Source organism: Pseudomonas xanthosomatis, from assembly GCF_019139835.1.
GTDB classification, from domain to species: domain Bacteria; phylum Pseudomonadota; class Gammaproteobacteria; order Pseudomonadales; family Pseudomonadaceae; genus Aquipseudomonas; species Aquipseudomonas fakonensis.
Map to the genome: position 1 here is coordinate 3696912 of NZ_CP077075.1, position 230686 is coordinate 3927597.

A 230686-nucleotide genomic window follows, 5' to 3' on the forward strand; every position below is an offset into this window, starting at 1 on the left:
CCGCAGTGACTCAGGGTAACGGCCGCTTGCTGGCCATGGCTCTTGACTTGCTGGTGCCGCCGCTGGCGTTGCTTAGCTTGCTGTCGGTGGCCACTTTCCTGCTGTGTTGGCTGGCCTTCGTGGCCTTCGGCGTGCTGGCCCCGGCACTGCTGGCCACGCTCGCGCTGGTGCTGCTGGGCTCATCGGTAGTGCTGGCCTGGGCGCGCTTTGCCCGGGAGCAGATCGCCTTCTCGGTGCTGCTTTACGCGCCGCTGTACGCGATGAAGAAGATCCCCCTGTACCTGGGCTTTCTGATTCGCCGCCAGGTCGAGTGGGTGCGGTCGAAACGGGATGACGACCAATGAGCCGAGGTGACTGGCAAGGCCGCTGGGCGGTGATTCTGGACAAGCTGCTCTTGGTAGGTGATGGCGCGCAAGAGCAGGGCGTGCTCGATGCACTGAGCCACCCCGCAGCGCCGACGGTGCTGGGGTTCGTCAATGCCCATGCACTCAACCTGGTCGCAAGCGACAGCCGCTATGCCGCCTCGCTGTCGGCCGCCGACTTGTTGCTGCGCGACGGTGGCGGCATGGCGATCCTGTTGCGCCGGCTGGGCCGTGAGCCTGGGCTGAACATGAACGGCACCGACCTGATCCCGCGCCTGTTGCTGGCCTACCAGGGCCGGCGAGTGGCGTTCTGGGGCACCCGCGAGCCCTACCTGAGCCAGGCGGCAGCCCATTGCCAGGCGCGTTACGGGGTGGACATCGTCTCGCAACACGAAGGTTTTGCCGACACCGATACCTACCTGGCGCTGGCCCGGCGTTTGCAGCCGGAGCTGATCGTGCTGGGCATGGGCATGCCCAGGCAGGAAGCCGTGGCCGCAAGCCTTGCCGCCCTGGGCCAGCCGTGCCTGATCGTGTGCGGCGGGGCGATTCTGGACTTTCTTGGCGGCAAGGTCAGCCGCGCGCCGCGCTGGCTGCGCCGGCTGGGCGGTGAGTGGCTGTACCGCCTGGCCAGGGAGCCGCGGCGCCTGTTCATGCGCTATGTGGTGGGCAACCCGCTGTTTTTGCTGCGTACGGTGTTTTACCTGCGTTACAGACCGCGATGAACGCGGGGTACTGCTACAGTGATATCAACCGCCCCGGCACTCCGTGCACCAGCCTCGCAAGCGTTGAATGAAGCGCCAGCAGCCTGGTCCGGCAAGGCTTTGCCCTGGGGCCAGAATGCTGGCGACGCTCATTTCGACGAGGCCTGACAATGGTGTTCGAACCCCGCAGCAGCCGTGCATTGCTCCAGCGCAGAAGCAGCGTCAGCAACGCCATCCAGGCGGGCCTGGACGGCATCGCCGTCACCGGTGTCGCCTGGTACCTGATTTACCAGGAGATCGGCTACCTCACCTCCGACTACGTCATCATGCTGTTGCTGTTAATCGGTGCACTGGCGGTGATCTACGACCACTACGCCATCTACCGCACCAACGTCGGCCTGACGGTCAAGGCGTTTCGGCTGTTCAAGGCCTGGTCGGCGACCTTCTGCTTCCTGGTGGTCATGGCCTTTCTCACCAAGCAGAGCGAAACCTATTCACGCTTGCTGGTGGCGAAGCTGTTCGTCATCGGCTATTTCGCGCAGTTGTTTTTGCACATTGCAGTGCGTGAGGTGCAGAAGCGCTTCATGGCCCATGCCTACCGTATGGAGAACGCGCTGATCATCGGCGCGGGTGACCTGGCGAATTTTTTGTACCAGAAAATCAGCAACAACCCCTGGCTGGGGGAGCGGGTAGTTGGCTGCGTGCTGCTTGACCAGGACGGCGAGCAGGCGAGCATCACCACCGGGGAGGGCAAGGAGCCGTTGCCGGTACTGGGCAAGATCGAGGACCTCGATGCCATTGTCACCCAGCATGCCATCCGCACGGTGTACCTGGTGACGCCACTGGCGGGCTCCGAGGTGATCAACGACGTGTACCTGAAACTTTTGGAAAAGTGCATTGCGGTGAACTGGGTGCCAGACATTTTCTCCCTGCGCCTGATCAACCACAGCGTGCGCGAGATTGCCGGCATTCCGGTGCTGACACTTTCGGAAACGCCGCTGACCGGCATGAGCCTGTTCCTCAAGAACATCGAGGACCGGGTGCTGGCGGCGCTGATTCTGCTGGGCATCTCGCCGATCCTGCTGGTGCTGGCGGTGGTGATCAAGCTCGATAGCCCGGGGCCGGTGTTTTTCCGTCAGGAGCGTATGGGTTGGACAGGTGAGTCGTTCCGTATCTGGAAATTTCGCAGCATGAAGGTGCATCAGCCTGAGGCCGGGGTGCTCCAGCAGGCGCAGAAGAACGACCCGCGGCTGACGCGCATCGGGGCGTTCATTCGCCGAACCAGCCTTGACGAGTTGCCGCAGCTGTTCAACGTGCTGACCGGCGAGATGTCGCTGGTGGGGCCGCGGCCCCATGCGCTGCAGCATGACACGCAGTATTCGCAGGATATCGTCGACTACTTTGCCCGGCACAATATCAAGCCGGGGATGACCGGGTTGGCGCAGGTACGGGGGTTTCGGGGGGAGACCAAGGATATTGCGCAGATGATCCAGCGGGTTAATTCGGATATCGAGTACATCAACAATTGGTCGTTGTGGTTGGACTTTGTGATTTTGGTAAGGACGTTGAATGCTTTTACTGGGAAGCAGGCTTATTGAGTTGGGTTTTCTGGTTTTGTACGTTGTTGGCTTGTTGGCTTGTTGGCTTGTTGGTTTTGAAAGTTTTATGCGCATTCATTATTTGTAGTGACGCTTATTCACCTTTCCGCCCTTACGGCGGGTAACTTTTTGAAGGATCAAAAAGTCACCAAAAAATCCTCGCTCCATTCATACGGCCCCTGCGCTTCGCTCCGGGGTTCCCTCACTCCGGGCTTGCTCCGGGGGTACGCGCCGACGGGCCGTCCCTGGCCCGATCGGCGCTCGACCGGCATCCATGCCGGTCGCCCCCCTACGCAATCCCTGCGTTCGGCCTCCTGAAGTCGCGAAGTTAGGGGCGGCGCCTGGGCTGGCGCAGCTAACCGCTAGTTACCACCGTGGGAACTCAGGCTCGCCCCGCGATTGCGTCAGAATAAACAACACATCAATAACAATTAAACCAATATCCCAGCTCTTGATCTGGCTCTTGATCTGGCTCTTGATCTTGCTTCTAAGCGCGCGGTAGTTCAGGCAACACAAATCGCGACTTCAGGAGGCCGAGTGTAGGGCTTGCGTAGGAGGGCGACCGGCATGGATGCCGGTCGAGCGCCGATCGGGCCAGGGACGGCCCGTCGGCGCGTCCCTCCGGAGCAAGCCCGGAGCGAGGGAACCCCCGAAGCGCAGCGTAGGGGGCCGGATGATGGGAGCAGGCGGTTTTGCTTACTTTTGCCAAGACAAAAGTAAGCCGCCGTAAGGGCGGAAAGGTGACGAAAAGCGCTCATCGTCAATGAATGCGCATACATCTCCCAAAGCAATCACCATAAAGCCCCAAACCCAAACCCCAAAAACCTACCCCATCGGATGCAAAACCCTGAACCCCTGCGCCTCCTCAACCAACCAGTCATGCACCGCCCGAGCCCCCGGCTGGGTAAGCCCCCCCGGCGGATACAGCAACACATAGCGCTTGTGGTTGGCGATCGGCACCCCAAACGGCACGATCAACGCCCCACGCTCCAGCTCGTCATTGAGCAAAGTCCGCCGGGCAATGGCCACGCCAATCCCGGCGATCGCCGCCTCGATGGTCAAATGGTTGCGATTGAACGTATGCCCGCGCCGCACATCCAGCCCACCCGCGCCAATACCCGCCAGGTAGAACTCCCACTCCGCATACTCCGAACTGCCGCGCCAGGCGGTGATGTCATGCAGCAGCGGATAGTGCACCAGGTCCGCCGGCCCGTGCAGCGGCGGCCGCCCGCGCAACAGGGCAGGCGAGCAGACCGGGAAAATCTGCTCGTCCAGCAGCGGGGTCGACAGCATGCCCGGGTAGCTGCCGTCGTTGAGGTCGATGGCCAGGTCGAAGTCCTGCGGGTGCAGCGCCTGGTTGCTGTCCTCCGCGACCAGGCGCAGCTCGATGTCCGGGTAGCGCTGCTGGAACCGCGGCAACCGCGGGGTCAGCCATTTGGCCAGAAACGACGGGATCGAACGCAGGCGCAAAGTGCCGCGGATCTCGCCGGCATCCAGGCGCAGCAGCTCGGCCTCGATGCTGCCGTAAGCCTCGGCCACGGTCTGCGCCAACCGCTGACCCTCCGCAGTCAACTCCACCCCCCGGGCCTTGCGCAGGAACAGCCGAAAGCCCAGGCGCTCCTCCAGCTGGCGCATCTGTTGGCTGACCGCACCGGGGGTAATGTGCAGCTCCTCGGCGCAGCGGGTGAACGACAGGTGTCGGGCCGCGCACGCGAATACATGCAACCACACGTACACCTGGCCGTTGAGTTGGCCCTTCATGGTTTAGTCCTGCTAAAGGCTTGTGTAGGAACTTTCGTTGGTCATCGACCCAGGAGCGCGTCAGTATCGCCCAAGTTGGCAATACCGCTCAAATTTCTCAAAGCGCCGTGGACCAGCGGTTTTTACCATCCCGGCAAGGCATTAGCATGGCTATCAGTGTTTTCGACCTTTTCAAGATTGGCATCGGCCCGTCCAGCTCCCATACCGTCGGCCCCATGCGCGCTGCGGCGACCTTCGCCCAGGCACTGCGCGAGCGTGGCCTGCTGGCACAGGTGGCCCGTGTAGAGGTGCGCCTGTACGGCTCGTTGTCGGCCACCGGGGTTGGCCACGCCACCGACCGCGCCTGCCTGCTGGGCCTGATGGGGCAATGGCCGGATCGCATCGACCCGCACAGCATCGAGCCACGCATCGACCAGTTGATGCAGGAGCAGTGCCTGATGCTCGATGGCCGCCAGCCGGTCGAATTCCAGTACAGCCGCGACATGCGCCTGCTGGACGAAAACCTGCCGTACCACCCCAACGCCATGACCCTGGAAAGCTTCGACGGGCAGGGCAGCCAGTTCAGCCAGACCTACTACTCCATCGGCGGCGGCTTCATCATCGAAGCTGCCGAGATCGATGCGCCTGCCGATGGCGCCAGCCAGGTCGAACTGCCCTACGAATTCAACAGCGGCGCCGAGCTGCTGGCCCTGTGCAAACAGCACAACTTGAGCGTCAGCCAGCTGATGATGGCCAACGAACGCGCCTGGCGCAGCGAAGCCGAGGTGCGTGAAGGCTTGCTGAAGATCTGGGCGGCCATGGGCGAGTGCGTGGCCAACGGCCTGCGCAACGAGGGCATTCTGCCGGGCGGGCTCAGGGTCAAGCGCCGCGCCGCCAAGCTGCACCGCAGCCTGCAGGAACTGGGCAAACCCAACGTGATCGGCTCGACCCTGAACGCGATGGAGTGGGTGAACCTGTTCGCCCTGGCGGTCAACGAAGAAAACGCCGCCGGCGGGCGCATGGTCACCGCGCCCACCAATGGCGCGGCGGGCATCATCCCGGCAGTGCTGCATTACTACATGAAGTTCAACCCCGAAGCCTGCGATGACGACGTGGTGGCGTTTCTGCTCGCCGCTGCTGCCGTGGGCATTTTGTGCAAGAAAAACGCTTCGATTTCCGGTGCCGAAGTGGGCTGCCAGGGCGAGGTGGGCTCGGCCTGTTCCATGGCCGCTGCGGGCCTGGCCGAAGTGCTGGGTGCCACACCGGCGCAGCTGGAAAATGCCGCCGAAATTGCCCTCGAGCACAACCTTGGCCTGACCTGCGACCCGGTCGGTGGCCTGGTGCAGGTGCCGTGCATCGAGCGCAACGCCATTGCCGCAGTCAAGGCCATCAACGCCGTGCAGATGGCGCTGCGCGGTGACGGCGAGCACTTCATTTCCCTCGACCGGGTGATCCGCACCATGCGCGACACCGGCGCCGACATGCACGCCAATTACAAGGAAACCTCCCGCGGCGGCCTGGCCGTGGCCTTCGTCGAATGCTGAAACCCCTATCGCGGGGCAAGCGCGCTCCCACGAGCCATGAGTTCCGTGGGAGCGGGCTTGCCCCGCGATAGGGCCCTCGCAACACCCGCAACAAAAACAACTACAAGGCGATATCAATGACTGATGCACACAGCACCACGACCGTTCGTGCGGATTCGGCTGCCCAGGCTGCGGCCCAAGGCTCGACCACCTGGAACCGCCACGACACCACCTGGGCCCTTGGCCTGTACGGCACAGCCATCGGTGCCGGCACCCTGTTCCTGCCGATCAACGCCGGGGTAGGCGGCTTCTGGCCGCTGCTGATTCTCGCGCTGCTGGCCTTCCCCATGACCTTCTTCGCCCACAGGGCGCTGACCCGCTTCGTGCTGTCCGGGCGCAAGGGTGGCAGCGAAGACATCACCGAAGTAGTGGAAGAGCACTTCGGCGTGGGCGCCGGCAAGCTCATCACCTTGCTGTACTTCTTCGCCATCTTTCCCATCCTGCTGGTGTACAGCGTGGCGCTGACCAACACCCTGACCAGCTTCCTCGAACACCAGTTGCACCTGAACGCGCCGCCCCGCGCCTTGCTGGCACTGCTGCTGATCTGCGGGCTGATGATCATCGTGCGCTGCGGCCAGCAACTGATCGTCAAGGCCATGAGCCTGTTGGTGTACCCCTTCGTCGCCTCGTTGCTGCTGCTGGCGGTGAGCCTGGTGCCGAACTGGAACGGCGCCTTCTTCGCCCAGGCCAGCGAAGGCTTGAGCGTCTCGAAGCTGCTTTTGACCCTTTGGCTGGCCATTCCGGTGATGGTGTTCTCGTTCAACCACTCACCGATCATCTCGGCGTTTGCCGTTGACCAGAAGCACCGCTATGGCGCCGACGCCGACCGCAAGAGCGGCCGCACCCTGGCCACCGCCCACGTGATGATGGTGCTGACGGTGATGTTCTTCTGCTTCAGTTGCGTACTCGCCCTGAGCCCGGCCGACCTGAGCGCGGCCAAGGCGCAGAACATCTCGATCCTGTCGTACCTGGCCAACCACTTCCAGACCCCGGTAATCGCCTTCGTCGCGCCACTGATCGCGCTGGTGGCCATCACCAAGTCGTTCCTCGGCCACTACATCGGTGCCAGCGAGGGCTTTCAGGGCATGATCGTCAAAAGCCTGCGCGGGCGCGGCAAAAGCTGGCCGGCCAAGCGCCTGGAGCGCGCCACGGCATTGTTCATGGTGCTGACCTGCTGGGCGGTGGCGACCCTCAACCCAAGTATTCTCGGGCTGATCGAGAGCCTCGGCGGGCCGGTGATTGCCTGTTTGCTGTTCCTCATGCCGATGTACGCGGTGCACAAGGTGCCGGCGCTGCGCCAGTATTCGGGCCGGCTGTCGAATGTGTTCGTGGTACTGGTCGGGTTGATCACGCTGTCGGCGATCGCCTACAGCCTGGTTGTTTGAGCCAAAAATGAATCGCGGGGCAAGCCCGCTCCCACGCCTAAATTGCAGCGTGGGAGCGGGCTTGCCCCGCGATCGTTTTTCAGATCAGGCGCTTTCCAGGTGCTTGATCGCCGCCTTCAGGCGTTCGCCAGGCTGGCGCTGATGGACGATGTCCGGTGCCTTGCGCACCACGCCGTGCTGGTCGACCCAGTGGCCCTGGATGAAATACCGGTAAGTGGCAGTGCCCTTGTTCCAGCCATTATCCAGCAGCCCCTGCAGGTGGAAGGTCTGGGCGATCTGGCTGAGCGGGCCGCTGGGGCTGCCGTCCAGGTGCAGCACGATCGACGGCGCGCCTGTAGGGGCGAACGGCAGCTCGCTGTAGCTGCCCCACACATCGGCATGGAAGTTCACCACCGGGTAGGTGGCCTGGGAAGTGCGGGCAGTACCGGTGACTTTCTTCTGCACCACGTTCACCAGCAGGTCGAGGGTAAGTACCGGGGCGCCGAGCTGCCCGGTGCTGACGTTCAGGCGGGTATGGAAAAGACCGATGGCCATGCTGATTCTCCTTGCCTGTTCAGGCTTTTTTGGCGGCCTTGGCGGCCGGGCTCTTGGTCGATGCGATGGCTTGGTCCAGGGCCTTGCCCACGGCGCCGCTGGCCAGTTGCTTGAGCTGGGCGACATCACCGGTGGCGATGGCCGCTTCCAGGGTGGCGCTGTGCAGCTCGTGCTGCTGGTCGACACCGGCCAGTTGCTGGATGCGCTGGCCTTCCAGCACCGCCGGCACCTTCTCCAGCACCACCCAACGCTGGCTGTTGTAATAGCGGTAGTTGGTTACGCCGCGCTGCCAGTCCAGGTCCAGCAGCAGGTGCAGGTCGAACTGTTGCGCCGAGTTGGCATGTGGCCCGCCCTGGTTGCCACGGGCGGTCAGCAGGATGCGGCCTTCGCCTGGTGGCTGCACGGTGAGGTAGGTGTAGGTGCCCCACACGTCCAGGTGCAGATCCAGCGGCGGGTTGGTGGCCTGGGTGATCACCGCGGTGCCACGCACGCTGCGGTCGGGGGTGTAGACCAGCAGGTCCAGTTGCAAGCGTTGCGCGCCCGCCTGGCCGGTGGTGATCAGGTAGGACACCGGGAACAGGCCGGCAGGTGGTGGGATAAGCGCTTCAGACATGATTGCCTCCAATGCATTCGATGGATGAACGACAAATCGATACCGATGCATGCACAGGCGGGCGAAAAAGGCGGGGGAGCGGGGGAGACCGGGCGTGGATGAGGCTTGCCCGGTGCGAGCGGCTGTTGGCAGCCGGCTTGTGCAGCCATCCCTGGTACGCAGTGCCGCCTGCCTGGCAGCCCGCTTGAGTAAAGCAGGGCGGCCAGGCAGTGATGGCATTTTTACAGCATGTCCGACGAGCGGTCAGAAGCGGACTGCGTGGTCACTTTTTCGCTTTCTGTTGCAGGCTGACGAAACTGCGGCGCATGTCGCTGGCCCAGCCGTCCAGCACCGGTTTTACGTCGTTCAGGGTCAGCTTCTGGGTGTCGTTCTCCAGCTCCTTGCCGCTGCCCTTGCGCACCACCTGGGCCAGGACCTTCTGGTTGCTGCCATCGAGGAATGCCGCTTCGACGGCGATATCCACGTCCTGATCGCGCCCGCCGGCGGCGGTGTTCACCGCGGCAGCCACCAGGGCGATAGGGATCACCTCGTAGGGTTTTAGCCCTTGGGTACTGGTGGACACTGCAGTGATGGCCGGGCGTACCACGATGGTGTCCGGGCCGGGCGCCTTGACCAGCGTCAGCACGCTACCCAGCTCGCGGCGCATGGCTTCGTTGAAGTAGCGGGTGATGTCCTGCAGGGTTTGCGCCGAGATCACCTCGGTAGGTTGCGGCTTGGGGTAGAACTGGCTCGGCTCGATGAATACCTTGGTGTACTGGCTGGCCTTGATGTCCGGGTCGATCCAGCGCATTACCGGCGCACCAGAGACGCTTTCGGCCGGCTTCAGGCGGCTGTAGTCCTTGAGAAAGCCTGAGTAGTCCTTGGGGTCGACGCGGTTGCTGGAACAGGCAACCAGGGCCAGCAGGGCAGCGCACAGCAGGGTGGCGCGAGGCAGTTGCTTCATGATGGGAGGCTTCCATGAGGGGAGAGGCCAGAACAACGCTAGCAGGTGCTTGGCGGTTGGCCAGTAGTGGCTTTGGCGGGGAGTGAATTCCTACAGCAGTGGGAGAACCGGCTGGCTATTCAACTTGTCCTGACCTTGAAAAAATATGCCCTTTACGGGTATGTTTTGAGGGCTAGACAATGGATGTCTACAAGCGAAAGGATTTTGCCCGTTGGCAGATGAGCGAAAATCTACCGGATTGCATGCTTTGCCAGGCAGTAGAAGAAATGAACAGTGGCCTGGTGGATGCCAGCCTGGGCGGGCTTCTGTTCAAGAAGCGGGTTTCAACCGAGCATGGCGGCAAGCGTGGTGGGTATCGCACGCTGCTCTCGGCCAGGGTTGGTAACCGCTACGTGTTTCTGCATGGCTTCAGAAAAAGCGACAAGGCTGACATTACGCCAAGCGAGCAAAAGGCTTTGCAATTTGCAGGCAAGGTCTTTCTTGAACTGTCACCGCAGGCCTTGGCCAAGGCTCTGGGCTGCGGTGTTCTGATGGAGGTCCATTGTGACCAGCAAACTGATTGAATCCTTACGCGATGATTTGGCTGCACTCGAACAGGCAGGCGCCGTGGGCAAGATCACCCTGCGCCAGTTTGACGCGATATGCCCGGCCCCCGTGCGCCCTTTCAGCCCCGCAGACATCAAAGGCCTGCGTGAGGCCTTGAACTTCAGCCAGCCGGTTTTCGCCCTGCACCTGCATACCAGCGCGTCAACGGTGCGCAAATGGGAGCAGGGTGAAACGCAACCGGCAGGCCCTGCCTTGAAATTGCTCAACATCATTGCGGCCAAGGGCCTGCAAGCCATCCTTTGAGACGTCGCTGCGATCGTTCGATATCCGCAGCAGCAACTTTCTTGCGCTGGCTGCACCGGCCCTATTGCCGACAAGCCGGCTTCTCATAGAACAACAGATTACTCATTGATTTAGCAGGGTCCTGTGGGAGCGGGTTTACCCGCGAACACCGGCGAAGCCGGTGCCATGTAACGCGGCGCCTGCTTCGCGGCTAAAGCCCACACAGGGGCATGGCGCGTCTGCGAGACCAGTTCTCTGCGCTACAGCGCAACCCAAAGGGCTGAGTGATCTCCTGCAGTGTCTCTCGCAGGAGCAGGTTCAGCCCAACGCCTCACGCAACCGGTACCACAACATCCCCAGCGCCAGCAGCGGCGAGCGCAATGCCTTGCCGCCGGGGAAGGTCAGGTGCGGCACTGCGCCGAACACATCCAGCCCCCGGCTGTGGCCGGTGGCAATGGCCTCGGCCAGCAGCTTGGCGGTCCAGTGCGTCACGTTCAGGCCATGCCCGGAATACCCCTGGGCGTAGAACACGTTGGGGTGCTGGCTTAGCCGGCCGACCTGCGGGAAGCGGTTGGCCGTGATGCCGATCATGCCGCCCCACTGGTAGTCCAGGCGCACGCCGGCCAGTTGCGGGAACACCTTGAGCACCTTGGGCAGCATGTAGGCGCCGATGTCCTTCGGGTCGCGCCCGGAATAGTGGCAGGCGCCGCCGAACAGCAGGCGGCGGTCGGCGGTCAGGCGGTAGTAGTCCAGCCCTACCTTCTGGTCGCACAGCGCCATGTTCTGCGGGATCAAGCTGCTTGCCACGTGCTCGGGCAACGGCTCGGTGGCCACCACATAGCTGCCGGCGGGCAGCACCTTGCCGCTCAGGCGCGGCTCCAGTTCGTCGAGGTGGGCGTTGCAGCCCAGCACCAGGCTCTGCGCGCGCACCTTGCCGCGGGCGGTGTGCAGGGTCACGGTGCTGCCGTGCTCGATGCGCAGCACCGGGCTTTGCTCGAAAATGCGCACGCCCAGGCCATGGGCGGCGCGGGCTTCGCCCTGTACCAGATCGAGCGGGTGCAGGTGGCCTGAGCCCATGTCCACCAGGCCGCCGGCATATTGGTCACTGGCGACGATCTCGCGCATGCGTTCAGGGCCGACCAGGCGGGTTTCATGGCGGTAGCCCAACTCGCTGAGCTCGCGCAGCTCTTCGCTGAACGCCGCGTACTGCGCCGGGGTATTGGCCAGTTCGCAGAAGCCCCAGCGCAGGTCGCACTGAATGGCGTACTGCTCGATGCGCCGGGCCACCAGCGCTACCGAATCGATGCCGGCCTGCTTGAGGTAGCGCACCCCGTCCTGGCCAACGTGGCGGGCAAAACCCGACACGTCATGGCCAATGCCGCGGATCAGTTGGCCGCCGTTGCGCCCGCTGGCGCCCCAGCCGATGCGCCGGGCCTCCAGCAGCACCACCGACAACCCGCGCTCGGCCAGCTCCAGGGCAGCGTTGACCCCGGTCAGGCCGCCGCCGACCACGCACACATCGGCCTGCAGGTCCTGGTCGAGCGCAGGGTAGGGGGCTGCCTGGCGCGCAGACGCTGCGTAGTAGGAAGCGGTATGTTCATTCATCTGTGGCATAGCTGTGCTCGGCTCAGCGGTTGGACTTGATCTTGCTCCAGGAGCGGGTCATCACCCGCATGATCTGCGGGCTTGGGGTGCTCGAGACATACAGCTTGTCGAGCACCTCCTGGGGCGGGTAGATCTCGGGGTTGTCGACCAGCGATGCATCCATGTGCTGCTTGGCCTCAAGGTTGGCGTTGGCGTAGCCCACAGTGGCACTGACCTTGGCGATCACCTGCGGGTCGAGCAGGTAGTTGATGAAGGCCAGCGCCTGTTCGGGGTTGGCCGAGTCCTTGGGGATGGCCAGCAGGTCGAACCACAGGTTGCTGCCTTCCTTGGGGATGCTGTAGGCGATTTTCACGCCGTTGTTGGCCTCAACCGCGCGGTTGGCGGCCTGGAATACGTCGCCCGAGTAGCCAAAGGCCACGCAGATGTCGCCGTTGGCAAGGTCGGACACGTACTTGGAGGAGTGGAAGTAAGTGATATAGGGGCGCAGTTCCAGCAGGCGGGCTTCGGCCTTGGCGTAGTCGCCGGGCTTTTCGCTGCGCGGGTCCATGCCCATGTAGTTGAGTACCGCCGGGAACAGCTCGTCGGGCGAGTCCATGAACGCCACGCCGCACTGCTTGAGCTTTTTCAGGTTCTCGGGCTCGAACAGCACCGCCCAGGAGTCGACCTTGTCGATACCCAGCGCCGCCTTGACCTTCTCGACGTTGTAGCCGATGCCGTTGGTGCCCCACAGGTAGGGCGCCGCGTACTGGTTGCCCGGGTCGTTCTGCTCAAGCTGCTTGAGCAGTTTCGGGTCCAGGTGCTTCCAGTTCGGCAGCTTGCTGCGGTCCAGTGGCAAGAACGCACCGGCCTTGGCCTGGCGCGCCAGGAAGTGGTTGGAAGGTACCACTACGTCGTAGCCGGTGCGCCCGGCCAGCAGCTTGCCCTCGAGGGTTTCGTTGGAGTCGAACACGTCGTACACCACCTTGATCCCGCTGCTGGCCTGGAAGTCTGCCAGGGTGGTGTCACCGATGTAGTCGGTCCAGTTGTACACGCTCACCGTCGGCTGGGCCTGGGCGGCGGCGCCGAACAGCAGGGCCAGGGTTGCGGGGATCAGGGTTTGCTTGTGACGCATGTCGACTCCTCGTTGGAATTGTTCTTGGGCGTGGTATTAACGATGGATCGGTGAAGGGGGCGTGGGAGCGGGCTTGCCGCGCGACGGATTCTGGCCCCAATCGCGGGGCAAGCCCGCTCCCACGTTGGTACTCAGACGCTCAGCAGCAGGAACTCACGCTCCCACGAACTGATCACCCGCTTGAAGTTCTCGTGCTCGGCGCGCTTGACCGCCACATAGCCCTGCACGAACTGCTGGCCCAGGTACTGCTGCACCACCTCGCAGTCCTCCATGTGCTGCAGCGCGTCCTCGATGGTGATCGGCAGGCGCAGGTTGCGCCGCTCGTAGGCGCGGCCCTGCACCGGGGCGCTGGGCTCGATACGCTCGACCATGCCGATGTAGCCGCACAGCAGGCTGGCGGCGATGGCCAGGTAGGGGTTGGCGTCAGCGCCCGGCAGGCGGTTTTCCACGCGCATGGCCTCGGGGCTGGAGGTCGGTACGCGCAGGCCGGCAGTGCGGTTTTCTTCACCCCATTCGACGTTCACCGGCGCCGAGGTATCGGGCAGGAAGCGGCGGAACGAATTGACGTTGGGCGCGAACATCGGCAGCAGCTTGGGGATGTATTTTTGCAGGCCGCCGATGTGGTGCAGGAACAGCTCGCTCATCTGGCCGTCTTCGTTGGCGAAGATCGGCTTGCCGGTGGCGATGTCGACCACGCTCTGGTGCAGGTGCATGGCACTGCCCGGCTCGTCGGTGATCGGTTTGGCCATGAAGGTGGCGGTGACGTTGTGCTTGAGCGCCGCCTCGCGCATGGTGCGCTTGAACACGGTGATCTGGTCGGCCAGGTCCAGGGCGTCGCCGTGGCGGAAGTTGATCTCCATCTGCGCCGGGCCGTCTTCGTGGATCAGCGTGTCCAGGTCCAGGCCCTGCAGTTCGCACCAGTCGTAGACGTCTTCGAACAGCGGGTCGAATTCGTTGGCCGCATCGATGGAGAACGACTGGCGGCCACTTTCGGCACGGCCCGAGCGGCCCAGCGGCACTTGCAGCGGCAGGTCCGGGTCTTCGCAGCGCTGGGTGAGGTAAAACTCCATTTCGGGTGCGACGATCGGCTGCCAGCCCTTGTCGGCATACAGCTTGAGCACTTTCTTCAGCACGTTGCGCGGCGACAGCTCGATAGGGTTGCCGTGCTTGTCGAAGGTGTCGTGGATGACGATGGCGGTCGGTTCGATGGCCCAGGGGATCTGGTACACCGCGGTGGGGTCGGGGCGGCAGACCATGTCGATGTCGGCGGCGTCGAGCAGGCTGTAGTAGATGTCATCGTCGACGTAATCGCCGGTGACGGTCTGCAGCAGCACGCTTTCTGGCAGGCGCATGCCGCGCTCATGGAGAAATTTGGCGGTCGGGGCGATCTTGCCGCGGGCGATGCCGGTCAGGTCGCTGATCACGCATTCGACTTCGGTGATCCGGTGTTCTTTCAGCCAGGTGGACAGCTGATCGAAGGGGGCGTTCATACAGACCTCTTGGTTGGGTTGTTGTGGTGGGCGGGCACGCGGCACATTGCACGGGAGCACTTCCCACGGGTGACGCTGAGGACTATCTTGGGCGCAGCCCTGCGGGGCGATCTATCCACTTTCTTCGCAGACCAATGCACCAAAAGAGTGCAATAGGACAGCGTGTGACAACGCCCATCGCCTTGCAGGTTCAGGACTTTCGCACCACCGATGTGACCGAGCAGACCCGCGCCACCCCAGGCTGGCAGCAGCAGTACCGGCAGATGTCCCCCGGGCATTTCAACGGCCAGTTGCGTTGGTTGGAGCTGGAGGGTGTGGAGGTGTACGAAGAGCGCCTGAACACCCGGGTAGAGCAATTCTTCCGCGCGCCCAGCGGGGCCTTGGCGTTTTGCTTCGACCGCAGCGAGAACAGCCTGTACCTGCTTAACGAAGACAGCCGCAACATCTGGATCACCCCGGAGAACTACCAGGAGGTGGCGGTGGTGTTCGAGCAGCCGTTCCTTGCCAGCCACGGGCTGGATGTCGAGCGTTTGCGCGGCTTGTTCATGGTGCCTTTGACCTGCCAGCAGAACGCGCTGTTCGGCAACTGGCTGAGCGCCACCCTGACCCGCCTTGGGCAGGCCGATTGCCCTCTGGAGGGCAGGGCGCTGGCCGAGCAGTTGCTGGAGGATTGCCTGTACATACTGGACAACGCCGGCCAGCGCTTGCAGGGGGAGGCGCGGGAGCGGCGTGACGAGGAGCGGGCGATCATGCGCCGGGTCAGCGAGTGGGCCGCCGATTGCCCGGATGAAACCTTGAACCTGGTGGAGCTGGCCCGGGTGGCGGGGGTTTCGGTGCGGCAACTGCAGCAGGCGTTCAAGGGGTTCACCAACCTGCCGCCGGCGCATTGGCTGCGGTTGCGCAGGTTGAACGGGGCGCGGCGGGATTTATTGCGTGGGGCCGGGGAGGTTACCGTGGCTGAAGTGGCGATGCGGTGGTCGTTCTGGCATTTGGGGCGGTTTTCTGAAAGTTATCGGCAGTTGTTTCGGGAGTTGCCTAGTGAGACGTTGAGGCGTGGGCGTTAATTTTTTGGCCTGTTGGTTTGAATTGCCTTTAGTTGGTTTTAGTTGGTTTTGAAAGTTATATGCGCATTCATTATTTGCAGTGACGCTTATTCACCTTTCCGCCCTTACGGCGGCTTACTTTTGTCTTGTCAAAAGTAAGCAAAACCGCTCGCTCCCATCATCCGGCCCCTGCGCTGCGCTCCGGGGTACCCTCACTCCGGGCTTGCTCCGGGGGTACGCGCCGACGGGCCGTCCCTGGCCCGATCGGCGCTCGACCGGCATCCATGCCGGTCGCCCCCCTACGCAATCCCTGCGTTCGGCCTCCTGAAGTCGCGAAGTTAGTGGCGGCGCCTATGAGTACGCAGCTCGGTCGCTAGTTGCCACCGTGGGAACTCAGGATTTAATCGCGGGGCAAGCCCGCTCCCACGCCAGAAGTTGGTGCGCACAACTAGCGTGGGAGCGGGCTTGCCCGCGATTGCATCAGAACAAACAACATATCAATAACAATTAAACCAACATCCCAGCTCTTGATCTGGCTCTTGATCTTGCTTCTAAGCGCGCGATACCCCAGGCAACACAAATCGCGACTTCAGGAGGCCGAGCGTAGGGATTGCGTAGGAGGGCGACCGGCATGGATGCCGGTCGAGCGCCGATCGGGCCAGGGACGGCCCGTCGGCGCGTCCCTCCGGAGCAAGCCCGGAGCGAGGGAACCCCCGAAGCGCAGCGTAGGGGGCCGGATGATGGGAGCAGGGATTTTTTGGTGACTTTTTGATCCCTCAAAAAGTTACCCGCCGTAAGGGCGGAAAGGTGACGAAAAGCGCGCATTGTCAACGAATGCGCATACATCTCCCAAAGCAATCACCCTAAAACACCAAGCCAAACCCCAAACCCCAAACCCGAACCAAAACCCTTAGCCCCCAAATACCCCCCACTCCCCACCTTTAGCGCCACCGGTCCGCCAACCCCACAAAAAACCGAATCCCCCCAGCCCCCCGCACTCCCAACCATGTACGGACCTAAACCGTACATTCCCAAAGCCAATCGAGGTTTGAAGACCATGGCCAACAAAGAGAACAGCAATATGGGCAACCAGGGCAGTTCGAAAAATCCTGGTAACTTCGCCAACGACCGCGAAAAAGCCTCCGAGGCCGGCCGCAAAGGTGGCCAGCAAAGCCCCGGCAGCAGCCAGCGCCCCTCCACCGAGTCCGGCCGTAAAGGCGGTCGCTCGTAAGTGAGCCCATGCGGTGCCGGGCTTGCTTGCCCGGCACCGCGCAGGAGGCAAACCATGCGTATCACCCCATTGCTGTGCCTGCTGGGCAGCCTGAGCCTGCTCAGCGGGTGCTTCGACCGCGACAACGACCACCCAGCCAAAGACGCCGACCCCAGCAAACCCTCGCTGCAAATGCAGCAACCCGACACACCCACCACCGAGCCAGCGCCACAAACCAAGCCGCAAAACCCATAAAGAGCGAGGGGCCCGGCATGACCGTTATCAGCCGCGACGACGTCGCCGAGAAAACGCTGCAAGCGCGCTACCAGGCATTGCTCGACGGCCGCCCGGGCGATACCCAGGCCTGGCTGGGCGAGCAGTTGCACCAAGCCGCGCAGTTGAACGACGACCTGCCCGACGACCCCGTCCAGTTACCCGCCTGGGCCGCTGCAAATGCCGCCCAGGTCGCCCAGGCCCACAAGCACTACCTCGAACAACGCCGCCTGGGCGCGCCCCGGCGCTATTTCGCCAACCGCGCCCAGGCGCTTTGGTTTCTGCAGCAGGTAGCCCCCACCAAGGCCGTTGACGGCGCCTGGCTACATGGCACCTTGCGCCACTGGCGCGACCCGCGTTATCACGGCCTGATCCGCACCTACCTCGAAGAGCTCGGCGACGGCGACCCGCGCAGCAACCACGTGCTGATCTACCAGCGCCTGCTCAGCCGCCTGGGCTGCCTGCAAGGCCTGCCGCTGGCAGATGCCAGTTACCTGCAAGGCACCGTGCAACTGGCCCTGGGCCAGGCCGGTGACGCGTTGCTGCCTGAGGTCATCGGCTACAACCTGGGCTACGAGCAACCGCCGCTGCACCTGCTGATCACCACCCACGAACTGGCCGAACTGGGCATCGATGCCCATTACTTCCAGCTTCACGTCACCATCGACAACGCCGCCAGCGGCCACGCCCGGCGCTCGCTGGAGGCCTTCGCGCAACTGCAGGGCAGTGCTGCGTTCTACCGCCGGGTACGCAACGGCTACCGCCTGAACGACCTGGGCGTGGATACACCAACGCTGATCGCCAGCTTCGACCTCGAAGGCGAACTGCTGGCGGCCTTGGAGCGCAAGCGCGTCTTCGGCCAGTTCATGCACGCCGACCGCTGCCGCCTGCAAGGCCGCACCGTCAACCAGTGGCTGGCCGCGCCCGGAGGCATGCCCGCGTTCCTCAAGGCGCTGCAGGGCAACGGCTGGATCGTGCGCAACCAGGCCCCGAGCCTGAGCCGCTTCTGGGGCCTGATCGAAGGCCCGACGGCGGCGATGTTCGGCGTGTTCAGCGCCTACGAAAAACAGCTCTGGCACGACTGGATCGCCGGCGACTGGCAAGGCGACCCGGTGCGCCGGGTGTTGCCTGGGCAATGGGAGAACGAGCTGGCGTTCGCCGCCGAGGCCGAACCTGCGCTGCCCGAAACCGATATCACCGGCCTGATTGGCGCCATGGCCGGCAACCACCATGCCGAACCGCAAGGCCTGCGTGCCACCCGCGCCTACGCGCGGGCCACCGGCCTTGCCCAGGGAGGGCCCTGCTGATGCTGCTCGACCACAACCAGGCCGAGGCCGATGCGGCCCTGTTGCAACTGGGCCGGCGCCTGCGCGATGACGGCTACCGCTTCACCTGCGTGACCCCGGCCACTCACGCCAGGGTCAATGCCAGGCATGAGGCCCGGCGCGCCGGCAACCTGCGCGATGTGTTCGGCTGGAGCCGGCCGTTCGCGCCCGAGCTGATCAGTGCCGACGAGTTGCAGCAACTGCATACCGCTGGCGTGTTGCAAGCCGACGGCCAGCTGCTGCGCAGTACGGTGCGCTGGTCGAGCCTGGACGACCTGTTGCTGGTGCACTCTGCCTGGCCCACCGACAGCCAGGACGCGGTGTTCTTCGGCCCCGACAGCTACCGCTTCGCCCAGGTGATCCACGACCATCTGCAACGCAGCCCCAAGCGCGTGCAGCACGCAGTCGACATTGGCTGCGGCAGCGGCGTCGGTGCCTTGCTGATTGCCCGCGCCGCCCGGCACGCGCAGGTCAGCGCGGTGGACATCAACCCGCAGGCCTTACGCTTTACCGCCATCAATGCCGCCCTGGCCGGGGTGGCCAACCTGTCGGTGGAGCCCAGCGACCTGCTCGACGGCCTCAGCGGAACCTTCGATTTGATCGTCGCCAACCCGCCGTACATGCTCGATGCCGGCCGGCGCGCCTACCGTCACGGCGGCGGCAGCCTGGGCGCCGAGCTTTCACTGCGCATCGTCGAGCAGGCCCGTGAGCGCCTGGCCCCCGGCGGTACCTTGTTGCTGTACACCGGAGTGGCCATGCTCGAGGGCCGTGACGCATTGCTCGAAGCCATCCGCCTGCGCCTGGCCGGGCCGGCGTTCAGCTGGAGCTACAAGGAGGTGGACCCGGACGTGTTCGGCGAGCAACTGCTCGAACCCGGCTACGAACAGGTGGAGCGCATCGCCGCCGTCGCCCTGACCGTTACCCGCAATGGCTGACGCCTGCACCTTCGGCATCGAGGAGGAGTACCTGCTGGTCGACCTGGCCAGCGGCCGGGTGCTGGCCACGCCCTCGGCGGCGATCGACCGGCGTTGCCGCGAAGTGCTGGGTAACTGCCTGGCCGAAGAAATGTTCCGCAGCCAGATCGAAATCGCCTCGCCAGTGTTCGATAACCTGCACCAGGCCCGAGGTTTTTTCCGCGCAAGCCGCCAGCGCCTGAACCAGGCACTGGCCGAGGAGGGCGCCGGGCTTTACTGCGCCGCCAGCCACCCCAGTGCGCAGTGGCTGCGCCAGCATGCCCGACAAACCGCGCATTACCGCCAGGTGTTCGACGATTACCAGCTTGTGGCGCGGCGCAGCCTGCTCAATGGCCTGCATGTGCATGTGGGCGTACCTCCCGGCTGCGACCGCATGCAACTGATCAACCGCCTGTTGTACTGGCTGCCGCTGCTACTGGTGCTCAGCACCTCCTCACCCCTGTGGGGCGGCGAGGCCACCGGCTATATGAGTTACCGCAGGGTGGTGTGTGGCGAGTGGCCGCACATGGGCCTGCCCGAGCCGCTGGCTGACTGGGGCGCCTACCAGCGCTACCGGGCGTTGCTGCAACGCACCGGCGCCCTGGCCGAAGACGGTGCGTTCTGGTGGGCGATCCGCCCGTCGATGCGCTTGCCCACCGTGGAGCTGCGCATCTGCGATGGCTGCCCGCGGCTGGAGGACGGCCTGGCGATTGCCGGGTTGTTTCGCCATCTCGTTGAGCAGCTGATTCAACGCCGGCATGGCGGCATGCCGGTCAGCCGCGAACTGCGCTGGCTCACCCAGGAGAACTACTGGCGTGCTTGCCGCCATGGGCGCCACGGCACCTACATCGGCATGCACGACCAGCAACCGGTCAGTGCCGCAGGCTGGCTGGCCCAGTTGCAGGCGCAACTGCCCCCCGACACCGTCGATGCCGAGTGCGCCTTCAACCATGCCGCGCAGGTACTGCATGAAGGCACCAGTGCCGATCGGCAAATGGCTGCATTGGCGCTGGCCCGCGACCAGGGCCAGGACGCACGCCAAGCCATGAGCGAGGTCACTGCCAAGGTCATGGCCGAAACCTGACGCCGTGGGAGCGGGCTTGCCCCGCGATAGCGGCGCACCGCCGCGCCCACAGAGTTCCGCAACCTGAACAGGAGCATTCCCAATGCCCGCTAAACCACAGGACCAGTTCACTCTACAGAACCCGCTCACCCAGTACCCGCACCCGCCGTTCCCCGCGCAGGGCCAGGCCGCCCCGGGCCTGGATGCCGAAATGCGGCCCAAGCCCGACCATGGCGAGCACACCTACAAGGGCTTCGGCCGCCTGGCAGGCCGCCGCGCACTCATTACCGGCGCCGACTCCGGCATTGGCCGGGCCACGGCCATCGCCTTCGCCCGCGAGGGCGCCGATATCGCGCTCAACTACCTGCCCACCGAAGAAGCCGACGCCCGCGAAGTGGTGGCGCTGATCACGGCCGAAGGGCGCAAGGCGGTGGCCATCCCCGGCGACCTCAAGGACCCGCGCTTTTGCAGCGAGCTGGTCGACCAGGCCTACGAACAGCTGGGCGGCCTGGACATTCTGGTCAACGTCGCCGGCAAGCAGGAGGCGCGCAAGGACATCGGCCAGATCACCCACGCGCAGTTCGACCACACCCTGAAGACCAACGTCTACGCATTGTTCTGGCTGTGCCAGGCCGCAGTGCCGCTGATGCCGGCCGGGGCGAGCATCATCAACACTGCCTCGATCCAGTCGTACCAGCCCTCGGCCACCTTGCTCGACTACGCCACCACCAAGGCCGCCATCGTCGCCTTCACCAAAGCGCTGGCCAAGCAGGTGATCGAGCGCGGCATCCGGGTCAATGCGGTGGCCCCCGGGCCGATCTGGACCGTGCTGCAGCCCAGCGGCGGCCAGCCGCCGGAGAAGATCCCCGAGTTCGGTGCGCAAACGCCGATGAAACGCCCCGGCCAGCCGGCCGAATGCGCGCCGCTGTACGTGCTGCTGGCCAGCCAGGAATCGAGCTACATCACCGGTGAAGTGTTCGGCGTGACCGGCGGCAACCCGTTGCCGTAGGCGCAAGCCGATCAAACCTTCGTGGTGCTGCGCAGTCACTCAGAGTAAGTGCCCCGTTTTCGCGGGGCCAAGGAGGTGGCTGATGAAACTTGTCTGCCTGCTGCGTGGTTGCCAGTGGCGCGCCATGCCTGTCGGTGAAATTGCCGGGTTGCAATGCCAGTGCTGCGAACGTTGCGGCACCTGGCGCTACAGCGAGCCCGGCCAGCCGTTCGATGAATAGGAGGTACCAGGCATGGCCCGGGCCATCTGGAAGGGCGCGATCAGCTTCGGCCTCGTGCATATCCCCGTGTCGCTCAATACCGCGGTGCGCAGCGAGCGTATAGATTTTGACTGGCTCGACAAGCGCAGCATGGAGCCGGTGGGCTACAAGCGGGTGAACAAGGTCACCGGCAAGGACATCGACAAGGACAACATCGTCAAGGGCGTGGCGCTGGAGAAGGGCCGCTACGTGGTGATCAGCGAGGAGGAGATCCGCAAGGCCCGCCCGGAAGCGACCCAGACCATCGATATTTTCTCCTTCGTCGAGGCCGGGGAGATTCCGCTGCAGCAATTCGACACCCCGTACTACTTAACACCCGACAAACGTGGCGGCAAGGTGTACGCCTTGCTGCGCGAAACCCTGGAGAAGACCGGCAAGGTAGCCTTGGCCACCGTGGTGCTGCATACCCGCCAGCACCTAGCGCTGCTGCGCCCGCTGGAAGATGCGCTGGTATTGATTACCTTGCGTTGGCCAGATGAAGTGCGCGGCATCGACAGCCTGGAGCTGGACAACAGCGTCACCGCTGCCAAGGTCGATAAACGCGAGCTGGACATGGCCAAGCGCCTGGTGGAGGACATGAGCGGGCCGTGGGCGCCGGATGAGTACCACGACGCGTTTCGCCAGACCATCATGGATCTGGTGCAAGAGAAGGCGAGCAAGGGCAAGGTCGCCGCGGTGGCCAAAGCCGAGGGCGCCGAAGCAGGCAAGGGCGCGGATATTCTCGACCTTACCGAGCTGCTCAAGCGCAGCCTTGGCGGCAAGAAGCCAGCCAAGAAGCCGCGCAAGGCTTCATGACCTTCAGGCCTGAGCTGAACCTGCAGGAGCCGGCAAGCCGGCTCTCATAGAACAAACTACAACTCATTGATTTAACACGGTCTCTGTGGGAAGCGGCCTTGCCGGGGCGCCGTCCGGTCGAGATGGGGCGCGAAGCGGCCCCAAGGCCTCAGCCTCATGCAAAATTGCAGGGGCTGCTGCGCAGCCCATCGCGACACAAGGCCGCTTCCCACAAGGGCCGCAGTACATCTGTGAGACTAGTTCTCTGCGCGACCGCGCAGCCCCGAGGGCTGGGTGATCTCCTACAGGGGTTAGTTACCGGGGTTATTGGCTGGTCAGCAAACCGCGCAGGTAATCGCCGAATCCCTCTGGTGCCCGGCTGTCGGCTCGGCTGCTGGTGGCCACACTGTGCCGGGCGGTCCACACGATCTGCGCACCGATGGCCTCCAGGGCCAGCACCAATTGCACATCTTCATGGGCCGGCAGCGGCTGAAACCCGCCCACCTTGGCGTAGGCCTGGGCACACACGCCCAGATTGGCGCCGTGGATATGCCGGTGGCCCTCATCGGCGTGGTAGCGGCTGCGGTAAAGCTTGCGCAGCGCCGCGTTTTGCCAGGGCTGCCAACGCTCGATATGTACCGTGCCGCACACCGCATCGGCCTGCCATTGCAGCTGCGACACCAACCAGTGCGCCGGCACCTGGCTGTCGGCATCGGTGAACGCCAGCCAGCAGGCGCCGCGCTCGAGCATCCAGGCCGCGCCCGCCCGGCGGGCGATGCCGACGTTGCCGGCGTCAAGTTCCAGGGTATGCACGCCGTGGCGGCGGGCAATGGCGGCACTGGCGTCGTGGCAACGGTCGAGCACCACCACGACCTCGACCGCAAGGCCTGCAGCCTGCGCCACCTGGGCCGCCGCCTTGACCGCCTTGAGGCAATACCCAAGGCGCCGGGCTTCGTTATGCGCAGGGATCACCACGGCGATCATAGGCAGGTCTCGTCCAGGTCGACCACGCTGGGCTGGCATGACCAATATTCCAGTACGAAGTCGGCCTCCTCATGGCGCAACTGCGGGTATAGCGCCAGCCGATCAGCCAGCAGCGCGTGCACCTCGCGACCGTCCTGCGGGCAGCCGGCAATCGGATGGCGCCAGTGGCAAGCCAGCAGGCCGCCGTCGTAGCTGAGGCTGTGCACCGCTTGCTCGATCACCTGCAGCCAGTCGGTCGGGGCCAGGTAGTAGCCGATTTCACTGAGCACGATCAGGTCGAACTGGCCGCCCGGCCAGTCACCGGGCAGGTGTGCCTGCTCGACGCTGGCGTGGGGGATGCCGGCCAGCCGTTGACGGGCCAGGGCCACGGCGGTGGCGTCGATGTCCTGGCACAGCAGGTTGGCGCACCGCTCGGCCAGCAGCGCGCTGAGCTCGCCGTTGCCACAGGCCGGCTCGAACACCCGGGCGTAGCACTGGCGCGGCAGGGCGGCCATCACCAGCTCGCGCTTGCGCCGTTCGTACCAGCGGGTACGGAAGGCCCAGGGGTCGTCACTGCCCGCGTACAAGTCGGCGAAGTAGCGTGCATCGAGGCTCATGGGCGGCTCCATTTACAAAAACAACAGTTCGAAGGGCTGCAGCAGGCATTCCTGCAGGCGGGCCGGCAGCACCGGCGGACGTTCGCCGTCGGCTTGCAGCTGGCTGGTGTACGCGGCCAGCGCCGCACGCTTGCGCGCCAGGCGCGTTTCGTCCAGTTGCACGCGGTGGGCGCGGGGCCAGGGCAGGCGCGGGTCGTCGGGCTCGGCCCAGTGCCAGGCCCATACCGGCGCTTCGGCCAGTTGCGCCTTGCGCGCCAAAGCCGCTTGGGCGCAGGCGCGGCCAACCGCCTCGTGGTCGCAATGGCCATCGTCGCGCCAGGTGCACAGCAGCAGGTCGTCGGGCTGCAACAGCTGGTTGAGGTGGTTGAGCAAAAAGGCCTCGTCCCGGGGCAGGCCGCCGTCCTTGAGGTTGAGCCGGCGCCAGTCCAGGCGGGTCAGGTCCAGGTCGAGCTGCTGCAGCGCGTGGCGGCTCTCCAGCGGGCGCTGGCGGCGCAGGCGGTGCTCGCTCCAGCTGGCCGAGCCCGGGTGGCTGCCTTCGCCGTCGGTGGCGCTGATCAGCACCAGGTCCTGCTCGCGGCCGTGAAAACCGGCCAGCAGGCCGCCAGCCATCAGCACCTCGTCGTCCGGGTGCGGGGCCACCAGCACCAGGCGCCGGCCCGGCGGGCACAGCTGTTCAGGGTTCAGCCAGGTGGCGCGAGCCAGGTGCGCCGAGTGTTGCCAGGCGCTCCATGGCGTGCCCTGGCTGGCGTTGATCAGGTTGTCGCTCATAGTTGCCAGCCCCCCGCAGGCAAGGTGGATGATTGCCGGCCAAGTTCGGCCAGGTCGCGCTCGGCGTGGCTCTGGCGCAGGTACACCGGCAGGTCGGCGGCCAGCCGGGCAAAATGGCTGCTGCGACAATACGGCGTGGCGCCCAGGGCATGGCCGACGTGCTGGATGGTCTGCTCGACGGCATGCTCCACCTGGGCCCGGGTGCGGCGTACCTCGAAGCTGGCATCGGCGCCAGGGTTGCGGTCAATCCACCCGGCACATTCGCGCAGCGCCGCCCGGGCGCCGTAAAGCGCAGCGTCCACCGCGCCCAGGTGGGCGTCGGCGTGCGGGTCGGGCCGGGGCTTGCGGCAGTGTTCGCGCAGGTAGTCGGCCAGCGCCTCGGCGGCGCCGTACCAGCAGGCGGCAATGCCCGCGCCGCCGTGCCAGAAGCCCGGGCGCGCCAGGTATTGGCCGGGGCTGCCGATGGCCAGGCCCTCGCTGTTGTCGAATTCGATCTCGACGCTGCAGGTGGTAGCCATGCCCACCGCCTGCCAATGGTCAGCCTGGATGCGCTGGCTGGGGTGCGACAGCTCGATGGCCACCAGTTGTTGCTGGTCGCCGTCCCAGGCGGTAACCAGCGCGCGGTCGATTTGCAGCGCGCCGGAACACCAGCCTTTGCGGCCTTGCAGGCGTACCCGCTCGCCTTCACGCGCCACTACTTGCACCCGTGCATCGGGGGGCTCGGCCGCCCACACGCCCCACAGGCCGTCGCCGGCGTGGTGGGCGGCGCCGCACTCGGCGAGTATCGCCAAGGCGTCGGTGTGGCCTTCGTACAGCTTGGCCAGTGCCAGGTCGCAGCCGGCTACCCGGGCCAGGGTCTGCCAGCGTTGCAGGGTATGGCCTTGGCCGGGCAGCGGCAGCAGGTCGAGGTGGTCGGCCTGCATTGCCTGTAACAGCTCCGGCAAGCGGGTATCCAGATTAAGCGCCTGCGGCCGGCTGCCGAAGCGCCGCAGCAGGCGGTCGAGGTGTGACAGGTCGAAGTCCTGGATAATGCTCATTGGCCCAGCCCCAGTTGCTTGCGCATGCGCGCGGTGATCGACTGGCGCACCTTGCCCATCGCCGCCCAGGGGTCATCCACCTCGCTCAGGCGCTCGTGCAGGTTGCCGATATGCCATTGGTTGGCGCCCTTGAGCTGGCCCAGCTCCTCGCGCCAGATAGGCACCGACACCGGCAGGCCGTCGCGGGCGCGCAGCGAATAGGCCGCCACGGTGGTGGCGCCCTTGCCGTTGCGCAAGTAGTCGATGAAGATCCGCCCGACCCGGTTCTTCGGCCCCGATACCGCGCTCAGGCGATCGGGGAACAGCCCGGCCAGGTGCTGCACGATGGCGTGGCTGAAGTCTTTCACCTCGTCCCAGCTGGCACGCCGGGTCAGCGGCACCACCAGGTGCATGCCCTTGCCGCCGCTGGTCTTGAGGAACACCTGCAGGCCCAGTTCGTCGAGCAGGGTGAGGGTCAATTGCGTTGCTTCGAGCATGGCCTTCCAGGGCAGTGCCGGGTCCGGGTCAAGGTCGAGGATTAAACGGTCCGGGCGCTCGAAGTCTTTGTCGGTGGCGTTCCAGGTGTGCAGCTCAAGCATGTTCATCTGCACCGCACCCAGCAGGCTTTGCGGCTTGTTCAACACCATCGCCGCTTGGCCGGCCTGGGCCTTGGTGTAGGTGATCACGCCTGGGATATGCAACTGCCCGGCGTTTTTCTGGAAAAACAGCTCGCCAGCCAGGCCGTCCGGGGCGCGTACCAGAGCAACGGGGCGGTTTTTAAGCTGCGGTAGCAGGTGTTGCGTTATCTGGGCGTAGTACTCGGCCACCTGGCGTTTGGTGGTACCACTGGTGGCGTCGATCACCCGGTCCGGGTGCGTCAGGTGCAGGTCGCCCAGGGGCTTGTCGGCTTGCCTGGCGGGCATGGCACGCTCCAAATCGATGGCGGTGGCGGGTTTGTCGTCGCGCAGGCCATGAAATACCGAATGGCGCACCACACCTTCACGGGTCATTTGCGCATAGGCCACTTCGGCCAGCAGCTGCGGCTTGAGCCAATGCACGCCACGGGCTTCGCTGCCGGTGGGCGGGTTGGCCAGTTGCGGCTTGCTGCAGTGCAGAGGCTTGAGCCGGGCGTGAATGCTGGCCAGGGTGGTGGCGCTGAAACCCGTGCCGACCTTGCCGGCATAACGCAACTGGCCGGTGTCGGGGTCATGCAGGGCCAGCAGCAGGGCGCCGAAGGCGTTGCGGCTGCCCTTGGGCTCGGTGTAGCCGACGATCACGAATTCCTGGCGCTGCTTGCACTTGAGTTTGACCCAGTCAGCGCTGCGTCGGCCGCTGTAGGTGCTGCCAAGGCGCTTGCCGATCAGCCCTTCGAGCCCCAGCCGGCAGGCGCTGGCAAGCAGGGCGTCCACAGGTTGGTCGAAGGCTTCGGAAAACCGCAAGACCTCGCCGTCGTGGTGTGCAAGCAGTTGCTCCAGGGCCTGGCGGCGGTCTTCCAGGGGCAGGGCGCGCAGGTCTTTGCCGCCGAGGCAGGGCAGGTCGAACAGGTAGTAGACGATGCGTTCGTCCTGCTCGCTATCGAAGGCGTTTTGCAGGGCCTGGAAGTCGGCCACGCCATTATCGCCGAGCACTACCATTTCGCCGTCCAGCCATGCCGAGCCCAAGCCCAGGGCCTTGAGCGCAGCCACCTGGCGCGGCATTTTTGCGCTCCAGTCGTGGCCGTTGCGGGTGAACAGGCGCACATCGGCACCGTCGATGCGGGCCAGGATGCGGTAACCGTCGAACTTGACCTCGTAGCGCCACTCGCCGTCGGGGGCCGAGTCCACCAGGGTGGCCAGTTGCGGTTCGAGCCGCGCGGGCAGGGCGGCCTTGCCGGCGCTGCGCTGGGGTGTGGCGGGCTTGGCGGTTTTGCGTGGCACCAGGGTGCGCTCGCTGAGCACGCTTTCCGGGCGCGCCTCGAGGATGCTGTAGTCGGCCTCGCTGCGTGCTTCGCCATCGTTGGACTTGACCAGCATCCACTGCTCCTTCTTGCCGGCCAGGTGGGTGCGGAACAGGTTCCAGATACCACTGAGCTTTTCACCCTGCAGGCGAAAGCGCAGCTTGCCCTTCAGGTAGGCGGCGTGCGGGTCGCCTTCGGGCTCCCAGATGCCACGGTCCCACACGATTACATCGCCGGCGCCGTAATGGCCCTCGGGGATATGGCCCTCGAAGTTTGCATAGTCCAGCGGGTGGTCCTCCACGTGCACCGCCAGGCGGCGCACCTTGGGGTCCAGCGACGGGCCCTTGGGGATGGCCCAGCTTTTCAGGGTACCGTCCAGCTCGAGGCGAAAGTCGTAGTGCAGGTGGCTGGCGTCGTGCTTCTGAATGCAGAACTGCAAAGCATGCGCAGCACCCGCCCGGCTGCGCTTGCCGGCAGGTTCGGGGGTGGCGTTGAAGTCGCGTTTGCGCAGGTATTCCTCAAGCGGCTTGGCCATGACCGGCTCCCTTGTGTGCCTTGAATTGGGAGGCGGCGGGGGCGGGCAGAGTTCAAAAAAGCTGGGCGGCAAAAAACTCTGAATCATTGCCCTGCGCCGGCAGTCGACCGTATGAACCCCCTTGATGGAGAACCGCCATGGCGCAGCCAGACGAGCCAAGAACCCCGACCGAGATCGATGACACCGAGGACCGCATGGGCAGCGTGCACGAACTGGATTTCAGCGAACGCCGCGACGAGCGTCAGGGGCGCATCGGTGACGAGCGCCCGGCCCGCGAAGTGGCCGAGGAGTACCCCGCCCGGCGCGTGGCCGAAAGCGGCATGACCGGCGGCGAAGCCTTGAGCGACAGCCTGCACGAGGACAACGTCACCCTGGATGACCTGAGCCCCGACACGCTGTTCGACGAAACCGGCGCCCGCGACCCGGACGAGCCGGGCGACGGTGGGGGGCCGGCGGACAAAAGCCTGCGCCATGTGGATGCCGACGAGATTGGCGGCGGCATTGGCCTGGACGAGGCGGAGCTGGCCCGTTCGGCGCCGCTGGACGGTGAACCGTGGACCGACCAGGTGGTTGATGAGGATGGGCAAAAGCCCTGATCTGTAGGAGATCACCCAGCCCTTCGGGCTGCACTGTCGCGCAGAGAACTCGCGGCCCCTGTGGGAGCGGGCTTGCCCGCGAAGCAGGCGACTCGGTGTCTGGCACCGGCTTCGCCGGTGTTCGCGGGCAAGCCCGCTCCCACAGGATTGTGGAAAGCCTAAATTTGACGCTGTATTTGGGTGGCCCCTATCGCCGGCAAGCTCGTAGGGCTGGGTAATCTCCTACAGGTAATGCACAAGCCTTATGGTGGTGTGATCCCTGTGGGAGCGGCTTCAGCCGCGAACACTTGCGCAGCAGGTGCCAGCTACCGCAACACCTGCGTGTTGGCTTTCAGCGCAGCGCCTCGATCAACGCCTGCTTGCGCATGCTCGAACGCCCGGCAATCTCGCGCTTGCGCGCCAGGCCCATCAGCTCGGCCTTGGTCATGTCCTCCAACCGCTGCTCTGGGCGCAACTCGCCATGCTTGCTCGCAACCGCTTGCCTTGCCGACGACGACCTCGACCTGGCCTTGGCCGCCGGGCTTTTCTGCTGCCCTGAGCCACCACTGCGCTCACCGCCGCCGGATTGCTTGTTAACCGTGGCCCAAGCCCGCGCTTCGGCTTCGTCCTTGGGCACGCCCTTGGCCTCGTAGCTTTGCTCGATATGCTCGGCCTTGCGCTTTTGCTTGTCGGTGTATTTGCCTTTATCGCCACGGGGCATGGTCAACCTCCTTGCCGTTGCGGTTTGCGCAGGTGCCGGGCGCGTTGCTCGAGCACCAGGTAAGTGATCACCGCCAGTACCAGCGGGATCAGGTAGTACAGCGTGCGGTAGCCCAACAGTGCCGCCACCAGGGTGCCCTGGCCGAGCTGGCCGTGCAGCAGGGCAAGGAATACCGTTTCCAGCACGCCAAGCCCGGCAGGGATGTGCGCCACCACACCAGCCACGCAACTGATCAGCAGCACGCCCAGGGTTTGCGGGTAGGCCAGATCGCCCGGCAGCAACCAGTGGATCAATGCCGCCATCAGCGCCCAGTTGCTGGCGCCCAACGCCACCTGGCACAGCGCCAGTCGCAGCGTGGGCAGGGTGAGCTCATGACCGCGTAGCTGCCAGGTGCGTTTCTTGGCGAAGGCACAGGCCAGCAGGTAACCCAAGGCCACCGCCACCATCAGCACGCCGACCAGGCGTAACCCGCTGGCGCCCAGGGTCCAGCTGTCAGGCAGCTTGACGTAGCCCAGGGCGAACACGCTGCCGGCCAGCAACAAGTAGCCCATCCAGTTGGTCAACAGGCCCAGGGTGAGAATGCGGGTGATGGTGGCGGTGTCCAGCCCCAGGCGGCTGTACAGCCGGTAGCGCAGGGCCACGCCGCCCACCCAGGTGGTAAAGTTGAGGTTGAAGGCGTAGCAGACGAACGCCACCGGCAGCACCTGGCGCGCCGGCAGGTGGTGGCCGGTGTAGGCCCGGGCCAGCAGGTCGTAGCTGGCGAACACCAGATAGCTGGCCAGGGCCAACAGCAGGCCGATCATCAGCGTGGATGGCTTGTAGGCCAGCAGCGACTGGCGCACCTCGTTCCAGTCAAGGTTGCGCGCCAGCATGAACAACAGCGCCGGCACCAGCACAATGAACAGCAGCGTCAGCAGGCGCTTGCCCCAGGTTTGCCAGCGTGGTTTGGCCATCAGTTGTTGCCCCCGTGGCAGTCGGCCTGGGCCTGGACTTGCGGTTGCACTGAGGTAAGGCGCTGGCGGTGGGCCGGGAACCAGCCGGCGATGCGTGGAAAGTACCGAGTGATGTGGAAGCCCATGAAGATCAGCGGCGCCCGCCACCAGTAACCACGAATCATCCGCTCCAGGGTGACGGCCTTGCAGTGCTGTGCGGCCAGTTCGCTCAAGTGCTCGTGCAGCAGCTGGTTGAACGCGCGGTCGCGGATCAGCAGGTTGGCTTCCAGGTTGAACGACAGGCTCAGCGGGTCGAGGTTGCTCGAGCCCACCGTCGACCAGCTGTCATCCACCAGCGCCACCTTACCGTGCAGCGGGCGCTGGCAGTATTCGTAGATGCGCACCTGGTCGCGCAGCAGGTAGTTGTAGAGCAGCCGCGACAGCGCGCGGACCCAGCGCATGTCCGGCTGGCCCTGCAGAATCAGCGTCACCTGCACGCCGCGCCGGGCGGCATTGCGCAACTCGCGTAGCAGGCGGTAGCCGGGGAAGAAGTAGGCATTGGCCACCACGATGCGCTGGCGCGCCTGGCGGAACGCTTGCAGGTACTGCACTTCGATGTCGGTGCGGTGCCGGCGGTTGTCGCGCTCCACCAGCGCGGCTTCGACACTGCCGACGCGGGCGTCGGGCGCCTGCACCTGGCTGGGGCCGTCCAGCACCTGCGCCATCAAGCGCCGGCTTGAGGCATGCACCTGCGCCACCACCGGCCCGCGCACCTCCACGGCATAGTCCTGTTTGGCCTGGGGGCCGAAGTCGCCCAGGTGGTCGGCGCTGTAGTTGATGCCGCCAATGAATGCACATTCTGCGTCGATCACCACAACCTTGCGGTGCAGGCGGTGGAACAGGTTGGTGCGCATGCCGGCCACCAAGGGTTGCGGGTCGAAGGCATGAAAGCGCACGCCGGCCTCGGTGAGCGAGGCGATGTAAGCCTGCGGCAGTGCGGCGGTGCCGTAACCGTCCACCGCCACTTCCACCCGCACGCCGCGGCGGGCGGCGTCCACCAGCACCTGGCGCAGGCGTTCACCGACCTTGTCGTCGTAGATGATGAAGGTTTCCAGCAGGATCTCTTCGCGGGCCTGCGCCATGGCCTCGAATACCCGCGGGTAGTACTGCTCGCCGTTGATCAGCAACTGCACCTGGTTGCCGCCTTGCCAGTCGGGTTTCACAGGGACACCTCCGCCACCAGGGGGACATGGTCGGACAAGTGCGACCAGGGGTAATTGGACAGTACCTGGGCACTGCTGGCCTGGGCGTTGTGCAGGTAGATGCGGTCCAGGCGCAACAGCGGCAGGCGTGCCGGGAAGCTGCGTGCGGGGCTGCCGAAAGCCTCCACCAGGCGCTCACCGAGCACGGCATCGGCCTTAAGGCGCCAGTCGTTGAAGTCGCCGGCGACGATCACCGGGGCCTGCGGCGGCAGGCTGTCGAGCAGCTCCAGCAGCAGGCGCACCTGGCGTTGCCGGTGGGCCTCGCGCAGGCCCAGGTGCACGCACACCGCATGCACCTGCGCGTGGCCTGGCACCTCCAGGCGGCAGTGCAGCAGGCCGCGTTGTTCGTTGCCGTGGATCGACACATCGCGGTTGTCGTAGGCGGCGATGGGGAATTTGGACAACAACGCGTTACCGTGGTCGCCGTGCGGGTACACGGCGTTGCGGCCATAGGCGAACTGCGGCCACATGCTGTCGGCAAGAAATTCGTACTGCGGCGCCTCGGGCCAGCCGGGGTGACGCCGGGCGTGCTGCTGGTGGCTACCGTGTACCTCCTGCAGGAACACCAGGTCGGCGCCGGTGGCGCGCACCGCTTCGCGCAGCTCGGGCAGGATAAAGCGCCGGTTGAACAGGGTGAAACCCTTGTGCACGTTGAGGGTGAGCACGGTCAAGCGGTGCACGGCGGTGACCTTGTCGATGATGCAGCGCGGGCTTGCCAGGGGGTTGTCGGGCCAACCAGAAATACCTTTGCGGATCTCGCTCACGCTGACTCCTGATGCTTGTGGGTACCTTCTGTAGCGACATGAGCGCGGGCCTTAGGGTTCACCATGATTGATCAGTGGAGCGCATTAACATGCGAAATTGCCGGGGCTGCTGCGCAGCCCATCGCGACACGAGGCCGCTTCCCACAGGGCCGCGGTGCATCAGGAGAATGCGCCACTTGAGCGGAACTTTGCCGGCAAACAGCGCCTCCACCGCAAGCAGGCCATCGCACAGGAGCCGCGTCATGAAGTTCGACCGTTTTGCCCAAGGGTTGGCCAACATCACCGGCCGCCCGCTGACCTTCGGCCTGGCGTTGCTGTTGATCCTGATCTGGGGCATCAGCGGGCCACTGTTTCACTTCGACGATACCTGGCAACTGGTGATCAACACCTCGACCACCATCATCACCTTCCTCATGGTGTTTCTCATCCAGAACACCCAGAACCGCGACAACGACGAGCTGCACATCAAGATCGACGAGCTGCTGCGCACCACCAAACGCGCGCACAAGGCGTTGCTGGACCTGGAGGACCTGGACCCGGCCGCCCTGCATGCGCTGCGCAAGCAGTACCAGCAGATGGGCGAGCGGGATGGGCGGCACGAAGGCATAGACTGACCGGGAGGACCCCATGGCCAGACACATCATCCACTACACCGGGCCGATCAACTCGGCCACCTGCGGCAACCTCATCAACACCTGCTCCAAGGCCCTGCAGCAGGGCGCCGAGGTGCTGCAACTGAACATCGCCACCATGGGCGGTGAATGCAGCTACGGCTTTACCTTGTACAACTTTCTGCGCGCGTTGCCGGTGCCGGTACACACCCACAACCTGGGCACGGTGGAGTCGATGGGCAACATCCTGTTCCTGGCCGGCAGCCACCGTACGGCCTGCGCCTTGAGCAAGTTCTTGTTCCACCCGTTCCACTGGACCTTGCACGGTTCGGTGGACCATGCGCGCATGGCCGAGTACGCCATGAGCTTGGACTACGACCTGCGCCTGTATGCGCAGATCGTCGCCGAACGCACCCAAGGGGCCAGCGAGGTGCTGGACGTGCCGCGCTACCTGATGGCCTACCCGCGTATTCTCGGGCCGCAGGAGGCGCTGGCGTGCGGCATGATCCATGCCATTGACGAGCTGCCGATCGAGATGGATGCATGCCAGTGGAGCGTGCATGCCTGACTGGCCTGCGCCCTGCAGGAGCCGGCTTGCCGGCAAGGCCCTGTCGCTGGCAGGCCAGCTCCTGCAGAGATCGCAGTTTCCGGTAGAGGGGATCAGCGCAGCGAGGCGGCCATGCCACGATCGCAATGCAGCAGCGAGTCGATCAGTGCCTTGATCTCGCCATTGAGCGACTCCACACGGTCCAGCCGGGCGAAGCGGCAGTCGGCGATTTCGTGGCTGGCGGCGGGCCTGGGGACATCGGCAAACGCTGCTTCGAACACGTAGTGGGTGCGCTGCGCCGACTCGTGGCGCATCAGAAAGGTCAGCTCCTGGGCGAGCAGCCCGGTTTCTTCCAGCAATTCCCGCGCAGCGGCCTGCAGGGGCGTTTCGCCGGGCTCTATCTTGCCGCCTGGCAAGGTCCAGGCAGCGCGGGGCTTGCGTACCCACAGCCATTTACGCTGGTCGCTGCCGTGGCGACAGATCACGGTGGCGCGGGGCTTGGGTGTCTTCATGCAGGCTCCTTGGGGCAAATGCGCAGTGTCCTGCACTTTCGGGCCCGAAAAAGCCGGAATAATTGCAGCAGATAACGCCCTGGCGCGACGAACGGTCAGTAAGGTACCGACCCGCTCAGGGCTTCGATGGCTTCGATCAGATCGTCGTAGCTCACCGGTTTGTTCAGGTGGCGGTCGAAGCCTGACTGACGCGACTTGTGCTGATCGGCGCTGGCGCCATAGCCGGTGAGGGCGATGGCCGGGGTGTAGCGCAGGTGCTCCAGCCCGCGCAGTGCCTTGATCAGCGCGTGGCCGTCCATGCCGGGCATGCCGATGTCTGAAAGGATGATGTCGTAACGCCCGTGGCCGGCGGCCTCCAGCGCAGCCTGCGGGTCGCTGTGGGCCTCGACCTCGGCGCTTTCCATCTCCAGTAGCTCCTGCATCACCTCCAGGATTTGCAGCGAGTCGTCCACCAGCAGCACCCGGATGCCGGCCAAGCGGCCTTCGCTGGCTTGTACGCAGGCTTGGGCCTGGGCCTGCTGGCCCGGGTCGCACAGCGGCAGGCGCACGCTGAAGGTGGCGCCGCAGCCGAGGCCTTCGGAGCGGGCCTGCACCGTGCCGCCGTGGGCTTCTACCAGCTGGCGCACCAGCGACAGGCCAATGCCCAGGCCCTCACGGCTGTGGTTGGCCAGCTGTGGCGCGGCCTGGCTGAACAGGTCGAAAACCTGCTCGAGGCTGTCCTGGGTCAGGCCCACGCCTTGGTCGATGACCTCGAGCTGCGCCTGATCACCTTGGCAGGTCAGTACCAGGTGGATCTCGCTACCTGCGGGGCTGAACTTCAAGGCATTGCTCAACAGGTTCCAGATGATCTGCTCCAGCCGTGTGCCGTCGGCCTCGATGAACACGGCGTTGTCACCTGGCGGCAAGTGCAGGTGCACCTGTGCACCGTGCTGCTCGCCCGTTACCACGGCGTGGATGCCGCGCAGCACCGCGCACATATCGACCGGCTGGGTCTTGAGCTTGAGCTTGCCGGTGCGGATGCGCGCCACATCCAGCAGGTCGTCGATGATGCGCGCCTGGCTGGCCACCGCATCGCAGATGGCGGCCACCGACTTGCTGGCGATACTGGTGCTGTTTACCGCGCCCTGGCGGCGCAGGATCTCGGCGTTGAGCTGGATCAGGTTGAGCGGGTGCTTGAGCTCGTGGGACATGACGGCGAAGAACTCGTCTTTCATGTGGCTGGAGCTTTGCGACTCGGCCAGGCGCCGGCTTTGTTCGTCGTGCAGGCGCTGGTGGCCGGTAAGGTCGCGGGCGATCTTGACGTAGCCACGCAGGCTGCTGCCCTTGAGCCGCGACACCTCGCCGCTGCAGTAGAAGCGGCTGCCGTCCTTGCGCACGTGCCAGCGCTCGTCCTGGCCGCGGCCGTTCAGACGTGCGGCGCGCAGCTCGCGCTCAGGTACCCCGCTGGTGCGGTCCTGCTCGGTGAAGATCAGTTGGTAGTGCTGGCCCAGCACCTCGTCCTTGCCATAGCCGAAAATCAGCGCGGCGCCGGTGTTCCAGTCGGTGATCAGGCCCTTTTCGTCGAGCAGGATGATGGCGAAGTCATGGGTGCTCTCGGCCACCAGGCGCATGCGCTCCTCGCCCTGGCGCACCTGTTCTTCGGCGGCGCGGCTCTTGCTGATGTCGATGAAGGTCAGCACCGTGCCGTCGACGTTGCGCTCGCTGGCGCGGTACGGCAGCAGGCGCGCCAGGTACCAGTGCTGGTTGTGCCCCAGCACCTCGCGCTCGAAGGTGGTTTCGCGCTCGATCACCGCCCGGGCGTCGTCGGCCAGGCCCGGGTATTCCAGGCGATGGGTGATGTCGAGCAGCGAACGGCCGGTGTCTACCGGCAGCATGTTGAAAATCTCGGTGGCGCGCGGGGTGAACCAGCGGATGTGCAGGTTGCGGTCGACGAACACCGTGGCGATGTCGGTGGAGGCGATCAGGTTGCTCAGGTAATCGTTGACCTTGTCGGTTTCCTCGACCTTGGTCTTGAGCTCGTAGTTGACCGTCAGCAGCTCCTCGTTGATTGACTGCAGCTCCTCCTTGCTGGTTTCCAGCTCTTCGCTGGCCGAGCGCAATTCGGCGTTGACCGCCTGCATTTCTTCGTTGGAGGCGGTCAACTCCTGGCTGGAGATTTCCGACTGCTCGATGGTGTCCTGCAATTGCAGGCGTATGCGCTGCAGTTCGCGCTCCAGGCTGCCGAGGGCCATGTCATCGGTTTGCTGCACGGCGGCAGCGGCCAGCGAGCTGGGCTCGCGCACCTCGAACACCACCAGCAGGCAGTCGCTGGCGCTGGGCTCGTCCTGGTGCGGCTGTACCTGCAGGGTCACCTCGCAGGGCTGCTCGTCGAGCTTGAGGGTAACTGCCGAAGCGGTCACCGCCTGGCCGCTGGCCTGGGCCTGCAGCAGGCTGCTGCGCAGGGCCGGGCGCAACGGGGCCATTACCAGGCTGAGCAGGTTGTGGCTGAGTTCGCCGCCGGCATGGCGCAGGAAGCGCCCGACCCCTTCGCTCATGTGCAGAATGTTGCCGTCGGCGTCGACGATCAGGCTGGGCGGCGTGCGCCGGGCCAGGGCGCGATGGTGCACCTCGGCGTAGGACGGCTTGCGGGGGCTGCGAAGGCGGGCCTTGGCAGGCTCTGCCTGGGGCGTTTGCAGGCGCGCCGGGCCGCGACTGCTTTCGACTTCGCGGGCGCGGAAGATGCGGTTGCGCTTGTCGACGGCAACGAACAGCTCGCCTGCCAGGTCGGCCGACTCGGAGCTGCCAAGGAACAGGTAGCCGCCGGGGCGCAGGGCGAAGTGGAACAGCCGCAGGATGTCGCGTTGCACGTCGCGGTCGAGGTAGATCAGCAGGTTGCGGCACACCACCAGGTCAAGCTGGGAGAACGGCGGGTCGGACAAGAGGTTATGGCGGGCGAACAGCACCTTTTCGCGGATGTCCTTGCGCACCCGGTAGTGCTGGTCCTGCTTGACGAAGAACTCGCGCAGGCGGGCCGGGGTGACGTCGGCGGCGATCGCCTCGGGGTATTGGCCGCTGCGGCCCAGGGCGATGGCGCGCTCGTCCAGGTCGGTGGCAAACACTTGCACCTTGGCGCTGCGCTGCTCCACCGCCAGTTGCTCGGTAAGCAGCATGGCCAGGCTGTAGGCCTCCTCGCCGGTGGAGCAGCCGGCCGACCAGATGCGCACCTCGGGCTCTGCCTGGGCCTGGCCCTCGTCGCTGAGCAGTGCCGGCAGCACGTGGCGTTGCAAGGCCTCGAAGGCCTCGCGGTCGCGGAAGAAGTTGGTCACGCCGATCAGCATGTCGGCCAGCAGCGCGTGGGATTCTTCGGGGTTGCGCTGCAGGTAGTCGCGGTAGCCGGCAAGGTCGGTCTGGGCGGTGACGTGCAGGCGCCGCTCGAGGCGGCGCAGCACGGTGGCACGCTTGTAGTGCATGAAGTCGTGGCCAGTGTTGGCATGCAACTGCTGCAGGATGTCGTCGAGCAGCGGGTCGCTGGCGGCGGGGTCGCCTTCACGCTGGCCCAGCGGCGGCGGCAGGCTGTCATCCTGGATGTGCGGCAGCTTCACCTTGCGCGCGCTCTGCCACAGGGCTACCAGCCGGGCGGGTATCTGCGCCACCGGCAGTTGCAGGTCGACCATGCCGGTGGCCAGCGCGGCGCGGGGCATGTCGGGGTACTGGGCATCGTCCGGGCACTGCACCAGGGTCACGCCGCCTTGCTCCTTGATGCGCGACAGGCCCACCGCACCGTCGCTGCCGCTGCCTGACAGCACCACGCAGAAGGCGTGGTCCTTGTGCACGTCGGCCAGGTCGCGGAAGAACAGGTCGATGGCCACGTGGTCGCCGCGGCGGCGGTTGGCCGGGCTGACCCGCAGGTAGCCGTCGTTGGTGGACAACCGGTTGGCCGGGGAAATCACGTAGACGTGGTTACGCTCGATCGGCACCGGGTCGGTGACCTGGCGCACCGGCATGGCGGTGACGCCCTGGATGATGCGGTCGGCCTGGCTTTGGTGGTCGGGCGACAGGTGCAGCACCACCACGAAGGCCATGCCGCTGTTGGCCGGGGTGTGCTGGAAGAACGTGCGCACTGCCTCCAGCCCGCCCGCCGAGGCGCCGATGCCGACCACCGGGAAGTCCAGGTGGCTGGGGCTGAGCGCCGGGTTGTGGGGCGAGGCGAGGGTGGGCTTGGTCGACTTCATGGGCACGAGCCTTGTGCAGAACAGAGGTGGGCCCAATCACGCGGAGTTTTGAGCACTGGGCAGGGATTATAGGCAGCGATTGCCGTCGGCGACGAGCATGCAGGTAGGACAACAGGCCAGGCGAGAAGGTGCGATCTTGCGGTAGTGCTGGGCTGCTTTATTAACGCACCAATGTTTGGCACCGCCGGTCCGAAGCTTGGGAGGTGGATTGAATACACCGTGAACCTGCGGCTCGGAACTACTGCACGGTGTTTTTCCGTGACGCCAAACCAATGCGTAAAGGAGAACCAACATGGCACGTGACCAGGAACAGCCCAGCCGCCGCGGTGGCACCAAGGAAACCAACCCGGGCAACTTTGCCAACGACCGCGAAAAGGCCTCGCGCGCCGGCCACAAGGGCGGGCAGAACTCCGGGGGCAACTTTGCCAATGACCGCGCACGGGCCTCCGAGGCCGGGCGCAAGGGCGGGCAGAACAGCCACGGCGGTGGCCGCAGCGCTTGAGCGCCCGGCATGGAATCGGGGCCGGCGTGCCCCGGTTCGTCCAATCCCACGGCCAAGGAGGCGCTAGCCATGCGCGCACTGACCTATCACGGCTCTGGTGACGTTCGGGTCGACAATGTGCCCGAACCGCAACTGCAAGAGCGCGACGACATTCTGCTGCGGGTGACCGCTACCGCGATTTGCGGCTCGGACCTGCACCTGTATCGCGGCAAGATCCCCATGGTCGAGGCGGGCGACATTCTTGGCCATGAATTCATGGGTATCGTTGAAGAAGTCGGGCCCGAGGTCACGGCGGTGCGCCCGGGTGACCGGGTGGTGATCCCGTTCGTGATTGCCTGCGGCAACTGCTTCTTCTGCCAGCACGAGCTGTTTGCCGCCTGCGAGACTACCAATACCGGGCGCGGCGCCATTCTCAACAAGAAGAGCATCCCGCCGGGGGCGGCGCTGTTCGGCTACAGCCACTTGTATGGCGGAGTGCCGGGCGGGCAGGCCGATTACGTGCGGGTGCCCAAGGGCAATACCGGGCCGTTCAAGGTGCCGGGGCAGTTGCCCGACGACAAGCTGCTGTTTCTGTCCGACATATTGCCCACGGCCTGGCAGGCGGTGCGCAACGCCGAAATCGGCCCAGGTTCGTCGCTGGCGATTTTCGGGGCCGGCCCGGTGGGGCTGCTGAGTGCGGCGTGCGCGCGGATGCTGGGTGCCGAGCAGATTTTCATGGTCGATGAGTGCAGTTATCGGCTGGACTACGCCCATGGCGCCTATGGCGTGATTCCGATCGACTTCAGCCATGACGATGACCCGGCCGACAGCATCATCCGCCAGACCGCCCGCATGCGCGGGGTGGATGCCGCCATCGATGCAGTGGGTTTCGAGGCCAAGGGCAGCGCCACCGAAATGGTGCTGACTGCGCTCAAGCTCGAAGGCAGCAGCGGCAAGGCGCTGCGCCAGTGCATGGCGGCCGTGCGCCGCGGCGGGGTGGTCAGTGTGCCGGGGGTGTATGCCGGGTTCATCCACGGCTTCTTGTTTGGTGACGCCTTCGACAAGGGGCTGACCTTCCGCATGGGGCAGACCCACGTACACCGCTACCTGCCGGAGCTGCTGGAGCATATAGAGGCCGGGCGGCTGAACCCGGAGGCCATCGTCACCCACCGCATGGCGCTGGACGATGCAGTGCGCGGTTATGAAATGTTCGATGAAATGCAGGAGCGCTGCCGCAAGGTGATCCTGGTGCCGGGCGCCGCTGCCCAATACTGAGGCCCATGGCCATCAGCGGTTTCTTTCACGTTGTAGGCCAATGCCCTGAATTGTCACCAAGAACCATGGAGAACGGATGCCAAGCCCACAGTTGTACATCATCGACTACCAGCTGCACGGCCAGCCGCGCAGCTTCATCATTCGCCTGGAACAGCTGGACAGCGCCGAGGCCTGGCACTGGGCCAGTTGCGATGCGGGGGTTGGCATCATCCCGAAGTTCGGGCGCGAAAAGATCCGCAAGGTCAGCCGGCCGATGGCCGAGCGCTATGGCATAACCGAGGTGCGCTGGCGCGCGTCAGGGGCCAGGGCGGCAGGCTGAACAACGCCCCCTGTAGGAGCTGGCTTGCCAGCGATAAGGCCTGGCCTGAAATTGCTTTTAGCCTGCTCGGGCCCCATCGCCGGCAAGCCGGCTCCTGCAGGTACAGCGCAGGCCTGAAGAAGCTATGCACCGCTCAATGCCCCGAATACTTCACCGCCGCCGCGGTGCGGGTGGGGACGTTGAGGGTCTTGAGCAGCGACGACACATGAATGCGCACGGTGAACGGCGAAATATCCAGCGCCCGGGCGATTTCCTTGTTGGTCTTGCCCTGAGCGATCAGGCGCAGCACGTCCTGCTGGCGCAGGGTGAGCTGGCCCACCTCGCTGCCCTCGTCAGCCTGCGGCAGCAAACCTGACGGCGCATACCTGACCACCACTTCACCTTCGCGAATAGCCAGAATGGCCGCGCCCAGCTCTTCGGGGCAGATGCTCTTGCCGATAAAACCGTCGGCGCCGGCAGCCATGACCGCGTCGATAACGGCCGGGTCGTCGACCATCGACACCACGATCAGCGTGGTGCGGCGCAACTGGCGGCGCAGCTCGGCCAGGCGTTCGATACTGGTGAGGCCGGGGAAGCGCAGGTCGAGGATCAGCGTGTCAGGCGTGGCGCCCTCGACAGCCAGGCGCAGCACCTGGGCCAGGTCGCCGGCCTGCAACAGTTCGGCGCCCGGCAACAACCTGCGCACGGTGCTGACCATGGCTTCGCGAAACAGCGGATGATCGTCCGCCACGATGATGCGGCATGTCACGGTGTGACCTCCTTGTCGTACAGGCCATGCTAACTTAGCAGTCAACATTCGACTTTTCCTCGGCCAATTGCCGAAGATGCCGACTGACGCACAAGGAATGTGGCACATGAAGTTCGAGAAGAACAACGAGCTGGACCAGGCCAACCTGCGCATCATCGTCGCCTCGTGCGCCATCCTGTATGTGGCGGTGCTGGGCTTTCTGCCGGGGCGCTCGCCCATGACCTACCTGCCGGTGCTGCTCTATTACGCGGCCTTTGTGGTGATAGCCATCGGCATGCGCCAGGCTATTTCGCGCTGGCCGGGGCATTACCCGTGGCGCCGGGTGCTGGGTATGGTGCATGACTACACTGGCACCAGTTTCGGCCTGGTGGTAGGGGGTGAGGCGGCGTTGCCGCTGTATGCGGTGATCGTGTGGATCAACCTGGGCAACGGCATGCGCTTTGGCTCGCGCTACCTGGCAGTGGCAACGGCCCTGGCGCTGGTAGCGCTGCTGGTGGTGTGGCGGTTGACGCCTTATTGGCAGGAGCAGCCGTTTTTGCTGTTAATGCTGCTGACCACCAGTACGCTGATCCCGTTCTACGCCCACTTGCTGTTGCGCCGCACGCGCAAGGCCACCGAGCAGGCCGAGGCGGCCACCCGCGAAAAATCACGCTTTCTGGCCCAGGCCAGCCATGACCTGCGCCAACCCATCCACTCCATCGGCCTGTTCACCGCCTGCCTGCGCGAGGCGCGGCTGGGGGATGAGGAGCGGCGCCTGGTGGACAGCATCGACCGCTCGCTGCTGAATGTGTCGCAGCTGTTTCGCTCGATCCTCGACCTGTACACCCTGGACAACGGCCGGGTGCAGCCGTCGTTCGAAACCTTTGCGCTGGAAGGTTTTTTGCGTGAGCTGCTGCGCCAGAACGGCGAGGCTGCGCGCTGGGCCGGGGTGGAGATGCGCCTGGTGCCCAGCCGCCACTGGACCCGCGCCGACCCCGGCATGCTGACGACCATGGTGCAGAACGTGCTGTCCAACAGCTTCAAGTACGCAGCCGGCAGCCCGCTGCTGATTGGTGTGCGCCGGCGTGGCGAGGGGCTGGCCATCGTGGTCAGCGACCAGGGCCGCGGCATTGCCCCGGAGCATCAGGACAAGGTGTTCGAAGAGTTCTACCGGGTGCGCCAGATGCGCGACAAGGATGTGGAGGGGGTGGGCTTGGGGCTGGCCATCGTCAAGCGCCTGGGCGGCTTGATGGGTTTGGATGTGGGGCTGCGCTCACAGACCGGCCACGGTACCAGCGTCAGCATCGAGGGCCTGCCCAGGGTGGCGGCCCAAATCGCGCCGCAAAGGCAGGAGGCGGTACAGCAGGCCGGCTTGCTCAGCGGCTTGCGAGTGTGCCTGGTGGAGGATGACCAGAACGTGCTGCAGGCTACCAGCGCGCTGCTACGCCGGTGGGGCTGCGAGGTGCAGGCCGAGAGCTCGGCCCAGGGGCTGGCCAGTGACTGCGAGGTGATCGTTGCCGACTACGACTTGGGCCCGCAGGCCACCGGCATCGATTGCATCGACCAGCTGCGCGCCCAGCGCGGGCAGGCGGTGCCGGCGCTGATCATGACCGGCCATGATATCGACCGGTTGCAGGCGGCATTGCACGAGCGGGGCATTGCCGTGCTGGCCAAGCCGGTGCGCCCGGCCGAGCTGCGTGCGGCGCTGCGCGAGTTGCGTGAGCAGGTGGCAGAGATGGCGGTGTAGCAGAGCACAGCTGACGCAATCGCTGTAGGAGCGGCCTTGTGCCGCGATGGGGCGCGAAGCGGCCCCGGCAATTTTGCATGATGCCGAAATCCTGGGGCTGCTACGCAGCCCATCGCGACACAAGGCCGCTCCTACAGGGGGCGGCGTTAACTCACTGCAGAATCAACGGGCTTGGACAGGGAGGTGAAGGGTTTCAGCGCAGAGCTTCCTTGGCGTTGTGCTGGGTGCGCCGCCGAAGCCGTGCGGCGAACCCAGACCAGGAAACGCCGCCGGCCGTGAGAGGGGCAGGCCGACTATAGCGCCGGGGGTGGGCAAGGGGAGTAGGTCAGGTGTGCAAGATGGCCTATTGCCTTTACTGCAAGCCAGTATTCGCGCGGCTTGCGCTCAGGTAACATCGCGCCTCGCCACGGCGCCAGGGGGCGCCCGACAAAGGACTGTATGCCCGCCTCATCGATACTTCGCCGCCTTGCTCGCGCCACTGCGCTGGTGCTGCTGGCCGGCTGCCAACCGCAACCTGCGACGCCCCTCGACCAGCAGCTTTACGTGTGGCAGCGGCAGTGGCGCCCGGCCCACGAACAGGCCCTGGCGGACAGCCGGGCAGGCTTCTCGACCCTGCGCGTGCTGGCGCTGCAAGCCCAGCCCAAAGCCGGGTGGAGCATGGCGCTGGTGGACCTTGCGCAGCTCAAGGCCGATGGCCGCCCGGTGATCGCAGTAGTGCGCCTGGATGGCCAGCTGCCCGCGCTGGACTTGCAGCTGGCGCAGCAACAGATCAGCGCAATGCTGGCGCATTGGCAGGCCGCCGGGGTGAACCCGGCCGGGCTTGAAATCGACCATGACAGCGCCACTGCCCGCCTGCCGGGCTATACCGATTTCCTTGTGCAATTGCGCAAGCAGTTGCCGCCCGGGCTGAAGCTCAGCATCACGGCCTTGCCTGCCTGGCTCGACAGCCCGCAACTGCCGGCGCTGTTGCAGGCGGTGGACAGCAGCGTGTTGCAGGTACACGCAGTGAGCGACCCGCGCCAGGGGCTGTTCGACCCGGACAAGGCCAGGCAGTGGGCCCAAAGCTGGGGCCGTATCAGTGCAAAACCCTTCTACCTTGCACTGCCGGCCTATGGCGTTGCGCTGCTGCCGGATACCGGCGGCGCACCGGTCGTGGAGAGCGAAACCCCGTTGAACCTGCCCGGCGAGCGTCGCGAACTGCTGGCCGACCCGCAGCAACTGGCCAAGCTGGGCCGCCAACTGCGCGATGAGCCACCGGCGCACCTGGCCGGGCTTGTCTGGTTCCGCCTGCCATTGCCGGGCGATCGACGCGCCTGGAGCCTGACCACCCTGGGCGCGGTGGCGCGGGGCGATACGCTTGCCGGGCAGTGGCAGGTGCACTACACGCAACAGGGCGGTTTGTACGACATCAGCCTGGTCAACGTCGGCAACCTCGACCAGCCGCTGCCAGCGCGGGTGACCCTGAACAACGCTACCTGCGAAGCCGCCGACGGGGTCAATGGCTACCGGCTGCAACAAACACCGAATCAACTCGTCTTCAACCGCCAGGCCAGCGCGCGTGTTGCCGCTGGTGGCCAGCGCACCCTGGGTTGGGCGCGCTGCATGGAAATCACTCAAGGAGCATGGAATGTCTACCCGTAACTGGCCCCGCCAGCTGTTGTGCCTGTCCCTCGGCATGCCGTTCGGCACTGCGCTGGCCTGCGGCCCGGACTTCCCGATGCAGTTGCTGGATAACCGTGCGCAGAGCCTGGCCGAGTTGCCGGAAGGCAACTTCGCCTTCGAGGTGAACCGCCTTGGCCAGCAGATCGCCGGCCTTAAGCCGACCACCGAGATCACTCTGACGCCGTACTGGGACGGCGACGACAATGCCCGGCCTTACCGCCGGCAGCGCGCCGAGGCCGAGGCCAGCGAGCTGCCGGAAGGCCTGCGCGCGAAAGTCGCCGAGCTGCGCGCCCTGCATGACCCGCGGCAGGTCGAGCTGCAAGGCGCCGAGCTGCCGGCCGAGCTGCGCCTGTACCTGGCGGGTGCCGTGGCCTTTGATGCCGGCGACAACGCCCAGGCGGCGGACTACTTCAGGCAGGTGCTGGCCTTGCCGGCCGAGCAACGCAAGTTGCGCAGCACCTGGGCTGCGTATTCGTTGGGCCGCGCGCTGGCTGCGCAAAGCACCGAGGCCAGTGATGACCCGCAACAATCCCCCGAAGCCTTGCAAACCCAGGCACGCCAAGCGTTCGAGCAGGCCCAGCAACTGAGTGCCGAAGGCTTCAGCGACCCGCTGGAGCTTGGCGTCGCCAGCCTGGGCGAGCAGGCGCGCCTGGCCAAGCTGGCTGGCGATTGGGATGCAGCGGTACAGCTGTACGCCAACCAAAGCCGCCTGGGGTCGGGCAGTGGCTACAGCTCGCTGCGCCAACTGGCCGGTGAACTGACGGCGATGCCGAACGAGCAGTTGCAGGCGCAACTGCGTCAACCGCTCACGCAGAAACTGCTGATTGCCTACCTGCTCAGCGGTATCGAAGGCTTTGGCAGCAAGCAGCTCAACCGCCTGCTGCAGGCCAGTGCCGGCCAGCACCTGGAAAACGCCGACCGCTTGGCCGCCCTGGCGTACCAGCAAGGCGACTACGACAGTGCCAAGGGCTACCTGCAACAGGCCGGCGACACCGGCCTTGCCTGGTGGCTGCGGGCCAAGCTGGCGGTGCGCGACGGCGACAAGGCCCAGGCTGCCGAGCCCTATGCCAAGGCGGCCAAGGGGTTCCCCAAGGATGAACAATGGGGCGCGCGGGAAACCCCTGACTGGGCTTACGAAACCGTACGCCCCGGCTGCCGGGTGAACGGCGAGAGCGCCATCCTGGCATTGGATCGCGGCGACTATGTGCAGGCGCTCGACCTGTTGTACCGCAGCGAGGACATCTACTGGCCCGACGCTGCAACCGTGGCCGAGCGGGTGCTGAGCCTTGACGAACTCAAGGGCTATGTCGATGCCAACGTGCCGCAGCCTGTGGCGGTAAAGGCAGAGGAGGGCGGCTACACCCCGCGCCCGGTAGCGACCAAGCTGCGCGAGCTGCTCGGCCGGCGCCTGCTGCGTGAAGGGCGTTACGACCAGGCCGCGGCGTACTTCGATACGCCGCAGCTCAAGGCCGACGCCCAGGCCTACGGCGAGCAGCGCAAGCAGGCCACTTCGCGTTGGACCGCCACCGGCCGCGCCGAGGCGCTGTATAGCGCGGCAACTTTGGCTCGCCACTCGGGCATGGAAATTCTTGGCTACGAGATGGCGCCGGACTATGCTTGGCTGGGGGGTAGCTTCAGCCTCGGCAATGAGGCCGTGCAGGCCAAGCCGTTCCTGGAGGCCGGCGAGCTGCAGCGTCAACAGGGCAGTGAAGCCGTGCCCAATGAGCGTTACCACTACCGCTATGTGGCCGCCGACCTCGCGAATCAGGCCGCCGACCAATTACCCCACAGCAGCCAGGCCTTTGCCGCCGTGCTGTGCCAAGGGGCAGGTTGGGTAGCAGGGACCGATCAGGAGTCGGCGCTGTACCGGCGGTATGTTGAACAGGGGCCGTTTGTGCAGTGGGCCGAGGATTTTGGCCGGCAGTGCGAGGAGCCTGCGTTTGACCAGGCCAACAAGCGTTACCTGACCGAGCCGCTGGATGCAGTGCGCACCGCGTTGCGCCCGCACAAGGCGCAGGTGCTGCCGGGGGCTGCGTTGGTGTTGGCTGCGATCGGTTGGTTGTTGTGGGTGCGCCGGCGCAGTAACAAGGCCTGAGGGGAGGGTGCTACAGTGCTGATTTTAGGCGCCTGATTATTCATATAAATTATAACTCAACTAAATGATTATTTAGTTGAGTTATAATTATTGCGCCCTCTGTAAGAGCCGGCTGGCCGGCGATAGGGCCCTCTGGGTAGCTGCTGCGCAGCTGGCCTGAAAGCCAGTCCATGAACCACTGCGCATCGGCCGACGGCGGCTGCGCCGGGGTAAGCAGCTGGTAGCTCTCCAGCGGCACCGCCTCGGGCACGCAGCGCACCAGGCTGCCGTCCTGCAGCTCACGGCCCACCAGCACCTCGGTGGCCAGCGCGATACCCTGGCCGCGCTGGGCCAGGGTCAGCACCACGTCGTTGCTGATGTGCGAGGTGTCGGCGCGCACCCGTACGCGCAGGCCGTTGGCGGCAAACCAGCTGTTCCACCAGGTGCCGTCATCGACGTGGATCAGCTTGCAGGCCGGCAAGCCTGCGGCGTTGAGGTTGGTGGGCAAGCGGGCCAGCAATGCCGGGGCACATACCGGAAACACTTGAGGGCGGATCAACACTTCGCGCACGCCACTGAGCTCGCCCGGCAAGCCGTAGGCGATGGCTAGGTCGGCCTGGCGGGCGTCCACGGCGGTGAAGCTGGCGTTAGGCTCGATGGCGATCTTGAGGCCTGGCCGCAGGCTGCGCAGCTCGTCGATCCGCGGCGTGAGCCAGCGCGAAGCAAAGGCTGGTACGCACAAGATACGCAGCCAGCGCTCGTCATCGCGGCGGGCCAGGCGGGCGCCGGCATCGGACAGTATCTGCAACGCTTCGGCGGCGGCCTGGTAATAGTGGGCGCCCTGCAATGTCAGGCTGACGCCCCGGGGTGAGCGTTCCAGCAACCGTACGCCCAGCCATTCCTCGAGGTTTTTCACATGGCGCCCGATCGCAGGCTGGGTCACGTGCAGCGCTTGCGAGGCCGCCACATAGCTACCCAGCCGCGCCGCAGCCTCAAAGGCCCGTACCGCATTGAGCGGGGGAAGACGTTCCAACGGCATAGCACCCCCCTGTAGGAGCCGGCTTGCCGGCGATGAGGCCAAACCTGCTCACCGAAACGGCCTGGCTGTTACTTTTTCTAATAGTGAAGCCAAATTTATTGTGCTTTTCAGCCCACCTCAAGCTCCCGACACTCGAAACCGCGTACTACCGCGCATTTCAAGGAGCCTTCGATGCGGCCAACAACAATAAAACAGTCATTCACCAGCCTGTCCGTACTGGCCCTGGCATTACTCACCGGTGCCGCCCAGGCCGCCGACAGCAAGGGACCATGCGGCGTGCCCGGGCTTGAGCGCTGCCCACAGCCGTTCGACAAGGTACTGCCAGCGCCCAAGGACATGCTGACCTGGGACCAGGCAACGAGGGTAGTGGGTTTTCGTAATACATATCGTATGTACCACGGCGATGTATTCAGCAATCACGGCGCCAAGCCGTATCCATTGACCGAGGCCAGCAAGAAGCTCAACGACGTTTCGTACAGGATTGATGGAAAATCGTACAAACTGGCCGATTACTTGAAAAACCAGAGCGTAACCGGCCTGTTGGTACTCAAGGACGGCAAGATTGCCTACGAATACTACGGCCAGGGCAACACCCAGCAGACCCTGTGGACATCGCGATCGGTGGCCAAGTCAGTGGTCAGCGTGCTGGTGGGCGTGGCCGTGAAGGAAGGCAAGATCAAGTCCCTGGACGACAAGATCAGCGCGTACGTACCGGAACTCAAGGGCACCGAGTGGCAGGACGTGACCCTGCAGCAGCTGATGCAGCACACATCCGGCGTGCAGTGGGATGAAAACTACGCCGCAAAAGACTCTGATTTTTCGCACATGACCCAATGCGAAGCCAGGCCGAACCCGTACGACTGCGTGCTGCAGCTGGTGCGCTCGGTCAAGCGCAAGCCTGGCGTCAAGCCCGGGGAAGTCTGGTCATACAACACCGGCGGCGCCTGGCTGGTCGGCCGGGTGCTCGAAAACGCCACCGGCATGACCATCGCCAAGTACCTGGAGAGCCGTATCTGGAGCCGTTACCCCATGCAGCAAGATGGCGTATGGCATGCGCTGGTGCCCGGCAAGGTCGATATGGGCGGCCACGGCTTCAACGCCACGCTGCGTGACTGGGGCCGCTTTGGCCAGTTCGTGCTGAGCGGCGGCCAGTTGCCCGGCGGTGAAAAGCTGCTGCCGGACGACTGGATTTCGCGCTCGACGCACTGGACCACGGCCAAGGGCTCGGTCACTGCAGCGGCGCCCAATGGGCAGTACGGTTACCAATGGTGGTACAACGCGCCGGCGCCAGATGCTGACAGCGAACCGAAGCAGACGGCGAACAGCGACAAGACGTTCTGGGCGTTGGGGATCTTTGGGCAGACCATTGCGATCAACCAGGCCGAAGGTTTGGTCGTGGTGCAGTGGTCGACGTGGAAGCATGCAGAGACGCCGAGTTCGCTTTATGACGAACAGGCGGTGTTTGTGAATGCGGTCAGTCAGGCGCTGGAGCGGTAAAAAGGCTTGGGGCGTGGCTTCGGTTCTGAGGGGAACCGGGGCCATGGCGCAATGTGGATCTGCGCATAATGCATATTATGTTAAACCACAGATCAGGTTCAGTCATGCAACATCCTCAACGGTGGTTTCTTCACCAAACTGGGTGCGTGGATGATGGTGGCGTCGACAATGGTGCCCTGGCGCAACGACATGCCCTTGTCTCGCAGGTAATGGTTGATGGTTTCCAGAATGCTCGCCGCCAACTGATGCTTCTCCAGAAGGTGCCGGAAATTCATGATCGTCGTGGCTTCGGGGATCGGAGCGCTGAGCGTCAGACGAGCAAACTGGCGCATCGAAGTGATCTCGTACAGCGCCTCTTCCATGGCTGGATCGCTCAACGAGAACCAGTTCTGCAGCAGGTGAATACACAGCATGGTGTCCAGTGGGTACGGCTTGCGACCACCGCCGGCCTTTGGGTAATGCGGCTCGATCAATGCCACCAAACCGCTCCTCGGCGCCACCTGTTCCATCTCGGCCAGTGTCTTCCTGGGAGCCACTTGTCCTTGGAGTGGTTAGATGAACACCGGCCTAACGACTTAGGGTCAGGCTGCATAGCGCCTCACGAAACTCTTTGAGGTTCGTATGTAGCTAACCGTCGCAAAACCCTCCAGTTGCCCCTGATGCCCAACTCAACGACGGAATAACCAAGGCAAGAGGTCAGGATACAGTCCTGATGCCTCCTCTGAGCCAAAACGTTTCACCAGAATTTTTGAAACGTTAATTCTCGCTACCTATGCTGAAAATAATGATGGCTCCATGATATCGTTCCGGCACCCCAGTGCAGCATGACCGTGTGGTGAAAGGAGTCAACGTGAGCAACGAGGAAGCAAGCAAGTACCCGCATAGCGCCATTTCTACTTGGAGCGGGTTTGTCTACCAAGGCAAAGTGGCGCTCTATCACTGCCTCAAACTAATTCATGAAGGCGATAGCGGGTTCGAACTACAGTTGGATAGTACAGACGATTTCGCAATATACAAAGATGACAAGCTTGTTAGCGCTCATCAGGTTAAAGCAAAAATCGGCGATTACCGTAGCAACTATAGAGACGCACTAAAAAAATCTGCAAGCTTAGAGCTAGACAGGGTCGCAGGGATCAAAAGATACTTTCATATATCCCAACCTATCAATGACCATAGCGATCATGTGGATGACAATGGCGAGCGTGTTGTTTTCTACCCCTACGGTGCAGTACAACACTGCGAGCTTGATAAGATAGAAGGCCTCACCAAGGAAATCATCAAGAAAATCTATACGGGCCAGGGTGTCGTTTTTGATGATGATTTAGTAGATGCCAACTACTGCTTAATATCCGATAAAATCAGCTCTCAAGCTCTAGTTATTCACGCAAAGATACAAAGCGAAGGCGACAAGCAACGTCGAGCGGCTTACGAACACCGAGTCAGTGCGGCAAGCATTCTTTCGGATGTGATAGACACAAATCCGTATGAAAGAAAGGACTATTACGCCATCGAATTGAAGGTGCGCCTTCATTCTCACTTAGAGGAGAGGCTTGCTGAATTCCTGCCAGAAATGTCTGACGCTGCCTACGAGAGAGCAAGGCGAATTTATGAGCTAATCCGATCATCAGAGGGCGGTGATTTTAAGATCCTCTGTCAACTAATGAAACCATCGGAAAAATTTTCACGCATTCAAGATTCTGACATACGAAACTACTCAGACTTGGTGCACACCATTGATGCAGAACCCATACTTAAACGCCTGCCACACTATCTAGATCGAGAGAATAAATTTTACGCACCAACAGCGCTTTATCTGCTCGATCCAAAGGATAAGAGATATTGCACATCAGACATTATCTCCCAGATCAAAGGCAACGATGATTTGGGACGGTTGCTATTTGAGTTTAACAACCTGATTGCCGCCAAGGCCGTCGAAAGCTTCACGGTCGACACCAAGTACACTAATTGCTTTGATGAAAGCTCTCCTGACGATCAAGCACGAATCGATAGCCATATTACAAAAAGTTTGTGCATCAGCATCTTAACTAAGGACGACGCAGAGGCTCGGCTTAAATGATTATTGAACTCATCCACCAGGCTCTAGTCGCACACGGATTTTCCAAGGTGCAGGATAATGATACAACAGGCTTCTACATAAGAGAGCAAGGCACCGCAATTCGATTCGCAGTCTTACACCGACTGGACGAACTGATTAAGCCTAGCGATCTTAATGCCGCGATAAACCAGTCAGCGCCGGATACATTCATAAAGGATCCAGCTTTTAGAAAAAACTGCGATTTGATTTGTATTCACCACCTCGACAAGCTAGCCGAATTCAAAAATCACGAAGAGCAAATTTTTGAAATTGAAGAGGATCCGCACTTCTACAAAAAATACGTGCTTTACTACAGCGACACAGAGCTTGAGGCCATCAAGGGACTTGACTTCAAAAAGCTTAACAAGCTTGTGTCAGATAAATCCCAATTCAATATTTATAAAAATGATCCAACCGCCCCCACCAAGTACAGTGCAGCTGCAAAAATCTTTATCAAACTTCCTTTTTTGGGACTTCAACTCAACAAAGTTGAATTAATTCCCCTCCGCCGGCAAATTGAAGAAGCAGTTGCCGAAAAAGATCTGGCCAGAACTCACGAAACCGTACAAAAACTTGGCAAAACTGACCTCGAAGAATTGATCAAGGAACTGATTGACGATGAACTGGCAAATCTCCCAAATTGAAATTTCAAGCTTTAAGGCTTTCAAACAGATCCACCTAAATTTCAGCGACTCGTCACTCCTGACATTAGATGGCCCCAATGGTTTTGGAAAAACCAGCATTTTTGACGCTATCGAGTTGCTTTTGACCGGCAGCATAAAGCGAGTCCGCCAGTTATTCTCTACGGTGATGATGGGCAATAGAACCAACTATGAGGACAATTTGCTCTGGAACAGAGCAGGAAAGAAAGATTTAGCAATTAAAATCGAATTCACCAACGGTGAGCGCAAGCTTGTTCTTGCAAGACATACTCCCGCAGTGAAATTTGAAGAAAAATCGAACAACAGGGCCGACCAGTTCACCCACTTAATGCTTTATGAGCTACCTGAGTTCTCTTCTAACGTATTCACGCAAGAGTGTGTCCGTGAAGAGAGCTTTATTGAGGAGCTTTTCGGGAAGAACTTTAAAGAAAACTTCTCGCACTTGAATTACTTGGAGCAAGGGCAAAATCAGCTCCTGCACTCGAGAGTGGACAAGCGCAAAGAGGCGCTAAACAATTTATTCAACATCAGCGACATAAAGGCAGAAACTGATAGCTGCAAGAGTATTGCCGCGCGACTGACAAAATTCATTAATGACCAAAAACGCGCCGGTGAATTATCAAAACTAAAAGCCGAGTCAGATTCCCTCAAAGGTATGATTCAAGCAGACCTAGGGGAAATTGAATTTAAAAAAATCTCTACTTCAGAGCTGCAGCCGGGCTGGGACAAAGAGGCGCCCTTCCCTACCTATTCTGCTGACATTCATGCTAGATACATTGAAAACATCCACCGACTTCAGAGTTTGACCCCGCTGAAGAGCACGATACAGACCAGAGATAAAAATGAAGCCATTGAAAATTATATTCAGGTTAACAAGGATTCAGTCAGAAGCGTGGCACGCTTCGGCAGTGATTTAGACAAGCTAGATGGCCTCGACCAAATAAAAAAAGAATTAAATCAATTGATTAAATTCGGAGGGATCATCAAGCTTGGCTCTACAGTCATCAAAGCGAATGAGGCCACGAGCCTGCCTGGATGGGGTCAAGGACGGTTAGAATGGTTCCTAGAGCAAATAGTTGCCCGTGATGTGCTTCAGCAAAAGACCAATTCCAATGCTACCGCTGCTACCGAACTGAGTCGCTTAAAAGCAGAGTTGATGGCTGAGCACACGAAGTTCAATGCCGATGACCAATATTGCCCACTGTGTGGTGCCGACTGGCAAGCGCATGACATTATGCTTCAAAAAATTGAGCTCAGGTCTCAGCAGATCAACGCCACGCTGGGGGCAGACGGTCAAAGTCTGATAAAACTTACTGGGCAGATGACTGCAGAGTTAGCCAGTATTGATGCTCAGATCCAGGCTAAACAAGCGCAGCTATCAGTCGGGTACAACAGCACTCTACATAATGCCCTGCTCCGTGATAAGGCTCGTTTGCCATCCATAACTCAACTCGCTGCCCGGCTTCAAGCTTTGGGTGTACAACTCAACTATTCATTCTCCGAAAATGAGGAGGTGGTGGATTCTCGAGCGGAGGAGTTGACGGCTTCCATAAGACGACAGAAAGCACCTGAAACGGAGGCTCTTCCGGAAGATTGGAGGAATGTCATCACCGCTGCTTTTAAGGAGCTACAGGACTTCTATATAGTCGAACCACAAGCACTGAAGGAAAAGGAGCTTTACATTGCAGCTAAAGCTAACGAGGCACAGAACAGCAGGCTGAAGCAATGCATTGATGAATTACAGCGAATGTTGCGTGAGAACGAGGCAGCCAAGATAGCCAAAGACAAGGTTAATGACTTAAAGATGACCTTGGAAAAAACGGAACGCAGCTACTCAGAGCAGACTATCGCTGAAATTGAGCTGATTTTCCACATCTACAGCGGGCGACTCATCCAAAACTATCAGCGTGGTCTGGGCCTGTTCATTGAGAGCAAAGATGGTAAAGAACTCAGATTCCTGACAGCCGAAAAATCTGAGCATGATGCAATTATGTCGATGAGTTCTGGGCAAGTGTCAGCACTCAGCCTAGGCTTCTTCCTTTCGCTGAACAAAGTCTACTCAAGCGTACCACTGATCCTAATTGATGATCCATCTCAGTCACTAGACGAGGTGAATATAGCGTCTCTAACCGACCTGCTACGATGCGAGTTCGACAATCGCCAGCTGATCGTTTCCTCGCACGAGGATGACATCTCTGCGTACATGCGTTATCGATTTAACAAGGCTGGGCTGAGCACCAGGTCTCTTAACATGCAGCGGTTAGCCAAGGAAGCTTTGGTAGCGACTGATTAAATAATCATCTCCGGGGGATTGGGGGTAAAGTTACACCCCTTCCCTCTTGTATTTGTCGAGACAACACCTAAGTCGCAAACATATATGTGCCAATCAAATGACACGAGTTCTGCCACTTTTTAATTTGACACCAATGCACGACCCCGTAGAGGCGCAACCACTGCCCGGCGAATCCTATATAGGCCTGAGCAATAGATTCAGAATTAAACAACCAATCAGAAAAGCCTTTACATCACATGAGTTAGTTGTCGACTCCATTTATGAAAAAGACTTCGAATGGAATATTCGCAAGAAAGCCAAAGCATTTAGGAAGGCAGCCATCAAATCTGGTCTAGCTCCTACCTATACCGAGATACCCCACCATTACACATATCAGAGAAAATCCAAAATACATATAGGGATGAAGGCAGAACTTGATAAGTACGGGATAGGCCTGACTGCTGGTCAAATCCTATTTCACGGCGGCGATACAAATACTCCGCTAGAAACAATCATTACAAACAGGCCGATGTCTCTCACGCTAATCCCCCAAATCGCTGTATGGCATGCAAACTACGACGCAATTGGCAAATGGAATTACAAAACTTCATCTGCTCCGGCTGAGGCTGAAAATCCAACAGTCTGGATTATCCGGGTCTCGTCACGCTTTAAAGGCAAAGTCATTCTTTATCGCAAAGGTGGGGCGAATATGGAGGACGAAATGGAATGCGTCTTGGGTGAAGGGAACATGATCCAGCCATGGCATGCGACGGTGATCAAGAACATCACGGTCGTGCATGCCTATTTACATTAGCTCGTCAGCTACCTGGTATTGGCCCTCCCGAACAGGTGTGAGACTCAAGCGAGACGCTGAGAAGGATCGTGTACTATCCAAAGATCGCCGCGGCGAAGGATTGCTGTGGAGATGTCGAGACTACGATGGCGCTCATCAGCGACTGCCATGTCGAGGTGCTGACTGGCGAGGATGTCCAGATCTTCAAAAAACTTGCCGTTGGGGGGGCGGTGCGATCGCTGCGTCGGAGTACATCCGCCCAAATCTCTAAGTCCGGATTATGCAGCAGATGGAGAGAGGTGATGTCATCTCTACTTACGCGACGCTCTATTAACTGCTGCTCTGGATCCAAGCGGCGTTCAGCGAATCCAACCCAGCGGTGATCCAAGCGGCTCTCAGTACGTGGGGTTTGATCAAGAACGAGCTACCAACCTTTGCTCAGTTGCACATCAACTTCAATTGCGCAGCTCGAATGTCTGCTTGCTGGCTTAACGGGCTCACTGACCCTGCTAGCCACATGATCTGACGAGGTGCTTAGGTTTTGTACGAAAACCTTTGAAACTCCGTGAAAACCGCTGGAGCCCTGATTTTCCGTAGAGTTCTCGCCTTTTAGGCGAAGGACTCTGCTATGCCCAAGCGATACGAACTTTCTGACGAACACTGGGACATAGTCGCTGACCTCTTTGCTACAAGTCAGCGTACCGGACGTCCAAGAGTTGATGACCGCTTGATGCTCAACGGCGTGTTGTGGGTGCTGTGCTCCGGCGCAGCCTGGCGGGATATGCCTGAGCGATTCGGCCCTTGGTCGGCGGTTTATCAGCGATTTCGAGACTGGCGAAATCAGGGCACCTTCGGTCAAATGCTCAAACGCCTACATGTCAAACTCAACGCTGAAGGCCTGATTGATCTAGACACGTGGTGTATTGACTCAACGGCAGTGAAAGCAACCCGGGCCTCATCTGGAGCAGGCAAAAAAGGGGGGCAGAAGAACCAGCGGACCACGCACTCGGTAGAAGTCGGGGCGGACTAACTACGAAAATTCATATGGTTTGTGATGCCCGAGGTGTGCCATTGCACTTCACCCTTTCTGGCGGGCAAGCCAGTGACATTTCCCATGCCCAGCCTTTGCTCGATGGCGTTTACCTCCCAACCAAAGGAGGCCGGCCGCGCAAGCGATGTCGCAAATTGCTGGCCGACAAAGGCTACGACTCAGATGCTTTGCGCCGGTACTGCGACCGCTATCACATGCAGCCAGTGATTCCTTTCCGAGCCATGAAACGCAAGCCGAAGCCAGGTTTGCCGCGCCTGCTCGACAGACCAAAGTACAAAGAGCGAAACGTTATCGAGCGGCTGTTTGGGTGGCTGAAGGAACACCGCCGCTTGGGAACCCGATACTGCAAGCTCGCCCAAAGCTACTCCGCAATGGTCACGCTGGCTTGCTGGCGGCGGTGTCTGCGACATTATTTTTCGTACAAAGCCTAGGGAGGGTTGAGGACTGGCAGCAAAAAATCAGACTTAACACCTTCCTTGTAGTCCATTTCCCAAACATACTCCCCCAGCCATTTTTCCATTGCGGCCGCGCTGGCACCGCTCTAGTCTCGCCGAGTCGTTGCAAACCAACGACGCGGCTTTGACAGGCCGTAAGGAACTCTCACCGCAGCTTCACCTTTATGGCGGCTGTGCGTGGGGCACGCTTGCGTGCGCCGGTTTTCCTGAGTTCCGCCGGTCTGTCAACCCATGCACAGCTGCCACCCACCTGTTTGACAGCAGGCGGGTGACGGTCCTCATAAGAACTCAGGAGTTTTTTATGCTAAAGATCGTCCCCGACCCACCCCACCTCTACTCCCCTACCCTCGAAGACACCCTCATCCAGGCCTCCGAGTACGCGCGCTGCGCCCTGGCCGTTTCGCACCAGGCGATCCAGCTACAGCCCAGATCGCCCGCCTCGACCTTGATGCTGGCGTCCACCCACGAGCTCGAGTCACTGCGCGTGCTGCTGGAATCAGCCTTGATCCAGGTGCAGGTGCCGGCTGAGCCGGGTGCGTGGCATTAACCCGTAGGCTTTTTGTGTTGCCTGGGCTGGCGTCATTGCCGGTAAGCCGTCGCCTGCATGGGCGCTGGCAGCGGCACAGGGGATTGTGTGAGACCAGTCCTTTCTAGGCGCCAGCCTGGGCCCTTGATGTTCAGGGAGTAGAACCATGAGTCACGAGCAAACGACTGAAAACACCACCGTTGGCAAGACGCGGTTCTTCCAGGGTGAAGGCCATACAGCTGCGCTGTTTCGCATCGAGCCGGGCATACCGTGCCGGCATGCGCGGGAGCAGGCTTCGGAGTTGATGGGCTATGTGCGGGAAATGACCATCAGCGGGTTGATGGATGAAAAGCCTGAGTTGATTTGGGCTTCGCATTACCTGAGCGCGCTGGCCAAGGCGCTGATGGATGATGCGGAGCTGGGGATGCGGGGTTGAGTTGTCGACCGGTTGTGCTGTTCACTTAAGAGCGGCGTTGTCTGGATTGGGGCTGCTTTGCAGCCCATCGCGACACAAGGCCGCTTCCCACAAAGACCGTGGCGTATCTGCGAGACCAGTTTTCTGCGCGACAGCGCAGCCCGAAAGGGTTGGGTGATCTCCTACAGGTGATCGGTCAATTTCTTCGGCACCCGATACTGGTTTGCGCCATACGCGAAGTTGAACACTTCCCTTTGACGCTTCTCGGTGTCGTCACAGGTTTCCTCACCCTTGGCGACGCTAACCGTTACCCTCGACACCTCGGTCACCCGCAAGTCGGCAAACCCTTCCTTGCCAGGCTTGCCAACAGCCACTGTGCGTAGCGTCTCGCTGTGCTTGCCGGCGCAGTAATCTTGCCACTCGGCATAGCTTTCGCTAACCACCAGATGCCCCAGCAGCCGCCGCAACTGCGCGCCGTCTTGCAGGTATAGGCTCAGCGTCTCGTCACTGCCGGGATTGGCCCGTGACATCACTGTACGCTGGACGCGCACACCAAATGCCCTGCGCCCGGGCGCAAGCTGATAAGGCGCGGTGTCCAGTTTCAGGTCGTTGAAGGCCATTGCGTCGGAAACGATAGCTGCAGGCTCGTAGTCGTACGCAAGGATCTTGCCACTGGCGGCATCGGCCAGCACAACAGCCAGCCCATAGTCACCCTGCCCGTATTCATCGACCCTTTCCTTTATAGGTAACGCTGCCAGCACCTGGCTTGCATCTGCCGGGTTGGCCTTGCACACCGCATGTTCATGATCGAGCTCCAGCGTTGGGTGCAAGGTTTGCGCCCAGCTTTGCAGGTGCTGCGTGCAGTCGCCCCAGGCAACCGCGGGCAGCGATAACAGCATCAGTACGGTGATGCCACGCATGTTGATGCCTCAATCCTTTGAAAGCTGGCCATGGTATTACAAGCCCAGTTGAAACGGCCGGGGGTCAGCGCCGCCCTGCCCGCACGCCGAGCACCAGCAGCACGACGCCCGGCAACAACAGGCCAGCAGCGGTGTAACCGAACGCGGCCTGGCCTGACGCCCCGACGGCTGCGAACGCGGCGCCCACGGCGATCAGCGCGGTGCCGACGATAGTGAAGGGTTGAGTTGCGATTTTACGCATGCTGATTGTCCTTTCCATCCATTGAGAATTCACCCACGCAACGCCCGGGCCGCCCAGAAGCATAACCAAGACATGAACAGCAAAAAACCCACGAACAGCAACGAGCAGGCCATGGATATCCAGTATTCAGCAATAACGCGGGGGATGGCACCGGCGTTGCCGGTGATCGCGGGCAAGCCCGCTCCTACAGGGTACGTGGCGCCCTTACGAATTCTGCTCTACGCGACAGCGCAGCCCGCAGGGCTGGGTGATCTCCTACAGTGCATCGGATACCGCCCCCGTTTCTACCCGCCGCGCATCCCGGCGCACGGCCTGGGGCGGTACGCCGAAGCCGCGCATGAACACCTCGCGCAGGTGCCGACGGTCCCTGAAACCGGTCTCCCGGGCCACCACGTCCAGGCTGTGCCGGGTCTGCTCGATCATCAAGCGCGCGGCCTCCAGGCGCAGGCTTTCCACGGCCTTGGCCGGTGATTGCCCGGTCTCGGCGGTGAACACCCGGGTGAACTGGCGCGGGCTCAGGTGCACCACGTCGGCCAACTCCTCCACACTCAGCGGCCGGCTGAGGTGTTTGCGGGCGTAATCCAGCGCGGTCTGCATGCGGTCGGACTTGGGCGACAACGCCAACAGCTCGGAATGCTGCGATTGCCCGCCGGAGCGGCGCTGGTGCATCACCAGCTTGTGCGCCACCGACCTGGCCACTTCAGTGCCCAGGTCCTTCTCCACCATGCCCAGCGCCATGTCCAGGGCGGCGGTCATGCCGGCGGAGGTCCAGATGGAGCCATCGACGATGAAAATCCGGTCTTCCTCCACCTGGATGCGCGGGTGCAGCTCACGCAGCTTGGGCGCATAAGCCCAATGCGTGGTGGCGCGGCGGCCGTCCAGCACGCCGGCCTGCGCCAGCACAAAACAGCCGGTGCACAGGCCGGCGGTACGCCGTGCGCCGTCGACGAAGCCGCGCACGCTGGCCAGCACGGCGTCGCCGGGCGGCGTCAGCGGGGTCAGGGTGCCGGTGACCATCCAGGTGTCGGCCAGGCCCGGGGCGCCCAGGGGCAGGGTGTCGATGTGCATGCCCAGCGACGAGCGCACGGTGCCGCCGTCGATGGAGAAGTTCTGAATGCAATAGACCGTGTCGCACGCCACCAGGTTGGCGAACTCGAACACGGTCTGGGTGGCCAGGGACATGACCTGGAAGCCTTCGGTAATCAGGTAGCCGACCCGGTGCATGGGGCGTTCCTCTGTGCTATGTCCTGAAAAGCTACCATATACGTCATTCAAGACACAAAGCGCATTGTGCATGATGGCTCCACACCCAACGCAACGGAGCATCACCATGACCCAGCCATTCAAAGGCACCGCGCTGATCACCGGCGCTTCTACCGGTATCGGTTCGATCTACGCAGAACGCCTGGCCCGCCGCGGCTACGACCTGGTGCTGGTGGCCCGCAACCGCGAGCGGCTCAACGCCCTGGCCGCCCGGCTTACCAGCGAAACCCGGCAGAACGTCGAGGTGCTGCCGGCAGACCTGGCCAATGCTGGCGACCTGGCCCAGGTCGAGCGCAAGTTGCGCGAAGACGCCAGCATCAGCCTGCTGGTGAACAACGCCGGCATTGGCACCCATACCGGGCTGCTGGACAGCGACGTGGATCGCATGGCCGAGATGATCAGCCTCAACGTCACCGCCCTCACCCGCCTCACCTACGCCGCCGTGCCAGGGTTCGTCGCCCGCCACAACGGCGCGGTGATCAACCTGTCGTCCATCGTCAGCCTGGCGCCAGAGCTGCTCAACGGCGTGTACGGCGGCAGCAAGGCGTATGTCACGGCGTTTACCCAGGCGCTGAACAAGGAGCTGGCGGGCAAGGGCGTGCAGGTGCAGGCAGTATTGCCAGGGGCTACGGCCACCGACTTCTGGCAAATCGGCGGCCTGCCGGTGGAGAACCTTGACCCCGGCATCGTGATGTCGGCCGAACACTTGGTGGACGGTGCGTTGCAGGACTTCGACAACGGCGTGCTGATTTCCCTGCCGTCGGTGCAAGACCTGCAAGCCTACGAGCACTACGAAACCAGCCGCCAGGCCCTGTTCGGCCAGCTGTCCAGCAACCGTCTTGCGCCGCGCTACAGCGCCTGAACGCCTGCACAGACCTCATCGCCGGCAAGCCGGCTCCTGCAGGTACAGCGCGGTCCTGAAGCTCATGCGGCCCCTGTAGGAGCGGGCTTGCCCGCGATCACCGGCAAAGCCGGTCTCATCCACCACTGCACTGCGCTCAACTACCCACGCGAAGCCCTGAGGCTCAACCCGGCCGCCACCAACAGCATCACCCCACTGGCAATGAAGGTCGCCTGGTACCCGACGTTGTCATACAGCACCCCACCCACCGTAGCCCCGGCGGTAATCGCCAACTGAATCACCGCCACCATCAGCCCGCCCCCGGCCTCGGCATCTTCGGGCAACACCCTGGCCAGCCAGGTGAACCACCCCACCGGCGCGCAGGTGGCAACCAGCCCCCAGGCCCCCAGCAACACCGCAGTCGGTGCCACCCAGCTGCCGGCCCACAGCACGGCAAAGGCAATACCGGCCATCAACAACGGAATCCCCAGCAGCACCCTGAACAGCTGCCGGCTTACCAGCCCGCCCACCAGCAAGGTGCCGAGCAACCCGGCAACGCCGATGATCAGCAGCAGCACCGACAGCGTCGGCACATCCACATGGGTCACGCTCTCCAAAAACGGCCGCAGGTAGGTGAACAGGGTGAACTGCCCCATGAACAGGCAGGCCACCGCCGCCATGCCCAATGCGACCTTGCCATCCTTCAACAGCCGCAGCGCCCCGGCAGAAGCCCCCGGGGTGCGCTCGCTCGGCATCGACGGCAGGGTGAGCGCCTGCCACAGCAGCGCCAGCACGGCCAGCGGCACCACGCAGAAGAACGCCCCGCGCCAACCGATCATGCCGCCCAGGTAGCTACCCAGCGGCGCGGCGATGGCGGTGGCCAGGGCGGTGCCACCCTGCATCACTGCAATGGCCCTGGGCACCATCGCTTCCGGGGCGATGCGCATCATCACCGCCGTGGACATCGACCAGTAGCCACCAATCGCCACGCCGAGTATCGCCCGGCCCACCATCAGCAACGGGTAGTTGGGCGCAAACGCCACCAACGCCCCCGACACCAGCATCAATGCGGTGGTGGCCAGCAGTACCGGCTTGCGGTCTATGCCCTGGGTCAGCGAGCCCACCAGCAGGCTGGTGATCACGGCAAAAAAGCCTGAAACCGAAATCGCCTGGCCCGCCTGCCCTTCGCTGAGCGAAAGGTCGGTGGCAATCGGTGTCAGCAGGCTGACCGGCAAAAATTCGGACGCCACCAGCGCAAAGGCGCAAAGCGACATCGCCAGCACGGCGCCCCAAAAAGGGCGGCTGCTGGCGTGGGCGTTTACAAGGGTGCTACTCATGAAGGTACTCGGCGGGCAAACACAAGGGATTGCCATCTTCCCAGCCAGGCCCGGCCGATCAGTAGAGCGATCACCCGGCTTTCTTGCCTATTCGTCCAACTGCCTGGGCAGCGCGCTGGACAGCCAAAAACGCCAGGGCATAGAGTGCCAGCAGCCCCCTCCGGACATTACCGCCATGAATGCACCTGCCGCCGCCCCTTCTGCTGCTGCCTCCCTGCAGTCGCTGGTCGAAGTCATCGCCTCCCAAACCCCGGGCCCCGGTGACTACCGCACGCCCATCGCCGACCTGGTGCTCTACCGGCGCGATGTACCCTGCCCGCCCGCCACCTGCATGGTGGAGCCCAGCGTGGTGCTGGTGGTGCAAGGGGCCAAGCAGATGGTCATCGGCGGCGACGCCTACCCCTACGACCCCCAGCGTTTTCTGGTGACCTCCCTGAGCCTGCCCGCACACTCCTCGGTAACCGCCGCAAGCACCGGCGCGCCCTGCCTGGGGCTGGTATTCAAGCTCGACCTGCGCACCTTGGCCGAGCTGATCGCCCAGGATGTGCGGCTACCGTCCACCGGCCAGCCCGTCGAGGGTAGCGCCGGCATCGGCACGGCAAGCCCCCGGCTGCTGGCCAGCTTCGCCCGGCTGGGCGAGTTGCTGCATGAGCCCGAGGCGATTCCCGTGCTCTGGCCCATGCTGCAACGGGAAATCCACTACCGCCTGCTGATGAGCGACCAGGCGCCGCTGTTGCGCCACATCGCCTCGGTGGGCAGCAAGGGCCACCGCATCGCCAAGGCCATCGACTGGATCAAGCTCAACTACGCCTCGCCGCTGCGGGTAGAGGACCTGGCGTCCCAGGTGCAGATGGGTATTTCGACCTTTCACCAGCACTTTCGCCAACTGACCGCCATGAGCCCGCTGCAGTACCAGAAGTGGATCAGGCTGAACGAAGCCAAGCGCATGATGCTCAACGACAACCTCGACGCAGCTACTGCCGGCTTCAAGGTGGGTTACGAAAGCCCTTCGCAGTTCAGCCGCGAGTACGGCCGGCAGTTTGGCCGGCCGCCCAAACGCGACATCGCCGACCTGCGCCGGGCCGTTAGCGACACAAGGCCCGCATGATTTTCACGCACACGCGGCCCGTTTAGGAGCCGGCTTGCCGGCGATGAGGCCGGCACAGCCAACCCAAGGCCGCAAAACCGTCACCCAGGCTGCAAGGTTTTGCCATGCACCTTGAAACGCACGCCCCTTACCGTGTATTCAAGCGCCTTGCCTGCGAACCGAATCAGGCACCCGGGCAACACACCAGCAGGAGTAACGGATGGACACCACCAACCCTGAGGCAACCGAGCACGCCAAGCCTGCGCAGCCCTTTGCGGCAGATGCCGCCGAGCGCCTGCAACTGGCCCTGGACGCCGGGGCCATCGTCGGAACCTGGGTCTGGGACATCCCCAACAACAGCGTCACCGCCGACGAGCGTTTCGCCCGCTCCTTCGGCTTGCCGCCGGCAAGGTGCCTCAGTGGCATCCCGATCGAGGAAGCCTTCACCTCCATTCACCCCGACGACCACGCCCGCCTGAACCAGCACATCGCCGATGCCATGGCCTGCGGGGGCAAGTTCCGCTGTGAATACCGGGTGCGCCAGCCCGACGGTTGCTTTCGCTGGATCGAAGCCAACGGCCGCGCCGAGCTGGATGCCAGCGGCGTGGCGGTGCGCTTCCCGGGCGTGCTGATGGACATCGAGTCGCGCAAGGTGGCTGAGGCCGAACGCGACCAGGTATCCGCTTTGCTGCGCTCGTTCACCGCCGCAGTGCCAGGCGTGGTCTACGCCAAGGACCGCGACGGCAGGTTGCTGATGGCCAACGACGGCGCCACCCGGTTGATCGGCAAGCCGCCTGAGTTCTACCTGGGCAAGACCGACCTGGAAATCCTCGAGGACAAGGCCCAGGCCCGCCAGGTAATGGCCACCGACCAGCGCATCATGCACGGCGGCAAGGCCGTACAGGTGGAGGAACAGGTGGACATGCCCGACGGCTCTGAAACCTACTGGCTGTCGGTCAAGGCGCCGATGTTCAGCGCAAGCGGCGAAGTCATCGGGCTGATCGGCTCGTCCATCGACGTCACCGCGCGCAAGACTGCAGAAGCTGCGCTGCTGCAACTCAACCAGCAACTGGAGGCCAGGGTCGCTGCAGCCATAGCCGAGAACGAAGCCGCGCAAGCTGCGCTGCGCCAGTCGCAGAAAATGGAAGCCGTCGGGCAACTGACCGGGGGCATCGCCCACGACTTCAACAATCTGCTGGCGGGGATCGTCGGCAGCCTCGACCTGATCAAGCTGCAGTTGAGCAAAGGCCGCACGGCGGACCTTGAGCGTTACCTGTCGGTGGCCTACGGCGCGGCGCAACGCGCGGCTGCCCTGACCCATCGGCTGCTGGCGTTTTCGCGCCGGCAAACCCTGGTGCCGGTGCTCACCAACGTCAACCAGCTGATCGGCGGCATGGAAGACCTGATCCGCCGTACCGTAGGGCCGTCGGTACAGCTGGGGGTGCGGTTGTCCGCAGCCCAGGCCACCTGCCTGGTCGACCCGGCCCAGGTCGAGAACGCGCTGCTCAACCTGTGCATCAACGCTCGCGATGCGCTGCCGGCGGGCGGCTCGATCACCGTCGAAACCTTCAACCAGGCGCTGCAGGCTGGCGAGCCGCAGGATGCGCAGCTCAAGCCCGGCGACTACCTGACCATTCGCGTGACCGACAACGGTATCGGCATGGATGAACCCACCCTGGCCAAAGCCTGCGAGCCGTTTTTCACCACCAAACCGGTCGGTGCCGGCAGCGGCCTGGGCCTGTCGATGGTGTATGGCTTTACCCGCCAGTCACAGGGGCAGCTCAAACTTCAGTCGCAACCGGGCGCAGGCACACAGGTGTGCCTGCAGTTGCCTTGTCATGCCGGCCAGGCCCTGGCGCCAGCGGCAGTGGCAACCACCAGCCAGGCGCCCACCGCCAAACCGGGCGCGACCGTGCTGGTGGTCGATGACGAACCTTCGGTGCGCATGTTCGTCAGCGAAGTGCTCGGCGGCCTCGGTTACGTCGTGGTCGAGGCTGCCGACTCCCAGGCCGGGCTGCAGCTGCTGGCCTCCGACACCCGTATCGACCTGCTGGTAACCGACATCGGCCTGCCCGGCGGCACCGACGGGCGACGCATGGCTGAGGCGGCACGCAGCCGCAGGCCCGGGTTGCCAGTGTTGTTGATGACCGGCTACGTGGAGCCCAAGGCGCTGGAGGATTACCCACTGGAGCCAGGCATGGCGCTTGTCACCAAGCCGTTCAGCCTTGAAACCCTCAGCCTGCAACTGAGCATGCTGGCGCGTGAGGCGCCGCAAAGCGCTAGCCAATAGTTGCTGCCATCGCGTTGTCAGCGGGTGATTGTGCGTTGCCTGTCAGGGCCTCATCGCCGGCAAGCCGTGTGAAGCTTACGTAGCCCCTGTAGGAGCGGGCTTGCCCGCGATACCGGCGCAGCCGGTGCCATCCACGGCGGTGGCACGTTACTCAGAACCGGTACTCGACCCCCGCCCCGGCGTACCACGACCGCCCAGGCGCCGCTTCGTAATACCGGCCATTGCTATCCCCCACAATCACCGACCCCACGTACTGCTTATCCAGCAGGTTGTCCACCCGCACCATCTCATAAAGCGTGAAGCGCTCAAGCTTCTGCTCCATCCGCGCCCGCCAGTTGAACACCGTGTACGCCGGCGCAGCCTTCTGGTCGTTGCTGTCCTCCACATACACCTGGCTGCGGTACTGCCCCTCCAGCGCGGTGCTAAGCCCGGCCACCGGCCGCCACACCAGCTCGCCGAACAGGCTGTCGCGGGGCACGCCTGGCAGGCGGTTGCCCTTCTCGATCGTGGCATTCACATCATCCTGGTACGTCGCATCCAGGTGGGTGTAGGCCAGGTTCAACTGCCACTGCTCGGCCAACGGCGCCTGCAACCCGACCTCCAGGCCTCGGCGCAGCGTCTTGCCGCCGTTGTCGTAGCTGGTACGGCCCGCGTTGGACCCAGCCACCACAATCTCGTCCTCGGTGTGGATCTCGAACAGCGCCACGTTCAAGCGGGCCTGCTCGGCCAGGCGCATTTTCAAACCCACTTCGTACTGCGTGCTGGTGGCAGGCTTGAGGCCGAAGTTGAAGGCCTCGCTGGCCCCCGGGGCGTAGGCCATTTCGGCCTGGGTCGGGGTTTCGAAGGCCTTGCCGACGCTGACGTAGCCATTCAGGTCGGGCGTAAAGGCATACATGACCGACGCCGTCGGCGTGGTGCGCTGGTAGGTTTTCGAGCCGCTGGAATCGCCATTGGACAGGTAGTGGTCATCCACCTCCATTTCCATGCTGCTGTGCCGTACCCCGGCCTCGAAGGTCCAGCGCTCCAGCTCCCAATGGGCTTGCACGTAAGGGTCCAGGCTGGTGGCGGTGTCGACTTCGTCGCGGCGCAGTTCGCCTTTCACGCCCAGCACGTTGCCGCTGTAGTTCTGGTAGCCGCGGCGGTCGTCACGGCTCTGGTCGTAATCGACGCCGTAGGTCAGCGTCAGCAAGCCCGGCGCTGCGGTGATGGGCTGCACCCAACGCACAGTGCCACCGTGGAACTGGCGGTCGAAGTCGACCACGCCGCCACCGCGGTTGTTGGCCGGCGTGCCCTTGGGGATGGACAGGTACTGAATAACACTGCGCTGCCCGGCATACAGGTTGAACTGCAGCGTGGCCTCGCCGAAGTTGCGCTCGTAGTTCATGCCGACCTGCTGGTGGTGGATGCTCTTGCGCGTGTTGTACTCCTCGGCGCGGCTGCTCACCGAGCGCGGGTCGGCCCTGTAGGCGCTCCAGGTCTGGCCCAGCGGGTCCTGGGTGCCGTTCTGCTCCAGGGTGCTGAAGGTCAGCGCCAGCCGGCTGTCGTCGTCGGGGCGTACATGCACCTTGGCGAAGGTCTGGTCACGGCGCGCGGCGCTGTGGTCGCGGTAGCCGTCGGTGTCCATGCGCGAGGCGTCCAGCACAAAGCCTGCCTGGTCGTTACCGCCCTGGCCGTAAAGGTGGTTTTTGACGAAGCCGTCGCTGCCGAGCAAAGCGCCGGCGCCCACGGTGGCGGGCCCGCTGCCGTCCTTGGTGAACATCTGGACCACGCCGCCGGCATTGCTGCCGTAAATGGCCGAGGCCGGGCCGCGCAGCACTTCGATGCGCTCGGCCACATCCAGGTTAAGCGAGGCGGCCTGGCCCTGGCCGTCCGGGGTGCTGGCCGGAATGCCGTCGCTGAGCAGCTTGATGCCACGGATACCGAACGCCGAGCGGGCGCCGTAACCACGGGTGGATACCTGCAGGTCCTGGGCGTAGTTCTGGCGGTTTTGCACCACCACTCCGGGCACCCGCGCCAGCGCTTCAGACAGGTTGACCCCAGCCTGGCCGTCGGTGATCTGCTCGTGGCTCACCACATCCAGCGAGGCCGGGGTGTCGAAGGTCGAGGTGGGCACGTAGGTGCCGGTGACGGCCACCGGGTCAAGGGTGTAGCTCTGCTGCTCGGCGAAGGCCGGCGCGCTGGTGGCAAGGCAAACAAAATAAAAAGACACGCGGGTACCGCAAGTGAGGTAGCGGTAACGGGTCCTGGGTTGAATCGGCATTGAAAAAATCTGCATTTACACGGTTGAAAGGCCCGTACAACACGACGGGCCGTGCAGTTTACTGCGCAGCGCCCGGGAGTGCGCGGGCAATTATGGCACCGGCTGCGCCGGTGTTCGCGGCTACAGCCGCTGCCGCACGCCGTTATTGCGAAATAAATTTGTACAACCTCGTTGACTTGTACAGATTCGCACATAGGCTTCAAGGTATACCTGTACAACAAGCCAAGTTTGTACAAGATGACCTGGAGCCGCCCATGTCTGTCTACCTGCAGCAATTCGCCGAGCGTTTCGCCCAGCTGAACGCGGGCAACCTCGACACGCTGGCCAGCCTGTACAGCGAAGACATCGACTTTCGCGATCCGCTGCACCACATCCACGGCCTTGCCGCCCTGCAGGCCTACTTCGCCCAGCTGTACGCCAACGCGCACAACATCCGCTACAGCTTCAGCGGCGCCGATGAAGTGGCCCCAGGCCAAGGCTACCTGCGCTGGACCTTGCACTTTTGTCACCCGCGCCTGGCCGGCGGCCAGCCGATCGAGGTGCAGGGTTGCAGCCACCTGCAATGGCGCCAGCGGGTGTACGCCCACCGTGACTATTTCGACGCCGGCGCCCTGCTGTACGAGCATATCCCGCTGATGGGCAGCGCCATCCGCTGGCTCAAGGGCCGGCTGGCATGAGCCGCTGCTGGCTGACCGGCGCCAGCAGCGGCATTGGCGCGGCGCTGGCGCACTGCCTGCTGGAACAGGGCCACCAGGTGGCCGTGGGCGGGCGCCACGCCGAGCGGCTGACGCCTCTGGCCGAGCGCTACCCCGGGCAGGTGCTGCTGGCGGTCGGCGACCTCGACCAGCCGCAGCAGGTTGCCGACATCGTCGGCCACATCAAGCAGGCTTGGGGTGCGCTGGACTACGTGATCCTCAATGCCGGCACCTGCGAGTACCTGGAGCCCGGGCATTTCGACCCGGCGCTAATCGAGCGGGTGCTGCGCACCAACGTGATTGCCCTGAGCCATTGCCTGGCAGCCGCCCTGCCCTTGCTGCGCGCCGGTCGCCAGCCGCACCTGGTGGTGATGGGCAGCTCGGTGAGCTGGCTGGCCCTGCCCCGGGCCGGCGCCTATGGCGCATCCAAGGCGGCGGTGCGCTACCTGGTGGAGTCGCTGCGCATCGACCTGGCCCACGAAGGCATCGATGTCACCCTGGTCAGCCCGGGCTTTGTCGACACACCGCTCACCCGGCGCAACGACTTCCCCATGCCGCAACTGTGGTCGGCGCAGCGCGCCGCTGAACATATCGCCCGGCGCCTGCCCCGCCGCCCGCTGGAAATCACCTTCCCCGGCCTCTTCACCTTTGTGCTGCGCCTGCTCGGGGCCATGCCTGCGCGTCTACGCTTGGCATTGGGCAAACGGATGGCACGCCAGAACAAGGACGGGTAAGCCAATGCATATCGCCATCATCGGCAGCGGCATCGCCGGCCTGACCTGCGCCTACCTGCTGTCACGCCAGCACCTGGTGACGCTGTTCGAAGCCGAACCGTGGATTGGCGGGCACACCCATACCGTAGATGTCGAGTGGCACGGCGAGCGCTATGCCATCGACACCGGGTTCATCGTGTTCAACGACTGGACCTACCCCAACTTCATCCGCCTGCTCGAGCTGCTGGGGGTGGCCACCCAGCCAACCGAGATGAGTTTTTCCGTGCATGCCCCGGCCTGCGGCCTGGAATACAACGGCCATGACCTGAACACACTCTTTGCCCAGCGCCGCAACCTGCTATCGCCAGGGTTCTGGGGGATGTTGCGCGATATCCTGCGGTTCAACCGCCAGGCGGTGGCCGACCTGGACGCCGGGCGCATCGGCGCCAGTACCAGCCTGGGTAGCTACCTGACCGACAACGGCTACGGCCAGCGCTGCATCGAGCACTACATCGTGCCGATGGGGGCGGCAATCTGGTCGATGTCCCGCGCCGACATGCTGGCGTTCCCGCTGCACTTTTTCGTCACGTTCTGCCGCAACCACGGGCTGTTTTCGGTAAACCAGCGCCCGCAATGGCGGGTGATCCAGGGCGGTTCGCGCAGCTATGTGGCGCCGCTGTGCCGGCCATTCGAAGCTGGCATCCGCCTTGGTTGCAAGGTGCAGCGAGTCAGCCGCGACGAGGCCGGCGTCACCCTGCTCAGCAGCGCCGGCAGCGAGCGCTTCGACAAGGTGGTGCTGGCCTGCCACAGCGACCAGGCCCTGGCCCTGCTGGAGGCCCCCAGCCCCATGGAATACGCGGTACTGGGGGCGATTCACTACGCAGCCAACGACGTGGTACTGCACACCGACACCCGCCTGCTGCCACGCACAAGGCGTGCCTGGGCCAGCTGGAACTACCGCCTGGGTGACGCCGAGCAAGCCCCCGCCGCAGTGACCTACAACATGAACCTCCTCCAAGGCCTGCAAGCGCCAGCCACCTTCTGCGTCAGCCTGAACCAGACCGCGCAGGTAGACCCGGCGCAGATCCTCGCCCGCTACAGCTACGCCCACCCGCAGTACAGCCAGGGCGCGCTTGCCGCACAGGCCCGGCAAGAGCAATTGCAAGGTCAGCGGCACAGCTACTTCTGCGGCGCCTACTGGGGCAACGGCTTCCACGAAGACGGGGTGAACAGCGCCCTGGCCGTGGCCCGGCATTTTGGCGAGCAACTGTGAACAGCGCCCTGTGCCTGGGCTGGGTCAGCCACCGGCGCCAAGTGCCGCGGGCCCATGCCTTCCGTTACCGGGTCGGCATGTTCTACCTGGACCTCGACGAACAGGCCGCCTGGCTGGGGCTGTCGCGCTGGCTCGGGCGTTGGCGCATGGCGCCGCTGTGCTGGCGTGAAACCGACTACCTGCCGGCCCTGACCGGCCAAGGCATGCCGCTGGCTGAAGCCGCACGTACCCTGGTAGGCCAGGCCTGCGGCCACACGCCCACCGGCCCCGTGCACCTGCTGACGCAACTGCGCTGCTGGGGCCTGTCGTTCAACCCGGTGAGTTTCTACTTTTGCCATGACGCAGGCGGGCAACTGGCGGCGATTCTGCTGGAGGTGCGCAACACGCCGTGGCGCGAGCGCTTTCACTACGTGCTGCCGGTGCAGCAAAACCAGGCGGCGGCCTTCACGGTGGCCAAGGCATTTCACGTATCACCGTTCATGCCGCTGAACATGCACTACCACCTGCGCTTGAAGCTCGATGCCGCGCGGCTGCGCATCCACATGCACAACTGGCAAGGCGCCGAGCAGGTGTTTGCCGCTGCCCTTGCCCTGCAGCGCCAGCCATTGGACCGCAAGGCGCTGCACCGCTACATCCTGGCTTTCCCGTGGATGAGCCTGCGCACCGTTACGGCCATCTACTGGCAGGCCTTGCGCCTGCTGCTCAAACGTACCCCCGTCCATGACCATGCCAAGGCCCGGGGCAACCTGGCGCTCGGCCAACCCAGCGAGGACTCCGACCATGCCCAACAGCACCCTGAGCGTTAGCAAGCCCGCGGGCCTGACGCTTTGGCTAGGCAATCTGGCCCGCAATGCCGTGCTCGCCCAGTTGGGCAAGCTGCGCCATGGCCACCTGCGCCTGCTCAGCCACGGCCGGCAGTGGAGCTTCGGCGATGCAAACAGCCCGTTGCAGGCGGAGGTGGAGGTGCTCGACGACGCGGCCTGGGGCCTGCTGGCCGGCAATGGCTCGATCGGTGCCGGCGAGGGGTATATCCATGGTTACTGGCGCAGCCCGGACCTGGCCCGGGTAACCCGCCTGTTCGTCGCCAACCTTACGGTGCTCGACGCCCTCGAAGGCGGCCTGGCACGCCTGGGGCGCCCGGCCCTGCGCCTGCTGCACCGGCTCAACCGCAACAGCCGGCGCGGCGCCCGGCGCAACATTCTGGCCCACTACGACCTGGGCAATGCGCTGTTCGAGCAGTTGCTCGACCCAAGCATGATGTACTCTGCGGCGCGCTTCGAGTACCCGGGCCAACCGTTGGAGCAGGCGCAGTTGCACAAGCTCGAATGCATCTGCCAAAAGCTTGAGCTAAGCCCAGCCGACCACCTGCTGGAAATCGGCAGCGGCTGGGGCAGCCTGGCCATCCATGCTGCCACCCGTTACGGCTGCAAGGTCACCACCACCACGCTTTCGCAGGCGCAATACACCTACACCTTGCAGCGCGTGCAGGCCCTGGGTCTGGAGCAGCAGGTGACCGTGCGCTGCGATGACTACCGCGACCTCACCGGCCGCTACGACAAGCTGGTGTCCATCGAAATGATCGAGGCCGTGGGCCACCGCTACCTGCCGGCCTACTTTCGCCAGTGCGCAGCATTGCTCAAACCCGACGGGCTGATGCTGCTGCAGGCGATCACCATCCGCGACCAGCGCTACCAGCAGGCGCGCCGCTCGGTGGACTTCATTCAGCGCTATATCTTCCCCGGCGGCGCGCTGCCGTCGCTGAGCGTGATGCTGCACACCGCCAGCCGCCAATCGGCGCTCAACCTGGTGCACCTGGAAGACTTCGGCGCCGACTACGCGCGCACCCTGCAGCACTGGTGCGACAACCTGCGCCAGGCGCGGGGCACGCTGACCGGCATGGGCTACGACGAGACCTTCCAGCGCTTGTGGGAGTTTTACCTGTGCTATTGCCAAGGCGGTTTCGAGGAGCGCGCCATCGGCGTGGCCCAATTGCTGTGGGCGGGGCCCGCTGCACGGCGCGCGCCGTTGCCGTGACCGGCCAGGCTCGCTGGCGCCTGGCCAATGCCCTGTGGCTGCAGGCCGGCTGGTGGTTGTGCGTGCTGGGAGCGCAACGGCCCTGGTTGTTGCTACCGGTTTTGTTGGGGCTGGCATTGCACCTGCGCCTGAGCCCCGCCGGTGAAGCCAAGGCGTTGTGCCGGGTGGCGCTGTTTGGCTGGCTGCTGGACAGCCTGCTGGGGGCGCTGGGGGTGTTCGCTTTTGACGCCTGGCCATTGCCGCTTTGGCTGGCATTGTTATGGCTGGTGCTGGCCAGCGGCATGCGCCACTGCCTGGCCTGGGCCGGGCGGCCGTTGTGGCTTGGGGCGCTGGCCGGCGCCGTGGGCGGGCCGCCGGCGTACCTGGGGGGTGCGAGGCTGGCCGATGTTGCGTTGCCCCTGGGGGCGCTGGCGACTGCACTGCTGTTGGCTGGTTTGTGGGCGTTGGTATTGCCCCTGCTGGTGCGCATTGCTGCCGGGCGCTGAGGGGTTGTGCCACCTGTGCCGGCCCTTACAGATACCGCACAAGCCTGGAGATCATGCGATCCCTGTGGGAGCGGGCTTGCCCGCGATCACCGGCATGGCCGGTGCCATGCACCGCGTCGTATGCATCGGGGGCAAGCCTGCTCCCACGTTCTACAACAGCTTCAAAATCTCCCCCACCACCTGCTGCGTCGCCGCTTCGACCGTGCCTTCATTGCGGCACAACAGCCAGCCTTGCTCCAGCGCCGCCCGCTCGAACGCCTCGCTACTCGCCACCTGCTCCTGCAGCGTGAACATTACCGTACTGCCCAACCCACGGGTGCGGGCCGCAGCCCTGGCCCAGGAGGTTTGCGGTGCGGTGACCACACCCACCATCAGGTCCGGCACCTGTACCTTGCGTTCGAGGTTCAGTTGCAGGATGTCGGCAAAGGGTACAAGGCGGCGGAACGCGGCGTCGGAGGGGTACCAGCGGTCGATCAGGACAAGGCTGCCGGCAGGCTGGTTGGGCAGCACGTGCTGCGAAATCCAGGCACGGCTGTCGGCCAGGCGCTCGCACACCTGCAGCTCCAACTGCGCACAGGGGTTACGCGCCAGCTGGTTGACCAGGGCCATGGTTTCGGCGCGGTACGGGTCGTTGTTGCGCTCACTCAGGCGGATGACCTTGTGGCCTTTTGCGCGCAGGGCCTGGGTGACGGTTTCGAGCAAAGTGGTCTTGCCGGTGCCCTTGGGGCCGTCGAGGGAGATGAACAGCGGGCGGGACATGGTTCAGGGCTGCCGGGGGGTAGTGCACGAGGAGGCTCATGATGCCCTGAAAGGGCCTTGGCGTGTTGTTTTTGCCTGCGGAGTACACTTGTACTCTTCAGGCGATTGGCAGACCGGCGAGCAACTGCCTTGTGCTGCCTGAACCGGCCCCATCGCCGGCGAGCCGGCTTCTAACACGTACAGCGCATGATTCTGGCCTCGCGCAATCTTGTGGGAAGCGGCCTTGTGTCGCGACTGGGCTGCAGAGCAGCCCCGGCATTTTTGAAAGGAAGAGATCCCGGGGCCGCTACGCGACCCAGTCGCGACACAAGGCCGCCTCCTACAGGGAACGAAGATGCCTCGCACAAATCTGGCCCGCACATTCCCACGTTTGCCCAACCAATGCTGTACTGTACCTGAGCCATCACCACGCCCCCTCCAGCAGGCCCCCATGACCCACACCCCCCAAGTCAACCTGACCAACTGCGACCGCGAAGCGATCCAGATTCCGGGCAGTATCCAACCCCATGGCTGCCTGTTGGCCTGCGATGCGTCGGCCGTCACGGTGTTGCGCCATTCGGCGAACCTGGCCGAGATGCTCGGGGTGCAGGGCGAGATCAACGGCCAGAAGCTGCACGCCCTGCTCGGCGCCGAGGTGGCCCATACCCTGCGCAATGCCCTGGCGCGTACCCGCGAAGCGGCGCGGCCGGCCCTGACCTATGGCGTGCACTTGCCCAGCGGCCGCGCCTTCGACATCAGCGCCCATCTGTTCAAGGGCACTGCCATCCTGGAGTTCGAACCGGCCGGCGCCAGCATCGCCGAGCCCATCGAGCTGGCCCGCACGCTGATCGCCCAACTGCGCGAAGTCGACCAGACCACCAGGCTGTTTCGCGATGCCGCACGTTTTGTGCGGGCGGTGCTGGGCTACGACCGGGTGATGATCTACCAGCTGGGTGCGGACGGCGCCGGCAAGGTGGTGGCCGAGGCCAAGCGCGGCGACCTGGAAAGCTTCCTAGGCCAGTACTTCCCGGCCTCGGACATCCCCCAGCAGGCCCGCGCCCTTTACCTGCGCAACCCGATCCGGGTGATCTGCGACGCGAAGTTCAAGAGCGTGCCGATCGAGCCTGTGCGCGACCCCTCCGGTGAACCGCTGGACCTCTCCTACGCCCACCTGCGCAGCGTCTCGCCGATTCACTGCGAATACCTCACCAACATGGGCGTGGGCGCCTCGATGTCGATTTCGGTAATCGTCAACGGCGAGCTGTGGGGGCTGATTGCCTGCCACCATTACGCGCCGCGCACCCTGGCCATGGGCCAACGGGTGGCGGCAGAAATGTTCGGCGAGTTCTTCTCGCTGCATATCCAGACCCTGCGCACCCGGCAAAGCCTCGAAGCCGCAGTGAAGGTGCACAAGGCTCTGGACACCCTGCTGCGCGACGCCAACCACGCACAGGATATCGAGGCATTCTTCCATTCGCGCCTGGCGCAGTTCCAGTCGCTGATCCCCTGCGACGGCATCGGCATGTCGCTGCAGGGGCGCTGGTCGTCGGCCGGGCTCACCCCGCCCAAGGCGGCCATGCCCGACCTGCTGGGCTTGGCTGAAAGGGTCTGCGAAGGCCGCACTTGGGCCTCCAACCGGCTGTCAATGGCCCACCCGGCAGCCCAGGAGTATTTCGCCGAGGTGTCCGGGGTGCTGGTCATCCCCATGTCGCAGCAGCCCCGCGACTACCTGATGCTGTTTCGCAAGGAGGTGGTCGAAACCTTGGACTGGGCCGGCGACCCGAACAAGACCTACGGCAGCGGCGCGCTGGGCGACCGCCTGACGCCGCGCAAGAGCTTCGCCATCTGGAAGGAAACCGTGCACCAGCAGTCGCTGCCCTGGTGCGAGCAGGACCGCCAGTTCGGCGAGGCCATCCGCAGCGCCATCGTCGAGGTGGCGCTGCACAACAGCGAGCTGCTGGCCAACGAGCGTTCCAAGGCCGAGGTGCGCCAGCGCATCCTCAACGAAGAGCTCAACCACCGGGTAAAGAACATCCTGTCGCTGATCGGCGCCCTGGTGGCCCACCCCACCACGGAAAACCAGACCCTCAAGGGCTACGTGGCCACGCTCAAGGGCCGCATCCACGCACTGTCCCTGGCCCACGACCAAGTGGTGCGCGGCGACGGCGGCGGGCGCCTGGCCGTGTTGCTGGAGGCCGAACTTTCGCCCTACCGTACCTCGGCCGAGGCCATCGAGCTGTGCGGGCCCAACGTGATCCTCGACGCCCGTGCGTTTTCGGTGATGGCCCTGGTACTGCATGAGCTTGCGACCAACGCGGCCAAGTACGGCGCACTGTCCCAGGCCGGCGGCAAGTTGAGCGTGAGCTGGGCGCTGGATGCCGGCAATGCCTGCGACATCACCTGGCGCGAGAGCGGCGGCCCGACGGTGCGCGCGCCGCGTCGCAGCGGCTTTGGCACCGTGCTGATCGACCGCAGCATCCCGTTCGATCTGGGTGGCACCAGCAGCGTGCAGTATTTGCCCGAAGGGCTGCAGGGTTTCTTCAGGATCCCGGCGCGGCACCTGACGGTGATCGAGGCCACCGAAGCCGCCCGCCCGGCCGCAGCGCTGGTGCCTGCCGCCAATGCCTTCGCCGCGCACAGCGACACCTGCGTGCTGATTCTCGAAGACCAGCTGGTGATCGCCGTGGGCCTGGAGCAGATTCTCAACGATGCGCAAATCAAGGACGTGATCACCGCCAGTTCCGAGGACGAGGCGCTACGCCTGCTGGGCAGCCGCACGCCGCATGCCGCAATCCTGGACATCAACCTGGGCACCGGCACCTCGATCTGCGTGGCCGATGAACTGGTGCGCCGGGGCATCCCGTTCGTGTTCGCCACCGGGTATGGCGACAGCCTGAGCATTCCAGGGCATTTGCAGCAGGTGCCGGTGATTCGCAAGCCGTACGATGCCGGCGCCATTCTGCAGAGTTTGCAGGGGGTACTGTAAACAGCCTGTACCGGCCCTATCGCCCGCCCTTGATATTACCGGCCAACTGGGCTATCAACCCCGGCTTTGCCACCCTCTATCAAGGACGACCGCCCCATGCCCTGCCTGCTAACCCGCGAGCAATTCCTGCGTGCCAGCGAATGCGCCGAACTCAACGGCATCGCCGACCGCGCCACCCTGCTGGGCATGCTCGAAGACGCCGACATGCGCGACACCCTCACCTACTGGAGCGAGCAGTTCTACAAGGCGCCGCAAGACCTGGTATGTGTGGCCGACCTGCAAAGCAAGCAGGAGCTCCATTACCTGGCCGCCCACCTGAACTGGGACGACGGCCTGCTGGCGCCCCGGGCCATCCTCGCCCACCCGCTGTGTGACGCCGGTACCGCGCTGCTGCTGTACTGGTACGGCCAGGGCTGGTGGCAAGCCGGCGCCGAGTCCGAGGCAAACGCCTTCTACACAGGCCTTGTACAGCGCTTCGCCGAGGGCGGTTTCAGCAGCTACAGCATCGCCTTCGACCCGTTCGCCGATAACTTCGTCCCGGACCTGGCCACCCTACGCGAGCGCGGCCTGCAACTGCCGGGCGTGCTGTTTGCCACCTACGCAGGCCAAACAGTCGAAACCGAAGAGCATGCCTACCAGGCCTACATCGATGAATGGAAGGCCGCCCATGGCGAGCAATGAGGCGGGCATGCTGCGTGTCGCCCTTGCCGGGCTGGCTCTAAGCGTTACGGCGGGCCCTGCCGGCGCCTCCACCGAGCTTGCCGGCGTCTGGCACGGTACCTTGGGCAAGAGCGCGATCACGGCCTGCTTCAACACCGATACCGAGAGCGGCAGCTACTACTACCAGCGTTTTCTGGCCCCGATTCGCCTGGCCCCGAAGGCCGCAGGCGAGCCCTGGGCCGAAGAAGGCGATACCGGGTTGTGGCAATTGAACGCCCCGCAAGGTGACAGCCTGACGGGGACCTGGAGCAAGGCCAAGGGCGGTAAGGCGCTGCCCGTGGCCCTGACGCGCTCAAGCGCCGAAAACTGCGGTGGCGATGACTACAACGCGCCGATGGAGGCCGCACCGCTGCCGGTGAAGGTGCAGAAGACCACCTTCGAAGGGCATGTCTACCAGACCAAGACCCAAGGCAGCGAGGTCACGCTCACACTGGTGGGTGATGGCCCTGCCATCGCCAAGGTCAACCAGCAGCTGGCGCGGCTTGCGGTTGACCCCGAAGCCCAGGAGCAATACTTCGAAGAGCGCCGCCGCTCGTTGGGCTACAACGGCTACGTCGCCACAAGCGAGATCACCGTGGAGCCTGTTTACCGCTCTTCGGGGTGGCTCACTGTCAAGTTCTATCGCTGGGCTGCCGGCATGGGCGCCAACGGCATCGGCTGGGGGCTGCACAGCTGGAACCTGCGCACGGGTGAAAGCGTCGACCCTTGGGCCTGGCTGGGCATGGACTACCAGTGGTACAGCCCCTACGGCGGGCATGTCAGCCTGAGCGAGCCATTTGCCACCTGGCTGCGCACCCAGGCTGAAGCGGATGACGGTTGCCCGGATGTGGCCAGCTACAGCTACTATGACCTGAGTTTCAACACCCAGGGCATGCGTTTGGCCAATCACGCCAGTGGCGATGGTTGTGATGTGGATGTAAGCGCCAGCTGGAAGCAGTTGGAGCCGTTTCTGTCGGCGCAAGGGCGCCAAGCCTTGGGTAGCCTGCAGGAGCCTTGAGCGAAGAGCAGGTTTTTCAGGCCAGTTCGCCGCCCCAGGGTTTGCCGCGATCCTGTGGGAGCGGGTTTACCCGCGAACACCGGCGAAGCCGGTGCCAGACTCCGCGTCGCTTGCTTCGCGGTGGTCCGGCACTCCGGTAAACCCGCTCCCACAGGGTATCTGGCGCCCTTACGAACTCTGTTTTCTGCGCGACAGCGCAGCCCGCAGCAGGGCTGGGTAATCTCCTACAGGGGTGTATCGTCAGGCCTGGGCTTGCAAAACCGCCAGCAGGCTCTGTGCATCACTCACCTCAAGCTTGCCCGGCGCATCCACAGCAACATGCCGCACCAGCCCGTCGTCCACCAGCAGCGCATAACGCTGCGAACGCCGGCCCATGCCGCGGGCCGAGGAATCCTGGGCCAGGCCCAGGGCATCGGTGAAGGCGCAGTTACCGTCGGAGATCATCTGCACCAACCCTTGGGTGGGGAAGGTCTTGCCCCAGGCGTCCATGACGAAGGCATCGTTCACGGCCACGCAGAGAATCTCGTCGGCGCCGGCATCGAACAGCTCACGGGCATGAGCGAGGTAACCCGGCACATGGCGCTCCGAGCAGGTCGGCGTGAAGGCGCCGGGCAAGGCGAATATCACAACTTTGCGGCCCTTGCAGCGGTCGCTGACGGAAAACCCCTGCGGGCCGACGGGGCAGCCGCCCTCGCCGCTGCTGTACTCGTAAAGTGTTAAATCGGGCAGTTGCTCGCCAACTTTGATCATGCTGCTCTCCAGGGTTGGGCCGGGACCGCCGGCCGCCGCAGGTTTAGCGCGAAAAGGGCGTTCACGCAACGCCCGCCTCGCAACCGCACGGGCAATCCACTACCATCACGCGCTTTACGAGCAGGCCTGTACAAGGACGTCACCATGGGCAACCGCGCCTGGCTGTACCTGCAAACAGAGCAGGACAGCGACACACCGGCTATTGACGTCGCCAGCGTGAAAAACTGCCTGCCGGCGCTGTGCTTCGCCGGATCAGCGAACGCCTTGCCGAGAGCAACATACGGCGAATGCTGGTCTTGCACGAGCGCTTTACTGAGCAAATGCCCGGTAAAGCCTGAAGTAAACTGAGCCCCTCTTGCATTACTGACGGATCATTCATGCACCCTAGCGCGTCATCCCCCCGCCCTGCCCGTTCGCTGGTTATCCTCGGCACCGGCCACAGCCTGCCGCAACAGGTTCTGACCAGCGCCGCGCTGGACCACAGGCTGGGCCTGCCACACGGCAGCGTCGAACGTATCAGCGGGGTGCAACAGCGGCATGTCGCAGGCCCGGCCGACACCGCCGCAACCCTCGGCGCCCAGGCGGCGCACAAGGCCTTGCAGGCAGCGGGCGTGACGCTGCAGCAGTTGGACCTGATCGTCTGCGCCAACGGCACGCAAGACCAAGGCATGCCGTGCAATGCCGCTCTGCTGCAGCGCGAACTGGGCCTGGGGCAGTCCGGCATCCCGGCCATGGACATCAATGCAAGCTGCCTGGGTTTCATCGCAGCGCTGGACACCCTGTCCTGGGCGATCCAGGCCGGGCAGTACCGCCTTGTGCTGGTGGTGTGCGCCGATATCGCCTCGTGCGGGCTCAACTGGCAGCAGGTCGAGGTCTGCGGCATTTTCGGCGACGGCGCGGCAGCTGTGGTGCTCGGCCCGGGCGAAGGCGGCGCGAAGTTGCTTGCCTCGCGGCTGAACACCTTCGCCGAGGGCGCCGAGCTGTGCCAGATCCTGGCCGGCGGCTCGCGCTATCACCCCCGGCGCATCGACCAGCCCTTCGCCCCGCTGACCAGCTTCGCCATGCACGGCAAGGGCGTGTTCCGTCTGGCCGCCAAACACCTGCCCGCGCTGCTCGACGACTTGCTCGCCCAAGCCGGGCTGAGCCTGGCCGATATCGACTGGGTTATCCCGCACCAGGCCAGCCAGCAAGCCATGGCCCATGCCGCCAGGCGCCTGAGCATGAGCCCCGGCAAGGTCATCGACATCTTCGCCCGGCATGGCAACCAGGTGGCGGCGTCGCTACCCACGGCCCTGGACATCGCCGTGCGCGACGGGCGCATCCAGCGCGGGCAGCGGCTGCTATTGATCGGCACCGGTGCCGGCCTGTCCCTCGGCGGCTTGGTGCTGGAGTTCTGATGAAGATCCTGGTCACCGGCGGTACCGGTTTCATTGGCCGGCATCTGGTATGGCACCTGGCGGCACAAGGCTGCCAGGTGGTGTTCAGCGGGCGCAACGCCACGGCTGCTGCCGAGGTCATGGCGCATAGCCCGGCACCTGTCCAGTGGCTGGCCCTGGAACATGGCAGCGCGCAGGCGGCCGAGCACCTGACCGAAGCCAGCCAGGGCTGCGCGGCCATCGTGCATTGCGCTGCGCTGTCGTCGCCCTGGGGCGCGCCGCAGGCGTTCCGCCAGGCCAACCTCGATGCCACCGCCGAGGTGATCCACGCTTGCAAGGCCAATGCCGTGCCCCGGCTGGTGCACCTGTCGACCCCCAGCCTGTACTTCGACTTCATCGACCGCCTGGGCATCCGCGAAGACCAGCCGCTGCCCACCCCGGTCAATGAATACGCGCGCACCAAAGCCCAGGCCGAAGCGCTGCTGGCCAAGGCGCAACTGCCCGAATGCGTGATCCTGCGGCCCCGCGCGGTGTTCGGCCCGTGGGACCAGACCCTGATGCCACGCCTGCTGCGGGTGATGCGCCGTGGCGCGATACCGCTGATGCGCGGCGGCCAGGCGCAACTGGACCTGACCTGCGTGGAAAATCTGGTGCATGCGGTATGGCTGGCAGTCACCCGCCCGCTGCCGCGCTCTTTGTGCGTATACAACCTGAGCAACGCCACGCCCATGGCCTTCGCCGAACTGCTGCAGCAACTGGCCACGCACCTGCACTTGCCGCTGCGCACCCGTCGGCTGCCCTGGCGCCTGGTGCATGGTGTGGCGCACCTGCTGGAGCTCAAGGCCCGCCTGGGCAACGGCGCAGAACCCCTGATCACCCGCTACGGCGCCGGGGTGCTGGCCTTCAGCCAAACCCTGGACACCCGCGCTATCTGCCGCGAGCTGGGTTATGCCCCGGTCATCAGCCAGGCCGCAGGCATCGCCCGTTATGCGCAGTGGTGGCTGGCCCGCCAGGAGGCAACCGATGAGCCGTAACGTGCAACTGCACATTTTGCGTGCCGGCTGGTGCCGGCACCTGGAGTGCATGGCCGACCGTGGCGGGCGCCTGGCAGCGGTAGAGTTCCCGGCTTTGTGCGGGCTGATCCGCCACCCCGAGCATGGCTGGATCCTCTACGACACCGGCTATGCCGAGCACTTTTTCCACGCCACCCGCCAGTTGCCCGAGCGCCTGTACCGCAGCGCCGTGCCGGTGCAGTTGCCGGCTGCCGAGCAACTGACAGCGCAGCTGCACAGCTTGGGCATCTGCCCGGCGGATATCCGCTATGTGATCATTTCGCACTTTCATGCCGACCACATCGCTGGCCTGCGCACCTTCAGCCAGGCGCGCTTCATTGCCCTGCAGGCCGACTGCCAACACCTCGAGCAGCTGCGCACCAGGCGCTGGCGGGCCACCCTGGGCGGGCATCTGCCGGCCTTGCTGCCGGACGATTTCCGCGCCCGCCTGCAACTGGCCGACACCAGCCCGCGCTGCGACCTGCCGCGCTGGATGGCGCCGTTCGAGCATGGCCTGGACCTGTTCGGCGATGCCAGCCTGATCGGCGTGCCGCTGCCCGGGCACAGCGCCGGCCAGTTGGGGCTGTTCATCCCCGATGCCCAGGGCCGGCCGGCGTTTCTGGTGGCCGATGCCTGCTGGTCGGCGCCGGCCTGCCGCGCCGGGCGCCTGCCGGCGGCAGCGGCCCTATGGTTTGCCAGCACCGATCGCCGGCAGTATCAACAGACCTTTGCCGGGGTCGGCGAACTGCTGCGCCGGGAGCCCGCCGTGGCGGTGCTGCCTTCCCATTGCACCCAGGCCTGGGAGGCGTTCAGCCGTGAACAGTGAGCGTTTGATCGGCACCCTGCGCAGCATCGGCGCGTTCCTGTTCAGCCGTTATGCCCTGCGCTTTCGCAGCCGGCAGCGGCTTGAAGCCTGGCAGGCCCGGCGCCTTGCACACTTCATGGCGCAGGTGCTGCCCCGTGGCCAACGCTTCAAAGGTGCGCAGCCTGCGAACTTGCAAGGTTTGCCGTTAATGGACAAGCACACGCTGATGGGTGACTTCGCGGGCTTCAACACCCGCGGGCTGAGCCTTGAGCAGGTTCTGCCGATTGCCCTCAAGGCAGAACACTCGCGGGACTTCAGCCCGACCCTGGGCGATATCACCGTGGGGTTGTCCAGCGGCACCTCGGGGGCGCAAGGGGTGTTTCTGGTCAGCAGCGAAGAGCGCCAGCGCTGGGCCGGCATCCTTTTGGCCCGCACCCTGCCCCGGGCCTTGCTGCCAAGGCTGGTGTGCCCGTGGCTGGCGCCGCTGCGCATCGCCTTTTACCTGCGCGCCAACAGCCGCCTGTACACCACCCTGGCCAGCCGGCGCATCGACTTCGCCTTCCACGACCTGACCCTGGGCCTGGCGGCGTCGCTGCAAAGCCTTGAGCGGCAACGCCCGGACGTGCTGGTGGCACCGGCCACCGTGTTGCGCGGGCTGGCCGAGGCCGTGCTGGCCGGGCAACTGAACATTCGCCCGCTGCACATACTGTCGGTGGCCGAGGTGCTGGAAAGTACCGACGCCGAACGGGTGCAACAGGCATTCGGGCGCAAGCCGCAGCAGATCTACCAGGCCAGCGAGGGCTTTCTCGGCTATACCTGCGAGGCCGGCACCCTGCACTTGAACGAAAGCCACCTGCATATCGAGCCGCAGTGGCTGGATGCCGGGCGCACGCGCTTTGAGCCGATCATCACCGACTTTTCCCGGCGCACCCAGTTGATCGTGCGTTACCGCCTCAACGACATCCTGCGGGTGGCCGAGGCGCCCTGCCCCTGTGGCAGCGTCGAGCGGGCGATCGCGGCGGTCGAGGGCCGCGCCGACGAGGTGCTGTGGTTGCCGCGCCTGCAGCGCCAGGAGCTGGCGCCGCTGTACCCCGATGTGCTGCGCCGCGCCCTGTTGCTGCTGGGACCGACGCTCGAGGAGTACCAGGTGCGTCAGCACGGCCTGCACTGGCAGGTCGACCTGCGCACCAGCGCCGCCCCCGAAACCCTGGCCCGGCACGTGAGCGCTGCGCTGAACGAACTGTGCCATGAGCTGCAACTGCAGGCGCCACGCCTGAGCTTTGGCCGCTGGCAAGCGCCGCCGCCACAAAGCAAACGCCGCCGCCTGCTGATGCTGCAACTGCCTGAAGGAATGCCATGCGTGTATTGATTCTCGGCGCCCGCGCCCCGGCCTGCCTGGAGTGGGCCCGTGCCTTTGCCGAAGCCGGCTGGGCGGTGACTGTCGCCGACTCGCTGGGCCAGCCCTTGAGCCGCTTCAGCCGGGCAGCCGAGCGCTTCGTGCGCCTGCCCGAGCCCCGGCACGACCCCGATGCCTGGGTCGACGCCCTGGCGAAGGTCATTGCCCAACAGCGCATCGACCTGCTGTTGCCCACCTGTGAAGAGGTGTTCTACCTGGGCCACGGCCTCGAGCGCCTGCGCCCGTTGTGCCGGGTGTTCACCAGCGATTTCGCGCTGCTGCACCGGCTGCACCACAAGGGCGATTTCGCGGCCATGACCCAGGGCTGGGCCGTGGCCGCGCCGCCGACACACGTGCTGCATGACCACGGCGCCTTGCAGGCGCGGGCCAGCGAACATGATGCCCTGGTGTTCAAACCGGCCTATTCGCGCTTTGCCTCGCAGACCCTGGTAAGGCCAACACTAAAGCAACTGGCCAAGGTTCAACCCAGTGCCGAAGCGCCATGGGTGGCGCAACGCTTCGTCGCCGGGCAGGAATACTGCAGCTTCAGCGTGCTGGTGGGCGGCCAACTGCGTGCCCATGCCAGCTACCGGCCGCTTTACCGGGTCGGGCGTGGCTCGGGTATCTACTTCGACAGCTGCACACCGGCGCCGGTGCGCGCCTTCGTCGAGCAATTCGGCAACGTCACCGGCTACACAGGCCAAGTGGGCTTCGATTTCATCGAAGACGCCGAGGGCCGCTTCCATGTGCTCGAATGCAACCCCAGGGCCACCAGTGGCGTGCACCTGTTCGACGACCAGCGCAGGCAACTGGTGGCTGCGTTGGCTGACGAGGGGCCGGGCGTACTGCAGGCCAGCCTGCAACCGCGCATGATTGCCCTGGCCATGTGGCTGCTGGCCGCGCCGCAACGGGCCCTGCAAGCGGGCTTCTGGCACGACTACCGCGCAGCCCGGGATGTGATCGTGCAGGGCGGCGACCGCAGGCCACTGCTGGCCCAGGTGTTGAGCCTGGCCGAGATCATCGCCCGTGCGGCGAGCCGGCGCTGCGGCTTGCTGGCAGCCTCCACCGCCGACATTGAATGGAACGGCCAACCACTGCAGGGGCCACGCCCATGAAGCTGCTGATGCCCGAGGAGCTGGCCGGCCAGGCACCCCAGCCGGGCGACAGCCTGGCCCGGTATTACGTCAGCAGCTGTGCCGGCGGTGCGCTGATCGGCAATGTCAGCACCGCACTGGCCCTGCTCGATATCGGTGAGCACCAGTTCCCGGTCAGCATCAATCAGGGCACCGAGCCTGCCGGCAATTGCTACGTGGTGTCGCCGCAAACGGCCTACAGCGGTTACGCCCGCGAAGAGCTGCAACGCCTGCGCCGCCCCTGGCTGGCCTGGCCGCTGAAGTGCCTGACCTTGGCCATCGACCGCCTGCTCGGCGCTGCCAAGCTCGACCGCCTGGTGCAGGTGAACAACTGGCTGCTGTCTACCAACCTGTACCCGGCCGACTGGGCCGGTGCTGAGCTTGCGCAGATCACCGAGCTGCTGCGCAGCCGCTTCCCCGACCATGGCCTGGCGTTCCGTTCGCTCAACGACTTCAGCAATGCCGCCCTGCGCCAACGCCTGCAAGCCCTGGGTTACCTGGCCATCCCCAGCCGCCAGGTGTACCTGTTCGACGCACGCCTTGGTGAGCAGTCGGCTTTTTTGCGCCGCCACAACACCTGCATGGATGCCACGCTGCTGCGCCGCAGCCCTTATAGCGTGGTGCCCGGCGAGGCGCTGGCCGAGGCCGACTTCCAGCGTATCGAACAGCTCTACAACCTGCTTTACCTCGACAAGTACAGCACCCTCAACCCGCATTACAGCGCCGCCTGGCTGCAACGCGGGCAGTGCGAGGGCTGGTTGCAACTGCGCGCCCTGCGCAACGCCGAGGGCCGCATCGACGGGGCGCTGGGTTGGTTTGCCAACGACACGCTGCTGAGCACGCCGATCGTCGGCTACGACACCGCCCTGCCCCAGCGCGCCGGCCTGTACCGGCAACTGACCCGCCTGTGCCTGCAAGAGGCGGTGGAGCGCCGCCAGGTGCTCAACTTCAGCTCCGGCGCCGCAGCCTTCAAGCGCCTGCGCGGTGGCCAGCCGCAGATCGAGTACAGCATGGTGTACGTGGCACACCTGCCCCTGGGCCGGCGCCTGGTCTGGCAGGTACTGGCCAGCTTGCTAAAACGCATCGGCGTGCCTTTGATGAGGAAACTCGAACTGTGAAAACCCCTGCCGGCTGGTGGCCGGTCGCCCTGAGCCGCGTACTGCGCCACAAGCCTTTGGCCTGCACCCTGCACGGTGAGCCGTTGGTGGTGTTCCGCGATGGCGCGGGCACGCCTGCCGTGCTGCCCGACCGCTGCCCGCATCGACATGCGGCGTTGAGCGCGGGCAAGGTGCGTGATGGGCAGGTCCAGTGCCCTTACCATGGCTGGCGCTTCGACGCCCAGGGCCGTTGCACCCATCTGCCCGGCCGCCTGCAACAACACTGCAGCCAGCCGCTGTTGCAGGCGCTGCACAGCTGCGAAGCCCACGGGCTGGTGTGGGCCAGCCTTGAGGCCGAGCCGCCGCAGGCGCCACCGATTGCGCCCGCCGCGCAAACCCAAGCGCTGGATGTGTTCTGGATGAGCGACCAGGTGCGTTGCACCGTGCAGGATGCTGCGGAAAACTTCCTCGACGGCTTTCACACCCATTTCGTGCACGCCGGGTGGATACGCCAGGACCGCAAGCGCCAGCAGATTCGCGCCTGGGTGCATGCGCTGGAGGATGGCGTCGAAGCGCAATACAGCGAAGAGCGCACGCAGTCGGGGTTGATTTCGCGCCTGTTCGAGGGTGAGCGCGGTTTGAGCATGGGGCGCTTTCGCTTGCCGGGGCTGGCCGAGATCGAGTACCGCGACAGCCAGGGCGGGCTCAATCTGCTGGTCAGTGCCTGGCTGGTGCCGGCAGGCGCTGGTGAGCTGCGCCTGTTCGCACGTATTGCCACGGCCCGTGGGCGCTTGCCGGGGTGGCTCAAGCGTGGGGTGCTGCAGCCGATGTTCGCGGTAATTCTCAGGCAGGACCGACGGATTCTCGAAAATGTCAGTGCCAACCGGGAGCGCTTTGCCCTGTTGCCAACGCCGCTGGACAGCCCGCAGGACTTGCTGGCGCCGTGGATTCGACAGTTGCTGGCGTATGGTCAACTGAGTGGTTTCGAGGAGCGGCGGGACACGTTTTTGCTGTAAGGCGGGGTGATTGTCGGGCTTTTACGGGGGCGGCGCCCGATCTGATAGGCCGTGCGCCACCGCTGGACGCATCAGTAATCGCCGCGCTTGCGAAACGCCCAGCGCCCTGCAATCACGGTAAAGGTCACCACCAGCGCCACCAGCACCCAAAACCCGTGGGGGTCGTCGGACAATGGCACACCCCCCACGTTCATGCCGAAAAAGCCGGCGATGATGTTGATCGGCAAGGCCAGCACGGTCACCACGGTCAGGGTGAACAGGGTGCGGTTGTTCTGCTCGGTGAGCTTGGCGGCGATCTCTTCCTGCAACAGCTTGATCCGCTCCACCAGGCTGGTGAGGTCGTTGATGATCACCGCGATCTCTTCGGTAGAGGCGCGCAGCTGGTGGGTATCCTGCTCGCTCAGCCAGGCCGGCGGGCGGTTCAGCAGCCGCAGCAGCGAGCCGGGCTCCAGCGCCAGCAGCCGCTGCAGGCGCACCAGCACCCGGCGCAGGCTGCTCAGCTCGGCGCGGTTGTCGGACAGGCGCAGCGACAGCAACTGGTCTTCGATGCGGTCCACCTTGAGGGTGGACTCGCGCACCACCTGGGTCAGCAGGTCGCCCTGGTCGCGCACCAGATGCACCAGCAACTCCACCGTGGAGCCAAAACGCTCGCCGCGCTTGACCGACGAGCGCAGCTCGTCCACCGAATGCAACGGCTGCAAGCGTGCGCTCACCAACAAGCGGCTGCGCGCGCAGGCCCACAGGGTGGATACGTCGGATGACACCAGGCCAAAGCTGAACACCATGTCGTTGACCACCGCCAGCAAGGCATTGTCGGTGTGTTCGATGCGGGTGGAGCGCGAACCTTCGCGCAGGGTCTCGAAGAAGGTCTCCGGCAGGTCCAGGTGGCTTTTCATCCAGCGCTCGCAGGCGGCGTGAGCCAGGTTCAGGTGCAGCCACAAGAACTCATCGCCCGGAGGCGCCTGCAAATGCGCCATGGCCTGGCTGGAGTCGATCTCGCGGCCGGGCTGGCCCGGGCGGAAGGCATAGCCGTAAAGCAGGCCATGCAGGTCGGCCTCGTGGTGCTGCGAATGGGTGGGGAGCATGCGGTAGCGCGCCTCGGCGAGTCCCGGTGGAAATAGCGCCATCTTAGAGACAGCCGCATGACAGTTGCGTGACGCTTCTGCACCGCGTCGCCGACCCAGTTGGCACGCCCGTCACAATCGGCATTCGGTATGCCAAAACATCTGGTAATGGGAATTGTTACCAGATAATATCGCGCCGCGTTTACACCCCCGTGCCCTCTTCTTCCAGGACCTGAACCGATGCGTTACAGGATTGTTTCGCTGTGCCTGCTCCACGCCGCCCCCATGCTGACCTGGGCTGCCGAAACCCCTGCCGTGGATAGCTCCGCCGGCATCCAGCTCGAAGCCGTGAACATCAACGCCGACGCTGGCGACTACGAACGCGCCGACGGCCCGGTGGACGGCTACCGGGCCACCCGCTCGGCCAGCGCCACGCGCACCGACACCGCGCTGCACGAAACCCCGCAGTCGGTCAGCGTAGTACCCAAGGATGTCCTGGAAGACACCGCCTCCACCCGCCTGCAGGATGCCCTGGACTACGCCGGCGGCGTCGGCCGGGCCAACAACTTCGGAGGCCAGGGGCTGACCACCTTCACCGTGCGCGGCTTCACCACCGGTGAGTTCTACCGCAACGGTTTCCCGATCAACCGTGGCTACCCCAACGCCCCCGACGCCAACACCGTCGAGCGTCTTGAGGTACTGCGCGGCCCGGCCAGCGCCCTGTATGGCCGTGGCGACCCCGGCGGCACCTTCAACGTGGTCAGCAAGCAACCGCTGCCCGAGCAGAAGGTCACCCTCGGTAGCCAGTTCGATGACCAGGGCATGCACCGCGCCACCCTCGATGCCACCGGCCCGCTGAACCAGGACGGCAGCCTGGCCTACCGCCTGAACGTGCTCGGCGAAGGCGGCGAAAGCTTCCGTGATGACGTCGAGAGCGAACGCTACGACGTGGCGCCGGTGATCAGCTGGCAGGTCAATGACGCCACCAAGATCGTCTTCGAAGGCGACTTCATGCGTAACAACCACCCGCTGGACCGCGGCCTGACGCGCCTGCCAGGCCAGCGCGGCTCGGCCTCGCGCGACACCAACATCTGGGAAAAGGGCAGCGACAACCTGCTGCACAACGACAACAACATGGCCCAGTTGCGTTTCGAGCACCTGCTCAACGATAACTGGACCCTGGGCGGCGGCATGCAGTGGCTTGACGGCTCGCTCAAGGGCAACGCCGTGGAAGCCAACGCCCTGCAGGCCGATGGCCGCACCCTGGGCCGCAATTTCAACTACCGCAAGCTGGAGTGGACCGACCGCGACTACCAGCTCAACCTGACCGGCCACTTCGATACCGGTGGTTTTGCCCACACCTTGCTGACCGGCGTCGAGTACGAAGACTACGACTACAACTCGATCATCCTGCGTTCCGCCGCCGGCGCCGCAGCCTACCCGATCGACATATTCGACCCGGTACTGGGCCAGGCGCGCCCTGCCCTGACCCGCACCACCACCCACGACAAGGAAAACCTCAAGACCTGGGCGTACTTCATCCAGGACCAGGTAGCCCTGACCGAGCGCCTCAAAGCTCTCGCCGGCGTACGTTTTGAACGCTTCGAGCATGACTACGTCAACAAGCTCAACGCCGCCGGTGACTTCAACAAGGGCGAGAACGGCGTGACCCCGCGCTTCGGCCTGCTCTACGACCTGACCGACACCGTTGCGGTGTACGCCAACACCGCGCGCTCGTTCAAGCCCAACAGCGGCACCCCACAGGCAGGTGGCGGCTTCGACCCGGAAAAGGGCAAGTCGTACGAGCTGGGCGTGAAGTGGGAAGCGCTGGACCGCCAGCTGAGCGTGGACGCGGCGATCTACCATATCGTCAAGGAAAACGTGCTGACCAACGACCCCAACGACGCCACCAACACCTTCAAGGTGGCGGCCGGCGAAGTGCGCAGCCGTGGCCTGGACCTGAACATCGCCGGCAACCTGACCCCCGAGTGGCGGGTGATCGGTGGTTACTCGTACGTCGATGCCGAAGTGACCAAGGACACCACCCTGGAACGCGGCACTCGCCTGGCCAACATCCCGCGCAACACCTTCAGCCTGCTGAACACCTACGAGTTCCAGGACGGCCTGGCCAAGGGCATTGGGCTGGGCGTCGGGGTCAAGTACGTGGACGACCGAGCCGGTCAGACCGCCGCCACCACCTACACCATGGAGCGCTACAGCGTGGTCGACCTGCTGAGCTTCTACAAGCTCAACGAGCATGTGCGGCTGAACCTGGATGTGAAGAACGTGTTCAACAAGGGCTATGACGAGGGTGCGTTCAACAGCTACGTCTACCCTGGGGCGCCGCGCACCGTACAGGCCGGGGTGTCGTACACCTTCTGATGCTGCCGGGCCTGTACCTGCACGCGAACCTGTTCCCATTGCTCCCGGCATGCTAGCCTCCGCGCGCCTCGCCCTGCGAGGCAGGACAGTCTTCACGTCAAGGAGTCAGGCATGGACCTGCAGTTTCTGGGCACCTCGTCCGGTGTGCCCACCAAGGCCCGCAACGTCAGCGCCACCGCCGTCATCGAATCCGCCGGCCACGGCTGGTACTTGGTCGATTGCGGCGAGGGCACCCAGCACCAGCTGTTGCACAGCCCGCTATCGGTGCGCGATCTGCGCGCCATCTTCATCACCCACGTTCACGGCGACCACTGCTTCGGCCTGCCGGGGCTGCTGGCCAGCGCCGGCATGTCCGGGCGCAGCGAGCCGCTGACGCTGGTCATGCCCGCCGCCTTGCAGGCCTGGATACGGCAAAGCCTGGCGGTGAGCGAAACCTACCTGCCGTTCGAGCTGCAGATACAGGCACTGGAAAGCTTCAGCACCATGGCCTGCGGCAATGTCAGCGTATCGACCGTGGAGCTGTCGCACCGGGTGCCATCCTGGGCCTATGTGTTCAGCGAGCGTGACCCCGAACCTCGGCTGGACACCGCACGCCTGAAGGCCGACGGCATCCCCGCCGGACCGCTGTGGGGCCAGCTGGCCCGCGGCGAGGCAGTCGAGCACGAGGGCCGCCCGCTCGACCCGCAGGCCTACCTGCAAGCAACCCGTGCGCCGCAGCGCATCATCGTGTGTGGCGACAACGACCGCCCCGAGCTGCTGGCAACGGTGGCCCAGGGCGTGGACGTGCTGGTGCACGAAGCCACCTTCACACAACCTGTGATCGCGCGCAGCCAGAGCAACTTCGGCCACAGCACAGCAGCGGCCGTGGCGCAGTTTGCCGAGGCAGCGCAGGTGCGCAACCTGGTGCTCACCCACTTCAGCGCGCGCTACCAGGCCGTGCCCGGGCGCGGTAACAGCATCGGTGAGATACGCGACGAGGCGCTGGCCGGGTATCACGGCAACCTGACCCTGGCGCGTGACCTGCAGCGCTATCACCTGGGGCGTGACGGGGTGTTGGTGGAAGTGGTCTGAGCGCAAGGCCCTATCGCCGGCAAGCCAGCTCTCATAGAACAAACTGCAACTCATTGATTTAACACGGTTCCTGTGGGAAGCGGCCTTGCCGGGGCGCCGTCCGGTCGAGATGGGGCGCGAAGCGGCCCCAAGATCTCAGCTTCATGCAAAAATTGCCGGGGCTGCTGCGCAGCCCATCTCGACCGGACGGCGCCCCGGCAAGGCCGCTTCCCACAGAGGGCGCGGTGCATCTGCGAGACCAGTTCTCTGCGCGACAGCGCAGCCCAAAGGGCTGGGTGATCTCCTACAGGTAAGGCATTGGCCTGCAGCTCATGCAATTCCTGTGGGAGCAACTGTCTTGCTCAATTTCTAACATCTGGCGCCCTCCCGGCTCAGAAGCGCTCGGCGACCATTTTGAACGGGTACGGCTGGGCCTTGTACTTGCCGATCTTGCCGCGCTTGGGCAGCTCGATCTTGTGCTTGTGGCTCAGGTCTTTGTACGGAATCTGCTGCAGCAGGTGGCTGATGATGTTCAGCCGCGCCTTGCGCTTGTCTTGCGAACGGGCCATGTACCAGGGCGCCCAGGACGAGTCGGAGGCGGCGAACATGTCGTCACGGGCGCGGGTGTAGTCGTCCCAGCGGTTGTAAGACTTGAGGTCCATGGGCGACAGCTTCCACAGTTTGCGCCCGTCGTTGATGCGGTCCTGCAGGCGGCGGGTCTGCTCCTCGGCGCTGACTTCGAGCCAGTACTTGATGAGGATGATCCCCGACTCGATCATCATCCGCTCGAACATCGGCACCACGGTCAGGAACTTGCGCGCCTGTTCATCGCTGCAAAAGCCCATTACCCGCTCGACGCCTGCGCGGTTGTACCAGCTGCGGTCGAAGATCACCACCTCGCCGGCCGCCGGCAGGTGGGTGAGGTAGCGCTGGGCGTACATCTGGGTCTTTTCCCGTTCGGTGGGTGCCGGCAGCGCCACCACCCGGAACACCCGCGGGCTGACCCGCTCGGTGATGGCCTTGATGGTGCCGCCCTTGCCAGCGCCGTCGCGGCCCTCGAAGACGATGCACACCTTCAGGCCCTGCTCCACCACCCACTGCTGCAGCTTCACCAGCTCTACATGCAGTTTTTTCAGCTCGCTTTCGTAAGCCTTGCGCTCGAGTTTTTGCCCATCTTCGCGCTTGTGCTTGTTGCCAGCACCCTTGGCCATCGCCGTTCTCCCCGAAGGCCCCGGCGGCGCCGAGGCGAATCTGAGCAGTATGGTCGAACCCTGACGGTTTGCCGGTTGCACGGTCCTGAAGGAGCAGGCTTGCTGGCGATGGGCCGGTACAGTCCGCAGCGCTCAGGACGCAAACGCTTGCGACCCCCGTCACAAAGCCTGCGGGCATGTCCACTTGCCACGATTGCAGGCGCTCTGGCTCGCGGGTTTTAATCCGCCCCGCCGGCCTAAAGCCTGCGTTTTCAACCCGCACCATGGCAATTCAAGGAAGCCTTACGATGGACAGGAAGCTCATTCCCCTGGCCCTGCTGGCCAGCCTGCTCGGCTGCTCCGACGGCCAGAAAGCCACCGAAGCCAGCCTGCACCAGGCCGCCCAGGCCTGGCTCGACACCCAGTACCCGCGCTGTTTCGTGGCCACCACCTTCCCCACCCGCACCCGCGATTTCGATGTTGACGGCACCAACCAGGCGCTGCGCGCCCTGGCCAGGGTCGGTGTGGTCAGCGAGCAGGAAATCAGCCGTACCGAAGTGCCCGAACGCCTTTGGCAACCCGCGCGCACCGACATCTACTACCGCTATGAGCTGACCGAAAAAGGCCGCGCCCTGTACAAGGCCGATGGGCAAGATGGCAAGGGCGGGCTGTGCTTCGGCAAAGCCCAGGTCACGGCGATAGAACGCTTCACGCCCCCTGTGGAACGCGATGGCAGCAAACGCACACAAGTGACCTTCCGCTACAGCGTCGGCGAACTACCGGCCTGGGCGGACGATCCGGCACTGAAGGCCGATATCAAAGGCCTCGCCCAGGCCGCCGCCAGCGCCGCACAACCGGTCGAGGTGACCCAAAGCATGGTGCAGACCGACCAGGGTTGGGCACACGAAGGCTGAGCGCAGCCTTAATGCTGGGAAAATCCGCGGGCTCCATCATTCGCCGCAACTGGCCAGTGGCCGTTTTATTTGTTGATCGATGATGGAGTACCCCGCATGAAAACCCTTTCCATTGCCCTTGCCCTGCTTGCCGCCAGCACTGTGACCTCGGCATTCGCCGAAGGCGGCGCCGAGCGCCTGAAGGAGCGCAGTGAACAGTGGGCGCAGCAGCGCGAGCAGGCGCAAAAGCGAGAGGCGCTGGTACAGGAGAAGGCCGGTGCGCAGCGCCAGGCCGAAAAGCCAGCCAGCTGATCAACGGCGCTATCGCCGGCAAGCCGGCTCCCCCTGCAGGAACCGGCTTGCCGGCGATAGCGCCCTCACAGCCACCACGCCAACACCGCCGGCAACCAGGCAAACGACAGAAGCGTCGAGCACATCACCAGGTTGGCCACATGCTCCGGCTCCCGGTTTGCGCGCACCGCCAGCAGGTAGTTGAACACCGCCACCGGCATCGCCGACTGCACCACCAGCACGGCCCGCTCCAGGCTCTCCAGCCCCAGCAACGCCCCCGCGCCCCAACCCACCGCCGCCCCCAGCACAATGCGCAGCCCGCCCAGCAACAGGCCGCTGCCGATATGCCGTGGGCGAATGCTGGCCAGCGACACGCCCAGGGTCAGCAGCATCAGCGGGATGGTCATGCCGCCCAGCAAGTCGGCCGTATTGGCCAGCCAACGCGGCAGCTCGACATCCAGAAAGATCAACGGCATGGCCCCGGCCAGGCTGATGACGATGGGGTTGCGCAACAAGGCCTTTGGCGAAGCAGCACCGCCGGCAATGGCAATACCCACGGTGAACTGGAAGATCGACAAGGTCAGAAAGAACGCCACCGCCAGGGCCAGGCCATGCTCGCCGAAGGCATACAGGCTGATGGGCAGGCCCATGTTGCCGGTATTGGGGAACATGAACGCCGGCAGCAGTACCCGCCAGTGCTGGCCGCTGATTCTGCACACCAGGTAACCCGCTACTGCCATGCCCAGCAGGCACAGGCAACAGGCCAGGGCCATGCTGCTGAACGCGCCGGGGTCGAGCTGGGTGCGGTTGAGGGTCGACAGCACCAGCGCCGGGGTGCCGACTGTCATCACCACCTGGGCGATGAACTCGGTTGGGTAGGCAAGGCCCCGGCGGGCCCAGGCATAGCCGATGGCGGCGACGATAAATACAGGGGCCAGGACGGCGAACAGCGAGGCCAGCATGGGGTGGGGCTTCCTTGGCAATGGCGGCAAGGCATTATGCGCAGGGCTTGGGGCTGTGGGTATGCACGATCGACCCTATCGCGGGGCAAGCCCGCTCCTACAGGCCCCCTGCTTAGCCAGGAAAGGCACGATTGCCTCAGTCGCAGCGCCCGGCGCTTCATTCAGGCCAACGGCGGCCCCTTGAGCTCGACCCGGTTGCCGTCAGGGTCGAGGCAGTACACCGACAGCCCTTCACCGTCGGCACCATAACGTTGTTCGGCAGGTTCCACTTGCACCCCGGCAGCTTGCAGGTGAGCGCGCAAAGCGGGCTCGTCGAACGGCTCTATACGCAGGCACAGGTGGTCGAGGTTGTGGCCCTCGCGGCCAGGTGCGGCGCCGCCCTGGCGCCCCAGCGGGCCGTCTGTCGCCACCAGGTCGATAAGGCTGCTGCCGGCAGCCAGGTGCAGCATGCCCAAATCTTCGCGGCGCCGGCGCACGGCACACCCAAGCAACTGCTCATAGAACTCCAGGCTGCGCTGCAGACTCACGACACGCAGCACCACATGGTCGATATGCAGGACGTGAAAGGCAGGCGACATCGAACAACTCCTGACGGCGGGCGGTAACAAGACCATAGCAGCCCCGCGCGGGAGGTACTCCACTAATACCTTTGAACGTGGGTTTACCGATCAGATGGCAGCTTTCACCAGGAGCTTTGCCATGCAGCTAACCGATACCGCCTTCCACCAATCCACTATCGTCACCTCGTTCCCTGCCTGGGCCCGGCAACTGCCGGCCAGCCACATCGGCGCGCTGTTCAGCGCACTGCGGGCTGATTACCTCGATGAAGAAGGCAAGCCTTTTGCCTGGTATGCCGGCGCCGAGGCCAGCGACCAGAACGCATTGCAACAAGCACTGACCCGGCGCGAACAGAGCCGCAAAGCCAGCGGCGTAGCGCTTGCCGGCTTGCAAGGCATCACAGCCTTTTGCCAACCGCTGCTGGCTGACGCGTTGAAAATCGGCCCGCCCGTCACCCAGGCGCAGTATGTCTTCCAACCCTGGAAGCTGGTGGTGGACTCCGACCTGATCGGTTTGCCATCGGGAGGATCGATTCCGGCCGTTATCAATCCCTCCATACCCCAGGCCGATGGCCCGCCGCAACGCCACAGCCTGCTGGCGGCGGCGCTGGGCAACTTCGTCGCAGGCTTCGCGGCCGGGCCGTTGAGCACCCTGCAAAACAGCACCACGGACACAACCGCCTTGAGTGGCCTGGATCTGCCAACCTTCATCGACACGTGCCGGTCGCTGGACCTGGGCAAACGTTACCAGCAGCACCTGGTGGCGGTGTTCGAAGGTCCGAACCAGGCGACGGTCGAGCAGGCCTGCATCCGTGCCAGCCGCGACGAACTGCTGGTGCAGGCCCATACCGCACGCATGCAGGCACTGTTGAGCAAGGATGGCCATGCCATGTTGCTGCAACTGTGTGCCGAAGACCCTGCACCCCGCTATGCCGGGCGCCGGGTTTCGGTGAGGCGGTTGGAGCTGTTTGGTACGCCGATCCATGAAGTGCTGGTCATCGGCCCGCAAGACGACACGCAGGTCAACCCCTGCGTGCTGTACATACCAGGCCATAGCCAGGAAACCCTCAGGGAATTCCCGTCGGCAAGCGCAATTCACAAGCACCTCGCCACGCGGCTGCTGCAAACCAAACTGCGCCAGTTGCTCATCAGTTATGCGCCCATTCCCCTGCAGCCAGCCCTGGCGCGCCAGTTGCAAGCGGCGCTGTTCGAACCCCTCGCCGACGGACGCCTCAAACCCCGGCCTTCACCCGTCCTGAGGCTGGGCACCCGCAACGTCGGTGCTTCGGTCTGGAAGACGCTCTACGTCGATCACCTGCAACGCTTGAAGGGCAATGCCCGGGCTATCGCCGTTCCCACTGCGGATGTCGACGCCGCCGCGTGGCTGAAGCGGTTGGAGCACTGGCTGGAGATCGGCCTGGATGTGCTCAATGTGGCGGCATTGGCAGTGCCCGGGCTGAATGTGCCGATGCTGGCGATATTCGGTGCGCAGATCATGGGCGAAGTGTTCCATGGCATCGAAAGCTGGGAGCATGGCGAAAACGCCGAAGCCTTGGCCCATGTCGAGTCGTTGCTGGTCAACGCCCTGACCGTCGGCGCCTTCGCCGGTGCGACGAAAGCCCTCAAGGCCAGTGGTTTCGTGGATGCGATGCAAGAAATCCTGATCGAGGGCAAGCGCCGGTTGTGGCGGCCTTCGCTCAAAGGCTATGCCGTCGAAACGCTGCCTGATGGCCTGGGCGACCCCGATACCCAGGGCCTGCGGTATGACGGTAACGAGCGTTACATCAGCATGAACGGCCAGCACTATAAGGTGATGCCCGACGAGCAAGGGCGCTGGTGCGTGCAGCACCCTGCAGACCCCCAGGCCTACCGCCCTCGACTGCGCCACGATGCCCAGGGCGCCTGGCGCATGGAGCATGATTCACCCCTGGCATGGGACAACACAGAGCTTCTGCGCCGAGTCGGCCACCACGCCGACGGCCTGAGCGACACGCAGTTACGCACAATCGTAAAGCTGGTCGACCTCTCGCCCAGCGCCCTGCGGCGCAGCCTGGTCATCAGTGAACCCACCCCGTCACTGCTGATCGACGCCATGGTACGGGTGCGTTGCGACATCGACACCCGGAATATCGTCAGCGCCATCCGCGAAGGCAAGCCATTGCGTGCCGATTACAACTTTGGCCCTGCCGAGTTACCGACGCTGCCAGGTTGGCCGGAGCACGTTCGGGTGAAAGTCTACACGGGGCCCGAGCCTCGGGGCGAAGCGGTCACCTATGGCAACCGGGCAGAGGGGCCAGGACTGGACCTGAAGGTTACCCGCACCCAATTGCAGAACGGCGACCTCGCACGCACCGTGATCAGCCAACTGGACGAGCCGTCACTGCTCAGCCTGCTCGATGGCCAGACGCCAGCCAGCGAACGCGCACAGCGCCTGCAAACACTGCTGGCAGACCGCCTGCAGGGCAAGCGGGAGGAAATATTCAACAGGCTGTACGAGCGTGCCCAACCCACGGCAAGCGTGTCCGCCGGCCGCATCGGCCAGCAATTCCCCGGGCTGCCGGTACGGGTGCTGGAAGAAATTGCCAGCCACGCCAACGCCAACGAACGTAAGCAACTGGCGACCCCAGGGGCCAAAGTGCCGCTGCGTGTTGCGCAAGAAGCACGGCGCTGCCAGGCCCGGTTGCGCCTGGACAGGGCGCTGATGGGGCTATACCGCCCTGAACTTGCCAATCAGGATACCCAAAACCTGGTCGAGCAGCTCACCCGCTTGCGCCCCGAGTTGCAAGGCGACACACCGGGCTGCCTGCAAGCTTTGCTTGCCGATCGCCCGTTGGCCCGTCGGTTGCTGGGCCAGCAACCGATCCGGCCAGGCTGGCGCTCGCCACTGCGCATGAGCGATGGACGCATCGGCTACCCGCTCAGTGGGCGCGGGATGTGGCCTGACAATATCGGCGCCCGCTTGCGCGCGCTGTTTCCGGGGTTGGAACCCGAGCAGATCAACGCCTTGCGCAACGAACTGCGCAGACTGCCTGGCAACCTTGGCGAACGGATCAGGGCCATGGAGGCGCAATGGCGTCACTTGGACGAACAACTGACAGCGTGGGTACAGGCGCTGCCTGCCGAGCAGCGACAGAGCCGCGAGGCTTTTGCAGCAGCTCTTCGCGGTGCCTGGCGCAGGGAGAGCGGTGACACCCTGACGCTGAGCAACATGCAGTTGCAGACTGTGCCGGCCCTCCCCTCACAAATGGACCACATCACCACTGTCATCCTGGAGAACGCTGGCGTGGAGCAGGTGGAGCAGGCCTTCCTGCAGAGCTTCCCCAACCTGCGGAGGTTGCGCTGTAGCCAGAACGTCGGCCTGGACGCCAGCTCGCTGTTCGATAGCCTGCGCAACGCAAGCCGCCTGGAAGCCCTGGAGCTGAACAGCAACCTGCTCGGCTCCCTTCCGGGCAATGCCTTGCCGACCCTGTCGGGCCTGCCACGCCTGCGCAGGCTGAGCTTGCGTTTCAACGGTTTGCAGTTGGAGGGTGTACAGCTGCGCGAGCTGACTCGTTTACAACTGGAAAGCCTGGACCTGCATGCCAACGCCCTGACCCTGGATGAAACCACTTGCAGTTGGTTCGCCGACATGGTTCACCTGCGCAGATTGGACCTCGGCTCCAACCCGCTGGGCATGGCGCCAGACCTAAGTTTCATGGCTAGGCTTGAATCGCTCGTCCTTAGCCAGGCCGGGCTTAGCGCATGGCCCGACGGACTGACCACCTTGATGAACCAACGCAACTTCCAACTGCGCCGGCTCGACCTGAGCCGCAACGACATACAGACCCTGCCTGGCATCGACGCCATCTTGGCCACCCCTTATGCCCAGGCCTTCAGAGGCAACCGCCGCGACCTGAGATGGTTGTTCAATTACAACGGCCTGGCAGAAGCTGATGCCTTACGCCTGCGTGAAAGCGGCCTGGTCGTGTACGAACACCCGGCAACGTCGGAGGCAGAGTCCGAAGGCGAACCGCTGAGCTGGCGCGCCCATGGCACTGCCCAGCAGCGAGAACAGTGGGATGCCTTGTTCGCAGAACCCGAAAATACCCCTTTGGCAGACATCCTCCAGCGCCTCACCCAGTCCAGCGACGCGCAGCGAGACTCGGCGGGATTGGGCAAGCGGGTATGGCGGTTGCTGGACCGGGTCGCCGACGACGACGGGCTGCGCCAACGGGTTGTCGAACTGGCCGGGGAATACCCAGCCAACTGCGGTGATGCCGGGGCAGATGCCTTCAGTGCCCTGGAACTGGAAGTTGAGGCTTACGACTTGAGTAGCAACGGAAAGATCAGCGGTTGGGACCTGTTCCTGCACTTTCGCCGCCTGTACCGTCGCACCTTGGTCAACGAGGCGGCAGACCGTATCAGCCTGCTTCGGACGTTGCGTCGTAATGCCTTGGTTGCCAACACCCCCCCTGAAGCATTGCCCGCCCTGGACCCTGCAGATGGCATCAGTGACGAAGACCTGCGCAACTTCCCGGTGGACGACATCGAGATTCGCCTGGCGCTGCGCCTGGCCCTGAGTAAAAGTTATCGGCTGGACTTCCCGGAGCCAAGCCGTGGCATGCTCTATCGCGCAACCGCCAGGGTTGATGACAGTATCGAAGATAAAGTCGAGGTGGCCGTCAGCCGGCTGGCCAACAATATTGCGCGGATGCGCGACTGGCTGATGGCCGAACCTGCCTGGCGCCTGTTCCTGGAGCGCGAACGCCCCGAAGCCTTCGAGAGTTTTCGCAAGCCCTGGGCGCGCGGCTTCGATTACCTCATTGGCGTCTACGAGCCGGAGGATGGCCCAATGGGCGACGAGGTCAGCGCAGCCATAGCCAACGCCTTGGGCAGCGCGCCGTTCGACGAGCAGGGGCACCTTCGGCCAAGGGGCTCGGACACTGAACTGTCTGCCGAGGCCGAAACCGCCTACAACGCCGAACGCCAGCACGCCGAGGCGGTGCTGATCAAGCGCCTGACCGAAGAACAAACGGTGCCGCCCAAGGACTGATGCCGCTACTGCCCGCGCAGGTCTTCGAAGAAGGCCTGCCGCCCCTCCACCAGGCCCGCTGCGCGCGGCAGGTTCGCAGCCTCGCCATTGGGCCTTTCCACATGCCAGTAACAGTGCCGGATGGCCCGGGTCACTCCGACATAGGCCAGGCGCTGCACCTCTTCTTTTTGCGCCGTGTCGAACGCCTGGGCATCGCCCGGCTTGCCCAGCCCGGCCAGGCGATATACCTGGTTCTTGTACGGCGAGCTGGTGAGGTACTGGCAGTCGCCGAGCATGAACACGGCATCGGCCTGCAAGCCCTTGGCGCTGTGGTAGGTCAGCTGCTTGAGCCTGCGCTGGCTTGGAGGCAAGCTAGAATCAGCTTTAACTACATCAATTAAATGCTGTTCTATCAATGACTTATCGATACTTTTTCGAAACAACATCAAGACCGTTTCACCCTGCTGGTAATGCTCGATCAGCGTCTGGGCCAAGGCGGCCTCATCGCGCTCGAACACCCGCACCGGCGCCAACGGCAGCTCGGCCGCACGGCCGCACGCCTTGGCCTTCTTGCCGGTGATCGCTGGCGTGCCTTTGACCAGGTGTTCGGCGGCATCGATGATGTGCTGCTGGCTACGGTAGTTGTCCACCAGCATGACCCGGGTATTGGCCGGCGACGGGAACGCCTTGGTGAACTCCATGAAGAACTTGGGCGAACTGCCCCGCCAGCCATAGATCGACTGCCAATCGTCGCCCACGCATATCAGCGAGGAATGCTGCGCGCCACGTCCGACGTGCAGCGCCGGGCCGCGGCGGCGAATTTCGCCGAGGCTCGCCCGCAGCCAGCTGACGATCTGCGGCGAAACATCCTGGAACTCGTCGATCATCAGGTGCGCCAGCGGGCGCAACAGCGGGTCGGGCAGCAGCTGCAGGTTCTCCGGGTTGTTCTCGCCGAACAGGGCGAACATGCGGTTGTAGGTCATCACCGGTGGCGACTGGGCCAACAACTGCGCCTCGAAGGCCTTCCAGAACAGCGCCAGGGCCTCGAAGAACGGGCCGTCACTGTCGCCGGGCGGGAAGCTCATGGCTGCCACGGCGCTGCCCACCTCCAGTCCGAGGTTTTCGATGAAGCTTGCGGCGGTGACGAAGGCATCGAGCAGCGGCGCAGGAGCCAGCTCGCCCTTGACCTTGTATTCAAACCCGGGGCCGGCCACAGCATCGCCCGCCAAGGCGGCGGCCAGGCGCTTTGCAGAAGAGTAGTTATCCAACCATATCAATGGTTTATCGCAGAAAGCTTGGAGCAATGTGCGCTTTACCGCCCACTCGGCCCGCACCGTCAGCTTGGCGCCGGGGCGCTGGTACTGGCCGCTTTCGGCAGGGTCGAAACCCAGCACCACCCAAGTGTCAGAACCTGCCAGCCGCCCCTGCACATGGAAGCGGCTGCCGCGGATCTGCACTGTCTCGCGACAAGGCTCGATGCCTTTGATCGGCCAGGCACCGGCGGCGTACCACAGGTCCTCGATCACATCGCACAGTTCTTCGTCGCGCTGTGCGGCCAGCTGGGTCACCTGCACACGCTTTTGCACATCAGGGTGATTGGGGTCCAAGGGCTTGAGCAGCAAGGCTTCCTGGCGCAACTCGCCGATCAACGTGGCGAAACGCGGGCTGTCGTTCATCAGGTCGCGGTAGCACAGGTTGAGCTGCTGGCGCTGGGCGTCGTTCAGGCGCAGGTCGAACGGGTTGCTGTCGGCAGCGGCCTCGCCTCCGGCTGGCAGTTCATTGCCGAGGGTTTCGAATGCACGCACCTGGCTGAAGCCCGGCAGGCTGCGCACCAGCGGCAAGATGCGCGAATGGAAGGTGCGCACCAGCTCGCGGCCCTGGGCCGGCGACAGCTCCAGTTGCCAAAGGGCGAACACCTGCAGCAGGCGCTGGATGAAGTCCTTGCGTGACTCGCGGGTGAAAGTGACCACAGTCATGGCGTCGAGTTCGTAGCCCAGGTAGTGGCGCAACAGCAGAATGCGCAGTACCAGCGACGTGGACTTGCCGGCGCCAGCCCCTGCGACCACGCAAGTGGACGGTGTGTCGCTGAAGATCAGCTTCCACTGCGCAGCACTTGGCTGCGCATCGGCCGGCAGGCGCTGGGCGACATCGGCCTTGAAGCGCTTTTTCAGCTCTGCCGTGAGCGGCAGGCGCCAGTCGTCGAACAGTTTGTCGTCCTGGCCGGGTACCGCTGCACTGTCAGGGCGCATGTCACGAATCACCAGCACCTGGCGGCCAGCGTCAAAGCCGTCCACCCGCCCGCGCTCGTAGCCCTCCTGCAGGCCATCGGTATGGCCGTTGCGCAGGCCCGTGGCATGGCCCAGGAACCAACTGTCACGGTGCTGCGCCTGCAAGCGGCTCAGGCCACGCCCCAGCAGGCGCGCAGCAAGGCGGCGCAACCAGGGCAACTGGGCAGGCGGGGTCAGGTCGGCCGGGGCCTGGGGATGCTCGTGGGGCACGGTCACTCCATTGAAAATTCAAACAGCAGCCATGTTCGCCTCATCCGCCGTAAAGCGCCAGCGAATGCTTTTTTATCAGTGTATTAGGCGATGAAGTGCATCCATTACCGCACCAAAAACAATCTATTTAATAGATATTAATAAGCCGATATTTACGCTTTTTTTCGATCTTTAATGCCCGCATCATAGCGCCATCGCAACCCCTTCAGAGGAGCATAATCATGCTGCAACTTCGGTCCTTCGAAAGCCTTGGCCATGCCAACCACGGCTGGCTCGACGCCCACCACCACTTCTCGTTCGCCGAGTACTACGACCCGGCGCGCATGCACTGGGGCAACCTGCGGGTGTGGAACGACGACCTGATCGCCGCCGGCAGCGGCTTCCCGCCGCACCCGCACCGCGACATGGAAATCATCACCTACGTTCGTGAGGGTGCCATCACCCACCAGGACAGCCTGGGCAACAAGGGCCGCACTGAAGCGGGCGATGTACAGGTGATGAGCGCAGGCAGCGGCATCGTGCACAGCGAGTACAACCTGGAGAAGGTCGATACGCGCATTTTCCAGATCTGGATCGTCCCGGAAAGAGTCGGTGATGCGCCGTCCTGGGGCACCCGGCCGTTTCCCAAAGGTGAGCGTGGCGAGGGCTTCGTGACCCTGGCCAGCGGCCGTGCAGGCGACGAGGACAGCTTGCAGATCCGTACCGATGCGCGCCTGGTGGCTGCCACCCTTAAAGCCGGGGAAAGCGCCGAGTATCGTTTCGATGCGGGCCGGCGCGGCTACCTGGTGCCGGCCAAGGGGCTGGTCGAGGTCAACGGCTTGCAAGCCAAGGCGCGTGATGGTGTGGCCATCGAGCAGGAAAGCCTGATCAAGGTCACTGCGCTGCAAGACACCGAGATCGTGCTGGTCGATGTGGCTTGATGCAGTACCTCGCGGGGCAAGCCCGCTCCCACGCCCCTTGATTCGGGCTCCGTGGGAGCGGGCTTGCCCCGCGATTGTCATTGCACCGGCAGGAAATTCATCAACAGCAGGCTCTGCGCATAATTGAGCCCGATCCGCCGGTAACGCTCGTCGAGCATCTGCGCCAGCAGGTCCAGGCGCGCGACGATCTTGCCGAACTCCACGGCAAAGCTCAGGTTGCTGCCCTGCTCGGAAATCTCGTTGGAAAACAACAGCAGTACGCCGTTGGCGTCCTGGCGCTGGCTGAGCATCCAGGTGGCCTTCTCGATATTGCGCGCGGCGTTGTTGATGAACAGCGGGTCGAGGGTATCGGTCATGTAGAACTCGGTGCGCCCGCCATGGGCGGTGACCAGCATGCTGCCGATGGCATAGATGAAAGCCCCCACCCGGTCGCCCTTGAACTCAGGGTCCAGGGCGTAGCTCAAGGCCGCCAGGTCGCGCCGGTCGCCCAATTGCGGCAGGCTCTGACGCTGCTCGATGGCGATGCGGATCTGCCGCGCAGCGGTAGTGGCGTCGAGGTAGCCGGAGCGCTGCCACTGGCTGGGGTTGCGCAGGTACAGCTTGTTCATCAGCAGGTACAGGCTTTGCAGGTTGTCGCGCATGGCCAGCGTGGCCATGCGGTCGACGCTGGTCTGGAACAGCTCGTCGGGCTTGCCGTTGCGAAACTGCTGGAGCATGTCGCTGCCCTGTTGCTGGCTGCAGGCGCCCAGGCACGTCAGGACGCCTGCCAGCAGCAGGTGTGCGGGGTGGGATGCGAGTTGTCTTGCGGCCATCGGCACCGGTACATGTCAGCGGCCCTGCCGGGGGTCGGCGCAGCCCAACTCTGCATAGAACACGGAATCGGCAAAAAGTGCGGTGGTCGCGGGCAAACAAGCGAAACGCTTCACGTTTTTAATGCCCACCTGTAGGAGCCGGCAAGCCGGCTCCTACAGGTGGCTGCTTTACATCGCGTGGCGCAGCATCTGCACCAGCTGCGCATGCAGCGCCGGGTCGCCGCAAGCCACCACACAGCCGCCGTTCTGCGCCGAACTGCCATCCCAGGCTGTGATCACGCCGCCCGCCCCTTCGATGATCGGCATCAGTGCCTGCACGTCGTACGGCTGCAGGCTGGCCTCGACGATTACATCGACAAAGCCCGAGGCCAGCATGCAATAGGCGTAGCAGTCACCGCCATAACGCATCAGCCGCGCCTTGCCGGCTACATCCTGGAAAGCTGCCTTGCGTGCCTCGGTATCGAACATGTCCGGCGTGGTGCACATCAGGGTGGCGCTGGCCAGGTCGGCGCAGGCGCGGGTTTTGAGCGGCGTGCCACTGCGCCAGGCACCCTCGGGGGTGCCGACGAAGCGCTCGCCAGTGAACGGCTGGTTCATCACTCCGACGCGCGGGCGCTCACCGTCGTTAAGGGCAATCAGCGTGCCCCACAGTGGCAGGCCGGTAATGAACGCGCGGGTACCGTCGATGGGGTCGAGCACCCAGGTCAGCGGGCTGCTGCCAACCGCAACCCCCTGCTCTTCTCCAAGAATGCCGTGCTCGGGGTAACGGGCCTGGATCAATGCGCGCATGGCGTCTTCGGCAGCCTTGTCGGCCACGGTCACCGGGTCGTACAGGCGCCCGCCCTTGTCTTGCACCTCCAGCGCGGCACGAAAGTACGGCTGGATGGCAGCCGCCGCTGCATCGGCCAGCTCTTCGGCAAAGGCGCGGAATTCGCCAATCTGTTCAGCGCTCAGGGACATGATGCAGGCCTCGTTGCTTGAGAAAGGGCCAGCATCATACCCGACACGGCGCAGACCGTTGCATTTGCCGCCCGCCTGTCCCAAGCTCTGCCCTTCCCCTGCCACGGACCGCACGATGCCCAGACGCCGCCTACTGCTGATCGCCTTGTCACTGCTGATCCTGGTGCCCGGCGTGCTCAGCTACCTGTGGCGTACCCCGCAGCCCGCAGCGCCGGTACTACCGCCCCACAGCTACGCCAAGGCCCTGCGCCAGGCCCACGACGGGCAGCCCGGCGCGGCGCGGGTGCTGTATCAGCAGTTGCAACGCAGCGACCTGCCGCCGATCCGCCGCGCGGCGCTGTATGCCGAGCTGCCCAACTACCCTTCGCCCCAGGCCCTCAAGCTGGCTCGCCAGGACCTCGAGCATGACGACCCCATCGTACGGCGTGCTGCCATCAACAGCATTGCGCGCCTGCTGCCAGCCGCCCAGCGCAGCCTGGTGCTGGGGCCGTTGCTCGAAGACGACGAGCAAAGCGTGCGCTTTGCCGTAGTGGACGCCCTTCTGGGGCTGGACCCGGATGACATCGGCCTGTATTTCGGCCCGCTGCAGGAGGCCTTGGAGCAATACCAGCAAACCCTCGAGCAGCAACCTGACGATGCCGCCGCACAAGTTCACCTGGCACGCCTGTACATGCACGAGCAGGCCTACGCTCAAGCATCTACGGCCCTTGAACGTAGCCTGGCACTGGCCCCCGAAGGCCTGGATGCGCTTGCAACCCAGGTGCGCCTGCTGGAGCGCCAGGGCCAGCACGATGCTTCCCGACAGGTACTGGCCAAGGCCTTGGCCCTGCGTCCTGACTCGGCGTTTCTGCAATACCAACTGGGCCTTTGGCTGAGCCGGCACGAGCAACACGAATACGCCCTGCTGGCGTTGTCCCGCGCGGTGGAGCTGGAACCCGACAACAGCGACTACCGCTACACCCTGGCCGTCAGCCTGCACCGCCTGGAGCAGGTCCAGGCCGCCCAGCAGCAACTGGAGACCCTGCTCAACCGGCAGCCGGCCAACCGCCGGGCGCGCGTGCTGCTGATCCAGTACTGGAAGGAGACCGGCCAATTGCAGAATGTGCAGATACTGCTGGCCGAGCTCGAGCAACAAAACCCCGATGACCCGGTGCTGCAGCAAGGCCTGTAAACAGGGCTGAAGTTGAACCGAGGTTCAATCGCGCAGCATATGCTGCACTTGCCGGTTGAGCGTTTCCAGCGAGAATGGCTTGCGCAGCAAGGCCGTGCCGGGCTGGTCGAGCACTGCCTGCTCGACGGGTTCTCCGGTAAACCCTGTAATGAACAAAATCTTCTGCGCCGGCTCGATCATCCGCAGCGCCCTTGCCACCTGGCTGCCGCTGAAACCACCAGGCAACCCGATATCGGTGATCACCAGTTCGAACGGGCCGGCGTTGCGGAATTTCCCCAACGCGGCATTGGCGTCGCTGACGTCGTCCACCACGTAGCCACGCTCCACCAAAGCCTCTTTCATCAGCCCGCGCAGGTTCACCTCGTCGTCCACCAACAGCAGCCGCTCGCCCCCGGCGGGTTTCGGGTCGGGCGCAAGGTCCGCCTGCTCCTGCAGAACACCTTGGTAACGGGGAAACATCATCACCACCCGCGCGCCGTGATCAATTTGCGACTCGATCCACATCTGCCCGCCTGACTGGCAAACGAACCCGTGCACCATCGCTAAACCAAGCCCGGCGCCCTGGCCCAGGGCCTTGGTGGTAAAAAACGGCTCGAAAGCGTGGGCCAGGTCTTCGGCCGACATGCCGTGGCCATCATCCTCCAGCTGGATCGTCACATAGTCACCGGCTGGCAGGCCTGGCCGCGCTTCGCTGGCGACGGTCATACGCTCGTTCAAGGTTCGGATCGACAGCTTGCCACGCCCCTGGCAAGCATCCCGGGCGTTCGCGCAAAGGTGTAGCAAGGCGGTACGCAGCCGCTCGGGGTCCAACTGCACCGGCCAGGGCGACATGTCGAGTTCCCAGCTCAACAGCATCTCGCTGCCCAGAGTCTGTTGCATGGCGGGTTGCGCTTCGCGCATCAGCCGGTTGACATCCAGCGCACTCGGCGAAAGCGGTTGGCTGCGGGCAAAAGCAAGCAAATTAAGGGTAAGGCCGATGGCGCGCTCGGCACATTCGCGAGCCATTGCCACATAGCTCTCCAGGCTCTCTATGCGCCCTTGCAGCAGGCGGCGCTCCAGCAACTCGAGGCTGCTGCCAACACCGCTTAACACGTTGTTCATTTCATGGGCCAGCCCGCCCGCTACCTTGACCACCGATTCCATGCGGCGGCTTTCGCGTACTGCCGCTTCGGCAAGGCCTTGCGCAGCATTGCGGGTTTCGGTGAGTTCCCGGCCAACCAGGGTCGGCATGGCCTGGCCAGGTATGGTGTGCCAGGAAAACCAGAGGTAGTAGCCATCAGCATGGCGCGCGCGTGCCTCGAAGGTGGACGCGACATTGCCGTTCTGCAATGCGGCAAGCGCCAGCACAGCCTCGGTGCGCTCGGCCGGGTGCAGCAGCTCTGGCAACGACACTTCAGGCCGCCGGTCGTCACTCCAGCCCAGCGTGCGCTGCCAGGCAGGGTTGCTCAGATGTACATGCTGTTCGGCATCGAGCACTACCATCACATCGGGCGACAGTTGCCAGGTATGCTCGCTGTCGCCCAGATAAGTTCCCAGCAGCGCTTCGAATGACTGGGCGCGTTCCTGCCACTCGCGCAGCGCCTCGGCATTGGCCGAGGCGGCGATCATGGTGTGCAGGAAACCTGCGACCGCCCCCTGGTCGTCGCGAATCGGTGAGTAGTAGCAATTGAAGCGTGCCTGCGCGCTGCCGGTCTGCCGCCTCGCCAGCAATGGCAGGTCCTCCACCAAAGCCCCGCGCCCTTCCAGCGCCTGGAACACTGCCGCCCCCATGCTTTCCCAGGCCTCCCCCCAGAGGTCATGAAAACTGCAACCTTGCCGGGCGACAACCGGGTAGGAGTCATTCAGGATCACGTTCAGTTCCGGCCCCCACACCAGCGCACAGGGGAAAGGCGACAGCTGCAACATGTCGACGGCAATGCGCAGTGTCGCCGGCCAGTGGGATAGCGGCCCGAGCGCGGTACGGCTCCAGTCGGTGGCGGCGATACTGGCGCTCAGCGCAGGCACGCTGCCGGGCTCCGGTGCCAGGTGGATCATATTGATCGCACCCGCCAGGTCCTGCCTGTCAGTGGCCAATATCTTCATTCCATAGTTGCGGTTGCGCTGCGATGAACTTCTGCATCAGATCCTTGCAGGTAGCGTCGTCATGCACCTGTAGCCGCACGCCCCGATCGCTCAGCAGCTTTTCCTCGCCCATGAAGGTCGAGTGCTCGCCGATCACCACATGGCGAATGCCATACAGCAGGATCGCGCCGCTGCACATGGCACAGGGCGACAGGGTGGTATAGAGGGTGGCCTCACGGTACACACTGGCGGGCAGACGGCCAGCGTTTTCCAGGGCATCCATTTCGCCATGCAGGATGGCGCTGGCGTTCTGTACCCGGCGGTTGTGGCCGCGCCCGATGATCTTGCCGTCATGCACCAGCACCGAACCGATCGGTATGCCGCCTTCCTCAAGCCCCAGGCGCGCTTCGTCGATGGCGGCCTGCATGAATACGTCGATAGCCTTTTCCATGGGTACACGTTCCTTGACGAGGCAGGTTTTCGGCAGCCTAGCACATCACCCAGCAGCCATGGGGCCGATAGATGGGGCCGATAGCAACACGGGGCAAGGCCGCCCTCACTTAGCGTGGGAGCGGCCTTGCCCCGCGATTGGCTCTGGCAGTGACACGTGTCAATCGGTGCTCAGCACCCCACGGCGAACCTGGTCACGTTCGATCGACTCGAACAGTGCCTTGAAGTTGCCCTCGCCAAAGCCATCGTCGCCCTTGCGCTGAATGAACTCGAAGAACACCGGGCCGAGCAAGGTTTCCGAGAAAATCTGCAGCAGCAGGCGCTTGTCGCTGGCATCCGATGCGCCATCGAGCAGGATGCCGCGGGCCTGCAACTGGTCCACCGGCTCGCCATGGCCTGGCAGGCGTTCTTCGAGCATTTCGTAGTAGGTCTGCGGCGGCGCGGTCATGAAGCGCATGCCCAGGCCTTTGAGGGCGTCCCAAGTCTTGAGCAGGTCGTCGGTGAGGAAGGCCACATGCTGGATGCCTTCGCCGTTGAACTGCATCAGAAACTCTTCGATCTGCCCGGCGCCCTTGGACGACTCTTCGTTGAGCGGGATGCGGATCATGCCGTCGGGGGCAGTCATGGCCTTGGAGGTAAGGCCGGTGTACTCGCCCTTGATGTCGAAATAGCGGATCTCGCGGAAGTTGAACAGCTTCTCGTAGAAGCCGGCCCAATAGGCCATGCGCCCGCGGTAAACGTTGTGAGTCAGGTGGTCGATGATCTTCAGGCCCGCGCCTGCCGGATTGCGGTCGACGCCTTCGATGAACTTGAAGTCGATATCGTAGATCGAACTGCCCTCTTCATAACGGTCGATCAAATACAGCGGGGCGCCGCCAATGCCCTTGATCGCCGGCAGGCGCAGCTCCATCGGGCCGGTTTCGATTTCCACCGGCTGGGCACCCAGCTCCAGGGCGCGGGCGTAGGCCTCGTGGCTGTTGCGCACACGGAAGGCCATGCCACATACCGACGGGCCGTGCTCGGCGGCAAAGTACGAGGCCATGCTGTTGCGTTCGTTGTTCAAAATCAGGTTGATGCCGCCCTGCCGATACAGGTGCACATCCTTGGAGCGGTGGGTAGCCACCTTGGTGAAGCCCAGTATCTGGAAGACCGGCTCCAGCACACCAGGGGTCGGCGAGGCGAGCTCGATGAATTCGAAGCCTTCAAGGCCCATCGGGTTTTCGAAGATATCTGCCATGTTCGTGTCCTCATCTACAGCGCAAAAAACGGTTATCGGGTGCTTGCGATGCCGAGTTGCAGAGGGGGCGAACAGGGGATGCCGCGCACGCTGCGGGCGAGGTAGTCACCAATGATCAGCTTGAAGCCATGGTTTGTCATAGCGACCCATTCCAGGCGGGCTTGGCCCCCCGGTATTGGAAGGCCTTATTGTTGTATTCGTAACCGGATTCTACATTGCGTAAACATAATTGTCGCCAACAAGTTAGCGGCCTCGCCCGACAAACGGCTATCCTGTGCATCAGTCCCCGCTTGCCACAAGGTCCACTCTGCCATGCCGCTTACCGCCCGCCGCCCTGCCCGCTGGAGCTGGCGTACCCTGTTGCCTTGGGCAGTGGCAGTGTTGCCGCTGCTGTGCGGCCTGGCGGTGATGCGCTGGCAGACCGAACACGAACTGCAAGCCAGCAGCCGCGCCACGGCAACCGAGGTGTCGCAGCATATCGAGACCATACTCGCCAGCCTGTCGGCTGCCGCCAACCAGTTGCTGCCCAAGGCCGGCCAGCCCTGCGCCGAGGTGCAGTTGGCGCTGCGGGTGGAGGTGACCCGCAATCCCTTCGTCCGCTCCACCAACCTGTTCGACCACGACAACCTTTATTGTTCTTCACTGTTCGGCGACTTCGACGAGCCGGTGCATGTGAATGACTACACCGACGGCCAGCTGTGGCTGATGGACGGCAACACAGTCACCCCGGGCCAGGCGTTGCTGGTATATCGCGCAAGCCAGGGTTCGCGCGGGGCGATCACCACGGTGGACGGGCGCCACCTGCAAAGTGCCCTGCGCCTGATCGGCAAGGGCGAAGCACTGCAGATCCGGGTGGGCAAGCACTGGATGGGCGAGGACGGCGTGGTCCATGACGGCACACCGCCAGTGGCAGCCAGCGCAGCGGTAAGCGTCGCCTCCAGCCGTTACCCGTTCAGCGTGCACGGCGGGTACCCGGCAGACAAGGTCGGCCAGGTGCTGCGCGCCCGCTACCCGGCCCTTTTGAGCCTGCTGTTGCTGCTTGGCGCCTTTGCCGGGGCGGTGTGCCACTGGCAGATCCGCCGCGCCAACTCGCCGCGGGCCGAGCTTGACCGGGCGTTGCAGGCCGGGGAGTTCCTGCCTTACTTCCAGCCGGTGGTACGCAAGGGCGACTACCGCTGGGCCGGCGTGGAAGTGCTGATGCGCTGGCGCCACCCCAGTGAAGGGCTGGTGCGCCCCGACCTGTTCATCCCCTACGCCGAGCACAGCGGGCAGATCGTCGCCATGACCCGGGCCCTGATGCTGAACACCGCCCAGGGCCTTGCGCCCCACTCGGCATTGCTGGAGGACGGCTTTCACATTGGCATCAACATCACCGCCGACCACTGCCGCGACCTCGGCCTGCTCGACGACTGCCAGGCCTTCCTTGCGCACTTTCCGCCCGGGCGCGTGGTACTTACCCTGGAGCTGACCGAGCGCAAGCTGATCGAGCCCACGCCGGTAACCCTGGAGTTGTTCGAAAAGCTCAACGCCATGGGCGTGATGATCGCCCTGGACGACTTCGGCACCGGCCAGTCCAGCCTCAATTACCTGCGCCAGTTCAAGATCGACTACCTCAAGATCGACCAGAGTTTCGTCGCCATGATCGGCGGCGACGCACTGTCGCAGCACATCCTGGACAGCATCATCGAGCTGTCGGGCAAACTGGCGCTGGGTATCGTCGCCGAAGGTGTGGAAACCGAGGTGCAGCGCGACTACCTGGCCCGCCACGGCGTGGGCTTCCAGCAAGGCTACCTGTTTGCCAGGCCCATGCCCCTGGCCGAGCTGCTGCTGGCACTCGCCTCGCACCCTGGCAGCCCACGGTTGCCGCAGGTCGCAGCCCCTGAGATCATGCGCGGCTGATCCACCCTTCCCCGTTTTCGAGGCATTCGTGTCAAAAGGTATTTTGTCGTCGGTCATGGCGTCCTGTCTGTTCGCCGTGATGTATTACTACACCTCCTTCCTCACCCCGCTGGACGGCGAGGAGATCTTCGGTTGGCGCACCCTGCTGACGCTGCCCTGCCTGACCTTGTTCATGCTGGTGTCCAAAGACTGGAGACGCGTCGGCGAACTGCTGGGGCGCGTGCGCCAGGCTCCCGTCCTGCTGCTGGGCATGCTCGGTACCTCGTGGTTGATGGGGGTGCAGCTGTGGCTGTTCCTGTGGGCGCCGCTGCACGGGCGCAGCCTGGAGGTGTCGATGGGCTACTTCCTGCTGCCTTTGACCATGGTGCTGACCGGGCGGCTGGTGTACGGCGAGCGCTTGTCGCGCCTGCAGACGGTGGCGGTAGCCTGCGCGGCCATCGGCGTGGGCCATGAGCTGTACCAGCATGGCAGTTTCGCCTGGGAAACCCTGCTGGTGATGATCGGCTACCCGATCTACTTCGTGCTGCGCCGGCGCTGCCGCACCGACCACCTGGGCGGCCTGTGGTGCGACATGTGCCTGCTGCTGCCCTGGGCGCTGTACTTCGTCATCCAGGGCCCGCTGTCAGCGACGGGCCTGGCCGAGCACCCGGGGCTTTACGGGTTGATCCCGCTGCTCGGGGCGATCAGCGCCTGCGCCCTGATCGCCTACGTGCTGGCCAGCCGCATGCTGCCGTTCGGCCTGTTCGGTTTGCTCAGCTACGTCGAGCCCGTGCTGCTGGTGGCCGTGTCGTTGCTGCTGGGCGAGACCATCGGCCCCGACCAGTGGCTGACCTACCTGCCGATCTGGGCCGCGGTGCTGGTGTTGATCCTCGAAGGCATCAAGCACCTGCTGCGTCAGCGTCGGCGCCCGGTATAAGGCGCACCTGGCGCACCCGGCGCTCCTCCACCGCCACCACGGTCATGCTCCAGCCGTTCCAGGCCAGGTGGTCACCGACCACCGGCAGGCGGTCCAGCAGGCTCATCACCAGGCCCGCAAGGGTCTGGTAGTCCTCGGTGGCGCGAGCGGCAAAGCCGGTGCGGGCCTGCACCTGGGCCAGGTTCAAAGCGCCGCTGACGACGAAGCCACCGTCCTCCTCGACTACACCGGGGCCCTCCACCTCGCTGGCGTCGGGCAGTTCGCCGGCGATCGACTCAAGGATGTCGGTCATGGTCAGCACGCCGGTGAAGTCACCGAACTCGTTGACCACGAAGGCAATGTGGGTCGACTGCCCGCGCATCTGCTCCAAGGCGTTGAGAATGCTGAAGCTCTCCAGCAGGTTCAGCGGTGCCCGGGCCAGGGTTTCCAGGTCGGGCTGGCTGCCGGCCAGCAGTTCCTTGAGCATTTCCTTTTTGTGCACGAAGCCCAGCGGCTCTTCGCTATGGCCGTCGCGCAGCAGCGGCAGGCGCGAGTAAGGCGAGTTGACCAGCACCTGGGTGATGGCCTCGGCCGGTTGCGACAGGTCGATCACATCGACCTCGGCGCGCGCGGTCATCACCGTGCGAATCGGCCGCTCGGCCAGGTTCAGCACGCCGCTGATCATCACCCGCTCGCGGCGGTCGAACACCACCTGCTCCTCACCACCTTCGACCAGGTCGGCAATCTCTTCGCCCACCTCGTCGGCCTCCAGCCGGCGCCCGCCCAGCAGGCGCAACACGGCATGGGCAGTGCGCTCACGCAACGGCCGGTGCTGCTGCACGCTGCGCTTGCGGCGGGCACGGGCCAGCTGGTTGAACAGCTCGATCAGCAGCGAGAAGCCAATGGCCGCGTACAGGTAGCCTTTGGGGATATGAAAGCCCAGGCCTTCGGCGGTCAGGCTGAAACCGATCATCATCAAGAAGCCCAGGCACAGCATGATGACCGTGGGGTGCTCGTTGACGAAGCGGGTCAGCGGCTTGCTGGCAACGATCATGATGCCGATCGAGAAGATCACCGCGATCATCATCACCGACAGGTGCTCGACCATACCTACCGCTGTGATCACCGCGTCCAGCGAGAACACCGCGTCCAGCACCACGATCTGCGCCACGATCGGCCAGAACGCCGAATGGCGTACCGCGCCGGACGACTGCGCCACATGGCCTTCCAGCCGTTCGTGCAGCTCCATGGTGGCCTTGAACAACAGGAACACACCACCGAACAGCATGATCAGGTCGCGGCCCGAGAAGCTCTTGCCGAACACCTCGAACAGCGGCGCGGTCAGGGTGACCATCCACGAGATACTGGCCAACAGGCCCAAGCGCATGATCAACGCCAGCGACAGGCCGATCACCCGCGCACGGTCACGCTGATGGGGCGGCAGTTTGTCGGCGAGAATGGCGATGAACACCAGGTTGTCGATACCCAGCACCAGCTCGAGGACGATAAGCGTCAACAGGCCCAGCCAGGCCGTGGGGTCGGCTAGCCATTCCATTAGCGGGTACTCACAGGGGAAGCGTCACAGGGACGGGAGAAGGATGGCCAAAAAGGCCTAGGACTGGGGGGCTCCGCGAAGGTGCTCATAGATACCTGAATCGAAAAAAGGGAATGAGATCCTACAATCGACGAATGCATTTCTTACAGCGCGAAACTATTACAAAACCTGTAACAGGTACACCAGGGCATTTTTGTTCAATACCCGAACCCCATCGGGCCGACATGATGGCGCCCACCTCACCCTGTTAAGGAAAGCCCCATGAGCCTGTCCCTGTCCATGGCCGCCTTCGCCCTGGCGGCGTCCATTTCCCCTGGCCCGGTCAATATCGTCGCCCTCGGCAGCGGCGCCCGCCATGGCCTGCGCGCAAGCCTCAGGCATGCCGCCGGGGCCACCCTGGGCTTCTGCCTGCTGCTGGTACTGACCGGTTTGGGCCTGCACGAGCTGCTGCTGCGCTGGCCGCTGCTGGGGCAGTTGCTGCATTGGGGCGGCGTGGCGTTTTTGCTGTACATGGCCTGGAAGCTGGCCAGCGACGACGGCCGGCTTGGCGATGATCGCCAGGCCAAGGCACCCGGCGCTTGGCAAGGGGCTGCCATGCAGTGGCTAAGCCCCAAGGCCTGGCTGGCAGCGGTGGCCGGAATCGGCGCCTATGTGGGCAATGAACAGCAGTTGCTGTGGTTGTTTACCTGGATCTACGGGCCGATCTGCTTCGTCTCGGTGGCCAGCTGGGCCTGGGCCGGCAGCATGATCCGCCAGTATTTGGGTGAGCCGCGGCGGCTGCGCCTGTTCAACCGCGGGTTGGCCGGTTTGCTGGTGGCAAGCGCAGGGTACCTGGTGCTGGGTTGAACCTTGCCGATTGCGGAATAAAGCCTACAGCTTGGCGCAAAGCCTGAACAGCGCAGCCGGTGCCAGGCTACGCAGCCCCGGCAGCTCTGCCCGACCGTCTGTGCTGCCACCTACAGCGCATCCCGGTAATGCCCAGGTGTCATCGCCAGATGCTTCTTGAACGCCCGCTGCAGATGCGCCTGGTCGGCAAAGCCTGCCTCCAGTGCCACCTCGGCGATGGGCCGGCCCTGGCGCAGTTGGGCCCGGGCGTGCTGTACCCGCTGATCCAGCAGGTAACCGTGGGGCGTCAGCCCAAAGCGCTTGCCGAAAGCGCGAATCAGATAGGCGCGGGACAACCCCACCGCCTGGCACACCTCGTTCACGCTCAGCGGGTCGAGGCGGTGGGCACGAATGAACGCGGCGGCCATGTCCAGGCGCGGATGCGCGGCCACAGGCTTGCCTTTGGCGGTATCGAGCAACCCCGGCAGAGCGTCGAAAAAAACGCTCAGCATGGCAGCTTTCGCCGCAGCCTCACCCACCTCGAACAACCCGGCGAACACTTCCAGCATTCGCCCGTACAGCGCAGGTGAAGTGCTCAGCGTCGCCTGCGGCAGGGCAAAACCTTGTGCCTGCAACCATGGCAGGTCGACGAACAGCATCAGGTAAGACCAAGGCTCGCCCTGCACAGGGTTGCAGCTGTGCACCACCCCGGGGTTCATCAGCACTGTGCTGCCGGCAGCCACCAAATGCTGCTGCTCGCCCGTAAGGTAAGTACTGCGCCCGCCGGTGATCACACCGATGGAAAACCCCTCGTGAGCATGGGGCGCATAGCACACCTGGCGCCCGTCACCCACGCGTCGGGCCTCGACAAAGGGCAATGCCGGGTCACGCCAGAACCGCGAAACCTCGATCATCGCCCTGCCCTCACCCTTCGCCGCCCTGCACCACTACCAGCAACTGCGCCTGCTGCTCGCCCACCGAGCGCAGGCGGTGCGGGGTCTGGGCATTGAAATGCAAGGCATCGCCGGCCTCCAGCAGTACCCGCTCGCTCATGAAGTCCACCTCGACCTGGCCTGCGTGGACAAACAGAAATTCCTCGCCCTCGTGCTCCTTGAAAGTCGGGTCGCTGAACTCGGTGGGCGGCTGGATCAGGAACGGCAGCAAGCTGCGCTGGCCCACCTGGGAGGTCAGCACCGCGTAGCCCGGGCCCTCGCCGCCGCCCACCAGCGCCTGGCGCTCGGCGCTGCGCACCAGGCTGTAGCGCGCCTGGCCTTGCGATTCGTCTGCGAACAGTTCCTCAACGTTGACGTTAAGCGCCTTGGCAAGCTTCAGCGCCGCCGCGATCGACGGCGTGTTCAGGCCGCGCTCCACTTTCGACAGGTAGCTCTTGGTCATGCCGGACTTGTCGGCCAGCAGCTCAAGGGTGATGCCAAGTTTTTTTCGCAGCAATTTCAGTCGGTTGGACATGTGACGCGGGTTTCCCGGAAGAACGCACTTGCGCATGACACATTGTGTCATGTAGTTTTATTTGTGTCATTTAGCCGGTCCCCCCTTCCACCGTCGAAAGCAAAGGGGCGCCCGGACCTGACTTCCATCCATTCGCCACGCAGGATAGACCCCAATGGCCGATACCCTCACACACAGCAAGCAGCAGCTGGTGCAAAAGGCACTGACACAGATGCAAGGCACGCTCGCGGATAATACGTGGACTGTGCGCGAAAAGCTGGCCCTGACCTGCCGAATTCTATTCGAGCATGGCCACGACTCGGGCCTGGCCGGGCAGATCAGCGCCCGCGGCCCGCAGCCTGGCACCTTCTACACCCAGCAACTTGGCCTGGGCTTCGACGAAATCACCGCCGGCAACCTGCTGCTGGTCAACGAAGACCTCGAGGTGCTCGAAGGCCAGGGCATGCCCAACCCGGCCAACCGCTTTCACAGCTGGGTGTACCGCGCCCGTCCGGATGTGCACTGCATCATCCATACCCACCCCACCCACGTGGCCGCGCTGTCGATGCTGGAGGTGCCCCTGCAGGTGTCGCACATGGACCTGTGCCCGCTGTACGAGGACTGCGCGTTTCTCGAAGTCTGGCCGGGAGTGCCGGTGGGCAACGAGGAAGGCGAAATCATCAGCGCGGCCCTGGGCAACAAGCGCGCCATCCTGCTCTCGCACCACGGGCAATTGTCCACCGGTACCAGCATCGAGCAGGCCTGCGTGTACGCCCAGCTGATCGAGCGGGCCGCACGCTTGCAGTTGCTGGCCATGGCCGCCGGCACCATCAAGCCGATCGACCCGTCGCTGGGCCGCGACGCCCACGACTGGATCGACCGGCCCAAGCGCCACGGCGCGGCCTTCAACTATTACGCCCGGCAGGCGCTGCGCCAGCACGCCGACTGCCTCGCCTGACCCATACTTGCCTTGCCTGCGGAGCCACACACCATGACCACTGAATTTCACGGCATCATCGGCTACACCATCACCCCGTTCAGCCATGACGGCGAACAACTCGACCTGCCGGCCCTGGGCCAGTCCATTGATCGCCTGATCGAAGGCGGCGTGCATGCCATCGCGCCATTGGGCAGCACCGGCGAAGGCGCCTACCTGAGCGACAGCGAATGGCAGCAAGTTGCCCAGTACAGCCTCGAGCACATCAACCGGCGCGTGCCGAGCATCGTCAGCGTTTCCGACCTGACCACCGCCGGCGCCGTGCGCCGCGCACGCTTTGCCCAGCAGCACGGCGCCGATGCGGTGATGGTGCTGCCGGCCGCCTACTGGAAGCTCAGCGAAGCCGAGATCGTCCAGCACTACCGCAGCATCGGTGCGGCCATCGACCTGCCGATCATGCTCTACAACAACCCCGCCACCAGCGGCACCGACATGCCGGTGGAGCTGATCCTGCGCATCGTGCGCGAAGTGCCCAACGTGACCATGGTCAAGGAGAGTACCGGCGACATCCAGCGCATGCACAAGCTGCAGCTGCTCGGCGAGGGCCAGGTGCCGTTCTACAACGGTTGCAACCCCTTGGCACTGGAGGCGTTCGTCGCAGGCGCCAGCGGTTGGTGCACGGCGGCGCCGAACCTGATCCCGGCATTGAACCTGAGCCTGTATGAAGCGGTGCAGGCTGGCGAGCTGGAGCACGCCCGGGCGCTGTTCTACCGCCAGCTGCCGCTGCTGGACTTCATCCTCAAGGGCGGCCTGCCGGCCACCATCAAGGCCGGGCTTGGCATGACCGGGCTGCCGGTGGGTGAGCCTCGGCGGCCGGTGTTCGGGCTGAATGAGCAAGGGCGCGCGACCTTGGCGGCGCTGCTTGAGCAACTGCACCAAGGGTGAGCCTGGTGGCTGGCAAGCCGGCGCCTACAGGGTGTGCGCAAGCCCTGCAGGGTCAGGCTTGCCGGCCATAGTGCCGGTCAGTCGCACACCCGCTCCGGCGCCACAACCCCAACCAGCGGAAACGGCACCGTCAACCTGCCCTGCCCCTCGCCGAACGCCACCAGCTTGCGCACATCGAAACGGCACACCGGCCGCGCGTTATCCCCCTGCCCGATAGTCCCCATACCAATGGTGACCTCGTAATCACGCCCTGCCTCAAGGGTGTAGACCCGCGCATCCGCGGCACAATAGACCCCGCGCCCCAGCGAGGTTCCTGCACCGGCGCCGAAGGTGGCGAACTGGAAGGGTACGTTGGCGGGTACCCGGTATTCGGCGACCACCTCTTCATAGCGCCCTTCGGCCATGCGGATGGTCGGCGTGAGGCTGAGCAAGGGGGCGGAGGTTCGTTCGGGCATGCCGAGCTTGGGGGGCGATACGGGGTACTGCGGGTAGTTTTGCAGTGGCTTGCCCGATGAGAAGCGGCCCGCAGATACCATTTCGTGGCGCACTTTGGGCGCGCACTGGCCAGTCATGGGGTCGCCGAACACGTCGGAGTTGCTGATGACCCTTACCTTGGCGCTTGTGGCAGAGGCCGGTGGTTCTACGTAGGGTTGGGTCTGGAAGCCCGAGCAGCCGGTCAGGGTGGCGAGCAGCAGGGTGCCCAGGGATGGCGAAACCTTGTTCATTGGGGCTCCTGGTGGGGCATGATGAGGCGTCGGCGGGGGTGGGTAATGGTAATTAGCCAGTTTAGGGGTGGTCAAATTCGTTCGGGTTCGGGGATTACGGTTGTTGCTTTGGGAGATGCGTTCGCATTCAAAACCAACCAACAGAACATCAAAAATTCAAAAGTTCGGCCGGACGGTGCCCCCGGCACGCTGCAAGGTGTATGGCGAACACACCCTACCCCCTCCCCCGATAACTCCCCGGGCTCTGCCCCGTCCACTTCTTGAACGCCCGGTGAAACGCACTGGGCTCCTGAAACCCCGTCCGTGCGGCGACCTCGGCGATGCTCAAGCGCCCCTCGCGCAACAACTCGAAGGCCATGGCCCGGCGCACCTCGTCCTTGATCTGCTGGTAAGAGCGCCCTTCGCGCTCCAGCCGCCGGCGCAGGCTGCTGGCACTGAGCCGGTGCTGCCCGGCCATGGCATCGAGGGTCGGCCATTGCCCGTAATCCAGGCCACGCAAGTGTCGATACACCGCAGCCACCAACCCAGCATGGTTGCGAAAGCGCACCACCACTCCCTGCGGCGCGCTGCGCAGGAAGCTCTTCAACGCCGCCAGGTCCTGCACCACCGGCAGGCGCAACCAGGCGCTGTCGAACTCCACCTCGGTGCGCCCGCTGCCCAGGCGCAGGTCCGGCCCCCACAGCAGCGCATCGTCCTCCTGGGCCGGCCGCGCCAGGGCGAACTCGGTGCGGTCGATGGCGATGCGCCGGCCGGCCAGCCAGCACAGCAGGCCGATCACCAGCACCAGGTAGGTTTCTTCGGCATACACCCGGGCCAACGGGTCATCGATGGCCGACTGCACGCTGATCACCGCGCGGCCCCCGCGCACCGTGAGGCTGCCGCGCACATCACGCAGAAACAACGCAAAGTTGCCCAGGCACTGGCGCAAGGCCTTTTCCAGGTTGGGTTCCTGGATCAGCCCCCGGCAGATCAGGGCAAAGCTGCCCAGCGGCATGCCGTGGCGGTCCAGCTGGAAGAACTCATCGCCCAGCTCGTGGATCAGCACCAGCCACAGCTGGGCGAACGCCTTGGCCGGCACCCGGGCCTGCGGCCTGGCCAACAGCGCCGGGTCGATACCCACCGCGCGCAAGTGGGCGTCGCGCGCCTGGGGTTGGTCGCGCAGGGCGTGGAGCATGGCATTGAGGAAGTACACCGCGACGGTGTCGCTATCGCGCATGGCAAAAATCCGATGGTCTAGGCTGAGTGGCAAAAAGTGCCAGGCAAGCTGAGCAAATCCGGCATAGGCCACCTGCAGGCCTTTGCCTAGACTCCTTGCACCCTCTGGCGGCGGCCATTCTGGCAGAGCCGTGCCCCGCCCCGCCATGCCTTCAAACGGAGCCCTAGCATGAGCAGCACGCAAATTTACGTCGTCAGTGCAGTACGTTCGGCCATCGGCAGCTTTGGCGGTTCGCTCAAGGACCTGCCCCTGGCCGACCTCGCCACCCAGGTTACCCGCGCGGCCATCGAGCGCGCAGGCGTCGAGGCCGGGCAGATCGGCCACCTGGTGATGGGCAACGTGATCCCCACCGAACCGCGCGATGCCTACCTGGGCCGGGTTGCGGCGATGAACGCCGGCATCCCCAAGGAAACCCCGGCGTTCAACGTCAACCGCCTGTGCGGCTCGGGCCTGCAGGCCATCGTTTCGGCCGCCCAGGGCCTGCTGCTGGGCGACAGCGACATCGCCCTGGCGGCCGGCGCAGAGGCCATGAGCCGCGGCCCGTACCTGCTGCCCCAGGCCCGCTGGGGTGCGCGCATGGGTGACCTGCAGGGTATCGACTACATGGTCGGCATCCTGCAAGACCCGTTCGAGCACTTCCACATGGGTATCACTGCCGAAAACGTCGCCGCCGCCCATGCCATCAGCCGCGAAATGCAGGATGAAGTGGCCCTGACCAGCCAGCGCCGCGCCGCCCGCGCCATCGCCGAAGGGCGCTTCGACGCTCAGATCGTGCCGATCGAGATCAAGACCCGCAAAGGCACCGTGCAGTTTGCGGTGGACGAAAACGTGCGCAGCGAAGTGACCGCCGAACAGCTGGCCGGCATGAAACCTGTGTTCAAGAAGGACGGCAGCGTGACCGCGGGCAATGCCAGCAGCATCAACGACGGCGCCGCCGGCCTGGTACTGGCCACCGGTGAAGCTGTGCAACGCCTGGGCCTCAAACCCCTGGCACGCCTGGTGGCTTACGCCCACGCCGGTGTCGAGCCGGCGCTGATGGGCCTGGGGCCGATCCCGGCCACCCAGAAAGTGCTGGAAAAGGCTGGCCTGAAAGTTGCCGACCTGGACGTGATCGAGTCCAACGAGGCCTTTGCCGCCCAGGCCTGCGCCGTGTCCCGCGCCCTGGGCTTCGACCCGCAAAAGGTCAACCCCAACGGCTCGGGCATCTCCCTCGGCCACCCGGTTGGCGCCACCGGGGCGATCATCGCCACCAAGGCGATCCATGAACTGCAGCGGGTACAGGGCCGCTATGCCCTGGCCACCATGTGCATCGGCGGCGGGCAGGGTATCGCCGTCGTCTTCGAACGCGTGTAAGGAGCCAGCAACGTGACTATCGAACAAATTGCCGTGATCGGTGCCGGCACCATGGGCAACGGTATCGCGCAGGTGTGCGCGCTGGCCGGTTACCAGGTGCTGTTGGTGGATGTGTCCGAGGCTGCGCTGGAGCGCGGCGTGGCCACTTTGGGCAAGAACCTCGAGCGCCAGGTCAGCAAGGGCACCATTGAAGATGCCAAGGCCGACGCCGCCAAGGCGCGCATCCGCACCAGCACCGACTACAGCCAGCTGGCGGCGGCGCAGCTGGTGATCGAGGCTGCCACCGAAAACCTGCAGCTAAAGGAACGCATCCTGCAGGAGGTTGCGGCCAATGTCGGCGAACAATGCCTGATCGCCACCAACACCTCGTCATTGTCGGTCACCGAACTGGCCGCCAGCATCGCCCACCCCGAACGCTTCATTGGCGTGCACTTCTTCAACCCGGTGCCAATGATGGCGCTGGTGGAGATCATCCGCGGCCTGCAGACCAGCGACGCCACCTATGCCCAGGCGCTGCTGGTGACCGAAAAGCTCGGCAAGACCCCGATCACCGCCGGCAACCGCCCGGGCTTCGTGGTCAACCGCATCCTGGTGCCGATGATCAACGAGGCGATTTTCGTGCGCCAGGAGGGCCTGGCCAGTGCCGAGGATATCGACACCGGCATGCGCCTGGGCTGCAACCAGCCGATCGGCCCGCTGGCCCTGGCCGACCTGATTGGCCTGGATACCCTGTTGGCGATCATGAATGCCTTCCAAGAGGGCTTCAACGACAGCAAATACCGCCCCGCCCCGCTGCTCAAGGAAATGGTTGCCGCCGGCTACCTGGGGCGCAAGAGCGGGCGCGGCTTCTTCACCTACTAAAGGGGCGCTTGCCATGCCTGCGGTGCAAGCAGCCCTGCGCTGCGCCAGTTTCGAGGAGCGTCGCGACAGGGCCATGGCGCTGTTCGCCGAAAAGGGCTTCGGCCAGGTCAGCATGCGCGAACTGGCGGCGCATGTGGGCCTGACCGCAGGCTCGCTGTATCACCACTTCCCCAGCAAGCAGGATTTGCTCTACGACCTGATCGAGGAGCTGTACGAGGAGTTGCAGGCAATCCTTGACCAAGGGCGCCGGGCACAGGCCCGGGGCAAGCCGGTGCTGGCCTGCCTGATTGCCGCGCACTGGCAGTTGCATGGTGAACGGCCGTTGCAGTTTCGCCTGGCCGAGCGCGACTTCTGCTGCCTGAGCCAGGCGCAGCAGCAACACCTCGGGCAGTTGCGCGAGCGTTACGAAAGCGGCCTGCTACGCCTGATCGCGCCGCAGGCCCGGCTTGGCGGAGAAGCGCTGGCCGCCACCGGGCAGGTGCTGGCCACCTTGCTCAACCAGTTGCCGGGTTTGCTGCGGGCGCGGGCGCTGAGTGAGGGGGATGGCCTGGCGTTGATGGAGAGTTTGGTGCTTGGGGGCGTTGAGCGGGCGCTGGGGTAAGCACGCGCCCTCTGTCGGAGATCACCCAGCCCTTTCGGGCTGGGGAATCTCCTACAGGGATCGCATAACGTCCAAAGAGATAGCGCAACAAGCTCAATTCTTCAGCGAATCTGGTGCTTGTGCAGCAGGCGGTAAAAGGTCGGCCGCGAGATGCCCAGCACCTTGGCGGCGATGCTCATGTTGTCGCTGTGCCGGTCGAGCACATCGCACAGGGCCTGGCGCTCGGCGCGCAGTTTGTAGTCTTCCAGCGTACCCAGCGGCTGGTCCTGCTCCTGCAGGTCCTGCAGGCCAAGGTCGGGGGCTTCGATCTGTCGCCCTTCGGCCAGCACCAGGCCACGCCGCACCCGGTTGGCCAACTCACGCACATTGCCCGGCCAGTCGTGGCGGCCCATGGCCGCCAAGGCGCCGTCGCTGAACGAGCGTGGGCGCCGGCCGGTTTCAAGGCTGTAAAAGCGCGCAAAGTGCCCCGCCAGCAACGACAGGTCGCCATGCCGGTCGCGCAGCGGCGCGGTCACCACTTGCAGCACGTTGAGCCGGTAATACAAATCCTCTCGAAAGCGCCCCAGGCCAATGGCCTTTTCCAGGTCGACATGGGTCGCCGCCAGCACCCGCACATCCACCGGGATCGGCTGGTTACCGCCGACCCGTTCGATATGTTTCTCCTGCAAAAAGCGCAACAGGTTGGCCTGCAACTCCAGTGGCAGGTCGCCGATTTCGTCGAGGAACAAAGTACCGCCGTTGGCTGCCTCGATACGCCCGACCTTGCGCTGGTGGGCACCGGTAAACGCACCCTTCTCGTGGCCGAACAGCTCGGACTGGATCAGATGCTCGGGAATGGCGCCGCAGTTGATGGCGATAAAGGGCTGGTCGTGGCGCTGCGACAGCCGGTGCAAGGTACGCGCAACCAGTTCCTTGCCGGTGCCGCTCTCGCCGCGTACCAGCACCGGCGACTCGGTGGGCGCCAGCTTGCCCAGCAGCTTGCGCAATTCACGAATAGGCCGGCTTTCGCCGAGCAGTTCATGCTCGTGTTCATCAACCCGCACTGCGCCCTTGCCGCGCAGCCGCGCCATGCCGAAGGCGCGCCCAAGGGTCACCTGCACCCGCGACACGTCGAACGGCAAGGTATGGAAGTCGAAAAACCACTCACAGACAAAGTCGCCGACGTTCTGCATGCGCAGTTCTTCGGCGCTTAGCACGGCAATCCACTCGGTCTTGCTGCGCTGGATCAGGTCCTTGACCGCGTCTGGGTGGCGCAGGTGCGAGGCCTGCAGCCGTAACAGGCCTACATCGCAAGGGTGCTCCAACGCTGTATCCAGCGTGCAACTGCGCACATCCCAGCCGACATTGCGCAGCCCGGGCAATAACCGGTGGCATTCCTCGCACGGGTCAACGATCAACAGACGGCGATGGGATGAAGGTTCAAGCATGACCTTTCCTTGGCGCCGGTTTTCAGTTTTTTTCGTATAAACAGCAAGTTGCGACGCCAGAACTAACAGTAGCAACTAACTTGACGCACCCTGCTACCGTTGGTCAGCCCGCCTTTGTCACCTTGCCGTCATACGGGAATTTTCCCGGATAAACAGCGTCACACGCCCCAGCACCGGCAACATGAAATCGCATTCATTTAAAAAATTTCAAAACCCTTGTGACTTCACCCCTGATCTGGAGCATCAGTACAAATAACCCCGCGCTGTACGCTTAGCCGGAACAACAACGCGGAAACTCCTTTTCGCTGTTTGGGACCATAGAGAGACCGAACCATGAATGCCCCGCTGCGTGTCAACGAAGCACTGCTGATTGCCGACCACGCCTTCGAACCTTTCCAGTGCGTCGCCTGGGATGCCCCTAACGGCACCGGTGAACTGACCCTGGCAGTGATCGACCGGACCAGCACCCGCATTGGCGCCAAGCAAGTTTCCTCGCGGGTTTACTCGGACCCTGCGCAATGGGCCAGCCTGATCGAAGAAGTGCGCGCAGAACTGTGCCAGAAAGGCTACGACCTGCAGCCCTGGTCGATGCCGAAGTAAGTCGTTTGCAAGTACTGGTGCGTGCCCGGCGCGCACCTGATGCAACTTTGCAGGTGACTGTGCCGTAACTTCCCGCCTCTCGCGACATTATGTCGCAGCGCTACATTTCAATGTGTTTGGCTGAACTGGCTGATATGCCGGTATTCGGCCTGAAGTTGTTCGGCAAGTTGCCTTGCCCGCCCCAGACGCACCGCCGCCAGTTCCATATCGACCACCAGTGTGTTGCACGGCAACGGCTGAGTTGCGCGCCATTGGGTCAGGCGACCGTCGGTCAGCACCAGGCAGCGCTGCACTTCGTGAGGTAACTGCTTGCCACGCGCCAGCAGCCACTGCCGGGCTTCATCGAGCGCTGCGAACAGCGGCGTACCGCCCCCGGCCCCCAACCCTTGCAGCCATGGCTGCAACGTCGCCGACGCTTTCAGCCCGTGGCGCTGCCAGCGCGGTTTGTCGCCACTGGCAGTGAGCAGCGCCAGGCGTGCGCGCTGCCGATAGGCCTGGTCGAACAGCCCGGCCAGCAGGCCCTTGGCCTGGGCCAATGCCTGGTGACGGCGGGTTGAAGCCGAGGCATCGACGATCACCAGCCACAGCTCCGGTGCCTGGGCCTTGCGCTGCTGCCAGCACAGGTCGCGGCGCTGGCGCGGGCGGCCTTTGAGCAGGGTCGCCAGCCAGGCGACGCGGCCCTGGCCGGCACTGTGCGGGCGACCGCGAGAAGCGCCCTGCGCCTGGCCTTTGCCGGGCCTGGCATCCACCGCCTGGGCCTGCTGCGGGTGGATGCTCAGGGCTTTTTTGCCCAGTTCGGCACCTCGCGCCGTGCGCCGGTAGCGACGGGCTGCGGCGCTATGGCGCCCCAACTGCCCTGCCCTTGGTCTTGTTGCTCTCGTTGCTGCCCCTGCTCGCCCCCGGCGGGCGGTGCGGCCTGTGGCTGCGGCGCTTGCGCGCTGCGCCGATGGCGCAGGGCGAATTCGGCCACGGCCTCCACATCCTCTTCCTCGATTACCGGGCTGCCGCGCCAGGCCGCGTGGGCGCGGGCAGCGCGCAGCCATACAAGGTCGGCACGCAGGCCGTCCACGCCGGCGGCGTAGCAGCGCTCAGTGATCCAGGCCAGGGCCTGTTCGTCCAGGGGGATCGACGCCAAGCGTTGCCGCGCCCCATGGCAGCGCTCGCGCAACTGTGCCTGCGCCCCGGCCCACTCGGCGCAGAACGCCTGCGGGTCACTGTCGAACGCCAGGCGTCGGCGGATGATCTGCTGCCGGGCCTGGGGCGCCGGCAAACCGTCGAGGGCAACGTTGAGGCCGAAGCGGTCGAGCAACTGCGGGCGCAGTTCGCCCTCTTCGGGGTTCATGGTGCCAATCAGCACGAAGCGCGCCGCATGCTGGTGCGAGATACCGTCGCGCTCGACCCGGTTGATGCCGCTGGCTGCCACATCCAGCAGCAGGTCGACCAGTGCGTCGGGCAGCAGGTTGACTTCGTCCACGTACAATACGCCGCCATCGGCATGCGCCAGCACGCCCGGCGCGAAGCGCGCCTGGCCCTGGCCCAGCGCGGCATCCAGGTCGAGGGTGCCGACCAGGCGCTCTTCGCTGGCGCCCAGCGGCAAAGTGACGAAGGGCCCGCCACCCAGCAGGTCGGCCAGGCCCCGGGCCAAGGTGCTCTTGGCCATGCCGCGCGGGCCTTCGATCAGCACGCCGCCAATCTTCGGGTCGATGGCGGTCAGGCACAGGGCCAGCTTGAGCGCCTCGGCACCCACCACGGCGGCCAGGGGAAATTGCACAGGTTCGCTCATGTTCAGCAGTCTTCCTCGCCGTCGAGCAACTGCTGCTCGAGGCTTTCGCGGTAAGCCCCAGGTTCTTGCCACAGGCCGCGCTGCTGGGCTTCCAGCAGGCGTTCGGTGAGGTCACGCAGGGCTTCTGGGTTGTGTTCACGCAAAAAATCGCGGGTGGCCGGGTCGAGCACATAGGCGTCGGCCAGCCCCTGGTAATGATGGTCGTCGATCAGGTGCGTGGTGGCGTCGAAGGCGAACAGGTTGTCCACCGTCGCCGCAAGTTCGAACGCGCCTTTATAGCCGTGGCGCTTGGCACCGTCGATCCATTTCGGGTTCAGCGCACGGGCGCGAATCACCCGGTTCAGCTCTTCTTTCAAGGTGCGGATGCGCGGCCGGTCGGCCTGGCTGTGGTCACCGTGATAGCTGGCGCGCGTGCTGCCGGCCAGGGTTTCGGCGGCGGCCAGCATGCCGCCCTGGAACTGGTAGTAGTCGTTGGAATCGAGCAGGTCGTGCTCGTGGTTGTCCTGGTTGTGCAGCACCGCCTGCACCTGGCCCAGGCGCCTGGCAAAGCTGGCGCGGGCCGGGGTGCCTTCGTCGCTGGCGCCGTAGGCGTAGCCACCGTGGTTGAGGTACACCTCGGCCAGGTCGTCGCGGCTGTGCCACAGGCGGCCGTCGATGGCGTTCTGCACCCCGGCGCCATAGGCCCCGGGCTTGGCCCCGAACACCCGCCAGCCGGCCTGGCGGGCAGCCGTTTCAACGTCCATGCCCTCGCCCACCAGCGCCTCGCGTTCAGCGCGTACACGGGCGGCCAGCGGGTTGAGGTCGTCGGGCTCTTCCAGCGCCGCCACCGCCTGCACCGCTGCATCGAACAGGCGGATCAGGTTACCGAAGGCATCGCGGAAGAAGCCCGATACCCGCAGGGTTACATCCACCCGTGGTCGGTCCAGCAGGCTCAGCGGCAAAATTTCGAAGTCATCGACCCGCTGACTGCCGGTGGCCCATACCGGGCGCACGCCCATCAGCGCCATGGCCTGGGCGATGTCGTCACCGCCGGTGCGCATGGTGGCTGTGCCCCACACCGACAGGCCGAGTTGGCGCAGGTGGTCGCCGTGGTCCTGCAGGTGGCGTTCGAGCACCAGGTTGGCCGAGGCGAAACCCAGCCGCCAGGCGGTGGTGGTCGGCAGGTTGCGCACATCGACGGTGTAGAAGTTGCGCCCGGTGGGCAGCACGTCCAGGCGGCCACGGCTGGGTGCGCCGCTGGGGCCGGCGGGGACGAAACGCCCGGCCAGAGCCGCCAGCAGGCCGTCGATTTCGGCGCCGCCACAAGCGTCCAGCTGCGGAGCGATCTGCTCGACCAGCGCCTGCAACACCGCCTGCACCGGCTGCCAGCCGGCCTCATCGGGTAACGCCAGGGTGCCGCCCAGGGCTTGCTCGATCTGTATCAGGGCCAACTGTTCGAGGCGCTCGCGGGTATCGCCGGTGGTGCGCCACAACGCCGTGTCCACCGCCAGCAGCAGCGCCGGGCGTGGGCCCTGCCAAGGCGCGCCGAGGTCGCAGTCCAGCGGGTCGAAGGCCAGCGCCATGGCTTTGGCCAAAGCGCGGATCAGGCTGGCATTGGCGCCCTTGCCGTCACCACGCTCCACCCGCAGCAAGGCCAGCAGGGTGTCACGGCGCAGGCGCCCGGCGGGCGACTGGCCGAAGATGTGCAGGCCGTCGCGAATCTGCGATTCCTTGAGGTCGCACAGGTAGGTGTCCAGGCGCGGCAACCAGACTGCCGCATCGTCGAGCTGGCCCTCAAGCTGCAACTCGCGGTCGATATGGTTGGCCTTGACCAGCTCGAGGATATCGCGCTGTAGCTCCCGCGCCCGGCGCGGGTCCAGCAGTTGTGCTTCGTAGTATTCGTCGGCCAGTTGCTCCAGGTGGCGCAGCGGGCCGTAGGACTCGGCGCGGGTCAGCGGCGGCATCAGGTGGTCGATGATCACCGCCTGGGTACGGCGCTTGGCCTGGGCGCCCTCGCCCGGGTCGTTGACGATGAACGGGTAGACGTTGGGCAATGGGCCGAGCAGCGCGTCCGGCCAGCATTCACTGGACAGCCCCACACCCTTGCCCGGCAGCCATTCCAGGTTGCCGTGCTTGCCCACATGTACCACCGCGTCAGCGGCAAAGCCGTTGCGCAGCCAGAAGTGGAACGCCAGGTAGCCATGGGGCGGCACGAGGTCGGGGTCGTGGTACACCGCGCTGTGGTCCACCTGGTAGCCGCGCGCCGGCTGGATGCCAACGAACGTCAGGCCGTAGCGCAGGCCGGCGACCATCATTCGCCCGCTGCGGTACATCGGGTCCTGCTCGGGCGCGCCCCAGCGTTCCAGCACGGCGCGCTGGTTGGCCTCGGGCAGCGCGGCGAAGGCTGCGTGGTAGTCGGCCAGGCTCAGGCTTTGCGCGCAGGGGCGCTGGTCGAGGTGGTCGAGGTCGTTGGTCACCCCGCCCAGCAACTGGTGAATCAGCGCGGTGCCGCTGTCGGGTAGCCCGGCCACCGGGTAGCCCTGCTGTTGCAGGGCCTGGAGGATGTTCAGCGCAGCACCTGGGGTGTCCAGGCCGACACCGTTGCCGATGCGCCCGTCGCGGGTCGGGTAATTGGCCAGCACCAGGGCGATGCGTTTTTCGGCGTTGCCGAGCCTTGCCAGCTCGACCCAGCGCCGGGCCAGTTCGGCAACGAAGTCCATGCGCTCGGGGTGCGCCCGGTAGCAGACCACATCGGACTGGCTGCGCTCGCTGCGCCAGGCCAGGTCCTTGAAACTTACCGGGCGGGTGATGATGCGCCCGTCCAGCTCGGGCAAGACGATGTGCATGGCCAGGTCGCGCGCGCCCAGCCCCTGCTCGCTTTGTTGCCAGGCGGGCTGGTTGTCCTGGGCGCAGATGGCCTGCAGCACCGGCACGTCGCGGCGCAGCGGGCGCAGGTTGGGCTGCTCGGGGCTGGACAGGGCAAAGCCTGTGGTATTGATGATCACCTCGGCCTGCACTTCATCGAGCCACGCCTCGACCTGCTCGAGGCAGGCGCGCTCCTTGAGGCTGGCCACGGCAATCGGCAGCGGGTTCAGGCCACAGGCCTGCAAGCGCTGGCAGAACACGTCGATAAAAGCAGTGTTGGCCGCCTGCAGATGCGAGCGGTAGAACAGCAGCGGCGCTACCGGCCATTGCGGGTTCCACTCGCCGTACCAGCTCTGCAGCGTGGCGCTGGGCTGGGCCGGGTGGTACACCGCGGTGCGCGGCAACGGCTGCGGCTCGTCCCAGGCGTAGTCACGGCCCAGCCACTGGGTGGCCAGGCAGTTGAACAGGTTGAAGGCGTTGGTCTTGCCGCCCTGGCGCAGGTAGTGCCAGAGCCGTTCGGCCTGCTCGCCAACCACCGTGCCCAGGCCGGTGAGCTCCGGGTCCGGGCGGTCGTCGCCCGGCACCAGAATCAGCTGCACACCGCGGTTGGCCAGCTCTACCAGTTGCTCGACACCGTAGCGCCAATAGCCCACGCCGCCGTGCAGCGAAACCAGGATCACCTTGGCATGGCGCAGCACTTCATCGACATACAGGTCGACCGAGGCGTGGTTCTGCACCTGCATGGGGTTGGCCAGGCGCAGGCTGGGGAAGTCGTCTGGCAACTGCTCGGCGGTTTCGGCAAGTAGTGCCAGGTGGGAATCGCCGCTGCAGAGGATCACCAGATCGGCGGGTGTCTGGCCGAGGTCGGCGATGCTGTCGTCCGGCACGAAGCCGCCGGGCTGGGTCCGCAGCAGGTGCATCGGTCAGGCGCCCAGGGCCTGGCGCAGGCGCGCTTCCAACTGTACGGCGTCGAGGTCCTGGCCGATCAGCACCAGGCGGGTGATGCGCGCCTCGTCGCTGCGCCAGGCGCGGTCGAAGTGCTTGTCGAAGCGCGTGCCCACGCCCTGGATCAGCAGGCGCATCGGCTTGCCGGGGATCGCGGCGAAGCCTTTGGCGCGCAGGATGCCGAACTCGGTCACCAGTTGCGTCAGAGCATCGAGCAACAGGTTCTCGTCAGCTTCGGGCAGGTCGATGGAGATCGAGTCGAAGGCGTCATGGTCGTGGTCGTCATGCTCGTCACCGTCGTGGTGCGAATCATGGTGGGTGCGGCGGCCATCGATATGCGCCTCGGACTCGGCGCCCACGCCCAGCAGCACTTCCAGCGGCAGGCGGCCACTGCTGGCTTCGATCACCTTGACCGCCGGCGGCAGCTCTTCGGCCACCTCGGCGCGCACCTTGGCCAGGCCTTCGGCGTCGATCAGGTCGGCCTTGTTAAGTACCACCAGGTCGGCGCTGGCCAGCTGGTCGGCGAACAGTTCGTGCAGCGGCGATTCGTGGTCCAGGTTGGGGTCGAGCTTGCGCTGGGCGTCGACCTGGTCGGGGTAGGCGGCGAAGGTGCCGGCGGCCACGGCCGGGCTGTCGACCACGGTAATCACCGCATCGACCGTGCACGCATTGCGGATTTCCGGCCACTGGAAGGCTTGCACCAAGGGTTTGGGCAGGGCCAGGCCGCTGGTTTCGATGAGGATGTGGTCGAGGTCGCCGCGGCGCGCCACCAGTTCGCGCATCACCGGGAAGAACTCCTCCTGCACGGTGCAGCACAGGCAGCCGTTGGCCAGCTCGTACACGCGGCCGTTGGCCTCTTCTTCGCTACAGCCGATGCTGCACTGCTTGAGGATTTCGCCGTCGATGCCCAGCTCGCCGAATTCGTTGACGATCACCGCGATGCGGCGGCCCTGGGCGTTGTCGAGCATATGGCGCAGCAGCGTGGTTTTACCCGAGCCGAGAAAGCCGGTGACGATGGTGACGGGGAGCTTGGCCAGTGTTTTCATGGGAGGTGCCCTTGGCTGCAGTGGCGCGGGCATGCGGCGCGACAGCCACGGGCGTTGCCGGCCGGGCGCGTTCGCCACCGGATCACCCCGCCCGGTTTAAAGTCGAAAACGTTGCGAGGCAGGTCTCCTGGCTTGCACCGTGCCGGCGGTTGCCGGCGGGTTGGCGCCTTCCCGCGCGTGCGCAGTGGCTGTGCCAACCTCTAGTGCCTACAGTTGCGGGGGCAGCCGCGGCTTGGACCGCGTTCCCGTCTTAGCTCCGGCAGCAGCCGGAGAACCTCGAAGCGGCAAGGCTACGCAGTGCCTGCAATCCGGTCAACCGCCGCGGCGATTGACGCCCGCCCTGCCCCGTGATTTGCTAGCGCACTGCGTCAAGGTGCCCCCATTGGGGGTGAAACGGGAAACCGGTGCGCCAAGTGCCTTTTACAAGGCCTGGCAAAGCCGGTGCTGCCCCCGCAACGGTAAGCGAGTGATGCGTCTGAACCACTGTGCCAGCAGTCCGGCATGGGAAGGAAACGCATAACCTGGAGCCCCGCTCCACCTCGCCAGCCCGGAGACCGGCCTGGACGCCATATCAACACCCCGCGGTGGGCGGGCGCTGTCGTATCCCCTGGGCGCTCATGCCCGGGGTCGCCGCGCTTGCCCGTTGCCACAACAAAAGCAGCAGAGGAACGCGTCATGCCAATCAGCACCGCCAAACACAGCATCGCCACCCCTACCTCCCTCAGCCAGCGCATGGTCATCGCCGTCAGCGCCAGCCTGTTGGGCCTGTGCCTGGTGTACTTTGCCGGCTTCTCGCACATCGAGGCCGTGCACAACGCGGCCCACGACACCCGCCACAGCGCTGCCTTCCCCTGCCACTGACCGGTTACCGAGAATCCCTGCATGATTACGCGCATTGCCCGCACCGCGGGCTTCAGCGGGCTGCTCGCAGCCCTGTTGCTGACCTTGCTGCAAAGTTTCTGGGTGGCCCCGCTGATTCTGCAGGCCGAAACCTACGAGAGCGCAGCACCTGCCGCCGAACACCACGAGCACGGCGGGGCCGGCGCAGCCCATGAGCACGAACACGGCGGCGAGGCCTGGTCACCGGAAGATGGCTGGCAGCGCGTGCTGTCCACCACCGGTGGCAACCTGGTGGTGGCGGTGGGTTTTGCCCTGATTCTCGCGGCGCTGTACAGCCTGCGTGAGCCGGGCCGGGTGCGCACCGGCGCCTGGTGGGGGCTGGCGGGTTTTGCGGTGTTCTGCCTGGCACCGACCCTGGGCCTGCCACCGGAGTTGCCGGGCACCGCCGCAGCCGACCTAGGCCTGCGCCAAAGCTGGTGGATCGGCACCGCTGCCGCCACGGCTGCCGGCCTTGCGCTGCTGGTATTCGCACGGCACTGGTTGTTCAAGGTGCTGGGCGTGGCGCTGCTGGTGATCCCGCATGTGATTGGCGCGCCGCAACCACCGGTACACGAAAGCCTGGCCCCCGAAGCCCTTGAAACCCAGTTCAAGATCGCCTCCTGGCTGACCAACGCTGCATTCTGGCTGGCCCTGGGCCTGCTCAGCGCATGGCTGTTCCGCCGCTCCAGCGCCGCCTGATGTCTACCCCTGCGCTGTTCGCAGGCTTTGGCTGCCGCCGGGGTTGCCCAGTGGAAACCCTGGCGGTGCTGCTGCGCCAGACCCTGGCCGAACACGGCCTGTCGCTGAACGCCCTGCATGGGCTCGCCAGCATCCGGCGCAAAGCCCGCGAGCCCGGGTTGCTGGCACTGGCCGAGCGCCTGGGGCTGCCCCTCATCTGTTTCGATGCCGAGCACCTGCTTGGCTTCGAGCCACTGCTCAGCCAACGCTCGGCCGCAGCCTTCGCCCAGACCGGCTGCTGGGGCGTCGCCGAAAGCACTGCCCTGGCGCTGGCCGGTACCCGTTGCGCAACGCCCCGCCTGCGCGTGCCCCGGCAAATACTGGGCGGCGCTACCCTGGCGCTGGCGTACGGCGGATAATCCGCCTTTTTTCTGCAAGGATTTTTCATGACGGTCTACTTCATCGGCGCCGGCCCCGGCGACCCCGAGCTGATCACGGTCAAGGGCCAACGCCTGATCCACCAGTGCCCGGTGATCATCTACGCAGGCTCCCTGGTGCCGCCTGCGGTGCTCGAAGGGCACCGCGCCAACACCGTCATCAACAGTGCCGAGCTGCACCTGGAGCAGATCATCGATGCCATGCGCCAGGCCCACGCCAACGGCCAGGACGTGGCCCGCATACACAGCGGCGACCCGAGCCTGTACGGCGCCATCGGCGAGCAGATCCGCCACCTGCGCGAGCTGGGCATCGACTACCAGATCATCCCAGGCGTCACCGCCACCGCTGCCAGTGCCGCCCTGCTCGGCTGCGAACTGACCCTGCCGGAGGTGGCACAAACGGTGATTCTGACCCGCTACGGCGACAGCTCGCCGATGCCTGCCGGCGAACAACTGGCCGACCTGGCCCGGCATGGTTGCACCCTGGCCATCCACCTGGGCATCCGCAACCTGGCACGCATCGTCGACGAACTGCTACCGCATTACGGCGCCGACTGCCCGGTGGCCGTGGTGCACCGGGCCACCTGGCCTGACCAGGACTGGGCCCGTGGCACCCTGGCGGACATCGTCGAACAGGTTGCCAGCAAGGGCTTCAGGCGCACGGCGCTGATCCTGGTCGGCCATGTGCTGGGCGATGCGCCGTTCGCCGATTCGGCGCTGTACCGCGCCGGCCACGCCCACCTTTACCGCCCCGGGCGCTGAGCCGATTGCCGGGTAGCAGGGCGCCGTAGCACACTCAGGCTTTGCCAACCACGGAAGCCACGCCATGCTCGAGCTACGCCCCAACTGCGAATGCTGTGACCGCGACCTGCCCGGTGACAGCCCGGATGCTCTGATCTGCTCGTTCGAATGCACCTTCTGCAGCGCCTGCGCCGCGCAGCATTTCAGCAGTGGTTGCCCGAATTGCGGCGGCCAGCTGAGCCCTCGGCCAACCCGGGTTGGCCGGGCCTTGCACAACAACCCCGCTTCAACCCAGCGAGTGCACAAGGCCCACCCCGCCTGCGCCTGACGCTAAACACCAGCCATGAGCAAGAGGGCTGTCCAAGGCCCTTTTGTAGTCCTTTTCAACAAATGCGCGTTGTCTTTTCAACACACCTATACTCCCCTATTACCAAGGCTCCTGAATCTCCGTAATGTGCGCTGCCCCGGCTTCGCAGCCCCAGACCTGAGCCTGTTGGATCAAAGGACGCGGGCTCAATTCAACAGGAGTGATTGCATGACATCCGTGCTGCTGGTCGATGACCACCACATCGTTCGCCTTGCCGTGCGCATGCTGCTCGAGAACGAGCGCTTCACCGTCGTCGGTGAAACCGGCAAGGGCAAGGAGGCCGCCACCTTGGCTGCCAAGACCAGGGCCGACGTGGTCATCCTCGACATCGGACTGCCCGACCTGGACGGCATGGAGGTGATCAAACGCCTCAAGCTGCTGGACCCGCCCCCCAAGATCATGGCCCTGACCGGCCAGCCCGCCGACCTTTATGTGCGCCGCTGCATGGACGCCGGCATTTGTGCCTTCGTGAACAAGGACGAGGACCTCGACGCACTGGTTTTCGCCCTGAAGGCGCTGGTGAAGGGGTATTCGACCTTCCCGCAGATGGCAGTGAACAGCAACACCCTGGAAAGCGAGCACGAACGCCTCGGCCTGCTTTCCAACCGTGAAATGGAGGTATTGCGGCGCCTGTGCGCCGGGCAGAGCAACAAGCTGATCGGCGAGCAGATGAACCTCAGCGCCAAAACCATCAGCACCTACCGCGGCCGGATCCTTGAAAAGCTCAAAGCCGAATCGTTGGTGGAAATGGTCGACCTGGCCAAACGCAACAACGTGGTCTGAGACCATGGGCAAAGGCACCTTGGTGTGCCTGCTGCTGGCCGCATTCGCGCTCGCCCCCGGCTTGGCGCAAGCGGCCGGCGAACCCAGGCATCTGCTGGCCCGCTCGCAAAGCGCCGTGCCACCGCTGCGTCTGGCGCTTGCCGACCGCGAGTGGCTGGCGCTGCATAACGGCCTACGCCTGGGGACCTCGCACCCCGATTACCCCCCCTTCGACATCAATACCAGCCAGGCCGACTACGAGGGCCTGAGCGCCGACTATGCCGGCCTGATCGGCGAACAGCTGGGCGTTCCGGTACAGGTCATCCGCTACCCTGACCGCGCCCAGGCCATTGCCGCCCTGCACAGGGGGGAAATAGACCTGTTGGGCAGCTCCAATGCCTTCGAAGCCGCCGATGCAGGGCTGGCATTGAGCCAGCCCTATGCCGACGACCTGCCGGTGATCGTCGCCCGTCACGGCCACCCCCTGCGCAACGCTGACGACCTGACCGGCATGCGCCTGGCCATGGTCGATCACTACTGGCCAAGCGAAGCCGTGCGCCAGCTCTACCCCAATGCCCGGCTGGTGCTGCAGCGCTCTACCCTGGCAGGCGTCGCCGCCGTCGCCCTGGGGCAGGCCGATGCGTATCTGGGCGATGCCATCAGCACCGACTATGTAATCGGCAGGGGCTACCAGGGGTTAGTCGCCATCGATCACCTGGTCAAGGCACCGCCCAGCACCTTCTCCTTCGCCGTGGACCGTGACCAGCAGCGCTTGCTGCAACTGGTCAACCAGGCGCTGCAACGCATCGGCGACAGCGAGCGCCTGAACATTCTGAACCGCTGGACACGCGGTAGCACCGCAACCCTGCTGGATCGACGCCTGGATACGCTGAGCGCCGAGGAGCGCAACTGGATCGCTCGACACCCCAGCGTACGGGTGATGATCAACACCAGCCTCGCCCCCCTGACCTTCAGCGATGCCCTGCAACAACCCCGTGGCATCGCCATCGATGTGCTGGAGCAGATCAGCCGCCGTACCGGCCTGCATTTCGAATTCGTGATGGCAGACTCGTTCGACGAAATGCTCGACGCTGTAACGCAGGGCAAGGTCGACATGCTTGGCGCCATCGGCTACGACCCCCGTGACGCCAGTCGCCTGCGCTATACCCACTCCTTCATGGTCAGTCCCCGGGTATTGGTCACTCGTGCCGATGCACCACTGCTGGACACCGGGCAGCCGCTGCGCGACATGCGAATCGCCGTGCTGCAAGGCTCACCGCTTCGCCCGGAGCTGCCTGGCCAGCGGGTAGTGGAAGCTAAGAATCCGCTCGAGCTGCTGCAAGCAGTGATCAATGGCAAGGCCGATGCTGCCCTCAGCCCGCTGATCAATGCCAACCACTTCATCAACCAGCTGGGCAACGGCAAGGTCAGGGTTGCCGTGCAACTTGGCGACGAGCCGATAGCGGCAAGTTTTGCCGTCAACCCGGCGCTGCCGCAGTTGCAGGCAATCCTCGACAAGGCGCTGTTAAGCCTGCCTCCTGACGAGTTGGACCAACTGGTCGACCGCTGGCGCAGCAGCGCCGTGGCCAGCGACAGCCCCTGGCGCAATTACCGCAGCCTGGCGATCCAGGCATTGCTGCTGGCAGGTGCGGTACTGGCCGGGGTGTTGTTCTGGAACCTCTACCTGCGCAAGCTGATTCACCAGCGCACCGAGGCCCAGCGCGCCCTGCAAGCGCAACTGGGCTTAAGCCGCGCATTGCTTGAGCAATTGCGCCAGGCCAAGGTCGATGCCGAGCAGGCAAGCCACGCCAAGAGCGCCTTCCTGGCGGTGATGAGCCACGAGATACGCACCCCGATGAACGCTGTCATAGGCTTGCTGGAGCTGGCTCTGCAGGACAGCCGGCAGGGCCGCAACGACCCCCAGGCCCTGGAGACCGCCCACGATTCTGCGGTCGGACTGCTCGATCTGATTGGCGATGTGCTGGACATCTCGCGCATCGAATCCGGGCGCATGACCCTGCAAGCTGTGCCTGTCGAGTTGCGCGCCCTGGTGCAAGCAGTGCTGCGCATGTTCGAGGGCAATGCCCGGGCCAAAGGCATTGCCCTGCAAGCCTCGGTGCCCGAAGTTGCGTGCTGGGTCGAGGCCGACCCGCTGCGGCTCAAGCAGGTGCTGGCCAACCTTGTGAGCAACGCGATCAAGTTCACCCAGCGCGGCCAGGTGCAGGTAACCTTGCGCGGCACGCCTGCTGCGCAAGGCATGCTTGCCGTGCAATTGCAGGTCAGTGACAGCGGCGTGGGTATCAGCAGCGCCGACCAGGCCCGGCTGTTCGAGGCCTTTGCCCAGGCCGGCGAACACGCTGGCCGCCAAGGCGCCGGCCTGGGCCTGTTGATCAGCCGCCACCTGTGCACACTGATGGGCGGCGAGCTAAGTCTGCAAAGCCTGGAGGGCCTTGGCACCCAGGTCGATGTGCATCTCACCTTGAAACAGGCCGAGCCCGCCGCCGACATGCCAGGCGCTGCGGATGAAAGCGCTCAGGGCACCACGGCGCTGCGCATTCTGGTGGTCGACGACTACCCCGCCAACCTGTTGCTGCTGCACAAGCAACTGGGCTCGCTCGGCCACCAGGTGGCGTTGGCCGAACACGGCGAAGCGGCGCTGGGCCTGTGGCAGGCCGGCCACTTCGATGTGCTGCTGACCGACTGCAACATGCCGGTAATGGATGGCCACGCCCTCACCCGCCAAGTCCGTGCCCTGGAGCACTCCCTGAAACGGCCACGCTGCCGGATCATCGGCGTCACCGCCAATGCCCAGGCCGAAGAGCGCCAGCGCTGCCTGGCCAGCGGCATGGACGAATGCCTGTTCAAGCCCCTGGGCCTGCGCGCCTTGCAGGCCAGCTTGGCCACAGCCAAACCACTGCCCTTTACCGGGCAACCGCAGTCAACTTCACACAGGGCCAGTGGCTTCGAGCTGGCCAAGCTGCGCCACCTGACGCAGGACGACCGCCAACTGACCCTGACCCTGCTGCGCCAACTGGCCCAAAGCACTGCAGAAGACCTGCAGTCACTGCGCAACCTAGGCGACCCAGCAGCGCCCGACGCCCTGGCCATGGCCGTGCACCGCATCAAAGGCGGGGCGAAAATGCTCAAGGTGAGCACGGTGGTGGGCGATTGCGAGGCGCTCGAGCAGGCCATCGCCGACGGCCTGCCGACCGGGCCATTGCTGGCCCCCCTGCTGGAAAGCCTGCAAAGCCTGGAGCACGAACTGCGCCAGGGGGTCAGTGCAATTGCAGGGTCGAGCTGATCTGGCTGATCGCGTCCACCACGTGCCGCGAGCCCTGCTGGATTTCCATGATCACCGTACCTGCCTCGTTAGCCAGTTCCACACCGATGCCGGTGCGGGTCAGGCTCGATTGCATGCTGGCCACGGCGGTCAGCGACAGGTCGTGGTTCTGCCGCACCACATCGACGATTTCCACGGTGGCCTTGCTGGTGCGCGCTGCCAGGTTGCGCACCTCATCAGCCACCACCGCAAAGCCACGCCCGTGCTCGCCTGCCCGCGCCGCTTCGATCGCCGCGTTGAGCGCCAGCAGGTTGGTCTGGTCGGCGATGCCGCGAATGGTCAGCACGATTTGCCCGATCACGTCGGACTGCTTGCTCACCGCATCGATGGTGCGCGCGGCCTCGTTCAGTTCTACGGAAATCTGCTCGATCACTTCGACGGTCTGCTGCACCACCTCGCTGCCCTTGCGTGCGCAGGCATCGGTCTGCACGGAGCTTGCATGCGCGGCATCGGCGGCGGTTTGCTGGGTGCTGACCTGGCGGGTGATGTCGCTGGCGAATTTGACCACCTTGTACAGGCGGCCCTTGCTGTCGAAGATCGGGTTGTACGACGCCTCCAGATAGACGGTGCGGCCCTGCTTGTCGACCCGCTCGAAGCGGTGCGAGTGGTACTCGCCACGGTTGAGCGAGGCCCAGAAATCACGGTATTGCGCCGATTCGCGCTCATGGGGCAGGCAGAACAAACCGTGGTGGCGCCCCACCACTTCTTCGTGCCGGTATCCCATGGTGTCGAGGAAGTTCTGGTTGGCCTTGATCACCCGCCCGGCCGGGGTGAACTCCACCACCGCCATGGAGCGGCCAATGGCCTTGAGCAGGCTTTCGCTTTCGTGCTCCTCGATCACATGGCGGGTAATGTCCGAGGCCACCTTGATCACGCTGGTCACCTGCTGGCGCTCATCGAGCACCGGCATGTAGCTGGCTTCCAGCCACACCTCACGGCCGGCCTTGTCCAGGCGCTCGAAGGTACCGCTGATGGCCTTGCCCTCGCCCAGCTCGCGCCACAACTGCTGGTACTCGGCGCCTTTGGCGTAGGTGGGGTCGCAAAAAATACGGTGGTGCTTGCCGCGGATCTCGTCGGCGCTGTAGCCCATGGTCTTGCAGAAGTGCTCGTTGGCTTCGAGGATGGTGCCGTCGGGGGCAAATTCGATCATCGCCATCGAACGGCTGATCGCCGCGAGTTTGGCTTGCATCCCGTCCAACGCTTGCCGGCAACGCTGAATCTCGACCAAATCGGACTTGCGATGGAACTCCAACATGACCCGGGCCTCCTTTATGCCCACCGGATGCTCAAGAGCATAGATGGGCGCTGGGGGCGTGCAAGCGAACTGCTATCACCTATGGATTAAGCCGCCGATGGCCGGTAATCCGGCGCTGCGCACTGCAGGAGCCGGCTTGCCGGCTCCTGCAGGTAAGCACATGCCCCGCGTGGGTTATGAGCTTTCCCGCACCACCAGCTCGAAGCCCAGGTCCTGGCGCTCGGCCCCTACCCGCTTGCCGTCGAGCAAGCCGAGCAGCGCCTGCGCCGCGCCTCGGCCAACCGCCGCCCGCGGGGTGCGGATCGAGGTCAGCGGCGGCACCATGTGCGCCGAGGCCGGCAGGTCGTTGAAGCCAACCATCGCCACCTGCCGCGGCACCTCTATGCCTTGACGCAAAGCCTGCAGCACCGCGCCCTGGGCCAGATCGTCGTTGCAGAAGAACAGGCCGTCGACATCCGGCGCGCTGGCCAGCAAGCGGCTGAACAGCTCGCCACCCAAGCCGATGGACGAGGGTTGCGGGTCGAGCATTTCCAGCTCCGGCGCCCGCAGCCCGGCCTCGGCCAGCGCCTGGCGGAAGCCTTCGGCGCGCTGCATCACCCGCGGGTCGAGCTGCGCGGCAATAAAGCCCAACCGCCGCCGACCGCGCTCGATCAGGTGACGCGCCGCAGCGCGCCCGGCCTCATGCTGGGAAAACCCCACCGACAATTCCCCTGCCTGGCCGCCCAGCTCCATCATGTGCACGCAGGGCACCCGGCTGGCCGCCAGCAACTGGCGCGAAGCATCGCTGCGCTCGAAGCCGGTGAGCAGCATGCCGCAGGGCTGATAGGCCAGGTAGTTGCGAATCAGGTTTTCTTCTTCGGCAATATCGTAGTGATAGTTGCCGATCAGCACTTCCATGCCGCGCGGCCGCATCACCTCGTGAATGGCCTCGAGGGTGTCGATGAACAGCTGGTTGGACAGCGACGGGATCAGCACCACCACCGACTGGCTGCGCGCAGAAGCCAGGGCCCGCGCTGCCGGGTTGGCAACGTAGCCAAGGCTGGCGGCGGCGGCCATGACCTTTTCTGCCAGCTCCGGCGCGACCGTGCTGACCCCGCGCAGAGCGCGGGAGGCGGTGATGGGGGAAACCCCGGAAAGCCTGGCGACTTCGGCCAGGGTGGGACGACCGGTGGTGCGTGAGCCGATGCGAGACATGGATGTTGTAATTTTACTACTTGCAGGAATGGGGAACGGTCACTAAGGTAGCGCTGTCTCAGAACGCAGGCAATGCAAACCTGGTAGCAGGCATGCGTAAAGCGTCCATACTGCCCAAGACAAGACCAATAACACCCGGGAGGGTGGCGCTCGCAATCTCGTTTCGCTCTGCTCGAGACAGCGCTATCTCACCCTGCAGGAGGTACTGATGAACCCTTCCCTGTCCGCGATCGTGGTCATGGGCGTGGCTGGCTGCGGCAAGAGCTGCGTCGGCGCCGCCATCGCTGAGCGCAGCGGCGGCCGCCTGATTGAAGGCGATGCCTTTCACCCCGCCGCCAACATCCAGAAGATGAGCGCCGGCATTCCCCTGAACGACGACGACCGTGCCGGCTGGCTGGTGCGCCTGGGCGAAGAGCTGCAGGCCACCATCGCGGCGGGCGAGCGGCCTATTCTTACCTGCTCGGCACTCAAGCGCCGCTACCGCGAAACCCTGCGCCAGGCGGTGCCTGAGCTGGGCTTCGTGTTCCTCGAACTGACCCCGGCTGAAGCCGAAAAACGGGTACTTGCCCGCCCCGGCCACTTCATGCCGGCCAGCTTGATCGACAGCCAGTTCGCCGCCCTTGAAGCGCCCCACGGCGAACCCCGCACCCTGGCCCTGGACGCCACCCGCCCCATCGACAGCCTGTCGGTGCAGGTGGACAGCTGGCTAAAGCCCTGCGGTGAGCGGAGCCTGGCGCGCACTGCCTGAACGGGCGGTTTTCCGGCTCACCAAAGATAGCGCTGTCTCGACATCCCGACAGGGCAAAAGTTGCAAAAAGCTTCACCCGCTACGCCACTACAACAACGACAATACAGAGGCAAACGAACCATGTTCGGACTGGCTACTGATACCTTCCTGTTGCTCGACGCGCTGGTCACCATCGTCGGGCTGATCCTGCTGATCACCCATTTCAAGGTCCACCCCTTCGTCGCCCTGACCCTGGCAGCAGGCTTTCTCGGCCTGACCTCCGGCATGCCGGTGGCCAAGGTGATGAAGTCGTTCCAGGACGGCTTTGGCGGCGTGCTGGGCTTTGTCGGCATCGTCCTGGCCCTGGGCACCATGCTCGGCAAGCTGATGGCCGACTCCGGCGGCGCCGATCAGATCGCGCAAACCCTGATCCGCGCCTTTGGCAAACAGAAAGTGCACTGGGCGATGATGTTCGCCGCCTTCCTGGTGGGCATCCCGCTGTTCTTCGAAATCGGCTTCGTGCTGCTGATTCCGCTGGTGTTCATCGTCGCCCGGCGCTCGGGGGTGTCACTGGTGAAGATCGGCATCCCGCTGCTGGCCGGCCTTTCGGTAGTGCACGGCCTGGTACCACCGCACCCCGGGCCATTGCTTGCGATCGGCATTTTCCACGCCGACATTGGCAAGACCATCTTCTACGGCCTGCTGGTAGCCCTGCCAACTGCGGTTATCGCCGGCCCCTTGTTCGGTAACTTCATCTCCCGCTACATCCCCGGCAACCCGTCCCAGGAGCTGATGGACCAGATCGCCCGGGAATCCAACCAGCAGAACCTGCCGAGCTTCACCATCACCCTGGTGACCGTGCTGCTGCCGGTGGTGCTGATGCTGCTCAAGACCTTCGCCGACGTAGTGCTGCCCGCCGAACACATCGTGCGCCAGTGGATGGACCTGATCGGCCACCCCATCACCGCCCTGCTCGCCGCGCTGCTGCTGGCCTTCTACACCTTCGGTTCGGCCCGCGGCTTCAGTCGCCAGCAGATCATGAAGATGCTTGACCAGAGCCTGGCGCCCACGGCGGCCATCGTGCTGATCGTCGGTGCCGGCGGCGGCTTCAAGCAGATGCTGGTGGATACCGGCGTGGGCAACGTGATCGGGCAAATGGCCGTGCAGGCCGAGATCTCGCCGATCATGCTGGCCTGGCTGGTGGCGGCGGTAATCCGCATTGCCACGGGGTCGGCCACCGTAGCCACCATCACCGGTGCCGGCATCGTCGCCCCGGTGATCGACCTGGTACCGGGGGTCAACCGCGAGCTGCTGGTACTGGCCACCGGCGCCGGCTCGCTGATCCTATCCCACGTCAACGACGCCGGGTTCTGGCTGGTGAAGCAGTACTTCAACATGACCGTGGCCGAAACCTTCAAGACCTGGAGCATGATGGAAACCATTCTCTCGGTGGTGGGCATCATCTTCATCATGCTGTTGTCGACGGTGGTGTGACCGTTGATCGGGGTGATGGCACCTTGCTGATGGGCAGGCAGCCAAAAGCTGCATGCCCTCAAGCCCGCGATGGGTTTGAAGGCTCTATAGAAGTCACAGCCAAGGAGCCTGCCCCATGAAGCGTTCGTTCCTGCTTGCCGCCCTGCTCGTCTCGCCGCTGGCGCTTGCCGTCGGCACCGGCACCACCTACCCGGACGACCCGCACAATCCCGCCCCTCAACCGGGCGTGGACAGCACCCTCAACCCCATCGAAAAGCCCATGCCGCGGGACACCGACCCGCGCATCAAGGGCAACGACCCGGACAGCCCGCCGGCCGAACAGAATGACGACCGCGACCTGCCGGGGATGAATGGCGGTAGCGGCTCGGAAGGGATGGGGCGCCAGGGTGAAGGGGGTAGTTCAGGTAGCAGCGGCAACCCCTGATTCACAACGTGGGAGCGGGCTTGCCCCGCGATTGCCTTATCGCGGGGCAAGCCCGCTCCCACGGTTAACCCGTTTGCGCTTGTCGGGCCGCTTCGCGCCCGATGCTGATCTTCGAGCTGGCTTCGAGTATTCATTGAGTGCTCAGGCCGGTCGGTGTGCCGCGCCCCGCGAACACCGGCTCGGCGGGTGCCTGCTCACCCAATCAACTGGCCCGCCCTGTCGCGCCCATCTCTCACTCAGTAATCGAAGCGCTCCACCGCCCGGCGCCGCTCGTTGTCGTCGCGTCGGTCGTACCCGGCCGTGGTCTGGATGTTGGCGTGGTGGGCCAGCTTCTGGGCGATCGACAGGTCGTGTTCTTCAATCACCCGTGTGATGAAGGCCCGGCGAAAATCGTGGGGCATGATCTTCGCGCCCACCTGCGCCCCGCGCTGGCGGGCGATGTAGTAGATGGCGTGCTTGGTGATGCGCGCGCGGGTAATGTGGCTGCCACGGCGGATGCGGTTGAACAGGAAGCTGTCGTCGCGCTCGCCGGCCGGCAGGTGCTGGCGGCGCAGGTCGAGCCAGGCCTGCAACTTGTCGAAAGCCCAGGCCGGGGCGTACTTGAGCAACTGGCGGTTGCCCTTGCCCATCACCACCACGCTGCGCTCGGCAAAATCCACCTGGGCCAGGTCGACATCCACCGATTCGGACTTGCGCATGCCGGTGCCGTAAAGCAGCGCCAGGATGGCCGCATCGCGCACCCCCTGCGGGCGCGGGTCGGCCGCGCATACATCCATCAGTTCGCGGATCAGGCTACGGCGCAGGTTGCACCCCGGCGGCAGGCGGCTGCCGGTGGCTGGCTTGATTTCGCGAATTTTCAGTAGCTGATCGTGCTCGATCAGGCCCTGGCGCCAGGCCTCGTTCATCACCCCGCGCACGGCATTCACGTACAGCGACGAGGTGTTGGGGGCGTAGCCATCGGCACGCAGCGCCGCGACCAGCGCAATCACGTGGCCAGGCTCGAGGTGGTGCCAGGGCACATCGGCGATGTCGGCATCGACGAAGCCCAGGCGGTCGGCGGCATCCTGCAGGATGTAGCGCATGGTCAGCTGGCTGGACGGCGCCAGGCGGGCCAGGTACTGCAGCAGCGGGTTGCGCAGAAGATCGGTCACAGCGAGGTCCTGTCACTTGAAGCGGGTCTTTATGACTATCTGCAAGTCATAAAGACTGGACTAACACGAAGTCATATTGACTCTTATGAATGCCATCACCTTGATATTCAAGGCTTTGTTGGCTGGCATGGATCGTGATGGTAACCCAATCGACCTTCCGGAATCGAACCAAGGTGGCCGTCATGCTCGTTCAGCCGATAAACGCTCGCCCGCACCGGGCACTCTGGGCACTGGGTTTTCGCCCGTTCTTCCTGGGCGGCAGCCTGTTCGCCTTTTTGGCCTTGTTGTTGTGGGGCGGCGTGCTGGCCGGCGTGCTGCAAGCCAGCCCTGTGGGCGGGCTGCTGGCGTGGCACCGCCACGAGATGCTGTTCGGTTTTGCCGTGGCGATCGTCGCTGGTTTTTTGCTGACTGCGGTGCAGAACTGGAGCGGTATCCCCGGCCTTTGCGGCCGCCCGTTGCAGGGGTTGTTCCTGCTCTGGCTGCTGGGCCGGGCCAGTTGGTTCCTGCCCTTGCCGGCCTGGTTGATGGTCACCCTGCAGGGCGCCTTTTTGCCGCTGGTGGCCGTGGCCCTGGCGCGGCCGATCATCCAGAGGCGCCTGCGCAACAACTACCCCATCGTCGCACTGCTACTGCTGCTGGCCGCTTGCCAGTGGCTGACCCTGGCGGGCTGGCTTACCCATGACGAAGGCCTGCAGCGCCGTGGCGTGCTCGCCGGGTTGTGGCTGGTGGCGGCGATGATGAGCGTGATCGGCGGCCGGGTGATCCCCTTCTTTACCCGCCGCGGCCTTGGCGACATGACGCCGGCCCCGGCCCGCCCGTGGCTCGACCGCGCCTGCCTGTTGGGCAGCATCGCCCTGCCAGCCAGCTACGCGGCCGGCTTCAACGAAGCGCCCACCCTATTCATGGCCGTGCTGTTTGCCGCCTTGGCCGTGCTCCACGCGGTGCGCCTGGTGTTGTGGCATGCCCAGGGTATCTGGCGGGTGCCGCTGCTGTGGTCGCTGCACCTGGCCTACGCCTGGATGGTGCCGGCGTGCCTGGGGCTGGCGCTTTGGCATGGGGGGGTTGCCGTCAGCCCGAGCCTTGCGGTGCATGCCTTGAGTGTCGGCGGCATGACCGGGCTGATCGTGGCGATGATGGCGCGGGTGAGCCTGGGCCATACCGGGCGGCCCCTGACCGTGCCTGCCAGCATCGGCTGGGCGTTCGCGCTGGTGCAGATGGCCGCAGTGGCGCGGGTGCTGGTGGTGCCGTTCACGTCACTTGGGCTGGGGTTGTCGGTGCTGTTGGCTTGCGCCGGGTTGGGGTTGTTCGTTTGGCATTATCTGCCGGTTCTGCTGCGGGCTCGGGTGGACGGGATGCCTGGGTGATCGCGGTTTGCGCCCGCCAGCTGGCTCGGCCCCTGTAGGACCCAGCCCTTTCGGGCTGCGCTGTCGCGCAGAGAACTGGTCTCGCAGATGCGCCACGGTCTCTGTGGGAAGCGGCCTTGTGTCGCGATGGGGCGCGAAGCGGCCCCAAGGTCTCGGCCTCATGCAAGATTGCCGGGGCTGCTGCGCAGCCCATCGCGACACAAGGCCGCTTCCCACAGGGACCGCGTTAAATCAATGAGTTGCAGTTTGTTCTATGAGAGCAGGCTTGCCCGCTCCTACAGGGGCCGCGGCGGGCTCGTGCCCAGTTCTCTGCGCAACAGCGCAGCCCGCAGGGCTGGGTAATCTCCTACAGGGTGAACAGCGCCTGCGGGGATTGCGGCCACATCCAGCCTCGACTACTCCTGAGCGAAACGTCTACCATCGGCCATCAAACGTTTCAGCATGTTTCGCAAAGGATCCCGATGTCTGTCCACCAAGCCCCGCCCCAGCTACCCGCCAAATCCACCGTCGTGAAAATGGAAGCCGCCATGGCCCTCGGCAGTTTCGCCATCGGCACTGGCGAGTTCGCCATCATGGGCCTGATGCCCGATATCGCCAGTAACCTGCAACTGAGCGAACCCCAGGTCGGCCATGCCATCAGCGCCTACGCCCTGGGTGTGATGGTCGGTGCGCCGACCCTGGCCATACTCGGCGCCAAGTTGCTGCGCAAGCACATGCTGTTGCTGCTGATGGCGCTGTACGCCATCGGCAACCTGGCCACCGCGTTCGCCCCATCGTTCGCCAGCCTTGTGGCGTTCCGCTTCATCAGCGGCCTGCCCCATGGCGCCTACTTCGGCATTGCCGCCGTGGTGGCCTCGAGCATGGTCGCCAGCAACCAGCGCGCCGGCGCCGTGGCGCGGGTGATGATGGGCCTGACCCTGGCCATGTTGCTGGGCAACCCGGTGGCCACCTTGCTCGGCCAGTTCTTCGGCTGGCGCTCGGCGTTCGTGCTGGTGGCGGCAATCGCCCTGACCACCGTCGCCCTGGTGTGGCGCTTCGTGCCACAGCCCCACGACGAGCCCCGCAGCGACCCGCGCAAAGAGCTGCGCGCCTTTGCCCTGCCCCAGGTGTGGATGGCCCTGGCCATCGCCTCCATCGGCTTTGCCGGCATGTTCTGCGTGTTCAGCTACCTGGCGCCGACCATGCTGCAGGTGACCCAGGTGGCGCCGCAGTGGATTCCGTTCGGCCTGGCGGCCTTCGGCGTGGGTGGCATCGTCGGCAACATCGTTGGCGGCAAGCTGTTCGACAGCTTGCAGTTCCGCGCGGTGGGCATCGTGTTGGTATGGTCGATGGCCGTGTTGCTGTTCTTCTCGTTCGCCGCCCACTCGTTGTGGACACTACTGCCGGGCATTGCACTGGTGGGCACCATGATCGCCCTGGCCGCGCCGCTGCAGATCCGCCTGATGGACATCGCCCACGAAGCGCCAAGCCTGGCGGCCGCCTCCAACCATGCCGCATTCAACCTGGCCAACGCCCTCGGGCCGTGGTTCGGCGGCATGGCTATCAGCGCCAGCCTGGGCTGGACCAGCACCGGCTACATTGGCGCAGCCGCAGCGTTCGCGGGCCTGGTGATCTACCTGATTGCCCGGCGCATGAAAGGCGGGCATTGAGCCACGCCTGAAACGCGACCGGCGTCAGCGCTGGTCGCGTTCATTACCTTGCAAGAGCGGGCCTGCCGGCGATGAGGCCGTTTCAGGTCAAGGCGCCACTGCCAGGGCGGCATCGCCGGCAAGCCGGCTGTTACAGAAGGTCAGCATTTTGCAAGCTGGGCCAGGCGCCTGGGCCAGGTCCTCGACACTGCGAATACCGGCCGCCAGTGCCGGCGAGGTGACGGTATGCACACCCGCTGCGGCGCCGCCAGCCGGCGCAGGGTGCGTGCGGCGTCCTCCACGGCATCGAAGGCCTCGGTGAACTGCCCCTTGATGCTCTCCCCGAGCGGCGTCAGGCGCACGCCTTTGGCGTGGCGCTCGAACAGCGCTGCGCCGTACTGGCGCTCCAGGGGCTTGAGTTCGTGGGCTGCACGGGCAAAGCCACCCAGGCGGGCAGAGGCTTCGAAGGCACGCAGCGCATTGAGTGGCAGCGCGTGGCGGGAGGGGTTGTCGAGGGGCATGGTTCAAGGCTCATTTTTTTAGGCCCCAACTACTGCGCATTAGCACAGCGCCCGGAACATTACCTGAACAAAAGCTGAAGCAACTTCCAAAATAAAAGAAACTTCAGAATCAAACAGGAAATATTCATTTACGCAGCGCCGATTAAAATAGTTTCACGCAAACTCCCCACCCCTGCAATTACAATAACCCATCCTCCCGACCAGAATCGCCAGCCTCTGATTCAGAGCCCTGCAGAGCACGCACAGCGGGGCTGCAATTACCAGAAGTTATGCCAACCCATGGTTTACCCAATTAACGGCTCACAACTTTTTCACGGCGCGTTGACACTTATATCTTTCAAATGCGCAGCACCTAACTTTAGAGGCAACACCGATGAATGCACTGACCCAAGGTAATATGTTCACTTGCGTCGCTACCCGCGAACATATCCTGCTGACCGGGGCCACGGGCTTTCTCGGGGGTTCGGTCGCGGCCCAGCTGATAGCAGACGGCCAAGGCGCCGCCTTGTGCTTTCTGGTGCGCTCTGAAACCCCGCACCAGGGCCTGGAGCGCCTGCGCGACAACCTGCGCCAGCATGGTGTCAGCGAGCGCGATTGCCTGGCGCTGCATGCCGGGCAGATCCTTTGCGGCGACCTGCTCGACACTTCCTGGCTGGCCCGTGAAACATCGCGCCTGATGCAGATGGACCGGGTGATCAACTGCGCCGCCGTGGCGTCGTTTTCGAAGAACCCGAGTATCTGGCCGGTCAACGTCGAAGGGACCTTTGCCTTCGCCCAGGTGCTGGCGCGCTCGGCCCGGCTCAAGCGCTTCCTGCATGTGGGCACCGCGATGTGCTGTGGCCCCGAGCGCGAGTCGCCGATCAGCGAGTCGTGGGAGTTCCCCGAGGCCGAGCAGCAACTGGTGGACTACACCGCCTCCAAGGCAGAAATCGAACGGCGTATGCGCGAAGAACTGCCCGGCCTGCCGCTGGTGGTGGCGCGGCCGTCCATCGTGGTTGGCCACCGCAGCCTTGGGTGCCAGGCGTCGGGCAGTATCTTCTGGGTGTTTCGCATGGGCTTTGCTCTGGAAAGCTTCACCTGCGGGCTGGACGAGCAGATCGACGTGATCCCGGTGGACTATTGCGCCGAGGCGCTGATTGGCCTGGCGCGCAAGCCGCAGCTCAATCACGACCTGTATCACATCTCTGCCGGCCACGGTTCGGCCTGCACCTTTGCCGAGATTGACCAGGCCTTTGCCTTGGCCAATGGCGCGGAGCCTGTGGGGGAACGTTATCGCAAGGTTGGCGTGGATGACCTCAAGTCGCTGGCCAGCAGCTTCGAAAGCCGTATTGGGCCGGCCAACCCGCGGTTGGTGCTGCGGGCACTGCGTTTGTACAGCGGGTTTGCCGACCTCAATTACCTGTTCGACAACAGCCGGCTGCTGGAGGAAGGGATTGCGGTGCCGCCGCGGTTTACCGATTACCTGGAGGTGTGTGTGAGGTCTTCCAGTGAGGTGAGTATTGCGGTGCAGATGCAGTGGGATTTCAAGTGATGGGGTCGGGTTCGGGGATTATGGTTATTGCTTTGGGAGATGTATGCGCATTCATTCACGATAAGCGCTTTTCGTCACCTTTCCGCCCTTACGGCGGCCTACTTTTGTCGTGGCAAAAGTAGGCAAAACCGCCTGCTCCTATCATCCGGCCCCCTACGCTGCGCTCCGGGGGTTCCCTCGCTCCGGGCTTGCTCCGGAGGTACGCGCCGACGGGCCGTCCCTGGCCCGATCGGCGCTCGACCGGCATCCATGCCGGTCGCCCTCCTACACAATCCCTGCGCTCGGCCTCCTGAAGTCGCGATTTGTGTTGCCTGGGCTATCGCGCGCTTAGAAGCAAGATCAAGAGCCAGATCAAGAGCCAGATCAAGAGCCAGATCAAGAGCTGGGATGTTGGTTTAATTGTTATTTATGTGTTGTTTGTTCTAACGCAATCGCGGGGCAAGCCCGCCCCACGCTAGTTGTGCGCACCAACTTCTGGCGTGGGAGCGGGCTTGCCCCGCGATCAAATCCTGAGTTCCCACGGTGGCAACTAGCGGTTAGCTGCGCCAGTCCAGGCGCCGCCCCTAACTTCGCGACTTCAGGAGGCCGAACGCAGGGATTGCGTAGGGGGGCGACCGGCATGGATGCCGGTCGAGCGCCGATCGGGCCAGGGACGGCCCGTCGGCGCGTACCCCCGGAGCAAGCCCGGAGTGAGGGAACCCCGGAGCGAAGCGCAGGGGCCGGATGAATGGAGCGATGTACGGGTCACCCACATGGGTTACACAAAAGTTCGCTCACATAGGTGACAACACCTGAAGTGTTACATAACCATCATCGGCATCTCGCTCATCGATCCTGCCGAGAATGATTGGGCCGAAAATAACATCCCACACCCCATCCCCGACTTGCTCCAGCCCAATGGTCTGATGCTTGAGCACGTAACCTACATAGATCCTCAAACCCCGGCGGTTGACGATGCCACTGCGATCAGCTGGCAGGCTCTCGATATGACTGGGGTAAGTCATTTCAGGTAGTTTTTCCGGGAACGGGCGTGGCGAAGGCTGGTAGCAGGACGCTGGTGTTTTCTGCTTCAGTGCTTCGTGGAGCCGCTCGTAATTGTAGTGTTGCCGGAAGCGGTCGAAGTGCCGTTGTTGAGCCTCCCAAGCCACTGCGGGCGGTGACGGAAGCGTACTTTTGAGTGTTCGGTGCATACGCTCGTGCCGACCATTTTGCTCCGGTCTGCCAGGCGCAATACGTTCAGGAATGATGCCTAGGCGCAGCCACCAGATGGACAGCTGGGAGAGCCCTGCACGCCCTTTACTGGCAAACGGCACGCCGTTATCGGTCCGGATACGTTCAGGTAGCCCGTTTTCACGAAAGACCTCAGTGAACACAGCCTGTGTCTCCAGAAAGTTCGTATTGGCCATGCTGTGGCACGCGAGCAAGAAGCGACTGGCGTGATCCATGATCGTCAACGGATAGCACCAGACCCCAGCTCCTGTCAGAAACTGGCCTTTGTAGTCCGCAGTGAAGAGCTGATTGGGCGACTCCGCCTTTTCAAGCGGCTTGGGATAGACCGCTACGCGCTGACGCAGGCGCCGCGGCTTGATCAGCTCGGCTTTCTTGAGGATGTTGTAGATCGTTGTCTTGGAGGGAGGCGCCTGGTCAGGAAAACGTTCCTGCAATGCGGCCTGGATCTTCTTGGGCCCAGGCTCCGTCTGGCCCTTGCCGCGTAATTCGATAATGGCCTCGCGAACGGCGACGGGTACAACCCAATCTTGCGTCAGCCGGCGACGGCTACGTTCCTCTAGGCCTGCTGGGCCAGCTTTCTCGAAACGCTCGACCCATTTGTAACCGGTCTTTCGACTGATCTCGTAGGCCTCGCAAAGGGCGCTGAAGCTAGGCGCCCCCTGGAGATAGTCAGCGATGAAAAGCACTTTCATGTCCATAGGTTTCAGCTCTCGCCAAGGCATGGTCAGATCCTCGAAAAACCGACCATGCCAGTTAAAAACTGTTACCTATGTGCGTGAACTGATTTGTAACCCATGTGGGTGAGTCATACCGCGAGCATTTTTTGGTGACTTTTTGATGCTTCAAAAAGTTACCCGCCGTAAGGGCGGAAAGGTGAATAAGCGTCACTATAAATAATGAATGCGCATACAACTATCCAAACCAACCAAAGCCAGTTCAACAGTTCAACACTCCAACATCATGACCAACTACGCCCCCAAACAACCCAAACCCCCACCATGGTCTACAGTTGCAACACCCCCGCAAAAAAACGACAAGGCAGCATGGCCCTCCACCGCCTGACCCGCACCCACCCCCGCCTGAGCATCGCCACCCTGTCCGGCCTGATCGGCGCCTGGCTGATCCCCGCCGCCGACCCCGTACAACACATCCTCACCGGCTGGAACATCGGCGTCTGGCTGTACCTGCTCATGGTCCTGTGGCTGAGCCTGCGAGCCACCGCCGACAAAGTACGCAAGGTCGCTCGGGTCGAGGACGAGAACGCCGCCCTGGTGCTGATCACCGTCTGCGTCGCCGCCATCGCCAGCCTGGCCGCCGTAACCCTGCAACTGGTGTCAAGCCGCGGCCTGGAAGGCAGCGCCCTGGCCCTGCACTACCTGTACACCGGCCTGACCGTAGCCGGTTCCTGGCTGCTGATCGGCTGCATCTTCAGCCTGCACTACGCCCGGCTGTTCTACACCGGCGAGCGCCACGAACCACCCCTGCGCTTCGCCGACGGCGAGCGCAACCCCGACTACTGGGACTTTCACTACGTGTCGTTCACCATCAGCGTCGCAGTACAGACCTCGGACGTCGGCATCGGCGGTCGCGCCATGCGCCGCGTGGTGCTGGCGCACTCGCTGGTGGGGTTCGTGTTCAATACGGCAATCCTGGGTTTCACCATCAACATCGCTGCCGGCTTGCTCGGCTAACCGAACGCGGCTACCGCCGGTCCGAAACCCTTATGAAGAACCCGAGCCCGGAACCCAGCCGGAAAACGTTTGCCCGGCCCTGGCACGCCCGCGCCCAAGCATGACACCGGTGTGACCGAAGTCATGCATTAGTACATTTGTCATATTTTCCCCGGATCGTGGCCAAGGCAACTGCTATGGTTAGATTCCCGACGGCCAGGTATGGCCATGCGGTTCCACTGTCGAATCACCGCGTTCAAGGCATGAACAAGGAGGCTGGCATGAACAAGATGACGTTCCCCAACGCCTGCCAGGTGATGCGCTGGCATTTCCATCCACTGGGCTTCGAAGCCACCATGGATGCGCCGCGCAGCATGGTCGCCCGGCTGTTCGACAGGGCCACCGGCGAAACCCTGCTGGCGGTTGCCGGCATCCCCTGCGCCGCAATCATGGCCGCTACCGATGTGGAACGGATCATCGAAGCGGTGGAAGCCGAGATGGAAACCTTCGATTTGCAGCTCAACCCGCTGCGGGACGTGGTCTAGCCAAGCTGCTTCTGGCGTTCGCGCAACCCTTCCAACCCTGCCATGAACTCCTCGGCCGGCACCGGCTGCCCGAGCAGGTAGCCCTGCAACGAATCGCACCCCAAGCGGGTCAGGAAGTCCTGCTGGCGGTCGGTTTCCACGCCCTCGGCGACAATCCGCAGCCCCAGCGCCTGCCCAAGGGCGACGATGGCCGAGACGATCGCGGCATCGTCGCTGTCCTGCTCCAGGTCACGCACAAAACCACGGTCGATCTTCAACTCGTTGGCCGGCAGGCGCTTGAGGTACATCAGGCTGGAATAGCCGGTACCGAAATCGTCGATGGACAGGTCCACGCCCATGTCGGACAACCGCTGCAGCACCGTAAGGCTGGCGTCGGCATCGCGCATGGCGGTGGTTTCGGTGATTTCCAGGGTCAGCCGGTTGGCCGGCAGGCCATTGTCGTTCAGCGCACGGGCCACACTGTCGACCAGCCCGGCATGGCAGAACTGAATGGCCGACAGGTTTACCGCAATTCGCCAATCAGCATGGCCCAGGTCCATCCACTGGCGCATCTGCCGGCAGGCCTCGGCCAGCACCCACTCGCCAATGGGGATGATCAGGCCGGTCTTCTCGGCAAGGCCGATGAACCGGTCTGGCAGCATCAGGCCGTGCTGGGGGTGTTCCCAGCGCAACAGCGCCTCGGCACCGATCGGCTGGCGCGCGACGGCACCGAACTTGGGCTGGTAATGCAGGCGAAACTGCCCCTGCTCCAGTGCCGCGCGCAAGTCCTGCAGCAGCTGTAGTTGCTGGCGGGCGTTGCTGTTCATCGAGGCGTCGAAGAAGCTGTAGCCGTTCTTGCCGGCGCTCTTGGCGTGGTACATGGCGGCGTCGGCGTTGCGCAGCAGTTCCTGCTGGTCGAGGCCATTGCCGGGGTACATCACGATACCCACACTGGCCGACAACTGCAGGTCGTGCTCGGCCACACGGAACGGCCTGGACACCAGATTCACCTGCTTGACCGCCACGCCCATGGCGTCGTCCGGCTCCTGCAGCTCCACCAGCAGCACGAACTCGTCACCGCCGATGCGCGCCAGGGTGTCCTGGCTGTGCAGGTGCCCGCGCAAACGCGCCGCCACGGCCTTGAGCAACTGGTCGCCGACATGGTGGCCAAAGGCGTCGTTGACCGGCTTGAAGCCGTCCAGGTCGATGAACATCAGCGCAAAGCAGCCGCCCTGCTCGGCCACCCGGCCCATGGCCTGGTCGATGCGGTCAGCCAGCAGCGTGCGGTTGGGCAAGCCGGTGAGGGTGTCGTGCAGCGCCAACTGCGTCAGCTCCTGGTTGGCCAGGGTCAGCGAGCGCGCAAGCTCCGCGGTGCGAGCATCCAGGCGGGCATCCAGCACCGAGGTGAGCAGCGCCACCGAGAGCACGGCCAAGGTGGTGATCAATACCAGATAGTCCAGTCCGTCACCGGCCAGGCCATTGGGTAACGCGCCACAGAAGCTGCCCTCGGGGAAGTTGGCTGCAGCCATGCCGGTGTAATGCATACCAACGATGGCCACGCCCATCACCACCGCGGCCACGCCACGGATTTGCCGCACGTAGGGCGTCTGCCGGCGCAGGCGGAAGGCAATCCACAGCGCCGCCGCCGAGGCGCCCACCGCGATGGCCAACGACGCCCCGAAAAGCGCCGGGTCGTAGTCGATGCCCGGCTGCATGCGCAGCGCGGCCATGCCGGTGTAGTGCATGCAGGCAATGCCGCTGCCCATCACCAACGCGCCGAACGCCAACTGCAGCCAGGGCAGTTTCGGGTGGCTCACCAGCCACAGAGCGAAGCCCGATGACAGCACCGCAATCAGTAGCGACAGCGCCGTCAGCGTGGTGTCGTAGCCCAGGCTGATCGGCAGGCTGAAGGCGAGCATGCCGATAAAGTGCATCGACCACACGCCAATGCCCATGGCCAGCGCACCGCCCACCATCCACAAGTGGACCGCCCGCCCCTTGGCCGTGGCGATGCGGCCGGTAAGGTCAAGGGCGGTATAGGAGGCAAGAATGGCCACGCACAGCGAGATCAACACCAGCGAGGAGGAGTAACTACCGGTCAGCATGGGGGCTTTCCACGAACAGCCCAGGATATAGGGCCGAAAAAGCCGATGATTGTACTCAAGCTTTGGCGAAACGCACGGGGTTTTCGTGGAGTTGAGCGGTTGCGCGACATACGCATGATGGCACCGGCTTTGCCGGTGATCGCGGGCAAGCCCGCGCCTATAGGGCCCGATGTCTAGGGGCGGTGCCAGACCGCTGCGCGGATATCCACCGGCTTGGGCAATACGCGGTTGTCGAAGAACAACTGCGCGGTTTTTTGCTGCGCGGCCACAATCTCCTCGCTCACTGGCAACACCGGTGATGCCGGGCGGTGGGTAAAGCTGCGCCGCACCACGGCTTCGGGCAAGCCCATGAAGCTTGCCAGCACTTCGATGCTGCCCGCCTCGTCGCTGCGGGTCAGCGCCTCGGCCCGGGTGATCTCGGCCAGCAACTCACTGACAAACTGCGGATGTGCCTGCACATAACCCCGCGCCCCGAGCATGAACGGCCCTATCAACCCCAGCCCCTGCCCGTCGGCCAGCAGCCGCGCCTTGCCCTCCAGCTCAATGGCCGAATAGAACGGGTCCCAGATCGCCCAGGCATCCACGCGGCCGCCCTCGAATGCCGCGCGGGCGTCGGCCGGGGCCAGGTACACCGGCTGCACGTCAGCCATGCTCAAGCCTTCCCGGGCCAGTGCGCGCAGCACCAGGTTGTGGGCACTGGAGCCCTTTTGCAGGGCAATGCGCTTGCCCTTGAGCGCCGCCACCGAAGTGATCGGGCTGTCCTTGGCCACCAGGATCACCTCGGCCTGGGGCTTGGCCGGCTCGGCACCGATGTACAACAGGTCGGCGCCGGCTGCCTGGGCGAAAATCGGCGGTATGTCACCGGTGGCGCCGATATCCAGGCTGCCGATGTTCAGCGCCTCGAGCATCTGCGGGCCGGCCGGGAACTCGATCCACTCCACCCGGGTGGCCGGGAAGCGCTGCTCCAGCAGGTGGTGCTGCTTGGCCAGCACCAGGCTGATCGACCCCTTCTGGTAGCCGATGCGCAGGCTGGCCGGGTCGGCTGCCTTGGCGCCGCCAGCCAGTACCGCCAGCAACAACAGGGCAATACGCATGAAAGCCATGCTTCACTCCTTCCAGTCGGTCGAGGGTTTTTCCCACAGGTTGACCCCGCCTTCCACGGCATACCGGTCGATCTCGGCCAGTTCCTCAGGCGTGAAGGCCAGATTGTCCAGGGCGGCGACGTTCTCGGTGATCTGCTCGGGGCGGCTGGCGCCGATCAATGCCGAGCTCACCCGCGGATCGCGCAGGGTCCAGGCCAAAGCCAGCTGGGCCAGGCTCTGGCCGCGGCGCCGGGCAATGTCGTTCAGCGCGCGGGCGCGTGCCAGGTTGGCCTCGCTCAAGTGCCCGGGCAACAGCGAACCGCCACCTGCCCGGTTGACCCGGGCGTCGGCCGGAGTGCCGTTCAGGTACTTGTCGCTGAGCAGCCCCTGGGCCAGCGCGGTGAACACGATCACGCCGGCACCGACGTCGTCGGTTGTCGCCAGCAGGTCGCGCTCGATCCAGCGGTTGAACAGGTTGTAGGAGGGCTGGTGGATCAGCAGCGGCACCTTCAATTCATTCAGCAACCCGGCGATTTCCCGGGTTTTGCCCGCCGAGTACGACGAGATGCCGATATACAACGCCTTGCCCTGGCGCACGATGTCGGCCAGGGCGATGGCGGTCTCTTCCAGCGGCGTATCCGGGTCGAAACGGTGCGAGTAAAAAATGTCGACGTAGTCCAGGCCCAGGCGCTTGAGGCTTTGGTCGAGGCTGGCATGCAGGTACTTGCGCGAACTGCCGCCCTGCCCGTACGGCCCAGGCCACATGTCCCAGCCGGCCTTGCTGGAGATGATCAGCTCGTCGCGGTGGGCCTGCAGGTCCTGGCGCAGCAGGCGGCCGAAGTTGCTTTCGGCACTGCCGTAGGGCGGGCCGTAGTTGTTGGCGAGGTCGAAGTGGTTGATGCCGGCATCGAAAGCCGTGCGCAGCAAGGCGCGCTGGGTGTCGAGGGGCGTGGCGTCGCCGAAGTTGTGCCACAGGCCCAGGGACAGCGCCGGCAGCACCAAGCCACTGCGGCCGACCCGGCGGTACGGCATGTGGGTGTAGCGTTCGGGGTTGGCGGTGTAAGTCATGCTGACTCCTTGATGACTGGACCCTGTAGTAGCCGGCTTGCCGGCGATGAGGCCCGCCTTGGCAACAGCGTTGCCTGAACTGGCGCCATCGCCGGCAAGCCGGCTACTACAGGGGGCTGTTTCAGGTGAAGTGTGGGTTGGCCGGGCGTTGCAGGCCCAGGTGCTCGCGCAACGTGCGGCCTTGGTAGTGCTTGCGGAACAGCCCGCGGCGTTGCAGTTCGGGCACCACCTGCAAGGCGAAATCCTCAAGCCCCAGCGGCAGGTGCGGCACCAGAATGTTGAAACCGTCGGCGGCGTGGCCCTCGAACCACGCCTGCAACTGGTCGGCGATCTGCACCGGGGTGCCGACCAGGCTGAAGTGCCCTCGCCCACCCGCGATGCGCTGGCCGAGCTGGCCCAAGGTCAGGCGTTCGCTGCCGGCAAGCTCGGTAAGCAGTTGCTGGCGGCTGCGCTGACCGTCTTCGGTAGGCGGCAGCTCGGGCAGCGGGCCATCGAGCGGGTAACCCGACAGGTCGAAGTTGCCCAGCATGCGCCCGAGCAACGCCACGCCAACGCGCGGGTCGACCAGGGCCTGGAACTGTTCGGCCTTGTCCTGGGCTTCGGCCTCGCTGCGGCCAACCACCACATACAGGCCGGGCATGATCTTCAGGTCGTCTTCGCCGCGTCCGTAGCGGCCCAGGCGGCCCTTGAGGTCGGCGTAGAACGCCTGGGCGCGGGCCAGAGATGGCTGGGCGGTGAACACCACCTCGGCGCTTTCGGCAGCCAGCTCACGGCCGGTTTCAGACGACCCCGCCTGCACCAGCACCGGCCGCCCCTGGGGTGAGCGGGCAACGTTCAGCGGGCCCTGCACGCGAAAGTGCTCGCCGGCATGGCCAAGCGCGCGCACGCCGTCGGGCCTATGAAACTGGCCGCTGGCCTTGTCGCGCACAAAGGCGTCGTCCGCCCAGCTGTCCCATAGCCCCTGCACCACCTGCTGAAACTCCCGGGCGCGGGCGTAGCGCTCGGCATGGGGAATATGCGCATCGCGGCCAAAGTTGCCGGCCTCGGCGGCAGCATCGGAGGTCACCAGGTTCCAGCCGGCCCGCCCACCCGACAGATGATCGAGGGAGGCGAACTTGCGCGCCACGTGGTAGGGCTCGTTGTAGCTGGTGGTGGCGGTGGCGACCAGGCCGATGCGTTCGGTTACCGCGCTCAGCGCCGACAACAGGGTGAGCGGCTCGAAGTACACCGAGCGGGCGCTGTGGCTGGCCAGGGCATCGCTGGGTGCGGCCACGCTGTCGGCGACGAACAGCGCATCGAAGCAGGCGTTTTCGGCAATCTGCGCCGCGCGCCGGTAGACGCTGAAATCCAGCGGGTCGGCGGGCACGCCCGGGTGGCGCCAGGCCGCGACATGGTGCCCGGTGGCCATCAGGAAGGCGCCGAGGCTGAGTTGGCGGGTGGAAGTGGTCATGAGTACCTCTGCTAACAGTTCGATTGCCGGGGCTGCCTTGCAGCCCATCGCGGCACGAGGCCGCTCCTGCAGGGGAACGCGCTTTTTGTAGGAGCGGCCTTGCGCCGCGATGGGCCGCAACGCGGCCCCGCCCTGCACGCAAAGCAGGTTCTGCTTAAAAGTCCTTGCGCAACTGCACGCCGAAATAGCGCCCGTCATCCCGCGGCACGGCGCGGTAGATATAGTCGCCGCCGCTGGCCAGCATCTGCGCGTACGACTTGTCGCCCAGGTTCTTGCCCAGCAACGCCACGCGCCAGCCGTCGTTGTAGTCGGCCAGGGCAATGCTGGCGTTCCAGATGCCGTAGGCGCCCTGCACGGTGTCGGGGTTCTGGTCGAGGCTGAACTGCACCGCGTCCTGCCAGCTGTAGTCGCTGGACAGTTCCAGGTCCAGGCCGTTGTCCAGCGGGATGTTGTAGTCGGCGCGCAGGTAGCTTTTCCAGTCCGGGGTGAACGGCAGGTGGCCGCCGTCGATGTTGCAGTTGGCCGCCGCCCCCACCGGGCAATTGAAATGGTCGACCCGCGCTTTGGTGTAGGCGACGGCCGCCGACAGCTTGAGCTGGCGGGTGGCCTGGAAGCTGGCGTCCAGCTCCACGCCCTGGGTCTTGACCTTGCCGGCGTTGACCAGGCGGGTCACCACCTGGTTGGCCACGGTGTCGAAGAAGTTGGCCTGGTAGTCGTCGTAGTCGGTATGGAACACCGCAAGGTTCGCCACCAGGCGGTTGTCCAGCGCGGTGCTCTTCAGGCCCACCTCGTAGGCGTCGGAGGTTTCCGGCTTGAGCGCGCCGGTATCGCGCGGCTGCATGTTGAAGAACACGTTGTAGGCCGGGCCCTTGTAGCCGCGCGAATAGGTGACGTAGCCGGTGAGGTTGTCGTTGAAGTCGTACTGCAGGCCGGTACGGCCGCTCCAGCCATCTTCGTCCACCGAGCCGCTGCTGGCAGTCGAAGGCTGAATGCCGGTGACCGCGGTGGCCGAAGTCGAGACCCGGCGGTGGTCGTATTCAAGGTCGTCGTGGGTCCAGCGCAAACCGAAAATCGCGCGAAAATCGTCGGTGATGTTGAAGGTGTTTTCACCGAACAGCGCCACGCTGTCGTTGGTGGTGGAGTAGTCGGCGCGCCCGTTGTTGGCGACGCCACCGTTGACCGACAGGCGCTGGTACACCTCCTTCGAGGTGCCGTGCATGTAGAAGGCACCGAGCACGTACTCGTTGAACTGGCCCTTGGGCGAGGTCAGGCGAAACTCCTGGCTGTACTGGTCGTAGTCCACCGTGCCCTTGTCGTGGGAGGCGGTCAGCGGCAACAGCGCACGGCGGTCGCCGTCCTGGTACTGGGTATTGTCCCAGCCGCGCCAGGCGCTGATGGAGGTCAGGGTGAAGTCGCCCAGCTGCCAGTCGAGCTGGGCCGACAGGCCCTGGTTTTCGTCTTCGACGTGGGTCTTGAAATCGCTGCTGATGTCGCGGTTGTGGGCGCTGGGCACCACGCCGCCGAGCTGGTTGGTAAAGGCTGCGCTGGCTTTGGTTACTACACCGCTAGGCAGGGTGTCCTCGCCTTTCATGTAGTCGGCGATCAGGGTCAGGCGTAGCGCATCGCTGGGTTCGAACTCCAGCTTGCCGCGCACGCCCTTGCGCTCGTAGCCGTTGACGTCATGGCCGTTGGCGAGGTTTTCGACATTGCCGTCGTAGTCGCCCCACAGGGTACTCAACGAGCCTTTGAGTTGCTCGCTCAGGCGCCCGCCGATGCCGAAGCGCAGACGGTTCTCGTCACCGCCGCCAAAGTGCGAGTAGTCCACGTAACCGTGGGTCTGCTCGGGGATGGCCTTGCTGACCACGTTGAGCACCCCGGCCGAGGCATTCTTGCCGAACAGCGTGCCTTGCGGGCCGCGCAGCACCTCGATGCGCTCAAGGTCGAGCAGGTCCAGGGTGGACTGGCCCGGGCGGCCAAACACCACGCCGTCCACCACCGTGGCCACGGTGGGCTCTACCCCTGGCGAGGTGGAGATGGTGCCCACGCCGCGGATGAACAGCGAGGTGTCCTTGTTCGAGGCGCCGGCGCGGTAGTTGAGGGTGGGGACCTGCTGGACGATGCTGGCAACGTTGTTGCGGTTGTCGCGCTCCAGTTGCTCGCCGTCGACCACCGACACGGCCACCGGCACCTTCTGCAGCGGTGCTTCGCGGCGGGTGGCAGTGACGGTCACCGCCTCCAGGGCAGCAGGCTCCAGCGACTCGGCCGCCTGGGCGCCCAGGGTGGTGAGCAGTATTGCGGTGGCCAGCGGCGCACGGCGAAGGTTGGGGAAAGACGGTATGCGGCTTGTCTGCATGATGCTCACTGCCTTGAAAGACCAGACGGAAGGGAAAGCTGTGGTTGTCTGGTCTCGCTCGTGCGAGTGGCAGGCGCTTGCCAACAGCAGCGCTTGGTAGCGCTAACATGAATAAGTATTGAATCTCTCCAGTTAGCAGGTCCAATACTAAAAAATAAGCTTTATATGCCATATGGCTATTTGCAATTGAGCACCTGGTTAGCGCTAACATCGCGCTTTCGAGCCAGCACTGGCCCCTGTGGGAGCGGGTTTACCCGCGAAGCAGAAACTGCGGTGCATGGCACCGGCAATGCCGGTGTTCGCGGGTAAACCCGCTCCCACAGGGGCTGCAGATACCCCCAAGGCTTTGTCTGACCGGAGAATTGCCGTGCCCCCATCCCCCGACACCCCGCGCAAGCGCCGCGGCGCCGGCCGCGTCACCCTGGCCGAAGTGGCCCGGCTGGCCGGGGTTTCGGCCATCAGCGTATCGCGCTACTTCAACCAGCCAGAGCAAGTCACCGCGCCCTTGCGCGAACGCATCCAGGCTGCGGTGCAACAGCTGGGTTACGTCCCCAACCTGGTGGCCGGTGGCCTGGCCTCGGCGCGCGGGCGCGTTGTCGGCATGGTCATCCCGAACATCTCCGGGCCGATCTTCGCGCAGACCATCCAGGCCGTCAGCGACACCTTGGGCCGGCATGGCTACCAGTTGCTGCTGGCCTCCAGCTACTTCAGCGAAGAACAGGAAGAAAGCGCGGTGCGCGCCTTCCTTGGCTGGTCGCCGGCGGCACTGGTGGTCACCAGCCACTTCCATAGCCCGGCCACCGAAAAGATGCTGGCCGAGGCCGATGTGCCGGTGGTGGAAATCTGGGACTACGTACCCGAACGGGCACCGCTGCAGGTGGGCTTCTTGCACGAACAGGTGGGTGTGCAGGCCTGCCGCTACCTGCTGGGCAAGGGCCACCGACGCATCGCCTTCGTGCAGAACAGCGCCGCCGGTGATTTCAGCGCCCTGGAGCGGCGCGACGGCTATGCCCGGAGCATGCGCGAAGCCGGGCTGGAACCCTGGGTGTTCGTGCCCTCTGCAGACACCGCGCCGTTCGAAGCCGGGCGCCAGGCCATGGAGGCGCTGATCCGACGCACACCGCGGCCCGAGGCAATCATCTTCGCCAACGACAACCTCGCCGCCGGCGCCCTGCTGGCCGGGCAGCGTGCCGGGCTGCGCCTGCCGGAGGACATGGCGGTAATGGGTTTTGGCGACTATGCGTTCGCCGAAATGCTGCTGCCCAGCCTCACCACCTTGCGGCCACCGTCACGGCAGATCGGCGAAGTGGCGGCGCTGCGGGTGCTGCAGCACCTGGGGGTGGTGGCGTGCGAGGGTGAGGTGCAGCGCTTGAACCTGCTGGGGTGCGAGCTGGTGGAGCGTGAAAGCGCGTGAGTAGCCTGATGGTTGATGGCGCGCTGAGCCCATCGCGGGGCAAGCCTGCTCCCACGCGATACCCGATCAGGGGCGCGAAGCCACACCTGCCCCGCGCACCCGTCTGAATACCATCACCACCAGCACCAGGTTCACCAGCGCCAACCCGATCAGGCTGTACAGCACCCCATACGCCCCCAGGTGTTCGAACAGGTAACCACCCACCAGCGGCGTCAACGCCTGCCCGATCAGCGACGGCCGCGACATGCGCCCCATCAGCAGCACGTACTGCGCCGGCGGCAGCATGGCCAGCGGCAACAAGCCGCGCACGATGGCACGCAGGCCATTGCCACAACCAAAAATCAACAGGCCCACCGCCGTGGCCATGGGCGCGAAGGTCACCAGCAGCAAGCCCACCAGCACCAGGCTGGTCCAGGCTAGCGCGGTCCAGATCGGGTGGCGCTGGCCCACCAGTATCTGCAGCACCCGCGAAGCCACCTGGCTGGGCCCGAGCATCGCGGCCAGGCCAATGGCTGCCGTCAGCGAATGGCCCATGCCCTGCAGCACCGACACCAGTTGTACGGCAATGGCAGTCATGATGATTGCGCCAATGGCAAAAATGCTGGTCAGCAACAGGTACAGGCGCCGGTCGATGCCTACGCCCTCCTCGCCCTTGGCACTTTTGCGCCCGGCCACCTGGCCACCCGGCGGCAGCACCTTCCAGTACAGCGGCGCCACCACCAGCAACAGCACCACCGCATACAGCACGCAGGCCTGGCGCCAGCCCAGTTGCTCGATCAACAGCGCCACGGTGGGCCAGGACAGCGTCGAGGCAAAGCCTGCAATCAGCGTTACCCCGGTGATCGCCCGGCCGGCCCCCTCGGCGTACAGCGCACCAAGCGTGGCGAACAATGCTTCGTACAGCCCCATGGCCATGCCAACGCCAATCACCGCCCAGGCCACCAGAAACCAACCAAGGCTGTGGCTGGCCGCCATCAGCACCAGCCCCAACGCCACCACCGCGCCGCTGGCGGCCAGTTGCGGGCGGCCGCCGTAGCGGGCAATCAGGCGGCTCGACAGCGGTGCCAACAAGGCAGCGACCATCAGGCTCAGGGACAGCGCGCCATACACCCACTGGCTGGGCCAGCCAGTGTCGCGGCTGATGGGCGCGGCCATGACCGCCATAAGGAAGAACGAGCCGCCCCAGACCAGGATTTGCAAAACGCCGAGCCAGACGATGGCCAGGTTGGAGGGGAAGCGAGCAGCGGAGGAAGTCACAGCATTGCCTTGTGTTGAAACAGAAAAAGCCGCTACCGGGAGCGATACGTGGGAGCGGGCTTGCCCCGCGATGGGGTGTGAGCCGATGGGCCCCTCACAGCATACCTGCGCGGGTCACGCAGTGGGTGAGCAAGTCAGGCGTGAGCGCTGTCTTTGCCCTTGAGGGCGGCCACATCCACGCCGCCGGCAGGCTCCAACTGCACCTGCGCCCGATGGCGCTGCAGCGCGCGCATGTAAAGGTGGCAGACCCCACTGCACAGGGTGGCCGGCAGTATCAGGTTCAGCACCGGTATGCACAGCAGCAACAGGTTGAACACCCCAAGAAACAGCGCCGCAACCCGCCCGTTGCGGGCGACGGCCAGTACTTCGACGCCCTGCGCATAAGGGCCGATGGCTGATGCAAGCATCAGCCTGACATGAACAAAGGGCAACGCCAGAAGGATCAGCAAGCTGTTGTAGACGGGGATGAACAGCGACAGCAATGTCCACCACGACAGCCCCAGCCATTTGGCCGGGTCGTAGCGGGCCGCACGCCAGGCCGACTCGCCGGGTTGCGGCAGGCGATCGCAAAGGCCCGGGTAAGCGCGTACCACCCGCCCGCGAACCGTGCGCAACAACCCCAGGTGCACCACCAGGCGCAGCCCGAGCACCACCATGGCCAGCAGTAGCACGAACATCAGCACCACGAAATACGCCCCCATGTACAACGCCAGTTGCACAATGCCCACCAGGCTGTTGAACAGCACGAACGGGTCGAAATACACCCCGGGCGTGACCGGAGCCGCCGGCACGAAGGCTAACTTGGCGACTCCCAACACCGCAAAAAAGGACACCTTCAGGCAAAACTCGGCGATGGCTGCAAAGTTTTCGTAGTAGAGGTACAGGCAGGCACAGGTCACCAGCAGGCACCAGCCGGCCGAGCGCAGCAGAAGGCCAGGGGCAAGGCTGTCGCGCAGGCCAAGCATGAAGCACAGCCCTGCTTCGCGCAGGCCGGCCAGCAAGGCTTGGTAAAAACGTTTGAGCAGGTTCATCGAAGTTCCTTTTCGGGTGAATGGAGGGAGCGTTGCCGATAGCGCTGCTACAGGTCGCGCAGGCTTTCGGTAATTTTCAGGAATTTCGGGATCACTTCTTCTGGGGGCGGGGTCAGGGTTTGCAGATCGTCGGTGCCTTTCGGGAAGGTTTCCATGTGCACCGCCAACAAGGGGCGCAATAGACCGCCCACGTTGGCGGTTGCAAACCAGGCGCGCTCTTCTTCGCCGGAGCTTGGGCGCGGGTCCAGGCGCCAGCCTTCGAGCACGGTCTTGCGCCCACCGAGGTCGATCGCCTGCAGGATGCTCGACTTCTTCCAGCGCTGGCGGTCGTAGCCGGGGTAGTAGTGGGTGTTGTAAGTACCCAAGGTGGGCTTGGTCTCATATTCAGGCGATGCATTGATAATGCTCAAGATCACGTTGGGCGTGCTATCAAAACGCAGGCTGCTCTTGATGCTGAAGGTGGGAAGACCGTCGTCATGGATGAAGCCGTAGGGCATGCATACCCCTGGGCCTTTGGGAATTTGATGGCTGTCTCGAGGTTCAAAGCGCGCCATCAGGTTCTTGACGTCCTGAAGCGAACTAGCCTCAGGTTTCGTAAAGGCAAAATAATAAACTCGGTTGTTTCTCCACAAAAAAGCCTCATAAGGCGATTGATTACCGAACACATAAGCATCAGGGAGGCCGATATCAAACTCACGGATACCAGCGCTCCCAAGATCATTCTGCAACTTTGCAACGTCCTCTTTGGCCCGTGCAATGGCTTTTCCGTGAGGCCCACCAGACAAAGTACTCAAGCGCTCCTGCTCGACTTTCAATCGACGACGCAGGTTTTCGACGTATGCCTCATGATCCAACAGCACCATTTGACGAGCATTTTCGAAGTGATCACGTGTTGTGACGATACTCACCTTGTATCGCAAACTTCCAGAGTACCTAACGTGACCTGAATTTCCTCCGACCCGCCTCGAGAACATGGGGAATCCTGGCCCATCTATACGAAAATTCTCAATATCGGAGGTTGCCCAGGAAACAGGTTCTGGAACATCAAAAACAGAACGCCCAATACACTCTTTCAGCTCACCATCCGCAGCATAGACGCAAGGAGAAAACACGATTAAAAACTGCAGCCACCTCATGAGTGATGACCCTTGTGCAACGGAGACTCTGACTGCGCCACCACGTCTCCCGCCCCCTGCTGCGATTGACGATTGGCGAGAATCGTCAAATTGAAACCCGAATTACTTTCCTCACCCTTTGTCCACTTCACGGGCAGTGCACATATAAAGCCAGTCACGCCCATCGGTGCATCTGGATCGCCTTTCAACCAAAAATTCTCCTGGTGAGGCGCGGGCTCTTTTAGATAACCACCCAATTCCAGCTCCAAGGCATCTCGATACGTCCAGGTAGGCCAGATGGAGGCCGGAAAACCGTCGAGATACCTTTTTTCCGCCGCCTCACTCATCACTTGAACCTGGCTCCTGCTTTGCGGAATAAAATCAAACACCTTCTCGTAAGCCTCACTGTTAGCCCGTGCCCGTTCCTGTATCGCCCGCCACACATGCTCTGCCGCCGGCTGATCCAGGCAATCCGCCAGCTCGGTGAACGGCGCCACCGGCCCGCCCGGCGGCAAGTCGAGCCCGAAGTGTTTACGCCAGAGGTCCACGCGCAACTGATGCACCGCCTTGCCCACCGTATGCGGATACTTGCCGTCCAGTTTCGCCTTCACCGGTTGCGTGTCGCGAATGATCGCTGCCAGCTCCGAATCCCGCTGGCCGTTCAGGCTGCGGTCGTTGATGTTGGCGCTGCCCAGAATCGCCACGCGGTCGTCGGCGATCATCAACTTGCTGTGCACGTAGATCTGCTCGGTGACCACCCGGCCCTTCAGGTAGCCCCAGGTGCGCAGGTTGAGCAGCGTCAGGTAGCGGCTCCAATCTTGCTGCTCATACACCGGCTGGCCCTTGCCATTCGTGTGCTTGATGATCTTCTGTGCACATTCGCGGCTCTTCCCGCAATCCATGATTGCCTTGAGCGCCATATGCCGCTGGATGCGCTTGACCAGGCTCAGCTCACCGAACACCAGGCTCTGCATGGTCAGGTGAACCTGGTGCATCACGTTGGGCACATCGAGCTTGCCCTCGGGGTGAACAGGCAATACCAGGTACACGTGGAACGGCCGGTTTTCGTAGATCGCCCGGCCAATGCGGTCGGCCAGCGCGGCAGCAATGCTGTTCTCTAGCGGCTTTTCCTGCCCCAGCTTGTGGCTCAGCCAGCCTTGGGCATTCAGCGTCCACATGCCCTGCAGCGCCTCGGCGAACGCCATCCCCTCCTCGCCGTAGGCCTTGCAGATGGCCTGCAGTTCGACCCAGTCGATCAGCCCGTAGTCCTGGGCCTTCAGCGCCTCGCGCAGCTTCACCCGGGCGACGAAATCCTCACGCAGGGTGCCGGGGTCACGCAGGCTGGCCATCGGCCCGGACAGATCCTGCCCCTCGTTCAGCTCGCCCTGCGCACCAAAGGCGCTCTGGAAAAACTGGTTCTCGATGTACAGAAAATGCTGAGCACTGGAGATCACCTGCAGCATCGCGCTGTTGCAGTTGTCCTGCATGCCCTGGGCCCTGATCCCAGGCGGCAGCGGCAGGTGCACCTTGGCCAGGCTGCGGCCCTTGGCCTCCTGCGCGGCCATCGCCGCCGAGGCGCTGCGCAGCACCTGTACCTGCACCTGGCCATGGGCAATGGCGGGCGGGGTCGGCAATTGTTCGGGCTGGTCGATCCACACCGGCTCTGGCGCCGGCAGATCCAGTTGCAGGTGGCCGGCGAGGTCCAGATGGTACGGCATGCCGGCGTCCCGGGCCAGGCGGTTGAGCCATTCCATCAGGGCGATGACGGCGTCGGTCTTGTACAGCGTCGGGGTTTGCGCAAGATAAGCCTGCTGGCCGTTCCAACGGTCGATGAAGTTGCGCGACAGGTCGTACACCGAGGGCCCTTCGATACGGCTGTGCACGTCCTGCCAGGGCATGCGCGGCTGGTCGGCGGCCAGGGTACGGTGGTCGGGCGAGCCCAGCGGCTGCGGGTCGTGGGCCAGGTAACGGTAGGGCTCCTGGTGGCCGGCCACACGCTGCTGCAACAGGGTGTAGAGGTGCATCAGCAAGGCGCTGGCGGCTTCGCCGATACCGCTGAGCCACATGGCCTTGTCCGCAGGCATGGCATCGAAACCCTTGTCGCACACCAGCGCGACCATGCGCCCCAGGTCGGTGTTGGCCAGCCACTGGTTGATCAACAGGTGGCTTTGCAGGCGCAGGGCGATCGACAGGTCGCCCTGCGCCGCCTCGACCTGCTGCAACCAGGCCTCGGCCTGGCTTTTCAGCGGTTCGGCCAGCGGCAGCCGCTGCCAGTTGTGACGTATCAGTGCGGCGACCTGGCGGATCGCCGCATCGGTGAGGTATTGCTTGCCGGCCTCCAGCGGGTGGGTGATGGTGCCGATCAGCTCCTTGAAACTGCTACCGGCCTTGACCAGCCAGGCGATGGCCGGGTGCGCGGGGCTTTCGATCAGGTCACGCACCCAGGCGTGGGCATTCAACAACCGGTCGGCGCGCACCCGCACCGCAAGCCCGCTGGTACCGAGCGGGACCGGCACGCGCTGCGACAGGTCGAACACTGTCGCCAGCAACAGGCCGGCGCGGCTGACGTGCTTGTCCATGTCCATCCAGCCCAGGTGCGGGATGCACGGGTTGTAGGCATCGCGGCCACGCCGCGCGCTGGCGTCGAGGCTGAAGCGGTGGTCGTCGCAGCGGCCATAGGCCAGGTCGATGCCGCCGACATAGCCGACCTGGTTGTCGACCACCACGCTCTTCTGGTGGTGCGAGAACACCGCGCCCAGGCCCTTCATGTCGCTCTGCTGGATGGCCGGCAGGCAAAATGCCCGGGCGCGGCCCAGCCCCACATTCAGGTGGAACACCGCCAGCATGGTCTCGAAATCGTGGGTGCCCAGGCTGGGCATCGGGCTGAGCCAGGGCAGCACATACACCTTGAGCGCCGGCTTGCTTTTGAGCGCGGCGCGCAGGCATTGCCACAGGCTGCGCTTGCCGTCGAGCAGCACGTCATGGTTGACCTGCCAGCCGGTGATGAAGATCGACGCCTGCGCCTGGTCGATGGCCTCGGCCAGGTCCTGATAGTAGGCCTTTCCACTGGTGAAGAAGCGCACCCGATTGCCGCTGCGCACCGGGGCGAAGGTATTGGCACCGCGAATGAAGAAGTCCGGAGCGCTGACCGCTTTCAGCGGCCGGCCGTCGGCGCTGATGATCTGGGTGACTTCCTTGTGACGTACGCCGTTGTACGGGGGTGGGTTGCCAGACATGCTCAGGCCTCCCCGTCTTGCAATGTGCGATACAACTCGCCGGCTGCGCATGGGTCCTGGTCGACACGGGCATGGCAGGCCGCATCGGCCCGCGAGTGGCGCAGGCGGTCATGAAAGTCCAACGCGCACAGTGCGAGATGTTGCTGGTCTGGACTTGCCGGTTCGTCATGCAGCAGCAACGGGATGCACTGCCCCGGATAACACAGCCACAGGTTGGCACAGCTGGCAGCGCCCCCCAGGCGCAGGCGTTGCCCGGCATCCAGCTGCACCTGGCCGGCCTCGTCGCTCACGCCCTCGAGCAAGGGGGCGTCGTGCCCGTCCTGGAGGATCTGCCACGACGTGTCGGCGAGCGGGAAGCCGCTGTCGCCGGGCACATCGACCAGGCGAATCGCCAGCGAATAGGGTTGCAGCTCAGCCGGCACTGCATGGGGTGTCGGGCTGCCTGGGCTTGGCCTGGATCGCCCCGGGCCTGTCATGGGTACAGGCAACGGCAGCTGCGGGCTCAACACCGCCACCCCGCTGCCCAGCCCCGGTGTGCCACCGCTGTTGCAGCGCACCTGTGTCCCCGCCAGCAACACGCCTTGCCCATCGAGCCTGATAAAGCTGCCACCGGCATTTACCGTGAGCTCCTGAGCCGCCTCGATAACCAGATGCTGGCCGGCCTTGATGTGAATTTGCTGCCCCGCCTCGAGCAAGCGGGCATTGCCCACTTTCAGGTGCTGGCTATCACCGACCGTGAGGTGATCCGCTGCCTTGAGCTCAGTCTTGCGGTCGCCCAGGGTGGTGCGGTGCTCTTCGGCCTGGAACTGGCTGTAGCTGTTGGCTGTGACGCTGTCGTGGCGCTGCTTGCCGACATGTATCTTCTGGTCGCGGCCGATGTACTGCTCCCAATCCCGCTGGGCTTGCAGAAACACCTGCTCCTGCCCCGCCGTGTCGTCCACCCGCAGCTCGTTGAAGCCCCCGCCACCGGGGCTGCTGCGGGTCTTGAGCACCGTGCAGGCCTGCTGCGCGGGCAACGGGTAGGGTGTGGGGTGTTCGCCGTGGTACAGGCAGCCTGTCACCACCGGCTGGTCGGGGTCACCTTCAAGAAATTCGACCAGCACTTCCATGCCCACCCGCGGGATGGCCACACCACCGATGCGCTCGCCGGCCCAGCTGGATGAAACCCTTAGCCAGCAACTGCTGCTGTCGTCGCCCTGGCCTTCCCGGTCCCAGAAAAACTGCACCTTGACCCGGCCAAGGGCGTCGCAGTGAATCTCCTCGCCCGCAGGGCCCGTGACCACGGCGGTCTGGCAACCGAGCACCCGGGGTTTGCGGTGGCGCAGCGGCGGGCGATAGCAGGCATCCCAAGGGGCCGCGAAGAACGTGTTGCGATACCCCGGCTGGCTGGCGCCTGCGCCACCGGCTTCCTCCAGCACCTGGTGCTGACTGCCTTCGTGGCGTACTTCGGTGAGCAGCCACAGATCGTTCCATTCGGGCCTGGGGTGCCGGGCCAGGGTCAGGAAATGGCCGCTGGCCAAGCGGCTGACGTCGCTGCCGCCCTGGGCCAGGCGGTAGTCGGCGCGATGGCGCTCCAGGGCGCGCTGGCTGAGCTGCCTGCCGCGGGTACGGTCGGTGAAGCGGCCCGGGTAGTCGTAATCTTCGAGCAAGGGTTCAGCAGGTATTGCAGGCTGCAGGCTGGCCCCGGCCTCTAGCAGCAGGCGCGGGTGCTGGAAGTCGTAATCGCGCCGTGCCACACGGTTTGGCCGGGCTTCCAGGCGCGTCTCGAAGCTGTCGACCACCGCTTCGTCAGCCACCATGGCGCTGTGCTGCACATAGGCAACCGGCGCCTCGAGCCTGGGGAAAACGGCCTGATCGTCGGCAAACACCAGATAATGGCCCTGGCGGCTGTGCTCGAAGTGATAGTGGATACCCTCCTCCTCGCACAACCGCTGCAAGAAATGCAGGTCGCTCTCGCCGTACTGCACGCAATACTCACGCGCAGGGCTTGCAGTACAAAGGGCGAAGCGAAAGGCATCAGCCGTGACACCATGGTCCGCCAGCAGCACCTCGATGATCTGCGGCACGCTCTTGTGCTGAAAGATGCGCGGGTTACGGCGGTGAGCCAGGTAGCTCAGGTGAGGTACCAGTACGATGCGGTAGTGATGCAGGCGCTGGCCCGAATCGCCCTGTGCGGCCTGGTATACCTGGCCGTGGATACCATTACCCGCCTCGTCCAGCTGCAGGAATGCCTGCCTGTGCAGCAGCGCCTCCAGGTCGATAGTGGCGCATTCGCTGACCAACTCGACGACAAATCGGTAAGGCCGGCTGAGCGCCTCTTCCCCCTCGAATGACAGCACCTGCAGGTTGTTATCAAAACCTTCGATCGTGCAGCTGAAACGCCTGGGCTGGCTGGCAGGCAACATGGCCGGAACTCCCTGTTCGCTGAAAAGGCACGAACCCTAGCAGCCAAACCTGGGCAATTTTGTACCGCCCGCCAACTAAAGAAACCTCCTACAAACAGCTCGGAAACCGCCTGCTAAAAATCCTTCAGAATGTTTCAAACATCGCGCGCACGTTCGATAACCGCCCACAATCCCCTTTTCATGATTTGACGAAACTAACCGGATAGTACAAAACTCGAAGCATCCCAAAAACAACAAAGCGATACCCCGCCATGACACCCCGAATCCTCGTGCTCAACGGCCCGAACCTGAACCTGCTGGGCACCCGCGAACCGGCCCAGTACGGCCACGAAACCCTCGCCGACCTGGCCAGCCTGTGCGCCGACAGCGCCCGTGCGCTCAACCTCGAACTGGAATTTCGCCAGACCAACCACGAGGGCGAGCTGATCGAGTGGGTCCACGCCGCCCGTGGCCGCTGCCACGGCATCGTCATCAACCCCGCTGCCTGGACCCACACCTCGGTAGCCATCCGCGATGCGCTGGTGGCCGCCGAGTTGCCAGTGATCGAGGTGCACCTGTCCAACGTGCACAAGCGCGAGCCCTTCCGTCACCTGTCGTTCGTCTCCAGCATCGCCGTGGGCGTGATCTGCGGCCTGGGCAGCCAGGGCTATCGTATGGCGCTCAGCTGGTTCGGCGAGCACTTCAAGGAGCAGCAGGCATGAGCACCCCAGGCATCCTCGCCGGCCTGATCGGCCGCGGCATTCAGGCCTCGCGCACCCCGGCGCTGCACGAGCACGAAGGCGACGCCCAGGGGCTGCGCTACCTCTACCGGTTGATCGACGCCGACCCGCTGGGCCTGGACGACAGCGCCCTGCCCCAGTTGCTGGACGCTGCGCAGCACACCGGTTTCACCGGGCTGAACATCACCTTCCCGTTCAAGCAGGCGATCCTGCCGCTGCTCGATGAGCTGTCGGACGAGGCCCGCGGCATCGGCGCGGTGAACACCGTGGTGCTGCGCGACGGCAAGCGGGTCGGCCACAACACCGACTGCCTGGGCTTTGCCGAAGGTTTCCGGCGCGGCCTGCCGGGGGTCAACAAGGGCCTGGTGGTGCAGCTGGGCGCAGGCGGTGCCGGCTCGGCGGTGGCCCATGCGCTCTTGGCTGAAGGGGTCGAGCGGCTGGTGCTGTTCGAGGTGGACGCGGCCCGTGGCCAGGCCCTGGTGGACAACCTGGCGCAGCGTTTCGGCCCCGGCCGGGTGGTGCTTGGCAGCAGCCTGGCCAATGCCGTGGCCGAAGCCGACGGGCTGGTCAACACCACCCCGGTGGGCATGGCCAAGCTGCCGGGCATGCCGCTGCCGGCCGAGCTGCTGCATGCCCGGCTGTGGGTGGCAGAGATCATCTACTTCCCGCTGGAGACCGAGCTGCTGCGCCAGGCACGGGCACTGGGCTGCCGCACACTGGATGGCGGCACCATGGCGGTGTTCCAGGCGGTGAAGGCGTTCGAGCTGTTCAGCGGCCGCCCGGCCGATGCCGCGCGCATGCAGGCGCATTTCGCCAGCTTCGATTGAGTCACGCCCCCTGTAGGAGCCGGCTTGCCGGCTCCCACATAGATTGCGTAGCCTGCTCAGTTGAGCGCACCGATGAAGTTGGCAAGCTCCGCAGTCCGCGGCGCGGCGAACACCTCCCGCGGGTGCCCGATCTCGTGCACCTTGCCCTGGTGCATGAACACCAGCTTGTCACCCACCTCGCGGGCAAAGCGCATCTCATGGGTGACCATGATCAGCGTCATGCCCTCGCTGGCCAGCCCGCGCACCACTTGCAGCACCTCGTTGACCAGCTCCGGGTCCAGCGCCGAGGTGATCTCGTCGCACAACAGCACCTTGGGCGACATGGCCAGCGCCCGGGCAATCGCCACCCGCTGCTGCTGGCCGCCAGACAACTGGTCGGGGTAGGCGTCGAACTTGTCGCCCAGCCCCACCCGCGCCAGCATCTGCCCGGCCAGCTGGCGTGCCTCGGCCTTGCCGGCCTTCTTCACCACCTGCGGCGCCAGCATCACGTTCTCGCCCACGGTCAGGTGCGGGAACAGATTGAACTGCTGGAACACCATGCCCACCTTCTGGCGCAGCGCGCGCAGGTCGGCACGGGCGGCGTCGAGGTATTCACCGTCCACCTCGATCACCCCGTCACTGATCGACTCCAGGCCGTTCAGGGTGCGCAGGAGGGTGCTCTTGCCCGAGCCGCTGCGGCCGATGATGGCCACCACCTCGCCCTCCTCGATGCTCAGGTCGACGCCCTTGAGCACATGGTTGTCGCCGTAATACTTGTGCAGCGCAGACACTCTAAGCAGGGGCATGCAGCCTCCTTTCCAGGTAACGGGCGCTCAGCGAGAGCGGGTAGCAAAGGATGAAGTAACCCACGGCCACCAGGCCGTAGATCAAAAAGGGTTCGAAGGTGGCGTTGGCCAGCATGCCGCCGGTCTTGGTCAGCTCGGTGAAGCCGATGATCGAAGTCACCGCCGTGCCCTTGACCACTTGCACCGAAAAGCCCACGGTCGGCGCAATGGCGATGCGCAGGGCCTGGGGCAGGATCACATGGCGCAGTTGCTCCAGCCGGCTCATGGCCAGGCTGCCAGAAGCCTCCCACTGCCCGCGCGGGATCGACTCCACGCAACCGCGCCATATCTCGGCGAGGAAGGCGCTGCTGAACAGGGTCAGGGCAATGGCTGCGGCCATCCACGCCGACACGTCGATGCCAAACAGCGCGATGCCGAAAAACACCATGAACAACTGCATCAACAGCGGCGTGCCCTGGAACAGTTCGATATAGCCACGTGCAAGGCCGCGCAGCAGCGCGCTGTCGCTGATGCGCGCCACCAGCAGCAACAGCCCGGCAAGGCTGCCGCAGATGAACGCCACCAGCGACAACAGCAAGGTCCACTGCAACCCCACCAACAGGTTGCGCACGATATCCCACAGGGTGAAGTCCATTCAGCGTCTCCCCATCAACAGGCGCTGCCCAAGCCAGGCCAGCAACTGACGCACCACAATGGCCATCAGCAGGTATAAAAGCGTGGTCAGCAGGTAGGTTTCGAAGGCGCGAAAGTTACGGGACTGGATGAAGTTGGCGGCGAACGACAGCTCTTCGGTGGCGATCTGCGAACACACAGCCGACCCCAGCATGACGATCACGATCTGGCTCGACAGCGCCGGCCACACCTTGGCCAAGGCTGGCTGCAGCACCACGTGGCGGAACGCCTCGAAGCGGCTCATGGCCAGCGCGGCTGCGGCTTCCAGCTGGCCCTTGGGCACCGCCTGAATGCCCGCGCGGATGATCTCGGTGGAATACGCCCCCAGGTTGATCACCATCGCCAGCACCGCCGCCTGCCACTCGGTCAGGCGCACACCCAGGGCCGGCAGCCCGAAAAAGATGAAGAACAGCTGGACGATGAACGGGGTGTTGCGGATCAGCTCCACATACAGCCCGAACAGCGCATCGAACGGCCGCAGGCGCCAGGCACGGGTGACCGCGCCGAGCACGCCGATGGCGACCCCGAGCACGGTGCCGATCACCGTCAGTTGCACGGTGAACAGCGCCCCCTTGAGCAGCAGGTCGCCCTGTGCCAGCACCGGGGCGAAGTCGAATTGATAGGCCATCGGTCAGGCTCTCAAAGGTCGGCCGGCAGCGGCTGCTTCAGCCATTTCTCGGCGTTGCGGTTGAGGCTGCCATCGGCCTTGGCGGCGTCCAGGGTGGCGTTGACCTTTTCCAGCAGCGCCGGCTCCTGCTTGGCCAGGCCCACGTACACCGGCGAGTCCTTCAGCTTGACCTTCATCACCGGCACCTTGGCCGGGTTCTTCTCGGCGATGGCTGCCATCACCACGCTGCCGCTGGCAATCAGCTCGACCTGGCCGGACAGGTAGGCAGCGATGGTCGAGTTGTTGTCTTCGAAGCGCTTGATGATGGTGCCCTTGGGCGCGACGGCGGTCAGCTCCATGTCTTCGATGGCGCCGCGGGTGACGCTGATGGTCTTGCCGGCAATAGCGTCGATGCTGCCGATGGGCGCGTCGGCCGGGCCGAACACCGCCAGGTAGAACGGTGCATAGGGGCGCGAGAAGTCGATCACCGCGGCGCGCTCAGGGTTTTTGCCCAGGCTCGAGATCACCAGGTCAACCTTGCCGGTGGTCAGGAACGGGATGCGGTTGGTGCTGTTGACCGGGGTCAGCGCCAGCTTGACACCCAGGCGGTCGGCCAGCAGTTGCGCGGTGTCGATGTCCAAGCCGCGGGGTTTGAGGTCCGGGCCGACCGAACCGAACGGCGGGAAGTCCTGGGGCACGGCCACCTTGAGCACGCCACGGGCGGTGATGTCGGCCAATGCGTCGGCCTGGGCCGAAGGCAGTGCCAGGGCACCGCCGCAGAACAGGGTTGCCAGGAACAGGGTACGGAACGTTTTCATTCAAAGGCCTCGCGCAGCGATACAGGAAAGGGGCTGCGGTGCCAGTGCATGGGGCATGCCAGCCTGGGGCAAAAGCCCGTATGGCGCTGCCCAGAGCGCTTTTTTGTGGTCGTACTGGTCTGAACAGTTGCCCGGGCATGCCCTGCTTTCGCGCAAGGCCTCGCGGCGCTGCGCCACAACGAAGCAAGGCTTGCCAGGCCGCCCGTATTCACCGTAAAAGGGTGCCCATCGCCCTCAGACCGGTCCGCCCAGCATGCTTGCCAGCCCCGCCCGCCCCGTCCCGGAAATCGCCCTGCAGGCAATCCGCAAACTGATCGAGGAAGACGCCTACCAGCCCGGTGACGCCCTGCCTTCGCAGCGCGACCTGGCCGAGCGCCTGGGGGTCAGCCGCGCGTCGCTGCGCGAGGCGCTGTCGTCGCTCAGCGCCCTGGGGCTGGTGAGTGTGCAGCCGGGCAAGGGGGTGTTCGTGCAGTCACCGGCCCCTGCCAGCGCATTGTCCGGCGGCTTCGCCTGGCCCTATGCCGAACAGGTATCGGCGGCCGACACCTTTCAGTTGCGCTACGCGCTGGAAGGGTTTGCCGCCGGGCAAGCCGCACTGGCGCTGACCGCCGACGACCTGGACGAGCTGCAAGCCAATGTCGAGGCCATGGCCGTGGAACTGCGCGCCGGGCGTTTCGAGGCGGCCTCCCGGCTGGACTTCGCCTTTCACCAGAAGCTGCTGCAGGCCAGTGGCAACCGCGCCATGCTGCAGGTGATCACCGCCAGCCAGGACATTTTTCTGGAAAGCCAGAAGCTGCCCTTCATACGCCCCGAGCGGGCCATGGAAACCTGGCAGGAACACCGCAAGATCCTGCGCGCCCTCACCCGCCGCTCCCAGGCCGGTGCGCAGCGGGCGATGCAGGAGCATATCCGCAATGCGGCTGCGCGCACCGGGGTGGTGTTTGCCGGCTGACATACGCTGCATCCCTGTAGGAGATCACCCAGCCCTGCGGGCTACGCTGTCGCGCAGAGAACTGGTCTCGCAGATGCACCGCGCCCCCTGTGGGAAGCGGCCTTGTGTCGCGATGGGGCGCGAAGCGGCCCCAAGGTCCCAGCCTTATGCAAAATTGCCGGGGCTGCTGCGCAGCCCATCGCGACGCAAGGCCGCTTCCCACAGGTCCTTGCTAAATGTGCAGTTCTATGAGAGCCACCTCAGGCTGCTACGTGGCTCAGGTCCAGCAACAGAATCAACGCGGTCAAGGTCAGCAACGACCCCAAAGTGGACACCAGAATGGTCCGCGAAATCAGCCCCGCCTCGCGCTGGTAAAACTCCGCCAGCATGAACGGCCCGGTGCCGGTGGGCAGCGCCGCCAGCAGCACCGCGCTGGCCGCCCACATCGGCGGCAGCACGAATACCTTGAACGCCAGCACCCAGGTCACCAGCGGCTGGCCCACCAGCTTCACCAGCACCAGTGGCCAGGCACTCTCGCTGCCCTTCTCGGCCTTCTGCCCAAGAAACAGCCCCAAGGAGATCAACGCACACGGCGTGGTGGCCGCCGCCAGCAGGTCAAGAAAGCGCATCACCGGCTCCGCCAGCCCCAGCCCCGTGGCCGCCCAGGCCGCACCGGCCAACGGCGACAGCACCAGCGGGTGCTTGCCCAACGCCTTGAGCACCACCAGCACGGCCTTGCCCAGCTGGGTTTCCTCCTGCAGGCCGATCTCGATCAGCACCAGCGAGATGGCGAACAGCACGCACACCACCAGCAGTGATGCGATCAGCGCCGGCTGCAGCCCCACATGGCCGAACAGCAGCGCACACAGCGGGATGCCGATATAACCGGTGTTGGCGTAGCCGGCGCTGAGCCCGTCGATACTCGCCGCCACCAGCCCGTGCCCGCGGCGCAGGCGCCACGCCACGATGGCGACGAACATCAGCAGCATCCCGGCGCTGAAGGCGATGATGAAGCCCGGGTGCCAGATTTCCTGCCAGGTGGTGGTGGCGGTGACCTTGAACAGCAGCGCCGGCAGGCACAGCCACACCACCATCGCGTTGATCTCCGATGCGGCCTTTTCACCGAGCTTGTTGGTGCGCCGGCAAATGAAGCCGACCAGAATCAGGGCGAAGATCGGCAGGATGACGCTGAGGATGGTCAACATAAGCCGGCATCACACCTTGATGTAGCGCATCACCGCCTCGCAGATCACCTGCTTGTGGCGCTGCTTGACCTGCTCGTCGGCCAGGTCGATCTGGAAGATGTCGCCGAAGGTATGGCGGTTGGACACCCGGTAGAAGCAGAACGAGCTCATCAGCATGTGCAGGTCGATCACCTCGATGCCGGGGCGGAACACGCCCTGCTCGACGCCACGGGCGAGGATCTTGGCCAGCGCCTCGAGCACCATGCTGCTCATTTCGCGAATCACCGGCGACTGCTTGACGTATTCGCCGTAGTGGATGTTCTCGGTGCAGACGATACGTACGAAATCGACGTTGTTGGCGTGGTGATCGAAGGTGAACTCCACCAGGCGCTGAATGGCCATTTCCGGTGCCAGCGACTCCAGGTCCAGGCTGTGCTCGGTCTTGCGAATGTCACCGTACAGCTTGACCAGGCACTCGACGTAGAGCTGCTCCTTGCTGCCGAAGTAGTAGTAGATCATGCGTTTGGAGGTGGCGGTGCGCTCGGCGATGGCATCCACCCGGGCACCGGCCAGGCCCTGCTGGACAAACTCGGTGATGGCGGCCTGGAGGATGTTCTCGCGGGTCTTCTCCGGGTTGTTCTTGCGCGCCTTGCGCACGCCCTCGGCTTCAGGCTGGACTACCGAATCACTCATACCGACTCACAGGCTCGTTATAGGAATCCGCATGATTATCCGTGAGCCGGGCGGTGCAGGGAAGCGCGCTGTTGGTCGGGTGGTCAGGTTTGGCCCATCAGGCCCATCGCGGTGCAAGCCCGCTCCCACGCAGCCAGGGTTGTGGCGTGGGAGCGGGCTTGGACCGCGAAAGGGCCAATCACAACTTGCTCGAACGCCCCGCCCCGCTGCGCGCCTTGGCCATGGCCGCCAGGCGCACCGCCACGTTGGCCGCGCCGTAGCCGGCATACCCGCCCTTGCGCTGCAGGATCTCGAAGAAGAACCGCCCCTCGAACGGCTCGGTATAGACGTGGAACAGCTCGCCGCCCTGGGCATCGCGGTCATACAGCACGTTGTAGTACGCCAGCTCGCTCAAGAACTCGTCGTCAAAATCAAAGCGCGCCGCCAGGTCGTCGTAGTAGTTCAGCGGGATCTCCAGCAGCGGCACCCCGGCCTCCTTGGCCCGCGCCACTTCGCGGAAGATGTCCGCGCAATCGAAGGCGATGTGGTGCACACCCGAGCCGCGATAACTGTTCAGCGCATGGGCAATGGCGGTGTTGCGGTTCTCGGAGATGTTCAGCGGCACGCGCAAGGTGCCGCAGTGGCTGCGCAGGGCGCGGCTCTTGACCAGCCCATAGGGGTCGGGCAGCACCACCTCGTCGTCGGCGGTGAAGTCGAACACGCTCTTGTAGAACAACACCCAGCTGTCCAGCGCCTCGGCCGGCAGCGCAAGGGCCATGTGGTCGATGCGCTGCAGGCCGCCGCTGGCGGTGGCTGCACCGTCCAGGCGGAAGTCGGTGTCGTAGATGGTCTGGCCGCTGCCGTCGGGCTGCACCAGGTACAGCAGGCTGCCGTCCGGGGCGCGCACGGCCGGGATCTCCCGCTCATTGGGGCCGACCAGGCCACGGAACGGCTGGCCGCGATAGGCGGTGGCGCGTTGCAGCGCCGCCTGGCCGTCATTCACCCGCAGCGCTGTGGCGCACAGCGACGGGCCGTGGGCCTCGAAGAAGTTATGGGCAAAGGAATACGGCTCGGCATTGAGCACGATGTTGATATCGCCCTGGCGCAGCAGGCTTACCGCCTTGCTGCGGTGCGCGCCGGCCTCGGCGAAGCCCAGGCGCTTGAGCCAGGAGCCCAGGCGCGCGCCAACCGCCTCGTCAACCGCGAATTCAAGAAACTCGACGCCGTCGTAGCTGCTGGCCGGCGGCGGCGCGAACAACACGCCAGGCTGCACCTGGCGCGCCTCGCGCTCCAGTTGCAGGCGGGTCTTTTCTTCCAGATACAGCAGCGAACGCAGGCCGTCGGCGGCGTTCTGCCGCGGCGGCGCTGCGCGAAAACCGTCGTTGAAGATCTCCAGCGACAGCGGGCCTCGGTAACCGGTGGTCAGAATAGGCGCGAGGAAGCCCGCCAGGTCCATCTCGCCCTGCCCCGGGAAGCAGCGGAAATGCCGGCTCCATTCCAGCACGTCCATGGCCAGGATCGGCGCGTCGGCCATCTGCACGAAGAAAATCTTCTCGCCGGGGATATCGCGGATCGCCGCCGGGTCGCCCTTGAGTGAAAGGGTGTGGAAGCTGTCGAGAATTACCCCCAATGCCGTGTGGTCGGCCTGGCGCACCAGGTTCCACACCTGCTGGTAGGTATTGACATGGCGCCCCCAGGCCAGGGCTTCGTAGCCGATGCGCAAGCCGCGCTTGCCGGCGTGCTCGGCCAGCAGGCGCAGGTCGTCCACCAGCAGTTGTTCATCCCCCAGGGCATCAGGCTGCACGTTGCTGCACACCAGCACCAGGTCGGTGCCCAGCTCCTGCATCAGGTCGAACTTGCGCTCGGCGCGGTCGAGGTTCTTCTGCAGGCGGTCACGCCGGCAACCTTCGAAGTCGCGAAAGGGCTGGAACAGGGTGATGGCAATGCCGAGGTCGGCGCACATCTGGCGGATCTCGCGGGGGCTGCCTGCGTAGTACAGCAGGTCGTTCTCGAAGATCTCGACGCCGTCGAAGCCCGCGGCGGCGATGGCTTCGAGCTTCTCTGGCAGGGTGCCGCTGAGGGACACGGTGGCTATCGAACGCTGCATGGGGGGGAGTTCCTTGTTATTGGAGGGCCCTATCGCCGGCAAGCCGGCTCCTACAGGGGATGCGGTCTCGTGTAGGAGCCGGCTTGCCGGCGATGAGGCCCGCAAAACCGAACAACGCTTTCGAAACCTGGCACGATCGATTATTCGCAGGTAAAGTCGCACCCGCAATGCACTTTGTACGAAACAGTTAGTTTTTGTTCGATTACCGCACAAAACCCGTTTCGACGAATTGATTCACTCATCCCCGTGAACAACCATGATCACCAGACGCAGGGCCCACCACCCTTCTTGCTGCCACGCCGGTCGTTCGGCGGGTCCTGCGCCGCAAAGCCCAGCGTCACCACATAATAAGTTCAATAAAAACGGGTACCGACCTATGCACACCTTCCTCGCCCTGCGATCCGCATCGCCTCGTTCGTCTTCCGATCACAGCCTTGGTCTTGCTGCGCCGCGCAGTCGTTGCGCACGCTGACCCCCGGCCCCTGACAAGAACAACGGAGACAACATGGCCCACTCAAGTTCCCAAGCCAAGAAAGCCACCGCCAGCGGATGGATCGGCTCTGCCCTCGAGTACTACGACTTCTTCATCTACGCCCAGGCTGCGGCGCTTATCTTCCCGCAGATCTTCTTCCCCAACACCGATCCGAAAATGGCCATCATCGCGTCGCTGGCCACCTACGGCGTGGGTTACCTGGCGCGCCCGGTGGGCGCCTTCGTACTCGGCCACTGGGGCGACACCCGCGGGCGCAAGAACGTGCTGCTGCTGTGCATGTTCCTGATGGGCCTGTCGACCATGGCCGTGGGCCTGCTGCCCACCTACCACGACATCGGCCTGCTGGCCCCGGCACTGCTGGTGGTGCTGCGCCTGATCCAGGGCTTTGCGGTGGCCGGTGAAATCTCCGGGGCCAGCTCGATGATCATGGAGCACGCCCCGTTCGGCCGGCGCGGCTACTACGCAAGCTTCACCCTGCAGGGCGTGCAGGCCGGCCAGGTGATGGCGGCGGCGGTGTTCCTGCCCCTGGCTTACTTCATGCCCAGCGAGGCGTTCAACGAGTGGGGCTGGCGCATTCCGTTCCTGATGAGCGCGGTGGTGCTGATTGCCGGCTTCATCATCCGCAAAGAAGTGCACGAGACCCCGGCCTTCGTGCAGGAAGAAAAACAGGACAAGGTGGCCAAGTCGCCCATCGGCGAGGCCTTCCGCCACAGCGGCCGGCACATGGTGCTGGTGATGTTCATGGCCCTGATGAACGTGATCCCGGTGGTGGCGACCATCTTCGGCGCAGCCTACGCGGTGCAACCGGCCTACGGCATCGGCTTCGACAAGAGCGTGTACCTGTGGATCCCGGTGGTCGGCAACATCGTCGCGGTGCTAGTGATTCCCTTCGTCGGCAACCTGTCGGACAAGATCGGCCGCCGCCCGACCATGATCGCCGGCTGCCTGGGCTCGGGCCTGCTGGCGTTCGTCTACCTGTACGCCATCAGCATCCAGAACGTGCCGCTGGCCTTCACCGCCTCGATCGTCATGTGGGGCATGGTCTACCAGGGCTACAACGCGGTGTTCCCAAGCTTCTACCCCGAGCTGTTCCAGACGCGCTACCGGGTGTCGGCCATGGCCATCGCGCAGAACATCGGCACCATGCTCACCGCCATGCTGCCGGCGCTGTTCGCCGCCGTGGCGCCACCGGGTTCGGACAACATCCCGTGGGTGGTCGGTAGCCTGGCGTTCCTGATTACCTGCGTGTGTGCCTTTGCCGCGTACCTTGCGCCCGAGACCCACCGCCTGGCCATGGAGGACCTGGGCAACCCGCAGGCCAAGCCGATGGAGCAGGAAGCCTATGAGGCCAGCCGCCGGGACAGCATGAAGGTGGCAACACACTGAGATTGAGCGTGTTGGGGGCCATCGTGGCCCCCTTTGCTTGATATGTTGCCTGTTCAGACGCCATCGCCGGCAAGCCGGCTCTCATAGAACAAACTGCAACTCATTGATTTAGCAAGGACCTGTGGGAAGCGGCCTTGCCGGGGCGCCGTCCGGTCGAGATGGGCTGCGCAGCAGCCCCGGCAATTTTGCATAAGGCCGAGACCTTGGGGCCGCTTCGCGCCCCATCTCGACCGGACGGCGCCCCGGCAAGGCCGCTTCCCACAGAGATCGTGGCGCATCTGCGAGACTAGTTCTCTGCGCGACAGCGCAGCCCAAAGGGCTGGGTGATCTCCTACAGGCTCATGACGCCCTGTCACGCACATTCCTCCCACAACCCGTCTTACCCGTTACATCCCCTGCCCCCGCGCAATGCCATAGTCCGGCAAAAAACAACACGGGCTACCCACCATGTACAGAAACACCTCCACCCCTGCCGACGACAACGGCTGCGGCTGGTTCCACCTCAGCCCGCAACGTGCCCTGCGTCCTGCACACCGGGGGCGGAGCGAGGCCCGCTGGGTGGTACTGGGCGCCGGCTTCACCGGCCTTGCCGCCGCGCGGCAACTGGCCCTGCACCACCCCGACGACGAGGTGATCCTGGTCGAGGCCCAGCAAGTCGGCTTCGGCGCCTCGGGGCGCAACTCGGGCTTTGCCATCGACCTGCCCCACGACATCGGCGCCGCCGACTACATCGGTGACCTGCCCACCGCGCGCATGAATCTCAAGCTCAACCTGCGTGCCCAGGCCATCCTGCGCCAGCTGATCAGCCAGCACGGCATCGACTGCCAATTGCGCCCGGACGGCAAGTACCAGGCCGCCATCGAAGACAAGGGCCTGGCGGTGCTGGAGGCCTACCGCAGTGGCCTGGAGAAGCTCGACCAGCCCTACCAGATGATCGACACCCGCGATTTGCCCGAGCACTTCGGCACCGGTTTCTACCGCAAGGCGCTGTACACCCCCGGCACCCTGCTGCTGCAACCGGCAGCCCTGGCCAAGGGCCTGGCCGACAGCCTGCCGGCTAACGTGACCCTGCACGAAAATACGGTAATCACCGCCATCGACCAAGGCGCGCGGGTCACCCTCAAGCATGCCCACGGCGAGATCGTCGCCGATCAGTTGCTGCTGACCAACAACGCTTTTGCCAGCCACTTCGGTTTCCTCAGTGGCCGCCTGCTGCCGATCTTCACCTACGCCAGCATGACCCGCCCGCTGAGCGAAGAAGAGCAGGCGCGCCTGGGCGGCAAGGCCACCTGGGGCATCATCCCGGCCGACCCGTTCGGCAGCACCCTGCGCCGCACCCCGGACCAGCGCCTGCTGGTGCGCAACAGCTTCAGCTTCAACGCCAACGGCCAGGCCAGCCAGCGCCACCTGCAACGGGCCGCGCGCCAGCACCGCGAGTCGTTCGAACGGCGCTTCCCGATGCTTGCCGGCACGCCCTTCGACTACACCTGGGGCGGTTCGATGTGCCTGTCGCGCAACCACCTCTCGCACTTCGGCAGCCTGGCACCGAACATCCATGCGGCGCTGTGCTGCAACGGTCTGGGCATCACCCGCGGCACGGCCACCGGCACCCTGCTGGCCGACTGGCTGGCCGGCGAGCGTGACGAGCTGATCGACTTCTTGCTCGCCAGCGACGGCCCCAACCGCAACCCGCCAGAGCCGCTTTTGAGCCTGGGGGTCAACCTGAACCTTCAATGGGGCCAGCGCCGCGCTGGCCTGGAAAGCTAAGGAGGCGTCATGCACAGCCTGGGAATTTTGGGGGTCGGCGAGCTGACCGAAAAAGTCGTCATCGGCCTGCGCCGGGGCGGTTACGCCGGGGCGATTTTGCTCTCGCCACGCAATGCCGAACGCGCCCGGGCGCTGGCCAACGAACACGGTTGCCAGGTACTGGGCAGCAACCAGGCGGTGGTCGAGGCAGCCGAAACGCTGCTACTGGGCGTACGCCCCGCCGCGCTCGCCGAACTGGCCGCGCAGGTTCAGTTGCACCCCGGGCAGCGGTTGCTGTCATTGGTGGCCGGGGTGAGCCTGGAGCAACTGGCCAAGGCCTTCCCCGGCGCCCGGTGCGTGCGTGTGATGCTGTCCTATGCGGCGCAGTACAACCAGTCCACCGTGGTGGTGTGCCCCGCCGATGCGCTTACCGAACAGGCCTTGGGTTCACTGGGTGAGCTGGTGGTGGTGGCCGATGAAGCCGCCTTCGAGCTGGCCACCGTGGCGGCCTGCATGAACGGCTGGTTCTATTACCTGCTGCACGACCTGCAGCACTGGCTGAGTGACAAGGGCCTGCCCGCCGACCAGGCCCGTGCCTTGGTGCTGGGCAACCTGCAGGACTGCCTGGACAGCGCCCGGCGCCAACCCGGCAGCAGCCTGCAGGCGCTGGGGGACGCCATCGCCACCCCCGGCACCTTCACCGCCGATGGGCTGGCGGTACTGATGCACCAACCGGTCAGTGCCACCTGGGGGGCGGCGTGCGAGGTGGTGCTGGATGGGTTGCTGACGCGGTCGCGGCTGGGGAATTGAGGCAGCAACGGCCTTGCTGAATAGCTAGAAACTGGCGCGATCCCTGTAGGAGCGGCCTTGTGCCGCGATGGGCTGCGCAGCAGTCCCGGCAATTTTGCAGGATGCAAAAATCGTGGGGCCGCTACGCGCCCCTTTCGCGGCACAAGGCCGCTCCTTCAGGGGCGAACCTCGGCGCGTCACCCAGTCACCACCTGATACGCCACCTGATGCGCCTCGGTCGGCAATGGCACCTCCCACTTGAACAGCATGCGGCGGATGTCGTCATTGCGCAGCGAGGTGTCGCGGCGCTGGTTGCGGCGCATGATCTCGGCTTCGGGGCGCTCCAGGTAGACCATCTGCACCTGGGCGTTGTAGCCGTACAGCAAATCCAGCGTGCGGCTGCGCATCTGCGCCGACAGGTGGGTGGAGTTCCACACGAACGGCCGCCGCTCACGCAGCAGCGCCTTGGCCCGGTCGATGGCGTAATGCGCGGCGGCGCCTTCGTTCTGCCCGTGGCGCAGGCCCAGGGCCTGGCGCGCATCGTCGAACGACACCACCGGCAGGTCCGGGTGGTACTTCGCCGTCCACGTGTCCTTGCCGCTGGCCGGCAACCCCGAGAGCATCACCACCTGCGAGCCTTCCGGTTGGTGCAGCGGATAGTCCGGGTGCACCCGGGCGCCGCGCAGGTACTGGATGCGCGTGTAGTCGTCGGCGTAGGCCCGCGGCCCGTGCAGGCAGCCTTCTTCGGCAGCCAGCTCGCGCCACAGCTCAATCGCCGTCAGCACCTCGGCCTTGCCGGTGTAATGACGGCCCTGCATGTCGGCCTCGGCCATGGCGCACAGCATCCACACCGGCAGCTCCCACGACAACTTGTGCAGCAAGAACTCCGCACTGCGCCCGCTGCGGTCGCCCTGCAGGGCGAAGAACGGCAACTGGTGCACGGCGATGATGCGGCACACCTGCTCGCGCAGCTCGAACGGCACCCCGGCGCGCCACAGCAGCAGCCGCGCATCCACCGCACCGCGGCGGGAATGGCCGGGCTGGCCGATGCGCCCGGTGTCGGGGTCGATCACCGTGGTGTCGGGCTTGGCGATGTCGTGCAGCAGTGCGGCGAAAAACAGCACGAAGCGCTGCTCGGCCGTGGCTTGCTGGTAGGCCGGCTGGGCCAGCAGCGCCTCGACCACCAGGCGGGTGTGGATCCACACATCACCCTCAGCGTGGTAGGTCGGGTCTTGCGGGGTGTCGGCCAGGCGCGCCAGGGCCGGGATGGCCGCCAGGCACGCGGCGGCGTCCATGTCGTGCCCGGGTTCGGGCACCAGTTGTAGCAATTGGCGAAATTCCATTTCGAAATACTCCTTCAGTAGCCACGGCGCGGGCCGTGCCAGTCCATGGACAGGCTCGGTGCATAAAGGTCGACGCCGTCGGCCAGTTGATTGGGGATGAACGGTTGGTTGGAGTGGTGCTGGTCGGCATCGAGGATCGCCTGGACGAAGTCCTGGCGAACCCACTTCAAGCGCCCGGTCACCTGCTGCGGCTCTTCAAGCTTCAGGTACAGGCCCTCCATGCGGCTCGAGCGGTCGCACTGGCGCCAGGCGCGGGCCAGGTCCAGGCCTTCGCGCTGCACCACCTGCTCGAATACCTCGCGCCAGCGTTCGGTCTTGGCCAACGAGTCGCCGACCAGCGCCATCAGTTCACTGTGGCGGCGCGGCGCAGGCCCCTCGTACAGCACCGGCACCGACAGCACCGGCCCGCCGTCGAGCAGGCGCCGGCGCGCGGCGGTGCTGAGAAACCGGCCAGTGGCGCGGTCCCACACGTCGAACTCGCAGAAGTAGTGCGGCAGGTGGTCGTAGAACACCGAGTGCTTCTTGTGCAGCCACTCGCCGTACAACACGAAGCGGTCTTCCAGGCGCTCGAGCAGCCAGTGCTCATGAGCCACGGCCCATTGCTTGAACAGGTTGAACTGGCGCTCACGGCCGCCGCCTGTGAGGTAGTGGCCGCGCGATTGCAGGCGCAGTTCGCCGCCTGCGCTGAAGCTGATGCCGGCGTTGGCGCCGTCGAGTTTTTCTTCCACCACCAGCCACTGGCCAGCCAGCGCGCTGTAGCGGACCTGGCCGGCGTCAGTGTCGCCATCCTGCAGGCGCGAGCCTTGCAGGTGGGGGGTACGGGGGTACTTGAGCAGTTCGAGGGTGTGCGAGTCGGCACGAAAATCCATGTTCATGGGTTTCTCCTTGGGAATAGGGAAAAACCGACGACAGGATCAGGCAGGCACAGCGATGAAGCGCTGCCGCGCACGGGCGCGGGCAGCCATCAGGCACGATGGACCGTCGTCGGTATCAGGCTTGTTGGCAGGCGCGGGGCACTGGCTTCACCACTTTGGAAAAGGTTGCTGGGGTTGAGGGCGCGCATTCAACAGCATTAGGGGTGGGTGGGTCAAGCTCGGGGCTCAGGTTCGGTGCTGAAGGCCTGCGCCGTTTCAGCTGGCCCTTGAGCACTCGCAACGGCGGCGCATAGAAGAACCCGAACGACACACTCCCCTTGCGCCCCTTCACCGCATGGTGCAGCTGGTGCGCCCGGTGCAGGCGCTTGAGGTAGCGGTTCACCGGCTTCGGCGCGCGTGGCCAGTGGCGGTGGAAAAAGCCGTCATGGGCCACCACGTAGGCCAGCCCATACCCCGCCACCCCGGCCCCCACCCACTGCAGCGGCGCATACCCGGCCTTGCCCAACGCCACCAGCCCGGCAGCGATCAGCGCCAGGGCCACCAGGTACAGGTCGTTGGTTTCAAGCACGCCCAGGTGCGGCTCATGGTGCGAGCGGTGCAGCCACCAGCCCCAGCCGTGCATCACGTACTTGTGGGCCAGGGTGCCGACGCCCTCCATGGCCACCAGGGTGGCGAACAGCACGGCGAGGTTGTACAGCATGCAAGGGTCCGGGTTCGAGGCGATAACGGGGGACAAGAGTAACATTGCCTCGCCAGGCGCAGGAAAGTTCGCCATGACGCAATTGTCATGATTTCACCCTTGACCCTGCCGGATACCGGGCGTAAGGTCCGCGTCGCAGTTTTACCCCCCCTTTCCTGCACAGGAGCACCCTGCATTGGACAGTAGCCCCAGTCGATTGCGACAGGCCCACACGGCGAGCTAGTCCGGCAGCGTTCCTGCCACTGTCTCGCCGCCCCCGGTAGACGGTGGTTCATTCACCTCCCCTGCTTCTGATCCATACGCCAATCGGCGCCATGGTTCGTGGCCCTGCGCAATCATCGTTTTTGTTTCGCGCCACCTGGCTGTGGCGCCCATGCGGGCCATTGCCCGCAGAACGAGGTTCGCTATGGATTGGAAAGTTTTTCTGCTGCGCGCAAGCGTGGCCCTGCTGCTCGGCGCACTGATCGGCGCCGAGCGCCAACTGCGCCAGCGCCTGACCGGCCTGCGCACCAACGCACTGGTGAGCACCGGCGCCTGCCTGTTCGTGCTGATGACCCAGGCCGTGCCGGGCATGCTGCCAGGTGATGCCTCGCGCATTGCTGCCTATGTGGTGTCGGGTATCGGTTTTCTCGGCGGTGGCGTGATCATGCGCGACGGCTTCAACGTGCGCGGCCTGAATACCGCCGCCACCCTGTGGTGCACCGCCGCAGTGGGCGTGCTGTGCGCCCTCGGCCTGCTGCTGGAGGCGGCGCTGGGCAGCCTGGTGGTGCTGTGCGCCAATATTCTGCTGCGCGACATCGCCCTGCGCCTGGACCGCCAGGAAGTGGTGCTGGCCAGCGAGGCCGAGCAACGCTTCGAGGTGCGTATCGTGTGCCGCGCCGAAGACGAGATCCAGGTGCGCAGCCTGATGCTGCACAGCCTCAGTGACCCAGGCCTGCGCCTGCAATCGCTGCACAGCGAGGACCTGGCCGACGCAACGCGCCTTGAGGTGCGCGCCGAACTGCTGGGTAGCGCACAGGCGCCCACCTCGCTTGAGCGCCTGGTCAGCCGGGTAAGCCTGGAAAAAGGCGTCAGCGCGGTACGCTGGCAATTGCTCGCGCAGCCCTTGGCTGCCGATTAGCCTTCAGCGCGCAGGTGCCGTTCGCGCAACTCCTGACGCTCCTTGGCTTCGATGCACAAGGTCGCCGTTGGCCGTAGCAACAGCCGGCGCAGGCCGATGGGCTCGCCGGTTTCCTCGCACCAGCCGTAGTCGCCACGGGCCAGGCGCTCCAGCGCCTGGTCGATCTTGTCCAGCAGCTTCTTCTCGCGCTCCAACGAGCGCAGTTGCCAGTGGCGCTCCTCTTCGGCGCTGCCGATATCGGCCGGGTCGCTGTGCACTTCGTGTTCGCGCAGGGCGCGGAACTCCTGGTCGATGCGGCTTTGCAGCTCGCCGCGCTGAACCAGCAGCAGGTTGCGAAAATACTGGCGTTGGGGTTCGTTCATGTAGGCGTCGGTGGGTTGGTCGAGCAGTTCGGCTTCGGTCATGGGAGTGAGTCCTGGTGAGGTATGACAAGGGCGGCGGCTAGCGCTCGAACATCAGCGGCAGGCCTTGGCAATGCGCTTGCAATTGGCCCTGGTGCCAGGCCAGCTGGCCGGACACCACGGTGCTGCGCACCACATGGTGGAAGGCCTGGTGCTGAAATGGCGTCCAGCCGCAACGGGCCAGGATCGGGTCATCAGCCACCGGGCGCGGTGCTGCCAGCCGCTCGACCAGCGCCAAATCGGCCCAATACCCCTCGCGCAGGAACCCGCGGTCACGAATGGCGAACAGCTCGGCCACCGCGTGGCTGGTCTTGTGCACCACCTGCGTCAGGCTCAGCGCCCCCTGGCTGACCAGTTCCAGCGCCGCCGGCAGCGCATGCTGCACCAGCGGCAGGCCAGAGGGCGCCTGGGCGTAACTGCGGCGTTTCTCCTCCAGCGTGTGCGGCGCATGGTCGGTGCCGATCACATCGACCCGGTCCTCGGCCAGCGCCCGGCGCAACGCCTCGCGGTCGCTGCCGGTCTTGATCGCCGGGTTGCACTTGATCAAGTGGCCAAGGCTTGCGTAGTCGCTGTCGTCGAACAGCAGGTGGTGCAGGCACACTTCGGCGGTAATGTGCTTGCCCGTCACCGGGCCGGGCTCGAACAATGCCAGCTCCCGCGCAGTGGTCAGGTGCAGCACATGCAGCCGCGTGCCAAATCGCCGGGCCAGCTCCACTGCCAGGCTGGAGGAGCGATAACAAGCCTCGGCATCGCGAATCAGCGGGTGCGCCGCCGGCGGGATGAACTCGCCATGGCGCTCACGCCAGGCGGCTTCGTTGGCCAGAATGCTCGGGGTGTGTTCGCAGTGGGCCAGCACGATGGTCGGGGCATAGACGAACAGCTTTTCCAGCACCTGCGGGTCGTCCACCAGCATGTCACCGGTGGAGGCGCCCATGAACACCTTGATACCGGCCACCTCGCGCGGGTCCAACGCGGCGATGGTGTCGAGGTTGTCGCGGCTGACGCCGAAGTGAAAGCCGTAGTTGGCCACTGAATGGCTGGCCGCCCGCCGTTGCTTGTCGGCCAGCGCCTCGCGGGTGAGCGTGGGCGGGTTGGTGTTGGGCATGTCCATGAAGCTGGTGATGCCCCCCGCCACCGCCGCCCGCGACTCGCTGGCGATGCTGCCCTTGTGCGCCGCGCCGGGCTCGCGAAAGTGCACCTGGTCATCGATCATCCCGGGCAGCAGGTAAGCGCCTGCGGCGTCGATCTCGCGCCGGGCCTGCGCGTGGTAAAGGCTTGCGCCAATACGCTCGATGCGGCCGTGGCGCACCAGCAGGTCGGCGTCGAACACCTGCCCCTCATTGACCAGCCGGGCGTTGCGAACGATCAGATCGTCCATGCTCAAAACTCGTTCTGCAGGGCTTTGTAGCCCTGCACCAGGTCGATGTTGGTGCGCGCCACATCCTCGGAAAACTCTGAAGCCGACACACTGACCGGCGGGTACTTGGCAAGGTCGGTGTGCGGGCCGATGTGCTCGGTGGGCGGCACGTAGAAGCGCGGCGGCAGGTCGCGGCCATCGACCACCGAGTTGTGCCGCACCACGCTGCCGTCGCCGACCTTGCAGTTGAACAGCACGCTGTTGAAGCCGATGAACACCCGGTCGCCTACCTCGCAAGGCCCATGCACGATGGAGCGATGGGCGATGGAGCTGTACTGGCCGATACGCACGGCAGCGCCGGACTTGGAATGAATCACCACACCATCCTGGATGTTCGAATTGGCGCCAATGACGATCGCCTGCATGTCGCCGCTGGCGTCTACCTCGTCGGCACGGATCACCGCGTAGGGGCCGACGAATACGTTGTCGTGGATGATCACCTTGCCGCAGATGATCGCGGTCGGGTCGATGTAGGCCGATATGGCGATTTGCGGGAGGTGGCCGGAGGGGTTCTTGCGGATCACGGTGGGGTGCCTTGCGGAAAGTGGGAATCCACAAATGTTACTTTATAACATTATTCTTGCAACCCCCCGCTTTCTGTACGAGATGGGCTGCGCAGCAGCCCCGGCAATTTTGCATGAAGCCGAGATCTTGGGGCCGCTTCGCGCCCCATCGCGACACGAGGCCGCTTCCCACAGGGACCGTGTTAAATCAATGAGTTGCAGTTTGTTCTATGAGATCCGGCTTGCCGGCGATAGGGCCGAACAGACAGCACAACACATTTGTTCCCACAGAGATCGCGTCAGCGTTTGAGGAGGTCGCAAACAGTTGCGCCCAGAGGGGCCGCATGGCTTTCAGGCCTGGCTTGGAACCTCCACACTCCCCGCCAGGCAATACCGGTCCCGCCCCTGGCGCTTGGCCTGGTACAGCGCGGCATCGGCGGCGGCCATCAGGTTTTCCGGCGTGAACGCTTCCAGCGTCGGCGAACCCACGGCAACCCCGGCGCTGGTCGAGACGATCCCCAGCGGGCTGCCACCATGCTCGATGGCCTGGCGGCGCAGCAGCGCCAGTATTTCCTGCACGATCTGGCTGGCCCCCTGGGCATCGGTGTCGGGCAACAGCAGCGTGAACTCCTCGCCACCATAACGCACCGCCAGATCGCCCGGGCGCTTGAGCGCCTGCTGCAGCAGCTCGGCAAAACGCCGCAGGCATTGGTCGCCAGCCGGGTGACCGTAACGGTCGTTGTAGGCCTTGAAGTAGTCCAGGTCGAGCATCACCAGCGCCAGCGAATACCCCTGCCGGCGCGCCCGGCGGATTTCCGGCTCCAGCACCGCATCCAGCCGGCGCCGGTTGCCCAGCCCGGTGAGGCTGTCGGTCAGGGCCAGGGCCTTGAGGGTCTGGTGGGCCTGGTGCAGCGCGCGCTCGATGGCGATACGCTCGCGCAACTGGCGCAGCACCACCCAGCCAAACGCCGCCAGGCCAATCAGCAGCAACACCAAAACCACCACCGACTTGATCATGTCGTGACGCCACGGCGCGATGATCGACTCGCGCGACAGACCCGCCTCCACCACCAGCGGGTAGCTGCCGAGCGCACGAAAGCCATACAGCCGCGGTGTGCCGTCGACCACCGCCACTGCCTCGGCGACCCCTTCGCTAGCGTATGGCAGGTACTTGCGGAAGATATCGCTGGCCTGCAGGCTGCGGCCGATCACCTGCTCTACGAACGGCCGGCGAACCAGAATGGTGCCGTCGCGCTTGGCCAGCACCAGGGCACCGCGCTCGTCGATCTTGAAGTCGCCGTAGTAGCGTACGAACCAGTCCACCTTGATGGTGCCCAGCAACACCCCGGCAAAGCGCCCGTCGGGGTAGTCCAGGCGCCGCGAGATGGGGATGATCAGATCGCCCGTGGAGCGGCTGCGTACCACCGAGCCGATGCGTACCTGGCGGTCGGTATGGGTGCGGTGGTAGATGAAGTAGTCGCGGTCGGCGTTGTTGGCGCCCGCTGGCACCGCGTCCTGGTCGGTGACCACCCAGCTGCCGTCGGGGGCGTAGACGAACAAACCGTGCAACTGCGGCATGATCCGCGCCTGCTGCTTGAGCAAGGCGTGCAGCCGTGGCCGGTCGATATGCTCGAAGCCGTCGCCCTCCAGGCGTTCGGCCAGCGCAGCGGTGATGGCGTCGACCTGGCGGATGGCGTCCTCGGCATGCTGGGCCGTGGCCCGGGCCAGGTTGGTCACGGCGTTTTCGGCGCTGCTGAAGGCCACCCGGTAGTCACGCCAGATACGCCAGCCCTCCACCAGCACGAAGGCCAGCATGACCACGGCCATGAACCCCAGCACCAGGCGGAACAGCGATACCGCGCGTTGCTCGCTGGTCAGGGCGAAAAGGCCGTCTTCAGGCTGTTTTCTGGCTGCACACATTGAAGTCCCTTGTCATCGAGTGTCTGCCGCCCATGACTATAGCCCAGCGCACCTGCGCGTGGCCTGGCCGGGGCTTGGGCGCGCGGATTGTAGAGGTGCACCCCGGGTGCGGCAATGGCCTGGCCGCAGGCTTTACGGCGATGCCTGTCAGTTAACGGAATCGGGCCGCCATGCGGCCCATCGCGGGCAAGCCCGCTCCCACAGGGGCGTGCAAGGCTTCAAGCTGGCGCTGTACCTGTGGGAGCGGGCTTGCCCGCGAAGGGCTGCAAAGCAGCCCCACTTGTAACGCCAGGGTACCTTTCGGCGCGCCCCGGGCAATCAGATCAAACCTTTGCCCCAGTACCGGGCTCAACCGTACGCGACACTGACGTCGCGCCACCTGCAAAGGAGTTCGCCATGAGCTGCAAAACCCTGTCACTGGCTGTTGCCCTGGCGCTCGGCACGGTACCGGCGGCGTTCGCCGCTTCCGATGATTTCGTCGACGCGGCGGTGGAAGGCGGCATCGCCGAAGTGGTCGCCGGCAAGCTCGCCCTGGAAAAGAGCCAGGCCGCCGATGTGCGCGCCTTCGCCGAGCTGATGGTCAAGGAACACACCGAGGTCAACCAGCAACTGATGGCCCTGGCCCAGCGCCTGGACATCGACATCCCCAACGAGGCGAGCCTCACCGACAAGGCGCGCAAGATGATCCTCGAAATGCGCGACGAGTCGTTCGACCGCGCCTACCTGAACAACCAGGTCGATGCCCACCAGAAGGCGGTCGAGCTGTTCAGGCGTGAGGGTGAGTCGTCCGACAAGCCCGAACTCAAGGCCTTTGCCAACGAAACCCTGCCCAACCTGGAGCAGCACCTGAACATGGCCAAGCAACTGCAGGCCAGCCACGGCAAGTAGGAGGTGTACCCCATGAGCGATAGCGCACTGCAAACCGAACTCTTGACCCGCCTGTTGCACGCCCACCCGCAAGGGCTGGGCAAGGAGATTCTCGACAACTACCGCGGCGAGAAAGCTGTGGCCGGGATGCTCAAGACCCTGCAGGAGCACGGGTTGATCCAAGACGGTAGCGTGAGTGTCGATGACAATCACCAACCGAGCGTGAGCTACCCGATCAAGCTGTCTTCTGCCGGGGTCGAGGCGGCACGCAAGGTCGACGGTTGAACCTGGCAAGGCACCTATCCAAACCCACGTCACCTCGCAGTTCTGCAAGGTGACGCCTGGAGTTCTGCTGGCGCAATCGCTCGACACTGCGGCCAGGGATTGTCTGGCGCACCTGGCGAAAGAGCCGGCCGTCTGAAAAGCCCCACGAACGCCGACGCAGCACGACGCTTCAATGAGCGCAGGGCTACGATCGAGGCTTTCTATCCGTTAACGCCGCCACAACCCTGCGGTCTGCCTGGGGAAGATCCATCATCACCGGCAGCTGCGGGCAAGCATTCGCGGCTGCATGGATGTCGGGCTCAGGGCATCAGCCATCGTTGCGCTTCTCCCGATCCCGGGGAGGCCGTGCCGGGCCTTGGGGGTCGACTTGAGGATCATCGAGGTCGGGCGAGTCCGGGTCGAAGCCCAGATCGTGCTTGCCGGTGGCGTGCTCGGACGAGTGCGGGCCTTTATCGGGCCGACTTTGGCCTGCGGGTGATGGCTTGGTCATGGGTGACTCCTTTCGAAGGTTGTCTACGAAAGAAAGCTGCCGAGGCGTAAAGTTTTATTGGATCGTCGAGCGACACCGGCTTGCCTGCGATGGGGCCGGTTCAGGCAATTCAGGAACTCAACCCAACGCCCCCGGCACATCCACATCGCGCAACACGCCACCGTCCTCGGTATCCAGCCACACCACGCGCTGCCTATGCCGTTGCAGCACCGACCGCGCCCCTTCATCACCACCCAACGCGGCCAGCTCATCCCAGAAATCCCGCCCGAACAACACCGGGTGGCCATTGTGCCCGGCATGGCGCGGCACCACGATGCGTGGCGCAGCTGCCTGGCTGGCCAACTCGCGCAACGTCTGCGGCAAGATCCAGGGCATGTCGCCCAGCACGATGGCCACTGCCGTGGCTTCGCTATCGGCCAGCGACGCAATGCCCGCCGCCAGGCTATGGCCCATGCCCAGCCCTGCATCCGGGCTTGGCACCACCCGGCACTGCGCCGGCAAGCCCAGCTGTGCAGCGCTCTCCCCGGCCCGCAACACCACCCGCACCTCATCGAACACGCCCAAAGCGCGCTCGACGCTGTGCTGCAACAGGCTGCGGCCATCGCCCAGCACGGCCCGGCGCTTGTCGGCGCCAAAGCGCGAGCCCTGCCCCGCCGCCAGCACCAGCGCGACGACCGTCACAGCGCCTCGCGGGCAATGCCGCTACGGGTACGCAGAATGTCGGCGAGCACCGCCAGGGCGATTTCCGCCGGGGTCTTGCTGCCCAGGTTCAGGCCGATGGGCGCGTGGATGCGCGCCATCTCGCCATCACTCAGCCCACCGATACGGCGCAGGCGTTCACGGCGTTTGTCGGAGGTGGCGCGTGAGCCCATCACCCCTATATAGAAAGCTTCGGTGCGTACCGCTTCGAGCATGGCCAGGTCATCGATTTTAGGGTCGTGGGTCAGCGCCACCACTGCAGTGTCGCGGTGGCAGCCGCCATTGGCGATGAACAGCGAGGGCAGTTCACGGCGAATTTCTACCCCGCCCAGCACGACGTTGTCCATCACCTCGTCCCGCGGGTCGCACAGCACCACCTCGAAACCCAGGCCCTTGCCAAACTCGGCGCAAAAATGCGCGACGCTGGAATAGCCCGCCAGCAGCAGGCGCTGGGCAGCGCCGATGCGCAGCCGCACCCGGCCCTCGCCCTGCTGCACCCGTGGCCCCTGGCTGTGGTCGTCGTGCAACAGCAACGCACCGCTGGCCAGATCGACCTCGCGCAGCAAGCGCCGGCGCCCCAGCAGCGCCGCCTCCAGTTGGGCCAGGTGCGCCTGGCTTGTGCAGTCGCCCGGCAGGTTCTCCACCAGCACATCGAGGATGCCCCCGCACGGCAGGCGGATATTGCCACGGCTGTCGCTGCCGTCACCGTAACGCACCACCGCCACGCGGCTGGCAAACTCACCGGCGGCGACGCGCTCGAGGAAATCTTCCTCGACGCAACCGCCGGACAACGAACCAACCCAGTGCCCGCTCTCGCTCACTGCCAGCAGCGAGCCCGGCGCCCGGGGCGCCGAGCCGTAGGTGCAAAGCACCGTGCACAGCCACACGCGCAAGCCATCGCGGGCCCACTGCCCCGCCTGTTGCACCACCTGCAGGTCGAGATGCTGCACGGTTCAGCCCGCCTTCAGCTGGGCCAGCTGCTGTTGGGTGAAGTCGCCCGGCAAACCGCCCCAGGCTTCGCGCAGGTAATTGACCATGTCGGTCAGCTGCTGGTCGTCGAGCTTGTCGGCAAAGCCCGGCATCGGTTGCATGCGCTCGAAGCCTGTGAACTGCTGCTCGCGAATGCCATCGACAATGGCCTTGACCAGGTTGCGCGAATCGCCCTGGCGCAGCACGGTGTTGCCCTGCATGGCCACGGCGATGTGCGGCTTGCCCTCGCCGTCCACGCCATGGCAGCCGGCGCATACGTTCAGGTACTGCTGGCGGCCACGCTTGGCGCTTTCGCCCAGTGTTTCTTGGGCCACCGCCTGCACCACCTTGGCCGCCGGCGGCTGGTCGCCCAGCAGGTAGGTGGCCATGGCCGACAGGTCGCTGTCCTCCAGGTGCTGGGTGCTGTGGTGCACCACCGGGTACATCTCGTTGAACATGCTGCCCTGGGCGCTCATGCCGTGCTTGAGGAAGGTGGCCAGGTCTGCCTGGTTCCAGCCGCGCTCGGCCAGGTCCTTGGCCAGCAGGCTGGGGGCGAGATACCCCATCAGCAGGCCGCCGCTCATGCGTTTGTCCTGCTCCAGGGCGCCGATGGGGTTGCGCGGGGTGTGGCATTCGCCGCAGTGGCCGAGCACCTCGACCATGTACTGGCCGCGCTTCCACGCCTCGCTGTTGCCCTTGCCCTCTTGCACCTGCACGCTTTTGCCGTACAGCAGGTTCCAACCCATCAGGCCGGTGCGCACGTTGAACGGGAAGCTCAGGCTGGTGACCGGGGCCGGCCGGTTGATCGGCGCCACGCTCATCAGGTAGGCGTGGATGGCATCGGAGTCCTCTCGCTTGATCAGGTGGTACGAGGTGTACGGCATTGCCGGGTACAGGTTGGCGCCGTCCTTGCGCTTGCCCTCGGTCAACGCCGCAAAGAACTCATCCTGGCTGTAGGTGCCGATACCGTGCTGCTTGTCCGGGGTGATGTTGGTGCCATAAATGGTGCCGAACGGCGAATGGATCGGCAGGCCGCCGGCATAGGGCGCGCCGCCTTCTGCCGTGTGGCAGGCCATGCAGTCGGCCGCACGGGCCAGGTACTCGCCGCGCTTGATCAAACCTTGATCAGCGGCTTGCACGCCGAGTGCGAACACAGCGCCCATGGCCAGGGCCAGGCTGCTCAGAACACGTGTCATGTTCAGCCCTCCTTGACCAGGCCAAGGTCACCCAACACATCGCGGGTGGCCTCGTAGTAGCGCACGTAGCCGGTGCAACGGCACACGTGGTGACCCAGGCTTGCCTCGATGGCGTCTTCCAGCTCGCTCTTTTTCAGCGGCTTGCGCTGGGCCTTTTCCACCAGCACCGTGGCGGCGTTGACAAAGCCCGGGGCGCAGTAGCTGCACTGGAAGGCGAACTTGTCGACGAACTTTTGCTGGATCGGGTTGAGAGATACCGGGTTACCGGCCTCGTCCAGCTTGGCGTGGCCCTCGATGGTGCGCACCTTCTTGCCTTCAAAATAGTGCGCGCCGGTGATGCAGGTGCGCACCTCCTCACTGGTGCCGTCGGGGTTGTCGACGATCACCACGCAGGCGTGGCAGATGCCCTGGCCGCAGCCCAGGCGGGAGCCGGTGAGGTTCTGGTATTCGTGCAGGTAGTCGAGCATCGCCAGGTCATCGGGGACCACTTCGGTGACGACAGGTTGACCGTTGAGGGTCAGTTGCAGCTTGCGGTCAGCCATTGAGGGCCTCCTTGACACGGGCGGGGGTGATGGGCAAATCGCGAACACGCTTGCCGATGGCATGGGCCACGGCGTTGCCGATGGCGCCGACCACCGGGATCATCACCACCTCGGCAATGCCCTTGGACGGGTCGGTGGGTGACAGCGGCGGCAGAATTTCCGACGTTTGCTTCCACACCGCCACATGCCTGGCCATCGGCAGGCGGTAGCGGTTGAAGTTCCAGTCGCCCTCCCCCGGGCCGCCTTCGTACAGCGGCATTTCTTCCAGCAGCGCATGGCCGATACCCATGGCAATGCCACCTTCGAGCTGGCCCTTGACCAGCTCGGGCACCAGCACCCGGCCGCATTCGACCCAGCTGTGGTGGTTGAGTACCTGCACCTCGCCGCTGCCCTTGTTCACCTTCACCTCGACGATGGTCGCCACCGGGCTGTAGTAGGTGACCATGGCGTTGTTCAACTGGGTGGCCGGGTACTCGGCGTTCTGCCGGTCCAGCAGGTGGAAGCCGGCGCTGCTCATCTGGACTTTCTTGGCGCTGACTGCGCCATCGCCGTATTTCACCGCCAGGGCGTCCAGCGGCAGGCGCTCGCGCACCCCGTCGATGACGAAATCGGCCTCGGCCCAGCTCCAGCGGTTAAAGCCATGCACGCTCGCGCCGGTGACCAGGCCCATTTCGTGGGCTTTTTTCGCAAGCGTTGCAAACGGGATCGGCGCCAGGCCGTTGCCGGTCAGCTCGCCGTTGACCCACACCGCGTTCTCGCGGCGCACCACCAGCGGGTTGGCCTGGCCGCCATACGGCCCCTGGCTCCACAGCGCCATGGCCGCCGGCCACAGGCCGTGGTTGAACAGCACCCGCGCAGCTTCACGGGTGGCGTGGCTGAAGTAGAACGCCGAGTTGGTCGCCGAGGACGGCGAAGCCAGCTTGCCGACCCAGCGCGGGTCGCGCAGCGCGGCGTCCTGCTCGGCCTGGCTGATCAGGTAGGGGTTGCCGCTGGTGCTCAGGGCAAGCTCCGGCCATTCGGTCTGGGCGGTCTGCACATGGTCGGCAACCCGGCCAAGGAAATCGCTGACCACCAGGGCCTGCGAAGTCGACATGCCGGTACCCAGCTCGGTGCCGATATGGCGCAGGGTAATCTGCCCGTCGGCGCTGAACTCGATGGCTGCCATCGGCGCCTCGGAGCCGGTGCCGAAGTCCTTCTGGGTGATGGCAAAGCCCACGCCGTACCAGTTGTCGTGGTCCTTGGCGTCCTCGGCGCGCTTGCGCGCATCGCGGTTTTTCCACCATTCATGCTCGGCGGCCTTGTCGAGGATCTCGTGCAGGCGCAGGGCACCGGCAGGCACCGCACCCTGGGTGTTCTTCATGCCCGACTTGAGCGCGTTCTTGCGCCGCAGCTCGATGGCATCGACGCCCAGGCGGCCCGCAATCTCATCCACCATCATTTCGGTGGCGGCCATGCTCTGCAGGGTGCCGTAGCCACGCATGGAGCCAGCCTCGACGCCGCGCGAGTGGTAGGCGGTCACCGACAGGTCGTTCTGCGGCATGTAGTAGATCGACTGCGCGGCAGTGGCGCCCACCGCCGCCACTGACGGGCTGTAGTTGATACGCCCGCCGCCATCGACGGTCATTTCGGCGCGGAAAATCTTGAAGCTCATGTCACGTTTGTCTACCGCCAGCTGGTAGCGGATATCGAACGGGTGGCGCTTGATGCCGCTCTGGAACTGCTCGTAGCGGTCGTTGGCCAGGCGAATCGGCACCCCGGCGCCGTACAGCGCAGCCACGGCGGCGTAGAACACGAAGATGTTGTTGTCCTTGGAGCCGTAACCGACGGTGTAGCCCGGGTGCATGTTCAGGTGTTTCAGGGCAAAGCGCGACGGCTTGATCATGTGCACGCACTCCTGCGCCACTTCGAACGGGCACTGGGTGGCCACGACGAAATGCAGGGTGCCGGTGGCCGGGTCGTACCAGCCGTTGCCGTTGTCCGGCTCAAGTGCCGCCGGCTCGATGGACGGGGTTTTGTAGCGCTCGTCGAACAGCAGCCAGTCTTCAGGCGGCGCCTTGAGCTGCTGGTCGATGTGCCGGGCGTAGAACATGCCCTGCTCGGTGAGGTTGCCGTGCTGCTTGGGTTCGGCGGTCCATACCGGCTTGCGGGCCAGGATGGTGGGGAACAGCATGGTGTTCTTCAGGCTTGAGTATTCGTCCTCGTCGAACGGCGTGTTGCCGCCCACCCGCACGAAACGGAAGCTCCCGTAAGGGTCGCGCTGGTACAGCGGGGCTTGTGAGCCGTAGCGGATCGCCTGGTCGTTGAACTGCAGCTTGGCCTTGGCCTTGCGGTAGCGCTCAAAATCGTTCCAGATCAGGATAGCCACCGGGTGGCCGATGAACATCGGCACCTGGCCGGGCGGGAGCAGCGGGTCTGGCGAGTGGGCTTCGGGCCAGGCGATGCCGTCCTTTTTCAGGTCGTCGGCAGTGACGATGCGGTCCGGCTGCAGGCCGGCGCCCAGCAGCGCGAGGTCAAAGCCTGCGTAGATGCGGTCGGCCTTGATGGCCTTGAGCAGCATGGCGTGGCCCTGCTGTTGCGGCCAGCCGGGCATGTCCTTGGCGCGGATATCGCGGGCGAACACCTTGTTGCCGCACACCTTCGACAGCGCGTCGTTACGAAAACGCGCCTGGCCGTCGTGCTTCATCCACTTCTGCGGCGAGGTGGTGACGCGGTTTTCCATCAGGGCGGCGAACGCCTGGCTGCCGAGCGGCGCCAGGGTCACGCCGACACCGGCCACCAACCCGCCTTGCAGGAACGAGCGCCGGGAAATATCACGGTTGGACATGGTTGATCCTCGGGGCAGTCAGGTGCTGCCCTTGTTTTTCTGATGCGTGTGGCTGCGCACTGTCAGCCTGAGGCCGCGCACGATCACAAAAACTGACCTTTAAGTCAAGATCAACATCTTGTTACACCGCCGGAAGTCAACCGGGCAACTTGTCGCGGGCTCAAACCCGAATGGCGCTCCTACAAAGCGACCGCGTTCCCCTTCAAACCAATTAAAGGCAATCTGCCATCAGTCATTGCGCTGTCATCTTTCTGTCGTATTTTTCAAAGACCACCCAGGGCCGGGGATACCAGCAGTGATCAGGCGTTCTCTCTCTTGCGCAGGGCTGCTGCCGCTGCTGCTGTCGATGTCGTGCGTACTCACCCTGACCTTTCTGTGGGGCCTGCACATCAACCAGAAGGCCGCCTCGCGTCAGGATGCGTTGTCGGCAAAAGCCGCCGAACACCTCAACCTTGCAAGCATCGTCGGGGAAAACCTGCGCCAGCTGGTGGACCGCGCCCAAGCCGTCGGGCGTGTCACCCAGGACGACATGAAACGCCTGCGCCGAGGCAACCTGAGCCTGGCCCGGCTGCTGGCCGAAGACCCGGTGTTCAAGCGCATGAGCCTGTACGACCACAACGGCCGGCTGCTCTCGTCCAGCCATAACGACGAACCCGAGCAACTGCCCCAGGCCTGGCTCGATCAGTTGAAAACCCATGTGTCGCACTACGGTTTCAAGGCCTTTCTGCCGCGCACCACGCCACCCGCCAACCCCTCTGCCCTGCCCAACTGGCGCCTGCCATTCCTGCTGCCGCTGACCGACCTGCCGGGCCGGGAGATCGACAACATCCTGGTGGTGCAACTGGATATCGGCTACCTGGCGGTGCTGTTCCAGCACATCGACCTGGGCAAGACCGGCCTGGTGCGCCTGCTCCAGGACGATGGCCAGGAGCGCCTGCGCATCGACACCAGCGGCGTGGTGGTGGCCGGTGAAACCCTGGTACCCGGCCTGCCGGGCACAGGGGACGACAGCGGCCAGCTCACCCAATACAGTCTCGAAGGCGCCTACCAGAGCCTGTACCGCCGGGTGCCCGAACGTGGTTTCAGCGTGGTGGTGAGCCAGCGCCACGACGAAATCCTCGCCCCCTCGGCGCTCACCGTCAGCCGGCAGTTGTGGCTGAACGTCGCCATGACCCTGCTGATTCTGGCCAGCCTCACCTGGGGCCTGCGCCTGCTGCACAAGCGCCAGGAGGCGTTCGGCGAGCTGGAGCGCGCCCAGCAGGTCAACCAGCAACTGATCGACCGCCTGGAAGACGAGCACCGGCGCAGCAGCCACGCCGCCGCCACCGACCACCTGAGCGGCCTGCACAACCGCCGCCAGTTCGTCGAGGTGGCCGCCCAGGCGCTGACCCAGCAACGCGGCAAGCGCCGGCTGATGGCGATCCTGTTCATCGACATGGACCGCTTCAAGTCGATCAACGATTCACTCGGGCACAAGGTCGGCGACCTGCTGCTGCAAGCCGTGGCCGGGCGCATCCAGCGCCTGCTCGAACCCGGCGACGAAGCCTCGCGCTTTGGTGGCGACGAGTTCGTGGTGCTGCTGGCAGGCACCCGCAGCGAAGAGCAGATAGACGCCTGGGTGCGGGCGCTGGTCGACAAGCTCTCGGCCACCTACGCCCTCGACGGCCAGGAGGTCAACACCAGCCCCAGCGTGGGCGTGAGCATCTGCCCGCGCGATGGCCAGGACATCGACACGCTGATCCGCTGCGCCGACGCCGCCATGTACTCGGCCAAGCAAGCCGGGCGTGCGCAGTACCGTTTCTTCGACCCGTCGCTGAACCTGTCCGACATCCAGGCCTTTACCCTCGAGCAGGCCTTCGGGAGCGCCCTGGCCGAGCGCCAGTTCGTACTCCACTACCAACCGCAGATTCGCCTGGACACCTTGCAGGTGCTGGGCTACGAAGCCCTGGTGCGCTGGCAGCACCCCGAATTCGGCCTGCTCTACCCCGACCGTTTCATCGGCATGGCCGAGCGCAGCGGTTTTATCGTCGACCTGGGCTGGGAGGTGCTGCGCCTGGCCTGCGAAGAACTGGCCCGCTGGGATGCCAGCGAGCAGGACGCGCGCCTGGCGGTGAACGTGTCGGCCCTGCAACTGCGCCAGCCAGACTTCAGCGACCGCCTGCTGGCCGAGCTTGAGTACTACGGCATCCGCGCCAGCCGCCTGGAGCTGGAAATCACCGAAACCACGGTGCTCGAGCCCGAGGGCACTGCGGTTGAGCACCTGTACCGCCTGCGCGCAGCCGGCATCGGCATCAGCCTGGACGACTTCGGCCGCGGCTATGCCGGCTTTGCCCACCTGCAATCGCTACCGCTGTCCAAGCTCAAAATCGACCGGGCGCTGATCGCCCCGCTGTCCAACAGCTACGACGACAGCCCCATCGTGTCCTCGACCATCATCCTGGCCAAGCGCCTGGGCCTTGAGGTGGTCGCCGAAGGCGTCGAGACCCGCGAGCAGGTGGTGTGCCTGAAGCTCGCTGGCTGCGACATCGCCCAGGGTTACCACTTCAGCCGGCCGCTGTCGCCGGCGCAGTTGCACGACTACCCGCCTTTCAACGGCACCGAGGAGAAGGCATGCGTGTACTGACAACACTGGGCGCCGTGGCACTGGCGCAACTGCTTGCCGGCTACACGCTGGCCAACTGCGCGCCCCACGCCCTGCGCCTGGCAGTGATCCCGATCAAAAGCGTCGAAGACATGACCCGCGAGCACCAGCCGCTGCTGGCGCGCCTGGGCAAGGCGGCCGGGGTGCCGGTGGAACTGGTGGTCAGCGGCTCCTACGAAAGCGTGGTGGATGCGATCGTTTCCGGCGGTGCCGACATCGCCCGGCTGGGCCCGGCGTCGTACATCCTCGCCCACCGCCGCGACCGGCGTATCGAGCCGTTTGCCACCTTCACCCTCGGCGGCGGCACCTACACGCTGGCCGGCAATCATTACCAGGCGCTGCTGCTGACCCGCTCTGGCGGCCCTGCCAGTACCAGCGCATTGCGCGGCACCCGGGTGGCACTCAGCGACCCGGCCAGCACCTCAGGCAGCCTGGTACCCAGCGTCGAATTTGCCGGCCTGGTGGGCACGCCGTTGCGGAGCTATTTCGGTTCGCTGGTGTATGCCGGCAACCATGACAAGGCCATGGAGGCGCTGCTCGAAAGCCGGGTAGATGCAGCCTTCGTCGCCAGCGAGCAGGCCGATGCCTACCTGGCGAGCCACAGCGTCGACCCCAAGCGCCTGCAGGTGCTGTGGCGTTCCGAGCCGATCTACTACGACCCCTATGTGTTCAGTGCCAGCCTGTGCCCGGCGCTGAAAAAGAAACTGCGCAAAGCCATGCTCGAAGACCCCAAGGCCCTGGCAGGGTTCGTCGCCTCCCAGGAAGCCACCGGGCTGGTGCCGGTGGGGCACAAGGAGTATGCGGGGCTGGAGAAAATGATGGAGGCGTCGCTGCAGCCTTGAGGCATTTTCCAAAAGCTGGCGCGGTCCCTGTAGGAGCGGCCTTGTGCCGCGATGGGGCGCGAAGCGGCCCCCACAATGTTGCATGATGCCGGAATCTTGGGCTGCTGCGCAGCCCATCGCGGCACAAGGCCGCTCCTACAGGGGCCGCGCCTGCATTCAGATGAGGCCCCTGGCAACCTGCCACAACCGCGCCACATCCGCCGCCCGCGCCTTCAGCAACCCCTCGGCCCCGGCGCACGCCTGTTCCAGGCTCATCGGCCCGCTGGCCAGGGCAAACGCAGCATCGATGCCATGGGCATACAACTGCTCGTAACCGGCCCCCAAGGTGCCGGCCAGCACCACCACCGGCACGCCGTGACGCTTGGCCACCCGCGCCACCCCCAACGGCGTCTTGCCGCGCAGGGTCTGGGCATCGAAGCGCCCTTCCCCGGTAATCACCAAGTCCGCGCCCTGTACCAGCGCATCCAGCCCGGCCAGCTCAGCCACCACCTCAACGCCAGGGCGGAACCGCGCGCCCATGAACGCCTTGGCCGCAAAGCCCATGCCACCGGCCGCACCGCTGCCCGGCTCGTCACGTACATCCTTGCCCAGCAGTTGCGCGCAGTGGTCGGCAAAATGGCCCAGGGCCTGGTCCAGCAGTTGCACCTGCTCGGGGCTTGCCCCCTTCTGCGGGCCGAAGATCGCCGAGGCGCCGTTAGGGCCGCACAACGGGTTGTCGACATCGGCCGCCACCTCCACCTGCACCTCGGCCAGGCGCGGGTCGAGGTCGCTGGCATCGATGCGCGCCAGTTGCGCCAGCGCCAGGCCACCCTCTGCCAGCGGCTGCCCGGCGGCATCCAACAGACGTAGGCCAAGGGCGCGCAGCATGCCGCTGCCACCGTCGTTGGTGGCACTGCCACCGATGGCCAGGACGATACGCCTGGCACCGGCCGCCAAAGCCGAGGCGATCAGCTCGCCAGTGCCCCAGGTGCTGCTGCGGCAGGCATCGCGCTGCTGGCTGGGCAGTAGTTGAATGCCGCTGGCCTGGGCCATCTCGATCACCGCCGTGCGGCTGTCGGCCAGCCAGCCCCAGCTGGCCTCGACGCTTGCGCCCAACGGGCCGCGCACGGCCTGCCGGCGCTGCTCGCCGTGGCTGGCCGCGACGATCGCCTCCATGGTGCCCTCGCCACCGTCGGCCATGGGGCACTGCACCCGCTCGGCATCAGGCCACACCTCGGCCAGGCCGTCGGCAATGGCACGGGCGACGCCGGCGGCGTCGAGGCTGTCCTTGAACGAGTCGGGGGCAATGACGATTTTCATGGGGGGATTCTCCTGTCTTGTACCGCGCATGCTGACAGTTGCGTGACAGGCCGGCCTCGGTCGAATGCACAAAAACCGGGGCCGGTTGTTTGGGCGGATGCAGGGCGGCCTGGCGTCTTACCCCGACCATGCAGCACTACGCCCATGCCTTCCACTTGCTGGCTGTGAAGATCCCTCCAAGCAGAAATGGCTATGAGGCAACTGGCATTATTGTCAGTTGTTGCCATGCGCGGACGTGATTACGGTGAATCACAGGTACAAGTAAGGAGTGTTTGAATGAACAGTATCAAAAGAGCCGGCCACCTCGACCCAGCCTATGGCAATAACGGGATTGCGCCTGTGCCGGCCAGGGGATTATCGCCAGACGTCCACACCCTGCAGGTCTTCCCTGCCGCTGCCCAGCCTGGGTTCGGCATGGCCTTCTACGGCTTCAACCCTGACGACCCAGCCAAGGAGAATGGGCTGTTCACGCGCGTGAATCAAAATGGCAGTTGGGACAGCAGTACCGGGCATGTTCCGGTGACGCCCCTCGCAACACCGGTGCCGTACTGGAACCATGAATATACGACGATGCTGCACTCCCCTCTTGATGGGGAAGAGCGTTTCTTGACGTCATCATTGATCATATATATCTGCGACAATGGTGACGTCAGTATCCATCTGGCAATAGGCAGTTATGACAAGGCCTTCCAGCCAACCAAAGGATTCGGTGAAAACGGTATCAGCCTGCCGCCTCCTTATTGGCCAGATCAACGAAGGTATTCGCCTGCATCGGCCGTTGCGCCTCAAACAAACAAGCGCCTTGACGCTCGGGCTGTGGACTACAGGGGTACACAGCTAGGGTTGAGTGCGGGGAAGGTGAAGGCGATCTTTGAAGGTGGTTTCGCAGGAGCGCAAGGCAGTGACAAACACACCTGGTGCCTGCAAATCGACCCAGCTACTGGCGAACCCGCCCCCGGGCTTGGAGCCAATGGTACCGAGAGCTTATTGGCACTACCCCTGCGAAACGGGCTCCGCATCGCTCCTTGTCGGGCCGCGTTCCTTGATGATGGTAGTTTCTTGCTGTTGGCGACCGCCGGCGACAAAGCGTACCTGCAGCGCTTCAAGCCAAACGCAACATTGGATAAATCATTTGCCGCAAATACAGGGTTCATTGAGTTACCGTACAGGTCAGGCAGGTTTGGCATGGCCGTTCGCGACAACTTGGTGGTCATCAGCAGTGCAGCCCGGCTCGGAGAAAACGCGCCCACTTACTTGTATGGCTTTACGCTAAGCGGCAAGCCTGTACCAGACTTTACTCGCATAATCTCGTTACCGTTGCCGGGCGCCCTGATGCTCGAACACGCCCAATTTGACAATCAAGGCCGGCTGGTACTTGCAGGCCGGAGGGTGTTCAAAGCCGATCACGACCCCTACCTGCATAGTGAAATGCGCGTGGCCCGATTGCTGAGCTCCGGTGAAACGGATCTGGGTTTCGGCGACGCCGGCTTCACCCCGGCAGATCCACTGCTCAGTGCCGCGAACGGGCTCTATGTCGATGACGACGGAATCAGTGTGCTGGCTGTCTTCCCCGTTTCGCTGACCGCCCCGTTCTACGAGGTCATTGCACGCTTCCAGTCTTGAGGGGCTCCAACGCTTGGCCTGTCACCAGAAAAGTCCCACCACCAAGCTGCGCCAGGCGCTGTAAGGTCAGCCCTGAATGATACCGCCAGGTGCTTGAGCCAAGGCGGATTGGCGTAAGTCAATCCACCGGCAGCAACTGCAACCCCAGGTACAGGCTTAGCATGCCCTCCATGCGCAGCGGGTCCACCTCGCCCACCTCGGCGATGCGTTCCAGCCGGTAGCGCAAGCTGTTGCGGTGAATCCCCAAGGTATCGGCACACGCCTGGCTCTGCCCGTCATGGGCGCACCAGGCGCGCAGCGTTGCCAACAGCTGGCCGCTGGCGTCCCTGGCACGGATGCGCAGCAAAGGCTCAAGCAGCTCATCCAGGGCGTCGTCGTTACGGTGGCGCCACAGCAACGCCGGCAGGCGATAACGGCCCAGGCTAAGCAGGCGCTCGCTGGGCAGCACCTCACGGCCATAGGCCAGCAAATCGCGCACCCGGCGGTAGCCACGGCGTAATTGTTCGAGGCTTTGCGCCGGGCTGCCCAAGGCCAGCCGTTCGACTTCCCAGCCGTGGCGCTGCAGGCGCTCGAACAGGCGCGTTTCGTCCACCGCAGCCACTGCCGGGCGGCACCACAGCAACGACTGGCGCGCCGGGCTCACGCACCAGCTGTCGGGGAAGCGGCTCATCAGCCAGGCCGACAGCGCCTCGGCCGGCGGCCCGGACTTCAGCTCGAACAGGCAAGGCACCCGCGGCAGGTTGGGTTTCAAACCCAGCTGCTGCGCTTCATCCACCAGCCGCGGCGACTCGCCCGAACCGCCCAGCAGCAACGCCAGCAGGTCATCACAGCGCTGGCGCCGCCACTGCTGCTCTACCTGCAGGTGGCGTTGGGCCAGCAGCATCTCGGCGGTCATGCGCACCAACTCGCCGTAGGTGCGCAACTGCTGCGGCTCGCCGGTCAGGCCCAGCACGCCGATCAGCCGGCCATCGAGCATCAGCGGCAAATTGACCCCGGGCTGCACGCCCTTCAGGCATTTGGCGGCCTCGCCGTCCAGCTCGACGATGCGCCCGTTGGCCAGCACCAGTTGCGCGCCTTCATGGCGGGTATTGATACGCTCGGCCTCGCCGCTGCCCAGGATCAGCCCCTGGCTGTCCATCACATTCACGTTGCAAGGCAAAATGGCCATCGCCCGGTCGACGATGTCCTGGGCCAGCGCGTGGTCCAGTTCGAACATGCAGGGTTCCTTAAGGTTTGGTCGCCGGCACAGCAGCTTTGAGCCCTGCCTGTGCAAAAGCACAAAGACAGCCGCGCTACACTCCCCGAGACTCGTCAAGGCGAGCGCCGGCTACAGGCGACGCGGCGACAACCATAACAAAAGAGACCCCGATCATGGCACACAGCCCCGCCCCTGACCAAGGCAACGACGTCACCCGCAACGCGCTGTACCGGCGCATCACCCTGCGGCTGATTCCGTTCATTTTCATCTGCTACCTGTTCAACTACCTGGACCGCGTCAACGTCGGCTTTGCCAAGTTGCAGATGCTCGACGCCCTGAAATTCAGCGAAACGGTGTACGGCCTCGGTGCCGGCATCTTCTTCATCGGCTACGTGCTGTGCGGCCTGCCCAGCAACCTGGCGCTCAACCGCTTCGGCCCGCGGCGCTGGATCGCGCTGATGATGATCGCCTGGGGCAGCCTGTCCACCTGCCTGCTGTTCGTCACCACCCCCACCGAGTTCTACACCCTGCGCCTGCTCACCGGCGCCGCCGAGGCCGGCTTCTTCCCAGGCGTTGTGCTGTACCTCTCGCGCTGGTTCCCGGCCGCGCGGCGTGGCCGCATCATGGCCCTGTTCATGTCGGCGATCCCGGTTTCCGGCCTGCTTGGCGGGCCGTTCTCGGGTTGGATTTTGCAGCACTTCGCCGCAGGCCAGGGCGGCCTTGCCGGCTGGCAGTGGATGTTCCTGATCCAGGGCCTGCCCACCGTCGCCCTTGGCGTGCTGGCCGTGGTGCTGCTCAGTGACAGCCACCAGAAGGCCGCCTGGCTGAGCCCGGCCGAGCGCCAGCTGATCGATGCCGACCTTGCCGCCGACGCCGCCGCCAAGCCCGCCACCAGTGGCGATGGCGTGCTCGCCGTGCTGACCAACCCGCTGATCTGGACCTTCGGTTTCGTCTACTTCTGCATCCAGAGCGGCGTGTATGCGATCAACTTCTGGCTGCCATCGATCATCAAGAACATGGGCTTCGACAACCCGCTGCTGATCGGCTGGCTCAGCGCCATCCCGTACCTGCTGGCCGGGGTGTTCATGATTCTGGTGGGCCGCTCGGCGGACCTTCGCAACGAACGCCGCTGGCATTTGGTAGTGCCGATGCTGATGGGCGCGCTGGGCCTGGTGATCGCGGTGAACTTCGCCGGCCAGCCAGCCATTGCCATCCTCGGCCTGTCCATTGCCACCATGGGCGCCCTCACCGGCCTGCCGATGTTCTGGCCAATGCCGACCGCCCTGCTGAGCGCAGGCACCGCCGTGGCGGGCCTGGCGATCATCAACTCGGTAGGCCAGATGGCAGGCTTCCTCAGCCCGTACCTGGTCGGTTTCATCAAGGACCAGACCGGTTCCACCGATGCCGCGCTGTATGCGCTGGCGGTGTTGATCGTGGTCGGTAGCCTGGTGGCGCTGCGCGTCTCACGCGCCGGCAACCCCGCCCTGGCCCGCGCCAACTGACGCGTCCCCTGTAAGAGCCGGCTTGCCGGCGATAGGGCCCTGAACGCCAACACAAGGTATTGTGTCGGCTCTACAGGCCTCATCGCCGGCAAGCCGGCTCCTACAAGGACCGGCGCATGCTGATCGACGAAGAACTCACCCTTAAAAAGCTCGAAACCTTCCTCGCCTTCATGCGCACCGGCAACCTCGGCCGCGCCGCCGCAGAACTTGCCACCAGCGCCGTCAGCGTGCACCGCGCCATCCACTCCCTGGAAAGCGCCCTGCGCTGCCCCTTGTTCAAGCACGAAGGCCGCCAGCTGATCCCGCTGGAAAGCGCCTATGTGTTGGAGAAAAAGGCCCGCCAGCTGATCCAGGACGCCGAACAGATGGTGCGCCACACCCGCGAGGCCGCAGGCTTCTACGCCGAGCGCTTTCGCCTGGGCGCGCTGTACTCGCTCACCGTCAAGACCGTGCCCAAGCTGGTAATGGGCCTGAAGCTGCGGCGCAGCGAGCTGAACATCGACCTCACCCTGGGCTCGAACATCGACCTGCTGCACCGCCTGAAAAACCACGAACTGGACGCCATGCTGGTGTCGCTGGACGAAAGCGTCAGCGACCCGGCCTGCGAGCAGTTGGCGTTGTTCTCGGACGATATCTTCCTCGCCGTGCCCACCGACTCCCCCTTCGCCGAACAGGCCGAAGTGGACCTGGCGGACCTAGCCGACTCCACCTTCATCACCCTGACCCAGGGCTTTGCCACCCACCGCGACGGCGCGCGGGTGTTCCAGCAGGCCGGGTTCGAGCCCAAGGTGGCAATGCAGGTGAACGATATCTTCACCCTGCTGAGCATGGTCAGCTCGGGGGTGGGCTTTGCCCTGCTGCCGGGGCGCATCGCGGCGGTGTACGAGAACCGCGTGCGGTTGATTGCGCTGCAGCCGCGGTACCGGTTGCAGCAGCATATCGGCGTGGTGTTTTTGAAGGCGCGCGAGCGCGAGCCAAACCTGTTGGCGTTGTTGGCCGAGTGCAGGATGTATAGCCGGGAGGTTTGAAGACCTGGCAGTTTTGCCAGGGGCGGTTCACGGTGGGTATTCGTATGCTTCACCTTCGAAGGCAGTGCTTTGCAACGAGGGACACATGAACCAACAACGCTTTTTCTACTGTGCTGAACGACTGCATCTATACCTGGCGCACAATCGGGCTCTCGTGTGGTTGCGCAGCCCCACTGCGACATTGGCAGAACGGGATGATGGTGTTCATTTGCTGCTAACCGACACGCACGAATCGATCCTGGCCCGTCATGGCACACTGCCAATGCGCCCATTCGCCTATAACGCCTATGGTTTCGATAGAGCAACTGGGGAAGGACGGTTGGGCTTCAACGGTGAATATCGAGCAGCAACGATAAACAGCTATGTGTTAGGCCAGGGTTATCGTTTTTACAATACCGTCCTGATGCGATTCAACGCGCCTGACAGCTATAGCCCGTTTGGCGAGGGTGGTGTTAATGCCTACGCTTACTGCATGGCAGACCCAGTCAACTCAGTTGACCGAGATGGGCATATGCCAATTCGTTCCAGGACCCCCAGCCCCCCCGGACTCAGTTCCCGCCGCTCACCGCCTGCGGCTCGCAGGCCGCAACCGGACGCCCTCGGAGATGGGCATATGCCACAACGTTCCAGGTCCCCCAGCCCCCACAGCTTCCCCCCACCCAGCCCCCGAGGCTCGCCACCTGCGGAACGCAGGATGCAACCGGCCGCCCTCGGAGATGGGCATATGCCACACCGTTCCAGGCCCCCCAACCCGCGAAGCCTCACCGCACCCAGACCCGACAGCTCCGCCGTCGTACTAAGGCAGGGGCAGCTAACGCCAGTCAGTTCGTCTGCCAATGTTCGCTCGAGCCTGGAGAATCTGCTCGAGGCGGCTCGACAACACAGGCTAGAAAATCAATCACGTTTGCAGACACCCGACCAGACGCGGGACAACGTGCGCGGTTCAAGAAGCACTTCGCGCTGATCAATATCGACCGGGGCCCTGAAGGGCCCCGCTTCTCACCCCACCAACCCCCGCACACAGAAATACAGAATCGAAGGCCCCATCAAGCACCCCAGCCCGGTATGGAAGGTCGCGGTCAACGCACCATAAGGCACCAACCGCCGGTCCGTCGCCGCCAACCCCGCAGTCACTCCGGACACCGTCCCGGCCAAGCCGCCGAACACCATCGCCGAACGCGGGTTGTCCAGGGCCAGCAAGCGCGCCGACACCGGCGTAAAGACCATCACCAGAATCGCCTTGATCAACCCGGTGGCAATCGACAGCGCCATCACATCCGAACTCGCCCCCAGCGCCGCACCGGTCACCGGCCCGACGATATAGGTCACAGCCCCGGCACCGATGGTGGTCATGCTCACCGCATCGCGGTAACCAAACGCCCAGGCCACGCAGGCACCGACAATGAACGGCAGCACCGTGCCCAGCAGCAGCGCCACCGCACCGATCATGCCGGCCTTGCGCGCCTCGGTGGCCTGCACCTCGAAGGCCGTGGCAACGATGGCGAAGTCGCGCAGCATGGCACCGCCCATCAGGCCGATGCCGGAGAACAACGCCATGTCGGCCAGGCCCTTCTGCCCGCCGGTGAGCGTGCCGCCTACCCAGGCCAGCACCAGGCCGATGACGATGGCGATGGCCGAGCCGTGCACCCGGCCGAAGGTCAGGTACTTCGACAGCAGCACCGACAGCCACATGATCGCGCCCACCACCGCAAAAGCGGTGATCAGGCCGTTGTGCTCCAGGGCATTGTCAATGATCGGCCACATATCAGCGCCCTCCCGCAGGCACGGCCTGCGCTTTGGCCGGTGACGGGGCGTCCAGCGCCGGCAGGGGCTCGCCGCGGTGGCTGCGGCTGATCAGCGCGATGGTCAACCCGCACACCAGTACCGCGCCGACGGCGCCAAGCAGTGCCACCGGCCCGCCGTGCAAGGCAGTGACCACGTTCTGCTGGGCGGCCATGGCCACCACCACCGGGATGTACATGGCACCCCAAAAGCCCACGCCGAACTCGCACTCCTTGCTCATGCCGCCGTGGCGGTGCATGTACAGGCGTGCGCAGATCAGCAGGATCATGGCGATGCCCACCCCGCCCACATTGGATTTGACGCCCAGCAGCACGCCCAGGAAGTCGCCGACGATAACGCCGGCAAGCGTGCATACCGCCAGCAGAGCCACACCATAGATGATCATTGTTGTTGTCCTCAGCTTTTGTCGAAGTTGCTTGTTGTTGTTCTTCGAAACGCTTTGCTTGGTACCGCATGTACGAGGGTTGCAGGGGCCGTTGTGCCGCATGCCCTGGGGGTCAATGCCTGCGCTGCACCTCCCGACGCAGCAAGGCGTCCACTGTATCGGCCCGGGTGCTTTCCAGGGCCACTACCCTGCCCTGTTCCAGCACCGGGCGGGCCAGGCCGCTGAGCACGCTGCCCGGTGGCAGCTCCACTTGCAGGCGCACGCCGCGCTCGAAGGCGGTGCGCAGCAGCCCGCGCCAGTCCACCACCCGCGCCATGTTCCAGGCCAGGTCATCCTTCAACTGCACAGGGTCGAACACTGGCCGCGCGCGGGTGCCGCTCAGCCAGGTGATACGCGGCCGGCGCAGTTGCACCGGCTCGAAAGCGGCCGCAAGCTCCGCGGCGGCGCCATTGAGCAGCCTGCAATGGGACGGCACGCTGACCGCCAGCCTGCGGGCCACGCCCCGGCCCTGGGCACGGCGTGCAACCTCGGCCATGGCACTGTCGCTGCCGGCAATGACGATCTGGTTGTCGCTGTTCAAGTTGGCCACGAAGGCCTCGCCCGCCACCTCGGCCAGCAGTTGCTCGACACCCGCCAGGTCAAGGCCGCTCAAGGCGGTCATGCCATAACCTTGCGGGTAGGCGCGTTGCATCATTTCGCCGCGCAGGGCCACCAGGCGTACGGCATCGGCGAAGTCCAAAGCATCGGCCACCACCGCAGCCGGGTAGGCGCCGATGGACAAGCCCGCTACATAATCCGGCGCCGGGCTGCGTTGCAGCAGCCAGCGCGCCCAGGCCACACCTGCCAGCAGCAGGCACAGCTGCACGGCGCGGGTGCCCTGCAAGGCATCTGCTGTGTCCAAAGCCAGCACCGCCTCACCCAAGGTATCGCTGGCCTCCTCCAACAGGCATTCAGCGCCCGCCGGCAAGGCATGCAGCATGCCCGGCTGCTGCGCGCCCTGGCCCGGGAAGGCGAACAGGCTGCTCATGCTGCGCACTCCAAAGCCAACCACGGGTCGCTGACCAAGCGTGCTCCGCTGGCTGACTTGAGCAGTACCCGGTTAGCCGGGCCTGCCCATTCGCGCAGGGCGATGGCGCCGGCCGGGGTTTCCAGTTGCAGGTCGATACGGCATGGCGCGCAGTCGAGGATGTCCAACAAGTCCTTGGCGGCCCGGCGGGTGAAAGGGGTTGGGGTGCGCAGCAACAAGTCCAGGTCGCTGCCTGCGTGCAATACATCAAGGCCTGTGGCCAGGTGATAACCAACGCCTCCGGTGGGGCCCCAGTGCAGGCCGGTGGCGGCCAGTACCGGGGCGATCGATACCAGAGCGTCAATCGCCATCGCGGGGCAAGCCCGCTCCCACGCAGCAGTTGCACCATCAACGTAGGAGCGGGCTTGCCCCGCGATGAGGCTCTCCGGGCTTACCACATGGTCGATATCCACCTCCCGCATAAACCCGCCCCAACGCTGCGCCCGCCCATGCCCGCGCACCCCGACCGCCACCCAGCCATCACTGCACCGGGCACGGCGCACCACCACCGGCTGGCCGCCAGCCAGCACCTGCGCCGCCCACTGCGGCGCATCGTCAGCCAGCATCTGCGGGGTCATCCCCCACAGCAGGTCGTGGGCACGCGGGGCGCTCATCTCAGGCCTCCTGCCACTGGCTGCGCAGGCGCTCGCGCACCTGGCGCGAGGCCTGGCGATGCTCGCCCCCCAGGCGCGAGGCCAGGTCGGTGGACTGGCCGATATCGCGCACCGCATCGGCCAGGCAAGCCCGTACCGCCGCAATGTCCGCAGCCTCTGGCCGCTCGGCATTAGCCACGCTCAAGCGCTTCCACAGCAACCCCAGCGAGGCGTAGCTGTGCAGGTCATAGGCCATCGGCGGCACCTCGGCGGCCAGCGCCTCCAGCGCTTCGACACTGCGCAAGGTAATGCGCGCTGCGGCGGCCTTACCCATGGCATGCACCATCACGCCGCTGTCATCCAGCGCGATCAGGCGCTGCGCCTGGTAGCCATGGGCCAGAAACGCCCCGGACATGGCCTTGCCCACCAGCAGGCCGATCACCGGGTGCCCGGCTAAACGCGCCTGGGCATAGGCCTCGACAGCGCCGGCCAGGGCCTGGTGAATACCCAGCGCCTCCTCACGGCGGCCATAGGCCTGGCTGGGCACGTCGATCACCGCGACGATGGCGCGCTTTTCGCTATTGCGATCCGCTTCCACTGCCTCGCTTACTGCCTTGGCCAGACCCCAGCCTTCGAGCAGGCCGACTTCACCTGCGCGGGCCCTGGGGAACGGATTGTGCCCATCGGGCACCACGGCGATGAAGCGCGCCAGGCGGTTGTCCAGCTCACCATCAACCACCTGCAGCGAGGCCGGGTAACCCGCCAGCGGTTCACCGCCGGCCAGGCCCGGCAGCCAGTTCAAGGCACGGTTCATGAGGCATCTCCTTGGTAAAGGGCACGCACGGCGGCGCCATCCAGTTGCGCGATGTCCTCGCCCAAACTGCCGAAGCGCTCCAGGTAACGGGCGTATTGCCCGGCGCGGTTGGCCGAAGGCGCATCCAGCAACTGCAGCAGTTGCTGGCGAATGCTGTCGACATCGTCGGCCACATAGCCGTCCACCAGGCCGCTGGCATGGCGCTGTTCGCCCCCGGTCAGGCTCCAGATGAAGGGCCGGTCGCCGGCGTTGTATTCCTCGATGCCGGCCTCCTGCTCGATCACCTGCGGGCCATTGAGCCCCAGGCGCGCCTCGCGGGTAACCAGCAGGTGGCTGCACAGCCCGGCGGCGATGGACATGCCGCCAAAGCAGCCGACCGTGCCGGCAATCACCCCGATTACCGGCTGATAACCGCGCAGCTCGACAATAGCGGCCTGGATCTCGGCAATGGCCGCCAGCCCCAGGTTGGCCTCCTGCAGGCGCACGCCGCCGGTTTCCAGCAGCAGCACGGCGCAGGTGGGGATGCCGTTGCGGTTGTCCTCCACCGCCAGCTCCAGGGCGCCGGCGATCTTCGCCCCGCCCACCTCGCCCATGCTGCCGCCCTGAAAGCCGCCTTCGATAGCAGCCACCACGCAGGGCCGGCCAGCCAGGCGGCCCTTGGCAATGACCACGCCGTCATCGGCCTGGGGCACGATACCCTGGCGCGGCAGCCAAGGTGACATCAGGCGCTCGAACGGGCCGAGCAGTTCACGGAAAGTGCCGCTGTCCAGCAGCGCCCGGGCGCGCTGGCGGGCGCCCAGTTCGACGAAGCTGCGGTTGTGCAGCAGGCGGGCGGTATCAGTCATGGCCGATCTCCTCGAAGCCTTGTTCCAGGCGCAGGCGCACCACGCCCGGGGTGGCGCCGAAATCATGGATGTCGATGTTCAGCGCCGGCAGCGCGCGGCCGGCGAACAGGCGCTCGAACAACTGCGCCCAGCGGGCTTCGCTGCCGTTGACCGAGGTCACCACCTGAATCTGCAGGCTGCCCTGGGTGCCGGGCTCGATCAGCACTTCAAGGTCGCCGGAGCTGACGCAGCCCACCAAAGTGCGGCCGCGCCCGGGCGCTTGCGCAGGAAATTGAAAGTTCAGGGTTTGCATGTCACAGGCCTCCGGCCGCGTCGAGGAACAGGCAGGCGGCCAGCAGATCGGCGGCGCCGCCCGGTGAGGCATTCAGTTGCAGCAGCTGCGCATCGAGCCTTCGCAGTTGGCGGCGCCCGGCCAGGGTTGCGCTGCCGCCTTCGCCGAGCACGGCCCGGGCGCCCTGTTGCACGGCTTGCAGGCCTTCAGTACCGGCGCGCCAGAGCACACAGGTATCGCCCAGGGTGGCCATGATCGCCAGCAGCGCATCGAGCCGGGCATGGGGCTCGCTGCAGCCTGCGTCGCGGCTGCGGTGCAGTTGCACAAGGCCGTGGTCGATGACCGCCGGGAAGCCCAGCTGGGCTTGCTCGCGCGCACCGCCCATGCCGTGGCGCTGGCGTACCTGGCTGCCGTGGCTGTGCTGCGCCGGGCAGGCCGGGTCGTCGAGCAGCGCAATGCGCCCGGCGCGGCTGGCCAGAGCTCGGGCATCGGCGTGGCTGCCCAGGGCCCTGGCGGCCACCAGCAGGCCCAAGGCCCAGATGGCGCCGCGATGGGTGTTAACCCCGCCGGTGGTGGCGAGCATGGCGGCCTCGCCTTCGCGGCCGATGCGGCCCAGGTCGGCGCGCAAGGCCGGGGTGATCGCGCCATGCTGTTGCGCCGCTTGCGCCATGTGCTTGAAGCACGGCCACAGGGCCAGGGCCGAGGCGTGCATCAGGGCCAAGCTCATGTCGTGGTGGGCGCCGTTGCTGCGCCGGTCCACCAGGCCCGGTTTGGGCGACAGGTCGGCTTCGTCGAGCAGGGCCTCTACGGCAAGGTCGGCAAGGTGGTCGGCCAGGGCGACGGGGCTGGCCTGTATCGGCCCTTTCGCGGGCAAGCCCGCTCCCACAGGGACCGCATGAATTTCAAGCTCGGTGTCTTTAACAGGGATCACCAGGGCCTGCGGCACAGCGCCGTAACTGTGGGAGCGGGCTTGCCCGCGAAGAAGCTGATGCGGTTTCAAGTCATGGGCAGTCATTACCAGCTCCTGAACCGTGCAGGCGGGTTGTAGAGGCCGCCGGACCACTCCACCAGCTCGGCGATGCTGCGTGCGGCGAGCAGTTCGCGGCTGGCATCGGTGCGGCGAATGCCCAAGTCCTCGGGCAAGGCCACCAGGCCCTCGCGGCGCAGGCGCTGGGTGTCGGCAGGGTCATGGCGCAGGCCGATGGCGGTCACCCCGGCCACGGCGGCGATCATCTGCCGACGCTCTTCCAGGCTGCGCGCCTTGTACAGGTAGGCGATGCCTTCTTCGGTGAGCAGGTGGGTGACGTCGTCGCCGTAGATCATCACCGGGGCCAGGGGCATGCCGGCTTTTTTCGCCACCTCAACGGCATCCAGGGTGTCGACGAAGGTGGGCTTGCCGCCCTCCTGGTAGGTTTCGACCATCTGCACCACCAGCTTGCGGCCCCGCTCCAGCAAGGTGTCGGGCACGGTCATGTCGAGCCAGGCCGGGGTGGCATGGCGCCGGCCGCGCGGGTCGTGGCCCATGTTCGGCGCACCGCCAAAGCCTGCCAGGCGGCCACGGGTCACGGTGGAAGAATGGCCGTCGCCGTCTACCTGCAAGGTGGCGCCGATGAACAGGTCCACCGCGTACTGGCCGGCCAGCTGGCACATCATGCGGTTGGAGCGCAGCGAGCCGTCACGCCCGGTGAAGAACACATCCGGGCGCTGGGCGATGTAGTCCTCCATGCCAAGCTCGGTGCCGAAGCAATGCACGCTGTGCACCCAGCCGGTTTCGATGGCCGGTATCAGGGTGGGGTGCGGGTTCAGCGTCCAGTTGCGGCAGATCTTGCCCTTCAGGCCCAGCGACTCGCCGTAGGTGGGCAGAATCAGCTCGATGGCGGCGGTGTTGAAGCCGATGCCATGGTTCAGCGACTGCACCTGGTGCTTTTCGTAGATGCCGCGGATCGCCATCATCGCCATCAGCACGTGCACCGGCTTGATGTGGCGCGGGTCGCGGGTGAACAGCGGTTCGATGTAGAACGGCTGGTCGGCAACCACCACGAAGTCCACCCAGGACGCCGGAATGTCCACCCGCGGCAGGTCGTCCACCCGCTCCACCAGCTGGTTCACCTGGGCGATGACGATGCCGTCGCTGAACGCCGCCGGCTCCACCAGCGCCGGGGTGTCCTCGGTGCTGGGGCCGGTGTACAGGTTGCCGTCGCGGTCGGCCATGAAGCCGGCCACCAAGGTGACGTTGGGGATCAGGTCCACCAGCAGGCGCGAATACAACTCGATGTAGGTGTGGATGGCGCCCACTTCCAGCAGGCCGTCTTCGAGCAACTGGCCGATGCGCAGGCTCTGCGGCCCGGCAAAGCTGAAGTCGAGCTTGCGGGCAATGCCACGTTCAAACAGGTCCAGGTGCTCGGCGCGGCTGACGCTGGGCAGGATCATGTGCAGGTCATGCAGGCGCGCCGGGTCGGCCTTGGCCAGCGAACGGGAGAGAAAATCGGCCTGCTTCTGGTTGTTGCCCTCCAGCACCACCCGGTCGCCAGGGGCCAGCAGCAGCTCCAGCGCCTCGACGATGCGCTCGGTGGGCAGCACCACGCCATCGGCCAGGTGGCTCACGCGCTCAAGGCGGCGCTGTTTCTCGGCACGCCGGCGCGACCATTGCGGCGGTGGATTCTTCATTGTTGTCATTGGGTGACTCCACGGGTTCGCTGTCGTGGAATCACCTTAGGGCGCAGGCAAGTGCTGCATCAATCAAGCAGACCGTCGATTCATTACGCTAAGGTTAACGATGACCAAGCGGTCAGGCTGTCTAATTGGTGGAATTGCCACTATTATGCCACTACGCGTTTCATTCAACGGTCACTCAATCGTTGTACTAGGATTCGAAGCGCTTTCGCGCCGCTACAGGACAGGCAGCGCCAACCTCAACTGACTCACGGACGACACCATGCCCCCACACCTGCCCTTTCCCCAGATCGGCAAAGCCATCGCCAGCACCGGCAGCCAGCAGTTCCCGCGCCGGCTGCACGACCTGATCCGCACCCAGCTGACGGTCGATGCCACGCATATCCGCCAGTCGCGCATTGCCTCTGGCGAAGGCGAAGCACCACTGTTGTGCGAAACCGTGCTGTCGCACCCGGCCATCACCCTGGGCGACCCGGCGCGCCTGCAAATGGCCCGCAGCAACAATGGCTACCACTACCAGATCACCGTGCTGCGCGCCGCCCAGGGCGATGCCTTCACCTTGTCCGAACGGCACTTGCTCGAGGACATCTCGCCGCTGCTGCTACCGATGCTGGAGAAACACGGCGATGCCCTGCACCCGGAGCCGCCGGCGGTTGGCGAGTCATTGCCGGCGCGTTTTCTCGAGCGTTTGCAGCAAAGTGGCCTGAGCCTTTCCGAACGCGAGCGCCAGGTGTGCCTGGGCCTGCTGGCCGGGCACACCGCGCCGCAACAGGCCGAGCTGCTGGCGTTGAAGGTCAACACGGTGGAAAGCTACCTGCGCCGTGCGGCGATCAAGCTGGGCATCAGCGGGCGGCATTCGCTGATGCGCTGGATGTACGGCGCCCAGGTACCGGCGCGGCATCATTGACCTCAAATCCACAGGTACAGCGATGGATTCAGCGCCTTGCACGATCCTGTGGGAGCGGGCTTGCCCGCGAAGCAGGCGACGCGGTGCCTGGCACCGGCTGCGCCGGTGTTCGCGGGCAAGCCCGCTCCCACAGTGATCGCACCAGCTTTTAGAAATTGAGCAAGACAGTTGCTCCCACCGGGGCCGACAGCGGTTATCACTCAATCCCGCGCCAACGCCTCGATCGGGTCAAGCCTGGCGGCGTTGCGCGCCGGCACAAAGCCAAACACGATGCCGATCAACGTCGAACAGGCGAACGCTGTCACCACCGAGCCCAGCGAAAACACCATCTGCCACTGCGACACGAACAGGGTGAACAACGAGCCGATACCATAGGACAGCCCGATCCCGATCACCCCGCCGATCAAACACACCATCACCGCCTCCACCAGAAACTGCTGGCGAATGTCCGACTGGCGCGCCCCCACCGCCATGCGGATGCCGATCTCGCGGGTACGCTCGGTCACCGACACCAGCATGATGTTCATCACCCCGATGCCCCCCACCACCAGCGAAATCACCGCGATCAGCGACAGCAGCAGGGTCAGCGAACGGCTGGTCTTCTGCACCGTCTGCATGATGCTGTCGAGGTTGTTGGTGAAAAAATCCTTGGTGCCGTGGCGCTGCAGCATCAGCGCGTTGACCTCCTGCTCCACCCGCTTGCTCGGCACGCCGTCGCGAATGCGCACGCTGATGCTGTCCAGATGGCGCTGGCCGAGCACGCGGCCGGCGGCGGTCTCGTAGGGCAGCCACACGTTCAGGCCATTGTTGGCGGCGAACAGGTTCTTGTTTTCGGCGGTTACGCCAATCACCGTGCACGGCAGGCTGCCCAGCAGGATCACCTGGCCGAGCGGGTCGACGCCCTCGCCGAACAGGCGCTGGCGGGTGTTGTGGTCGATCACCACCACCTGCGCCTGGCGCCGGGCATCGTCGGCACTGAACGGGATGCCGGCATCGAAGCGGATGTTGCGCACCTTGAAGTAGCGTTCGTTGACGCCGTTGAGCTGCACGTCCACATCGATGTTGCGGTAGCGCACCAGCAGGCTGCGGCCGATCACCGGGGTGGCGCTGTCGACGTAGTACAGCTGGTTCAGCGCAGTGACATCCGCCGGCAGCAGGGTTTCGATGGACTTGGCCCGGCTGTCGCCGAAGTTGCTGCCCGGGTAGATGTCGATGGTGTTGCTGCCGATCGCCTCGATATCGCGCAGCACATAGCCCTTGGCGCCCTCGCCGATGGCCGAGATCGACACCACCGAGGTGATGCCGATGATGATCCCGAGCATGGTCAGCAAGGTGCGCATGCGGTGCGACACCAGGGCGATCCAGGCCATGGCAAAAGCTTCGCGAAACAGCCCGAAGCCTGCCACCAGGCGCCGTGGCCGCGGTGCCTCGCTGGCAGCAGGCGCAGGTTCTGCGGGCACTTCCAGGTCCTGGCGGTTGCGCCGGTCGCTGACGATCTGCCCGTCGCTGACCTCGATGATGCGCTCGGCATGGGCCGCCACCTTGGGGTCGTGGGTCACCAGAATCACGGTGTGCCCCGCTGCGTGCAGCTCCAGCAAGATGCGCATCACCTCCTTGCCACTGGCGGTGTCCAGGGCCCCTGTGGGCTCGTCGGCAAGGATCACCTGGCCGCCGTTCATCAGCGCCCGGCAAATGCTCACCCGCTGCTGCTGGCCGCCGGACATCTGGCTCGGCCGGTGGCCCAAGTGCCCGGCCAGGCCCAGCCGGGTCAGCAACTCACGCGCCCGCTCATGGCGCTGGCCCTGGGGGGTGCCGGCGTACACCGCAGGTATTTCGACGTTGCGCAGCGCATCCAGGTGCGGCAGCAGGTGGTAGCGCTGGAAGATGAACCCGAAGTGGTCGCGGCGCAGCGCCGCCAGGGCCTCGTCGTCCATGTCGCGGGTTTCCTGGCCGCTGACCTGGTAGCTGCCGGCGCTGGCGTGGTCCAGGCAGCCGAGGATGTTCATCAGGGTCGACTTGCCCGAGCCCGAGGCGCCGATGATCGCCACCAGCTCGCCGGCCTGGATGCTCAGGTCGATCTCGCGCAAGGCCAAAAACTCGCGGTCGCCCGCCATGAAGCTGCGGCTGACGCCGCGCAACTGCAGCAAGGCCGGCTGCTGCCCGACGCCCTGGGGGCACAGGGTGCCCGGTGCAACGCTCATGTTCATGCTCAGGCCCCCGCCAGGTCGCCGACCGGCTCGCCGATCACCACCCGGTCGCCTTCGGCCAGGCCCGCCTTGACCTCCACCTTGACGTTGTTGTTGATGCCCGCCTGCACGTCGCGCACTTGGGCCTGGCCCTTGGCATCAAGCACCCGCACCCGGTAGCTGCCATCCTCGTTACGCGCCCCCAGGGCGGCCACCGGCACCATCAGCACCGCCTGGGCGGTATCGCGCACGATGCGCACCTGGGCAGTCATGGCAATGCGCAAACGGTGCTCGGGGTTGGGCACCTCGAACAGCGCGTTGTAGAACACCGCGTTGTTCTGCCGGGTGCTGCTGCCGCTGGTCTTGTCGGTGGTTTCCAGGTAGTCCTGGGGCGCCGGCTCCGTGCCGCGCAGGGTGGCGTAGTAGCGTTTGTCCTCACCGAGGATGGTGAAGTACACCTGCTGGCCGGGGCTGATGTGAATCACGTCGGCCTCCGACACCTGGGCCTTGACCGTCATGGTGTCGAGGTCGGCCAGCTTGAGGATGATCGGCGCCAGTTGCTGGGCGATCACGGTTTGCCCCTCCTGGGTGACGATACCCACCACATCGCCATCGATCGGTGCATTGATGCGGGTGTAGTCCAGGTTGACCTTGGCCGTGTCTACCTGCACCTGGGCGCTTTTGATCTGCGCATCGAGCGAGCGCAGGGTGGCCAGTTGCACCTGGTACTGGGACTCGGCGTTCTCGTAGTCCTGGCGCGACACCGACTCGTCGCTCTGCAGCGCCTTGTAGCGCTCGTACACCCGCCGCGCCTGCTGCAACTGCGCCTCGGTGGAGCGCCGCTCGGCGCGCAGTTTTTCTTCGTCCACCTCGGCCTGGCGCAGGGTGTTGCGCAGCACCAGCGGGTCGATCTCGGCCAGCCACTGGCCCTTTTGCACCTTGTCGCCAAGCTTGACCTTCAACGAGCGCAACTGCCCGGACACCTGGGCGCCGACGTCTACCTGGCGGATGCCTTCGAGCACCCCGGTGGCCAGCACGGCGTTTTCGATATCGCCGCGCTCCACCGTGGCGGTGATGTACTGCGGCGGCTTGGCCGGCGCCTGGATGGCGTACAACGCCACCCCCGCCACCAGGGCCACGGCAATGCCGAGGCCGATCTTGCGCGTTCTGCTCTTGTCCATAAAACGCTCTTCAATCCTGATAGTTTTCACAAACCCGCGCCTGCCCGTCCTGCCACCAGGCCGCCAGGCTGTACACCTGGGGCGCCTTGAGCACGCTGTAGTGGTCACCCGGCCCTTCCCACACCGCCAGTTGCGGCAACAGCCGCTGCCAGCCGGCGCGCATGGCCGCCTGCTCGCGCTGGCTGCCGGCCGAATCGAGGGTCGGGTCGGCCACCAGCACCAGGCTGGCCGGGCCCTGGTAAACACCCTGCGGGCGATACACCGTGCGCAACGCGGCACTGAAGGTGCGCAGCGTGCCGGCCAGGGCCTGTACCCCGGCGCGCGCCGGCAACAGCCCGGCCTGTTGCATGGCCGTGTGCAGCAGCTGCAGTTGCTGGTCGTCGTCGGCCGCGGCAAACGCCTCGGCATCCAGCCCCAGCGCCTTGCCGCTGCCCAACTGCAACGACTCCACCAGCCGCTGCAACGCTGCCGTGGTGGTGTACGGCCTGCCGCACACGCTGCCGCTGGCGGGCGCTTCACTGTCGACCAAGGTCAACGAGCCCACCTCGCGGCCCGCCGCCTGTAACTGGCAGGCCATGGCATGGGCCACCCAGCCGCCGAACGAATGCCCCAGCAGGTGCACCGGCCCTTGCGGGTACAGCGCCTGCAATGCCTGCACATGGCAGCGCGCAGCAGCCTCCACCTCACGGTGCGGCACCCCGGCGCCTTCCAGCCCGCGCGGTTGCAAGCCGTACAGCGGCCGGTCCGGCCCCAGCGCATCGGCAAGGCCGACAAAGCGGGTAACGCTGTCGCCGGCACCGGGCACGCAGAACAGCGGCGCCTGCCCGGGCTGGCCGCTCTGGATCGCCACCAAAGGCTGATGGGCAGCCCCTGGCGGCGCGCAGGCCACGGCCAAGGCGTCACCCAGCGCCTGCCCCAGGGCCTGCACATGGGGCGGCTGCATCATGCTGCGGTGGTCACCCGGTACCTCGACGGCATGCACCTGCCCTGCGCCCAGGGTGTCGGCCCAGCCCTGGGCAGGGCTGGCGCCGCTGCGCTGGCGGGCGCAGAACAGCTGCACCGGCACATCCAGCGGCTCGACCCGGTAATGGGCCAGGGCGTGGCCGTGGGCCAGTTCCCGCTCCAGGAAGTGGCGCAGCGCGGTGTCCTCGGCCTCTGCCAGGGCGGCGTACAGCAGTTGCTCGTCACGGCAGGCGGCCAGAAGCTCGGCAAAGGCCGGCGCCTGCTGCTCCAGCACCTTGAGTTTGGCCAGCTGCACCAGCCCGGCCGCACCCTGGGCTTGCCAGTACTGGCTGCAATGCAGCAACAGGTGGCGCTCCAGCAACCATGGCCCCTGCCAACGCGGCTTGCCCTGGTCGGTCAGGCGCGGCAGGAAGCTGTCGATCAGGCCAAGGAAGCTCACCGCCTGGTCGGCGCCACGCAGTTGCGCGGCGATCTCGTAGGCCAGCACGCCACCGAACGACCAGCCCGCCAGGCGGTACGGCCCTTCGGGCTGCACCGCGCGGATGCGCTCGATGGCCCGGCTGGCCAGGCATTCCAGGGTGTGTGGCTGGGCCTGGCCCAAGGGTATGCCCGGCACGCCGTAGACCGGGAACCCCGCCGGCAGGTGTTGGCCCAGCACCGGGAAGTACAGCTCCAGGCCACTGAACTCGTGCAGCAAAAACAGCGGTGGTTCGTCGCCCTCGCCGCGCACGGTCACCAGCCCCTCGGGCTGCTGCGCCGTGCCCTGCTGCTGCATGGCCTTGGCCTGGGCGGCCACGGTCGGGTGCTGGAACAGCTCGGCCAGGCTGCTGGCCAGGCCCTCCTGCTGCAGGCGGTTGACCAGGCGAATGGCGCTCAGCGAATGCCCGCCCAGTTCGAAGAAGCTGTCATGGCGGCCCACCTGGGCCACCTCCAGCACCTCGCCCCAGACCTGCGCCAGGCGCCGCTCCAGCGCCGTGGCCGGGGCCTCGTAACGGTCCTGGCCGATGGCCCCGGCTGCCGGCAGCGGCAAGGCCTTGCGGTCGACCTTGCCGTTGTTGTTCAGCGGCAGGCTGTCCATGGCCACCAGCGCCACCGGCACCATGTACTCGGGCACCCGCGCCTGCAGCCACGTACGCAACTGCTCGGAGCTCAGCGCCGGGTCGCGGCGGCTGTACCAGGCCAGCAGGCGCAGCGGCCCCTGGTCCAGGCGCAAGGCCTGCACCACCGCCTCGCCGATGCCTGGGCAGCGGGCCATGTGCTGCTCGATTTCGCCCAGTTCAATACGGAAGCCGCGGATCTTCACCTGGTCGTCATTGCGCCCCAGGCATTCCAGCTGGCCGTCTTCGCGCCAGTAGCCCAGGTCACCGGTGCGGTACAGGCGTGCGCCCGGTTGGCCGCTGAACGGGTCATCGACAAAGCGCTCGGCGGTCAGTTGCGGGCGGTTCAGGTAGCCTGCGGCCACACCGTCACCGCCAATGTGCAACTCGCCCACCACGCCCACCGGCAAGGGCCGGCCATGGCCGTCGAGCACGTACACCCGGGTGTTGCCGATAGGCCGGCCGATCGGCACGCTGTCGCTGCCTTCAGGCACGCTGCGCACCTCGCTGGTGGTGGCATAACCGGTGGTTTCGGTGGGGCCGTAGCAATGCACCAGGCGCAGCTGCGGGGCCACCGCCAGCAAACGGCGAAACGCCGCAGGCTCGCCACGCTCGCCACCGCACATCAGCACCCGCAGCCGGGCCAGTGTTTCGGGTATCAACTGCACGTACTGGTTGAACAGCGCAGTGGTGAGAAACATCACGCTCACCTCGCCCAGCACCGGGGCCAGGCGCGCCGGGTCGAGCAGGGTCGCCTGGTCGATCACCCGCAACTGCCCGCCATTGAGCAGCGCACCCCACACCTCCACGGTGCTGGCGTCGAATGCCGGGTTGGCGGCAAACGCCATGCAGTCGCCTGCGTTGAAGTCGGCGTAACCGTTGTTCAGCACCAGCCGGGCGATGCCCCGGTGCGGCGTTTGCACGCCCTTGGGCGCGCCGCTGGAGCCGGAGGTGTACATCACGTAGGCAACGCTGCCGCCACCCTGGGCCAGGCCCGGGTTGTGCCCGGGCATGTCGTGCAGGGCCAGGCGGTCAAGGGCAATGCGCCGGGACGGGCATTCCAGGGTGTCGGCGGCGCGGCACAGCAGCGCCACGGCCTGGCTGTCAGCCAGCATGAAGGCCTGGCGTTCGGAGGGGGCGTTGATGTCCAGCGGCACGTACACCGCTGCGCACTTGGCCACCGCCAGTTGCGCCACCAGCAGCTCCAGCGAGCGCGGCAGCAGGATCGCCACCGCATCACCCGGGGCCACGCCCTGGCCGATCAGGTAGTGGGCCAGGCGGTTGGCGCGCTCGTTCAGCTCGCCATAGCGCAAGGTGTCACTCCCCTCCACCGCCGCCACCGCCAGCGGCTGGCTGGCCACGCGCTGCTCGAACAGGCGGTGCACCGGCAGCTCGCGGGGGTAGTCGCGGTCGGTGGCGTTGAAGCCTTCGAGCAAGCTGCTGCGCTCGGCGCCCGGCAGCATCGACAGGCTGCTCAACGGCGTGCCCGGCGCCTCGGCCAAGGATTGCGAAAGGACCATCAAGGCCTGTTCCAGGTAGGCGCAGATGCGCCCGGCATCGATGCCCTCGGCACTCTGGGCGGTCAGGGTGAAGCCTTCGCCGTCGTCGTCGACGCTCAGGGCCAGCGGGTAGTTGCTGCGCTCCTCGGCCTGCAGCAGCTCGATGCCTTGCCAGGCCCGCGCCTGCCCATTGGCAGCCGCGCCGCCATGGCGGTAGTTGAGCAGCGCACTGAACAGCGGCGCGCCCGCCGGCAAGCCGCTGCAGCGCTGGGCCAGGGCCAGTTGGGCATGCTCGTGGCGCAGCAGCTCGCTGAGCCGCTGGTGAGTGGCGCGAACGCCTTCAGCGACATCCACGTCGGCCAAGTCGATGCGCAGTGGCAGGCTGTTGATGAACACCCCCAGCGCCCGCTCGCTGCCTTCACCACCGGCCAGGCGGCCGAGCAGCACGCTGCCGAACACCACGCTGTCGCGCCCGGACAGCTGCCCGAGTACCAGTGCCCAGGCCAGGTGCACCAGGCTGGCGGCGCTGACCCCGGCCTGGCGCGCCTGCTCGCGCAGTTGCCGGCTGAGTGGTGCCGCCAGCACCTTCTGCGCCTGGCGCGGGGCATCGCTGCCATGGGGGCGTAGCGAACCGTAGGGCAAGGTGGGCTCGTCGATATCGGCCAACTGCGCGCGGAAGAACGCCTCGGCGGCCTCGCTCCCGGCGCTGCGCAGGGTCTGGGCGATGTAGTTGCGGTACGGCACCGGGGCTGGCAATTGCTGCGCCTCACCCAGCAGCAACGCCTGCAGTTCGTGCACCAGCACCTCCAGGGCCACGTGGTCGAGCACCGCATGGTGGAACTGCAAGCGCGCCTGGATACGCCCGGCCTCGCGGCAGTGCAGCAGACGCAGCAGCGGGGCCTGGGTCAGGTCCATGTGGCCATGGGCGGGGTCATCCAGCGCTGTCACTTCCTGCACTGGCAGGTGCGCCTGGCGCCACACCGCCTGCACCGGGGTGGGCAGGCCATCCCAGTGCAGGCTGCTGCGCAGGCTGTCGTGGCGGGCGATGGCCGCTTGCAGGGCCGTGGCGAAGGCGTGCAGGCGGCTGGCATCGCTGAAGGCGAAGTGCACCTGTTGCAGGTAAGGGTCGGCCTGCCCGGGGTTGGCCAGGTGGTGATACAGAATACCGGCCTGCAGCGGCCCCAGCGGGTAGATGTCCTGCACGTTGGCGGCGCCGCCGGTGACGCTGGCGACCACGCTGTCGATTGCCGGCTGCTCCAGGGCCACCAGCGCCAGCAAGTCCGGGGTGATGCCCTGGCAGTCGCCAGTAATGCGGTTGGCCGGGACCTCGGGCGCGGCATTGCTGGCCACGGTCGCCGCCAGGGCCGACAGGCTGGGCTCGGCGAACAGCACATGAATATCCACCTGCAAGCCACGGCTGCGCAGGCGGGCGAGCAAGGTCAGGGCCAGCAACGAATGGCCGCCCAGTTCGAAGAAGTTGTCATGCCGCCCTACCCGCTCCAGCCCCAACAGCTCGGCCCAGACCTCAGCCAGCAGTTGCTCGGTGGCACCTTGCGGGGCCTCATACGGGC

The 230686-nt window shown here is 64.8% G+C and carries 198 protein-coding genes, 2 pseudogenes and 2 riboswitches (2 of these 202 only partly in view); of the genes and pseudogenes, 101 read left to right on the forward strand and 99 right to left on the reverse strand.

Annotated features, from left to right (window positions below):
* From KSS93_RS16480 to KSS93_RS16490, 3 genes are all read left to right on the forward strand, one after another.
* Window positions 1–344, forward strand: the 3' end of a protein-coding gene (locus KSS93_RS16480; protein WP_217885054.1) for a glycosyltransferase family 2 protein. Its footprint begins 847 nt before the window's first position; the window shows 344 of its 1191 coding nt (coding positions 848–1191); the start codon falls outside the window, past its left edge; it ends in the stop codon at window positions 342–344.
* Window positions 341–1084, forward strand: a complete 744-nt coding sequence (locus tag KSS93_RS16485; RefSeq protein ID WP_217885055.1) for a WecB/TagA/CpsF family glycosyltransferase — start codon at window positions 341–343, stop codon at window positions 1082–1084. The genes KSS93_RS16480 and KSS93_RS16485 overlap by 4 nt, the downstream gene beginning before the upstream one ends.
* Window positions 1085–1233: 149 nt before the next feature.
* Window positions 1234–2661 carry an undecaprenyl-phosphate glucose phosphotransferase gene (locus KSS93_RS16490; protein WP_217885056.1) on the forward strand — a complete coding sequence of 476 codons (1428 nt, stop codon included), beginning with the start codon at window positions 1234–1236 and terminating at the stop codon, window positions 2659–2661.
* An 825-nt stretch (window positions 2662–3486) separates the two neighbouring features.
* Here KSS93_RS16490 and KSS93_RS16495 read toward each other — a convergent pair.
* Window positions 3487–4422, reverse strand: coding sequence for a LysR substrate-binding domain-containing protein (locus KSS93_RS16495; protein WP_217838636.1), 936 nt, complete (start codon window positions 4420–4422; stop codon window positions 3487–3489).
* Window positions 4423–4568: 146 nt separating this feature from the next.
* Here KSS93_RS16495 and KSS93_RS16500 point away from each other — a divergent pair, with 146 nt between their 5' ends.
* Both KSS93_RS16500 and KSS93_RS16505 read left to right on the forward strand, forming a co-directional pair.
* On the forward strand, window positions 4569–5945 hold the full coding sequence (locus KSS93_RS16500; RefSeq protein WP_217885057.1) for an L-serine ammonia-lyase: 1377 nt from the start codon (window positions 4569–4571) through the stop codon (window positions 5943–5945).
* 116 nt (window positions 5946–6061) lie between these two features.
* Window positions 6062–7369: a serine/threonine transporter gene (locus tag KSS93_RS16505; protein ID WP_217885058.1), complete on the forward strand. Its 1308-nt coding sequence runs from the start codon at window positions 6062–6064 to the stop codon at window positions 7367–7369.
* An 84-nt stretch (window positions 7370–7453) separates the two neighbouring features.
* Here KSS93_RS16505 and KSS93_RS16510 read toward each other — a convergent pair whose 3' ends face one another.
* The 3 genes from KSS93_RS16510 to KSS93_RS16520 all read right to left on the reverse strand — a co-directional run bounded on the left by KSS93_RS16510 (window position 7454) and on the right by KSS93_RS16520 (window position 9459).
* Window positions 7454–7903: a DUF1842 domain-containing protein gene (locus tag KSS93_RS16510; protein WP_217885059.1), complete on the reverse strand. Its 450-nt coding sequence runs from the start codon at window positions 7901–7903 to the stop codon at window positions 7454–7456.
* 19 nt (window positions 7904–7922) lie between these two features.
* Window positions 7923–8516, reverse strand: coding sequence for a DUF1842 domain-containing protein (locus KSS93_RS16515; protein ID WP_217885060.1), 594 nt, complete (start codon window positions 8514–8516; stop codon window positions 7923–7925).
* 262 nt (window positions 8517–8778) lie between these two features.
* The gene (locus KSS93_RS16520) at window positions 8779–9459 is read right to left on the reverse strand and encodes a DUF3313 domain-containing protein (protein ID WP_217885061.1); all 681 of its coding nucleotides are present in this window, start codon (window positions 9457–9459) and stop codon (window positions 8779–8781) included.
* 179 nt (window positions 9460–9638) lie between these two features.
* Here KSS93_RS16520 and KSS93_RS16525 point away from each other — a divergent pair, with 179 nt between their 5' ends.
* Window positions 9639–10022: a type II toxin-antitoxin system RelE/ParE family toxin gene (locus KSS93_RS16525; protein WP_217885062.1), complete on the forward strand. Its 384-nt coding sequence runs from the start codon at window positions 9639–9641 to the stop codon at window positions 10020–10022.
* The gene (locus KSS93_RS16530) at window positions 10003–10308 is read left to right on the forward strand and encodes a helix-turn-helix domain-containing protein (protein WP_217885063.1); all 306 of its coding nucleotides are present in this window, start codon (window positions 10003–10005) and stop codon (window positions 10306–10308) included. Before KSS93_RS16525 ends, KSS93_RS16530 begins: the two co-directional genes overlap by 20 nt.
* Before the next feature lie 297 nt (window positions 10309–10605).
* On the opposite strand, the gene KSS93_RS16535 is transcribed toward KSS93_RS16530, so the two are convergent.
* The 3 genes from KSS93_RS16535 to KSS93_RS16545 all read right to left on the reverse strand — a co-directional run bounded on the left by KSS93_RS16535 (window position 10606) and on the right by KSS93_RS16545 (window position 14493).
* Window positions 10606–11901 carry an NAD(P)/FAD-dependent oxidoreductase gene (locus tag KSS93_RS16535; RefSeq protein WP_217885064.1) on the reverse strand — a complete coding sequence of 432 codons (1296 nt, stop codon included), beginning with the start codon at window positions 11899–11901 and terminating at the stop codon, window positions 10606–10608.
* Between the two features lie 13 nt (window positions 11902–11914).
* Window positions 11915–13003 carry a polyamine ABC transporter substrate-binding protein gene (locus tag KSS93_RS16540; protein WP_217885065.1) on the reverse strand — a complete coding sequence of 363 codons (1089 nt, stop codon included), beginning with the start codon at window positions 13001–13003 and terminating at the stop codon, window positions 11915–11917.
* A 131-nt stretch (window positions 13004–13134) separates the two neighbouring features.
* Window positions 13135–14493 carry a glutamine synthetase family protein gene (locus KSS93_RS16545; protein WP_217885066.1) on the reverse strand — a complete coding sequence of 453 codons (1359 nt, stop codon included), beginning with the start codon at window positions 14491–14493 and terminating at the stop codon, window positions 13135–13137.
* A 164-nt stretch (window positions 14494–14657) separates the two neighbouring features.
* On the opposite strand from KSS93_RS16545, the gene KSS93_RS16550 reads away from it, so the two are divergent.
* From KSS93_RS16550 to ku, 9 genes are all read left to right on the forward strand, one after another.
* Entirely contained in the window at window positions 14658–15557 is a 900-nt protein-coding gene (locus KSS93_RS16550) for a helix-turn-helix domain-containing protein (RefSeq protein WP_217885067.1), read from the forward strand.
* Between the two features lie 1036 nt (window positions 15558–16593).
* Window positions 16594–16767, forward strand: a complete 174-nt coding sequence (locus tag KSS93_RS16555) for a con-10 family general stress protein (RefSeq protein ID WP_217838646.1) — start codon at window positions 16594–16596, stop codon at window positions 16765–16767.
* A 54-nt stretch (window positions 16768–16821) separates the two neighbouring features.
* Window positions 16822–17001 carry a hypothetical protein gene (locus KSS93_RS16560; protein WP_217885068.1) on the forward strand — a complete coding sequence of 60 codons (180 nt, stop codon included), beginning with the start codon at window positions 16822–16824 and terminating at the stop codon, window positions 16999–17001.
* Window positions 17002–17018: 17 nt separating this feature from the next.
* Complete coding sequence (locus tag KSS93_RS16565) at window positions 17019–18326, forward strand: iron-containing redox enzyme family protein (protein WP_217885069.1); 1308 nt, start codon at window positions 17019–17021, stop codon at window positions 18324–18326.
* Window positions 18326–19279, forward strand: coding sequence for a methyltransferase (locus KSS93_RS16570; protein ID WP_217885070.1), 954 nt, complete (start codon window positions 18326–18328; stop codon window positions 19277–19279). Before KSS93_RS16565 ends, KSS93_RS16570 begins: the two co-directional genes overlap by 1 nt.
* On the forward strand, window positions 19272–20381 hold the full coding sequence (locus tag KSS93_RS16575) for a carboxylate-amine ligase (RefSeq protein WP_217885071.1): 1110 nt from the start codon (window positions 19272–19274) through the stop codon (window positions 20379–20381). Before KSS93_RS16570 ends, KSS93_RS16575 begins: the two co-directional genes overlap by 8 nt.
* An 82-nt stretch (window positions 20382–20463) precedes the next feature.
* On the forward strand, window positions 20464–21369 hold the full coding sequence (locus tag KSS93_RS16580; RefSeq protein ID WP_217885072.1) for an SDR family oxidoreductase: 906 nt from the start codon (window positions 20464–20466) through the stop codon (window positions 21367–21369).
* 82 nt (window positions 21370–21451) lie between these two features.
* The gene (locus KSS93_RS16585) at window positions 21452–21589 is read left to right on the forward strand and encodes a PSPA7_2676 family Cys-rich small protein (protein WP_217885073.1); all 138 of its coding nucleotides are present in this window, start codon (window positions 21452–21454) and stop codon (window positions 21587–21589) included.
* Between the two features lie 12 nt (window positions 21590–21601).
* Window positions 21602–22423: a non-homologous end joining protein Ku gene (ku, locus tag KSS93_RS16590; protein ID WP_217885074.1), complete on the forward strand. Its 822-nt coding sequence runs from the start codon at window positions 21602–21604 to the stop codon at window positions 22421–22423.
* Window positions 22424–22726: 303 nt separating this feature from the next.
* On the opposite strand, the gene KSS93_RS16595 is transcribed toward ku, so the two are convergent.
* Genes KSS93_RS16595 through ligD form a run of 5 tightly spaced genes read right to left on the reverse strand, consistent with a single transcriptional unit; the run spans window position 22727 to window position 28237 of the window.
* Window positions 22727–23386, reverse strand: a complete 660-nt coding sequence (locus KSS93_RS16595; protein ID WP_217885075.1) for a glycosyltransferase — start codon at window positions 23384–23386, stop codon at window positions 22727–22729.
* A complete protein-coding gene (locus KSS93_RS16600; protein WP_217885076.1) occupies window positions 23383–23982 on the reverse strand; it encodes a class I SAM-dependent methyltransferase in 600 nt (199 codons plus the stop codon). The genes KSS93_RS16595 and KSS93_RS16600 overlap by 4 nt, the downstream gene beginning before the upstream one ends.
* Before the next feature lie 12 nt (window positions 23983–23994).
* Window positions 23995–24750, reverse strand: a complete 756-nt coding sequence (locus tag KSS93_RS16605) for a PIG-L deacetylase family protein (protein ID WP_217885077.1) — start codon at window positions 24748–24750, stop codon at window positions 23995–23997.
* Window positions 24747–25787, reverse strand: a complete 1041-nt coding sequence (locus KSS93_RS16610; protein WP_217885078.1) for an acyl-CoA dehydrogenase family protein — start codon at window positions 25785–25787, stop codon at window positions 24747–24749. Before KSS93_RS16610 ends, KSS93_RS16605 begins: the two co-directional genes overlap by 4 nt.
* A complete protein-coding gene (gene ligD / locus KSS93_RS16615; RefSeq protein ID WP_217885079.1) occupies window positions 25784–28237 on the reverse strand; it encodes a DNA ligase D in 2454 nt (817 codons plus the stop codon). The genes KSS93_RS16610 and ligD overlap by 4 nt, the downstream gene beginning before the upstream one ends.
* A 137-nt stretch (window positions 28238–28374) precedes the next feature.
* Between ligD and KSS93_RS16620 the strand changes: the two genes are divergently transcribed.
* A complete protein-coding gene (locus KSS93_RS16620; protein ID WP_217885080.1) occupies window positions 28375–28833 on the forward strand; it encodes a phosphotransferase system, HPr-related protein in 459 nt (152 codons plus the stop codon).
* Window positions 28834–29164: 331 nt separating this feature from the next.
* On the opposite strand, the gene KSS93_RS16625 is transcribed toward KSS93_RS16620, so the two are convergent.
* The 4 genes from KSS93_RS16625 to KSS93_RS16640 are packed head-to-tail and all read right to left on the reverse strand — an operon-like array spanning window position 29165 to window position 32482.
* The gene (locus KSS93_RS16625) at window positions 29165–29533 is read right to left on the reverse strand and encodes a Rho termination factor N-terminal domain-containing protein (RefSeq protein WP_217885081.1); all 369 of its coding nucleotides are present in this window, start codon (window positions 29531–29533) and stop codon (window positions 29165–29167) included.
* Between the two features lie 2 nt (window positions 29534–29535).
* Window positions 29536–30486, reverse strand: a complete 951-nt coding sequence (locus KSS93_RS16630; protein WP_217885082.1) for a lysylphosphatidylglycerol synthase domain-containing protein — start codon at window positions 30484–30486, stop codon at window positions 29536–29538.
* The gene (gene clsB, locus KSS93_RS16635; protein WP_217885083.1) at window positions 30486–31688 is read right to left on the reverse strand and encodes a cardiolipin synthase ClsB; all 1203 of its coding nucleotides are present in this window, start codon (window positions 31686–31688) and stop codon (window positions 30486–30488) included. Before clsB ends, KSS93_RS16630 begins: the two co-directional genes overlap by 1 nt.
* Window positions 31685–32482, reverse strand: a complete 798-nt coding sequence (locus KSS93_RS16640) for an endonuclease/exonuclease/phosphatase family protein (protein ID WP_225917375.1) — start codon at window positions 32480–32482, stop codon at window positions 31685–31687. Before KSS93_RS16640 ends, clsB begins: the two co-directional genes overlap by 4 nt.
* A 251-nt stretch (window positions 32483–32733) precedes the next feature.
* Between KSS93_RS16640 and KSS93_RS16645 the strand changes: the two genes are divergently transcribed.
* Window positions 32734–33105: a low affinity iron permease family protein gene (locus KSS93_RS16645; protein ID WP_217885084.1), complete on the forward strand. Its 372-nt coding sequence runs from the start codon at window positions 32734–32736 to the stop codon at window positions 33103–33105.
* 13 nt (window positions 33106–33118) lie between these two features.
* Window positions 33119–33670, forward strand: a complete 552-nt coding sequence (locus tag KSS93_RS16650) for an ATP-dependent Clp protease proteolytic subunit (RefSeq protein ID WP_217885085.1) — start codon at window positions 33119–33121, stop codon at window positions 33668–33670.
* A 92-nt stretch (window positions 33671–33762) separates the two neighbouring features.
* Here KSS93_RS16650 and KSS93_RS16655 read toward each other — a convergent pair whose 3' ends face one another.
* Window positions 33763–34161 (reverse strand): NUDIX hydrolase, encoded by a 399-nt coding sequence (locus KSS93_RS16655; RefSeq protein ID WP_217885086.1) that lies wholly within the window; start codon window positions 34159–34161, stop codon window positions 33763–33765.
* Between the two features lie 95 nt (window positions 34162–34256).
* Window positions 34257–38372 (reverse strand): CheR family methyltransferase, encoded by a 4116-nt coding sequence (locus KSS93_RS16660; protein WP_217885087.1) that lies wholly within the window; start codon window positions 38370–38372, stop codon window positions 34257–34259.
* 292 nt (window positions 38373–38664) lie between these two features.
* On the opposite strand from KSS93_RS16660, the gene KSS93_RS16665 reads away from it, so the two are divergent.
* From KSS93_RS16665 to KSS93_RS16675, 3 genes are all read left to right on the forward strand, one after another.
* Entirely contained in the window at window positions 38665–38874 is a 210-nt protein-coding gene (locus tag KSS93_RS16665; protein WP_217885088.1) for a con-10 family general stress protein, read from the forward strand.
* A 69-nt stretch (window positions 38875–38943) separates the two neighbouring features.
* Entirely contained in the window at window positions 38944–40128 is a 1185-nt protein-coding gene (locus tag KSS93_RS16670; protein WP_217885089.1) for a zinc-dependent alcohol dehydrogenase, read from the forward strand.
* A gap of 76 nt (window positions 40129–40204) precedes the next feature.
* The gene (locus KSS93_RS16675; RefSeq protein ID WP_217885090.1) at window positions 40205–40447 is read left to right on the forward strand and encodes a DUF6555 family protein; all 243 of its coding nucleotides are present in this window, start codon (window positions 40205–40207) and stop codon (window positions 40445–40447) included.
* A 133-nt stretch (window positions 40448–40580) separates the two neighbouring features.
* On the opposite strand, the gene KSS93_RS16680 is transcribed toward KSS93_RS16675, so the two are convergent.
* The gene (locus KSS93_RS16680; RefSeq protein WP_217885091.1) at window positions 40581–41195 is read right to left on the reverse strand and encodes a LuxR C-terminal-related transcriptional regulator; all 615 of its coding nucleotides are present in this window, start codon (window positions 41193–41195) and stop codon (window positions 40581–40583) included.
* 106 nt (window positions 41196–41301) lie between these two features.
* Between KSS93_RS16680 and KSS93_RS16685 the strand changes: the two genes are divergently transcribed.
* The 3 genes from KSS93_RS16685 to KSS93_RS16695 all read left to right on the forward strand — a co-directional run bounded on the left by KSS93_RS16685 (window position 41302) and on the right by KSS93_RS16695 (window position 46678).
* Window positions 41302–42921, forward strand: a complete 1620-nt coding sequence (locus KSS93_RS16685) for a hybrid sensor histidine kinase/response regulator (protein ID WP_217885092.1) — start codon at window positions 41302–41304, stop codon at window positions 42919–42921.
* A gap of 438 nt (window positions 42922–43359) precedes the next feature.
* Entirely contained in the window at window positions 43360–44562 is a 1203-nt protein-coding gene (locus KSS93_RS16690) for a DUF3142 domain-containing protein (RefSeq protein WP_217885093.1), read from the forward strand.
* Window positions 44549–46678: a hypothetical protein gene (locus tag KSS93_RS16695; RefSeq protein WP_217885094.1), complete on the forward strand. Its 2130-nt coding sequence runs from the start codon at window positions 44549–44551 to the stop codon at window positions 46676–46678. The genes KSS93_RS16690 and KSS93_RS16695 overlap by 14 nt, the downstream gene beginning before the upstream one ends.
* Before the next feature lie 49 nt (window positions 46679–46727).
* Here KSS93_RS16695 and KSS93_RS16700 read toward each other — a convergent pair whose 3' ends face one another.
* Window positions 46728–47696, reverse strand: a complete 969-nt coding sequence (locus KSS93_RS16700; RefSeq protein WP_217885095.1) for a LysR substrate-binding domain-containing protein — start codon at window positions 47694–47696, stop codon at window positions 46728–46730.
* 171 nt (window positions 47697–47867) lie between these two features.
* Between KSS93_RS16700 and KSS93_RS16705 the strand changes: the two genes are divergently transcribed.
* The gene (locus KSS93_RS16705; protein WP_217885096.1) at window positions 47868–49193 is read left to right on the forward strand and encodes a serine hydrolase domain-containing protein; all 1326 of its coding nucleotides are present in this window, start codon (window positions 47868–47870) and stop codon (window positions 49191–49193) included.
* A gap of 128 nt (window positions 49194–49321) precedes the next feature.
* Here the strand turns inward: KSS93_RS16705 and KSS93_RS16710 are convergent.
* Window positions 49322–49729: pseudogene (locus tag KSS93_RS16710) on the reverse strand (IS5 family transposase); the annotation flags it as partial.
* A gap of 314 nt (window positions 49730–50043) precedes the next feature.
* Here KSS93_RS16710 and KSS93_RS16715 point away from each other — a divergent pair.
* The 7 genes from KSS93_RS16715 (at window position 50044) to KSS93_RS16745 (ending at window position 57483) form a co-directional block, all read left to right on the forward strand.
* A complete protein-coding gene (locus tag KSS93_RS16715) occupies window positions 50044–51270 on the forward strand; it encodes an ABC-three component system protein (protein ID WP_217885097.1) in 1227 nt (408 codons plus the stop codon).
* Window positions 51267–51932, forward strand: a complete 666-nt coding sequence (locus KSS93_RS16720; RefSeq protein WP_217885098.1) for an ABC-three component system middle component 1 — start codon at window positions 51267–51269, stop codon at window positions 51930–51932. Before KSS93_RS16715 ends, KSS93_RS16720 begins: the two co-directional genes overlap by 4 nt.
* Entirely contained in the window at window positions 51907–54243 is a 2337-nt protein-coding gene (locus tag KSS93_RS16725) for an AAA family ATPase (protein ID WP_217885099.1), read from the forward strand. The genes KSS93_RS16720 and KSS93_RS16725 overlap by 26 nt, the downstream gene beginning before the upstream one ends.
* Window positions 54244–54340: 97 nt before the next feature.
* On the forward strand, window positions 54341–55036 hold the full coding sequence (locus KSS93_RS16730) for a hypothetical protein (RefSeq protein WP_217885100.1): 696 nt from the start codon (window positions 54341–54343) through the stop codon (window positions 55034–55036).
* Window positions 55037–55643: 607 nt separating this feature from the next.
* A protein-coding gene (locus KSS93_RS16735) for an IS5 family transposase (RefSeq protein ID WP_217885101.1) occupies window positions 55644–56497 on the forward strand; the annotation gives its coding sequence in 2 pieces (ribosomal slippage) (window positions 55644–55985 and window positions 55988–56497; 852 coding nt in all).
* Window positions 56498–56822: 325 nt separating this feature from the next.
* Complete coding sequence (locus KSS93_RS16740; RefSeq protein ID WP_217885102.1) at window positions 56823–57068, forward strand: hypothetical protein; 246 nt, start codon at window positions 56823–56825, stop codon at window positions 57066–57068.
* A gap of 145 nt (window positions 57069–57213) precedes the next feature.
* Window positions 57214–57483 (forward strand): DUF3077 domain-containing protein, encoded by a 270-nt coding sequence (locus KSS93_RS16745; RefSeq protein WP_217885103.1) that lies wholly within the window; start codon window positions 57214–57216, stop codon window positions 57481–57483.
* A gap of 161 nt (window positions 57484–57644) precedes the next feature.
* Here KSS93_RS16745 and KSS93_RS16750 read toward each other — a convergent pair whose 3' ends face one another.
* The 4 genes from KSS93_RS16750 to KSS93_RS16765 form a co-directional block, all read right to left on the reverse strand.
* Window positions 57645–58382 (reverse strand): PA3715 family protein, encoded by a 738-nt coding sequence (locus tag KSS93_RS16750; protein WP_217885104.1) that lies wholly within the window; start codon window positions 58380–58382, stop codon window positions 57645–57647.
* A gap of 64 nt (window positions 58383–58446) precedes the next feature.
* Window positions 58447–58623, reverse strand: coding sequence for a hypothetical protein (locus tag KSS93_RS16755; RefSeq protein ID WP_217885105.1), 177 nt, complete (start codon window positions 58621–58623; stop codon window positions 58447–58449).
* Window positions 58624–58652: 29 nt separating this feature from the next.
* Complete coding sequence (locus KSS93_RS16760) at window positions 58653–58799, reverse strand: hypothetical protein (protein ID WP_217885106.1); 147 nt, start codon at window positions 58797–58799, stop codon at window positions 58653–58655.
* 79 nt (window positions 58800–58878) lie between these two features.
* The gene (locus KSS93_RS16765) at window positions 58879–59847 is read right to left on the reverse strand and encodes a GlxA family transcriptional regulator (protein ID WP_217885107.1); all 969 of its coding nucleotides are present in this window, start codon (window positions 59845–59847) and stop codon (window positions 58879–58881) included.
* 106 nt (window positions 59848–59953) lie between these two features.
* On the opposite strand from KSS93_RS16765, the gene KSS93_RS16770 reads away from it, so the two are divergent.
* Entirely contained in the window at window positions 59954–60748 is a 795-nt protein-coding gene (locus KSS93_RS16770) for an SDR family NAD(P)-dependent oxidoreductase (RefSeq protein ID WP_217885108.1), read from the forward strand.
* Window positions 60749–60888: 140 nt separating this feature from the next.
* On the opposite strand, the gene KSS93_RS16775 is transcribed toward KSS93_RS16770, so the two are convergent.
* Window positions 60889–62064: an MFS transporter gene (locus tag KSS93_RS16775; protein ID WP_217885109.1), complete on the reverse strand. Its 1176-nt coding sequence runs from the start codon at window positions 62062–62064 to the stop codon at window positions 60889–60891.
* A gap of 175 nt (window positions 62065–62239) precedes the next feature.
* Here KSS93_RS16775 and KSS93_RS16780 point away from each other — a divergent pair, with 175 nt between their 5' ends.
* Entirely contained in the window at window positions 62240–63172 is a 933-nt protein-coding gene (locus KSS93_RS16780) for an AraC family transcriptional regulator (RefSeq protein WP_217885110.1), read from the forward strand.
* A 199-nt stretch (window positions 63173–63371) separates the two neighbouring features.
* Window positions 63372–65441, forward strand: a complete 2070-nt coding sequence (locus KSS93_RS16785; protein ID WP_217885111.1) for a hybrid sensor histidine kinase/response regulator — start codon at window positions 63372–63374, stop codon at window positions 65439–65441.
* Window positions 65442–65592: 151 nt separating this feature from the next.
* On the opposite strand, the gene KSS93_RS16790 is transcribed toward KSS93_RS16785, so the two are convergent.
* The gene (locus KSS93_RS16790; RefSeq protein ID WP_217885112.1) at window positions 65593–67701 is read right to left on the reverse strand and encodes a TonB-dependent receptor family protein; all 2109 of its coding nucleotides are present in this window, start codon (window positions 67699–67701) and stop codon (window positions 65593–65595) included.
* A 254-nt stretch (window positions 67702–67955) separates the two neighbouring features.
* Here KSS93_RS16790 and KSS93_RS16795 point away from each other — a divergent pair, with 254 nt between their 5' ends.
* The 6 genes from KSS93_RS16795 to KSS93_RS16820 are packed head-to-tail and all read left to right on the forward strand — an operon-like array spanning window position 67956 to window position 72901.
* On the forward strand, window positions 67956–68378 hold the full coding sequence (locus KSS93_RS16795) for a nuclear transport factor 2 family protein (RefSeq protein WP_217885113.1): 423 nt from the start codon (window positions 67956–67958) through the stop codon (window positions 68376–68378).
* Window positions 68375–69130, forward strand: coding sequence for an SDR family NAD(P)-dependent oxidoreductase (locus KSS93_RS16800; protein ID WP_217885114.1), 756 nt, complete (start codon window positions 68375–68377; stop codon window positions 69128–69130). Before KSS93_RS16795 ends, KSS93_RS16800 begins: the two co-directional genes overlap by 4 nt.
* 4 nt (window positions 69131–69134) lie before the next feature.
* Window positions 69135–70382: an NAD(P)/FAD-dependent oxidoreductase gene (locus KSS93_RS16805; protein ID WP_217885115.1), complete on the forward strand. Its 1248-nt coding sequence runs from the start codon at window positions 69135–69137 to the stop codon at window positions 70380–70382.
* Window positions 70379–71188, forward strand: a complete 810-nt coding sequence (locus tag KSS93_RS16810; protein ID WP_217885116.1) for a DUF1365 domain-containing protein — start codon at window positions 70379–70381, stop codon at window positions 71186–71188. The genes KSS93_RS16805 and KSS93_RS16810 overlap by 4 nt, the downstream gene beginning before the upstream one ends.
* A complete protein-coding gene (locus KSS93_RS16815) occupies window positions 71163–72416 on the forward strand; it encodes an SAM-dependent methyltransferase (RefSeq protein WP_217885117.1) in 1254 nt (417 codons plus the stop codon). The genes KSS93_RS16810 and KSS93_RS16815 overlap by 26 nt, the downstream gene beginning before the upstream one ends.
* A complete protein-coding gene (locus KSS93_RS16820; protein ID WP_225917201.1) occupies window positions 72413–72901 on the forward strand; it encodes a DUF2878 domain-containing protein in 489 nt (162 codons plus the stop codon). The genes KSS93_RS16815 and KSS93_RS16820 overlap by 4 nt, the downstream gene beginning before the upstream one ends.
* A gap of 150 nt (window positions 72902–73051) precedes the next feature.
* On the opposite strand, the gene KSS93_RS16825 is transcribed toward KSS93_RS16820, so the two are convergent.
* The gene (locus KSS93_RS16825) at window positions 73052–73660 is read right to left on the reverse strand and encodes a dTMP kinase (protein WP_217885119.1); all 609 of its coding nucleotides are present in this window, start codon (window positions 73658–73660) and stop codon (window positions 73052–73054) included.
* 430 nt (window positions 73661–74090) lie between these two features.
* Between KSS93_RS16825 and KSS93_RS16830 the strand changes: the two genes are divergently transcribed.
* The 3 genes from KSS93_RS16830 to KSS93_RS16840 all read left to right on the forward strand — a co-directional run bounded on the left by KSS93_RS16830 (window position 74091) and on the right by KSS93_RS16840 (window position 78342).
* Window positions 74091–76625, forward strand: a complete 2535-nt coding sequence (locus tag KSS93_RS16830; RefSeq protein WP_217885120.1) for an HWE histidine kinase domain-containing protein — start codon at window positions 74091–74093, stop codon at window positions 76623–76625.
* A gap of 96 nt (window positions 76626–76721) precedes the next feature.
* Window positions 76722–77306, forward strand: a complete 585-nt coding sequence (locus tag KSS93_RS16835; RefSeq protein WP_217885121.1) for a DUF4274 domain-containing protein — start codon at window positions 76722–76724, stop codon at window positions 77304–77306.
* Window positions 77293–78342 (forward strand): hypothetical protein, encoded by a 1050-nt coding sequence (locus KSS93_RS16840; protein ID WP_437182049.1) that lies wholly within the window; start codon window positions 77293–77295, stop codon window positions 78340–78342. The genes KSS93_RS16835 and KSS93_RS16840 overlap by 14 nt, the downstream gene beginning before the upstream one ends.
* A gap of 240 nt (window positions 78343–78582) precedes the next feature.
* On the opposite strand, the gene KSS93_RS16845 is transcribed toward KSS93_RS16840, so the two are convergent.
* Window positions 78583–79092 (reverse strand): peroxiredoxin, encoded by a 510-nt coding sequence (locus KSS93_RS16845; protein WP_217885122.1) that lies wholly within the window; start codon window positions 79090–79092, stop codon window positions 78583–78585.
* Between the two features lie 144 nt (window positions 79093–79236).
* Between KSS93_RS16845 and KSS93_RS16850 the strand changes: the two genes are divergently transcribed.
* The 8 genes from KSS93_RS16850 to KSS93_RS16885 are packed head-to-tail and all read left to right on the forward strand — an operon-like array spanning window position 79237 to window position 86967.
* The gene (locus KSS93_RS16850) at window positions 79237–79440 is read left to right on the forward strand and encodes a hypothetical protein (protein ID WP_217885123.1); all 204 of its coding nucleotides are present in this window, start codon (window positions 79237–79239) and stop codon (window positions 79438–79440) included.
* Between the two features lie 29 nt (window positions 79441–79469).
* Window positions 79470–80489 (forward strand): beta-ketoacyl-ACP synthase 3, encoded by a 1020-nt coding sequence (locus KSS93_RS16855; protein ID WP_217885124.1) that lies wholly within the window; start codon window positions 79470–79472, stop codon window positions 80487–80489.
* Window positions 80489–81502, forward strand: coding sequence for an NAD-dependent epimerase/dehydratase family protein (locus tag KSS93_RS16860; protein ID WP_217885125.1), 1014 nt, complete (start codon window positions 80489–80491; stop codon window positions 81500–81502). The genes KSS93_RS16855 and KSS93_RS16860 overlap by 1 nt, the downstream gene beginning before the upstream one ends.
* The gene (locus KSS93_RS16865) at window positions 81492–82346 is read left to right on the forward strand and encodes an MBL fold metallo-hydrolase (RefSeq protein ID WP_217885126.1); all 855 of its coding nucleotides are present in this window, start codon (window positions 81492–81494) and stop codon (window positions 82344–82346) included. Before KSS93_RS16860 ends, KSS93_RS16865 begins: the two co-directional genes overlap by 11 nt.
* Window positions 82336–83694 (forward strand): F390 synthetase-related protein, encoded by a 1359-nt coding sequence (locus tag KSS93_RS16870; RefSeq protein ID WP_217885127.1) that lies wholly within the window; start codon window positions 82336–82338, stop codon window positions 83692–83694. Before KSS93_RS16865 ends, KSS93_RS16870 begins: the two co-directional genes overlap by 11 nt.
* On the forward strand, window positions 83682–84836 hold the full coding sequence (locus tag KSS93_RS16875) for an ATP-grasp domain-containing protein (RefSeq protein ID WP_217885128.1): 1155 nt from the start codon (window positions 83682–83684) through the stop codon (window positions 84834–84836). Before KSS93_RS16870 ends, KSS93_RS16875 begins: the two co-directional genes overlap by 13 nt.
* The gene (locus KSS93_RS16880; protein WP_217885129.1) at window positions 84833–85972 is read left to right on the forward strand and encodes a hypothetical protein; all 1140 of its coding nucleotides are present in this window, start codon (window positions 84833–84835) and stop codon (window positions 85970–85972) included. The genes KSS93_RS16875 and KSS93_RS16880 overlap by 4 nt, the downstream gene beginning before the upstream one ends.
* On the forward strand, window positions 85969–86967 hold the full coding sequence (locus tag KSS93_RS16885) for a Rieske 2Fe-2S domain-containing protein (RefSeq protein ID WP_217885130.1): 999 nt from the start codon (window positions 85969–85971) through the stop codon (window positions 86965–86967). The genes KSS93_RS16880 and KSS93_RS16885 overlap by 4 nt, the downstream gene beginning before the upstream one ends.
* Window positions 86968–87038: 71 nt before the next feature.
* Here KSS93_RS16885 and KSS93_RS16890 read toward each other — a convergent pair whose 3' ends face one another.
* The gene (locus KSS93_RS16890) at window positions 87039–88052 is read right to left on the reverse strand and encodes a transporter (protein WP_217885131.1); all 1014 of its coding nucleotides are present in this window, start codon (window positions 88050–88052) and stop codon (window positions 87039–87041) included.
* 219 nt (window positions 88053–88271) lie between these two features.
* Here KSS93_RS16890 and KSS93_RS16895 point away from each other — a divergent pair, with 219 nt between their 5' ends.
* Entirely contained in the window at window positions 88272–90413 is a 2142-nt protein-coding gene (locus tag KSS93_RS16895) for a TonB-dependent siderophore receptor (protein ID WP_217885132.1), read from the forward strand.
* A 111-nt stretch (window positions 90414–90524) separates the two neighbouring features.
* Window positions 90525–91484: a ribonuclease Z gene (locus KSS93_RS16900; protein ID WP_217885133.1), complete on the forward strand. Its 960-nt coding sequence runs from the start codon at window positions 90525–90527 to the stop codon at window positions 91482–91484.
* A 371-nt stretch (window positions 91485–91855) separates the two neighbouring features.
* On the opposite strand, the gene ppk2 is transcribed toward KSS93_RS16900, so the two are convergent.
* Entirely contained in the window at window positions 91856–92674 is an 819-nt protein-coding gene (gene ppk2 / locus KSS93_RS16905) for a polyphosphate kinase 2 (protein WP_217885134.1), read from the reverse strand.
* A 287-nt stretch (window positions 92675–92961) separates the two neighbouring features.
* Here ppk2 and KSS93_RS16910 point away from each other — a divergent pair, with 287 nt between their 5' ends.
* Complete coding sequence (locus KSS93_RS16910) at window positions 92962–93567, forward strand: SEN1982 family lipoprotein (protein ID WP_217885135.1); 606 nt, start codon at window positions 92962–92964, stop codon at window positions 93565–93567.
* Between the two features lie 96 nt (window positions 93568–93663).
* The gene (locus tag KSS93_RS16915) at window positions 93664–93858 is read left to right on the forward strand and encodes a hypothetical protein (RefSeq protein ID WP_217885136.1); all 195 of its coding nucleotides are present in this window, start codon (window positions 93664–93666) and stop codon (window positions 93856–93858) included.
* A gap of 65 nt (window positions 93859–93923) precedes the next feature.
* On the opposite strand, the gene KSS93_RS16920 is transcribed toward KSS93_RS16915, so the two are convergent.
* Together KSS93_RS16920 and KSS93_RS16925 are read right to left on the reverse strand one after the other, a co-directional pair.
* Window positions 93924–94799: an AEC family transporter gene (locus KSS93_RS16920; protein WP_217885137.1), complete on the reverse strand. Its 876-nt coding sequence runs from the start codon at window positions 94797–94799 to the stop codon at window positions 93924–93926.
* Window positions 94800–94960: 161 nt separating this feature from the next.
* Window positions 94961–95377 (reverse strand): VOC family protein, encoded by a 417-nt coding sequence (locus KSS93_RS16925; RefSeq protein WP_217885138.1) that lies wholly within the window; start codon window positions 95375–95377, stop codon window positions 94961–94963.
* Window positions 95378–95498: 121 nt separating this feature from the next.
* On the opposite strand from KSS93_RS16925, the gene KSS93_RS16930 reads away from it, so the two are divergent.
* Window positions 95499–100388, forward strand: a complete 4890-nt coding sequence (locus KSS93_RS16930) for a dermonecrotic toxin domain-containing protein (RefSeq protein ID WP_217885139.1) — start codon at window positions 95499–95501, stop codon at window positions 100386–100388.
* Between the two features lie 5 nt (window positions 100389–100393).
* Here the strand turns inward: KSS93_RS16930 and KSS93_RS16935 are convergent, their stop codons facing one another.
* Window positions 100394–102865, reverse strand: coding sequence for a UvrD-helicase domain-containing protein (locus tag KSS93_RS16935; RefSeq protein WP_217885140.1), 2472 nt, complete (start codon window positions 102863–102865; stop codon window positions 100394–100396).
* Window positions 102866–103086: 221 nt separating this feature from the next.
* Here KSS93_RS16935 and KSS93_RS16940 point away from each other — a divergent pair, with 221 nt between their 5' ends.
* Entirely contained in the window at window positions 103087–103785 is a 699-nt protein-coding gene (locus KSS93_RS16940) for a pirin family protein (protein WP_217885141.1), read from the forward strand.
* A 77-nt stretch (window positions 103786–103862) separates the two neighbouring features.
* Here KSS93_RS16940 and KSS93_RS16945 read toward each other — a convergent pair whose 3' ends face one another.
* A complete protein-coding gene (locus KSS93_RS16945; protein WP_217885142.1) occupies window positions 103863–104597 on the reverse strand; it encodes a hypothetical protein in 735 nt (244 codons plus the stop codon).
* A 168-nt stretch (window positions 104598–104765) separates the two neighbouring features.
* On the reverse strand, window positions 104766–105557 hold the full coding sequence (hisN, locus tag KSS93_RS16950; protein ID WP_217885143.1) for a histidinol-phosphatase: 792 nt from the start codon (window positions 105555–105557) through the stop codon (window positions 104766–104768).
* A 115-nt stretch (window positions 105558–105672) separates the two neighbouring features.
* On the opposite strand from hisN, the gene KSS93_RS16955 reads away from it, so the two are divergent.
* Entirely contained in the window at window positions 105673–106728 is a 1056-nt protein-coding gene (locus KSS93_RS16955; RefSeq protein ID WP_217885144.1) for a tetratricopeptide repeat protein, read from the forward strand.
* Between the two features lie 24 nt (window positions 106729–106752).
* On the opposite strand, the gene KSS93_RS16960 is transcribed toward KSS93_RS16955, so the two are convergent.
* The 3 genes from KSS93_RS16960 to hppD all read right to left on the reverse strand — a co-directional run bounded on the left by KSS93_RS16960 (window position 106753) and on the right by hppD (window position 110476).
* On the reverse strand, window positions 106753–108810 hold the full coding sequence (locus tag KSS93_RS16960) for an ATP-binding protein (protein WP_437182050.1): 2058 nt from the start codon (window positions 108808–108810) through the stop codon (window positions 106753–106755).
* Entirely contained in the window at window positions 108791–109228 is a 438-nt protein-coding gene (locus KSS93_RS16965; protein ID WP_217888758.1) for a nucleoside deaminase, read from the reverse strand. Before KSS93_RS16965 ends, KSS93_RS16960 begins: the two co-directional genes overlap by 20 nt.
* 171 nt (window positions 109229–109399) lie before the next feature.
* The gene (gene hppD, locus KSS93_RS16970; RefSeq protein ID WP_217885145.1) at window positions 109400–110476 is read right to left on the reverse strand and encodes a 4-hydroxyphenylpyruvate dioxygenase; all 1077 of its coding nucleotides are present in this window, start codon (window positions 110474–110476) and stop codon (window positions 109400–109402) included.
* A gap of 312 nt (window positions 110477–110788) precedes the next feature.
* On the opposite strand from hppD, the gene KSS93_RS16975 reads away from it, so the two are divergent.
* Window positions 110789–112375, forward strand: coding sequence for an EAL domain-containing protein (locus tag KSS93_RS16975; protein ID WP_217885146.1), 1587 nt, complete (start codon window positions 110789–110791; stop codon window positions 112373–112375).
* A 28-nt stretch (window positions 112376–112403) separates the two neighbouring features.
* Window positions 112404–113291: an EamA family transporter RarD gene (gene rarD / locus KSS93_RS16980; protein ID WP_217885147.1), complete on the forward strand. Its 888-nt coding sequence runs from the start codon at window positions 112404–112406 to the stop codon at window positions 113289–113291.
* Here the strand turns inward: rarD and KSS93_RS16985 are convergent.
* Window positions 113254–114825 (reverse strand): TerC family protein, encoded by a 1572-nt coding sequence (locus KSS93_RS16985; RefSeq protein WP_217885148.1) that lies wholly within the window; start codon window positions 114823–114825, stop codon window positions 113254–113256. The two genes, rarD and KSS93_RS16985, sit on opposite strands and share 38 nt — an antisense overlap.
* Window positions 114826–115086: 261 nt before the next feature.
* Between KSS93_RS16985 and KSS93_RS16990 the strand changes: the two genes are divergently transcribed.
* Window positions 115087–115671, forward strand: coding sequence for a LysE family translocator (locus tag KSS93_RS16990; protein WP_217885149.1), 585 nt, complete (start codon window positions 115087–115089; stop codon window positions 115669–115671).
* Window positions 115672–115781: 110 nt separating this feature from the next.
* Here the strand turns inward: KSS93_RS16990 and KSS93_RS16995 are convergent, their stop codons facing one another.
* Together KSS93_RS16995 and KSS93_RS17000 are read right to left on the reverse strand one after the other, a co-directional pair.
* Complete coding sequence (locus tag KSS93_RS16995; RefSeq protein WP_217885150.1) at window positions 115782–116564, reverse strand: helix-turn-helix transcriptional regulator; 783 nt, start codon at window positions 116562–116564, stop codon at window positions 115782–115784.
* A 10-nt stretch (window positions 116565–116574) separates the two neighbouring features.
* Window positions 116575–117117 carry a helix-turn-helix domain-containing protein gene (locus KSS93_RS17000; RefSeq protein ID WP_217885151.1) on the reverse strand — a complete coding sequence of 181 codons (543 nt, stop codon included), beginning with the start codon at window positions 117115–117117 and terminating at the stop codon, window positions 116575–116577.
* A 154-nt stretch (window positions 117118–117271) separates the two neighbouring features.
* Here KSS93_RS17000 and KSS93_RS17005 point away from each other — a divergent pair, with 154 nt between their 5' ends.
* Both KSS93_RS17005 and KSS93_RS17010 read left to right on the forward strand, forming a co-directional pair.
* Window positions 117272–118054, forward strand: coding sequence for an aldolase (locus KSS93_RS17005; RefSeq protein WP_217885152.1), 783 nt, complete (start codon window positions 117272–117274; stop codon window positions 118052–118054).
* A 33-nt stretch (window positions 118055–118087) separates the two neighbouring features.
* Window positions 118088–118978 carry a dihydrodipicolinate synthase family protein gene (locus tag KSS93_RS17010; protein ID WP_217885153.1) on the forward strand — a complete coding sequence of 297 codons (891 nt, stop codon included), beginning with the start codon at window positions 118088–118090 and terminating at the stop codon, window positions 118976–118978.
* Window positions 118979–119055: 77 nt separating this feature from the next.
* On the opposite strand, the gene KSS93_RS17015 is transcribed toward KSS93_RS17010, so the two are convergent.
* On the reverse strand, window positions 119056–119703 hold the full coding sequence (locus tag KSS93_RS17015) for a hypothetical protein (RefSeq protein ID WP_217885154.1): 648 nt from the start codon (window positions 119701–119703) through the stop codon (window positions 119056–119058).
* Window positions 119704–119917: 214 nt separating this feature from the next.
* A complete protein-coding gene (locus tag KSS93_RS17020) occupies window positions 119918–120919 on the reverse strand; it encodes an AraC family transcriptional regulator (RefSeq protein ID WP_217885155.1) in 1002 nt (333 codons plus the stop codon).
* A gap of 168 nt (window positions 120920–121087) precedes the next feature.
* Here KSS93_RS17020 and KSS93_RS17025 point away from each other — a divergent pair, with 168 nt between their 5' ends.
* The 3 genes from KSS93_RS17025 to KSS93_RS17035 are packed head-to-tail and all read left to right on the forward strand — an operon-like array spanning window position 121088 to window position 123734.
* Window positions 121088–122272 (forward strand): acetyl-CoA C-acyltransferase family protein, encoded by a 1185-nt coding sequence (locus KSS93_RS17025; protein WP_217885156.1) that lies wholly within the window; start codon window positions 121088–121090, stop codon window positions 122270–122272.
* Between the two features lie 12 nt (window positions 122273–122284).
* Window positions 122285–123133: a 3-hydroxybutyryl-CoA dehydrogenase gene (locus KSS93_RS17030; RefSeq protein ID WP_217885157.1), complete on the forward strand. Its 849-nt coding sequence runs from the start codon at window positions 122285–122287 to the stop codon at window positions 123131–123133.
* 13 nt (window positions 123134–123146) lie between these two features.
* Window positions 123147–123734 (forward strand): TetR/AcrR family transcriptional regulator, encoded by a 588-nt coding sequence (locus tag KSS93_RS17035; RefSeq protein WP_217885158.1) that lies wholly within the window; start codon window positions 123147–123149, stop codon window positions 123732–123734.
* A 101-nt stretch (window positions 123735–123835) separates the two neighbouring features.
* On the opposite strand, the gene KSS93_RS17040 is transcribed toward KSS93_RS17035, so the two are convergent.
* Window positions 123836–125161, reverse strand: coding sequence for a sigma-54 dependent transcriptional regulator (locus KSS93_RS17040; protein ID WP_217885159.1), 1326 nt, complete (start codon window positions 125159–125161; stop codon window positions 123836–123838).
* 333 nt (window positions 125162–125494) lie between these two features.
* Between KSS93_RS17040 and KSS93_RS17045 the strand changes: the two genes are divergently transcribed.
* Window positions 125495–125761 carry a hypothetical protein gene (locus KSS93_RS17045; RefSeq protein WP_194791433.1) on the forward strand — a complete coding sequence of 89 codons (267 nt, stop codon included), beginning with the start codon at window positions 125495–125497 and terminating at the stop codon, window positions 125759–125761.
* A 107-nt stretch (window positions 125762–125868) separates the two neighbouring features.
* Here KSS93_RS17045 and KSS93_RS17050 read toward each other — a convergent pair whose 3' ends face one another.
* The 4 genes from KSS93_RS17050 to cobW are packed head-to-tail and all read right to left on the reverse strand — an operon-like array spanning window position 125869 to window position 132379.
* A complete protein-coding gene (locus KSS93_RS17050) occupies window positions 125869–126510 on the reverse strand; it encodes a vWA domain-containing protein (protein WP_437182129.1) in 642 nt (213 codons plus the stop codon).
* Between the two features lie 26 nt (window positions 126511–126536).
* Window positions 126537–127544, reverse strand: coding sequence for a magnesium chelatase ATPase subunit I (locus tag KSS93_RS17055; protein ID WP_217885161.1), 1008 nt, complete (start codon window positions 127542–127544; stop codon window positions 126537–126539).
* A 2-nt stretch (window positions 127545–127546) separates the two neighbouring features.
* Window positions 127547–131308, reverse strand: a complete 3762-nt coding sequence (gene cobN / locus KSS93_RS17060; RefSeq protein WP_217885162.1) for a cobaltochelatase subunit CobN — start codon at window positions 131306–131308, stop codon at window positions 127547–127549.
* A gap of 3 nt (window positions 131309–131311) precedes the next feature.
* Window positions 131312–132379, reverse strand: coding sequence for a cobalamin biosynthesis protein CobW (gene cobW, locus KSS93_RS17065; protein ID WP_217885163.1), 1068 nt, complete (start codon window positions 132377–132379; stop codon window positions 131312–131314).
* A gap of 100 nt (window positions 132380–132479) precedes the next feature.
* A riboswitch (cobalamin riboswitch) is annotated at window positions 132480–132673 on the reverse strand.
* Window positions 132674–132733: 60 nt separating this feature from the next.
* A riboswitch (cobalamin riboswitch) is annotated at window positions 132734–132956 on the forward strand.
* Between the two features lie 98 nt (window positions 132957–133054).
* On the opposite strand from cobW, the gene KSS93_RS17070 reads away from it, so the two are divergent.
* The 7 genes from KSS93_RS17070 to KSS93_RS17100 all read left to right on the forward strand — a co-directional run bounded on the left by KSS93_RS17070 (window position 133055) and on the right by KSS93_RS17100 (window position 139544).
* Entirely contained in the window at window positions 133055–133240 is a 186-nt protein-coding gene (locus tag KSS93_RS17070; protein ID WP_217885164.1) for a CbtB domain-containing protein, read from the forward strand.
* 21 nt (window positions 133241–133261) lie between these two features.
* Entirely contained in the window at window positions 133262–133957 is a 696-nt protein-coding gene (locus KSS93_RS17075; RefSeq protein WP_217885165.1) for a CbtA family protein, read from the forward strand.
* Entirely contained in the window at window positions 133957–134355 is a 399-nt protein-coding gene (locus KSS93_RS17080) for a cobalamin biosynthesis protein (RefSeq protein WP_225917203.1), read from the forward strand. Before KSS93_RS17075 ends, KSS93_RS17080 begins: the two co-directional genes overlap by 1 nt.
* Before the next feature lie 27 nt (window positions 134356–134382).
* Window positions 134383–135135 (forward strand): precorrin-4 C(11)-methyltransferase, encoded by a 753-nt coding sequence (cobM, locus tag KSS93_RS17085; protein WP_217885167.1) that lies wholly within the window; start codon window positions 134383–134385, stop codon window positions 135133–135135.
* A 64-nt stretch (window positions 135136–135199) separates the two neighbouring features.
* Window positions 135200–135442 (forward strand): DUF1272 domain-containing protein, encoded by a 243-nt coding sequence (locus KSS93_RS17090; RefSeq protein WP_217843421.1) that lies wholly within the window; start codon window positions 135200–135202, stop codon window positions 135440–135442.
* A gap of 207 nt (window positions 135443–135649) precedes the next feature.
* Complete coding sequence (locus tag KSS93_RS17095) at window positions 135650–136264, forward strand: response regulator transcription factor (protein WP_217885168.1); 615 nt, start codon at window positions 135650–135652, stop codon at window positions 136262–136264.
* A 4-nt stretch (window positions 136265–136268) separates the two neighbouring features.
* A complete protein-coding gene (locus KSS93_RS17100) occupies window positions 136269–139544 on the forward strand; it encodes a transporter substrate-binding domain-containing protein (RefSeq protein ID WP_225917204.1) in 3276 nt (1091 codons plus the stop codon).
* Here the strand turns inward: KSS93_RS17100 and KSS93_RS26970 are convergent.
* The 3 genes and pseudogenes from KSS93_RS26970 to gntR form a co-directional block, all read right to left on the reverse strand.
* Window positions 139519–140013 (reverse strand): methyl-accepting chemotaxis protein, encoded by a 495-nt coding sequence (locus tag KSS93_RS26970; RefSeq protein WP_437182130.1) that lies wholly within the window; start codon window positions 140011–140013, stop codon window positions 139519–139521. The genes KSS93_RS17100 and KSS93_RS26970 overlap by 26 nt on opposite strands.
* A gap of 42 nt (window positions 140014–140055) precedes the next feature.
* Window positions 140056–140838, reverse strand: a pseudogene (locus KSS93_RS26975) (PAS domain-containing protein); the annotation flags it as partial.
* Between the two features lie 174 nt (window positions 140839–141012).
* Window positions 141013–142032: an HTH-type transcriptional regulator GntR gene (gene gntR / locus KSS93_RS17110; RefSeq protein ID WP_217885170.1), complete on the reverse strand. Its 1020-nt coding sequence runs from the start codon at window positions 142030–142032 to the stop codon at window positions 141013–141015.
* Window positions 142033–142240: 208 nt separating this feature from the next.
* Between gntR and KSS93_RS17115 the strand changes: the two genes are divergently transcribed.
* The 3 genes from KSS93_RS17115 to KSS93_RS17125 all read left to right on the forward strand — a co-directional run bounded on the left by KSS93_RS17115 (window position 142241) and on the right by KSS93_RS17125 (window position 144677).
* On the forward strand, window positions 142241–142780 hold the full coding sequence (locus KSS93_RS17115; RefSeq protein WP_217885171.1) for a gluconokinase: 540 nt from the start codon (window positions 142241–142243) through the stop codon (window positions 142778–142780).
* A gap of 120 nt (window positions 142781–142900) precedes the next feature.
* Window positions 142901–144253 (forward strand): GntP family permease, encoded by a 1353-nt coding sequence (locus tag KSS93_RS17120; RefSeq protein ID WP_217885172.1) that lies wholly within the window; start codon window positions 142901–142903, stop codon window positions 144251–144253.
* A gap of 115 nt (window positions 144254–144368) precedes the next feature.
* The gene (locus KSS93_RS17125) at window positions 144369–144677 is read left to right on the forward strand and encodes a hypothetical protein (protein ID WP_217885173.1); all 309 of its coding nucleotides are present in this window, start codon (window positions 144369–144371) and stop codon (window positions 144675–144677) included.
* A gap of 236 nt (window positions 144678–144913) precedes the next feature.
* Here KSS93_RS17125 and KSS93_RS17130 read toward each other — a convergent pair whose 3' ends face one another.
* Entirely contained in the window at window positions 144914–145828 is a 915-nt protein-coding gene (locus tag KSS93_RS17130) for a site-specific integrase (protein ID WP_217885174.1), read from the reverse strand.
* Between the two features lie 182 nt (window positions 145829–146010).
* Between KSS93_RS17130 and KSS93_RS17135 the strand changes: the two genes are divergently transcribed.
* Together KSS93_RS17135 and KSS93_RS17140 are read left to right on the forward strand one after the other, a co-directional pair.
* A complete protein-coding gene (locus KSS93_RS17135) occupies window positions 146011–147192 on the forward strand; it encodes an NnrS family protein (protein WP_217885175.1) in 1182 nt (393 codons plus the stop codon).
* Between the two features lie 461 nt (window positions 147193–147653).
* On the forward strand, window positions 147654–148841 hold the full coding sequence (locus KSS93_RS17140) for an MFS transporter (RefSeq protein ID WP_217885176.1): 1188 nt from the start codon (window positions 147654–147656) through the stop codon (window positions 148839–148841).
* 140 nt (window positions 148842–148981) lie between these two features.
* Here the strand turns inward: KSS93_RS17140 and KSS93_RS26735 are convergent, their stop codons facing one another.
* Window positions 148982–149341: a LysR family transcriptional regulator gene (locus tag KSS93_RS26735; protein WP_302474048.1), complete on the reverse strand. Its 360-nt coding sequence runs from the start codon at window positions 149339–149341 to the stop codon at window positions 148982–148984.
* A 373-nt stretch (window positions 149342–149714) separates the two neighbouring features.
* On the opposite strand from KSS93_RS26735, the gene cprA reads away from it, so the two are divergent.
* The gene (gene cprA, locus KSS93_RS17150; protein WP_217885177.1) at window positions 149715–150872 is read left to right on the forward strand and encodes a cationic peptide resistance protein CprA; all 1158 of its coding nucleotides are present in this window, start codon (window positions 149715–149717) and stop codon (window positions 150870–150872) included.
* Between the two features lie 773 nt (window positions 150873–151645).
* Here cprA and KSS93_RS17155 read toward each other — a convergent pair.
* Entirely contained in the window at window positions 151646–152824 is a 1179-nt protein-coding gene (locus tag KSS93_RS17155; protein ID WP_217884504.1) for an integrase core domain-containing protein, read from the reverse strand.
* A 321-nt stretch (window positions 152825–153145) separates the two neighbouring features.
* Between KSS93_RS17155 and KSS93_RS17160 the strand changes: the two genes are divergently transcribed.
* Both KSS93_RS17160 and KSS93_RS17165 read left to right on the forward strand, forming a co-directional pair.
* A complete protein-coding gene (locus KSS93_RS17160; protein WP_217885178.1) occupies window positions 153146–153793 on the forward strand; it encodes a DUF1345 domain-containing protein in 648 nt (215 codons plus the stop codon).
* A 260-nt stretch (window positions 153794–154053) separates the two neighbouring features.
* Window positions 154054–154317: a DUF1652 domain-containing protein gene (locus tag KSS93_RS17165; protein ID WP_217885179.1), complete on the forward strand. Its 264-nt coding sequence runs from the start codon at window positions 154054–154056 to the stop codon at window positions 154315–154317.
* Here KSS93_RS17165 and KSS93_RS17170 read toward each other — a convergent pair.
* The 5 genes from KSS93_RS17170 to KSS93_RS17190 all read right to left on the reverse strand — a co-directional run bounded on the left by KSS93_RS17170 (window position 154314) and on the right by KSS93_RS17190 (window position 162354).
* Entirely contained in the window at window positions 154314–156401 is a 2088-nt protein-coding gene (locus KSS93_RS17170; RefSeq protein ID WP_217885180.1) for a putative bifunctional diguanylate cyclase/phosphodiesterase, read from the reverse strand. The genes KSS93_RS17165 and KSS93_RS17170 overlap by 4 nt on opposite strands.
* 173 nt (window positions 156402–156574) lie before the next feature.
* The gene (locus KSS93_RS17175; RefSeq protein WP_302474053.1) at window positions 156575–157495 is read right to left on the reverse strand and encodes an aliphatic sulfonate ABC transporter substrate-binding protein; all 921 of its coding nucleotides are present in this window, start codon (window positions 157493–157495) and stop codon (window positions 156575–156577) included.
* 12 nt (window positions 157496–157507) lie between these two features.
* Window positions 157508–158551 carry an L-glyceraldehyde 3-phosphate reductase gene (gene mgrA / locus KSS93_RS17180; RefSeq protein WP_217885182.1) on the reverse strand — a complete coding sequence of 348 codons (1044 nt, stop codon included), beginning with the start codon at window positions 158549–158551 and terminating at the stop codon, window positions 157508–157510.
* A 121-nt stretch (window positions 158552–158672) separates the two neighbouring features.
* Complete coding sequence (locus KSS93_RS17185; RefSeq protein WP_217885183.1) at window positions 158673–160001, reverse strand: LLM class flavin-dependent oxidoreductase; 1329 nt, start codon at window positions 159999–160001, stop codon at window positions 158673–158675.
* A gap of 154 nt (window positions 160002–160155) precedes the next feature.
* Window positions 160156–162354 carry a TonB-dependent receptor gene (locus tag KSS93_RS17190; protein ID WP_217885184.1) on the reverse strand — a complete coding sequence of 733 codons (2199 nt, stop codon included), beginning with the start codon at window positions 162352–162354 and terminating at the stop codon, window positions 160156–160158.
* 367 nt (window positions 162355–162721) lie between these two features.
* Between KSS93_RS17190 and KSS93_RS17195 the strand changes: the two genes are divergently transcribed.
* Window positions 162722–163768, forward strand: a complete 1047-nt coding sequence (locus KSS93_RS17195) for a LacI family DNA-binding transcriptional regulator (protein ID WP_225917205.1) — start codon at window positions 162722–162724, stop codon at window positions 163766–163768.
* 66 nt (window positions 163769–163834) lie between these two features.
* On the opposite strand, the gene KSS93_RS17200 is transcribed toward KSS93_RS17195, so the two are convergent.
* The 5 genes from KSS93_RS17200 to KSS93_RS17220 form a co-directional block, all read right to left on the reverse strand.
* Window positions 163835–165025 (reverse strand): MFS transporter, encoded by a 1191-nt coding sequence (locus KSS93_RS17200; RefSeq protein ID WP_217885185.1) that lies wholly within the window; start codon window positions 165023–165025, stop codon window positions 163835–163837.
* A 134-nt stretch (window positions 165026–165159) separates the two neighbouring features.
* On the reverse strand, window positions 165160–166056 hold the full coding sequence (locus KSS93_RS17205; protein WP_217885186.1) for a hypothetical protein: 897 nt from the start codon (window positions 166054–166056) through the stop codon (window positions 165160–165162).
* Between the two features lie 47 nt (window positions 166057–166103).
* Entirely contained in the window at window positions 166104–166964 is an 861-nt protein-coding gene (locus KSS93_RS17210; protein ID WP_225917207.1) for a T6SS immunity protein Tli4 family protein, read from the reverse strand.
* 224 nt (window positions 166965–167188) lie between these two features.
* Window positions 167189–170407: a phospholipase D-like domain-containing protein gene (locus KSS93_RS17215; protein WP_217885187.1), complete on the reverse strand. Its 3219-nt coding sequence runs from the start codon at window positions 170405–170407 to the stop codon at window positions 167189–167191.
* 2 nt (window positions 170408–170409) lie between these two features.
* Entirely contained in the window at window positions 170410–172812 is a 2403-nt protein-coding gene (locus KSS93_RS17220) for a type VI secretion system Vgr family protein (protein WP_217885188.1), read from the reverse strand.
* 251 nt (window positions 172813–173063) lie between these two features.
* Between KSS93_RS17220 and aroQ the strand changes: the two genes are divergently transcribed.
* Both aroQ and KSS93_RS17230 read left to right on the forward strand, forming a co-directional pair.
* Window positions 173064–173513 carry a type II 3-dehydroquinate dehydratase gene (aroQ, locus tag KSS93_RS17225; RefSeq protein WP_217885189.1) on the forward strand — a complete coding sequence of 150 codons (450 nt, stop codon included), beginning with the start codon at window positions 173064–173066 and terminating at the stop codon, window positions 173511–173513.
* Window positions 173510–174358 carry a shikimate dehydrogenase gene (locus KSS93_RS17230; protein WP_217885190.1) on the forward strand — a complete coding sequence of 283 codons (849 nt, stop codon included), beginning with the start codon at window positions 173510–173512 and terminating at the stop codon, window positions 174356–174358. Before aroQ ends, KSS93_RS17230 begins: the two co-directional genes overlap by 4 nt.
* Before the next feature lie 56 nt (window positions 174359–174414).
* Here the strand turns inward: KSS93_RS17230 and KSS93_RS17235 are convergent, their stop codons facing one another.
* The 4 genes from KSS93_RS17235 to KSS93_RS17250 are packed head-to-tail and all read right to left on the reverse strand — an operon-like array spanning window position 174415 to window position 177240.
* Window positions 174415–175143, reverse strand: coding sequence for an amino acid ABC transporter ATP-binding protein (locus KSS93_RS17235; protein ID WP_217885191.1), 729 nt, complete (start codon window positions 175141–175143; stop codon window positions 174415–174417).
* The gene (locus tag KSS93_RS17240; protein ID WP_217885192.1) at window positions 175130–175777 is read right to left on the reverse strand and encodes an amino acid ABC transporter permease; all 648 of its coding nucleotides are present in this window, start codon (window positions 175775–175777) and stop codon (window positions 175130–175132) included. Before KSS93_RS17240 ends, KSS93_RS17235 begins: the two co-directional genes overlap by 14 nt.
* Complete coding sequence (locus tag KSS93_RS17245; protein WP_217838762.1) at window positions 175778–176443, reverse strand: amino acid ABC transporter permease; 666 nt, start codon at window positions 176441–176443, stop codon at window positions 175778–175780.
* A gap of 11 nt (window positions 176444–176454) precedes the next feature.
* The gene (locus KSS93_RS17250) at window positions 176455–177240 is read right to left on the reverse strand and encodes a transporter substrate-binding domain-containing protein (protein WP_217885193.1); all 786 of its coding nucleotides are present in this window, start codon (window positions 177238–177240) and stop codon (window positions 176455–176457) included.
* A gap of 253 nt (window positions 177241–177493) precedes the next feature.
* Between KSS93_RS17250 and KSS93_RS17255 the strand changes: the two genes are divergently transcribed.
* Entirely contained in the window at window positions 177494–178192 is a 699-nt protein-coding gene (locus KSS93_RS17255) for a FadR/GntR family transcriptional regulator (RefSeq protein WP_217885194.1), read from the forward strand.
* Window positions 178193–178431: 239 nt separating this feature from the next.
* Here KSS93_RS17255 and KSS93_RS17260 read toward each other — a convergent pair whose 3' ends face one another.
* From KSS93_RS17260 to quiC, 3 genes are all read right to left on the reverse strand, one after another.
* Window positions 178432–179376: an AEC family transporter gene (locus KSS93_RS17260; protein ID WP_217885195.1), complete on the reverse strand. Its 945-nt coding sequence runs from the start codon at window positions 179374–179376 to the stop codon at window positions 178432–178434.
* 9 nt (window positions 179377–179385) lie between these two features.
* Entirely contained in the window at window positions 179386–180048 is a 663-nt protein-coding gene (locus KSS93_RS17265; protein ID WP_217838766.1) for a TetR/AcrR family transcriptional regulator, read from the reverse strand.
* Between the two features lie 178 nt (window positions 180049–180226).
* Window positions 180227–182134, reverse strand: coding sequence for a 3-dehydroshikimate dehydratase QuiC (quiC, locus tag KSS93_RS17270; protein ID WP_217885196.1), 1908 nt, complete (start codon window positions 182132–182134; stop codon window positions 180227–180229).
* Window positions 182135–182639: 505 nt separating this feature from the next.
* Between quiC and KSS93_RS17275 the strand changes: the two genes are divergently transcribed.
* The 3 genes from KSS93_RS17275 (at window position 182640) to KSS93_RS17285 (ending at window position 186569) form a co-directional block, all read left to right on the forward strand.
* A complete protein-coding gene (locus KSS93_RS17275) occupies window positions 182640–184013 on the forward strand; it encodes an MFS transporter (protein WP_217885197.1) in 1374 nt (457 codons plus the stop codon).
* Between the two features lie 447 nt (window positions 184014–184460).
* Complete coding sequence (locus KSS93_RS17280; protein ID WP_217885198.1) at window positions 184461–185780, forward strand: NAD(P)/FAD-dependent oxidoreductase; 1320 nt, start codon at window positions 184461–184463, stop codon at window positions 185778–185780.
* Between the two features lie 9 nt (window positions 185781–185789).
* Window positions 185790–186569, forward strand: coding sequence for a pyrroline-5-carboxylate reductase family protein (locus tag KSS93_RS17285; protein WP_217885199.1), 780 nt, complete (start codon window positions 185790–185792; stop codon window positions 186567–186569).
* A gap of 176 nt (window positions 186570–186745) precedes the next feature.
* Here the strand turns inward: KSS93_RS17285 and KSS93_RS17290 are convergent, their stop codons facing one another.
* The 3 genes from KSS93_RS17290 to KSS93_RS17300 all read right to left on the reverse strand — a co-directional run bounded on the left by KSS93_RS17290 (window position 186746) and on the right by KSS93_RS17300 (window position 189466).
* Window positions 186746–187891 carry an AAA family ATPase gene (locus KSS93_RS17290; protein ID WP_217885200.1) on the reverse strand — a complete coding sequence of 382 codons (1146 nt, stop codon included), beginning with the start codon at window positions 187889–187891 and terminating at the stop codon, window positions 186746–186748.
* 14 nt (window positions 187892–187905) lie between these two features.
* Complete coding sequence (locus KSS93_RS17295) at window positions 187906–188766, reverse strand: RNA ligase family protein (protein WP_217885201.1); 861 nt, start codon at window positions 188764–188766, stop codon at window positions 187906–187908.
* Between the two features lie 115 nt (window positions 188767–188881).
* Window positions 188882–189466: a sterol desaturase family protein gene (locus tag KSS93_RS17300; RefSeq protein WP_217885202.1), complete on the reverse strand. Its 585-nt coding sequence runs from the start codon at window positions 189464–189466 to the stop codon at window positions 188882–188884.
* A gap of 406 nt (window positions 189467–189872) precedes the next feature.
* Between KSS93_RS17300 and KSS93_RS17305 the strand changes: the two genes are divergently transcribed.
* Window positions 189873–190586 carry an MgtC/SapB family protein gene (locus KSS93_RS17305; RefSeq protein WP_217885203.1) on the forward strand — a complete coding sequence of 238 codons (714 nt, stop codon included), beginning with the start codon at window positions 189873–189875 and terminating at the stop codon, window positions 190584–190586.
* Here the strand turns inward: KSS93_RS17305 and dksA are convergent.
* The 4 genes from dksA to KSS93_RS17325 all read right to left on the reverse strand — a co-directional run bounded on the left by dksA (window position 190583) and on the right by KSS93_RS17325 (window position 194827).
* Window positions 190583–190990, reverse strand: a complete 408-nt coding sequence (gene dksA, locus KSS93_RS17310; protein WP_217885204.1) for an RNA polymerase-binding protein DksA — start codon at window positions 190988–190990, stop codon at window positions 190583–190585. The genes KSS93_RS17305 and dksA overlap by 4 nt on opposite strands.
* A 37-nt stretch (window positions 190991–191027) precedes the next feature.
* Window positions 191028–192365 carry a dihydroorotase gene (locus tag KSS93_RS17315; protein ID WP_217885205.1) on the reverse strand — a complete coding sequence of 446 codons (1338 nt, stop codon included), beginning with the start codon at window positions 192363–192365 and terminating at the stop codon, window positions 191028–191030.
* Window positions 192366–192367: 2 nt separating this feature from the next.
* Window positions 192368–192928, reverse strand: coding sequence for a gamma carbonic anhydrase family protein (locus KSS93_RS17320; protein WP_217885206.1), 561 nt, complete (start codon window positions 192926–192928; stop codon window positions 192368–192370).
* A gap of 330 nt (window positions 192929–193258) precedes the next feature.
* A complete protein-coding gene (locus KSS93_RS17325; RefSeq protein WP_217885207.1) occupies window positions 193259–194827 on the reverse strand; it encodes a sensor domain-containing diguanylate cyclase in 1569 nt (522 codons plus the stop codon).
* 396 nt (window positions 194828–195223) lie between these two features.
* On the opposite strand from KSS93_RS17325, the gene KSS93_RS17330 reads away from it, so the two are divergent.
* Both KSS93_RS17330 and KSS93_RS17335 read left to right on the forward strand, forming a co-directional pair.
* On the forward strand, window positions 195224–195715 hold the full coding sequence (locus KSS93_RS17330; protein ID WP_217885208.1) for a DUF4142 domain-containing protein: 492 nt from the start codon (window positions 195224–195226) through the stop codon (window positions 195713–195715).
* Between the two features lie 12 nt (window positions 195716–195727).
* A complete protein-coding gene (locus tag KSS93_RS17335; protein WP_217885209.1) occupies window positions 195728–195979 on the forward strand; it encodes a hypothetical protein in 252 nt (83 codons plus the stop codon).
* Window positions 195980–196286: 307 nt separating this feature from the next.
* On the opposite strand, the gene KSS93_RS17340 is transcribed toward KSS93_RS17335, so the two are convergent.
* The 6 genes from KSS93_RS17340 to KSS93_RS17365 form a co-directional block, all read right to left on the reverse strand.
* The gene (locus KSS93_RS17340) at window positions 196287–196469 is read right to left on the reverse strand and encodes a DUF6021 family protein (RefSeq protein ID WP_217885210.1); all 183 of its coding nucleotides are present in this window, start codon (window positions 196467–196469) and stop codon (window positions 196287–196289) included.
* 117 nt (window positions 196470–196586) lie between these two features.
* Entirely contained in the window at window positions 196587–197150 is a 564-nt protein-coding gene (locus KSS93_RS17345; RefSeq protein ID WP_217885211.1) for a nucleotidyltransferase family protein, read from the reverse strand.
* Complete coding sequence (locus KSS93_RS17350) at window positions 197147–198118, reverse strand: XdhC family protein (RefSeq protein ID WP_217885212.1); 972 nt, start codon at window positions 198116–198118, stop codon at window positions 197147–197149. The genes KSS93_RS17345 and KSS93_RS17350 overlap by 4 nt, the downstream gene beginning before the upstream one ends.
* Window positions 198119–198121: 3 nt before the next feature.
* Window positions 198122–199333: a cytochrome c gene (locus KSS93_RS17355; RefSeq protein ID WP_217885213.1), complete on the reverse strand. Its 1212-nt coding sequence runs from the start codon at window positions 199331–199333 to the stop codon at window positions 198122–198124.
* 2 nt (window positions 199334–199335) lie between these two features.
* Window positions 199336–199875 (reverse strand): (2Fe-2S)-binding protein, encoded by a 540-nt coding sequence (locus tag KSS93_RS17360; RefSeq protein ID WP_217885214.1) that lies wholly within the window; start codon window positions 199873–199875, stop codon window positions 199336–199338.
* Entirely contained in the window at window positions 199868–202699 is a 2832-nt protein-coding gene (locus KSS93_RS17365; RefSeq protein ID WP_217885215.1) for a xanthine dehydrogenase family protein molybdopterin-binding subunit, read from the reverse strand. The genes KSS93_RS17360 and KSS93_RS17365 overlap by 8 nt, the downstream gene beginning before the upstream one ends.
* Window positions 202700–202994: 295 nt before the next feature.
* Here KSS93_RS17365 and KSS93_RS17370 point away from each other — a divergent pair, with 295 nt between their 5' ends.
* Window positions 202995–205322 (forward strand): bifunctional diguanylate cyclase/phosphodiesterase, encoded by a 2328-nt coding sequence (locus KSS93_RS17370; protein ID WP_217885216.1) that lies wholly within the window; start codon window positions 202995–202997, stop codon window positions 205320–205322.
* Complete coding sequence (locus KSS93_RS17375) at window positions 205310–206182, forward strand: phosphate/phosphite/phosphonate ABC transporter substrate-binding protein (RefSeq protein WP_217885217.1); 873 nt, start codon at window positions 205310–205312, stop codon at window positions 206180–206182. The genes KSS93_RS17370 and KSS93_RS17375 overlap by 13 nt, the downstream gene beginning before the upstream one ends.
* A gap of 156 nt (window positions 206183–206338) precedes the next feature.
* Here the strand turns inward: KSS93_RS17375 and KSS93_RS17380 are convergent, their stop codons facing one another.
* On the reverse strand, window positions 206339–207481 hold the full coding sequence (locus tag KSS93_RS17380) for a glycerate kinase (protein ID WP_217885218.1): 1143 nt from the start codon (window positions 207479–207481) through the stop codon (window positions 206339–206341).
* A 276-nt stretch (window positions 207482–207757) separates the two neighbouring features.
* On the opposite strand from KSS93_RS17380, the gene KSS93_RS17385 reads away from it, so the two are divergent.
* The gene (locus KSS93_RS17385; protein WP_217885219.1) at window positions 207758–209104 is read left to right on the forward strand and encodes a hypothetical protein; all 1347 of its coding nucleotides are present in this window, start codon (window positions 207758–207760) and stop codon (window positions 209102–209104) included.
* Between the two features lie 118 nt (window positions 209105–209222).
* Here the strand turns inward: KSS93_RS17385 and KSS93_RS17390 are convergent, their stop codons facing one another.
* Entirely contained in the window at window positions 209223–210320 is a 1098-nt protein-coding gene (locus tag KSS93_RS17390) for a sugar diacid recognition domain-containing protein (RefSeq protein ID WP_217885220.1), read from the reverse strand.
* Window positions 210321–210475: 155 nt separating this feature from the next.
* Here KSS93_RS17390 and KSS93_RS17395 point away from each other — a divergent pair, with 155 nt between their 5' ends.
* The 3 genes from KSS93_RS17395 (at window position 210476) to KSS93_RS26980 (ending at window position 213796) form a co-directional block, all read left to right on the forward strand.
* Window positions 210476–211804 carry an MFS transporter gene (locus KSS93_RS17395; protein ID WP_217885221.1) on the forward strand — a complete coding sequence of 443 codons (1329 nt, stop codon included), beginning with the start codon at window positions 210476–210478 and terminating at the stop codon, window positions 211802–211804.
* A gap of 116 nt (window positions 211805–211920) precedes the next feature.
* The gene (locus KSS93_RS17400; RefSeq protein ID WP_217843337.1) at window positions 211921–212832 is read left to right on the forward strand and encodes a LysR family transcriptional regulator; all 912 of its coding nucleotides are present in this window, start codon (window positions 211921–211923) and stop codon (window positions 212830–212832) included.
* 262 nt (window positions 212833–213094) lie between these two features.
* Window positions 213095–213796, forward strand: a complete 702-nt coding sequence (locus KSS93_RS26980) for an RHS repeat-associated core domain-containing protein (RefSeq protein WP_437182131.1) — start codon at window positions 213095–213097, stop codon at window positions 213794–213796.
* A gap of 35 nt (window positions 213797–213831) precedes the next feature.
* Here KSS93_RS26980 and madM read toward each other — a convergent pair whose 3' ends face one another.
* The 9 genes from madM to mdcA all read right to left on the reverse strand — a co-directional run bounded on the left by madM (window position 213832) and on the right by mdcA (window position 221285).
* On the reverse strand, window positions 213832–214596 hold the full coding sequence (madM, locus tag KSS93_RS17410; RefSeq protein WP_217843336.1) for a malonate transporter subunit MadM: 765 nt from the start codon (window positions 214594–214596) through the stop codon (window positions 213832–213834).
* A gap of 1 nt (window position 214597) precedes the next feature.
* Complete coding sequence (madL, locus tag KSS93_RS17415) at window positions 214598–215020, reverse strand: malonate transporter subunit MadL (protein WP_217885223.1); 423 nt, start codon at window positions 215018–215020, stop codon at window positions 214598–214600.
* Window positions 215021–215132: 112 nt separating this feature from the next.
* Entirely contained in the window at window positions 215133–216047 is a 915-nt protein-coding gene (gene mdcH / locus KSS93_RS17420; RefSeq protein WP_217885224.1) for a malonate decarboxylase subunit epsilon, read from the reverse strand.
* Window positions 216044–216700, reverse strand: coding sequence for a malonate decarboxylase holo-ACP synthase (locus KSS93_RS17425; protein ID WP_217885225.1), 657 nt, complete (start codon window positions 216698–216700; stop codon window positions 216044–216046). Before KSS93_RS17425 ends, mdcH begins: the two co-directional genes overlap by 4 nt.
* A 1-nt stretch (window position 216701) precedes the next feature.
* Entirely contained in the window at window positions 216702–217493 is a 792-nt protein-coding gene (gene mdcE, locus KSS93_RS17430; RefSeq protein WP_217885226.1) for a biotin-independent malonate decarboxylase subunit gamma, read from the reverse strand.
* The gene (locus KSS93_RS17435; protein ID WP_217885227.1) at window positions 217490–218338 is read right to left on the reverse strand and encodes a biotin-independent malonate decarboxylase subunit beta; all 849 of its coding nucleotides are present in this window, start codon (window positions 218336–218338) and stop codon (window positions 217490–217492) included. Before KSS93_RS17435 ends, mdcE begins: the two co-directional genes overlap by 4 nt.
* Entirely contained in the window at window positions 218331–218630 is a 300-nt protein-coding gene (locus KSS93_RS17440) for a malonate decarboxylase subunit delta (RefSeq protein WP_217885228.1), read from the reverse strand. The genes KSS93_RS17435 and KSS93_RS17440 overlap by 8 nt, the downstream gene beginning before the upstream one ends.
* 1 nt (window position 218631) lies before the next feature.
* Complete coding sequence (locus tag KSS93_RS17445; protein ID WP_217885229.1) at window positions 218632–219624, reverse strand: triphosphoribosyl-dephospho-CoA synthase; 993 nt, start codon at window positions 219622–219624, stop codon at window positions 218632–218634.
* Entirely contained in the window at window positions 219624–221285 is a 1662-nt protein-coding gene (gene mdcA / locus KSS93_RS17450; protein ID WP_217885230.1) for a malonate decarboxylase subunit alpha, read from the reverse strand. The genes KSS93_RS17445 and mdcA overlap by 1 nt, the downstream gene beginning before the upstream one ends.
* Before the next feature lie 259 nt (window positions 221286–221544).
* Here mdcA and KSS93_RS17455 point away from each other — a divergent pair, with 259 nt between their 5' ends.
* Window positions 221545–222189: a helix-turn-helix transcriptional regulator gene (locus KSS93_RS17455; RefSeq protein ID WP_217885231.1), complete on the forward strand. Its 645-nt coding sequence runs from the start codon at window positions 221545–221547 to the stop codon at window positions 222187–222189.
* Window positions 222190–222389: 200 nt separating this feature from the next.
* On the opposite strand, the gene KSS93_RS17460 is transcribed toward KSS93_RS17455, so the two are convergent.
* The 3 genes in view from KSS93_RS17460 to KSS93_RS17470 are tightly spaced (at most 10 nt apart) and all read right to left on the reverse strand, a layout consistent with a single transcriptional unit that may run on beyond the window.
* Complete coding sequence (locus KSS93_RS17460) at window positions 222390–224390, reverse strand: MacB family efflux pump subunit (RefSeq protein ID WP_217885232.1); 2001 nt, start codon at window positions 224388–224390, stop codon at window positions 222390–222392.
* A gap of 8 nt (window positions 224391–224398) precedes the next feature.
* Window positions 224399–225556, reverse strand: a complete 1158-nt coding sequence (macA, locus tag KSS93_RS17465; RefSeq protein ID WP_217885233.1) for a macrolide transporter subunit MacA — start codon at window positions 225554–225556, stop codon at window positions 224399–224401.
* Window positions 225557–225566: 10 nt separating this feature from the next.
* On the reverse strand, window positions 225567–230686 hold the 3' end of the coding sequence (locus KSS93_RS17470) for a non-ribosomal peptide synthetase (protein ID WP_217885234.1). It continues 6247 nt past the right edge of the window; the window shows 5120 of its 11367 coding nt (coding positions 6248–11367); the start codon falls outside the window, past its right edge; the stop codon is at window positions 225567–225569.

Coding starts and splice junctions, on each gene's coding strand:
- KSS93_RS16485 (WP_217885055.1), top strand. CDS start 341: ATGAGCCGAGGTGACTGGCAAGGCCGCTGGGCGGTGATTCTGGACAAG.
- KSS93_RS16490 (WP_217885056.1), top strand. CDS start 1,234: ATGGTGTTCGAACCCCGCAGCAGCCGTGCATTGCTCCAGCGCAGAAGC.
- KSS93_RS16495 (WP_217838636.1), bottom strand. CDS start 4,422: ATGAAGGGCCAACTCAACGGCCAGGTGTACGTGTGGTTGCATGTATTC.
- KSS93_RS16500 (WP_217885057.1), top strand. CDS start 4,569: ATGGCTATCAGTGTTTTCGACCTTTTCAAGATTGGCATCGGCCCGTCC.
- KSS93_RS16505 (WP_217885058.1), top strand. CDS start 6,062: ATGACTGATGCACACAGCACCACGACCGTTCGTGCGGATTCGGCTGCC.
- KSS93_RS16510 (WP_217885059.1), bottom strand. CDS start 7,903: ATGGCCATCGGTCTTTTCCATACCCGCCTGAACGTCAGCACCGGGCAG.
- KSS93_RS16515 (WP_217885060.1), bottom strand. CDS start 8,516: ATGTCTGAAGCGCTTATCCCACCACCTGCCGGCCTGTTCCCGGTGTCC.
- KSS93_RS16520 (WP_217885061.1), bottom strand. CDS start 9,459: ATGAAGCAACTGCCTCGCGCCACCCTGCTGTGCGCTGCCCTGCTGGCC.
- KSS93_RS16525 (WP_217885062.1), top strand. CDS start 9,639: ATGGATGTCTACAAGCGAAAGGATTTTGCCCGTTGGCAGATGAGCGAA.
- KSS93_RS16535 (WP_217885064.1), bottom strand. CDS start 11,901: ATGCCACAGATGAATGAACATACCGCTTCCTACTACGCAGCGTCTGCG.
- KSS93_RS16540 (WP_217885065.1), bottom strand. CDS start 13,003: ATGCGTCACAAGCAAACCCTGATCCCCGCAACCCTGGCCCTGCTGTTC.
- KSS93_RS16545 (WP_217885066.1), bottom strand. CDS start 14,493: ATGAACGCCCCCTTCGATCAGCTGTCCACCTGGCTGAAAGAACACCGG.
- KSS93_RS16555 (WP_217838646.1), top strand. CDS start 16,594: ATGGCCAACAAAGAGAACAGCAATATGGGCAACCAGGGCAGTTCGAAA.
- KSS93_RS16560 (WP_217885068.1), top strand. CDS start 16,822: ATGCGTATCACCCCATTGCTGTGCCTGCTGGGCAGCCTGAGCCTGCTC.
- KSS93_RS16565 (WP_217885069.1), top strand. CDS start 17,019: ATGACCGTTATCAGCCGCGACGACGTCGCCGAGAAAACGCTGCAAGCG.
- KSS93_RS16570 (WP_217885070.1), top strand. CDS start 18,326: ATGCTGCTCGACCACAACCAGGCCGAGGCCGATGCGGCCCTGTTGCAA.
- KSS93_RS16575 (WP_217885071.1), top strand. CDS start 19,272: ATGGCTGACGCCTGCACCTTCGGCATCGAGGAGGAGTACCTGCTGGTC.
- KSS93_RS16580 (WP_217885072.1), top strand. CDS start 20,464: ATGCCCGCTAAACCACAGGACCAGTTCACTCTACAGAACCCGCTCACC.
- KSS93_RS16585 (WP_217885073.1), top strand. CDS start 21,452: ATGAAACTTGTCTGCCTGCTGCGTGGTTGCCAGTGGCGCGCCATGCCT.
- ku (WP_217885074.1), top strand. CDS start 21,602: ATGGCCCGGGCCATCTGGAAGGGCGCGATCAGCTTCGGCCTCGTGCAT.
- KSS93_RS16595 (WP_217885075.1), bottom strand. CDS start 23,386: ATGATCGCCGTGGTGATCCCTGCGCATAACGAAGCCCGGCGCCTTGGG.
- KSS93_RS16600 (WP_217885076.1), bottom strand. CDS start 23,982: ATGAGCCTCGATGCACGCTACTTCGCCGACTTGTACGCGGGCAGTGAC.
- KSS93_RS16605 (WP_217885077.1), bottom strand. CDS start 24,750: ATGAGCGACAACCTGATCAACGCCAGCCAGGGCACGCCATGGAGCGCC.
- KSS93_RS16610 (WP_217885078.1), bottom strand. CDS start 25,787: ATGAGCATTATCCAGGACTTCGACCTGTCACACCTCGACCGCCTGCTG.
- ligD (WP_217885079.1), bottom strand. CDS start 28,237: ATGGCCAAGCCGCTTGAGGAATACCTGCGCAAACGCGACTTCAACGCC.
- KSS93_RS16620 (WP_217885080.1), top strand. CDS start 28,375: ATGGCGCAGCCAGACGAGCCAAGAACCCCGACCGAGATCGATGACACC.
- KSS93_RS16625 (WP_217885081.1), bottom strand. CDS start 29,533: ATGCCCCGTGGCGATAAAGGCAAATACACCGACAAGCAAAAGCGCAAG.
- KSS93_RS16630 (WP_217885082.1), bottom strand. CDS start 30,486: ATGGCCAAACCACGCTGGCAAACCTGGGGCAAGCGCCTGCTGACGCTG.
- KSS93_RS16645 (WP_217885084.1), top strand. CDS start 32,734: ATGAAGTTCGACCGTTTTGCCCAAGGGTTGGCCAACATCACCGGCCGC.
- KSS93_RS16650 (WP_217885085.1), top strand. CDS start 33,119: ATGGCCAGACACATCATCCACTACACCGGGCCGATCAACTCGGCCACC.
- KSS93_RS16655 (WP_217885086.1), bottom strand. CDS start 34,161: ATGAAGACACCCAAGCCCCGCGCCACCGTGATCTGTCGCCACGGCAGC.
- KSS93_RS16660 (WP_217885087.1), bottom strand. CDS start 38,372: ATGAAGTCGACCAAGCCCACCCTCGCCTCGCCCCACAACCCGGCGCTC.
- KSS93_RS16665 (WP_217885088.1), top strand. CDS start 38,665: ATGGCACGTGACCAGGAACAGCCCAGCCGCCGCGGTGGCACCAAGGAA.
- KSS93_RS16670 (WP_217885089.1), top strand. CDS start 38,944: ATGCGCGCACTGACCTATCACGGCTCTGGTGACGTTCGGGTCGACAAT.
- KSS93_RS16675 (WP_217885090.1), top strand. CDS start 40,205: ATGCCAAGCCCACAGTTGTACATCATCGACTACCAGCTGCACGGCCAG.
- KSS93_RS16685 (WP_217885092.1), top strand. CDS start 41,302: ATGAAGTTCGAGAAGAACAACGAGCTGGACCAGGCCAACCTGCGCATC.
- KSS93_RS16690 (WP_217885093.1), top strand. CDS start 43,360: ATGCCCGCCTCATCGATACTTCGCCGCCTTGCTCGCGCCACTGCGCTG.
- KSS93_RS16695 (WP_217885094.1), top strand. CDS start 44,549: ATGTCTACCCGTAACTGGCCCCGCCAGCTGTTGTGCCTGTCCCTCGGC.
- KSS93_RS16700 (WP_217885095.1), bottom strand. CDS start 47,696: ATGCCGTTGGAACGTCTTCCCCCGCTCAATGCGGTACGGGCCTTTGAG.
- KSS93_RS16705 (WP_217885096.1), top strand. CDS start 47,868: ATGCGGCCAACAACAATAAAACAGTCATTCACCAGCCTGTCCGTACTG.
- KSS93_RS16720 (WP_217885098.1), top strand. CDS start 51,267: ATGATTATTGAACTCATCCACCAGGCTCTAGTCGCACACGGATTTTCC.
- KSS93_RS16725 (WP_217885099.1), top strand. CDS start 51,907: ATGAACTGGCAAATCTCCCAAATTGAAATTTCAAGCTTTAAGGCTTTC.
- KSS93_RS16730 (WP_217885100.1), top strand. CDS start 54,341: ATGACACGAGTTCTGCCACTTTTTAATTTGACACCAATGCACGACCCC.
- KSS93_RS16740 (WP_217885102.1), top strand. CDS start 56,823: ATGCTAAAGATCGTCCCCGACCCACCCCACCTCTACTCCCCTACCCTC.
- KSS93_RS16745 (WP_217885103.1), top strand. CDS start 57,214: ATGAGTCACGAGCAAACGACTGAAAACACCACCGTTGGCAAGACGCGG.
- KSS93_RS16750 (WP_217885104.1), bottom strand. CDS start 58,382: ATGCGTGGCATCACCGTACTGATGCTGTTATCGCTGCCCGCGGTTGCC.
- KSS93_RS16755 (WP_217885105.1), bottom strand. CDS start 58,623: ATGCGTAAAATCGCAACTCAACCCTTCACTATCGTCGGCACCGCGCTG.
- KSS93_RS16765 (WP_217885107.1), bottom strand. CDS start 59,847: ATGCACCGGGTCGGCTACCTGATTACCGAAGGCTTCCAGGTCATGTCC.
- KSS93_RS16770 (WP_217885108.1), top strand. CDS start 59,954: ATGACCCAGCCATTCAAAGGCACCGCGCTGATCACCGGCGCTTCTACC.
- KSS93_RS16775 (WP_217885109.1), bottom strand. CDS start 62,064: ATGAGTAGCACCCTTGTAAACGCCCACGCCAGCAGCCGCCCTTTTTGG.
- KSS93_RS16780 (WP_217885110.1), top strand. CDS start 62,240: ATGAATGCACCTGCCGCCGCCCCTTCTGCTGCTGCCTCCCTGCAGTCG.
- KSS93_RS16785 (WP_217885111.1), top strand. CDS start 63,372: ATGGACACCACCAACCCTGAGGCAACCGAGCACGCCAAGCCTGCGCAG.
- KSS93_RS16790 (WP_217885112.1), bottom strand. CDS start 67,701: ATGCCGATTCAACCCAGGACCCGTTACCGCTACCTCACTTGCGGTACC.
- KSS93_RS16795 (WP_217885113.1), top strand. CDS start 67,956: ATGTCTGTCTACCTGCAGCAATTCGCCGAGCGTTTCGCCCAGCTGAAC.
- KSS93_RS16800 (WP_217885114.1), top strand. CDS start 68,375: ATGAGCCGCTGCTGGCTGACCGGCGCCAGCAGCGGCATTGGCGCGGCG.
- KSS93_RS16805 (WP_217885115.1), top strand. CDS start 69,135: ATGCATATCGCCATCATCGGCAGCGGCATCGCCGGCCTGACCTGCGCC.
- KSS93_RS16815 (WP_217885117.1), top strand. CDS start 71,163: ATGCCCAACAGCACCCTGAGCGTTAGCAAGCCCGCGGGCCTGACGCTT.
- KSS93_RS16825 (WP_217885119.1), bottom strand. CDS start 73,660: ATGTCCCGCCCGCTGTTCATCTCCCTCGACGGCCCCAAGGGCACCGGC.
- KSS93_RS16830 (WP_217885120.1), top strand. CDS start 74,091: ATGACCCACACCCCCCAAGTCAACCTGACCAACTGCGACCGCGAAGCG.
- KSS93_RS16835 (WP_217885121.1), top strand. CDS start 76,722: ATGCCCTGCCTGCTAACCCGCGAGCAATTCCTGCGTGCCAGCGAATGC.
- KSS93_RS16840 (WP_437182049.1), top strand. CDS start 77,293: ATGGCGAGCAATGAGGCGGGCATGCTGCGTGTCGCCCTTGCCGGGCTG.
- KSS93_RS16845 (WP_217885122.1), bottom strand. CDS start 79,092: ATGATCAAAGTTGGCGAGCAACTGCCCGATTTAACACTTTACGAGTAC.
- KSS93_RS16850 (WP_217885123.1), top strand. CDS start 79,237: ATGGGCAACCGCGCCTGGCTGTACCTGCAAACAGAGCAGGACAGCGAC.
- KSS93_RS16855 (WP_217885124.1), top strand. CDS start 79,470: ATGCACCCTAGCGCGTCATCCCCCCGCCCTGCCCGTTCGCTGGTTATC.
- KSS93_RS16860 (WP_217885125.1), top strand. CDS start 80,489: ATGAAGATCCTGGTCACCGGCGGTACCGGTTTCATTGGCCGGCATCTG.
- KSS93_RS16865 (WP_217885126.1), top strand. CDS start 81,492: ATGAGCCGTAACGTGCAACTGCACATTTTGCGTGCCGGCTGGTGCCGG.
- KSS93_RS16875 (WP_217885128.1), top strand. CDS start 83,682: ATGCGTGTATTGATTCTCGGCGCCCGCGCCCCGGCCTGCCTGGAGTGG.
- KSS93_RS16880 (WP_217885129.1), top strand. CDS start 84,833: ATGAAGCTGCTGATGCCCGAGGAGCTGGCCGGCCAGGCACCCCAGCCG.
- KSS93_RS16890 (WP_217885131.1), bottom strand. CDS start 88,052: ATGCTCCCCACCCATTCGCAGCACCACGAGGCCGACCTGCATGGCCTG.
- KSS93_RS16895 (WP_217885132.1), top strand. CDS start 88,272: ATGCGTTACAGGATTGTTTCGCTGTGCCTGCTCCACGCCGCCCCCATG.
- KSS93_RS16900 (WP_217885133.1), top strand. CDS start 90,525: ATGGACCTGCAGTTTCTGGGCACCTCGTCCGGTGTGCCCACCAAGGCC.
- ppk2 (WP_217885134.1), bottom strand. CDS start 92,674: ATGGCCAAGGGTGCTGGCAACAAGCACAAGCGCGAAGATGGGCAAAAA.
- KSS93_RS16910 (WP_217885135.1), top strand. CDS start 92,962: ATGGACAGGAAGCTCATTCCCCTGGCCCTGCTGGCCAGCCTGCTCGGC.
- KSS93_RS16915 (WP_217885136.1), top strand. CDS start 93,664: ATGAAAACCCTTTCCATTGCCCTTGCCCTGCTTGCCGCCAGCACTGTG.
- KSS93_RS16920 (WP_217885137.1), bottom strand. CDS start 94,799: ATGCTGGCCTCGCTGTTCGCCGTCCTGGCCCCTGTATTTATCGTCGCC.
- KSS93_RS16925 (WP_217885138.1), bottom strand. CDS start 95,377: ATGTCGCCTGCCTTTCACGTCCTGCATATCGACCATGTGGTGCTGCGT.
- KSS93_RS16930 (WP_217885139.1), top strand. CDS start 95,499: ATGCAGCTAACCGATACCGCCTTCCACCAATCCACTATCGTCACCTCG.
- KSS93_RS16940 (WP_217885141.1), top strand. CDS start 103,087: ATGCTGCAACTTCGGTCCTTCGAAAGCCTTGGCCATGCCAACCACGGC.
- KSS93_RS16945 (WP_217885142.1), bottom strand. CDS start 104,597: ATGGCCGCAAGACAACTCGCATCCCACCCCGCACACCTGCTGCTGGCA.
- hisN (WP_217885143.1), bottom strand. CDS start 105,557: ATGTCCCTGAGCGCTGAACAGATTGGCGAATTCCGCGCCTTTGCCGAA.
- KSS93_RS16955 (WP_217885144.1), top strand. CDS start 105,673: ATGCCCAGACGCCGCCTACTGCTGATCGCCTTGTCACTGCTGATCCTG.
- KSS93_RS16960 (WP_437182050.1), bottom strand. CDS start 108,810: ATGAAGATATTGGCCACTGACAGGCAGGACCTGGCGGGTGCGATCAAT.
- hppD (WP_217885145.1), bottom strand. CDS start 110,476: ATGGCAGATATCTTCGAAAACCCGATGGGCCTTGAAGGCTTCGAATTC.
- KSS93_RS16975 (WP_217885146.1), top strand. CDS start 110,789: ATGCCGCTTACCGCCCGCCGCCCTGCCCGCTGGAGCTGGCGTACCCTG.
- KSS93_RS16985 (WP_217885148.1), bottom strand. CDS start 114,825: ATGGAATGGCTAGCCGACCCCACGGCCTGGCTGGGCCTGTTGACGCTT.
- KSS93_RS16990 (WP_217885149.1), top strand. CDS start 115,087: ATGAGCCTGTCCCTGTCCATGGCCGCCTTCGCCCTGGCGGCGTCCATT.
- KSS93_RS16995 (WP_217885150.1), bottom strand. CDS start 116,564: ATGATCGAGGTTTCGCGGTTCTGGCGTGACCCGGCATTGCCCTTTGTC.
- KSS93_RS17000 (WP_217885151.1), bottom strand. CDS start 117,117: ATGTCCAACCGACTGAAATTGCTGCGAAAAAAACTTGGCATCACCCTT.
- KSS93_RS17005 (WP_217885152.1), top strand. CDS start 117,272: ATGGCCGATACCCTCACACACAGCAAGCAGCAGCTGGTGCAAAAGGCA.
- KSS93_RS17010 (WP_217885153.1), top strand. CDS start 118,088: ATGACCACTGAATTTCACGGCATCATCGGCTACACCATCACCCCGTTC.
- KSS93_RS17015 (WP_217885154.1), bottom strand. CDS start 119,703: ATGAACAAGGTTTCGCCATCCCTGGGCACCCTGCTGCTCGCCACCCTG.
- KSS93_RS17020 (WP_217885155.1), bottom strand. CDS start 120,919: ATGCGCGATAGCGACACCGTCGCGGTGTACTTCCTCAATGCCATGCTC.
- KSS93_RS17025 (WP_217885156.1), top strand. CDS start 121,088: ATGAGCAGCACGCAAATTTACGTCGTCAGTGCAGTACGTTCGGCCATC.
- KSS93_RS17035 (WP_217885158.1), top strand. CDS start 123,147: ATGCCTGCGGTGCAAGCAGCCCTGCGCTGCGCCAGTTTCGAGGAGCGT.
- KSS93_RS17040 (WP_217885159.1), bottom strand. CDS start 125,161: ATGCTTGAACCTTCATCCCATCGCCGTCTGTTGATCGTTGACCCGTGC.
- KSS93_RS17045 (WP_194791433.1), top strand. CDS start 125,495: ATGAATGCCCCGCTGCGTGTCAACGAAGCACTGCTGATTGCCGACCAC.
- KSS93_RS17055 (WP_217885161.1), bottom strand. CDS start 127,544: ATGAGCGAACCTGTGCAATTTCCCCTGGCCGCCGTGGTGGGTGCCGAG.
- cobN (WP_217885162.1), bottom strand. CDS start 131,308: ATGCACCTGCTGCGGACCCAGCCCGGCGGCTTCGTGCCGGACGACAGC.
- cobW (WP_217885163.1), bottom strand. CDS start 132,379: ATGAAAACACTGGCCAAGCTCCCCGTCACCATCGTCACCGGCTTTCTC.
- KSS93_RS17070 (WP_217885164.1), top strand. CDS start 133,055: ATGCCAATCAGCACCGCCAAACACAGCATCGCCACCCCTACCTCCCTC.
- KSS93_RS17075 (WP_217885165.1), top strand. CDS start 133,262: ATGATTACGCGCATTGCCCGCACCGCGGGCTTCAGCGGGCTGCTCGCA.
- KSS93_RS17080 (WP_225917203.1), top strand. CDS start 133,957: ATGTCTACCCCTGCGCTGTTCGCAGGCTTTGGCTGCCGCCGGGGTTGC.
- cobM (WP_217885167.1), top strand. CDS start 134,383: ATGACGGTCTACTTCATCGGCGCCGGCCCCGGCGACCCCGAGCTGATC.
- KSS93_RS17090 (WP_217843421.1), top strand. CDS start 135,200: ATGCTCGAGCTACGCCCCAACTGCGAATGCTGTGACCGCGACCTGCCC.
- KSS93_RS17095 (WP_217885168.1), top strand. CDS start 135,650: ATGACATCCGTGCTGCTGGTCGATGACCACCACATCGTTCGCCTTGCC.
- KSS93_RS17100 (WP_225917204.1), top strand. CDS start 136,269: ATGGGCAAAGGCACCTTGGTGTGCCTGCTGCTGGCCGCATTCGCGCTC.
- gntR (WP_217885170.1), bottom strand. CDS start 142,032: ATGTCTCGCATCGGCTCACGCACCACCGGTCGTCCCACCCTGGCCGAA.
- KSS93_RS17115 (WP_217885171.1), top strand. CDS start 142,241: ATGAACCCTTCCCTGTCCGCGATCGTGGTCATGGGCGTGGCTGGCTGC.
- KSS93_RS17120 (WP_217885172.1), top strand. CDS start 142,901: ATGTTCGGACTGGCTACTGATACCTTCCTGTTGCTCGACGCGCTGGTC.
- KSS93_RS17125 (WP_217885173.1), top strand. CDS start 144,369: ATGAAGCGTTCGTTCCTGCTTGCCGCCCTGCTCGTCTCGCCGCTGGCG.
- KSS93_RS17135 (WP_217885175.1), top strand. CDS start 146,011: ATGCTCGTTCAGCCGATAAACGCTCGCCCGCACCGGGCACTCTGGGCA.
- KSS93_RS17140 (WP_217885176.1), top strand. CDS start 147,654: ATGTCTGTCCACCAAGCCCCGCCCCAGCTACCCGCCAAATCCACCGTC.
- KSS93_RS26735 (WP_302474048.1), bottom strand. CDS start 149,341: ATGCCCCTCGACAACCCCTCCCGCCACGCGCTGCCACTCAATGCGCTG.
- cprA (WP_217885177.1), top strand. CDS start 149,715: ATGAATGCACTGACCCAAGGTAATATGTTCACTTGCGTCGCTACCCGC.
- KSS93_RS17155 (WP_217884504.1), bottom strand. CDS start 152,824: ATGCCTTGGCGAGAGCTGAAACCTATGGACATGAAAGTGCTTTTCATC.
- KSS93_RS17160 (WP_217885178.1), top strand. CDS start 153,146: ATGGCCCTCCACCGCCTGACCCGCACCCACCCCCGCCTGAGCATCGCC.
- KSS93_RS17165 (WP_217885179.1), top strand. CDS start 154,054: ATGAACAAGATGACGTTCCCCAACGCCTGCCAGGTGATGCGCTGGCAT.
- KSS93_RS17170 (WP_217885180.1), bottom strand. CDS start 156,401: ATGCTGACCGGTAGTTACTCCTCCTCGCTGGTGTTGATCTCGCTGTGC.
- KSS93_RS17175 (WP_302474053.1), bottom strand. CDS start 157,495: ATGCGTATTGCCCTGTTGTTGCTGGCGGTACTGGCTGGCGGCGCCAAG.
- mgrA (WP_217885182.1), bottom strand. CDS start 158,551: ATGACTTACACCGCCAACCCCGAACGCTACACCCACATGCCGTACCGC.
- KSS93_RS17185 (WP_217885183.1), bottom strand. CDS start 160,001: ATGACCACTTCCACCCGCCAACTCAGCCTCGGCGCCTTCCTGATGGCC.
- KSS93_RS17190 (WP_217885184.1), bottom strand. CDS start 162,354: ATGCAGACAAGCCGCATACCGTCTTTCCCCAACCTTCGCCGTGCGCCG.
- KSS93_RS17205 (WP_217885186.1), bottom strand. CDS start 166,056: ATGAACCTGCTCAAACGTTTTTACCAAGCCTTGCTGGCCGGCCTGCGC.
- KSS93_RS17215 (WP_217885187.1), bottom strand. CDS start 170,407: ATGTCTGGCAACCCACCCCCGTACAACGGCGTACGTCACAAGGAAGTC.
- KSS93_RS17220 (WP_217885188.1), bottom strand. CDS start 172,812: ATGTTGCCTGCCAGCCAGCCCAGGCGTTTCAGCTGCACGATCGAAGGT.
- aroQ (WP_217885189.1), top strand. CDS start 173,064: ATGACACCCCGAATCCTCGTGCTCAACGGCCCGAACCTGAACCTGCTG.
- KSS93_RS17230 (WP_217885190.1), top strand. CDS start 173,510: ATGAGCACCCCAGGCATCCTCGCCGGCCTGATCGGCCGCGGCATTCAG.
- KSS93_RS17235 (WP_217885191.1), bottom strand. CDS start 175,143: ATGCCCCTGCTTAGAGTGTCTGCGCTGCACAAGTATTACGGCGACAAC.
- KSS93_RS17240 (WP_217885192.1), bottom strand. CDS start 175,777: ATGGACTTCACCCTGTGGGATATCGTGCGCAACCTGTTGGTGGGGTTG.
- KSS93_RS17245 (WP_217838762.1), bottom strand. CDS start 176,443: ATGGCCTATCAATTCGACTTCGCCCCGGTGCTGGCACAGGGCGACCTG.
- KSS93_RS17250 (WP_217885193.1), bottom strand. CDS start 177,240: ATGAAAACGTTCCGTACCCTGTTCCTGGCAACCCTGTTCTGCGGCGGT.
- KSS93_RS17255 (WP_217885194.1), top strand. CDS start 177,494: ATGCTTGCCAGCCCCGCCCGCCCCGTCCCGGAAATCGCCCTGCAGGCA.
- KSS93_RS17260 (WP_217885195.1), bottom strand. CDS start 179,376: ATGTTGACCATCCTCAGCGTCATCCTGCCGATCTTCGCCCTGATTCTG.
- KSS93_RS17265 (WP_217838766.1), bottom strand. CDS start 180,048: ATGAGTGATTCGGTAGTCCAGCCTGAAGCCGAGGGCGTGCGCAAGGCG.
- quiC (WP_217885196.1), bottom strand. CDS start 182,134: ATGCAGCGTTCGATAGCCACCGTGTCCCTCAGCGGCACCCTGCCAGAG.
- KSS93_RS17275 (WP_217885197.1), top strand. CDS start 182,640: ATGGCCCACTCAAGTTCCCAAGCCAAGAAAGCCACCGCCAGCGGATGG.
- KSS93_RS17280 (WP_217885198.1), top strand. CDS start 184,461: ATGTACAGAAACACCTCCACCCCTGCCGACGACAACGGCTGCGGCTGG.
- KSS93_RS17285 (WP_217885199.1), top strand. CDS start 185,790: ATGCACAGCCTGGGAATTTTGGGGGTCGGCGAGCTGACCGAAAAAGTC.
- KSS93_RS17290 (WP_217885200.1), bottom strand. CDS start 187,891: ATGGAATTTCGCCAATTGCTACAACTGGTGCCCGAACCCGGGCACGAC.
- KSS93_RS17295 (WP_217885201.1), bottom strand. CDS start 188,766: ATGAACATGGATTTTCGTGCCGACTCGCACACCCTCGAACTGCTCAAG.
- KSS93_RS17300 (WP_217885202.1), bottom strand. CDS start 189,466: ATGCTGTACAACCTCGCCGTGCTGTTCGCCACCCTGGTGGCCATGGAG.
- KSS93_RS17305 (WP_217885203.1), top strand. CDS start 189,873: ATGGATTGGAAAGTTTTTCTGCTGCGCGCAAGCGTGGCCCTGCTGCTC.
- dksA (WP_217885204.1), bottom strand. CDS start 190,990: ATGACCGAAGCCGAACTGCTCGACCAACCCACCGACGCCTACATGAAC.
- KSS93_RS17315 (WP_217885205.1), bottom strand. CDS start 192,365: ATGGACGATCTGATCGTTCGCAACGCCCGGCTGGTCAATGAGGGGCAG.
- KSS93_RS17325 (WP_217885207.1), bottom strand. CDS start 194,827: ATGTGTGCAGCCAGAAAACAGCCTGAAGACGGCCTTTTCGCCCTGACC.
- KSS93_RS17330 (WP_217885208.1), top strand. CDS start 195,224: ATGAGCTGCAAAACCCTGTCACTGGCTGTTGCCCTGGCGCTCGGCACG.
- KSS93_RS17335 (WP_217885209.1), top strand. CDS start 195,728: ATGAGCGATAGCGCACTGCAAACCGAACTCTTGACCCGCCTGTTGCAC.
- KSS93_RS17340 (WP_217885210.1), bottom strand. CDS start 196,469: ATGACCAAGCCATCACCCGCAGGCCAAAGTCGGCCCGATAAAGGCCCG.
- KSS93_RS17355 (WP_217885213.1), bottom strand. CDS start 199,333: ATGACACGTGTTCTGAGCAGCCTGGCCCTGGCCATGGGCGCTGTGTTC.
- KSS93_RS17360 (WP_217885214.1), bottom strand. CDS start 199,875: ATGGCTGACCGCAAGCTGCAACTGACCCTCAACGGTCAACCTGTCGTC.
- KSS93_RS17365 (WP_217885215.1), bottom strand. CDS start 202,699: ATGTCCAACCGTGATATTTCCCGGCGCTCGTTCCTGCAAGGCGGGTTG.
- KSS93_RS17375 (WP_217885217.1), top strand. CDS start 205,310: ATGCGTGTACTGACAACACTGGGCGCCGTGGCACTGGCGCAACTGCTT.
- KSS93_RS17380 (WP_217885218.1), bottom strand. CDS start 207,481: ATGAAAATCGTCATTGCCCCCGACTCGTTCAAGGACAGCCTCGACGCC.
- KSS93_RS17385 (WP_217885219.1), top strand. CDS start 207,758: ATGAACAGTATCAAAAGAGCCGGCCACCTCGACCCAGCCTATGGCAAT.
- KSS93_RS17390 (WP_217885220.1), bottom strand. CDS start 210,320: ATGTTCGAACTGGACCACGCGCTGGCCCAGGACATCGTCGACCGGGCG.
- KSS93_RS17395 (WP_217885221.1), top strand. CDS start 210,476: ATGGCACACAGCCCCGCCCCTGACCAAGGCAACGACGTCACCCGCAAC.
- KSS93_RS17400 (WP_217843337.1), top strand. CDS start 211,921: ATGCTGATCGACGAAGAACTCACCCTTAAAAAGCTCGAAACCTTCCTC.
- KSS93_RS26980 (WP_437182131.1), top strand. CDS start 213,095: ATGCGCCCATTCGCCTATAACGCCTATGGTTTCGATAGAGCAACTGGG.
- madM (WP_217843336.1), bottom strand. CDS start 214,596: ATGTGGCCGATCATTGACAATGCCCTGGAGCACAACGGCCTGATCACC.
- madL (WP_217885223.1), bottom strand. CDS start 215,020: ATGATCATCTATGGTGTGGCTCTGCTGGCGGTATGCACGCTTGCCGGC.
- mdcH (WP_217885224.1), bottom strand. CDS start 216,047: ATGAGCAGCCTGTTCGCCTTCCCGGGCCAGGGCGCGCAGCAGCCGGGC.
- KSS93_RS17425 (WP_217885225.1), bottom strand. CDS start 216,700: ATGAGCGCCCCGCGTGCCCACGACCTGCTGTGGGGGATGACCCCGCAG.
- mdcE (WP_217885226.1), bottom strand. CDS start 217,493: ATGAACCGTGCCTTGAACTGGCTGCCGGGCCTGGCCGGCGGTGAACCG.
- KSS93_RS17435 (WP_217885227.1), bottom strand. CDS start 218,338: ATGACTGATACCGCCCGCCTGCTGCACAACCGCAGCTTCGTCGAACTG.
- KSS93_RS17440 (WP_217885228.1), bottom strand. CDS start 218,630: ATGCAAACCCTGAACTTTCAATTTCCTGCGCAAGCGCCCGGGCGCGGC.
- KSS93_RS17445 (WP_217885229.1), bottom strand. CDS start 219,624: ATGACTGCCCATGACTTGAAACCGCATCAGCTTCTTCGCGGGCAAGCC.
- mdcA (WP_217885230.1), bottom strand. CDS start 221,285: ATGACAACAATGAAGAATCCACCGCCGCAATGGTCGCGCCGGCGTGCC.
- KSS93_RS17455 (WP_217885231.1), top strand. CDS start 221,545: ATGCCCCCACACCTGCCCTTTCCCCAGATCGGCAAAGCCATCGCCAGC.
- KSS93_RS17460 (WP_217885232.1), bottom strand. CDS start 224,390: ATGAGCGTTGCACCGGGCACCCTGTGCCCCCAGGGCGTCGGGCAGCAG.
- macA (WP_217885233.1), bottom strand. CDS start 225,556: ATGGACAAGAGCAGAACGCGCAAGATCGGCCTCGGCATTGCCGTGGCC.